Annotated in this window: 229 protein-coding genes, 2 tRNA genes and 2 riboswitches (1 of these 233 cut by a window edge); of the genes, 152 read left to right on the plus strand and 79 right to left on the minus strand. The window is 68.5% G+C overall.

The features are described 5' to 3' along the window. Positions 1-116 precede the first annotated feature (116 nt). From EV653_RS39560 to EV653_RS39575, 4 genes are all read right to left on the minus strand, one after another. Entirely contained in the window at positions 117-632 is a 516-nt protein-coding gene (locus tag EV653_RS39560) for a general stress protein (protein ID WP_134111461.1), read from the minus strand. Between the two features lie 92 nt (positions 633-724). After that, positions 725-1678, minus strand: coding sequence for a PQQ-dependent sugar dehydrogenase (locus EV653_RS39565; protein WP_238160758.1), 954 nt, complete (start codon positions 1676-1678; stop codon positions 725-727). Between the two features lie 217 nt (positions 1679-1895). Beyond that, a complete protein-coding gene (locus EV653_RS39570; protein ID WP_134111463.1) occupies positions 1896-3182 on the minus strand; it encodes an SAM-dependent methyltransferase in 1287 nt (428 codons plus the stop codon). Continuing rightward, positions 3179-4558, minus strand: a complete 1380-nt coding sequence (locus tag EV653_RS39575; protein ID WP_238160759.1) for an FAD-binding oxidoreductase — start codon at positions 4556-4558, stop codon at positions 3179-3181. The genes EV653_RS39570 and EV653_RS39575 overlap by 4 nt, the downstream gene beginning before the upstream one ends. Before the next feature lie 66 nt (positions 4559-4624). Between EV653_RS39575 and EV653_RS39580 the strand changes: the two genes are divergently transcribed. The 5 genes from EV653_RS39580 (at position 4625) to EV653_RS39600 (ending at position 10011) form a co-directional block, all read left to right on the plus strand. Further along, complete coding sequence (locus EV653_RS39580; RefSeq protein ID WP_134111464.1) at positions 4625-5554, plus strand: 2-hydroxyacid dehydrogenase; 930 nt, start codon at positions 4625-4627, stop codon at positions 5552-5554. Between the two features lie 21 nt (positions 5555-5575). Then, positions 5576-6670 (plus strand): WD40/YVTN/BNR-like repeat-containing protein, encoded by a 1095-nt coding sequence (locus EV653_RS39585; RefSeq protein WP_134111465.1) that lies wholly within the window; start codon positions 5576-5578, stop codon positions 6668-6670. Positions 6671-6677: 7 nt separating this feature from the next. Next, positions 6678-6941 carry a MoaD/ThiS family protein gene (locus EV653_RS39590; protein ID WP_134111466.1) on the plus strand — a complete coding sequence of 88 codons (264 nt, stop codon included), beginning with the start codon at positions 6678-6680 and terminating at the stop codon, positions 6939-6941. A gap of 204 nt (positions 6942-7145) precedes the next feature. Further along, a complete protein-coding gene (locus EV653_RS39595) occupies positions 7146-9419 on the plus strand; it encodes an MMPL family transporter (RefSeq protein ID WP_134111467.1) in 2274 nt (757 codons plus the stop codon). Positions 9420-9477: 58 nt separating this feature from the next. Continuing rightward, complete coding sequence (locus tag EV653_RS39600) at positions 9478-10011, plus strand: phosphotransferase-like protein (protein WP_134111468.1); 534 nt, start codon at positions 9478-9480, stop codon at positions 10009-10011. Positions 10012-10025: 14 nt separating this feature from the next. Here the strand turns inward: EV653_RS39600 and EV653_RS39605 are convergent, their stop codons facing one another. The 4 genes from EV653_RS39605 to EV653_RS39620 all read right to left on the minus strand — a co-directional run bounded on the left by EV653_RS39605 (position 10026) and on the right by EV653_RS39620 (position 12777). Then, entirely contained in the window at positions 10026-10952 is a 927-nt protein-coding gene (locus EV653_RS39605; protein WP_255511231.1) for a 5-aminoimidazole-4-carboxamide ribonucleotide transformylase, read from the minus strand. A 1-nt stretch (position 10953) separates the two neighbouring features. After that, positions 10954-11030: riboswitch (ZMP/ZTP riboswitch) on the minus strand. Between the two features lie 2 nt (positions 11031-11032). Continuing rightward, positions 11033-11404: a nuclear transport factor 2 family protein gene (locus tag EV653_RS39610; protein WP_134111470.1), complete on the minus strand. Its 372-nt coding sequence runs from the start codon at positions 11402-11404 to the stop codon at positions 11033-11035. Between the two features lie 6 nt (positions 11405-11410). Further along, positions 11411-12142: a class I SAM-dependent methyltransferase gene (locus EV653_RS39615; protein ID WP_134111471.1), complete on the minus strand. Its 732-nt coding sequence runs from the start codon at positions 12140-12142 to the stop codon at positions 11411-11413. Positions 12143-12255: 113 nt separating this feature from the next. After that, positions 12256-12777 carry a CHAP domain-containing protein gene (locus tag EV653_RS39620; RefSeq protein ID WP_134111472.1) on the minus strand — a complete coding sequence of 174 codons (522 nt, stop codon included), beginning with the start codon at positions 12775-12777 and terminating at the stop codon, positions 12256-12258. Between the two features lie 123 nt (positions 12778-12900). Here EV653_RS39620 and ilvD point away from each other — a divergent pair, with 123 nt between their 5' ends. The 6 genes from ilvD (at position 12901) to serA (ending at position 21556) form a co-directional block, all read left to right on the plus strand. Beyond that, complete coding sequence (gene ilvD, locus EV653_RS39625; protein ID WP_134111473.1) at positions 12901-14568, plus strand: dihydroxy-acid dehydratase; 1668 nt, start codon at positions 12901-12903, stop codon at positions 14566-14568. 293 nt (positions 14569-14861) lie between these two features. Further along, positions 14862-16613 carry an acetolactate synthase large subunit gene (locus EV653_RS39630; protein ID WP_134111474.1) on the plus strand — a complete coding sequence of 584 codons (1752 nt, stop codon included), beginning with the start codon at positions 14862-14864 and terminating at the stop codon, positions 16611-16613. 79 nt (positions 16614-16692) lie between these two features. After that, the gene (gene ilvN / locus EV653_RS39635; protein WP_134111475.1) at positions 16693-17337 is read left to right on the plus strand and encodes an acetolactate synthase small subunit; all 645 of its coding nucleotides are present in this window, start codon (positions 16693-16695) and stop codon (positions 17335-17337) included. A gap of 84 nt (positions 17338-17421) precedes the next feature. After that, a complete protein-coding gene (ilvC, locus tag EV653_RS39640; RefSeq protein WP_134111716.1) occupies positions 17422-18441 on the plus strand; it encodes a ketol-acid reductoisomerase in 1020 nt (339 codons plus the stop codon). A 178-nt stretch (positions 18442-18619) separates the two neighbouring features. Then, a complete protein-coding gene (locus EV653_RS39645) occupies positions 18620-19807 on the plus strand; it encodes a S1 family peptidase (RefSeq protein WP_166679707.1) in 1188 nt (395 codons plus the stop codon). Positions 19808-19948: 141 nt separating this feature from the next. Beyond that, positions 19949-21556 carry a phosphoglycerate dehydrogenase gene (gene serA / locus EV653_RS39650; RefSeq protein ID WP_134111477.1) on the plus strand — a complete coding sequence of 536 codons (1608 nt, stop codon included), beginning with the start codon at positions 19949-19951 and terminating at the stop codon, positions 21554-21556. 99 nt (positions 21557-21655) lie between these two features. Here the strand turns inward: serA and EV653_RS39655 are convergent, their stop codons facing one another. After that, positions 21656-22222 (minus strand): O-methyltransferase, encoded by a 567-nt coding sequence (locus EV653_RS39655; RefSeq protein WP_134111478.1) that lies wholly within the window; start codon positions 22220-22222, stop codon positions 21656-21658. 146 nt (positions 22223-22368) lie between these two features. On the opposite strand from EV653_RS39655, the gene EV653_RS41485 reads away from it, so the two are divergent. From EV653_RS41485 to EV653_RS39680, 6 genes are all read left to right on the plus strand, one after another. Continuing rightward, positions 22369-22524, plus strand: coding sequence for a hypothetical protein (locus EV653_RS41485; protein WP_166679708.1), 156 nt, complete (start codon positions 22369-22371; stop codon positions 22522-22524). Beyond that, positions 22521-23570, plus strand: a complete 1050-nt coding sequence (locus EV653_RS39660; protein WP_134111479.1) for a 3-isopropylmalate dehydrogenase — start codon at positions 22521-22523, stop codon at positions 23568-23570. The genes EV653_RS41485 and EV653_RS39660 overlap by 4 nt, the downstream gene beginning before the upstream one ends. Before the next feature lie 48 nt (positions 23571-23618). After that, positions 23619-24707, plus strand: coding sequence for a branched-chain amino acid aminotransferase (locus EV653_RS39665; RefSeq protein WP_134111480.1), 1089 nt, complete (start codon positions 23619-23621; stop codon positions 24705-24707). 122 nt (positions 24708-24829) lie between these two features. Further along, on the plus strand, positions 24830-25228 hold the full coding sequence (locus EV653_RS39670) for a hypothetical protein (protein ID WP_134111481.1): 399 nt from the start codon (positions 24830-24832) through the stop codon (positions 25226-25228). 214 nt (positions 25229-25442) lie between these two features. After that, complete coding sequence (cimA, locus tag EV653_RS39675) at positions 25443-27032, plus strand: citramalate synthase (RefSeq protein ID WP_134111482.1); 1590 nt, start codon at positions 25443-25445, stop codon at positions 27030-27032. Beyond that, positions 27029-27265 (plus strand): hypothetical protein, encoded by a 237-nt coding sequence (locus EV653_RS39680; protein ID WP_134111483.1) that lies wholly within the window; start codon positions 27029-27031, stop codon positions 27263-27265. The genes cimA and EV653_RS39680 overlap by 4 nt, the downstream gene beginning before the upstream one ends. On the opposite strand, the gene nagA is transcribed toward EV653_RS39680, so the two are convergent. The 6 genes from nagA to EV653_RS39710 all read right to left on the minus strand — a co-directional run bounded on the left by nagA (position 27258) and on the right by EV653_RS39710 (position 34219). After that, on the minus strand, positions 27258-28394 hold the full coding sequence (gene nagA / locus EV653_RS39685) for an N-acetylglucosamine-6-phosphate deacetylase (protein ID WP_370359491.1): 1137 nt from the start codon (positions 28392-28394) through the stop codon (positions 27258-27260). The genes EV653_RS39680 and nagA overlap by 8 nt on opposite strands. Next, on the minus strand, positions 28391-29860 hold the full coding sequence (locus EV653_RS39690) for a glycoside hydrolase family 3 protein (RefSeq protein WP_166679710.1): 1470 nt from the start codon (positions 29858-29860) through the stop codon (positions 28391-28393). The genes nagA and EV653_RS39690 overlap by 4 nt, the downstream gene beginning before the upstream one ends. Before the next feature lie 18 nt (positions 29861-29878). Next, the gene (locus EV653_RS39695; protein ID WP_134111486.1) at positions 29879-30700 is read right to left on the minus strand and encodes a carbohydrate ABC transporter permease; all 822 of its coding nucleotides are present in this window, start codon (positions 30698-30700) and stop codon (positions 29879-29881) included. Between the two features lie 5 nt (positions 30701-30705). Further along, positions 30706-31611, minus strand: a complete 906-nt coding sequence (locus EV653_RS39700) for a carbohydrate ABC transporter permease (protein ID WP_202872047.1) — start codon at positions 31609-31611, stop codon at positions 30706-30708. A 78-nt stretch (positions 31612-31689) separates the two neighbouring features. Beyond that, positions 31690-32979: an extracellular solute-binding protein gene (locus EV653_RS39705; RefSeq protein WP_134111488.1), complete on the minus strand. Its 1290-nt coding sequence runs from the start codon at positions 32977-32979 to the stop codon at positions 31690-31692. A gap of 10 nt (positions 32980-32989) precedes the next feature. Next, positions 32990-34219 (minus strand): ROK family protein, encoded by a 1230-nt coding sequence (locus EV653_RS39710; protein ID WP_134111489.1) that lies wholly within the window; start codon positions 34217-34219, stop codon positions 32990-32992. Positions 34220-34374: 155 nt separating this feature from the next. Here EV653_RS39710 and EV653_RS39715 point away from each other — a divergent pair, with 155 nt between their 5' ends. The 4 genes from EV653_RS39715 (at position 34375) to EV653_RS39730 (ending at position 37853) form a co-directional block, all read left to right on the plus strand. Then, entirely contained in the window at positions 34375-34815 is a 441-nt protein-coding gene (locus tag EV653_RS39715) for a MarR family winged helix-turn-helix transcriptional regulator (RefSeq protein WP_134111490.1), read from the plus strand. 151 nt (positions 34816-34966) lie between these two features. Beyond that, on the plus strand, positions 34967-36301 hold the full coding sequence (locus tag EV653_RS39720; RefSeq protein WP_202872048.1) for an MFS transporter: 1335 nt from the start codon (positions 34967-34969) through the stop codon (positions 36299-36301). Between the two features lie 14 nt (positions 36302-36315). Beyond that, positions 36316-36897 carry an isochorismatase family protein gene (locus EV653_RS39725; RefSeq protein ID WP_134111491.1) on the plus strand — a complete coding sequence of 194 codons (582 nt, stop codon included), beginning with the start codon at positions 36316-36318 and terminating at the stop codon, positions 36895-36897. Positions 36898-37007: 110 nt separating this feature from the next. Then, entirely contained in the window at positions 37008-37853 is an 846-nt protein-coding gene (locus tag EV653_RS39730; RefSeq protein ID WP_134111492.1) for an alpha/beta hydrolase, read from the plus strand. Positions 37854-37958: 105 nt separating this feature from the next. On the opposite strand, the gene EV653_RS39735 is transcribed toward EV653_RS39730, so the two are convergent. The 4 genes from EV653_RS39735 to EV653_RS39750 all read right to left on the minus strand — a co-directional run bounded on the left by EV653_RS39735 (position 37959) and on the right by EV653_RS39750 (position 44176). Beyond that, the gene (locus EV653_RS39735; RefSeq protein WP_238160761.1) at positions 37959-39023 is read right to left on the minus strand and encodes a ribonucleotide-diphosphate reductase subunit beta; all 1065 of its coding nucleotides are present in this window, start codon (positions 39021-39023) and stop codon (positions 37959-37961) included. Continuing rightward, entirely contained in the window at positions 39020-41899 is a 2880-nt protein-coding gene (locus EV653_RS39740; protein WP_202872050.1) for a ribonucleoside-diphosphate reductase subunit alpha, read from the minus strand. The genes EV653_RS39735 and EV653_RS39740 overlap by 4 nt, the downstream gene beginning before the upstream one ends. Positions 41900-42032: 133 nt before the next feature. Next, positions 42033-42200, minus strand: a riboswitch (cobalamin riboswitch). 60 nt (positions 42201-42260) lie between these two features. Then, on the minus strand, positions 42261-42842 hold the full coding sequence (locus tag EV653_RS39745; protein ID WP_130449042.1) for a DinB family protein: 582 nt from the start codon (positions 42840-42842) through the stop codon (positions 42261-42263). Between the two features lie 65 nt (positions 42843-42907). Beyond that, entirely contained in the window at positions 42908-44176 is a 1269-nt protein-coding gene (locus tag EV653_RS39750) for a Fic family protein (RefSeq protein ID WP_134111495.1), read from the minus strand. Positions 44177-44301: 125 nt separating this feature from the next. Here EV653_RS39750 and EV653_RS39755 point away from each other — a divergent pair, with 125 nt between their 5' ends. Beyond that, positions 44302-45135, plus strand: coding sequence for a class I SAM-dependent methyltransferase (locus tag EV653_RS39755; RefSeq protein ID WP_202872051.1), 834 nt, complete (start codon positions 44302-44304; stop codon positions 45133-45135). On the opposite strand, the gene EV653_RS39760 is transcribed toward EV653_RS39755, so the two are convergent. The 3 genes from EV653_RS39760 to EV653_RS39770 are packed head-to-tail and all read right to left on the minus strand — an operon-like array spanning position 45122 to position 46650. Continuing rightward, positions 45122-45316, minus strand: coding sequence for a hypothetical protein (locus EV653_RS39760; RefSeq protein ID WP_134111496.1), 195 nt, complete (start codon positions 45314-45316; stop codon positions 45122-45124). The genes EV653_RS39755 and EV653_RS39760 overlap by 14 nt on opposite strands. A gap of 9 nt (positions 45317-45325) precedes the next feature. Then, positions 45326-46177, minus strand: coding sequence for a 3-methyladenine DNA glycosylase (locus tag EV653_RS39765; protein ID WP_134111497.1), 852 nt, complete (start codon positions 46175-46177; stop codon positions 45326-45328). Beyond that, positions 46174-46650, minus strand: a complete 477-nt coding sequence (locus tag EV653_RS39770) for a GNAT family N-acetyltransferase (RefSeq protein WP_238160762.1) — start codon at positions 46648-46650, stop codon at positions 46174-46176. Before EV653_RS39770 ends, EV653_RS39765 begins: the two co-directional genes overlap by 4 nt. 41 nt (positions 46651-46691) lie before the next feature. On the opposite strand from EV653_RS39770, the gene EV653_RS39775 reads away from it, so the two are divergent. From EV653_RS39775 to EV653_RS39795, 5 genes are all read left to right on the plus strand, one after another. Further along, positions 46692-47480: a fumarylacetoacetate hydrolase family protein gene (locus EV653_RS39775; protein WP_134111499.1), complete on the plus strand. Its 789-nt coding sequence runs from the start codon at positions 46692-46694 to the stop codon at positions 47478-47480. Next, positions 47473-48990, plus strand: a complete 1518-nt coding sequence (gltX, locus tag EV653_RS39780; protein WP_134111500.1) for a glutamate--tRNA ligase — start codon at positions 47473-47475, stop codon at positions 48988-48990. The genes EV653_RS39775 and gltX overlap by 8 nt, the downstream gene beginning before the upstream one ends. After that, positions 48987-49874 (plus strand): CPBP family intramembrane glutamic endopeptidase, encoded by an 888-nt coding sequence (locus EV653_RS39785; protein WP_134111501.1) that lies wholly within the window; start codon positions 48987-48989, stop codon positions 49872-49874. Before gltX ends, EV653_RS39785 begins: the two co-directional genes overlap by 4 nt. A gap of 118 nt (positions 49875-49992) precedes the next feature. After that, positions 49993-50064: transfer RNA gene (locus tag EV653_RS39790), tRNA-Gln, on the plus strand. A gap of 78 nt (positions 50065-50142) precedes the next feature. Beyond that, positions 50143-50218: transfer RNA gene (locus EV653_RS39795), tRNA-Glu, on the plus strand. Between the two features lie 44 nt (positions 50219-50262). On the opposite strand, the gene EV653_RS39800 is transcribed toward EV653_RS39795, so the two are convergent. Further along, positions 50263-51255, minus strand: a complete 993-nt coding sequence (locus EV653_RS39800; RefSeq protein ID WP_134111502.1) for a hemerythrin — start codon at positions 51253-51255, stop codon at positions 50263-50265. Between the two features lie 153 nt (positions 51256-51408). Between EV653_RS39800 and EV653_RS39805 the strand changes: the two genes are divergently transcribed. Further along, positions 51409-52119: a hemerythrin domain-containing protein gene (locus EV653_RS39805; protein ID WP_166679711.1), complete on the plus strand. Its 711-nt coding sequence runs from the start codon at positions 51409-51411 to the stop codon at positions 52117-52119. A gap of 1 nt (position 52120) precedes the next feature. Here the strand turns inward: EV653_RS39805 and EV653_RS39810 are convergent, their stop codons facing one another. Then, positions 52121-55471 (minus strand): AfsR/SARP family transcriptional regulator, encoded by a 3351-nt coding sequence (locus EV653_RS39810; RefSeq protein ID WP_134111504.1) that lies wholly within the window; start codon positions 55469-55471, stop codon positions 52121-52123. Between the two features lie 148 nt (positions 55472-55619). Here EV653_RS39810 and EV653_RS39815 point away from each other — a divergent pair, with 148 nt between their 5' ends. The 6 genes from EV653_RS39815 to EV653_RS41490 are packed head-to-tail and all read left to right on the plus strand — an operon-like array spanning position 55620 to position 60673. Beyond that, positions 55620-56921 carry an ABC transporter substrate-binding protein gene (locus EV653_RS39815; RefSeq protein ID WP_166679712.1) on the plus strand — a complete coding sequence of 434 codons (1302 nt, stop codon included), beginning with the start codon at positions 55620-55622 and terminating at the stop codon, positions 56919-56921. 10 nt (positions 56922-56931) lie between these two features. Then, on the plus strand, positions 56932-57795 hold the full coding sequence (locus EV653_RS39820; protein WP_134111506.1) for a carbohydrate ABC transporter permease: 864 nt from the start codon (positions 56932-56934) through the stop codon (positions 57793-57795). Continuing rightward, positions 57792-58619 carry a carbohydrate ABC transporter permease gene (locus EV653_RS39825; protein WP_134111507.1) on the plus strand — a complete coding sequence of 276 codons (828 nt, stop codon included), beginning with the start codon at positions 57792-57794 and terminating at the stop codon, positions 58617-58619. The genes EV653_RS39820 and EV653_RS39825 overlap by 4 nt, the downstream gene beginning before the upstream one ends. A gap of 10 nt (positions 58620-58629) precedes the next feature. Beyond that, positions 58630-59538 (plus strand): nucleoside hydrolase, encoded by a 909-nt coding sequence (locus EV653_RS39830; RefSeq protein ID WP_134111508.1) that lies wholly within the window; start codon positions 58630-58632, stop codon positions 59536-59538. Then, positions 59510-60514, plus strand: a complete 1005-nt coding sequence (locus EV653_RS39835) for a LacI family DNA-binding transcriptional regulator (protein ID WP_134111509.1) — start codon at positions 59510-59512, stop codon at positions 60512-60514. Before EV653_RS39830 ends, EV653_RS39835 begins: the two co-directional genes overlap by 29 nt. Before the next feature lie 18 nt (positions 60515-60532). Further along, the gene (locus tag EV653_RS41490; protein ID WP_166679713.1) at positions 60533-60673 is read left to right on the plus strand and encodes a hypothetical protein; all 141 of its coding nucleotides are present in this window, start codon (positions 60533-60535) and stop codon (positions 60671-60673) included. Between the two features lie 28 nt (positions 60674-60701). Here EV653_RS41490 and EV653_RS39840 read toward each other — a convergent pair whose 3' ends face one another. Together EV653_RS39840 and EV653_RS39845 are read right to left on the minus strand one after the other, a co-directional pair. Continuing rightward, positions 60702-61268, minus strand: coding sequence for an HdeD family acid-resistance protein (locus tag EV653_RS39840; protein WP_166679714.1), 567 nt, complete (start codon positions 61266-61268; stop codon positions 60702-60704). 72 nt (positions 61269-61340) lie between these two features. Next, on the minus strand, positions 61341-62060 hold the full coding sequence (locus tag EV653_RS39845) for an IclR family transcriptional regulator (protein WP_130387568.1): 720 nt from the start codon (positions 62058-62060) through the stop codon (positions 61341-61343). 131 nt (positions 62061-62191) lie between these two features. Between EV653_RS39845 and leuC the strand changes: the two genes are divergently transcribed. The 4 genes from leuC (at position 62192) to EV653_RS39865 (ending at position 66395) form a co-directional block, all read left to right on the plus strand. Continuing rightward, a complete protein-coding gene (gene leuC / locus EV653_RS39850; RefSeq protein ID WP_134111511.1) occupies positions 62192-63616 on the plus strand; it encodes a 3-isopropylmalate dehydratase large subunit in 1425 nt (474 codons plus the stop codon). Positions 63617-63630: 14 nt separating this feature from the next. Next, a complete protein-coding gene (gene leuD / locus EV653_RS39855; RefSeq protein ID WP_134111512.1) occupies positions 63631-64230 on the plus strand; it encodes a 3-isopropylmalate dehydratase small subunit in 600 nt (199 codons plus the stop codon). A 267-nt stretch (positions 64231-64497) separates the two neighbouring features. After that, complete coding sequence (gene corA, locus EV653_RS39860) at positions 64498-65664, plus strand: magnesium/cobalt transporter CorA (RefSeq protein WP_134111513.1); 1167 nt, start codon at positions 64498-64500, stop codon at positions 65662-65664. A gap of 158 nt (positions 65665-65822) precedes the next feature. Beyond that, on the plus strand, positions 65823-66395 hold the full coding sequence (locus tag EV653_RS39865) for an HU family DNA-binding protein (protein ID WP_134111514.1): 573 nt from the start codon (positions 65823-65825) through the stop codon (positions 66393-66395). A gap of 98 nt (positions 66396-66493) precedes the next feature. Here the strand turns inward: EV653_RS39865 and EV653_RS41875 are convergent, their stop codons facing one another. Together EV653_RS41875 and cofC are read right to left on the minus strand one after the other, a co-directional pair. Further along, positions 66494-66700: a hypothetical protein gene (locus tag EV653_RS41875; protein ID WP_202872052.1), complete on the minus strand. Its 207-nt coding sequence runs from the start codon at positions 66698-66700 to the stop codon at positions 66494-66496. A gap of 1 nt (position 66701) precedes the next feature. Further along, positions 66702-67373: a 2-phospho-L-lactate guanylyltransferase gene (cofC, locus tag EV653_RS39870; RefSeq protein WP_202872053.1), complete on the minus strand. Its 672-nt coding sequence runs from the start codon at positions 67371-67373 to the stop codon at positions 66702-66704. A 16-nt stretch (positions 67374-67389) separates the two neighbouring features. Between cofC and EV653_RS39875 the strand changes: the two genes are divergently transcribed. From EV653_RS39875 to EV653_RS39885, 3 genes are all read left to right on the plus strand, one after another. Beyond that, positions 67390-68181, plus strand: coding sequence for a lysophospholipid acyltransferase family protein (locus tag EV653_RS39875; RefSeq protein WP_134111515.1), 792 nt, complete (start codon positions 67390-67392; stop codon positions 68179-68181). Between the two features lie 97 nt (positions 68182-68278). Next, positions 68279-69280: an NAD(P)H-dependent glycerol-3-phosphate dehydrogenase gene (locus EV653_RS39880; protein ID WP_134111516.1), complete on the plus strand. Its 1002-nt coding sequence runs from the start codon at positions 68279-68281 to the stop codon at positions 69278-69280. After that, complete coding sequence (locus EV653_RS39885) at positions 69277-70176, plus strand: aminoglycoside phosphotransferase family protein (protein ID WP_202872054.1); 900 nt, start codon at positions 69277-69279, stop codon at positions 70174-70176. Before EV653_RS39880 ends, EV653_RS39885 begins: the two co-directional genes overlap by 4 nt. Before the next feature lie 5 nt (positions 70177-70181). Here the strand turns inward: EV653_RS39885 and EV653_RS39890 are convergent, their stop codons facing one another. Continuing rightward, positions 70182-70946: a hypothetical protein gene (locus EV653_RS39890; protein ID WP_134111518.1), complete on the minus strand. Its 765-nt coding sequence runs from the start codon at positions 70944-70946 to the stop codon at positions 70182-70184. 168 nt (positions 70947-71114) lie between these two features. On the opposite strand from EV653_RS39890, the gene EV653_RS39895 reads away from it, so the two are divergent. Both EV653_RS39895 and EV653_RS39900 read left to right on the plus strand, forming a co-directional pair. Beyond that, the gene (locus EV653_RS39895; RefSeq protein ID WP_134111519.1) at positions 71115-73151 is read left to right on the plus strand and encodes a sensor histidine kinase; all 2037 of its coding nucleotides are present in this window, start codon (positions 71115-71117) and stop codon (positions 73149-73151) included. Then, on the plus strand, positions 73148-73789 hold the full coding sequence (locus tag EV653_RS39900; RefSeq protein WP_166679715.1) for a response regulator transcription factor: 642 nt from the start codon (positions 73148-73150) through the stop codon (positions 73787-73789). Before EV653_RS39895 ends, EV653_RS39900 begins: the two co-directional genes overlap by 4 nt. 164 nt (positions 73790-73953) lie before the next feature. On the opposite strand, the gene EV653_RS39905 is transcribed toward EV653_RS39900, so the two are convergent. Then, complete coding sequence (locus EV653_RS39905; RefSeq protein WP_134111520.1) at positions 73954-75072, minus strand: ROK family transcriptional regulator; 1119 nt, start codon at positions 75070-75072, stop codon at positions 73954-73956. Positions 75073-75147: 75 nt separating this feature from the next. On the opposite strand from EV653_RS39905, the gene EV653_RS39910 reads away from it, so the two are divergent. Both EV653_RS39910 and EV653_RS39915 read left to right on the plus strand, forming a co-directional pair. Next, entirely contained in the window at positions 75148-76254 is a 1107-nt protein-coding gene (locus tag EV653_RS39910; RefSeq protein ID WP_134111521.1) for a Gfo/Idh/MocA family protein, read from the plus strand. A 10-nt stretch (positions 76255-76264) separates the two neighbouring features. Beyond that, positions 76265-77272 carry a sugar phosphate isomerase/epimerase family protein gene (locus EV653_RS39915; protein ID WP_130449090.1) on the plus strand — a complete coding sequence of 336 codons (1008 nt, stop codon included), beginning with the start codon at positions 76265-76267 and terminating at the stop codon, positions 77270-77272. A gap of 2 nt (positions 77273-77274) precedes the next feature. On the opposite strand, the gene EV653_RS39920 is transcribed toward EV653_RS39915, so the two are convergent. Then, a complete protein-coding gene (locus EV653_RS39920; RefSeq protein WP_134111522.1) occupies positions 77275-78456 on the minus strand; it encodes an MFS transporter in 1182 nt (393 codons plus the stop codon). Positions 78457-78538: 82 nt separating this feature from the next. Here EV653_RS39920 and EV653_RS39925 point away from each other — a divergent pair, with 82 nt between their 5' ends. Further along, positions 78539-79225, plus strand: coding sequence for a FadR/GntR family transcriptional regulator (locus tag EV653_RS39925; protein ID WP_202872056.1), 687 nt, complete (start codon positions 78539-78541; stop codon positions 79223-79225). Here EV653_RS39925 and EV653_RS39930 read toward each other — a convergent pair. Both EV653_RS39930 and EV653_RS42425 read right to left on the minus strand, forming a co-directional pair. After that, positions 79188-79763, minus strand: a complete 576-nt coding sequence (locus EV653_RS39930) for a GNAT family N-acetyltransferase (protein WP_370359505.1) — start codon at positions 79761-79763, stop codon at positions 79188-79190. The two genes, EV653_RS39925 and EV653_RS39930, sit on opposite strands and share 38 nt — an antisense overlap. Continuing rightward, positions 79744-80514 (minus strand): MerR family transcriptional regulator, encoded by a 771-nt coding sequence (locus EV653_RS42425; RefSeq protein ID WP_134111524.1) that lies wholly within the window; start codon positions 80512-80514, stop codon positions 79744-79746. Before EV653_RS42425 ends, EV653_RS39930 begins: the two co-directional genes overlap by 20 nt. A 48-nt stretch (positions 80515-80562) precedes the next feature. Here EV653_RS42425 and EV653_RS39940 point away from each other — a divergent pair, with 48 nt between their 5' ends. After that, on the plus strand, positions 80563-80814 hold the full coding sequence (locus tag EV653_RS39940; protein WP_134111525.1) for a hypothetical protein: 252 nt from the start codon (positions 80563-80565) through the stop codon (positions 80812-80814). Here the strand turns inward: EV653_RS39940 and EV653_RS39945 are convergent. Next, complete coding sequence (locus EV653_RS39945; protein WP_134111526.1) at positions 80795-81154, minus strand: MerR family transcriptional regulator; 360 nt, start codon at positions 81152-81154, stop codon at positions 80795-80797. The two genes, EV653_RS39940 and EV653_RS39945, sit on opposite strands and share 20 nt — an antisense overlap. A gap of 56 nt (positions 81155-81210) precedes the next feature. Between EV653_RS39945 and EV653_RS39950 the strand changes: the two genes are divergently transcribed. Next, positions 81211-81636, plus strand: a complete 426-nt coding sequence (locus EV653_RS39950) for a hypothetical protein (protein WP_134111527.1) — start codon at positions 81211-81213, stop codon at positions 81634-81636. Here EV653_RS39950 and EV653_RS39955 read toward each other — a convergent pair. After that, entirely contained in the window at positions 81545-82726 is a 1182-nt protein-coding gene (locus EV653_RS39955) for an MFS transporter (RefSeq protein ID WP_134111528.1), read from the minus strand. The genes EV653_RS39950 and EV653_RS39955 overlap by 92 nt on opposite strands. 52 nt (positions 82727-82778) lie before the next feature. Between EV653_RS39955 and EV653_RS39960 the strand changes: the two genes are divergently transcribed. After that, a complete protein-coding gene (locus tag EV653_RS39960) occupies positions 82779-83540 on the plus strand; it encodes a DeoR/GlpR family DNA-binding transcription regulator (RefSeq protein ID WP_202872057.1) in 762 nt (253 codons plus the stop codon). A gap of 235 nt (positions 83541-83775) precedes the next feature. Beyond that, complete coding sequence (locus tag EV653_RS39965; protein ID WP_134111529.1) at positions 83776-84969, plus strand: MFS transporter; 1194 nt, start codon at positions 83776-83778, stop codon at positions 84967-84969. Here the strand turns inward: EV653_RS39965 and EV653_RS39970 are convergent. After that, on the minus strand, positions 84962-86065 hold the full coding sequence (locus tag EV653_RS39970) for a trans-sulfuration enzyme family protein (RefSeq protein ID WP_134111530.1): 1104 nt from the start codon (positions 86063-86065) through the stop codon (positions 84962-84964). The genes EV653_RS39965 and EV653_RS39970 overlap by 8 nt on opposite strands. Continuing rightward, positions 86055-86780: a TetR/AcrR family transcriptional regulator gene (locus tag EV653_RS39975; RefSeq protein WP_134111531.1), complete on the minus strand. Its 726-nt coding sequence runs from the start codon at positions 86778-86780 to the stop codon at positions 86055-86057. The genes EV653_RS39970 and EV653_RS39975 overlap by 11 nt, the downstream gene beginning before the upstream one ends. A gap of 107 nt (positions 86781-86887) precedes the next feature. On the opposite strand from EV653_RS39975, the gene EV653_RS39980 reads away from it, so the two are divergent. Further along, on the plus strand, positions 86888-88084 hold the full coding sequence (locus EV653_RS39980) for a cytochrome P450 (RefSeq protein ID WP_134111532.1): 1197 nt from the start codon (positions 86888-86890) through the stop codon (positions 88082-88084). Between the two features lie 91 nt (positions 88085-88175). Continuing rightward, positions 88176-89309 carry a D-alanine--D-alanine ligase family protein gene (locus EV653_RS39985; protein ID WP_134111533.1) on the plus strand — a complete coding sequence of 378 codons (1134 nt, stop codon included), beginning with the start codon at positions 88176-88178 and terminating at the stop codon, positions 89307-89309. Positions 89310-89438: 129 nt separating this feature from the next. On the opposite strand, the gene EV653_RS39990 is transcribed toward EV653_RS39985, so the two are convergent. From EV653_RS39990 to EV653_RS40005, 4 genes are all read right to left on the minus strand, one after another. Next, positions 89439-90638 (minus strand): RNA polymerase sigma factor, encoded by a 1200-nt coding sequence (locus EV653_RS39990; protein ID WP_134111534.1) that lies wholly within the window; start codon positions 90636-90638, stop codon positions 89439-89441. A 5-nt stretch (positions 90639-90643) separates the two neighbouring features. Continuing rightward, positions 90644-91051, minus strand: a complete 408-nt coding sequence (locus tag EV653_RS39995; protein WP_202872071.1) for a YciI family protein — start codon at positions 91049-91051, stop codon at positions 90644-90646. 130 nt (positions 91052-91181) lie between these two features. Next, positions 91182-91637 (minus strand): DUF3515 family protein, encoded by a 456-nt coding sequence (locus EV653_RS40000; protein WP_134111536.1) that lies wholly within the window; start codon positions 91635-91637, stop codon positions 91182-91184. 32 nt (positions 91638-91669) lie between these two features. Then, positions 91670-91906, minus strand: a complete 237-nt coding sequence (locus tag EV653_RS40005; RefSeq protein ID WP_170990044.1) for an Lrp/AsnC family transcriptional regulator — start codon at positions 91904-91906, stop codon at positions 91670-91672. A 148-nt stretch (positions 91907-92054) separates the two neighbouring features. Between EV653_RS40005 and EV653_RS40010 the strand changes: the two genes are divergently transcribed. Genes EV653_RS40010 through EV653_RS40020 form a run of 3 tightly spaced genes read left to right on the plus strand, consistent with a single transcriptional unit; the run spans position 92055 to position 94511 of the window. Continuing rightward, positions 92055-93017 (plus strand): thiamine-phosphate kinase, encoded by a 963-nt coding sequence (locus tag EV653_RS40010; RefSeq protein WP_134111537.1) that lies wholly within the window; start codon positions 92055-92057, stop codon positions 93015-93017. 1 nt (position 93018) lies between these two features. Then, the gene (gene thiD / locus EV653_RS40015; RefSeq protein ID WP_134111538.1) at positions 93019-93837 is read left to right on the plus strand and encodes a bifunctional hydroxymethylpyrimidine kinase/phosphomethylpyrimidine kinase; all 819 of its coding nucleotides are present in this window, start codon (positions 93019-93021) and stop codon (positions 93835-93837) included. Next, positions 93834-94511: a DinB family protein gene (locus EV653_RS40020; protein WP_134111539.1), complete on the plus strand. Its 678-nt coding sequence runs from the start codon at positions 93834-93836 to the stop codon at positions 94509-94511. Before thiD ends, EV653_RS40020 begins: the two co-directional genes overlap by 4 nt. Here EV653_RS40020 and EV653_RS40025 read toward each other — a convergent pair. Further along, the gene (locus EV653_RS40025; RefSeq protein ID WP_202872058.1) at positions 94508-95662 is read right to left on the minus strand and encodes an ROK family transcriptional regulator; all 1155 of its coding nucleotides are present in this window, start codon (positions 95660-95662) and stop codon (positions 94508-94510) included. The two genes, EV653_RS40020 and EV653_RS40025, sit on opposite strands and share 4 nt — an antisense overlap. Before the next feature lie 73 nt (positions 95663-95735). Here EV653_RS40025 and EV653_RS40030 point away from each other — a divergent pair, with 73 nt between their 5' ends. From EV653_RS40030 to EV653_RS40055, 6 genes are all read left to right on the plus strand, one after another. Further along, positions 95736-96356, plus strand: coding sequence for an HAD-IA family hydrolase (locus EV653_RS40030; protein ID WP_134111540.1), 621 nt, complete (start codon positions 95736-95738; stop codon positions 96354-96356). Beyond that, on the plus strand, positions 96353-97597 hold the full coding sequence (locus tag EV653_RS40035) for an MFS transporter (protein ID WP_134111541.1): 1245 nt from the start codon (positions 96353-96355) through the stop codon (positions 97595-97597). The genes EV653_RS40030 and EV653_RS40035 overlap by 4 nt, the downstream gene beginning before the upstream one ends. A 37-nt stretch (positions 97598-97634) precedes the next feature. Further along, positions 97635-98468 (plus strand): SMP-30/gluconolactonase/LRE family protein, encoded by an 834-nt coding sequence (locus EV653_RS40040; protein WP_134111542.1) that lies wholly within the window; start codon positions 97635-97637, stop codon positions 98466-98468. Positions 98469-98593: 125 nt separating this feature from the next. Beyond that, on the plus strand, positions 98594-99076 hold the full coding sequence (locus EV653_RS40045; RefSeq protein ID WP_134111543.1) for a GNAT family N-acetyltransferase: 483 nt from the start codon (positions 98594-98596) through the stop codon (positions 99074-99076). 132 nt (positions 99077-99208) lie between these two features. After that, positions 99209-99424: a hypothetical protein gene (locus tag EV653_RS40050; RefSeq protein ID WP_134111544.1), complete on the plus strand. Its 216-nt coding sequence runs from the start codon at positions 99209-99211 to the stop codon at positions 99422-99424. Beyond that, positions 99421-100164, plus strand: a complete 744-nt coding sequence (locus tag EV653_RS40055; protein ID WP_134111545.1) for a peptidoglycan-binding protein — start codon at positions 99421-99423, stop codon at positions 100162-100164. Before EV653_RS40050 ends, EV653_RS40055 begins: the two co-directional genes overlap by 4 nt. A 220-nt stretch (positions 100165-100384) precedes the next feature. Here the strand turns inward: EV653_RS40055 and EV653_RS40060 are convergent, their stop codons facing one another. The 4 genes from EV653_RS40060 to EV653_RS40075 all read right to left on the minus strand — a co-directional run bounded on the left by EV653_RS40060 (position 100385) and on the right by EV653_RS40075 (position 106447). After that, a complete protein-coding gene (locus EV653_RS40060) occupies positions 100385-100816 on the minus strand; it encodes a hypothetical protein (RefSeq protein ID WP_134111546.1) in 432 nt (143 codons plus the stop codon). A 943-nt stretch (positions 100817-101759) separates the two neighbouring features. After that, positions 101760-103946 (minus strand): HNH endonuclease signature motif containing protein, encoded by a 2187-nt coding sequence (locus EV653_RS40065; RefSeq protein ID WP_134111547.1) that lies wholly within the window; start codon positions 103944-103946, stop codon positions 101760-101762. Positions 103947-104072: 126 nt separating this feature from the next. Further along, the gene (locus EV653_RS40070; RefSeq protein WP_134111548.1) at positions 104073-105740 is read right to left on the minus strand and encodes a GxGYxYP domain-containing protein; all 1668 of its coding nucleotides are present in this window, start codon (positions 105738-105740) and stop codon (positions 104073-104075) included. Between the two features lie 86 nt (positions 105741-105826). Beyond that, entirely contained in the window at positions 105827-106447 is a 621-nt protein-coding gene (locus tag EV653_RS40075; RefSeq protein WP_134111549.1) for an HAD family hydrolase, read from the minus strand. 119 nt (positions 106448-106566) lie between these two features. On the opposite strand from EV653_RS40075, the gene EV653_RS40080 reads away from it, so the two are divergent. From EV653_RS40080 to rpmB, 5 genes are all read left to right on the plus strand, one after another. Then, positions 106567-107847 carry an ABC transporter substrate-binding protein gene (locus tag EV653_RS40080; RefSeq protein WP_134111550.1) on the plus strand — a complete coding sequence of 427 codons (1281 nt, stop codon included), beginning with the start codon at positions 106567-106569 and terminating at the stop codon, positions 107845-107847. A 1-nt stretch (position 107848) separates the two neighbouring features. Continuing rightward, a complete protein-coding gene (locus tag EV653_RS40085) occupies positions 107849-108877 on the plus strand; it encodes a carbohydrate ABC transporter permease (RefSeq protein WP_134111551.1) in 1029 nt (342 codons plus the stop codon). Then, positions 108867-109694 carry a carbohydrate ABC transporter permease gene (locus EV653_RS40090; RefSeq protein ID WP_134111552.1) on the plus strand — a complete coding sequence of 276 codons (828 nt, stop codon included), beginning with the start codon at positions 108867-108869 and terminating at the stop codon, positions 109692-109694. Before EV653_RS40085 ends, EV653_RS40090 begins: the two co-directional genes overlap by 11 nt. A 30-nt stretch (positions 109695-109724) precedes the next feature. Then, a complete protein-coding gene (locus EV653_RS40095; RefSeq protein WP_134111553.1) occupies positions 109725-111713 on the plus strand; it encodes an aldo/keto reductase in 1989 nt (662 codons plus the stop codon). 83 nt (positions 111714-111796) lie between these two features. Further along, positions 111797-112018: a 50S ribosomal protein L28 gene (gene rpmB, locus EV653_RS40100; protein ID WP_130449155.1), complete on the plus strand. Its 222-nt coding sequence runs from the start codon at positions 111797-111799 to the stop codon at positions 112016-112018. A gap of 60 nt (positions 112019-112078) precedes the next feature. Here the strand turns inward: rpmB and EV653_RS40105 are convergent, their stop codons facing one another. Then, positions 112079-113083: an SAM-dependent methyltransferase gene (locus tag EV653_RS40105; protein ID WP_238160764.1), complete on the minus strand. Its 1005-nt coding sequence runs from the start codon at positions 113081-113083 to the stop codon at positions 112079-112081. Positions 113084-113210: 127 nt separating this feature from the next. Here EV653_RS40105 and EV653_RS40110 point away from each other — a divergent pair, with 127 nt between their 5' ends. The 10 genes from EV653_RS40110 to smc all read left to right on the plus strand — a co-directional run bounded on the left by EV653_RS40110 (position 113211) and on the right by smc (position 124816). Continuing rightward, positions 113211-114833: a DAK2 domain-containing protein gene (locus tag EV653_RS40110; protein WP_134111554.1), complete on the plus strand. Its 1623-nt coding sequence runs from the start codon at positions 113211-113213 to the stop codon at positions 114831-114833. Beyond that, positions 114830-117079: an ATP-dependent DNA helicase RecG gene (gene recG / locus EV653_RS40115; protein WP_134111555.1), complete on the plus strand. Its 2250-nt coding sequence runs from the start codon at positions 114830-114832 to the stop codon at positions 117077-117079. Before EV653_RS40110 ends, recG begins: the two co-directional genes overlap by 4 nt. Then, a complete protein-coding gene (rsmD, locus tag EV653_RS40120; protein WP_134111556.1) occupies positions 117076-117636 on the plus strand; it encodes a 16S rRNA (guanine(966)-N(2))-methyltransferase RsmD in 561 nt (186 codons plus the stop codon). The genes recG and rsmD overlap by 4 nt, the downstream gene beginning before the upstream one ends. A gap of 12 nt (positions 117637-117648) precedes the next feature. After that, positions 117649-118116, plus strand: coding sequence for a pantetheine-phosphate adenylyltransferase (coaD, locus tag EV653_RS40125; protein WP_134111557.1), 468 nt, complete (start codon positions 117649-117651; stop codon positions 118114-118116). 129 nt (positions 118117-118245) lie between these two features. Beyond that, the gene (locus EV653_RS40130; RefSeq protein WP_238160765.1) at positions 118246-118767 is read left to right on the plus strand and encodes a YceD family protein; all 522 of its coding nucleotides are present in this window, start codon (positions 118246-118248) and stop codon (positions 118765-118767) included. A 62-nt stretch (positions 118768-118829) separates the two neighbouring features. Further along, on the plus strand, positions 118830-119021 hold the full coding sequence (gene rpmF, locus EV653_RS40135; RefSeq protein ID WP_130387616.1) for a 50S ribosomal protein L32: 192 nt from the start codon (positions 118830-118832) through the stop codon (positions 119019-119021). 14 nt (positions 119022-119035) lie between these two features. Beyond that, a complete protein-coding gene (gene rnc / locus EV653_RS40140; RefSeq protein WP_130449169.1) occupies positions 119036-119767 on the plus strand; it encodes a ribonuclease III in 732 nt (243 codons plus the stop codon). Beyond that, positions 119768-120622, plus strand: coding sequence for a bifunctional DNA-formamidopyrimidine glycosylase/DNA-(apurinic or apyrimidinic site) lyase (gene mutM / locus EV653_RS40145; protein WP_134111559.1), 855 nt, complete (start codon positions 119768-119770; stop codon positions 120620-120622). It abuts the gene before it with no gap. 142 nt (positions 120623-120764) lie between these two features. Then, positions 120765-120965, plus strand: a complete 201-nt coding sequence (locus tag EV653_RS40150; RefSeq protein ID WP_130449173.1) for a hypothetical protein — start codon at positions 120765-120767, stop codon at positions 120963-120965. Between the two features lie 293 nt (positions 120966-121258). Continuing rightward, positions 121259-124816, plus strand: a complete 3558-nt coding sequence (gene smc, locus EV653_RS40155; RefSeq protein ID WP_134111560.1) for a chromosome segregation protein SMC — start codon at positions 121259-121261, stop codon at positions 124814-124816. A gap of 19 nt (positions 124817-124835) precedes the next feature. On the opposite strand, the gene EV653_RS40160 is transcribed toward smc, so the two are convergent. Next, complete coding sequence (locus tag EV653_RS40160; RefSeq protein ID WP_134111561.1) at positions 124836-125159, minus strand: nuclear transport factor 2 family protein; 324 nt, start codon at positions 125157-125159, stop codon at positions 124836-124838. Between the two features lie 233 nt (positions 125160-125392). Between EV653_RS40160 and EV653_RS40165 the strand changes: the two genes are divergently transcribed. From EV653_RS40165 to EV653_RS40180, 4 genes are all read left to right on the plus strand, one after another. Beyond that, positions 125393-125938 carry a sigma-70 family RNA polymerase sigma factor gene (locus EV653_RS40165; protein ID WP_255511228.1) on the plus strand — a complete coding sequence of 182 codons (546 nt, stop codon included), beginning with the start codon at positions 125393-125395 and terminating at the stop codon, positions 125936-125938. Then, positions 125935-126630, plus strand: coding sequence for an anti-sigma factor family protein (locus tag EV653_RS40170; protein WP_134111563.1), 696 nt, complete (start codon positions 125935-125937; stop codon positions 126628-126630). The genes EV653_RS40165 and EV653_RS40170 overlap by 4 nt, the downstream gene beginning before the upstream one ends. 43 nt (positions 126631-126673) lie before the next feature. After that, the gene (locus tag EV653_RS40175; RefSeq protein WP_134111564.1) at positions 126674-127765 is read left to right on the plus strand and encodes a threonine aldolase family protein; all 1092 of its coding nucleotides are present in this window, start codon (positions 126674-126676) and stop codon (positions 127763-127765) included. A gap of 166 nt (positions 127766-127931) precedes the next feature. Beyond that, positions 127932-128501: a dihydrofolate reductase family protein gene (locus EV653_RS40180; RefSeq protein ID WP_134111565.1), complete on the plus strand. Its 570-nt coding sequence runs from the start codon at positions 127932-127934 to the stop codon at positions 128499-128501. On the opposite strand, the gene EV653_RS40185 is transcribed toward EV653_RS40180, so the two are convergent. Both EV653_RS40185 and EV653_RS40190 read right to left on the minus strand, forming a co-directional pair. Next, on the minus strand, positions 128494-129399 hold the full coding sequence (locus tag EV653_RS40185) for a M56 family metallopeptidase (protein ID WP_134111566.1): 906 nt from the start codon (positions 129397-129399) through the stop codon (positions 128494-128496). The genes EV653_RS40180 and EV653_RS40185 overlap by 8 nt on opposite strands. Then, on the minus strand, positions 129396-129821 hold the full coding sequence (locus EV653_RS40190) for a BlaI/MecI/CopY family transcriptional regulator (RefSeq protein WP_370359521.1): 426 nt from the start codon (positions 129819-129821) through the stop codon (positions 129396-129398). Before EV653_RS40190 ends, EV653_RS40185 begins: the two co-directional genes overlap by 4 nt. Before the next feature lie 82 nt (positions 129822-129903). On the opposite strand from EV653_RS40190, the gene EV653_RS40195 reads away from it, so the two are divergent. From EV653_RS40195 to EV653_RS40225, 7 genes are all read left to right on the plus strand, one after another. Then, on the plus strand, positions 129904-131307 hold the full coding sequence (locus tag EV653_RS40195; RefSeq protein WP_134111567.1) for a cytochrome ubiquinol oxidase subunit I: 1404 nt from the start codon (positions 129904-129906) through the stop codon (positions 131305-131307). Between the two features lie 10 nt (positions 131308-131317). Further along, positions 131318-132307 (plus strand): cytochrome d ubiquinol oxidase subunit II, encoded by a 990-nt coding sequence (gene cydB / locus EV653_RS40200; RefSeq protein ID WP_134111568.1) that lies wholly within the window; start codon positions 131318-131320, stop codon positions 132305-132307. Beyond that, positions 132304-133929 (plus strand): thiol reductant ABC exporter subunit CydD, encoded by a 1626-nt coding sequence (gene cydD, locus EV653_RS40205; RefSeq protein ID WP_134111569.1) that lies wholly within the window; start codon positions 132304-132306, stop codon positions 133927-133929. The genes cydB and cydD overlap by 4 nt, the downstream gene beginning before the upstream one ends. Continuing rightward, positions 133926-135539, plus strand: a complete 1614-nt coding sequence (cydC, locus tag EV653_RS40210) for a thiol reductant ABC exporter subunit CydC (protein WP_134111570.1) — start codon at positions 133926-133928, stop codon at positions 135537-135539. The genes cydD and cydC overlap by 4 nt, the downstream gene beginning before the upstream one ends. 43 nt (positions 135540-135582) lie before the next feature. After that, the gene (gene ftsY / locus EV653_RS40215) at positions 135583-136788 is read left to right on the plus strand and encodes a signal recognition particle-docking protein FtsY (protein ID WP_370359524.1); all 1206 of its coding nucleotides are present in this window, start codon (positions 135583-135585) and stop codon (positions 136786-136788) included. A gap of 82 nt (positions 136789-136870) precedes the next feature. Beyond that, positions 136871-137278 (plus strand): YciI family protein, encoded by a 408-nt coding sequence (locus EV653_RS40220; RefSeq protein ID WP_134111571.1) that lies wholly within the window; start codon positions 136871-136873, stop codon positions 137276-137278. Continuing rightward, on the plus strand, positions 137256-138467 hold the full coding sequence (locus EV653_RS40225; RefSeq protein WP_134111572.1) for an RNA polymerase sigma factor: 1212 nt from the start codon (positions 137256-137258) through the stop codon (positions 138465-138467). The genes EV653_RS40220 and EV653_RS40225 overlap by 23 nt, the downstream gene beginning before the upstream one ends. Before the next feature lie 22 nt (positions 138468-138489). Here EV653_RS40225 and EV653_RS40230 read toward each other — a convergent pair whose 3' ends face one another. Continuing rightward, positions 138490-139449: an asparaginase gene (locus EV653_RS40230; RefSeq protein ID WP_134111573.1), complete on the minus strand. Its 960-nt coding sequence runs from the start codon at positions 139447-139449 to the stop codon at positions 138490-138492. A 27-nt stretch (positions 139450-139476) separates the two neighbouring features. Further along, positions 139477-140052 (minus strand): helix-turn-helix domain-containing protein, encoded by a 576-nt coding sequence (locus EV653_RS40235; protein WP_134111574.1) that lies wholly within the window; start codon positions 140050-140052, stop codon positions 139477-139479. Positions 140053-140127: 75 nt separating this feature from the next. On the opposite strand from EV653_RS40235, the gene EV653_RS40240 reads away from it, so the two are divergent. From EV653_RS40240 to EV653_RS40250, 3 genes are read left to right on the plus strand one after another with little or no spacing between them, the layout of a single operon-like run. Then, positions 140128-141087 carry an NAD(P)/FAD-dependent oxidoreductase gene (locus EV653_RS40240; protein ID WP_134111575.1) on the plus strand — a complete coding sequence of 320 codons (960 nt, stop codon included), beginning with the start codon at positions 140128-140130 and terminating at the stop codon, positions 141085-141087. A gap of 48 nt (positions 141088-141135) precedes the next feature. Then, the gene (locus tag EV653_RS40245) at positions 141136-141579 is read left to right on the plus strand and encodes a sigma factor-like helix-turn-helix DNA-binding protein (protein WP_134111576.1); all 444 of its coding nucleotides are present in this window, start codon (positions 141136-141138) and stop codon (positions 141577-141579) included. After that, positions 141576-142826 carry a hypothetical protein gene (locus EV653_RS40250; RefSeq protein ID WP_134111577.1) on the plus strand — a complete coding sequence of 417 codons (1251 nt, stop codon included), beginning with the start codon at positions 141576-141578 and terminating at the stop codon, positions 142824-142826. The genes EV653_RS40245 and EV653_RS40250 overlap by 4 nt, the downstream gene beginning before the upstream one ends. Here EV653_RS40250 and EV653_RS40255 read toward each other — a convergent pair. Next, complete coding sequence (locus EV653_RS40255) at positions 142755-143432, minus strand: TetR/AcrR family transcriptional regulator (protein ID WP_134111578.1); 678 nt, start codon at positions 143430-143432, stop codon at positions 142755-142757. The genes EV653_RS40250 and EV653_RS40255 overlap by 72 nt on opposite strands. Positions 143433-143696: 264 nt before the next feature. On the opposite strand from EV653_RS40255, the gene EV653_RS40260 reads away from it, so the two are divergent. Genes EV653_RS40260 through EV653_RS40275 form a run of 4 tightly spaced genes read left to right on the plus strand, consistent with a single transcriptional unit; the run spans position 143697 to position 148706 of the window. Continuing rightward, positions 143697-145046, plus strand: a complete 1350-nt coding sequence (locus EV653_RS40260) for an ammonium transporter (protein ID WP_166679717.1) — start codon at positions 143697-143699, stop codon at positions 145044-145046. Next, entirely contained in the window at positions 145043-145381 is a 339-nt protein-coding gene (locus tag EV653_RS40265; protein WP_134111579.1) for a P-II family nitrogen regulator, read from the plus strand. The genes EV653_RS40260 and EV653_RS40265 overlap by 4 nt, the downstream gene beginning before the upstream one ends. Next, positions 145382-147640, plus strand: a complete 2259-nt coding sequence (locus EV653_RS40270) for a [protein-PII] uridylyltransferase (RefSeq protein WP_134111580.1) — start codon at positions 145382-145384, stop codon at positions 147638-147640. Positions 147641-147650: 10 nt separating this feature from the next. Next, positions 147651-148706 (plus strand): DUF2332 domain-containing protein, encoded by a 1056-nt coding sequence (locus tag EV653_RS40275; protein ID WP_134111581.1) that lies wholly within the window; start codon positions 147651-147653, stop codon positions 148704-148706. On the opposite strand, the gene EV653_RS40280 is transcribed toward EV653_RS40275, so the two are convergent. The 3 genes from EV653_RS40280 to EV653_RS40290 all read right to left on the minus strand — a co-directional run bounded on the left by EV653_RS40280 (position 148696) and on the right by EV653_RS40290 (position 151249). Continuing rightward, positions 148696-149520 carry an arginase family protein gene (locus EV653_RS40280; RefSeq protein ID WP_238160766.1) on the minus strand — a complete coding sequence of 275 codons (825 nt, stop codon included), beginning with the start codon at positions 149518-149520 and terminating at the stop codon, positions 148696-148698. The two genes, EV653_RS40275 and EV653_RS40280, sit on opposite strands and share 11 nt — an antisense overlap. A 246-nt stretch (positions 149521-149766) precedes the next feature. Continuing rightward, positions 149767-150807, minus strand: coding sequence for a hypothetical protein (locus tag EV653_RS40285; protein WP_134111582.1), 1041 nt, complete (start codon positions 150805-150807; stop codon positions 149767-149769). Continuing rightward, positions 150800-151249: a hypothetical protein gene (locus EV653_RS40290; protein ID WP_134111583.1), complete on the minus strand. Its 450-nt coding sequence runs from the start codon at positions 151247-151249 to the stop codon at positions 150800-150802. The genes EV653_RS40285 and EV653_RS40290 overlap by 8 nt, the downstream gene beginning before the upstream one ends. 107 nt (positions 151250-151356) lie before the next feature. Here EV653_RS40290 and ffh point away from each other — a divergent pair, with 107 nt between their 5' ends. From ffh to EV653_RS40335, 9 genes are all read left to right on the plus strand, one after another. After that, on the plus strand, positions 151357-152922 hold the full coding sequence (gene ffh / locus EV653_RS40295) for a signal recognition particle protein (protein ID WP_134111584.1): 1566 nt from the start codon (positions 151357-151359) through the stop codon (positions 152920-152922). 286 nt (positions 152923-153208) lie between these two features. Then, positions 153209-154561 carry a lytic transglycosylase domain-containing protein gene (locus EV653_RS42630; RefSeq protein WP_134111585.1) on the plus strand — a complete coding sequence of 451 codons (1353 nt, stop codon included), beginning with the start codon at positions 153209-153211 and terminating at the stop codon, positions 154559-154561. Between the two features lie 226 nt (positions 154562-154787). After that, positions 154788-155972, plus strand: a complete 1185-nt coding sequence (locus EV653_RS40305; RefSeq protein ID WP_238160782.1) for a lytic transglycosylase domain-containing protein — start codon at positions 154788-154790, stop codon at positions 155970-155972. A gap of 25 nt (positions 155973-155997) precedes the next feature. Continuing rightward, entirely contained in the window at positions 155998-157083 is a 1086-nt protein-coding gene (locus EV653_RS40310; RefSeq protein WP_134111587.1) for an amidohydrolase family protein, read from the plus strand. Positions 157084-157194: 111 nt separating this feature from the next. Then, positions 157195-158529, plus strand: coding sequence for an N-acetylmuramoyl-L-alanine amidase (locus tag EV653_RS40315; RefSeq protein WP_134111588.1), 1335 nt, complete (start codon positions 157195-157197; stop codon positions 158527-158529). A 60-nt stretch (positions 158530-158589) separates the two neighbouring features. Beyond that, positions 158590-159822, plus strand: a complete 1233-nt coding sequence (locus EV653_RS40320; RefSeq protein WP_134111589.1) for a sensor histidine kinase — start codon at positions 158590-158592, stop codon at positions 159820-159822. After that, positions 159813-160451 carry a response regulator gene (locus EV653_RS40325; protein WP_134111590.1) on the plus strand — a complete coding sequence of 213 codons (639 nt, stop codon included), beginning with the start codon at positions 159813-159815 and terminating at the stop codon, positions 160449-160451. Before EV653_RS40320 ends, EV653_RS40325 begins: the two co-directional genes overlap by 10 nt. Positions 160452-160489: 38 nt before the next feature. Further along, positions 160490-161170, plus strand: a complete 681-nt coding sequence (locus tag EV653_RS40330; protein ID WP_134111591.1) for a hypothetical protein — start codon at positions 160490-160492, stop codon at positions 161168-161170. A gap of 106 nt (positions 161171-161276) precedes the next feature. Continuing rightward, positions 161277-162395, plus strand: a complete 1119-nt coding sequence (locus EV653_RS40335; protein ID WP_134111592.1) for a S1 family peptidase — start codon at positions 161277-161279, stop codon at positions 162393-162395. A gap of 48 nt (positions 162396-162443) precedes the next feature. Here the strand turns inward: EV653_RS40335 and EV653_RS40340 are convergent, their stop codons facing one another. Both EV653_RS40340 and EV653_RS40345 read right to left on the minus strand, forming a co-directional pair. Beyond that, positions 162444-163799 (minus strand): flotillin family protein, encoded by a 1356-nt coding sequence (locus EV653_RS40340; protein WP_134111593.1) that lies wholly within the window; start codon positions 163797-163799, stop codon positions 162444-162446. A gap of 19 nt (positions 163800-163818) precedes the next feature. Continuing rightward, positions 163819-164013: a hypothetical protein gene (locus EV653_RS40345; RefSeq protein ID WP_134111594.1), complete on the minus strand. Its 195-nt coding sequence runs from the start codon at positions 164011-164013 to the stop codon at positions 163819-163821. Positions 164014-164143: 130 nt separating this feature from the next. Here EV653_RS40345 and EV653_RS40350 point away from each other — a divergent pair, with 130 nt between their 5' ends. Beyond that, the gene (locus EV653_RS40350; RefSeq protein WP_134111595.1) at positions 164144-164527 is read left to right on the plus strand and encodes a hypothetical protein; all 384 of its coding nucleotides are present in this window, start codon (positions 164144-164146) and stop codon (positions 164525-164527) included. Then, entirely contained in the window at positions 164490-166736 is a 2247-nt protein-coding gene (locus EV653_RS40355) for a caspase, EACC1-associated type (RefSeq protein WP_134111596.1), read from the plus strand. The genes EV653_RS40350 and EV653_RS40355 overlap by 38 nt, the downstream gene beginning before the upstream one ends. On the opposite strand, the gene EV653_RS40360 is transcribed toward EV653_RS40355, so the two are convergent. From EV653_RS40360 to EV653_RS40375, 4 genes are read right to left on the minus strand one after another with little or no spacing between them, the layout of a single operon-like run. Continuing rightward, entirely contained in the window at positions 166702-167529 is an 828-nt protein-coding gene (locus tag EV653_RS40360; protein WP_134111597.1) for a carbohydrate ABC transporter permease, read from the minus strand. The two genes, EV653_RS40355 and EV653_RS40360, sit on opposite strands and share 35 nt — an antisense overlap. Beyond that, positions 167526-168470: a carbohydrate ABC transporter permease gene (locus EV653_RS40365; RefSeq protein ID WP_238160767.1), complete on the minus strand. Its 945-nt coding sequence runs from the start codon at positions 168468-168470 to the stop codon at positions 167526-167528. The genes EV653_RS40360 and EV653_RS40365 overlap by 4 nt, the downstream gene beginning before the upstream one ends. After that, on the minus strand, positions 168467-169753 hold the full coding sequence (locus tag EV653_RS40370; RefSeq protein ID WP_134111599.1) for an ABC transporter substrate-binding protein: 1287 nt from the start codon (positions 169751-169753) through the stop codon (positions 168467-168469). Before EV653_RS40370 ends, EV653_RS40365 begins: the two co-directional genes overlap by 4 nt. 4 nt (positions 169754-169757) lie before the next feature. Further along, positions 169758-170723 carry a carbohydrate kinase family protein gene (locus tag EV653_RS40375; protein ID WP_134111600.1) on the minus strand — a complete coding sequence of 322 codons (966 nt, stop codon included), beginning with the start codon at positions 170721-170723 and terminating at the stop codon, positions 169758-169760. Between the two features lie 126 nt (positions 170724-170849). Between EV653_RS40375 and EV653_RS40380 the strand changes: the two genes are divergently transcribed. The 17 genes from EV653_RS40380 to EV653_RS40450 all read left to right on the plus strand — a co-directional run bounded on the left by EV653_RS40380 (position 170850) and on the right by EV653_RS40450 (position 183872). Next, complete coding sequence (locus EV653_RS40380) at positions 170850-171602, plus strand: DeoR/GlpR family DNA-binding transcription regulator (RefSeq protein WP_134111601.1); 753 nt, start codon at positions 170850-170852, stop codon at positions 171600-171602. Then, positions 171599-172951, plus strand: a complete 1353-nt coding sequence (locus EV653_RS40385; protein ID WP_134111602.1) for a 6-phospho-beta-glucosidase — start codon at positions 171599-171601, stop codon at positions 172949-172951. The genes EV653_RS40380 and EV653_RS40385 overlap by 4 nt, the downstream gene beginning before the upstream one ends. A 190-nt stretch (positions 172952-173141) precedes the next feature. Beyond that, positions 173142-173660, plus strand: coding sequence for a 30S ribosomal protein S16 (gene rpsP / locus EV653_RS40390; RefSeq protein WP_134111603.1), 519 nt, complete (start codon positions 173142-173144; stop codon positions 173658-173660). 5 nt (positions 173661-173665) lie between these two features. Beyond that, positions 173666-173917, plus strand: a complete 252-nt coding sequence (locus tag EV653_RS40395; protein ID WP_134111728.1) for an RNA-binding protein — start codon at positions 173666-173668, stop codon at positions 173915-173917. Positions 173918-174028: 111 nt separating this feature from the next. Continuing rightward, positions 174029-174571, plus strand: a complete 543-nt coding sequence (rimM, locus tag EV653_RS40400) for a ribosome maturation factor RimM (RefSeq protein WP_134111604.1) — start codon at positions 174029-174031, stop codon at positions 174569-174571. Beyond that, positions 174561-175757, plus strand: coding sequence for a tRNA (guanosine(37)-N1)-methyltransferase TrmD (gene trmD, locus EV653_RS40405; RefSeq protein WP_134111605.1), 1197 nt, complete (start codon positions 174561-174563; stop codon positions 175755-175757). Before rimM ends, trmD begins: the two co-directional genes overlap by 11 nt. A 205-nt stretch (positions 175758-175962) precedes the next feature. Then, on the plus strand, positions 175963-176322 hold the full coding sequence (gene rplS, locus EV653_RS40410) for a 50S ribosomal protein L19 (RefSeq protein ID WP_134111606.1): 360 nt from the start codon (positions 175963-175965) through the stop codon (positions 176320-176322). A 145-nt stretch (positions 176323-176467) separates the two neighbouring features. Next, positions 176468-177097, plus strand: a complete 630-nt coding sequence (gene lepB / locus EV653_RS40415; protein ID WP_238160768.1) for a signal peptidase I — start codon at positions 176468-176470, stop codon at positions 177095-177097. Further along, positions 177094-177861 (plus strand): signal peptidase I, encoded by a 768-nt coding sequence (lepB, locus tag EV653_RS40420; RefSeq protein ID WP_134111608.1) that lies wholly within the window; start codon positions 177094-177096, stop codon positions 177859-177861. The genes lepB (EV653_RS40415) and lepB (EV653_RS40420) overlap by 4 nt, the downstream gene beginning before the upstream one ends. 51 nt (positions 177862-177912) lie before the next feature. Next, positions 177913-178614 (plus strand): ribonuclease HII, encoded by a 702-nt coding sequence (locus EV653_RS40425; protein WP_134111609.1) that lies wholly within the window; start codon positions 177913-177915, stop codon positions 178612-178614. Then, entirely contained in the window at positions 178611-178934 is a 324-nt protein-coding gene (locus EV653_RS40430) for a DUF2469 domain-containing protein (protein WP_012922325.1), read from the plus strand. Before EV653_RS40425 ends, EV653_RS40430 begins: the two co-directional genes overlap by 4 nt. 93 nt (positions 178935-179027) lie before the next feature. After that, a complete protein-coding gene (locus tag EV653_RS40435) occupies positions 179028-179384 on the plus strand; it encodes a YraN family protein (RefSeq protein WP_134111610.1) in 357 nt (118 codons plus the stop codon). Then, on the plus strand, positions 179384-180958 hold the full coding sequence (locus tag EV653_RS40440) for a YifB family Mg chelatase-like AAA ATPase (RefSeq protein ID WP_134111611.1): 1575 nt from the start codon (positions 179384-179386) through the stop codon (positions 180956-180958). The genes EV653_RS40435 and EV653_RS40440 overlap by 1 nt, the downstream gene beginning before the upstream one ends. A 370-nt stretch (positions 180959-181328) precedes the next feature. Then, positions 181329-181490, plus strand: coding sequence for a hypothetical protein (locus EV653_RS41495; protein WP_166679718.1), 162 nt, complete (start codon positions 181329-181331; stop codon positions 181488-181490). After that, the gene (locus tag EV653_RS42435; RefSeq protein ID WP_238160769.1) at positions 181490-181786 is read left to right on the plus strand and encodes a hypothetical protein; all 297 of its coding nucleotides are present in this window, start codon (positions 181490-181492) and stop codon (positions 181784-181786) included. Before EV653_RS41495 ends, EV653_RS42435 begins: the two co-directional genes overlap by 1 nt. Further along, entirely contained in the window at positions 181783-182694 is a 912-nt protein-coding gene (gene dprA / locus EV653_RS40445) for a DNA-processing protein DprA (RefSeq protein ID WP_238160770.1), read from the plus strand. The genes EV653_RS42435 and dprA overlap by 4 nt, the downstream gene beginning before the upstream one ends. A 689-nt stretch (positions 182695-183383) precedes the next feature. Continuing rightward, a complete protein-coding gene (locus EV653_RS40450) occupies positions 183384-183872 on the plus strand; it encodes a DUF488 domain-containing protein (RefSeq protein ID WP_134111612.1) in 489 nt (162 codons plus the stop codon). A 266-nt stretch (positions 183873-184138) separates the two neighbouring features. On the opposite strand, the gene EV653_RS40455 is transcribed toward EV653_RS40450, so the two are convergent. Further along, entirely contained in the window at positions 184139-185773 is a 1635-nt protein-coding gene (locus EV653_RS40455) for an APC family permease (RefSeq protein WP_134111613.1), read from the minus strand. Positions 185774-185909: 136 nt separating this feature from the next. Here EV653_RS40455 and EV653_RS40460 point away from each other — a divergent pair, with 136 nt between their 5' ends. Both EV653_RS40460 and EV653_RS40465 read left to right on the plus strand, forming a co-directional pair. After that, positions 185910-186851 (plus strand): tyrosine recombinase XerC, encoded by a 942-nt coding sequence (locus EV653_RS40460; protein WP_134111614.1) that lies wholly within the window; start codon positions 185910-185912, stop codon positions 186849-186851. Between the two features lie 61 nt (positions 186852-186912). Then, complete coding sequence (locus EV653_RS40465) at positions 186913-187392, plus strand: RrF2 family transcriptional regulator (protein WP_134111615.1); 480 nt, start codon at positions 186913-186915, stop codon at positions 187390-187392. Between the two features lie 13 nt (positions 187393-187405). On the opposite strand, the gene EV653_RS40470 is transcribed toward EV653_RS40465, so the two are convergent. Then, entirely contained in the window at positions 187406-188029 is a 624-nt protein-coding gene (locus EV653_RS40470; protein WP_134111616.1) for a M23 family metallopeptidase, read from the minus strand. Positions 188030-188331: 302 nt separating this feature from the next. Between EV653_RS40470 and rpsB the strand changes: the two genes are divergently transcribed. The 6 genes from rpsB (at position 188332) to EV653_RS40500 (ending at position 193161) form a co-directional block, all read left to right on the plus strand. Next, entirely contained in the window at positions 188332-189339 is a 1008-nt protein-coding gene (gene rpsB, locus EV653_RS40475) for a 30S ribosomal protein S2 (RefSeq protein WP_134111617.1), read from the plus strand. A gap of 110 nt (positions 189340-189449) precedes the next feature. Continuing rightward, on the plus strand, positions 189450-190268 hold the full coding sequence (gene tsf / locus EV653_RS40480; RefSeq protein ID WP_134111618.1) for a translation elongation factor Ts: 819 nt from the start codon (positions 189450-189452) through the stop codon (positions 190266-190268). 49 nt (positions 190269-190317) lie between these two features. Continuing rightward, the gene (gene pyrH / locus EV653_RS40485; RefSeq protein ID WP_238160771.1) at positions 190318-191079 is read left to right on the plus strand and encodes a UMP kinase; all 762 of its coding nucleotides are present in this window, start codon (positions 190318-190320) and stop codon (positions 191077-191079) included. Between the two features lie 95 nt (positions 191080-191174). Beyond that, positions 191175-191729 (plus strand): ribosome recycling factor, encoded by a 555-nt coding sequence (gene frr / locus EV653_RS40490; RefSeq protein WP_238160780.1) that lies wholly within the window; start codon positions 191175-191177, stop codon positions 191727-191729. Next, the gene (locus EV653_RS40495) at positions 191729-192577 is read left to right on the plus strand and encodes a phosphatidate cytidylyltransferase (protein ID WP_134111620.1); all 849 of its coding nucleotides are present in this window, start codon (positions 191729-191731) and stop codon (positions 192575-192577) included. The genes frr and EV653_RS40495 overlap by 1 nt, the downstream gene beginning before the upstream one ends. Further along, positions 192574-193161 carry a GNAT family N-acetyltransferase gene (locus EV653_RS40500; RefSeq protein ID WP_134111621.1) on the plus strand — a complete coding sequence of 196 codons (588 nt, stop codon included), beginning with the start codon at positions 192574-192576 and terminating at the stop codon, positions 193159-193161. The genes EV653_RS40495 and EV653_RS40500 overlap by 4 nt, the downstream gene beginning before the upstream one ends. Here the strand turns inward: EV653_RS40500 and EV653_RS40505 are convergent. After that, on the minus strand, positions 193154-194104 hold the full coding sequence (locus EV653_RS40505; protein ID WP_134111622.1) for an LLM class flavin-dependent oxidoreductase: 951 nt from the start codon (positions 194102-194104) through the stop codon (positions 193154-193156). The two genes, EV653_RS40500 and EV653_RS40505, sit on opposite strands and share 8 nt — an antisense overlap. Positions 194105-194132: 28 nt before the next feature. Beyond that, complete coding sequence (locus EV653_RS40510) at positions 194133-194537, minus strand: MarR family winged helix-turn-helix transcriptional regulator (RefSeq protein WP_134111623.1); 405 nt, start codon at positions 194535-194537, stop codon at positions 194133-194135. A gap of 62 nt (positions 194538-194599) precedes the next feature. Between EV653_RS40510 and EV653_RS40515 the strand changes: the two genes are divergently transcribed. The 6 genes from EV653_RS40515 (at position 194600) to pdxY (ending at position 199175) form a co-directional block, all read left to right on the plus strand. Beyond that, positions 194600-195508, plus strand: a complete 909-nt coding sequence (locus EV653_RS40515; protein ID WP_166679719.1) for an LLM class flavin-dependent oxidoreductase — start codon at positions 194600-194602, stop codon at positions 195506-195508. 109 nt (positions 195509-195617) lie between these two features. Then, positions 195618-196307, plus strand: coding sequence for a C39 family peptidase (locus tag EV653_RS40520; protein WP_134111624.1), 690 nt, complete (start codon positions 195618-195620; stop codon positions 196305-196307). 64 nt (positions 196308-196371) lie between these two features. Further along, complete coding sequence (locus tag EV653_RS40525; RefSeq protein WP_134111625.1) at positions 196372-196680, plus strand: SelT/SelW/SelH family protein; 309 nt, start codon at positions 196372-196374, stop codon at positions 196678-196680. A gap of 41 nt (positions 196681-196721) precedes the next feature. Further along, the gene (rlmN, locus tag EV653_RS40530; protein WP_134111626.1) at positions 196722-197840 is read left to right on the plus strand and encodes a 23S rRNA (adenine(2503)-C(2))-methyltransferase RlmN; all 1119 of its coding nucleotides are present in this window, start codon (positions 196722-196724) and stop codon (positions 197838-197840) included. A 16-nt stretch (positions 197841-197856) separates the two neighbouring features. Continuing rightward, positions 197857-198327: a GNAT family N-acetyltransferase gene (locus tag EV653_RS40535; RefSeq protein WP_134111627.1), complete on the plus strand. Its 471-nt coding sequence runs from the start codon at positions 197857-197859 to the stop codon at positions 198325-198327. Beyond that, the gene (gene pdxY / locus EV653_RS40540; RefSeq protein WP_134111628.1) at positions 198324-199175 is read left to right on the plus strand and encodes a pyridoxal kinase PdxY; all 852 of its coding nucleotides are present in this window, start codon (positions 198324-198326) and stop codon (positions 199173-199175) included. Before EV653_RS40535 ends, pdxY begins: the two co-directional genes overlap by 4 nt. On the opposite strand, the gene EV653_RS40545 is transcribed toward pdxY, so the two are convergent. After that, a complete protein-coding gene (locus tag EV653_RS40545) occupies positions 199168-200250 on the minus strand; it encodes an LOG family protein (RefSeq protein ID WP_238160781.1) in 1083 nt (360 codons plus the stop codon). The genes pdxY and EV653_RS40545 overlap by 8 nt on opposite strands. A gap of 65 nt (positions 200251-200315) precedes the next feature. Between EV653_RS40545 and EV653_RS40550 the strand changes: the two genes are divergently transcribed. Beyond that, positions 200316-201605: an aspartate aminotransferase family protein gene (locus EV653_RS40550; protein ID WP_134111630.1), complete on the plus strand. Its 1290-nt coding sequence runs from the start codon at positions 200316-200318 to the stop codon at positions 201603-201605. 42 nt (positions 201606-201647) lie between these two features. Here EV653_RS40550 and EV653_RS40555 read toward each other — a convergent pair whose 3' ends face one another. The 5 genes from EV653_RS40555 to EV653_RS40575 form a co-directional block, all read right to left on the minus strand. Next, on the minus strand, positions 201648-202544 hold the full coding sequence (locus EV653_RS40555; protein WP_134111631.1) for an amino acid ABC transporter permease: 897 nt from the start codon (positions 202542-202544) through the stop codon (positions 201648-201650). Then, positions 202514-203161 carry an amino acid ABC transporter permease gene (locus EV653_RS40560; protein WP_134111632.1) on the minus strand — a complete coding sequence of 216 codons (648 nt, stop codon included), beginning with the start codon at positions 203159-203161 and terminating at the stop codon, positions 202514-202516. Before EV653_RS40560 ends, EV653_RS40555 begins: the two co-directional genes overlap by 31 nt. Before the next feature lie 66 nt (positions 203162-203227). Then, entirely contained in the window at positions 203228-204151 is a 924-nt protein-coding gene (locus tag EV653_RS40565) for a glutamate ABC transporter substrate-binding protein (RefSeq protein ID WP_134111633.1), read from the minus strand. 50 nt (positions 204152-204201) lie between these two features. Beyond that, the gene (locus EV653_RS40570; protein ID WP_134111634.1) at positions 204202-204978 is read right to left on the minus strand and encodes an amino acid ABC transporter ATP-binding protein; all 777 of its coding nucleotides are present in this window, start codon (positions 204976-204978) and stop codon (positions 204202-204204) included. A 142-nt stretch (positions 204979-205120) separates the two neighbouring features. Next, positions 205121-206812, minus strand: a complete 1692-nt coding sequence (locus tag EV653_RS40575) for a sigma-54-dependent Fis family transcriptional regulator (RefSeq protein ID WP_202872059.1) — start codon at positions 206810-206812, stop codon at positions 205121-205123. Between the two features lie 141 nt (positions 206813-206953). Here EV653_RS40575 and EV653_RS40580 point away from each other — a divergent pair, with 141 nt between their 5' ends. The 11 genes from EV653_RS40580 (at position 206954) to EV653_RS40630 (ending at position 218948) form a co-directional block, all read left to right on the plus strand. Next, positions 206954-208597: a methane monooxygenase gene (locus EV653_RS40580; RefSeq protein ID WP_134111636.1), complete on the plus strand. Its 1644-nt coding sequence runs from the start codon at positions 206954-206956 to the stop codon at positions 208595-208597. Between the two features lie 10 nt (positions 208598-208607). After that, complete coding sequence (locus EV653_RS40585; protein ID WP_134111637.1) at positions 208608-209648, plus strand: FAD-binding oxidoreductase; 1041 nt, start codon at positions 208608-208610, stop codon at positions 209646-209648. Between the two features lies 1 nt (position 209649). Further along, entirely contained in the window at positions 209650-210756 is a 1107-nt protein-coding gene (locus tag EV653_RS40590; RefSeq protein WP_134111638.1) for an aromatic/alkene monooxygenase hydroxylase subunit beta, read from the plus strand. A gap of 2 nt (positions 210757-210758) precedes the next feature. Beyond that, positions 210759-211094, plus strand: a complete 336-nt coding sequence (gene mimD / locus EV653_RS40595; RefSeq protein WP_134111731.1) for a propane 2-monooxygenase effector subunit MimD — start codon at positions 210759-210761, stop codon at positions 211092-211094. A 6-nt stretch (positions 211095-211100) separates the two neighbouring features. Then, positions 211101-212120 (plus strand): amidohydrolase family protein, encoded by a 1020-nt coding sequence (locus EV653_RS40600; RefSeq protein ID WP_134111639.1) that lies wholly within the window; start codon positions 211101-211103, stop codon positions 212118-212120. Continuing rightward, a complete protein-coding gene (locus EV653_RS40605) occupies positions 212117-212851 on the plus strand; it encodes an iron-sulfur cluster assembly protein (RefSeq protein ID WP_134111640.1) in 735 nt (244 codons plus the stop codon). Before EV653_RS40600 ends, EV653_RS40605 begins: the two co-directional genes overlap by 4 nt. Then, positions 212848-213873: an NAD(P)-dependent alcohol dehydrogenase gene (locus EV653_RS40610; protein ID WP_134111641.1), complete on the plus strand. Its 1026-nt coding sequence runs from the start codon at positions 212848-212850 to the stop codon at positions 213871-213873. Before EV653_RS40605 ends, EV653_RS40610 begins: the two co-directional genes overlap by 4 nt. A gap of 22 nt (positions 213874-213895) precedes the next feature. Further along, positions 213896-215545, plus strand: coding sequence for a chaperonin GroEL (gene groL, locus EV653_RS40615; RefSeq protein ID WP_134111642.1), 1650 nt, complete (start codon positions 213896-213898; stop codon positions 215543-215545). Positions 215546-215555: 10 nt separating this feature from the next. Beyond that, on the plus strand, positions 215556-215750 hold the full coding sequence (locus EV653_RS40620; protein WP_134111643.1) for a metal-dependent transcriptional regulator: 195 nt from the start codon (positions 215556-215558) through the stop codon (positions 215748-215750). After that, complete coding sequence (locus tag EV653_RS40625) at positions 215747-216106, plus strand: ArsR/SmtB family transcription factor (RefSeq protein ID WP_134111644.1); 360 nt, start codon at positions 215747-215749, stop codon at positions 216104-216106. The genes EV653_RS40620 and EV653_RS40625 overlap by 4 nt, the downstream gene beginning before the upstream one ends. A gap of 166 nt (positions 216107-216272) precedes the next feature. Beyond that, positions 216273-218948, plus strand: coding sequence for a WD40/YVTN/BNR-like repeat-containing protein (locus EV653_RS40630; protein WP_202872060.1), 2676 nt, complete (start codon positions 216273-216275; stop codon positions 218946-218948). Positions 218949-219038: 90 nt separating this feature from the next. On the opposite strand, the gene EV653_RS40635 is transcribed toward EV653_RS40630, so the two are convergent. Continuing rightward, a complete protein-coding gene (locus EV653_RS40635) occupies positions 219039-220571 on the minus strand; it encodes an amidohydrolase family protein (protein ID WP_134111645.1) in 1533 nt (510 codons plus the stop codon). A 101-nt stretch (positions 220572-220672) separates the two neighbouring features. Between EV653_RS40635 and miaB the strand changes: the two genes are divergently transcribed. Both miaB and EV653_RS40645 read left to right on the plus strand, forming a co-directional pair. Continuing rightward, positions 220673-222154: a tRNA (N6-isopentenyl adenosine(37)-C2)-methylthiotransferase MiaB gene (gene miaB / locus EV653_RS40640; protein WP_134111646.1), complete on the plus strand. Its 1482-nt coding sequence runs from the start codon at positions 220673-220675 to the stop codon at positions 222152-222154. Next, complete coding sequence (locus EV653_RS40645) at positions 222151-222864, plus strand: phosphotransferase (RefSeq protein ID WP_134111647.1); 714 nt, start codon at positions 222151-222153, stop codon at positions 222862-222864. The genes miaB and EV653_RS40645 overlap by 4 nt, the downstream gene beginning before the upstream one ends. Positions 222865-222954: 90 nt before the next feature. Here the strand turns inward: EV653_RS40645 and EV653_RS40650 are convergent, their stop codons facing one another. From EV653_RS40650 to EV653_RS40675, 6 genes are all read right to left on the minus strand, one after another. Beyond that, on the minus strand, positions 222955-224808 hold the full coding sequence (locus EV653_RS40650; protein ID WP_134111648.1) for a LamG-like jellyroll fold domain-containing protein: 1854 nt from the start codon (positions 224806-224808) through the stop codon (positions 222955-222957). 70 nt (positions 224809-224878) lie between these two features. Beyond that, positions 224879-225334: an NUDIX hydrolase gene (locus tag EV653_RS40655; RefSeq protein WP_134111649.1), complete on the minus strand. Its 456-nt coding sequence runs from the start codon at positions 225332-225334 to the stop codon at positions 224879-224881. A 41-nt stretch (positions 225335-225375) separates the two neighbouring features. After that, the gene (locus tag EV653_RS40660) at positions 225376-225966 is read right to left on the minus strand and encodes a GNAT family N-acetyltransferase (RefSeq protein ID WP_134111650.1); all 591 of its coding nucleotides are present in this window, start codon (positions 225964-225966) and stop codon (positions 225376-225378) included. A gap of 43 nt (positions 225967-226009) precedes the next feature. Further along, positions 226010-226747, minus strand: coding sequence for an MBL fold metallo-hydrolase (locus EV653_RS40665; protein ID WP_134111651.1), 738 nt, complete (start codon positions 226745-226747; stop codon positions 226010-226012). A gap of 94 nt (positions 226748-226841) precedes the next feature. Continuing rightward, the gene (locus EV653_RS40670; RefSeq protein ID WP_134111652.1) at positions 226842-227087 is read right to left on the minus strand and encodes an antitoxin; all 246 of its coding nucleotides are present in this window, start codon (positions 227085-227087) and stop codon (positions 226842-226844) included. 120 nt (positions 227088-227207) lie between these two features. Continuing rightward, positions 227208-227432, minus strand: coding sequence for a hypothetical protein (locus EV653_RS40675; RefSeq protein ID WP_134111653.1), 225 nt, complete (start codon positions 227430-227432; stop codon positions 227208-227210). Between the two features lie 154 nt (positions 227433-227586). Between EV653_RS40675 and miaA the strand changes: the two genes are divergently transcribed. Next, the gene (gene miaA / locus EV653_RS40680) at positions 227587-228549 is read left to right on the plus strand and encodes a tRNA (adenosine(37)-N6)-dimethylallyltransferase MiaA (RefSeq protein WP_134111654.1); all 963 of its coding nucleotides are present in this window, start codon (positions 227587-227589) and stop codon (positions 228547-228549) included. Continuing rightward, a protein-coding gene (locus tag EV653_RS40685; protein WP_134111655.1) for a SigE family RNA polymerase sigma factor crosses the window boundary here: on the plus strand, positions 228536-228679 show its start. 372 nt of this gene lie beyond the right edge of the window; the window shows 144 of its 516 coding nt (coding positions 1-144); the start codon lies at positions 228536-228538; its stop codon lies off the right edge, out of view. The genes miaA and EV653_RS40685 overlap by 14 nt, the downstream gene beginning before the upstream one ends.

The following is a 228679-nucleotide window of genomic DNA, read 5'->3' on the forward strand; positions in this document are numbered from 1 at the left end:
CGAGCGGAGTTCGCTTCAGCTTGTGCCGAGCGGAGTTCGCTTCAGCTCGCCCAACCCCAGCCCGGGCTTGCCTCTTTCTCTCACCGCCCCGAGCGGAGCGAGGGGCGGGTGTTTTTTCAGGCTGCGTTCTTGTGGTGTTGCGGGGCGTTGGGGATGGCCTCGCGTTCGGCTCGGGCGTCGGCGGGTTCGGCGAGGAGGGTTCGGGCTACTGCCAGTTCGTCGGTGGGGCAGCGGACTTCGTAGGTGGTGGGGACGACCTGCGTGATGACCGCGTCGGGGCGGTTGCGGATCAGGCCGCGGAACAGGCCCCAGAGGGTGCCGACGATGGCGCCGTACACGAAGCCCCAGACCACGACGGCCAGGCCGTTGAGCGTGGTCTCGGCGACGAGGGTGACGAAGACGGCGGCGAGTACGCCGAGGGCCGCGCCCTGCAGCGCGCCGACCCCGGTGAGGCGCGCGACGGGGACGATCCTGTGTCTGGTTGCTTGGCGGAGTCCGGCGCCGACCACCTCCAGGCGTCCCGCGTCCATCCCGTAACTTCGCAGATAGTCCACTGTCTGCTGAGCATCCTCGTAGGTGCTCACCGCAGCGATCACACTGCTGGGAACGCCAGGCCCCTGGCCGGTGCGCATACCGATCTCCTCCTCAGGTCGTCTGCTTACTTCACAAGTACCAGACGACCCAAGACTTGAAACGGTTGACCGCTCAGGACGTGCCTCATCTCTCAACTGCTGATCGTCACCCGGAGGATCCGGTCGTCGCCGTCGTGCGGCTGACCGCGGCCGTCGGTATTCGAGGTCGTGACCCACAACGACCCGTCCGGCGCCGCCTCGACCGTGCGCAAACGCCCGTACTTGTTGGTGAAGAACGCCTGCGGCTCGCCGATTCGCTTGCCATCGGCAACTGGTATCGCCCACAGCCGCTCACCGCGCAACGACGCCATGAAGACGTGCCCCTGCGCGAACGCGATCCCCGAGGGCGATGCGTCGGCCGTGTGCCACTGCGCGATCGGGTCGGTCATCCCGTCGAGTTCACTGATCCCCTCGGCAGCCGGCCAGCCGTAGTTCGAGCCGGGCGTGATCACGTTCAGCTCGTCCCAGGTGTTCTGCCCGAACTCCGCGGCGTACAGCTGGTTCCCGTCGAACGCGAGCCCTTGCACGTTCCGGTGCCCCTTGGTGATCCACACCCGTCCGTCCGGGTTCCCCGGCGCGGCCTTCCCGTCGGTGGTGATCCGCAGGATCTTCCCGCCGAGTGAGTTGTCGTCCTGCGAGTTCGGCCGATCCGAGCCGTCACCGGTCCCGGCGTACAGGAATCCGTCCGGTCCGAACCGCAGCCGCCCGCCGTTGTGGATCGCCGCCTTGGGAATCCCGTCAAGGATCACCTGCTGGTCGGACAGCGTCCCGTCCTGGTACGTGATCCGAGCGATGCGGTTGTCGTCGCCGCCCGAGTAGTACGCGTAGATGTAAGGCTTCCCCGGGTACGCCGGATCCACCGCCAGCCCCAGCAGCCCACCCTCCGACGAGGACTTCACGCCGTCGACCGTTCCGACGTCCGACACCTGCCGACCGGCGATCCGCTTGACCTTCCCCGAGTCCCGCTCCGCCACCAACGCACTCTTGTCCGGCAGAAACGCAAGCCCCCAAGGCACCTCGATCCCCGTCGCAACCGTCGACGCCACGGTCAACCTCACCGCAGCCGGCCCACCCACCGTGCTCGCACTGCTCGGCGCCGACGCAGACCCCGAACTACTAGGCGTCGCCTCCGAACACCCACCGGCCAACGCCAACGTCGCAACCACTACCGCGGCCCGCCCCCGCCGCCCGACCTTCGAACCAACCACGCCGACTCCTCCGTTAGACCTGGCCTCCTTACTACACCGCAGGTCAACGAATGGTTCAGCTTCCCCAAGTGGGGCGGAGGGGGAAGTGGGAGTTGCCTCGGGCGTCGGGTTTTACGGCGAGGACCTGATGGAGCTGGATGGTGTTGTGTTCGAAGCCGGCTCGGCTGGCGGCGAGGTACAGGCCCCAGATCTTGGCGGTGGCGGGGCCTACTTCGGCGACGGCCTCGTCCCAGTGGGCGACGAGGTTGTCGTTCCAGGCGGCCAGGGTGAGGGCGTAGTGCTCGCGGAGGTTCTCCTCGTGGCGGACCTCGAATCCGGCGTCCTGGGCCTCGGCGATGATGCGGCCGGAGCCGATCAGTTCGCCGTCGGGGAAGATGTAGCGGTCGATGAAGGCGCCGGTGTGGCGGAAGTGGTTGTCCGGCCGGGTGATGCAGTGGTTGAGCAGCCGGCCGCCCGGCTTCAGGCGGTCGAGCAGGAACCCGAAGTACGACGGGTAGTTGCGGACGCCGATGTGCTCGGTCAGCCCGATCGAGCTGATCACGTCGAAGTCCCGCTCGGGTACGTCGCGGTAGTCCAGGTACCGCACCTCGGCCCGGTCCTCGAGCCCCTCGCGCTTGATCGCCTGGGCAGCCCACTCGGCCTGCGCCGCCGACAACGTCACGCCCAGAGCCTGTACGCCGTACTCGCGGGCGGCGTGCCGGACCATCCCGCCCCAGCCGCAGCCGACGTCGAGCAGCCGCATGCCCGGTTTCAGGTCGAGCTTCCGCGCGACCAGGTCGTACTTCTCGTACTGCGCCTCCTCCAGCGTCGCGTCAGGAGTCGGGTAAACGGCGCAGGTATAGGTCATCGACGGCCCGAGCACCCACTCGTAGAACGTGTTCGACACGTCGTAGTGGTGGTGGATCGCCGACTTGTCCCGCGCCTTCGAGTGCCGCAGTCCCTCGAACGTACGACGCCACTTCGGCAGGTGCTCCTGCGGCGGGGGAGGCGGCGGCTTGAGGTGACTCCAGCCGAGACTGCGAACGATCCGCAGCGCCTCCGCGGCCGACGGCCGCTGGAAGTGGAAGCTGTCGAGGATCATCCGCATCAGCTCGTACGGGTTGCCCGGGTGGACGCCGGTGATCTCGAGATCGCCCATCACGTACGCACGGACCATGCCGAGGTCGCCGGGCGCCGTCAGGATGTACGACAGCCCGCGTTCGGTGGCCAGGTGCATGTGGATCTGCGAGTCCTCCGGCCCGGCCGAGCTGCCGTCGTACGCCGTGAACCGGAACGGGAGCCCGTCCGGGATCACGGTCGTGAGGGCTTCGGCGATCGATACCTGGGTCGCGAGCGTCGTCATCGGCGCGTCACCGCCTTCTCGTAGAGCCCGGTGAGCCGGGCGTTCGGGTCGTAGCGTTTCTTCACCTCGGTGAGAGCCGGCACGTTGTACAACCGGTCGAACGTCTCCCGGTCGTAGTAGGCGTCGGAGTACAGCGACTTGTGGCCGCCGAACTCGGTGACCGCCGCCTCGATCCGCCGGTTGACGTCTCCGTCGGCGGCGCCGGGCGCGATCGGCACGGTGCCCCAGAAGCCGACGTTCACGTAGGTCTCGCCCGGCTTGAGCGGATACAGAGGCCACTCCGCGGAGCCCCGCAACCGCAGCGGGCAGAGCCAGACCGGCCGCATGCCGACATTCAGGTCGAACCAGCGCAGGAAGTCCGCGAGCCGCTCGACCGGGATCTCCACATCCTGGACGACCCGCTCACGATCCGGCTGACCGCGGCGCCGGGCGATCCGGGCCGCGACCTGGTGCCGGTTCTCGAAGCCGACGATCTTGTGGAAGACGTCGCTCCGCCGCCAGCGCTTCGGCCACAATCGCCGTACGACGGGCTGTTGTGCGCCGAAGGCTGCCGAACACCAGAACCAGTCCGTGTCCCACCGCCACAGGTAGTCGTGCGCGGTGAGGAAGTCCTGCTGCCGCTGCTGGATCGAGCGGTAGTAGATCTGCTGGCCGGTGTAGTCGCTCGTGCTGATCGCGGCGTCGCTGTTGCGGCCGAGCGTCAGGTACGCCTCGGCCGGGCTGAACACGACCCCGTCGACGAAGTGCACCGGCTCCCCGTCGTACGTGCCTGAGGCAACGATCTCGTCGATCGCCGGAGCCAGCTCGTCCAGGCCGAGCCGCACGTGCCGCAGCGCGACGTACGGCGAGATCTTGTCGAGCTCGATCCGCAACCGGGTCGCGTACCCGAGCGTGCCGTACGAGTTCGGGAACATCCGGAACAGGTCCGCGTGCTCTCCGTCCGGGCGCGCGGTGACGAGGTCGCCGGCGCCGGTGAGAATGTCGAGCTCGAGCACCGACTCGTGCGGCAGCCCGGCCCGGAACGAGGACGACTCGATGCCGAGTCCGGTCACCGCGCCGCCGAGCGTGATCGTCTTCAGCTGCGGCACGACCATCGGCGTCAGCCCGTATGGCAGGGTCGCCGCGACCAGGTCCTCGTAGGTGCACATGCCCTGGACGTCGGCCGTCCGCGCGGCCGGGTCGACGCTGATGACTCCGGTCAGCTTCGACACGTCCAGACCCGGCCGTTCGAGCTCGGTTCGCGGCCGGAAGAGGTTCGAAGAGCGCTTCGCGAGCCGGACCGGGTCGCCCTGCGGGATCCGCTCGTACGACTCCCGCAGCCGCCCGACGGCCTGATCGTGGGCGAGCGTCGCCGCCAGATCCGATGTCGAAGGCACCGATCAAGAGTACGACGATGCACCCGATCCGGCACCGGAAAAGGCAGCGGATAGTAGGTTCGTCACATGGCAGATGTGAGGGCTTGGCTGCCCTGGGAGAACCCCGACGACTTCCTCGGCGGCGTGCCCAAGGGGTGCGACGTGGACTTCTACGCCGGCGGTGAGCCGCCGGCGTCGCCGGCCGAGGTGGAGTTCTACGTGCCGAGCTACATGGGCGGCGGGGACGTTCTCGACATCGTCCGCGAGATGCCGGCGCTGAAGGTCGTCCAGCTGCAGACGGCCGGGTTCGAGCACGTCCAGTCGCGGCTCGCCGAGGGCGTCACGTTGTGCAACGCGCGCGGCGTCCACGACGCGTCGACGGCCGAGCTCGCGGTCGGGCTGATCCTGGCGACGTACCGGCGGCTGCCGCGGGCCGTCCGCAACCAGGAACGCGAGATCTGGCCGGACTCGTACGACGAGGTCGACGACTCGCTCGCGGACCGGACCGTGATGATCCTCGGGTACGGCGCGATCGGCGAGGCGCTCGAACGGCGGCTGAGCGGATTCGAGTGCGAGGTGATCCGGGTGGCGCGGCGCGAGCGGGACGGCGTACACCCGATCTCGGAGCTGCCGGAGCTGCTGCCCCGCGCGGACGTCGTCGTCCTGCTGACCCCCGCGACGGCGGAGACGCGTGGGATGGTCGACGCGAAGTTCCTGTCTCGGATGAAGGACGGCGCGCTGCTGGTGAACGTGGCGCGCGGCGTCGTCGTGGACACGGACGCGCTGCTGACCGAGCTCCGCACGCGCCGGATCAGCGCTGCCCTGGACGTCACCGACCCCGAGCCGTTGCCTGCCGGACATCCCTTGTGGTCTGCTCCGAATGTACTGATCAACCCCCACCGCGGCGGCGCGTCGACGGCATTCGCGCCGCGGGTGGCGCGGCTCGTCCGTGCGCAGCTCGAGCGCTACGCGTCCGGAGAACCGCTGATCAACGTAGTGGCAGGTCCGCAACGGTAATCATCAGGTAGGAGAACGACGATGTCCGAGGCCGTACTGCTGATCGGAACCAAGAAGGGTCTCTGGATCGGCCGGAGCGACGCTGCCCGAACGGAGTGGCGTCTCGACGGACCGGTCCCGGAGTTCGAGATGCAGGGTGTGTACGCCGTGGGCATCGACACCCGCGGCGACCGGCCGCGGCTGTTCGTCGGCGGCACCAGCGAGCACTGGGGTCCGGCGGTCTTCCACTCCGACGACCTCGGCGCGACCTGGGCCGAGCCGCCGGAGGGCTCGATCGGGTTCCCCGAGGGCTCCGACGCCTCGCTGGAACGCGTCTGGCAGATCCAGGCAGCGCCGGCCGGCCAGCCCGGAGTCGTGTACGCCGGGACGCAGCCCTCGGCCCTGTGGAAGTCGACCGACGGCGGAGTCACGTTCGACCTGGTCAGAGGCCTCTGGGACCATCCGCACCGCAAGGAGTGGGGTGCTGGTTTCGGTGGGCAGGCCGTGCACACCGTGCTGCCGCACCCGACGGACGCCGACCGGGTCAGCGTTGCGATGTCGACCGGCGGTGTCTACCGGACGGCCGACGGCGGCGCGACCTGGGAGCCGGCCAACCAGGGCATCCAGGCCAAGTTCTTCCCAGACCCGTACCCCGAGTTCGGTCAGTGTGTGCACAAGCTCGCCGGGCATCCCGACGTACCGGAGCGGATGTTCGCGCAGAACCATCACGGCGTCTACCGGTCCGACGACGGCGGGACGATCTGGAAGTCGATCGCGGACGGGCTGCCCTCGGACTTCGGCTTCCCGATCGTGGTGCACCCGCACGAGCCCGAGACTGTATACGTATTCCCGTTGATTGCGGACGGCAACAGGATCCCGACCGGGGCGAGGTGCCGTGTCTACCGGTCCCGCGACGCGGGCTCGACCTGGGAGCCGTTGTCCGCCGGCCTGCCCGACGTGTCGTATGTGCCGGTACTGCGGGACGCCATGACCACCGACACCGCGGATCCGGCCGGCGTGTACGTCGGCACGCGCGACGGCTGTGTCTACGCGAGCGCCGATGCCGGCGACAGCTGGGTCGAGGTCGCGCGGCACCTCCCCGACGTACTCACGGTGCGCGCCGCGGTGATCGGATGACGGCCGGATGATCGCCGTCCGCCTGCCCACCGTGCTCCGCCCGTTCGCGGGCGGCGCCGAGCGGGTCGAGGTCGAGGGCACGACCGTCGCCGAAGCGTTTGCTGCGCTGGAGCCGCCGCTGCGCCGCCGGCTCACCGACGAGCAAGGCGCGGTCCGGCGGCACGTGAACATCTACCTCCGCGACGACAACATCCGCGACCTCGACGGCCTCGACACCCCACTCACCGACGGCGACGAGCTGCTCATCCTGCCGAGCGTGGCCGGCGGCTGAAACACCCCGGAACAACCCTCCAACACCCTGAAACACGCTGAAACGCGCTGAAACACAGGGGGCACCCAGTGTCATCGCCCGATCGCGCGGCGGTGACAGTGTGTGTCCAGGGGTTGTGGGCCTGACGAGTACCGCTTTAGATTCGCCAGATGGGGCCGGCGGCTGGGCCGTCGCCTGGGGGGTGCCAGGGGGAGGGGGCGCCCTATGCATGCGTTTCTGGACCGGCTCGGCCGGGGAGCGGCAAGGTTCCACTGGTTCGTGATCGCCGGCTGGCTGGTGGTCGTCGTCGGCCTGTTCGTACTGCGGTCCGCGTTCGGCGGCACGTACGTCAACAACTACACGGTCCCGGGCAGCGAATCGTCGGCCGGTTTGAACATCCTGAACAAGGACTTCAGCAGCGCCGGCGGGTACTCGGGCTCGATCGTGTTCCACGCGAAGAGCGGCACGGTGTCCGAGCACGCCGACGCGGTCAATTCGTCGATGGAGGCGGTCGGCAAGCTGCCGGACGTGGTCAGTGCGGTCGATCCGCTCGCGACTACCCAAACCTCCCAGTCCTCACCGTCGCCATACATCTCCAAGGACGGCAGCATCGTCAACGCGCCGGTGTCCTTCTCGGTGGTGCCGGCGTCGCTCGACAAGTCGTACGTCGACAAGCTGGATGCGGCCGTCGAGCCGGCCCGGGCAGCCGGGCTGCAGGTCGAGTACGGCGGTGGCGCCGGGCAGATCGGGAAGCAGGCGAACGACGGCCCGTCGGAGGCGATCGGTCTGGTGCTCGCGCTGTTGTTGCTGTTCCTGATGTTCCGGTCCGTCGTCGCGGCCGGGCTGCCGCTGGTGTCGGCGGTCTTCAGCGTCGGCGGTGGGCTCGCAGTCCTCGGACTGCTAGCGGCCGTCAAGGACTTCCCGGTCTCGGCGCCGACGGTGGCGACACTGCTCGGGCTCGGTGTCGCGATCGACTACGGCCTCTTCCTGGTGTCGCGGCACCGTGAACAGCTGGACGACGGCATGGGCGTCGTCGAGTCGGCGGGCCGGGCCGAGTCCACGTCAGGGGCCGCGATTTTGGTTGCCGGTGGCACCGTCGTGATCGCGATCCTCGGGCTGTACGTGTCCGGCGTGCCGTTCGTCGGCGCCCTCGGCCTGTCGTCGGCGATCGTGGTCGCCGTGACCGTGCTGGCCGCGCTCACGCTGATCCCGGCGCTGCTCGGGCTGGCGAAGTTCACCGTGCTCAATCGCAAGGACCGCCATCACCTCGCCGACGAACGCGAACTCGAGGCCGGCCTCCCGGACGAGACCGCGATCGCGCAGCACCGCGCCGAGGAGCGCGAACGCCGCGACGCCAAGCACGAGCAGAGCGCCTTCGCCCGCTGGGGCCGCAAGGTGAGCGATCGGCCCTGGCCGTACGGTATCGCCGCGACGCTGGTGCTCCTCATTCTCGCGATCCCGCTGTTGTCGATGAACCTCGGCCAGCTCGACGCCGGCACCGATCCGGCCGGCGACTCGAGCCGGAAGGCCTACGATCTGATCGCGCAGGGGTTCGGCCCCGGCGCCAACGGTCCGCTGACGGTCGTCGTCCAGCTGCCGTCGTCGGGTGACCAGCAGACCTTGCTGAGCGGGCTCGCGTCCACGTTGCAGAAGACGCCGGGTGTCGCCGCCGTGCAACCGCCGAGCACGAACAGCGCCGGGACGACGGCCATCATCAACGTCATCCCGACCACCTCGCCGTCGGCGGCCGAGACCGAGGACCTGGTCAACCGGATCCGCGACGACGTGCTGTCCGGCCAGCAGGAACCGACGTACGTCGTCGGCACCACGGCCGGGTACGTCGACTTCACCGAGAAGGTGGGCAGCCGGATGCCGTGGCTGATCGGGGCGGTCGTGGTGCTGGCGTTCCTGCTGCTGACGGTGGCGTTCCGCTCGCTGCTGATCGGCGTGAAGGCGGCGGTGCTGAACCTGCTGTCGGTCGGGGCGGCGTACGGCGTGATCGTGGCCGTCTTCCAATGGGGCTGGGGTTCCTCGCTGGTCGGGATCGACGAGAAGGTGCCGATCCCGTCGTTCGTGCCGATGCTGATGTTCGCGATCGTGTTCGGGCTCTCGATGGACTACGAGGTGTTCCTGCTGTCGCGGGTGCACGAGGCGTGGATCGCCACGAAGGACAGCCATCGCGCGGTGGCGATCGGGATCGGCGCGACGGCCCGGGTCATCACCACCGCGGCCGCGATCATGATCGTGGTCTTCCTCAGCTTCGTGCTGGACGACGACCCGACGGTGAAGATGCTCGCGGTCGGGATGGCGGTCGCGGTGCTGATCGACGCCAGCGTGGTCCGGATGATCCTGGTGCCGTCGGTGATGACGCTGCTCGGCGATCGTGCCTGGTGGCTGCCGGGCTGGCTCGACCGCATCGTCCCCGACATCCAGCTCGAGGGCGGCCCGCCGCCCGCACCGCCGGAGCCGGAACGGGAGAAGATCGACCTGCCCGGCTGACCCGGGCCGAGAAGAAAAGACTGCAGTTCGCCGGCGGGTTTGGTTAGCGTCGGGCGTCATGAGCGACGTCCTTCTGCTGACCGGCCCGCCGGGCTCCGGCAAGACCACCGTGGCCCGCCTCGTCGCGACCGATGCGCCGCGGCCGACCGTGCATGTGACGACCGACGAGTTCTACCGCGCGATCCGCACCGGCTTCGTCCCGCCCTACCTGCCGGGCGCGCAACGGCAGAACGAGATGGTCGTCGACGTGATCGTGGCGACGGTCGCGGTCTATGCGCGCGGCGGGTACGACGTCGTCGTGGACGGGGTTATCGGTCCGTGGTTCCTCGCACCGTTCCGCGCGGCCGCGGGCGATTGGAGGTTGTCGTACGTCGTGCTACGGCCGGACCTGGACACGACGTTGCGGCGCGGCCGGTCCCGCGGCGGCGTGGAGCTGACGGACGCGGACGCGATCACCGGCATGCACGGCGGGTTCGCGGACCTCGGTGAGCTCGAGCCGCACGCGATCGACACATCCTCGCTCGATCCCGCGGACACGGCCGCCGAGGTCCGCAAAGCCGTTGCCTCAGGCGACTATCTGCTCAACACCTGACGTCAGTGTTTGATTCAATGCCTGAACAGCCGAACTCCCGTTGCCGACCAGGTGATCCCGAGGGCGGCGCACGCGGCGGCGAGCTCGGGTGAGCGGATCGATCCGCCCGGTTCGGCGATGTGGGTGACTCCGTGGCGATGGGCCTCCTCGACGTTGTCGGTGAACGGGAGCGCGCCGTCGGACACCATCGAGACGCCGGTCAGCGGCTCGCCCGACCGGCGCGACCACCACAGCTGCGCCTTCTCGCCCGCCAGTCGCGTGCAGTCCACCCGGGACTGTTGCCCGGCCCCGATGCCGATCGCCGCCCCGTCCTTCACCATCACGACCGTGTTGGACTGGGTGTAGCGGGCAACGATCAACCCCAGCAGCAGATCCCGGGCCGCGTCGTCCGGCACCCCATCGTCGAGCAGGTCTCGCGTCAGCGGCAACGCATCCCGCTCCTGCGTCAACCGCAGGCCGTAGATCTCGCGCACTTCCTCCGCCGGCGGCTCGAAGCCGGGATCGGCCTGCAACACCAGATAGGTCCCGCGCTTCTTAGCCGCCAGGATCTCGACCACGCCGTCGTCGTACCCGGGCGCGATGATCCCGTCCGACACGACCCGCTTCAACACCGCCGCCAGCTCCGCGTCGACCGGATGCGAGACCGCCACGAAGTCGCCGTACGACGACTTCGGATCGACGTCGCGCGCCCGTGTATAAGCCTCGACCACGCTGCCGCCGAGCGCCGCGCCGGCCGGCGACACATGCTTGTACGACGCAGCCGCCGGTACGCCGAATGTCGAAGCAGCCTCCCGCACGAGCTGCCAACCGGTCAGCGCATCCAGCACATTGATGTACGACGGCTCGCCCGAAACCACCGTGAACGGCGCACGATCGACCGGCGTCATCACGGCCGCTTGATGCGGATTCATCCCATAACGCATGAGGACCTCCGAGGTCAGTCGGAGGCGCCCAGGCGGACGACGCCTTGTTCTTCGCTCCCCGGTGGTAACCCACCCTCGCCAGTCGCGGTGCCCTCAGCTTAGTCGCGCCACGTCCCGGTCCAGTCGTACAGCGGGGCAGTGGTGGCGTACTCGCGGAGATACGCGATGCGCCCCTGGTCGAGCCGCGCGACGGTCGCGCCGTCGAACGCACCGGGCTCACCCTTCCACGTGCACTCGAAATGCCACTCGGCAACGAGCGTCCCGCCGGCCCCGTCCCGCGACGTGATCTCCCACCCGTCGACGGTGCCGCCGGCGCCGTACCAGGCGTTCATCCACTGCTCGACCCGGGCCTTGCCGCGGTAGACCGGCCCGTAGCACTCGATCACGACGCAGTCGTCGGTCAGAGTGTCGAGAACTGCGGCGATGTCATGCCGCCGCCATCCGTCGATATAGGCCTCGAGTCGGTCCACGGTCGGTCAGCTCCTGGTGGCGTGGAAGATCAGTAGGCGTGAGTCGTCGGTCGCCGGCTCCTGGTGCCAGCCGCCGTGCACGGTGACGTTGGTGAAGCCGGCTGCTTGGAGGTCGGCCGTGATGTCGGCGGGGGAGCGGAAGTACAGGGTGTTGCGGTAGACGGCGTCGTGGCCGTCCGGGAAGACGTTGTGGGCGTCGAAGACCACTCGGCCGTCGACATCACAGCCGACCTCGATCAGGTCGAGCCATTCGACGAGGTGGCCGACGGAGGTGTCGCGTTCGCCGTACGTCGTCTCGCGGGTCCACTGCTCCCACGCCCGCGCCGCCGGATTGCGCGACTCGAAGCTGATGACGCCGCCCGGGCGGAGCGCGTTCGCGAGCGCGGTGAAAACCTCGGCCTGGTTGTTGATGTGCATGATCGTGTTGCCGGTGATGATGACGAGGTCTGCGTCGTCGGTGGGCTCGACTGCGCGGAAGTCTCCGTCGATCCAGGTAACTGCATCCGCTCCCGGCTGACGGCGCGCGTAGCCGAGCATCGTGGGGCTCGGGTCCACACCGATCACCGCCCGGCCGGGCGCGACGAGCGTGCGGGTGAGCAGGCCGGTGCCGCAGCCGAAGTCCAGGACCTTGCGGGCACCCGAGGCCAGCGCACGGTAGTAGGCGTGGTCGTCACCCGGAGGGTTGTCGAGGTCGTACAACTCGACCAGCTGTTCGTCGCCGTACGGATCGTCGCTCACCCGCGAATGCTAGAAGCGGTCCACCCGACGGACAACGAAATAAGAGCCGGTGCGGTCGGCGAGAACCGCACCGGCTCGTCGGCGGGGAATCCAGCGGGGACTTCGGGCGGGGATTACTGGGCGGAGACCCAGCCGTAGATGTTTCCGGGCCGTCCCGCGTTCTTGGCGTGCTTCGGATCGAACGGCCCGAGCTTCTGGACCTTGTCGTGCGAGTTGCCTTCGACGGTGGTGATCTTGCCGTTGCCGGTCGCAACGACAACGCCGGTGTGCAGGCTGGTGCTCGTGTTCTGCGGGCCGGTGCCGTAGAGCACGATGTCGCCGGGCTTCATACCGGTGTTGCCGGAATGGGCGCGACCCTTGCGTTGGCCCCAGGTGTAGATGTCACCGGTGAAGCCGTAGTTCGGGATGTCGCTCCCGGCCTTGCGCCACGTCCAGGTGGCGAAGTGCGCGCACCAGGACTCGCAGGCGCCGTACGGATTGCAGTTGCTGCCGGGTGGCGTCTCGCCCTGCCCGACCTCGCCGTTGGCGGCGTTCACGATCTGGGTGCGGGTCTCGGCCGCGGTGGCGGTCAACGGCACTGAGCTCACCAGAGACAGCACAACAGCGGTCAGCGGGAGTCGCAATGTGGGGCGCATCAGCTTGCTCCGTTTCGGAATTGGGACAAATCTTCCAGGCGGCCAGCACAATCAGTATGTAATTAACTAACAACACAAAGCAATTACAGTGTCGTTAAGTTACGAAGGCATAGAGTGACCCGCATGGTCGATGTGAAGCCCCGCAGCCGGACAGTGACCGACGGGCTGGAGGCCACCGCCAGCCGGGGGATGCTCCGCGCGGTCGGGATGGGTGACGACGACTGGGCCAAACCGCAGGTCGGGGTCGCCTCCAGCTGGAACGAGATCACCCCGTGCAACCTGTCCCTGGACCGGCTCGCGAAGGCCGTCAAGGAAGGCGTGCACGCGGCCGGCGGCTACCCGCTCGAGTTCGGCACGATCAGCGTCTCCGACGGCATCTCGATGGGCCACGTCGGCATGCACTACTCGCTGGTCAGCCGGGAGATCATCGCGGACTCGGTCGAGACTGTGATGGAGGCCGAGCGGCTCGACGGCTCGGTGCTGCTGGCGGGCTGCGACAAGTCCCTGCCCGGCATGCTGATGGCCGCCGCCCGGCTCGACCTCGCGTCGGTCTTCCTGTACGCCGGTTCGATCATGCCCGGCAGGCTCGGCGACAAGGACGTCACGATCATCGACGCGTTCGAGGCGGTCGGCGCGTGCGTCCGCGGCCTGATCACGCGCGAGGAGGTCGACGCGGTCGAGCGTGCGATCTGCCCGGGCGAGGGCGCCTGCGGCGGGATGTACACGGCCAACACGATGGCTGCGTCAGCCGAAGCCCTCGGGATGTCGCTCCCCGGCTCAGCCGCACCGCCGGCCGTCGACCGTCGCCGGGACGGGTACGCTCGCAAGTCCGGCGAGGCCGTCGTGGGGCTGCTGCAGAAGGGCATCACCGCCCGCCAGATCCTCACCAAGGAGGCGTTCGAGAACGCGATCGCCGTCGTGATGGCCCTGGGCGGTTCGACCAATGCGGTGCTGCATCTGCTGGCCATCGCCCGGGAGGCCGAGGTCGAGCTGACCCTCGCCGACTTCAACCGGGTGGGGGAGCGGGTGCCGCACCTGGGCGACCTGAAGCCGTTCGGGCGGTACGTGATGACAGATGTGGACCGGGTCGGCGGAATCCCGGTCGTGATGCGGGCGCTGCTGGACGCCGGCCTGCTGCACGGCGACTGCCTGACCGTGACCGGGAAGACGATGGCGGAGAACCTGGCCGACATCGCCCCGCCGGATATCGACGGCACGATCATCCGCGCGCTCGACAAGCCGATCCACCACACCGGCGGCATCACGATCCTGCACGGCTCGCTCGCCCCCGAAGGTGCGGTCGTGAAGAGCGCGGGCTTCGACTCCGACGTGTTCGAAGGGACCGCGCGGGTGTTCGACGGCGAGCGCGCCGCGATGGACGCCGTACCGGATCTCAACCCCGGCGACGTCGTCGTGATCAGGTACGAAGGGCCGAAGGGCGGCCCGGGGATGCGCGAGATGCTCGCGGTCACCGGCGCCATCAAGGGCGCGGGTCTCGGCAAGGACGTCCTGCTGCTCACCGACGGCCGCTTCTCCGGCGGTACGACGGGACTCTGCGTCGGGCACGTGGCGCCCGAGGCGGTCGACGGCGGACCGATCGCTTTCGTCCGCGACGGCGACCGGATCACGCTCGACGTCGCGAACCGCACTCTCGACCTGCACGTCGACGCCGCGGAACTCGAACGCCGCAAGGAAGGCTGGACTCCGAACGCCCCGGCGATCACCAAGGGCGTGCTCGGGAAGTACACGCGCCTGGTCCGGTCCGCGTCCGAGGGAGCTGTCTGCATCTAGGGACGGCCGTATCAGATGATGAGACACCAAGGCGCCCAACTTGACCCGGTCGCGGTCCGCGGGCGAATAATGCCTACATGCGATCGATTCTCCTCGTACTTGTGCGGCGCGCCGACTGACGCGACCACCGAGTCGAGCGCGCCCCTTCAGCCAACCCGGCCGAAGGGGTTTTTTGTTGCCAGTGCGACTATCTGCGACCCAGAGGCGCACGGACAACGGCCACAAGCGAGGATGGATCGGTCGCGAAAAGCCAACAACGGTTTACATCGTGACAGGACTGAGGGAAGGCACTCATGAGTGAGCAGCTGACCGGGGCACAGGCTCTGATCCGCGCACTGGAACATGCCGGAGTGGACACCGTCTTCGGCATCCCGGGCGGCGCGATCCTCCCGGCGTACGACCCGATGCTCGACTCGACCCAGATCCGCCACATCCTGGTACGTCACGAGCAGGGCGCCGGCCACGCAGCCCAGGGGTACGCCGCCGCGTCGGGCAAGACCGGCGTGTGCATGGCGACCTCGGGCCCGGGCGCGACCAACCTGGTGACGCCGATCGCCGACGCGTACATGGACTCGGTGCCGATGGTGGCGATCACCGGTCAGGTCGCCGGTGCCGCGATCGGCACGGACGCCTTCCAGGAGGCGGACATCCGCGGCATCACGATGCCGATCACCAAGCACAACTTCCTGGTGACCGACCCGGCCGACATCGCCACCACGATCGCCGAGGCGTTCCACATCGCCTCCACCGGCCGGCCCGGCCCGGTCCTGGTCGACGTGACCAAGGACGCGATGCAGACCCAGGGCGTCGACTTCCAATGGCCGACCGAGCTCGCGCTCCCCGGCTACCGGCCGGTGACCCGCCCGCACCCCAAGCAGGTGCGTGAGGCGGCCCGCCTGATCGCCGCGGCCGAGAAGCCGGTGCTGTACGTCGGCGGCGGCGTGATCCGCGCCCGGGCCAGCGCGGAGCTGAAGGAGCTCGCCGAGCTGCTCGGTATCCCCGTGGTCACCACGCTGATGGCCCGCGGCGCGCTGCCGGACTCGCACGAGCTGCACTTCGGGATGCCCGGTATGCACGGTTCGGTGTCCGCGGTCGGCGCGCTGCAGCGCTCCGATCTGCTGATCACCCTCGGCGCCCGGTTCGACGACCGCGTCACCGGCAAGCTCGACTCGTTCGCACCCGAGGCAAAGGTCATCCACGCCGACATCGATCCGGCCGAGATCGGCAAGAACCGCGCCGCCGACGTGCCGATCGTGGGTGACTGCAAGGAGGTCATCACCGATCTGATCGCGGCGCTGCGGACCGAGATCGCCGGCTCCGGCCGCACCCCGTCATACGACGCCTGGCGCGGCCAGCTGGAGGCGGTCCGCGCGAAGTACCCGGTGGCGTACGACGAACCCGAGGACGGCACGCTGTCCCCGCAGTACGTGATCGAGCGGATCGGCCAGATCGCCGGACCGGACGCCGTGTACACCGCGGGCGTCGGCCAGCACCAGATGTGGTCCGCGCACTACCTGCCGTTCGAGAAGCCCGGCCACTGGCTGAACTCCGGCGGCCTCGGCACGATGGGGTACGCCGTGCCGGCCGCGATGGGCGCCAAGGTCGCGCGGCCGGACAAGACCGTCTGGGCGATCGACGGCGACGGCTGCTTCCAGATGACCAACCAGGAGCTCGTCACCTGCGCGCTGGAGGGCATCCCGATCAAGGTTGCCGTGATCAACAACCAGTCGCTGGGCATGGTCCGGCAGTGGCAGACGCTGTTCTACGACAAGCGGTACTCCAACACCGACCTGCACTCGGCCCGGATCCCGGACTTTGCCAAGCTGGCCGAGGCGATGGGCGGCGTCGGGCTGCGCTGCTCCGACAAGGACTCCGTCGACGCCACGATCGACAAGGCGATGTCGGTGACCGACCAGCCGGTCGTCGTGGACTTCGTCGTACACCGCGACGCGATGGTCTGGCCGATGGTCGCGGCCGGCACGAGCAACGACGACATCCAGATCGCCCGCGACATGGCGCCGACCTGGGACGGGGAGGAGCTGTAGTGAGAGAGCGCAGCGAACGAACAAATCCAGCACAGTCCACTCGTGCCTCATCGGCGCCCGGAGCGAAGCGAGGACGTCGATGAGTAAGCACACACTGAGCATCCTGGTCGAGAACAAGCACGGTGTGCTGGCTCGGGTGGCCGCGTTGATCTCGCGGCGGGGCTTCAACATCGATTCGCTCGCGGTGGGTCCGACCGAGCACCCCGAGGTGTCCCGGATGACCATCGCGGTCAGCGTGGACGAGCAGCCTCTGGAGCAGATCACCAAGCAGCTGAACAAGCTGGTGAACGTGATCAAGATCGTCGAGCTCGAGCCCAGCCAGACGGTTCAGCGTGAACTGCTGCTGGTCAAGGTCAAGGCGGACACCCTGACTCGCGGACAGGTGCTGGAGACCGTCCAGCTGTTCCGTGCGAAGGTGGTGGACGTGGCACCGGACGCGATCACGATCGAGGCGACCGGCAATCCCGAGAAGCTCGAAGCCATGCTCCGGGTGCTGGAACCCTTCGGCGTCCGCGAGCTGGTGCAGTCCGGCATGGTGGCGATCGGCCGGGGCAGCCGCTCCATCTCCGACCGCACGCTGCGGCCGGTCCCGGTGCCGCCGCCGCACGTCCAGTCGGGTCCTCCGACCGTGCAGGCGCGACCCGCCGAACGTTCCCACCACGCGAACCACCCGGTGCCGGGCCCGCCGCCAGGCCGAGCCGCCGCCGTACCGAATCAACACTGAACGCGTTCAACGCCCCACCTGGGGAGTATGGCCCGCAAGGCCAGAACTCAATGGAATGGAGAAGTGCCGCAAGTGGCAGCTGAAATGTTCTACGACGACAACGCCGACCTGTCGGTGATCCAGGGCCGCCACGTGGCCGTCCTCGGCTACGGCTCCCAGGGCCACGCCCACGCGCTCTCGCTGCGTGACTCCGGCGTCGACGTCCGGGTCGGTCTGCCGGAGGGCTCGAAGAGCCGAGCCAAGGCCGAGGCCCAGGGCCTGCGCGTGCTCAGTCCGGCCGAGGCGGTCGAGGAGGCCGACGTCATCGTCGTACTCGCGCCGGACCCGGCCCAGCGCAAGCTCTACAAGGAGGCCATCGAGCCGAACCTGGTCGACGGCGACGCGCTCGTCTTCGGTCACGGCTTCAACATCCGGTTCGGCTACATCAAGCCGCCGGCCGGCGTGGACGTGTTCATGGTCGCCCCGAAGGGCCCCGGACACCTGGTCCGCCGCGAGTACTCCGAGGGTCGCGGCGTACCCGTGCTGGTAGCGGTCGAGCAGGACGCGACCGGCAAGGCGTGGGACCTGGCGCTCTCGTACGCGAAGGGCATCGGCGGTCTGCGGGCCGGCGGTATCAAGACCACCTTCACCGAGGAGACCGAGACCGACCTGTTCGGTGAGCAGGCCGTCCTCTGCGGTGGTGTGTCGGCGCTGATCCAGAACGGCTTCGAGGTACTGACCGAGGCCGGCTACCAGCCCGAGGTCGCGTACTTCGAGTGCCTGCACGAGCTGAAGCTGATCGTCGACCTGATCTACGAAGGCGGTATCGCCAAGCAGCGCTGGTCGGTCTCCGACACCGCCGAGTACGGCGACTACGTGTCCGGCCCGCGGATCATCGACGCGTCGGTGAAGCAGCGGATGAAGGAGGTCCTCGGCGACATCACCGACGGCACCTTCGCGGCCCGCTTCATCGCCGACCAGGACGCCGGCGCGCCGGAGTTCGCCGAGTTCCGCAAACAGAGCGAGTCGCACCCGATCGAGGCCGTAGGCAAGGAGCTGCGCGGTCTGATGGCGTGGGTCAAGTCCCACGACGACGACTACGTCGAGGGCACGTCCGCCCGCTGACCCACTCGGCCCTCGGGCAGGTTTCGGGGCCTTGAACACCTTCTCGGGGCCTTGGACAGGTTATTTCCTGTCCAAGGCCCCGCGTTCATGTCCGCGGTCCCGCCGACTGACGCCGGTGTTTGACACAATGTGTGACGGTTGTGGTCCGGGTAGGTGAGTGCGGGGGAGGTGGGCGGCGGTGGAGGACGGCAGGAGCGGGCTGCCGCGGCCGCCCCGGCGGATCCCCCCGAACGCCGGTTCGCTGACCCAGCTGGAGGTTCCGAGCCGGCTCACCGCACCGCAACCGCAGCCTCGGCGGCCGTGGATCTTCGGCCGGATCCTGGCCGGTCTCGTCGTCCTGCTGGTGATCGCCGCGGGCGGCGCCGGTGCGGGCTGGTTCGTCCATGAGCGGCGCCTGGCCATCAACACCGACGAAGTGCTGAAGTCGGCCGGACCGGCGGTGGTCCGCGTGCTCGCGACGACCTGCGGCTCGACCGGCGAGGCATCCGGCGTACTGATCGACAACGGCCGGGTCCTCACCGCAGCGTCGGCGGTCGCCAACCCGAGGTCGATCGTGATCGTCACCCAGGACGGGCGGATCCGGCGCGCCAACCTGCTCGGCACGAGCGCTGACGGCGTCGCCGTACTGCAGTCGATCGGCCAGGCCGCTACGCCGATGCAGGTCGCCGCGGCCGACCCCGACCCGAAGGCGCAGCGGGCCCTGATCGGTTACACCGCGGCGGGTAAGCAGACGATCAACGAGATCGGCTCGACGGCCGACCCGCGGGCCTTGAGCGAGGTCATGAACACGGCCAAGCTCGGCGGCCCGGTCGTCGACAAGTCCGGCGACCTGATCGGCCTCGTCACCGGCGCCACGGTCCAGGCCGGCACGATCGTCCCGCTCGCCAACCTCCGGGGGTACGTCGGTGTGTCGCCGTCGGGCCTCGACGTCGCGACGGCCGGGACCTGCGCCCAGTCGCGCGGTCCGCAGGCCGCCGTCGTCCCGGCGTTGCAGGTCGCTGCGACGCCGCTGAACGTCGAGGTCCAGCGGTTGTTCGGCAACTACGTCACGCTGGAGAACCAGCAGGACTTCCGCGGGCTGCAGGCGTTGTACTCGGCGCGGTTCGCCAAGGGCATGACCGAGGAGCGGGACCTGCACAACCACAAGACGTCGTACTTCTTCAGCCCGAAGATCACCGACGTGGCACCCGACGGCTCGTACGCCCGGATGTCGTACGACATCCTGTTCGCGCCGACCGCGACCGGCGCGGGCGGCCAGAACTGCAACCGGCTCGACGTGCGCTTCCAGCTCGTCCGGGTGAACGGCAAGCTGCTGATCGATCGCACCGTTCCGATGGCGGACCCGGTCAGCTGCGACGCGGACTGATGGTGAGGCTGACCCTGAGCCTGACCGTCATCCGGGCCCTCGAACACCCCCGGAAGCCGACGCGGTACCATCGACGCAGCGGGCACAGCGCGGTGCTCTGAAAGATCACGAGCCCCTACCGCTTCTGCAGGAGATTCCTCCATGTCTTCCCTGACTGACGTAACCCGGCCCGTCGTCCTGATCGCCGAAGAGCTCAGCCCGGCCACCGTCGAGGCGCTCGGCCCCGACTTCGAGATCCGTCACGCGAACGGCGCCGACCGCGCCGAGCTGATCCCGGCCATCGCCGACGTCGACGCGATCCTGATCCGCAGCGCCACCAAGGTGGACGCCGAGGCGCTCGCCGCCGCGAAGAAGCTCAAGGTCGTCGCCCGCGCCGGCGTCGGCCTGGACAACGTGGACGTGAAGGCCGCCACCCAGGCCGGTGTCATGGTCGTGAACGCGCCGACCTCCAACATCACCAGCGCCGCCGAGCTGGCCGTCGCCCTGCTGCTCGCCTCCGCGCGGCGAGTGCCGGCGGCGAACGAGTCGCTCAAGAAGGGCGAGTGGAAGCGCAGCAAGTACTCCGGCGTCGAGCTGTTCGAGAAGACCGTCGGCATCGTCGGCCTCGGCAAGATCGGCGTCCTGGTCGCGCAGCGGCTGGCCGCGTTCGGCATGAACGTGATCGCCTACGACCCGTACGTGCAGGCCGGCCGGGCCGCGCAGATGGGTGTCCGGCTCGCCACCCTGGACGAGCTGCTGGCGACCAGTGACTTCATCTCGGTGCACCTGCCGAAGACCCCCGAGACCATCGGGCTGATCGGCGACGAGCAGCTGCACAAGGTCAAGCCCGAGGTCATCATCGTGAACGCGGCCCGCGGCGGCATCGTCGACGAGCAGGCGCTGTACAGCGCGCTCAAGGAGGGTCGCGTCGCCGGCGCCGGCCTGGACGTGTTCGCGTCCGAGCCGTGCACGGACTCGCCGCTGTTCGAGTTCGAGAACGTCGTCGTCACCCCGCACCTCGGCGCGTCCACCGACGAGGCGCAGGAGAAGGCCGGCATCGCGGTCGCGAAGTCGGTCCGCCTCGCACTGTCGGGCGAGCTGGTCCCGGACGCGGTCAACGTCCAGGGCGGCGTGATCGCCGAGGACGTCCGCCCGGGGATCGGGCTGACCGAGAAGCTCGGCCGGATCTTCACCGCGCTCGCCGGTGGCGTCGCGCAGCAGCTCGACGTCGAGGTGCGCGGCGAGATCACGCAGTACGACGTGAAGGTGCTCGAGCTGGCCGCGCTGAAGGGTGTCTTCGCGGACGTCGTCGAGGACAACGTCTCGTACGTGAACGCGCCGCTGCTGGCGGCCGAGCGGGGCCTCGAGGTCCGGCTCGTCACCGACCACGACAGCCCCGAGCACCGCAACCTGATCACGCTGCGCGGCACGCTCGCCGACGGTGTGCAGGTCTCGGTGTCCGGCACGCTGGTCGGCGTACGGCAGTCGGAGCGGCTGGTCGAGATCGACGGGTACGACGTCGAGATCGAGCTCGCCGCGCACCTGGCGTTCCTCACCTACGAGGACCGTCCGGGCGCGGTCGGCCAGATCGGCCGTATCCTCGGCGACGCCGACGTGAACATCGCCGGCATGCAGGTCAGCCGCGACCGCAAGGGCGGCAAGGCCCTGGTCGCGCTGTCGGTCGACTCGAAGATCGCCCCGAACGTCCTCGACGACATCGCCGCTGCGGTCCAGGCCGACACCGCCCGCACCGTGGACCTCGAGGCCTGATTCACACGAACGACTGATTTACTGGAGGCGGTCAGCCGCCCGCAGGCGCATGGCGGCTGGCAAGGGCCCGGGCTCAATAGCCCGGGCCCGCTTCAGTTCCTAGTGCCTGGTGGCCAGCAGTACGGCGGCGTCCGGCGCGACCATTACCTCGACGGTCGTGAAGCGCTTGTCCATCAGCCATTCCTGGCGGAGCGTGTCGACGCGGCCCTCGTACATCGGCGGCCAGACCGCCGACGGCGTGAAGTCGTCCAGTACGACGAAGCCGCCGGGCTCGACCACGTCCGCGATGACGTCGCGGGCCGACAGCTTCGCCTCGCGCGCGTCCACGAACAGCAGTGCGAACGGTCCGCGCTCGATCAGCGCGGTCCAGTCGGCCGAGACGACCTCGATCCGCTCGTCGGCGGCGAACAGCTCCGCGACCGCCTGCGCCAGCTGCGGATCGCTCTCCGCGGTGACGATGTTCGTCGACTCCCCGGCGCCGCTGCGCAGCCAGGCCGAGCCGACACCGCAGCCGGTCCCGAGTTCACCGAGCAGGCCGGTCTTGGACGCGGCGAGCGCGGCGAGCAGCCGGCCGGTCTCGTTCCGGGTGGAGCTGACGAATCCGCGCCGGCCGGACAGGCTGAGGGCCGCCGACACCAGCGGCGGCAGTTCTGGAGGAGCACTCACCGGCTGAGAGTTGCACAGGTCCGGGCCAGGACCAGCACCGGGATCTCATATACCGGGACATGCTGCCCGCATAGTGGTGAAATAGTCGGACGTGCGAGTAAATTCGTGCGCATCCTGCCGCCCACGACATATTTGGGAGCAGCAGCATGTACGACATGTATCCAGCCAACTGGCCCGCGATCGACGCCCGGGAGCGCAAGGCGGCCCGCCGTCGCCGTAGCGCCCGCCCGGCCAGTGACGAGGTCAAGGCTGTCCAAGAGGCCATGAACCGCCGTGACAATGGGGGAGAACCCAAGAAGTGAGCGAGAACAAGAACTTCACGCTGGCCGTCGTCCCGGGTGACGGGATCGGACCCGAGGTCACCACCGAGGCCCTCAAGGTCCTCGATGCGGTGGCCGCGCAGCACGGCGTGACGTTCGAGCGGACCGAGTACGACCTCGGCGCGAAGCGCTGGCACGCCACCGGTGAGACGCTGCCGGACGCCGAGTTGGAGGAGATCCGCAAGCACGACGCGATCCTGCTCGGCGCGGTCGGCGACCCGAGCGTCCCGTCCGGCGTACTCGAGCGTGGTCTGCTGCTCAAGCTCCGCTTCACTCTCGACCACTACGTCAACCTGCGGCCGTCGAAGATCTACCCGTCGGTCGGCTCCCCGCTGGCAGCCCCGGGCGAGGTCGACTTCGTCGTCGTCCGCGAGGGCACCGAGGGTCCGTACGTCGGCAACGGCGGCGCGCTCCGGGTCGGCACTCCGGCCGAGATCGCCACCGAGGTGTCGGTCAACACGGCGTACGGCGTCGAGCGGGTCGTCCGCGACGCGTTCGCCCGGGCGATGGCGCGCCCGCGCAAGAAGCTCACGCTGGTGCACAAGAACAACGTGCTCGTGCACGCCGGTCACCTGTGGAAGCGGACCGTCGACAAGGTCGCCGAGGAGTTCCCGGAGATCACCGTCGACTACCTGCACGTGGATGCGGCGACGATCTTCCTGGTGACCGACCCGGCGCGGTTCGACGTGATCGTCACCGACAACCTGTTCGGCGACATCATCACCGACCTGGCGGCCGCGATCAGCGGCGGGATCGGGCTGGCCGCGAGCGGCAACATCAACCCGGACCGGACCGCGCCGAGCATGTTCGAGCCGGTGCACGGCTCCGCGCCGGACATCGCCGGCCAGCAGAAGGCCGACCCGACCGCGGCCATCCTCTCGGCGTCGCTGCTGTGCGAGCACCTCGGCCTGACCGAGGCGGCCCGCGCGATCGAGGCAGCGGTCGAGGCGGATATCGAGGAGCGCACGGGCGCCGCCCGCAGTACGGCGGAGATCGGTGACGCGATCGCGAAGCGTGCGGCGGGCTGAGATGGCCGATGCTCGCATGACCACTTGGTCGAGAGGTACGGTGCGGCTATGAGCGCCCTAGAGTTCACCGTTGAGCCGAACACCCACTTGGCCGGCGACGACCAGCGCGCCCAGATCCTGGCGAACCCGGGATTCGGGCAGTACTTCTCCGACCACATGGCGATCGCCACCTGGACGGCCGAGAAGGGCTGGCACGACGCGCGGATCACCGCCTTCGGACCGCTGGAGCTGTCTCCCGCGACCGCGGTGTTCCACTACGCCCAGACCATCTTCGAAGGGATGAAGGCCTACCGGCATCCCGACGACTCGATCCACCTGTTCCGCCCCGAGGCGAACGCGGCCCGGTTCCAGCGGTCCGCGCAGCGCCTCGCGCTGCCCGAGCTGCCGACCGAGGTCTTCCTCGACTCGCTGCACAAGCTGGTCGAGCTCGACAAGGCCTGGGTGCCGGGCGGCGGCGAGACCTCGCTGTACCTGCGCCCGTTCATGTTCGGCTCCGACCCGTTCCTCGGCGTACGGCCGTCGAGCCACGTGACGTACTGCCTGATCGCGTCACCGGCCGGCTCGTACTTCGCGAAGGGCGTGAAGCCGGTCCGGATCTGGCTGAGCGAGGAGTACACCCGGGCGGCCCCCGGCGGCACCGGCGCGGCGAAGACCGGCGGCAACTACGCCTCCTCGCTGCTCGCCCAGGCCGAGGCGATCGAGGAGGGCTGCGACCAGGTCGCGTTCCTCGACGCGGTCGAGAAGAAGTGGGTCGAGGAGCTCGGCGGGATGAACCTGTACTTCGTCCTCGACGACAACTCGGTGGTGACGCCGGAGCTGTCCGGCACGATCCTCGAGGGTGTCACCCGGGACTCGATCCTGAAGCTGGTCACCGACCTCGGCTACACCGTCACCGAGCGCAAGGTCTCGATCGACGAGTGGCGCGACGGCGCGGCCTCCGGCAAGGTGCGCGAGGTCTTCGCGTGCGGCACGGCCGCGGTCGTGACCCCGGTCGCCTCGCTGAAGTGGAAGGACGGCGAGACCCAGATCGGCGACGGCAACGGCGGCCCGGTCACCGCGGCCGTCCGCAGCGCCCTCCTGGACGTCCAGTACGGCCGGGCGAAAGACCCGCACGGCTGGATGACCCGCATCTCCTGAACGCAGTCGCTCAGTGGCCCGGCGCAACCCGCCGGGCCACTGCTGTTTCATAGGAAGTTCTCAGTCTGGTGCGTGGACCGTTGGTCGCTGCCGGCCGGCCGGATTCGGTAGGGTCGGGCGCCATGAGCGGGTTTCCGGATGAGGTCGAGGGCTACTACGTCGAGCTGGCCGAGCGCCGGGGATGGTCGGAGGAAACCTCGGCGGCGATCAGGGCGACGGTGGAGCTGATCCGGGATCTGGACCGCGGTACGGCGCCGCGGACGTACGGCGCGGTGGTCGACGACCACGGGACCGACTGGCTGTACGAGGCGGTCTGGCACGAGCGGGAGTGGGTCGTGATCCGGCAGCTCGGGTCCGGCGAGGACGGCGAGGTGACCCGGTACTGGTGGCAGCGGCTCGAGGACGACGAGGGCATGCTCACCGACCAGGCGCTCGACCGCGAGGAGTGGGGATTGCGGCCTTTGTCACGCGAAGACTTCTATACAGCTTGGGATGATCCGGGTTGGTCCCTTACAGCCTGAACTCCAGTACCTCCCGGAGTACTGAATGTTCGTGATGCGAGACAGTCACGTCATCGTTCGGACATTGTGTGGCAGACTGCAAAACGTCATGAAGAACTACCAGGGCATTATTACCTAGGCGCGCTCAGCAAGCTGTACCTGAGCGCGCAGACCTCTCGCACCTTGCGGGAGGTTTTTTGTTTGCCCAACACCCCTTCTGGAAGGCCGGCCCCCTATGAGCATCTCGGACGATTTCCACGTCTACGACACGACTCTTCGCGATGGCGCGCAGCAGGAGGGGCTGGCGCTGTCCGTGGCCGACAAGATCGTGATCGCGCAGTACCTGGACGAGCTGGGGGTCGGCTTCATCGAGGGCGGGTGGCCGGGCGCGGTGCCCAAGGACACCGAGTTCTTCGAGCGCGCCAAGACCGAGCTGCACCTGAAGAACGCGACGTTCGCGGCCTTCGGTGCGACTCGCAAGCCCGACACCGCAGCCGCCGACGACCCGCAGGTCGCCGCGCTGCGCGAGTCCGGCGCGGGCGTCGTCACACTCGTTGCCAAGAGCCACGATGCGCACGTCGAGCGCGCCCTGCGGACGACGCTCGACGAGAACCTGCGGATGGTCGCCGACACCGTGAAGCATCTGCGCGAGCACGGTCAGCGGGTCTTCCTCGACACCGAGCACTTCTTCGACGGGTACCGTGCGAACCGCGCGTATGCGTTGGAAGTAGTCCGCGTAGCCGTCGAGGCCGGGGCCGACGTGGTCGCGCTCTGCGACACGAACGGCGGGACCTTGCCGCGGGAGCTGCAGGACGTCGTACGGGATGTTCTTGACTCCACCGGCGCCCGGCTCGGCATCCACTGTCACAACGACGCCGGCTGCGCGGTGGCGAACTCGATCGCCGCCGTCGAGGCCGGCGTCACGCATGTCCAGGGCACGATCAACGGGTACGGCGAACGCACCGGCAACGCCGACCTGCTGGCGATCGTGGCCAACCTCGAGCTGAAGCGTGCGCACGAACTGCTCCCGCCGGGGAACCTGGCCGAGTCGTTCCGGATCGCACACGCGATCGCCGAAGTCACGAACGTGCCGCCGTCGACCCGGCAGCCGTACGTGGGCCTGTCCGCGTTCGCCCACAAGGCGGGCCTGCATGCCAGCGCGATCAAGGTGGACCCGGACCTCTACCAGCACACGGATCCGGCGCTGGTCGGCAACGACATGCGGATGCTGGTGTCGGAGATGGCCGGCCGGGCGAGTGTCGAGCTGAAGGGCCGCGAGCTAGGGTTCGACCTCGGGAACGACCGCGACGTGGTCAGCCGGGTGACCGAGCGGGTGAAGGAGATGGAGTCGCGCGGCTACACGTTCGAGGCCGCGGATGCGTCGTTCTCGCTGCTGCTGACCGAGGAGGTCACCGGGAAGCGGGCGTCGTTCTTCGACGTCGAGTCGTGGCGGGTGATCACCGAGTCGCGTGCCGACGGCGAGGCGGTGTCCGAGTCGACCGTGAAGCTGGTGGCGGGCGGCGAGCGGGAGATCGTCACGGGGGAGGGCAACGGTCCGGTGAACGCGCTGGATCACGCGCTGCGGACGGCGATCGAGCGCGCGTACCCAGTGGTGAACAAGTTCGAGCTCGTCGACTACAAGGTCCGCATCCTCGACTCGGGCCATGGCACGGACGCTGTTATCAGAGTCCTGATCGAGACCGCGGACGGCGAGGGCTCGTGGGTGACGGTCGGCGTCGGGCACAACATCGTCGAGGCGTCCTGGGAGGCGCTCGTCGACGGCGTCACTTTCGGTCTGCTGCGCCACAAGGAGGTCGTGCGATGAGCCTGCTCGCGGTTGAGCGAACGACGACGGTCTTCACGGCCGAGGTGGTCGAGACGGGCGGCCTGATCGCGCGGATCGCCGTACTGCTGAATCCGTACGACGTCCGTGAGCTGGAGCTGTCGCTGGACCGGGGCGAGCTGCGGATCGTTGTGGAGGGCAATGGTTTCGACGCCGGGCGGGTCGCTGCCCGGCTCGAGAAGGTGATCGGCGTACTCGAGGTAGCGGTCAGCTGACGGGGATGCCTGCCAGGTAGACGGCTTCGACCGTGAGGTCGGGCGAGAGCAGGACGAGGTCGGCGACGTTGCCGACGGCAAGCGTTCCGCGGTCGTGCCAGCCGTAATGGCGGACTGCGTTGCTTGCTACCAGCTGGGCGGCTTGGGCGACTGGCATGCCCAGGACGCGTACGGCGGTTGCCAGCGCGTCCGCGAGGAAGTGGACCGAGCCGGCGAGCGTCTCGGTGCCGCGCAGGGTGGCGACCCCGGCGCGGACCTGGACGTGGCGGTCGGCGAACGAGTACTCGCCGTCGCCGAGACCGGTCGCCGCCATTGCGTCGGTGACGAGGATCGTGCGGTCGGGACCGGCGGTACGGGTCGCGACGGTCAGCGCCTCCGGGGACAGGTGGATGCCGTCGGCAATCAGTTCGCAGGCGATGCGATCGTCGGTCAGCGCGGCGCCGACCGGCCCGGGTCGGCGGTGGGTCATCGCGGGCATCGCGTTGAACAGATGGGTCGCGGTCCGCGCACCGGCGTCGAACGCACGGCGCGTCCAGGTCCCGTCGTCATCGGTATGCCCGACGGCGAACGTGATCTCGTCCCGATGCCGCTCGATCAGCTCGATCGCACCGGGAAGCTCCGGCGCGATCGTCATCGTCATCGCGCGTCCGCCGGCCGCGCCGATCAGCTCGTCGAAGACCCTCTCGTCGGGTGTGAGCAGCGCATCCGCCGTCTGCGCCCCACGCCGCCGATGCGACAGGAACGGGCCCTCGAAGTGAATCCCACGGATGTTCGGCGCGGCCGCTTCCGTGATCGCCTCCGCGGCCCGAACCATCCGATCCAGTCGCATAGTCGCGACCGACGCAACCAAGCTGGTCGTCCCCTGCACCAAATGACTACGAGCAGCCCGAAGCACATCCTCGGGCTCACCCGAGTACAACGCCGCCCCACCCCCGCCATGACAATGCGTATCAACAAACCCCGGCAACAACCACCTCCCCCCAACATCAACCACCGCAGGGCCGTCACCCGCTGGCGCCGGACCGTCAGCTGTTCCCGGACCTAGGGCGACTATTCGGCCGTCCTCGACCTGCAGCCAACCGTGGACCGGCTCCGGCGTGCACAGGTGTGCATTCAGGAAGGTGATCACGGTGCGAGTAGCCGTCGGGCGGCTGCCTGCGAGCAGACTCGGGCGCTGCCGAAGGTCTGGACCCAGCCGGCGAAGCCTGTGTAGTCGACGCCGGGGACGCCCATGTCGACGACGATCATGTCGGGGTGCTGGGTCTGCAGTTCGCCGATCAGCTTCTCCTGCCAGTCGAAGCGATGAGCGCCGCGAACCACCAGGATCACCTGACTGTCGGCGCCGTACTCCGACCGGAACTCACCAACACCGGCCCGCGCCATCCCCGGCCCGTTGTACGTCTCCCCCGACAGCCCGATGCTCTCGACAACCTTCCCGGCGTCGCGCAGCAACTGCTCCACGCCCCACCCAGAAGACCCGGCAGCGGGGGAGTGCGTCGGCTCGAGCCGGATGATCAGTACGGCGTCACTCCGCACCCGCGGATCCCCATGCGTCACGACAACCTGCTCGGCCAGCCGAGCGCCCAGCTCGTCGTCCCGCTCCGCCACGTCCGCCTTCGGCCGCGTCCCGAGTCGAGCAAGCCGCTCGTTCGCGCTCTCCAACCGTTCCAACGGCAACCGCCCGCTCTCAACCGCGTCAACTAGCGCCGCTGCCGCCACATCCACGTCGTCCAGGAACGCCCACGACCCCAGACACAGCGCATCGGCCCCAGCCTCGATCGCTCGTACGGCGGCTTCCGGCAGCGGCGCCACATCCGCGATCCCGTACATCTCGAGCGCGTCGGTGATCACCACTCCGTCGTACCCGAGCTCGCCGCGCAGGATGTCGGTCAACAGCACCTTGCTGATCGTTGCCGGTACGTCGTCCACCTGCGGCACCAGGTCGTGCGACACCATGATGCTGTCGACGCCGGCCTCGATCGCCGCCCGGAACGGATCGAGGTAGCTCGCCAGCAACTCCTCCCGCGAAACGTCGACCAGCGGCGTCGCCAGGTGAGCGTCGGTCCCGCTCATGCCATGCCCCGGGTAATGCTTGGCGCACGCACTGACCCCCGCGGCCTGCAGCCCCGAAACCCAAGCGGCCGTGTGCCGGCTGACCAGCTCACGGTCGCCGCCGAAGCAGCGGATCCCGTTCGGGCTCAGCGGATTGACCGCCGTGTCGACCGCCGGCGCCAGATCCCAGTCGATTCCGGCCTCGACCAGCGAAAGCCCGATCTGGTACGCCGCCTGCCGGGTCAGCTCGACATCGTCCAGCTCGCCCAACGCGCGGTTGCCGGGCATCGAGAAGCCACCGAGATCCGCCAGCCGACTGACATCGCCGCCCTCTTCGTCGATCGACAGCAGCACGTGGTCGCGCAGGCCGTGCAGCTGCGCCGCGAGATCCTGGAACTGCGGCCCGTCGACGGTGTCCCGGCCGAAGATCACGAACCCGCCGAGGCCGGCCTCGATCCGCGACGGAACCCAGTTCGGGACCGAGGGCCGGCCGAGCGCCGGGAACAGCACACCATGGGCGAGCCGGTTGAGCTCTGCGTTCACAACATCCTCCAGGGGAAATCAGCCTTTGACCGCGCCGGCCGTCATCCCGCCGACCAGCCGGCGCTGGATCAGCAGGAAGACGATCAGCACCGGGAGCGAGAAGATCGCCGACGCCGCGATCGTGGCGCCGTTGTCGATACCGTCGGACGTCTGGAACGAGACCAGCCAGACCGGCAGCGTGTAGTTGTTCTGGGACTTCAGGAACACGTAGGCGAACAGGTAGTCGTCCCACGCGCTGATGAAGGCAAAGATCGAGGTCGCCACGATGCCCGGCGCGAGCAGCGGGAGCTGGATGTGCCAGAACGCGCCGAACCGGCCGCAGCCGTCGACCATCGCGGCCTCCTCCAGTTCCAGCGGGATCCCGGCGACGAAGCCGCGCAGCGTCCAGATCGTGAAGGGCAGGACGAACGTCATGTAGGTGATGATCAGTCCGGGCACGAAGTCGATCGCGCCGACCGACCGCAGCATCAGGTAGAGCGGGATGACCATCGCCGAGCCGGGCACCATCTGCACCAGCACCAGCCCGACGAGGAACGCCCGCCGGCCGATGAACCGGAACCGCGCGAGCGCGATCGAGGCGCCCAGGGCAACGACCAGCGCGATCAGCACGGTCGACACCGAGACCAGCAAGGAGTTGCGCACGTAGTGCAGGAACGGCCCGTGCGTGAGCGCCGTACGGAAGTTGTCGAGGCTCAGCGGCCACGGGACGAACTCGGGGGTCGCGGACAGGATCTTGCCGGGCTGCTTCAGCGCCGTCGCGAACATCCAGTAGACCGGGAAGATCACCACCAGCGAGACGAGTACGGCGATGGCGTTGGGGACGGCCCGTTTCCTTCTCATGCGGCTCATACGACAGCCTCGTCCTGGGCGAACAACCGCCGTACGTAGAGCACGGACAGTACGGCGAGCAGCAGCACCGTGATGATCGCGATCGCCGCGCCGCCGCTGTAGTCGTTGCGGGTGAAGGCCTCGAGATACGAGTAGACCCCGAGCGTCGTCGTGCCGCCGTCGGGACCGCCCTGCGTCAGCACCCAGATCGGCGTGAACGAGTTGACCGACCAGATCACCTCGAGCAGGACGAGTACGGCGAGCACCGGCGCGAGGATCGGCATCGTGACGTGCCGGGCCACGTTCCATCGCCCGGCGCCGTCCAGCGCGGCCGCTTCGTACAGGTCACCGGGGATCTGGCCCATCGCGGCGTACAGCGTGAGCGCCACGAACGGCAGACCCTTCCAGACGATCAGCGCGATGATCAGCGCCAACGCCTGACTCGGCGACGAGAACCAGTCGTGTGCCGAGAAGTCGCCGAACACCTTGAGCTGCGTGATCACCCAGTTCAGTACGCCGTACTGCGGCTCGAACAGCCACCGCCAGATCATCGTGGCCGACACCATCGGCATCGCCCAGACCAGCACCAGGCAGACCGACAGCATCACCCGCGCCCACGCCGACACCTGCATCAGCAGGGAGGCCAGCAGGAAGCCGATCACCATCAGGCCGCCCACGCAGGCGACGCTGACGAGCAGGGTGCGCAGCAGCGTGAACCAGAAGTCGCTGTCGCCGAGCACCCGGGTGAAGTTCTCGAGCCCGACGAACGGCGCCTCGCCGGTGAACAGCGACCGCGGCCCGAAGTCCTGCAGCGACAGCCAGACCAGCCGCACGATCGGATAGCCGAGCACGGCCGCGAACGCGATCAGCGCAGGCCCGATCAGGCCGTACGGCGTGAACCGTGCCAGCCGATTCCCGCGCACCGCCCGAGCTGTGCGATCTGGGCGCGGTGGCGTTACCGGCGTTGTCTGGGGCGCCTGGGTCAGCGAGGTCATCGGCCGTCAGCGCTGTCCGGACTGGGCGTTGAACGCCTCGGTCGCGTGTTTGTCGTAGTCCTTCGCAGCAGCGGCGATGTCCGCGCCCTTGGCGATCTTCGAGAAGAACTGCTCGTTGTAGCTCTCGGTCTCGAGCGTCGCCTCGCCCGGCGTGGACGGCAGCGCCTGGCTGACCGTGGCTGCCTGCGCGCCGAGCTTCAGCACCTCAGGCACGTTGCCCGTCGGCAGGAACGCGGCGACCACCGGGAGTTGGTGGATCGTCCGGGTCATCGTCTGCTGGAACGCTTTACCGGTGATGATCTTCAGCCAGTCGACGGCCATGTCCTTGTTCGGGCTGTTCTGGGCGATACCGATCGTCGAGCCGGCCACGATCACCGGCAGTGGCTTGCCCGGCTCGTAGCCCGGCATGATGAAGTACCCGGCGTCGGCGGCGACCTTGGCGTTCTTCTCGGCGACCGCGCCCGGTTCCCACGCCTTGACGTAGATCATCGCGGCCTTCTGGTCGGCGAAGATCTGGTCCTGGTCGGGGCTGTCGGTGTTGGCGCCGATCGAGGACGGCGTCGAGCAGCCGTTCTGGAACTTCTTCCACTCTGCCAGGCCGGCCTGGTTCTCCGCGCTGCTCATCTGCGCGGTCCATTTGTTGTCCGTGTCGGTGGCGATCGTGCCGCCCTTGCCGAACAGGAACGGCATCCCGGCGAACCAGTACTGGCCGGGCATGTAGAACGCGGAGAAGTTCGGCGTCGAGGTGTGCGCCTTGGCGAGCTTCCCGCAGTCCGCGATCAGGTCGTCGACGGTCGCCGGCGGTTTGTCGATCCCCGCGGCGGCGAACATCTTCTTGCTGTACATGACGACTTTCGTTCCGCCGTACAGGGGAGTGGCGTAGAGCTTGTCCTGGTACGTCGACGGTCCGGCCAGGCCGGCGAGCCACTGGCCGGACGACTCGAACTCGCCCTTCTTGTCGGTCAGGTCGGCCAGCGCGCCGGAGGCGGTCAGCAGTGGCGTCTGGGTGTTACCCATCTCGACGATGTCGGGCGGGTTGTCGGAGGCAAGCGCTGTGGTCAGCTTGGTGACGATGTTGTCCCACTGCTGCACCTCGACGGTCACCTTCACGTCGGGGTGCTTCTCGTTGAACTGCTTGGTGACGTCGCCGATGATCTTGTTGTCACCGGGACCGCCGGTCATCATCCAGACCGTCAGTTTGTTCGTCGGCGCGGCCTTGCTCGGGCCGGAACCGCCACAGGCGGCCAGGCTGAGCGATAGCGCTGCGAGCAGAGCCAAGGTCTTCCAGGGCTTCATGCCAGTTCCCCTAGTCTGATGGGAGGACAGCTTGGGAGGGGTCGACGGCGCAGCTGTCCAGCTGGGCCACGACACCGGGGGCGGAGGTGGTGATCGAGGCGACCTGGTGGCGGGCCACCCCGATCGCGGTGTAGTAGCCACTCAGGGCGGCGGCCATCGCACCGAGCAGGCCGCCTGACTCCCCGAGCACAGACCGGCGCAGATCGCTCTGTACGCCGACCGTCTCGTACGTCTCGGCGCTCACCGACTCCAGCACGGAGTCGCTGAACGCACCGGAGAAGCCGCCGGTGAAGACGACCGTGCTCGGCTCGTAGGCCAGGGCAACGATCGACACCAGGTGCAGCAGCGCCTCGTGGATCTCGTCGACGAGCCCGCCGAACCGGTCGGCTTCGGCGAAGACCTCGTCGGCCTTCCTGAGTCGGTGACCGGCTTCCTGCGCGAGAGCGAGCAAGCCGGCACCGGACAGCAGGTCACGGAGCCGTTCCTTGCGGCCCGGCAGTCGCAGCCGGCCGAACTCGCCGAGCAGACCCTCGGGTCCCGCGAGCACCTGCCGGTTGAACGCGACCGCCGAACCGAGACCAGTGCCCAGGCTGAGCAGGACGACGGTCTCGTCCCGGGGCAACTCGCCGTAGTGCAGCTCACCCAGCAATGCCAGGTTCGAATCGTTGTCGATGATCGTCGGTACGCCGAGCTCCGCGGCGACCGTTTCGACGAACGTGGTGCCGAGGATCTGTGGCAGGTTGAACGCGCCGACCACGCGATCCTTGGTGGAGGCAACGACACCGGGCAGTCCGATCGCCACCGACGTGAGCGGTACGCCGTCGCCGTACCGCTCGACCAGTCCGAGCACCCGCGTCGCGATCCAGGACGCCAGCTCGGCGGCGCCCAGGTCCCGCGGTGTCTCGTCGCGGCAGCGGATGATCGCCGTACCGATGCCGTCGGCGATCACCATCCGGCAGTAGGTGCCGCCGAGGTCGATCCCGCAGACCAGCCCGGACTGCGGGTTGAAGCCGAGCGCGGCTCCGGGGCGGCCGGGGCCGTCGCGGACGATCTTGTGCTGCTCGAGGGCCAGCCCGTCGGCCAGCAGGTCGTCGACGATCCGGGCCACCGTGGCCCAGCTGAGTCCGGTCTGCTGCACCAGTTGGCGCCGGTCGATCCCGGCGCCGGACAGCAGCGCGGCGATGACCGCCCCGCGGTTCGCCGTCCGGGTGCCGACGCTGCCTCGTTCGAGCTTCGCCATTTATTCTCACGGTGAATAGAATTGGTTGAGACTGAGACGCTAGTCCGGTCCGGCAGGCCCTGTCCAGGGATTGCGAAAACTTCTCCGTCTGTCGTTGGAGCTGCCAATGACAGCTCGAACTGATCAGTCTGGACTGATGAGTTATGGTGGCCGGCATGGAGATCTCAGCGTCCGCGGTCCGCGCGGCGAGCGAGGTGCGAGTGGTCTTCGGCCGGGTCAAACGGCGCCTGAAGGCACTGGCAGACACCGACGATCTGACGCCGTCGCAGTCCTCGGTGCTGAGCCGGCTCGACAAGGACGGACCGGCGTCGGCGAGCGAGCTGGCCACGGCGGAGCGGATCCGGCCGCAGTCGATGGCGGCGATCCTGGCCGCGCTGCGGCAGGCCGATCTGATCCAGCGGCACCCCGATCCGCAGGACGGTCGCCGGCAGGTGGTGTCGCTGACGTCGGCCGGTCGCCATCGCCTGCAGGGGGATCGCAAGGTTCGGCAGGAGTGGCTCGCGCAGGCGCTGCAGGACCACTGCACCGAGGCCGAGCGGCAGAAGATCATCACCGCGCTGGCCCTGCTCGATCGCGCCATCGAGGCGGCCCGGTGACACGCCCGTTGACTGGCCCGGTGACTGGCCGGGTGACCAGCCCGGTGACGAGCCCGGTGACTGGCCCAGCGACCAGCCCAGCGACCAGCCCAGCGACCAGCCCAGCGACCAGCCCAGCGACCAGCCCAGCGACGGGCCCGGTGGCTGCGTTGTGACGGGGGAGTCGTCGAGGTTCGACCGGCGCCTGATCGCGCCGATGTTCGTGGGTTCGGTGCTGAACCCGATCAACTCGTCGATGCTGGCGGTGGCGCTGATCCCGATCGGCGCGGCGTTCGGCGTACCGCCGTCGCAGACCGCGTGGCTCGTCACCGGGTTGTACATCGCGACCGCGGTCGGCCAGCCGGTGATGGGCCGACTGGTCGACCTGTTCGGTCCGCGGCCGCTCTACCTGATCGCGACCTCCCTGGTCGGAGTAGCCGGTTTGCTCGGCGCGCTGGCCCCGAACCTCGGCGTACTCGTCGGCTCCCGGGTTCTCCTCGGCCTCGGTACATCGGCGGCGTACCCGGCCGCGATGTCCTTGATCCGCAGCGAGGCCGACCGCACCGGCATGGACACGCCCGCCGTCATCCTGAGCAGCCTGTCGGTCGCGAACCAGGTGATCGCGGTGATCGGCCCGACGCTCGGCGGCCTGTTGATCGGGCTCGGCGGCTGGCATCTGATCTTCACGATCAACGTCCCCCTGTCGGTGATCTGTGTGGTGCTCGGCGCGCTGTGGTTGCCGCGCCGGGCGCGGTCGCGCGGCGCCGAGGGGCTGGACTATGCGGGGATCGCGTTGTTCACCACGACGTTGGTCTCGCTGATGTTGTTCCTGATGCAGCCGCGGCTCTCGCGGTGGTACGTACTGGTGCTCGCACTGGTCCTGGGGGTGTCGTTCGTGATCACGCAGTTGCGCGTCGTCGCGCCGTTCATCGATCTGCGAGTGCTGGGCGGCAACCGTCCGCTGATCTTCACGTACGCGCGCCAGGTGCTCGCGTACGTCGGCGCGTACTCGTTCCTCTACGGCTTCACGCAATGGCTGGAGGAGGCCCGCGGGCTCAGTGCTTCCTCCGCTGGTCTGCTTCTTCTACCACTGTCCCTTGCGGCGGTCCTGGTCACGCTGCTCACCGGCCGGCGGGCAGCGATCCGCGGCAAACTCGTTGCTGGAAGCATCTGTCTCGTGGCGGCCGCGGCCGCGCAGTTGTTCATCGGTCCGAGTACGTCGATCTGGGTCCTGGCTGTCGTCGGCGTCATCGCCGGCATCCCGCAGGGCCTGAACAACCTCGCCAACCAGACCGCCCTCTACCAGCAGGCCGACCCCGCCCGGATCGGCTCGTCCGCCGGCCTGCTGCGGACCTGCGTGTACGTCGGCGCGCTCATCTCCGCCGCGGCCAACGCCCACTTCTTCCAGCACGGCGCAACGACGACCGGACTGCACGACATGGCGATCTTTCTGCTCGCCGTCGCCGCGCTGCTCGTGCTGGTGACGTTCGCGAAACTCCCCGAATAGAGAGGCTCCATCCCGTGTCAGTCACCACCCTCGACCCGAAAACCGCGCTGGTCGTCATCGATCTGCAGAACGGCGTCGCCGCGCTCCCGGGCAAGCCGCACAGCACCGCGGACGTGATCGGCAAGACGGTCGAACTCGCCGATGCGTTCCGCAAGCACGATCTCCCGGTGGTCCTGGTCCGGGTCAGCTTCGCGGCCGATGGCGCCGACCGGCTGACCGGCCGGACCGAGCAGCCTGCCCGGTCGGGTGGCGGTACGCCGCCCGCCGGCGCGGATCAGATCGTCGACCAATTGGCCGGCCATCCCGAAGACATCGTTGTGACCAAGCGCAACTGGGGTGCGTTCCACGGCACCGACCTCGACGTACAGCTCCGCCGCCGGGGCATCACGCAGATCGTGCTGACCGGCGTCGCCACCAGCATCGGCGTCGAGTCGACCGCCCGAGCGGCGTACGAACACGGCTACAACGTCACGCTCGCCACCGACGCGATGACCGACCTCGCAGCCGAGTCCCACGACCACTCCCTGACCCGCATCTTCCCCCGCCTCGGCGAGTCCGGCACCACTGCGGAGATCATCAGTCTGCTCGGCGCCTGAAGACCTGACCGACGCGAACAACCCCGCAGTGGCCGATCTCCTCGGATCGCTGGTTGTCGAGGGGTGTCACGGCTAGCATCGCCAGCATTCGAGTCTGAAGAGGGGGAACTATGTCGCTGACTGATCGCGAGCAGTCGGAAGTCGAGCAGGCAAACACGTCCGGCAAGCAACCCGTGGCGTTCATCCACGGTTTGTGGCTGTTGTCCAGCAGTTGGGACCGCTGGCGGCGGCTGTTCGAGGAGAACGGCTACAGCACGATCGCCCCCGGTTGGCCGGACGACCCGGAGACGGTGGCGGAGGCGCGGGAGCACCCCGAGGTGTTCGCGCACAAGATGGTGCAGGCAGTCACCGACCACTACCTCGAAGCGATCCGCGGACTGGACCGCAAGCCGGCCGTCGTCGGGCATTCGTTCGGTGGGCTGATCGCGCAGAAGATCGCGGGTGAGGGCGCGTCCGCGGTGACCGTCGCGATCGATCCGGCGCCGGGGCGCGGCGTGCTGCCGCTTCCGGTGTCGGCGTTGAAGTCCGGTTCGCCGGTGCTGGGCAACCCGGCGAACGCGCGGCGCTCGGTCACGCTGACCTTCGACGAGTTCAAGTACGGCTGGGCGAACAACCTCGACGAGGACGAGGCCCGGCAGTTGTACGACGAGTTCCACGTCGCGGCGTCCGGCGTACCGATCTTCCAGGCGGCGGTGGCGAACCTCAACCCGTTCAGCGAGACGAAGGTCGAGTACAAGGCGGAGGACCGCGGGCCGATCCTGCTGGTGTCCGGCGAGAAGGACCACACGGTCCCGCATGCGATCACGCACGCGGCGTACAAGCAGCACACGAAGAACTCCGGCATCACCGAGTTCGTCGAGATTCCCGGGCGCGGGCACTCGCTGGTCATCGACCACGGGTGGGAAGAGGTGGCCCGGACCGCGCTCGACTTCGTCGGCAAATACGCTCCTGCCTGACCGCCCGGTGACGAGCTGAACGACCGATCAGGCTGGCGAGGGTAAGGAAGGCCCGCGGGGCGGCGAGTAGCTCCGCGGGCCTCCCGATCTGGGGTGATCTCGGGGTCAGTCCCAGCTGAGTCCGCTGGAGGACTGGTACTCGATCACTCGGGTCTCGAAGAAGTTCTTCTCCTTCTTCAGGTCCATCACCTCTGACATCCAGCCGAAGGGGTTCCGCGTTTCACCGAAGATCGGATCGATACCAATCTGTTCTGCACGGCGGTCGGTGATGAAGTGCATGTACTGCTCGCACAGCTCCGCCGTCAGCCCGAGCATCCCGTTCGGCATCGTGGACCGGCCGTACGCGACCTCGAGCTCACACGCCTCGGTCAGCATCTGCCGGACTTCGGCCTGGAACGCGGCCGTCCACAGGTGCGGGTTCTCCTGTTTGATCTGGTTGATGCAGTCGATGCCGAAGTTCAGGTGGATCGACTCGTCGCGCAGGATGTACTGGTACTGCTCGGCGATACCGACCATCTTGTTCCGCCGGCCGAGCGACAGGATCTGCGCGAACCCGGTGTAGAACCACATTCCCTCGAACACGACGTAGAACGCGATCAGGTCGCGCAGGAATGCGGTGTCCGTCTCCGGCGTACCGGTGCGGAAGTCCGGGTCCTCGAGGTGCTGGGTGTACTTCAGCGCCCAGGCATCCTTGTCGGAGATCGACGGCACCTCGCGGTACATGTTGAACAGCTCGCCCTCGTCGAGCCCGAGCGATGTGCAGATGTACTGAAAGGTGTGGGTGTGCACCGCCTCCTCGAATGCCTGGCGCAGCAGATACTGCCGGCACTCGGGGTTGCTCAACTGGCGGTACACGGCGAGCACGATGTTGTTCGCGACCAGCGACTCCGCGGTGGCGAAGAAGCCGAGGTTGCGCTTGAGCATCAGCCGCTCGTCCTCGGTCAGGCCGTCCTTCGCGCCTGGTGCACGCCGCCAGAGCGAGATGTCGGCCTGCATGGACACCTCGGTCGGCATCCAGTGGTTGTTGCACGCGGCAAGGTACTTCTCCCAGGCCCACGTGTACTTCAGCGGCAGCAGTTGGTTGACGTCCGCCCGCGAGTTGATCATCGCCTTGTCGGCGACGTGCACCCGCCCGGCACCGACGTTGATCTCGCTCAGTCCGGTGGTCACTGGCACGCCTCGCAGTCAGGGTCGTCGATGGAGCAGACAGCTCCGGTGGGTTCGGGAAGCGGCACGTCGGCCGGAATCGGCGCCGGCGTCGCGACCGTGACAGCGACCGCGTTCAGCCGTCCGTCGGTGCCCTTCAATGTCGACTTCTCCACGTGGGTTGCTGACTGGGAACGCAGGTAATAAGTCGTCTTGAGGCCATAGCGCCAGGCCGACCGGTACAGCTCGTCGAGCGCGCGACCGCTCGGCTTCGCCATGTAGAGGTTCAGCGACTGTGCCTGGTCGATCCACTTCTGCCGCCGCGACGCTGCCTTGACAAGCCACTGCGGGTCGATCTCGAACGCGGTCGCATACAACTCCCGCACATCCTCCGGGATCCGCTCGATACCGGCCAGCACGCCGTCGTGGTACTTCAGGTCCGACACCATCACCTGGTCCCACAGCCCGCGCGCCTTCAGGTCGGCGACCAGGTACGGATTGGCGACGGTGAATTCACCGGACATGTTCGACTTCACGAACAGGTTGCTGTACGTCGGCTCGATCGACTGGCTCACGCCGCAGATGTTGGAGATCGTCGCGGTGGGCGCGATCGCCATCACGTTCGAGTTCCGCATGCCGTCGCGCAGCACCTTCGCACGCAGTACGTCCCAGTCCAGCCGCTGGGTCTCGTCGACGATCACGTCGCCACCGCGGGCTGACGTCAGCAGTTCGAGCGAGTCGATCGGCAGGATCCCCTTGCTCCACAGTGATCCGTCGTACGACGAGTACCGCCCGCGCTCCGCAGCGAGATCGCTCGACGCCTCGATCGCGTGGTAGCTGATCTGCTCCATCGAACTGTCGGCGAACTCGACCGCGGCCTCGGACGAGTACGGGATCCGCAGCGCGAACAGCGCGTCCGCGAAACCCATCAGCCCGAGGCCGACCGGACGGTGGCGCTGGTTTGCCCGCTCCGACTCCGGGGTCGTGTAGAAGTTCACGTCGATGACGTTGTCGAGCATCCGGACCGCGGTCTTCACCGTGTCGCGGAGCAGGTCGGCATCGAGACCGTCCTCGGTCAGGTGGGCGACCAGGTTGACTGATCCCAGGTTGCACACCGCGGTCTCCTCGACCGTGGTGTTGAGGGTGATCTCGGTGCACAGGTTCGACGAGTGGACCACACCGTCGTGCTGCTGCGGCGAGCGCAGGTTGCAGGCGTCCTTGAACGTGATCCACGGATGCCCGGTCTCGAACAGCACCGTCAGCATCCGCCGCCACAGGTCGACGGCCTTGACCCGCTTGAACACGCGAATCTCACCACGATCCGCCGCGGCCTCGTACGCGACGTACGCCTCGGCGAACGCCGTCCCGTACAGATCGTGCAGCTCGGTGACCTCGTCGGGTGAGAACAATGTCCACTCGCCACCGGCCTCGACCCGCTGCAAGAACAGGTCCGGCACCCAGTTCGCGGTGTTCATGTCATGCGTACGCCGCCGCTCGTCCCCGGTGTTCTTCCGCAGATCGAGGAACTCCTCGATATCGATGTGCCAGGTCTCCAAATACGCACAGACCGCGCCCTTACGTTTTCCGCCTTGATTCACGGCTACGGCGGTGTCGTTGGCGATCTTCAGGAACGGGACGACGCCCTGGGACTCGCCGTTGGTGCCGCGGATCTTGGCGCCGATGCCGCGGACCGGGGTCCAGTCGTTGCCGAGGCCGCCGGAGTACTTCGCGAGCAGCGCGTTGTTGCGGATGCCGCTGAAGATGCCGGCCAGATCGTCCTCGACCGTGGTCAGGAAGCAGGACGAGAGCTGCGGCCGGGTCGTGCCGGAGTTGAACAGCGTCGGCGTCGACGACATGAACCGGAACGAGCTGAGCAGCTCGTAGAACTGGATCGCCCGCGCTTCCCGGTCATCCTCGCGGATCGCCATCCCCATCGCGACCCGGAGGAAGAAGGCCTGCGGCAACTCGAACCGAACCTTGTCGATGTGCAGGAGATACCGGTCGTACAGCGTCTGCAGGCTGAGGAACGTGAAGTCGAGATCGGCCTCGGGCTTGATCGCCGCAGCGAGCCGCTCGAGGTCGAAGGTGCCGAGCTCGGGGTCGAGCAGGCCGGCCTCGATCCCGGTCCGGATGTACTGCGGGAAGTAGGCCGGGTACGCCTCGGCCATCTCGGCCTGGCTGGCCTGCCGCGGCTCGCCGTGGACACGCCCCAGCGCCTCGCGCCGGATCTGGTCCAGCAGCAGCCGGGACGCGGCGAAGCTGTACTGCGGCTCGGTCTCGACGAAGCCGCGCGCCGCCATCACCAGCGCCAGCTCGACCTCGTGCTGCGCGATGCCGTCGTAGCAGGCGCCGAGGGTTTCATCGAGGATCAGCTCGGGATCGACCGCGTCGAGCCCCGCTGCCGCCTCCGCGACGATCACCCGCAGCCGGTCGACGTCGAGCGGAGACCGGCTGCCGTCGGCCGCGCGGACGGTCAGCGTCGGCTTCTCGGTGATGCCGGCCGCGTCGGCAGGCGTGCGTGCCTTGGTCCGCTCCTCGCGGTACAGCACGTAGGCGCGGGCGACCTGGTGCTCGCCGGCGCGCATCAGCGCCAGCTCGACCTGGTCCTGGATGTCCTCGACGTGCACGGTGCGCCGCGCTCTGTGATGGCGGTCGCGGCTGGTCAGCGCGCCGACGACCCGGCCGGTCAGGTCGGTCACCAGGTCGCGGACCCGGTGGGTGGCGCCGGCGTCGGCGCCCTCGACCGCGAGGAAAGCCTTCGTCACGGCGACGGAGATCTTGGTGGCGTCGAACGGCGTGCTGCTGCCGTCGCGACGGATGACGGTGAGCTCGATCGGCTGATCCGCCGCGATCCCCGAGGTCGGGGATGCGGACGAAGCCGTTGAGGAAGCAAGGGTCACAGGTGTGCTCTCCACAAGAGTTCGGAAGCCTGGTACCACGCGAGCAGGCGCACGACGGGACCGGCAGCACCGGCCGGGATCACTGCCGTCACGCCCTGCGACCCACCCGCGAGGTCTCGGACCGCACGCACCGGCGGTGCATGCGCCGGTGGCAGGTATCCGGACTCGTGGACGCCTCGAGACAGCGCGTCCGCTCACCGTTGCGGGGCAGCTCCGGATTCGCACCGGATTCCCCTGTTGCCTCGAAGTGGCCCACATCTTGTGGTGCCGACCACTCCGAACCACCAGCAGTAGTGATGCTAGGTGGAGCGATCTACATCTTGTGGTAGCGCCACGCCGCGTGTCGCACATGTTGTGGTCCTCACGCCGCGACCGCGTAGAGATCCTGGAGCGTCATGATCTCCGAGCCGTGGTGGATCAGCTCGCGATTCAGCCGCAGCACGACATGACCGAAGGGCTCGCCGGCGTCCAGTTCGTTGGCCTGACTCAGTCCGACCGTCATCACCTCGTCCTCGTCCAGTGCGGCGATCGCGTCGCGCCAGGCTTCGACCCAGTAGGTCAGCCAGGCGACCGCGTCGCGCGCGTTGCCGTGCAGGTTGATGTCGGCGCGACCCTGCTGACTCGCTCCGAACGTCCACTCCCACCGCTCGAAGAAGGTCTCGGTGAGATGAGCGATCAGCCAGGCGATCGTGCGCGGTCCGCGGTGATCCGGCTCGTCGGGCCACTGCGCCACCCACTCGCCGGACCCGAGTGATCGGAAGTGGCCGGCGTAGTGCCGCCGGACGACGGTGAGCGCCTCGCTGCTCGGTCGCCAGAAGTACTGCTCGTCGGTCAACTGCGCGAGTCGCCCGGACAGCACCATCCAGCTGAAGCCGAGCTGGCCGCGCACCATGGCCATCGCCGATGGCTTGTGCAGGATGTCCCAGTCGAACGCCTCCGACATCGCTTCTCCCCTGTACGATCGAACATATGTTCGAATTCTTGCTCGCCGGGGAGACGAAAGTCAATTCACTGGTGTGTCGGTTCTGGCCGCGAGGGAACGGGTCTGCTAGGCGGCTCGATCCGGGTGTCGGCGGCCGGACTGGCGAAGCGGCGTTCGAGCAGCGTGAAGGCGTCGATGAGCTCGGGCGCCTCGTAGACGCGGTTGCGCCGGCCATCGGTGACCTCGCGCAGGATGCGCGCCTCGACCAGGCGGGCGAGCCCTTGGTTGGCGGCCTGCTGCGAGCGGTCGATGAGCTGCGCCGCGGCGGCGAGCGTGAGGACCGGCGCCGCAGGCAGTGCGTCGATCAGCAGGTCCGTCGCGGAGCCTGCCCGGACCGGCGCCGCACGTTCCCGCCAGGCGGCCTTGAGGTCGACGGCGGCCTGCTCGAAACGCGCGGCTTCGGCGGTCGCATGGGTGCAGGCCAGCGCGAACATCCGCAGCCACGGATTCGCGGCAGCGCGTGCCTTCGGCGTCGTCGCGCGTCCGACGTACCGGAAGGCGGTCAGGGCGTCGACGTACTCCGTGGCGTGGGTGGCGAGCGAGAGCGAGACCGGCGGGACAGTTCGCGTGACCAGGCCCTCGGCGCGCAGGATCAGGTGGATCAGCGCGCGCCCGGTCCGGCCGTTGCCGTCGGCAAACGGGTGGATGGTTTCGAACTGGGCGTGCGCGATCGCGGCCTTCGCGAGCACGGGCAGCCGCGACTCGCGGACGAAGGTGATCAGGTCTTCGAGCAGTTCGGGGATCAGTTGCGCCGGCGGTGGGACGTAGTAGGCCTCGGCGGGGGAGCGGCCGCCGATCCAGTTCTGCAGGTAGCGGAGCTCGCCCGCGTACTCCGAGTGCGGCGACTGCGCCATCAGCCGCCGGTGCGCCTCGAGCAGATGCTCGACCTCGAGCTTGTCGCCGGCCTGTACGGACTCGGTCACCCAGGTCATCGCATCGACCGCGCCGAGCACTTCCTCGGCCGTCACATCGCGCGTCCGCTCCCGCAGTACGTCGGCCTTCAGCAGCCGTCGCGCTCCGACGACGAGCCCTTCGATGTGCGACGACCCGACCGCCTCGGCCCGCAGCAGCAGCCGAGCAAGCGCCTCGCTGTTCGTCAGCACCGCCGCGGTCGCATCGAGCCGCGCCAGATCGCCCGCGGCGTCCTCGAGCACCGCGAGTACGTCGTCGCTCAGGTCGAACTCACGCCCGACCAGCGGATCGGGGAAGTACAGCTCGTACGACCCGCCGAGCCGCTCTGCCCGCGTGAACCCGTCGGGGTGCCCGGGCCACCGGTGTAACTCCACCCGCGCCATGTCCTTATTCAACCTTATCCACAAACCTTGAACAAGACCTGTGGATGTGAGCGTAGCCGCGGTGGGCCTAGCTGTGGACCACAGGTGGACTTCCTGTGGACCCAGCTATGGGGAGACTGCTCGTTGTGACTCTCGACGCGCAGACGCAGGAGATGGTGGCCGCCAACGAAGCCGACTGGGACGCGCGGGCACCGCTGCACGCGGCCAGCGCCTTCTACGACCGGCCCGCGGAGTTCTGGTTCGCCGACTACGAGTGGGAGGATCTCGGGCCGCTCGAGGGTCGCGACGTACTGCATCTGCAGTGTCATCTGGGCACCGAGACGATCGCGTTCGCGCGCCGGGGTGCGCGGACCAGCGGGCTCGACCTGTCCGCGGAGTCTTTGGAGGCCGCTCGACGGATCGCCGACGAGGCGGGCGTCGAGGTCGACTACGTACACGCGAACGTCTACGACGCGGTCGATGCGGTCCACGGCCGGCAGTTCGACGTCGTCTACACCGGCAAGGGCGCGCTGTGTTACCTGCCTGAGCTGAACGAATGGGCCGAAGTGGTCCACGACCTTCTCAAACCCGGTGGTGCTCTCTATATCGTCGAGTTCCACCCGCTGCTGAACTCACTCCGGGAGGTCTCCCGTCCCGGTGAGTCCGACGAGCTGGTCCTCCGCGCCGACTACCTCGAAGGCCGCGGCCCCATCGCGCACGACTCCACCGTCACCTACACCGGCGACGAGGTCCCGGGTCGCCAGACCAGCTACGAATGGCGCCACGGCCTCGGCGAAATCACGACCGCGCTCGCCGGCGCCGGCTTCCACATCACGAGCTTGCGCGAGTCCGAAGTACTCCCGTGGCCGCGCTGGTCGAAGATGGAGCAGACACCCGGAGGCTGGTGGCGCCTGCCGGACGACGCCCCGCGCATCCCGCTTCTGTTCGCCCTGAAGGCGACCAGGGTCAGCGCTTCTTAGGGCCGCGGAAGGCGACGAAGATCAGGGCCACGCCGAAGGCGGCGACGATCGGGCCGATCGTCGCCCAGACGGTGCTGCCGGTCATCGAGCTGCCCTTGACGTAGCCGAGGCCCTGCAGGGTCCAGACGCCGCCGATCGCGATGAGCAGTGCGGCGATGGCGGTGGCGACGATCTTTCCCATGGGGCGAGGTTAGCCGAGGAGCGCGTCGCAAAGAGTCACGAGTTGGCGGCGAAGCGGGCGGGCACGATCGGCGAAGGTCCGCTGGGCTGCTGTGTACTCGGCTTTACCCTCGGGCGTCTCGATGCGGACCGGCGCGTAGCCGAGCGGAGCCAGGTCGTACGGCGACGCCTGCATGTCAAGCGTGCGGATATCGCGGGCGAGCTCGAAGCAGTCGAGCAGCAAGGAGCTCGGCGTGAAGGGCATGAGCTTGGCTGCCCATTTGTAGAGGTCCATGTTGGCGTGCAGACAGCCGCCCTGTTCCAGCGTCGGCTGGGATTCGCGCGTCGGCTGCAACACGTTGAGGGGTCGCGCGGACGCCGTGAAGAAGCGGAAGGCGTCGAAGTGCGAGCAGGCGACCTTGTGCGACTCGACGACCCGATCGGTGCCCTCGGCCCCTAACCGCAGCGGCCACTTCTCATGCCGTACGTCGGAGGTCCGGTAGACCATCGCCCACTCGTGCAGGCCGAAACAGCCGAACTGCGGTTGCCGGTCCAGCGTCGACGCGAGCAGGCGGCGGATCCACGTGATGTTGTCCGCACGACGTGTGATCTCCGCGGGGTCGAGAGATGCCGTCCCGTCGACGACGACGTACCCGCGACGATCGGCGTACTCCGGTGCGTCGAGCAATCGCACGCCCGGGCCGGGGTGCCAGATCCGGAGCTGGTTCGGGCGGGTGGAGTAATAGGTGAACAGGAAGTCCTCGACCGGGTGGGACTCGCGCCGCTGACGACGCTCGAGATGTCCGGCCACCAAGGCGTCGACGCGCGCGGCGTGGTCCATCGCGTACGACGACCACTCGGCGAAGGCAAGCGTCGCGGTCATAGGTCGAGCGCGAACGCGTACAGGTCGACGCCCGGGATCGGGGCCCAGTCGCGTTCGGGAAGACGAGTGAAGCCCAGGCGTTCGTAGATCCGGTGCGCTGTGGTCATGTACGTGGCGCTGCTCAGGACTACTCGGCGGAGGCCCGCTTCGCGCGACCGTTCTATACAGCGCTCGGTCAGCGCCGTCCCGATGCCTTGCCCGCGGGCTCTTCCGGCGACGCCGAGCATGCGGAACTCGCCCTCGTCGTCGCGGCCGATCTCCCGGTACACAGAGCCGACCGGGCAATAGGTCACCGTGCCGAGCAGGCCCTCGCCGTCCACCGCGACCCACAGCTCGGCCTTGGCGGCGCGGTCGGCGGCGGCGCGGAGCGTCATCGCATACTGACCGCGGACGAATCCGTCGTGCGAGTACGCCTGCACGGTCAGCTCACCGACGGCGTCGTACTCGGACGGGAGCGCAAGCCGGATAGTCACCAGCTAACTGTCTCATCCCACCCCAACGGTAGGCTCAGGCCGTGCGTATCGCCAGATTCTCTGTGGATGACGAGCCGAAGTACGGCGTGGTCGAGACCGACGACCCCGAAGGACTCGTCGGGACGGTCAACGTTCTGGACTCGGACCCGCTCTACCGGCCGGTGCAGTTCACCGGCGAGCGGTTGCAGCTCGCCGACGTCCGGCTGCTCGCGCCGGTCATTCCGCGGAGCAAGGTGGTCGGCGTCGGCCGCAACTACGCGGCCCACGCCCAGGAGCTCGGCAACGACGTACCCGAGCAGCCGCTGATCTTCCTGAAGCCGAACACCAGCGTGATCGGCCCGCGGGACGGCATCGTCTATCCCGAGCAGACCAGCGACCTGCACTTCGAGGGTGAGCTCGCGATCGTGATCGGCCGGATCTGCCGGGATCTGCCCCGGGAGCGGGCCAACGAGGTGATCTTCGGCTACACCGTCGCCAACGACGTGACCGCGCGCGACCTGCAGAAGACCGACGGGCAGTGGGCCCGCGCCAAGGGGTACGACACGTTCTGCCCGCTCGGCCCGTGGATCAGCACCGAGCTCGACGCCTCCGACCTGCGGGTCAGCACCGAGCTGAACGGCGAGCCCAAGCAGGACGGGCGGACCTCGCAGTTCATCTTCGACATCCCCGAGATGCTGGCCTACATCACCTCCTTCACCACGCTGCTGCCCGGCGACGTGGTGCTCACCGGCACCCCGGCGGGCGTCGGCCCGATGCTGCCCGGTGACGAGGTCTCGGTCAGCGTCGAAGGCATCGGAACTTTGACGAACAAGGTGATCGTCCGTGACTGACGACGTACTCGGAGACCTCGAGCCGAGCAAGGTCCGAGTGCGCTTCCCACCGTCGCCGACGGGCCTGCTGACTGTCGGCAACATCCGCAGTGCGCTGTTCAACTGGGCCTTCGCCCGGCACTACGGCGGCAAGCTGGTGCTCCGGATCGAGGACACCGACACCGCCCGCAACACCGAAGAGGGCTACCAGTACACCTACGACTCGCTGCGCTGGCTCGGCCTCACCTGGGACGAGGGCCCCGGCGCCGGCGGCGACTACGGGCCCTACCTGCAGTCCGAGCGGATGGACGTGTACGCCGACGTCGTCGCGAAGCTGCTTGCCGCCGGCAAGGCGTACCACTGCTACTGCTCGCAGGAGGAGCTCGACCAGCGCCGCGAGGCGGCCCGCACCGCCGGCGAGCACAGCGGGTACGACGGTCACTGCCGCAACCTCACGTCCGAGCAGATTGAGGCGTACGTCGAGGAAGGCCGCCGCCCCGTCGTACGGCTGCGGATGCCCGACCGGCCGATCGTGTTCGACGACCTGGTCCGCGGCGAGATCACGTTCCTCCCGGAGAACCTGGGCGACTACGTCCTGGTCCGCGCCAACGGCTACCCGCTCTACCCGCTGGTGAACCCGGTCGACGACGCGCTGATGGAGATCACCCACGTCCTGCGCGGCGAGGACCTGCTCTCGTCGACGCCGCGGCAGATCGCGCTGTACGAGGCGCTGGCCGAGATCGGGGTCGGCGGCGGCCGGACGCCGCGGTTCGGGCATCTGCCGTTCGTGATGGGCGAGGGCAACAAGAAGCTGTCCAAGCGCGACCCGGGCTCCGGCCTCGGTGAGTACATGCAGCGCGGCTTCCTGCCCGAGGGCCTGCTGAACTACCTGGCGCTGCTCGGCTGGTCGATCGCCGACGACCGCGACGTGTTCACGATGGACGAGATGGTCAAGGCCTTCGACGTCCGCAAGGTGAACTCGAATGCGGCCCGCTTCGACCCGAAGAAGTGCGAGGCGATCAATGCGGCACACATGCGGATGCTGCCGACGGAGGAGTTCGCCCAGCGGATGATCCCGTTCCTGGCCGGCGCGGGCCTGCTCCCGGCGGAGCCGTTGGCTGACCAGCTCACGACGCTGCGGGCCGCCGTACCGCTGGTGCAGGAGCGGATCAACACGCTGTCCGAGTCGGTCGACATGGTCGGGTTCCTGTTCGTCGACGAGGACGCGTTCACGATCGATCCGGATGCCGCCGCGAAGGTGCTGACCGGCGACGCGGGCGCCGTACTCGATGCCTCGGCCAAGGCGCTCGGCGATTGCGACTGGACGACCGAAGCGATCGAGACGGCACTGCGGGCGGCGCTGATCGACGGTCTCGGGCTGAAGCCGAAGAACGCGTTCGGCCCGGTCCGGGTGGCGATCTCCGGTCGCCGGATCTCGCCGCCGCTGTTCGAATCGCTCGAGTTGCTCGGCCGGGACAAGTCCCTGCACCGCCTCGAGCAGGCCCGGCGTACGACGTCATCGCTGTCATGAGCGAGCTGAGCCCGCGTACGCGGTACGAGCGACTGCTGCGCAACCCGGACGCCCCGCGCGGGTACGTCGTGCTGGGCGCGCTGACGATCCTGGTCGGCTGGATGGTCGCCAGTGTCATCATCCTCGGCATCCAGCAGGCGATCCGGAAGGATCCCGAGGGCACGCTGTCCTGGTTCGGCCTGCTCGCGACGAACCTGACACTGATCGTGCTGATCCCGCTCAGCATGCTCGTCGCCCGCAAGCTCAACCGGCAGGGGCCGGGGCTGTTGTCCTCGGTGGCCGGCGGGTTGCGCTGGTGGCCGCTGGCCTGGTTCGCCCTCGCGGCGATCGTGATCGAGCTGCTCGCGCTCGCCGTCGTCCAGTTCGGCGACATCCAGCTCGCCACCGGCGAGCGGCACAGCGGTGGGGCCGCGCCGGATGCGATCGCGGTCATCGTCGTCACGCTGTTCACGTCGACGTTCCAGGCCGCGGGGGAGGAGTACTACTTCCGCGGGTACCTGCTGCAGGCGATGGGCGCGCTGGTTCGCAGTACGGCGACCGTCGTCGTGGTGACCGCGCTGCTGTTCACGGCGGCCCACGGGATCTGGCCGTGGCAGAGTCCGGCGTTGTTCGTGGACCGGCTCGCGTTCGGGCTGGTGGCGGCGGTGCTCGTCGTACGCACCGGTGGCTTGGAGGCCTCGATCTCGGCGCACGCGGCCAACAACGTGGTCACGTTCATCTTCGCGGCGCTGACCGACACCGTCGGCGCGAGTCTCGGCGTGAAGGATGCGCCGTGGTCGCTGGTGACGGTCGACGTGGTGAAGTTCGTCGCGTTCGGAGCGGTCGCGCTGATGATCGCGCGCCGGCTCGGGCTGACCGCGGACAACCAGAAGAGTCTGGTGTGACGGGAGTGACAACGCGCCGGAGGGGGCCCGTTTTGGTGTCCGGTCCCAGCCTCGGGTAAGCTCTCCGAGCCGGGTTGGTGAGGGCGGAAACAAACTCCCAGCGACGGTGAAATGCCTTTGGGGTATGGGGTAATTGGCAGCCCGTCTGATTCTGGTTCAGTTAGTCTAGGTTCGAGTCCTAGTACCCCAGCGGATTGGACCGCACCGATGAGAATCGGTAGAGTTCAACCTCGTTGCCCGGGCCGCAAGGTCCGGCTGACAACCCTCTGGCCCCGTTGTGTAGCGGCCTAGCACGCCGCCCTCTCAAGGCGGTAGCGCGGGTTCGAATCCCGTCGGGGCTACCAGAGAAGAGCGCCTCTCACCACGTGGTGAGAGGCGCTTCTGCTTGTCAGACCGGTCGGCGTACCACGGGAAGCGGCTGGCGCCGGCGAGCCGCCTCGTGGGCAAGGCGAGGTGTGAGAGTCCGGCCGCTCGACAGGAGCGTCCGCAGCTGACGGAAGCGCCCGGCCGGCAGGCTGAAGTCCGCCAGCGCTCGCTCGACCCGGACGTGGACGCCGTCGGCCGTCGGAGCCGCGGTGCCGACGAACGCAGCGTTCTGCTGGCCCGTGAAGGCTTCAGCATGCGCATGGAACGTCAGGCAGGCCCGGCCGCGCGCTCCCGCACCGAGCGAACCGGTGCGGACCACGAATCCATCGTCGACTCGCTCCACGGCGAGCGTTCGCAGCGGAAGCGGCCAGCCGTCGGCGTCGCGAACCGTCAGCACCGGGTTCCCGAGCCCCATCGCGCGATCGGCGCCCTGGCGCCAGTCGGCCGGCGGCGCCGCCCACGGCGGTGGCGCTGATCCCTCGGGCGCCGGGTCCGACGGCGGCGCGGTCACCTCGGCCGAAGCCTCCCAGCGAAGCGGATCGCCGTCGACCCGGCCGGTCGGCCACCACACGATCTTCAACGGGGTGACTTCGATCCACACCCGCGACCAGTACCAGAGCTGCTGCCGCACGAGTAACCACGGCTGCCCGGCCACGGTCTGGGGGAGCTTCCCCAGCAGCCGTCGGACATAGCGGTCCGTGTTGGCCTGCAGATCAGCGTCCCGTACGGTCGCGAGTCCCTGAACGAGCGCTACCGGTGCGTCGCGGAGGCCCGAACCGGTCGGGTCGGAGAACAGCAGCGCGACGCGCGGATCACGGCGGGCTCGTTCCGCCTTGGCCGGGTAGCTGAGCCCGGTGCTCACGTCGATGGTGGCCGCGCCGGCGTCGTGGTACGGCGTCAGCGGCCACGTGATCGGTGCGCCGGAGCGAGTCAGTGACGCGAACTCACAGGTGAGCGCTCGTTCGAACAGCGGTACGACGGCCGTGGGCCAGCGTACGACGGACAACGCGGTCATCAGGTCCCCCTCGGATCAGTGATGACAGCAGCATCCGCACGGTGCTGGGGATCGGCTTGGGCCTGGCTTGGGGTCCGCTTGGGGTCCCGGCCCCAAGCGCGTTCCAAGCGGGCGGCGGCACGGTGGTCGCAGTTCGAGAGGAAGGGATCGTTCATGACCGCAACGACCGTCGACCAGCTGATGCTGCCGGGACAGGCCGCGGCACCGCCCGGACCGGTCGACCTGACCGCGATGTACGTGGTGCACCACGCGTTCCGCCGCGACCTCGCGGCCTTCCAGGCTGCCGTGATGGGCACACCGGTGGAGGACCGCGCCACCTGGCGGGCACTTACTGCTCGCTGGAACAAGTTCCTGGAGATTCTGCACAAGCACCACACCGGTGAAGACACCGCGCTCTGGCCGCTCCTGCTGGCCAAGGCCGACGCCGACGGCCGGGCGACCTTGGAGGCGATGGAGGGTGAACATGCCGAGATCGACCCGCTGCTGTCGTCGTGTACGGCGGGGTTCGAGCGCCTGACCACGTACGCCGACGCAGACGCCCGGGACGCCCTGGAGGTACGAGTTGTTGCTCTCGGCGAGCACCTGGCGCGGCATCTGGCGCATGAGGAGCGGGACGCGCTGGTGCTGGTGCAGCGCTACCTGGTCCAGGATGACTGGGACCGCCTGGAGAAGGAGCACTTCAAACCGGCGCACGGCCCGCGCGACCTACCGTTCCTTGCCGCTTGGGTGCTCTACCAGTTGCCGGACGAGCACCTCGCCCAGGTCCGCGACTCGATGGCCGGCCGGCCGATGGAGCTGGTGTGGCGGCTCTTCTGGCGGCGGCCGTTCGAGCGGCGCGAGCGCATCGCCTTCCGCTACGCGTGACTCAGAAGCGGCCACGATCCCGCTGCTCGCGCAACCACTGCGCGGCCAGCGGGATCTCCCATTCGGCGCACAACTCCAGCGCCCTGTCGGCGTGCTTGCTCGCCACGTCCCGCTCGCCTGTCGCCATCGCGGCGAAGGCCAGAAAGGCGTCCACCGGACCGATCGCCACCGAGAACCCCGCGCCGCAGACCCGTCCCGCATACGGACTCAGCCACCGGTACAGGGAACGCGCCGCCGCCGGTTCGTCCAGCGCGAAGGCGACCTCGGCCGCGATGCAGTAGTGATGGATCGACAGCCAGTCATCGGTGGACGGAACCAGTTCCGTCCGGACTGCGCGCGCCTCGTCCAGCCGGCCGGCCCGCACGAGCAGCCACTGGATGGTCAGGTCGAACGGCATGGGACTGACCGCCGCCAGCGCTTGGAACGCCGGCACGACCACGGCCGCGCCGCTCCGCCATACCTCGACGCAGGCGGGCGCGGAGACCATCGACTCGTCCCGCTGCGGAAGCGACGCGGTGGCGACCAGTTCGCGCCGTTGCTCGATGAGTCGCTCCGCCTCGTCGAACCGCCCTTGCATCGCCAGCCACGGCGGTTCGAGCTCTGTGAGCACGATGAGGACGTAGGCCAGCCGCCGCGGCTCCGCGATCTCCCTGAGCCGACGGATCTCTTCGCGCATCTCCGCGACCATGCCGAGCTCACTGGTGACGATCACCCGCAGGGTCCGGGCCAGCGCCTCGCGGATCGGATCGCCCTGCTCGACCGCGATGGCGACGGCCTCTTCGGCCAGCCCGAGGCGGTACGGCGCGGTGGCCGCACGCAGGGTCGCCATGAACGCGGCTTGGCACGCCCACACCAGGAGGCCGGGATCGCCGATCCTGCGGGCCATGGCCATGCCTTGCTCGACCAGCGCGTCTCGGTAGGCCGGCGCGTCAGTGTGGTAGAGCTCGGTCGCCAGGACGAGAAGTGCTCGGCACCGCAGCTCTTCGTCGCCGGCCGGCAGCTCCCGCAGTGCACGTCGCAGTACTGCGATCATGTAGTGGTCCGCCTGGCCGTACGAGCGGGTCAGCCACAGGGCGCCCTCTGAGCTGCTGACCGCCGCCTGCGCCATCCGAGTGATGTCGCCCAACCGCTCGGCCTCCTGCGCCGCCTCGGTCAGAGCGGCGTCCAGGGAATCCCGGTCGACAGACCATCGGCACGCGTCGGCCCGAGCCATCAGCAGGTCGTACCGATCGAGTGCGGTGGCCGAGCCGTCGGTTCGTTGCGCGTCGAGTGCGGCGGCGAGCAGCGCTGCCGCTTCGTCGTACGCGTACAGCCGGACCGCGTGTTCGGCTGCTTCGGACGCGGCCCGCCAGGCTCGTGCCGCGTGCGCCGGTCCGGCAGCCAGCCAATGCCGGGCGGTCTCGGACGGCGCCGCGCCAATAGCTTCGAGCGTCCGCGCTGTCGCTGCGTGCCGGCGAGCACGCCGGGCCGCCGGCAGACCGGCATACACGACGTCGCGGACCATCGCGTGGGTGAACCGGAACCGCTCGACCTCCTCTCCCTCGACGATCACCCCGGCAGTCAGTGCGGGATCGAGCAGGTCGAGAACCGCGTCCTCGTCGACGCCCGCGGTTGCGGCGAGAACCGCGAGGTCGAACTCCCGGCCGATCACAGCGGCCGTACGCAACAGCTCGCCAGTTGCCGTTGGCAACCGTTCGACCCGGCGAGCGACGACGTCGGTCACCGCCGCCGGTACGTCGCTGCGACCGTCACGGACCAGTTCGACGAGGAAGAACGGGTTTCCGTCCGTCCGTGCACGTAAGGCCTCGGCTTCCCGGCTGCCGGGTTTGCGATCCGTCGCGGCCTCGACCAGCGCGGCGGCTTCTGAGCTCGCCAGCCCTCGCAGGTCGAGGCGCAAAGCGTGCCGCCGGGCGAAGCTCTCGGCCACGGCGGCGAGTTGGCCGGAAAGCTCCGGAGCAGCCCTGCGGGTAGCGATGACGAGCAGCCGTCCGGTGTCGACCAGGTCGGCGAGATGTTTCAGCAGCTTGAGCGACGAGGGGTCGGCCCAGTGCAGATCATCGAGGATGATCAGCAGTGGCCTGACCTGCGACGCCGCGACGAGGACGTCCGCGGTCGTCGTCCACAGCCGAAAGCGCGCTGCGTCGACGTTCTCCGCAGGAGCTCCGGCCCCGGACTCCAGTAGGGCGGTCAGCTCGAGGAGCTGACGCCGTACCGCCTCCGGGATGTCAGTTGTGCCGGCCAGTGCTCGAAGGACACCGATCCACGGCCACAGCGGCGGTGCGCCTTCGTCATCCGAACACCGCCCGGTGAGTACTGCGAACCCGCGCGAACGCCCGCGGGCCGCGATCTCCGCCGCGAGCCGCGTCTTGCCGATCCCCGGTTCTCCGACCAGTACGGCGAACTGCGGTGCCGCATCCACCTCGTCGAGCAGCCGTTCGAGCGCCGCGAGCTCGGCGGCCCGACCGACCAGCGGCCACTTCGAGGTGCCGATGACGCCGGCCGCTACAACGGGCCGGGATCCGTTGCCGGGCTTCCGCCCCCAGACCAGGTCCGGGTCCTGGCGAAGTACGGCGAGTTCCAGTTCGCGCAGGGTCGTCCCCGGATCCAGGCCGAGTTCGTCGGCCAGGATCTGACGTACCCGGCGCAGCGCCTCGAGCGCGTCAGCCTGCCGGCCGGCGCCCGCGAGGGCCAGGACGCGCAGTACCCACAAGCGTTCGCGGAGCGGATGCTCGGCGGTGAGCGCCTCGAGCTCGGCGGCGAGGGGAGCGTGCAGCCCGAGCGCCAGCCCGGCGACCGCGCGGTCCTCGAGTGCCACGAGCCGAAGTTCTTCGAGTCGTCCACGTTCTGCAACGGCCGTCGGGGCGTCGTCCAGCTCGAGGTACGGCGTGCCTCGCCACAACCCCAGTGCGTCGTCCAGCGAATCGATGACGGCGGTCAGCTCGTGCGGCTGGAGCTCGGGCGCCGCGATGGCGCCCGTCACTTGGTCGGACCAAGGACCAAGCCGGCGGTGCGCCGCGTCCACGGCGGCGGTGAAGCGCGTTGCGTCGAGGCAATCCGCGGGCAGCCTCAAGGCGTAGCCCGGTGCGACGGTCAGCACAGTGGTCGGTGCTGTGCGCGCCGGCCGTTCGGGCTCCAGAGCCTTGCGTACGCCGGCCAGATACACCTGCAGGGTCGACAGCGCGCTCGGCGGTGGGCTGTCCCGCCAGAGCAGGTCGACGAGGCTGTCCACCGGCACGGGCTGCCCGCCGTACAGCGCCAGGGCCGAAAGCAGCATGCGCTGCTTCCGCCCACCGAGTTCGACCGGCTCCCCGTCCCGCAGGACCTCCGCCGCCCCGAGAATCCCCACCCTCATCAGCAGAGAGTACGTCTGCGGGGCCGGATTCCGACAGCTTCGAACCTGCTGGACAGCGCGGGTCTAAGCGCTTAGTCTAACCGCTTAGATACGACAGTCGGGGGTCCGTTCGAGACTGTCGGAGGACCGTTCGAGGAAAGGGATCCCAGTGAAGCGACTACTTCCTGCCGCGGTCGTCGCGGTCGCGGCGCTTGTCGCCGGATGCGACGGCGGCTCGTCGGATTCCGGCGCCCCGGCCGCGACGGACAACGGTCCGCAGACCGGGACCGTCACGTTCACCGGTACCGACAACGCCGAGACCTACCAGCCAGTGATCAAGGCCTTCGAGGCGGAGAACCCGGGCATCAAGGTCGCCTACACCCAGATCCCGTTCGACCAGTTCAACGCGACGATGCAACAGCGGCTGAGCGCGAAGGACAGCGGCATCGATGTCTACACGGTCGACGAGCCGCGGGTCTCACAGCTCGCCGCGAAGGGCTTCCTCACCGATCTCAGCGACCTCGACGATCAGGTGAAGACGAAGTTCAGCGTCGCGGCGTACAAGACCAACCACTTCCGCGACAAGCTGTGGTCGTTGCCGATGTGGAACTCGACGCAGTTCCTCTTCTACAACAAGACCGCGCTCGCGAAGGCGAAGGTGACGCCGCCGACCGCGGACCCGCAGCAACGCTGGACCTGGGAGCAGGTCGAGACGGCCGGCCGCAAGGCCATGCAGTCGGGCGGTACGAAGTACGGACTGTTCATGGAGCAGCCCGAGGCGTACTACCAGCTGCAGCCACTGGCCGAATCTCTCGGCGGCGGCTCCGGGATCGAAGGCGACGACGCTCTCACCCCGGCCGTCGAGACCGACGGCTGGAAGAAGGCCATGCAGTGGTACGGCGCTACCTTCGCGAGTGGGCTGTCGCCCCGCGGGATCGGCGGTTTCCAGACCGGCCCGGTGTTCGCCAACGGTCAGGTGGCGTTCTTCGTTGGCGGGCCATGGGACCTGAAGATCTTCGGCAGCTCGAAGATCGACTGGGGCGTCGCGCCGCTGCCGTACTTCGAGGGCGGCAAGCCGGTCACGCCGACCGGTTCGTGGTCGCTCGGCATCAACCCGGCGTCGAAGCAGCAGGGGATGGCCCGCAGGTTCCTCGAGTTCGCGACGCTCGATCCCACCGGCAACCTGGCCACCAGCAGTACGACGACGATCATCCCGGCCAACCTCGAGGCGCAGAAGCAGTACACCCCGAAGATGGACGCCTTCTCCGGTGCGAAGACGGCCGGCGCTGCCGCGATCACGGCGTACGAGAGCGAGCACACGGCGGTGTCGCGGCCGGTGAGTGTCGGGTACATCCAGTTCGAGGAAGTCATGGGCAAGGCGTTCGCCGACATCCGCAACGGCACCAACCCCGACACGCGGCTGCAGGAGGCGACACGCCAGCTCACCGACGCATGGCGGTCTATCAAGTGAAGGCCATCAAGTGAGGAAGCGTGGGCAAGGGCTGATCGCCCTTGCCTTCCTCGCGCCGGCGCTGCTGTGCCTCGCCGTACTGCGGATCGTCCCGGCGATCTCCGCCGTCGTCGAGAGCTTCTACGCCGAGAGCCTGCTGCGCGGCGGCCGGGTGTTCGCGGGGCTGGGCAACTACACGGACCTGGTGTCGAACAAGGACTTCCGGCAGGCGGTAGGAGTGACGTTGCTGTTCACCGTCCTGGTGAACCCGATCCAAGTCGTCGTCTCGTTCCTGCTGGCCGTGCTCTTCACCCAGCGCGCGATGGGCTCAAAGCTGTGGCGCACCCTGGTCATCCTGCCGATAGCCACCCCGCCTGCGGTGTCGGCAGTGATCTGGAGCGTCATCTATCGGCCGGACGGCCTCGCGAACGGCGTACTCGAGCGGCTCGGTCTGCCCGTCCAGCCGTTCCTGACGTCGTCCGGCCAGGTGCTGCCGTCGCTGATCGTGCTGCTGTCGTGGATCGGCGTCGGCTACTGGATGCTCTTCCTGATCGCGGGCATCCAGGAGGTCCCCGTCGAGGTCCGTGAGGCCGCGCTGCTCGACGGTGCGAGTGCCTGGCGCCGGATGGTCTCGGTCATCCTCCCGCTGGTACGCCGGCCGCTGGCGTTCGTGCTGGTCGCCGACACGGTCTCCAACCTGCTCGTGTTCGCGCCGGTGCAGATCCTGACCAAGGGCGGCCCGAACGGCAACAGCAACCTGTTGATGTACGACGTCTACACCCGCGCCTACGCGATCGGCGACATCCACGTCGCGCAGGCCGAGGTCGTGATCCTGGTCGCGCTGACACTCGCGATCGTGGCCGGCCAGTTCCGGCTGTTGCGAGGTGACCAGTGAAGCCGCGCCTGCAGTCACTCAGCCTGTCGGTGCTCGGCGGAGTCGTCGGGATCCTGTTCTTCCTGCCGTTGCTGTGGGTGCTGACCAACTCGCTGCGGCCGGGTTCGGAGACGTTCGCGCATCTGACGTTGTCGTGGCGGACGTTCTTCGAGTTGAAGCCGACCCTGCACAACTACTCGGCCTTGCTGAGCAGCGATGTCGGTCGCGCGACGCTCAACTCGATCCTGGTCAGCGCGGCCACGGTCGTCATCGGTCTCGCGGTCTGCGCGTCGGCGGCGTTCGGGCTGGCGGCGTTCGAGTACCGCGGGCGCGGGCTGGTGTTCGGCATCGTCGTACTGAGCTTCCTGGTGCCGTTCGACGCGATCGCGATCCCGCTGTCGACGATGTTCCGCGACTGGCAGCTGACCAACACGTTCACCGGGCTGGTGCTGCCGGGGATCGGCAACGGGATGGCGATCTTCCTGCTGCGGCAGTTCTTCCTCGGTATCCCGGCCGAACTGGTCGAGGCCGGGAGGCTCGACGGGCTGGGCTGGTTCGGCGTCTTCCGCTGGATCTACCTGCCGTTGTCGCGGCCCGCGCTGATCGGCGCCGGCCTGATGCTGTTCCTCTTCCAGTGGCAGTCCTACGTCTGGCCGCTGCTGATCGGCACCGACGCCAAGCACATCCTCGGCCCGGTGGCCCTGTCCAACCTGCAAGGTCAGAACTTCGCCGACTACGGTCTCGTCTTCGCGGGCGCCGTCGTCCTCACCGTCATCCCGCTGATGGTCATCGCCGGCTTCCAGCGGTACTTCGTCCAGTCCGTGGCGAGCAGCGGGCTCAAGTAGAAGGAATTCTGTGCGATCGATCATTCTCGATACCGATATCGGCTCCGACGTCGACGACGCCATGGCGCTGGCCCAGATCATGGGCAGCCCGGATCTCGACCTGCTCGAGGTCCACACGGTGTACGGCGATACGCGGCTGCGCGCTCAACTCGCGCGCCGGTACGCCGCCTTGGCCGGCCGCGACCTGGTCGTCGTACCGGGTGCCGCGGAGACCTTGTCGGGACGTGACGTCTGGTGGGCCGGGCATGAGGGCACGCTGCACGACGACCTGGCCTCCGAGACAGTCAGTGCGGAGAGTGCGCCGCAGCGGTTGGTGGCCCGGCTACGCGAGCGACCTGGTGAGCTCGACGTGGCGGCGATCGGCCCGCTGACCAACGTGGCTGAGGCGTTACAGCTCGAGCCTGAGGTGGCGCGGTGGATCCGGCATCTGTGGGTGATGGGTGGGTCGTTCGGCGATGAGAGGTCGGAGCACAACTTCAAGTCCGACGACATTGCGGCGCAGGTAGTGCTGAGCGCGGGGATTCCGACGACGATCACCGGTTTGGAGATCACGCAGCAGGTGACGATCGAGGCGTCCCGGTTGGAGCGGATCCGGGCTGCTGGTCGGCTGGGCGCCGCGCTCGGGGCGGATATCGAGCAGTGGTGGGCGTACTGGAACGAGACGTGGAACGTGCCGCATGACCCGGTGGCGGTTCTCGCGCTGAGTCGCCCGGAACTGTTCAGATTCTCGGAGGTCGGCAGAGTCGCGATCGCGGTGGGTGGGGACAGCGCGGGGCGTAGTACGTTCACCCCGGATCCCGAGGGGACCGTGCGGATCGTGACCGGGGTTGACGCCGAGCGGGTGGCTGAGGAGATCACCGCCCGGATCGTGGCGGCATACCCTGCAGATCATGGGGAGAGCGATGGCGACGGCTCGTGATGTCGCGGAGCGGGCCGGCACGTCCACTGCGGTCGTCAGCTACGTCTTCAACAACGGCCCCCGGCCCGTGTCGGCGGAGACCCGCCGGCGTGTGCTGGAGGCCGCGGCGGAGCTGGACTACCGGCCCAACATCCTCGCCCGGGCGCTGAGTGCGGGACGCACGTACTCGCTCGGCCTGCTGATCCCGCAGATCCGCAACCCGTACTTCGCCACGCTCGCGGAGCACCTGGAGAACTTCGCGCGGCAGCACGACCACCTGCTGCTGATCGGTGACTCGGCGGGCGATCCGGAGCAGGAGTCCGCGCACATCGGCTCGTTCATCGAGCGCAAGGTCGACGGCGTCGTCCTCGTCTCGCTGCTGGTGGAGCCCGCGATCCAGCGGTTCGCGGCGGCCGGCGTACCGGTCGTTGCTCTGCATCCCGTGCCAGAGGGCGTGACGGTGTCGACGCTTTCGATCGACTACGTCGCGGCCGCCGAGGCGTCGACGGATCACCTGCTCTCACACGGCTACCGCACCCTCGGCGTCGTCACTGGTCCCGAGGACTCACCTGGTACGTCGGAACACCGGCGCGGGATCGAACGGGCCCTGGAGAAGCACCCGCGGGCCTCGGCGCGGTACGTCGCCAGCCCGGTGTCACGCTTCGCCGCACGGGACGCCGTACAGCCGTGGTTCGAGCAGAAGCGGCCACCGCGGGCGATCTACTGCTCGACCGACGAGCAGGCATTCGGCGTACTGTTCGCGGCTTGGGAGGCCGGGCTGCGAGTGCCGGAAGACGTTGCGGTGATGGGGTTCGACGGCACCAGCGAGTGCACGGTGACGATCCCGCCGCTGGCCAGCGTGCGCCAGCCGATCGACGAGACAGCCCGTCGCGCCGTCGAGCTGCTGCTGGATCGCACGAACACCGAGGCGGCTAGGCACGTCCTCGACTACACGCTGATCCCCAGCGCCTCCTGTGGCTGTCACGCGGATCGCTGAGCCTCCGGTGAACGCCGCGTGAACCCGCTCGCCTCGCGGCTCGCCGTTGAAGGTGCAGTGGGCGCGGTCGCGACCCCGCCCGGCGCGGGTGGCGCCGCCTCGTCCAGGAACGCGGCCGATCGCGCTGCCGCCGCCGAGCGGGGCAACGCGATCGGCTAACGCTCGCCGGTCAGGCGGGTCAGGCGGGTCAGGCTGGTGAGGGGCTGGCGTGGGCGGGGCCGCTGTGCAGCTCCCGGCGTACCGACCAGCCGACGCCGATCAGGACCACGCCCCACACGAGTGCGGTGACGCCCAGTACGACGGCGACGCCGACCGCGCCCGCTCCGGGATTGGCAGCGAACAGCACGCCGATCAGGATCGACAGCAGCCCGTTCAGCACCAGGAGCCAGCGCGGCACCACCTGCTGACTGCTGAAGGCCCCGGCGAGTTCGAAGACGCCGCGGATGATCAGCCAGATCCCGAGGATCCAGGTCAGCGTCGCCGCGGCCATCCCCGGGCTGGTGATCGCGAAGAACGCCGCGACCAGCGCGATCACGCCGAGCACGACCAGCCAGAGCCGGCTGCCCTTCGACTCGGGCTGGAACGCCTGGACGATCGAGCCGATGCCGTCGGTCAGGGCCCAGATGCCCCACAGCAGGGCCAGTGCGATTGCCGTGTGGATGGGCCACGCGATCGCGAGGATTCCGAAGATTACGGCGATGACGCCGCGGACGAGCAACATCTTCCAGCCGAGAGTCAGCCAGTCCCGCTCCATGTCGGACCTCCTTTGAGGGGCTTTCACCCTCATGGTGATCCTGGTTGCGGTACGTGACAACTACCTGACGAACTACTCCGACGCGCGGCGCAGCGCTTCGGACAGTCGCTCGGCGGCGGCCATCACGGCCGGGGCGTGCATGCGGCCGGGCTGGCGGGACAGGCGTTCGATCGGGCCGGAGACCGAGACGGCGGCGATCACCTTGCCGCTGGGGGAGCGGACCGGAGCCGAGACCGACGCGACGCCCTGCTCCCGCTCACCGACGGAGTGCGCCCACCCACGACGCCGTACGCCGGCCAGCGCGGCCGCGTTGAACGACGCGTTGTGGAGTCCGCGGTGCATCCGCTCCGGGTCCTCCCAGGCAAGCAGTATCTGGGCAGCCGAACCGGCGGCCATCGTCAACTGGCTGCCGACCGGCACGGTGTCGCGCAGACCGGACGGACGCTCGGCGGCGGCGACGCACACGCGATACTCACCCTGGCGGCGGAAGAGCTGCGCCGACTCACCGGTGATGTCCCGCAGTCGCGCCAGCACCGGGCCGGCGGTCGCGAGCAGCCGGTCCTCACCGGCGGCGGAGGCCAACTCACTGAGTCGCGGACCGAGCACGAACCGTCCCTGCATGTCGCGGCCGACCAGACGGTGGTGCTCCAGCGCCACCGCGAGCCGGTGTGCGGTCGGGCGGGCCAGCCCGGTCGCCGCGACGAGACCGGCCAGGGTCGCCGGCCCGGACTCGAGCGCGGACAGAACGAGAGCTGCTTTGTCGAGAACGCCGACTCCGCTAGAGTTGTCCATGAGACGATACTGCCGTCTCGAATCGTGGAACGCAAGTCGCTTGGACGGTCCCGTGCGGAGCACGCTGAAAAAAGCAGTGCGAGAGCACAGTGAGCGGAAAGCACCCACTTCCAATCTCAAAGGAGAGTCTGATGGGTAGGACGTTGTCGGAAAAGGTCTGGGATGCGCATGTCGTGCGCCATGCCGACGGAGAGCCCGACCTTCTCTACATCGACCTCCATCTGGTCCACGAGGTGACCAGTCCACAGGCCTTCGACGGTCTGCGGCTGGCCGGCCGCGGCGTCCGCCGTCCGGATCTGACGATTGCGACCGAGGACCACAACGTCCCGACGTACGACGTGGACAAGCCGATCGCCGACCCGGTGTCGCGCACCCAGGTGGACACGCTGCGGAAGAACGCCGAGGAGTTCGGCATCCGGATCCATACGCTCGGCGACCCGGACCAGGGCGTCGTGCACGTGATCGGCCCGCAGCTCGGACTGACCCAGCCCGGCATGACCGTGGTCTGCGGTGACAGCCACACCTCCACGCACGGTGCGTTCGGAGCCATTGCCTTCGGCATCGGCACGAGCGAGGTCGAGCACGTGCTGGCCACGCAGACGTTGATGCAGGCGCGGCCGAAGACGATGGCCGTGACGGTCGACGGCGTACTGCCGGACGGCGTCTCCGCGAAGGACCTGGTGCTGGCGCTGATCGCGAAGGTCGGCACCGGCGGCGGCCAGGGCTACATCGTCGAGTACCGCGGTGAAGCGATCCGCGCGCTGAGCATGGAAGCCCGGATGACGATCTGCAACATGTCGATCGAGTGGGGCGCCAAGGCCGGCATGATCGCGCCGGACGAGACCACGTTCGCGTACCTGCAGGACAAGCCGCATGCGCCGCAGGGCGTCGACTGGGAAGCCGCGGTCGAGTACTGGAAGAGCCTGGCCACCGACGAGGACGCGACGTTCGACCGCGAGGTCGTGCTGCGGGCCGAGGACATCGCGCCGTTCGTCACCTGGGGAACGAACCCGGGCCAGGGCATCCCGCTGTCGGAGAAGGTGCCGTCGCCGGACGACTTCGACAACGAGAACGACAAGGTCGCCGCCGAGCGCGCGCTGGAGTACATGGGCCTCACCGCAGGTACGCCGATGCGCGAGATCCACGTGGACACGGTCTTCCTGGGCTCCTGCACCAACGGCCGGATCGAGGACCTGCGCGCCGCGGCCGGGGTGCTCGCCGGGCGGAAGGTTGCCGAGGGCACCCGGATGCTCGTCGTGCCGGGCTCGGGCCGGGTCCGGCTGCAGGCCGAGGCCGAGGGCCTGGACACGATCTTCAAGGACGCCGGCGCGGAGTGGCGCGGTGCCGGCTGCTCGATGTGCCTGGGCATGAACCCGGACCAGCTGGCCCCGGGGGAGCGCAGCGCCTCCACCTCGAACCGGAACTTCGAAGGCCGCCAGGGCAAGGGCGGTCGCACCCACCTGGTGTCGCCGCTGGTCGCCGCTGCGACCGCCGTCACCGGCACCCTGGCCGCACCGGCCGACCTGCCGCCCGTCGCCGTACCTGCGAACGCCTGAGGAGCAACGGAATCATGGAAGCCTTCACCCAGCACATCGGTACGGCGGCCCCGCTGCGCCGCAGCAACGTCGACACCGACCAGATCATCCCGGCCGTGTACCTGAAGCGGGTCACCCGGACCGGTTTCGAGGACGGACTGTTCGCTGCCTGGCGCAACGATCCGTCGTTCGTCCTCAACCAGCCGGAGTACGACGGCGTCTCGGTGCTCGTCGCGGGTCCGGACTTCGGCACGGGGTCGTCGCGTGAGCACGCGGTCTGGGCCCTGCTCGACTACGGGTTCCGCGTGGTCGTGTCCTCGCGGTTCGGCGACATCTTCCGCGGCAACTCGGGCAAGGCCGGGCTGCTCGCGGCCTTGGTCGAGCAGGACGTGGTCGAGCAGCTGTGGACCACGATCGAGAGCGACCCGGGCACCAAGGTGACGGTCGACCTGGAGAACAAGACGATCTCGGCCGGTGACGTGTCCGCACCCTTCGAGATCGACGACTACACGCGTTACCGGTTGCTGAACGGGCTGGACGACGTCGGCATCACGTTGTCGCACGCCGACGACATCGCTGCCTACGAAGCAACCCGGCCTTCGTTCAAGCCGGCAACCCTTCCGGCGAAGGCCTGATCATCGGCCAGAGTTAGCGCCCCCGTAACGTTCGGCGGGCCGGGGGCGATAACTCTGGTGTTACCCTTGCGTGGTTGTCAGAACAAGGCTTGCGAGACCTGGGAGGTGAGGCGCTCATGACCAACAGCAGCAGCGATCCCTCCAGACATACGGGTCTCGCTCGACCTTCGGGGGCTTACTCCTTCTAGGAGTTGCTGGGTCTCCAGCAGTTGCGGTCGGGCAGACGTGCGTTCATCACTCACCTGATCCACCGCACCTGGAGGACTCATGTCCGACCTGCGCCTTCGCACGATCCGTGCGTTCAGCCGCACCCCGTCACTGCGTGCCGCCGCGCGCAAGCACGCTGCTGCCGTCTCCGCCGCCGTTCCCGAGCAGGCCGAGAAGCAGCCCCGCGATCCGCAGATGCCCAAGGGGCACAGCGTCGTGGACAGTGCGATCTACTGCGGCGGCCGCCGGGTCGCTTCGCCGGATTCCCTCGCCGAGACCTACGGCGAGCTGCACCAGGCGCCGCACAGCCTGGCCTGGATCGGCCTGTACCGGCCGGATCGCCGCGAGCTGGCCTCGCTGGCGAAGGAGTTCGACCTGCACGAGCTGGCGATCGAGGACGCCAACGAGGCGCATCAGCGGCCCAAGCTGGAGCGGTACGGCGACACGTTGTTCGTCGTCCTGAAGGCCGCGCGGTACCGGGACGCGACCGAGGAGGTCGAGTTCGGTGAGGTGCACGTGTTCGTCGGACCGGACTTCGTGGTGACGGTCCGGCACGCCGAAGCGCCCAACCTGGCAGCGGTACGGCGCCGCGTCGAGCGCGACCCCGAGCTGCTCAGCCGGGGCGCCGAAGCGGTCCTCTACGCGATCATGGACAAGGTCGTCGACGGCTACGCTCCGGTGGTCGCCGGTCTCGAGAACGACATCGACGAGATCGAGACCGAGGTGTTCCGCGGTGACCCGAAGGTGTCGCGGCGCATCTACGAACTCTCCCGTGAGGTGATCGAGTTCCAGCGCGCGACCCGGCCGCTGGTCGGCATGCTCGAGCAGCTGCGCGGCGGATTCCAGAAGTACGGCGTGGACGAGGAACTGCAACGTTCACTGCGCGATGTCGCCGACCACGTCACCGAGGTGGTGGAGAAGGTCGACGGATTCCGCGAACTGCTGCGCGACATCCTGACGGTGAACGCGACCCTGGTCGCCCAGCAGCAGAACGAGGAGATGAAGAGCCTCGCGATCGCCAGCAGCGAGCAGAACGAAGAGGTCAAGCGGATCTCTGCCTGGGCGGCGATCCTGTTCGCCCCGACCCTGATCGGGACCGTCTACGGGATGAACTTCGACAAGATGCCGGAGCTGCACTGGCAGTACGGATACCCCTTCGCGATCGGCCTGATGGCCTTGGTGTGTGGAGGTCTGCACCAGATCTTCAAGCGCCGCGGTTGGCTCTGAAACCCACCGAATACCCCGGATCGGGCGAAATTGTGGCCCGAATCGCCTAAAACAAGGCAAATTTGCCGCGTTGGTGTTTGTGCATGGCGGTTTGAGTCCATAACGTTCCTGTGAGATCGAGCGCTGTGCTCGACGTCTAGTGTTCACGGAGGGAAGCAGTGAACAAGAGCCAGTTGGTCGAAGCGCTCGCAGTGCACTTCGACGGAAACCGCCGCCAGGCCCAGCACGCGTTGGAATCGGTGATCGACACCGTCCAGCGTGAGCTGACCAAGAAGGGTGGCAAGGTCGCCATCACCGGTTTCGGTGCCTTCGAGGCCATCGAGCGTGGGGCGCGCATCGTGCGCAACCCGCGGACCGGTGAGACCAAGCGTGCGAAGAAGACCACGGTGCCGAAGTTCCGCGCTGGTGCGGAGCTGAAGGCCGTTGTCTCCGGCGCCAAGAAGCTGCCGAAGCTGGTAGTTCCGAAGCCGGCCGCGACCGCCACCAAGGCGGCTGCCCCGGCGAAGAAGGCTGCACCGGCGAAGACCGCGGCTGCAACCAAGACCGCCGCTGCGAAGAAGACGACGGTCGCCAAGAAGGCCCCGGCCAAGACGGTTGCCAAGAAGGCGCCGGCGAAGACCGTTGCCAAGAAGGCCCCGGCGAAGAAGGCCCCGGCCAAGACCGTTGCGAAGAAGGCGCCGGCCAAGAAGGCCCCCGCCAAGAAGACCGCGGCGAAGCGTACCGCTCGCTGATCTTCACGCACTGCGGCACCCGCATCACAGCGAAGGCCGGTCACCCCACACCAGGGGTTGACCGGCCTTCGCCGTTGTCCGCGGCAACCAGCGGCAAACTACAGCCGGGTCGCGAATTCCACCTTGGTGATGGTCAGGTCGGCGCCGGAGCCGGTGGTCTCGAGTCGGACCCGCTGGCCGACCCGCAGATGACGGACCGGGGTATCGGCGACCGCGTGCACGGTGAACGGAAGCTCGACGCCGGTGTCGGTGAGCACCGCACCGGAGAACGTCTCGCCGTCGTAGCGGCTCACTGTCGCTTGCATATCAGCAGGCTAGACCCTCGGTCCCGGTCGCGGCACCGAGGACCAGCGACATCACGTCGGCCGTCGCCGGACCCACCCCGAGCTGTACAGCGTGCGCCAGATCGGCTGCGGTGTCGACATCACGACGTACCGACTCGATCCCGGTCAGCTCGATCGGCATCGCCCCGGACGCCTGGTGTGCCAGCGCGGAACCCACGCCGAAACGCGGATCCAGCGGTACGCCGGGAGCCGCCGCGAGCAGTGTCGTACCGGTGCCGGGCTGGTCGACGACGAAGGAGCGTGGCGCCGTACACGCCGCGAGTACGGCGGTGAGCTCGGCCGGCCGCAGCGCGGGAAGATCCGCGGACAACGCGGCCACGCCGTTGTCCGGGAACTCGGCAGCGGCAACAGCGGCTCCATGCAGCAAGGCCTCGTTGAGCCCGGCCGCCGGCAGATCCGGTACGGCGTACGCACCGGCCGCGGTCACATCCGCGGCGACCAACGGATCGTCCGTGACGACCAGGACGGCCCGCACCAGGGGCGAGGCGAGGGCGGCCGCAGTAGTGTCGACAGCGAACGCACGGGCCAGCTCGGGACGGTGCTGCGGGTAGGCCGGAGCGAGCCGGCTCTTCGCGATCGCCGTACGCTTCACCGGGATCGCCAGGATCCAGGGAGCGACCTGTAGGTCTGCCATCAGGCAGGATTCTCCCATGACGGATGGCAGCAACGAGCAGCAGGAGGCTCCAGTGGACAACGGGCAGGGTGATCCGCGTCCGCCGCGGGGCTTCTGGTTCGGCATCATCGTCGCGATCGTCAAGCCGTTCATGATCGTGTTCACGAAGTGCCGGTTCACCGGCCGGGAGAACATGCCGCGCACCGGCGGCGTGATCTACGTGCCCAATCACATCTCGCACTTCGACCCGGTCCTGCTCGGATACTTCATCTGGGAGTGCCGGCGGATCCCGCGGTTCCTCGGCAAGGCGTCGCTGTTCAAGATCCCGGTGCTCGGCACGATCATCACCAGCGCGGGCCAGATCCCGGTCTACCGGGACTCCACCCAGGCGGCGGATGCCTTCCGGGACGCGGTGGCCGCGGTCGAACGCGGCGAGTGTGTGGGCGTTTACCCGGAGGGCACCATTACCCGTGACCCGGACCTGTGGCCGATGACCGGTAAGACCGGGGCTGCCCGGATCGCGTTGATGACCGGCTGCCCGGTGATCCCGATCGCCAACTGGGGCGCGCAGGAGATCATCAAGTCGTACACCGGCAAGATCCGGATCCGTCTGCTGCCGCGCAAGACGTTGCAGGTCCGGGCCGGTGCGCCGGTCGACCTGAGCGCGTTCAAGGGCAAGCCGCTGACCAACCAGCTGTTGCACGAGGCAACCGAGGTGATCATGGCCCGGGTTGCCGAGACCCTCGGTGAACTGCGCGGAGAGACCCCGCCCAAGGAGCTCTACGACCTGCGCAAGGCCCGCAAGGCTGAAGGTGAGGAGAAGGCATGACTGAACTGATGCCGCGATTTCGTCGCGGCGGGTCATCGGGCTCCAACTCCCGGCCTTCCCTCGTCGCTCCGCTCCTCGGTCCAGGCCGGGAGGCCCGATGACCAGGGTTGCGGTGTTCGGTGCCGGATCCTGGGGTACGGCGTTCGCGGTGGTGCTCGCGAACGCCGGTAACCAGGTGTCCGTGTGGGGCCGGCGTGAGTCGCTCTGTGAGTCGATCAATGCCGGGCACGAAAACGCCGACTACCTTCCCGGTCTGCGTCTGCCTGATGCGATCACCGCGACGCACGACCCGGCTGCGGCGGCCGACGGCGCGGAGGCGATCGTTCTCGCGGTTCCGTCGCAGTCCTTGCGGGACAACCTGACCGACTGGGCCGGCGTGCTGCCGAACGCCGTACCGCTGGTCAGTCTGATGAAAGGCGTCGAGCTCGGCACGACGAAGCGGATGAGCGAGGTGATCGCCGAGCTCACCGGCGCCGGACCGGAACGCATCGCCGTCGTCTCAGGACCGAACCTGGCGCGTGAGATCGCCGAAGGTCAACCGGCAGCGTCCGTGGTCGCCTGCGCGGACGAGGGTACGGCGGCGCGCTTGCAGAAACTGTGCCATTCGCCGACGTTCCGCCCATACACCAACAACGATGTCATCGGCTGTGAGCTCGGCGGCGCCTGCAAGAACGTGATCGCCCTCGCGGTCGGGATGGCCGTCGGACTCGGCTTCGGCGACAACGCGCGCGCGTCGGTGATCACCCGCGGTCTCGTCGAGATCGCCCGCCTGGGTAAGGCGCTCGGCGCCGACGAGCACACGTTCTCGGGTCTGGCCGGGCTCGGCGATCTGGTGGCGACGTGCTCGTCGCCGCTGTCGCGGAACCGGACGTTCGGCGAGAAGCTCGGCCAGGGCATGAGCGTGGCGGAGATCGCCGGCGCGACCCGCCAGGTCGCCGAGGGCGTGAAGTCCTGCGCGTCGATCTCCGAGCTGGCGCACCGGCACGACGTCGAGATGCCGATCGTCGAACACGTCACCAAGGTCGTCGCCGGTGAGATGACCCCGAAGGACATGCTGTTCAGCCTGGTCTCCCGCTCGGCCAAGTCGGAGCGCTGGTGATCCCGGCCGCGTTCGCGAAGGCCACCATCGATCGCGAAGGCGCTGTCGGCGAAGCCTGGCTGGCCGAACTGCCCGGCATCGTCGACGACCTGTTGACCCAGTGGGACTGCGAGCCCGATGGTGAGGCCGCCCACGGGCAGGTCGGCATGGTCGTGCCGGTCCGGGACGCCGTACTCAAGGTGTCGTTCCCGCATCCGGGCAACGTGCACGAGCCGGACGCCTTCGAGGCTTGGGGCGGCGAGGGCGCGGTCAAGCTGTACGAACGCGACGACGCCCGCTATGCCATGCTGCTCGAGCGCGCGCATCCGACGACGCTGCTGGAGCACGACGAGGACGTGGTCGTCATCGCGGGCGAGCTGCATCGCCGGTTGCGGATCCCGGCGCCGGACGGCCTGCCCCGGATGTCGGAGCAGGCCGATGCCTGGGCGGACGAGCTCCGCAAGGATGCCGCCGAGCTCGACCACCCGCTGCCGCCGTACGTCGTGGACGCCGCGCTCGCCGTCGTGGACGAGCTCGGCCGGGACCAGCCGGAGATCCTGATCCACGGCGACTTCCATCCACGCAACATCCTCCGCGCCGACCGGGAGCCCTGGCTGGCCGTCGATCCGAAGGGGTACGTCGGCGACCCGGCGTACGACGCGACCACGTTCCTGCGCACCCGCGCCGCGCACCAGCTCGGCGCCGACGACCTGATCAGTCGGTTGAACCACGAGCTCGAACTGTTCGCCGAGACCGCCGAGCTCGATCCCGAACGCATCCGCCGCTGGGCCCACCTCAACATGGTCCAGTCGGCCTTCTGGGGCCGCCGCCACGGCTTCGGCCGAGCCCGCGCCGGCAGCGAACTCGACCGATTCATCGCCCTGTGCGACGAACTCGCCGTCAGCTGGATCGCCTAGCCTTCTCAGCTGGCTTGCCTGGCGAGGCCCTCAGGTGGCAGGTCGAACGCGTCGTTCGGGGTCCGCAACAGGGCGATGCTGGCGCCGGCGAAACCGACCGCGGTGACCACAAGCCCGATACCGGCGGCGACGTGGCCTGGCATGAACGGGTGGGTGAAGCCGCCGACCGCGAGGGCGATGCCCATCCAGACCGGAGCAACCCGGCTGCGCGCCAGAGCGATGCCCTGCAGCAACAGGCCGACCGTGATGGCGAGGATGAAGAGCAGACTTCCGACGGCGAAGATCGGCAGGTTGTCCATCGCGGACCTGACCTTCTCCATCGTGTCGGGGTCCAGCCCTTCGTGGACCGTGAGGTACTCCGGCGTCACCGGACCGCCCAGCAGGAACAGCCCGGCTCCCAGACCGCCCATGGTGACGATGGCCCCGACGGTGGACAGTCGCGGCACCCGGCGGCGCGTGACCCATGCGACGGCGAAGCTTGCCGGGATCAACAGGAACCAAGGCACCTGCAGCCACTGCATCAGCTCGAACCGGCCCTGGTGCGCCGCAACCGCCGCGACCGTCTCGTCGAACGGCGCGTTGCCGCCGACCGGGCTGATCAGGTAGACGATTCCCTGCAGCAGGATCGGCACCGGGGCGATCACGGCCAGCAGGACCCGCCAGAATCCGCGCACGTCCCGCGGCTTCCGTTCGGTCTTGGCTGTCTTGCCAGTGTTGCCTGTGTTGCCGGGCTTGCCTGACTTGCCGGTGTTCGGGGCTGTGGTTGACATGAGCAACTCCTTTGCGAGTGCGCTGCCGTCAGCGCTGGAGCCCTCAGCGTCGGACCGCACCGGCCCCAGGCGGCAGGTTCGCGGCTCCCAGCCGCCCCGGAGACCTTCCTGGGTGCCTTGGGGCCAGACCCCTATCCGCCTGTGGGTTCGAGGTCTGATGATGGGCTCATGAGGGCCGATCCGGACGTGACCGGTAGGACCGATCGCCGGCTGCGATCGGTGGCTCTCGCTGCACTCGGTGTGGCGTTGCTCGGCGCAGTGATCACCGTCGTCGCCGCAGCGGCGTCCGGGCTGAGCTGGTCCCGGCTGGTCGACCTGTTCGTCGTGAGCAACGCGCTGATCGGGCTGTGCCTGGCCTTGGCGGGCTGGCCGATCGCGGACCGGCAGCCACGGAACCTGGTCGGCTGGTCGCTCCTCGTCGGCGGCTTGTGCTACGGCTCGACCGCGCTCGGGACGAGCGTGCTCGGGTGGCTGGGGGAGCCGCGAGGCTTCTGGCGCGGAATCGCGACGGTGACCAACGCCGGCTGGACGTGGACCTTGGCGACGCTCCTGCCGTTGTCGCTCCTCCTGTTCCCCGACGGGCGGCTGCCGAGCCGGCGCTGGCGCTGGGTCGTCGCGGTGCTGTGCTTCACCGGCATCAGCTATACGGCTGCCGCGGTCCTGGACCCGACCGGCGGACTGACGGCCGAGTTGGGCATTCCGGGGTACCCGGCCTGGTCCGGGTTCCGGCAGATCGTGTGGCTCCAGAACGTGAGCGCGGTCGGGCTCGCGGCCGGCTACCTGTCGGCCTTGGCCGCGGTCGTCGTCCGCTACCGGCGCGGCTCCGAACAGGTCCGTCGGCAGATCCTCTGGTTGCTGCTGGCAACGATCCTGATGGTCGGCTGCTTCGCGGTTTCGACCGCGGTCGGCTCGGAGTCGCTGCTGCTCGGGGTGCTGCCGATCCTGCTCGTCCCGGCGGCTGTGGCGGTCGCCATCCTGCGGTACCAGCTCCTCGACATCCGGCTGGTGGTCTCGCGATCGGTGCTGTACCTCCTGCTCACCGGCGCGGTGGTGGCCGCCTACCTGGCTCTTGTCCTGCTCCTGGACCGAACCGTGCGCCATCAGGTTTCGCTCAACTCCTCGGTTCTCGCGACCGTGGTGATCGCGCTCGCCTTCAATCCCGCGCGGGTCTGGTTGCAGCGGCTGATCCAGCGAGCGTTCTACGGTGCGCGCCAGGATCCGGTGCGGGCGATGGTCGAGGTCGGCGCCCGGCTCGGCACAGCGGCCGGCGCCGGGCTGGACGGCGTACTCGACGCCTTGTGCCGGGTGATGCGCTTCCCGGCGGCAGCTGTCCTGGTGGACGGCAAGCAGGTGTCGGCGTACGGCGAGCTGCCCGCGGCACGGCATGCGATCGCGCTCACGTCCGGGGCCGAGCGGTTGGGGGAGTTGGTCGTCGGTTTGCGTTCGGGCGAACAGCGGCTCGATTCGGCCGACGAGCAGGTACTCACCCTGCTGGCTGCTCCGATTGCGGTGGCGGTGCAGGCCAGACGGCTGGCCGACCAGTTGCGGGACTCGCGGGAGCGGGCCATCTCCGGCCGCGAGGAGGAGCGCCGGCGGATTCGCCGCGACTTGCACGACGGACTCGGCCCGGTGCTGACCGCGGTCGTGCTGAACGCCGAGGCGGCGTTACGCCTGCTCGACACCGATCGCGAACGGAGTTCGTTGCTGCTGGCACGCCTGCGCGACCTGACGAGCGGGGCGGTCGACGAGATCCGCCGGCTGGTGGACCAGCTGCGGCCGGCCGCGCTGGACGGACTCGGTCTGGTCGGCGCCCTTCGTGAGTACGTCGTGTCCGCGGGCCCGCGCACGGACGGTGCCGCTCTCGGCATCACGGTGGACGCGCCGCCGGAACTCGGCGAACTGCCTGCCGCCGTGGAAGTCGCGACGTACCGGATCGTCACGGAGGCCCTGACGAACGTGATCCGGCACTCGAGCGCGACCACCGCAGGAGTCCGGCTTGCTGTCGAGCACGACCGGCTCCTGTTGGAGGTGCGCGACAACGGACTCAACGACGGCCCGGAATGGCAACCGGGTGTCGGGCTCGCGTCCATCACCGAGCGGGCGGCCGAGTTGGGTGGCGAGTGCGACGTCCGCTACGGCCGGACCGGGTGCACGGTCAGCGTCGTACTGCCGCTGGGCCCGGCCGTACTCGAGGTGCGGCCATGACGTTGCGGATTGTGGTGGCAGACGACCACGGCATCGTGCGCGAGGGCCTCGGCGCGCTGTTGTCGGCGCATGACGGCTACGAGCTGATCGGTACGGCGGCGAACGGCGAGGAGGCGGTTCGTGCGGCGGTGATGCTGCATCCCGATGTGCTGGTGATGGACATTCAGATGCCGGGACTGTCCGGCATCGACGCGACCAGCGAGATCGGCCGGGTCGCGCCTGACGTGGCCGTGCTCATGCTGACGATGTTCGACGACGACGAGTCGGTGTTCGCCGCGATGCGCGCCGGCGCCCAGGGGTACGTGCTGAAGGGTGCGGCGCCGGACAACGTGATCCGGGCCATCGCCGCGGTCGCCGCGGGCGAGGCGATCTTCGGACCCGGGGTCGCGCGCCGGGCACTCGCCTACCTGTCCGGCCCGCGCGTCGACCAGCCGGCCTTCCCCGAGCTGACGCCGCGCGAACGCGAGGTACTCAACCTGATCGCCGGCGGCCTGGGCAACAGCGCGATCGCCGCCCGGCTCGGACTGGCCGTGGCGACCGTCGGCAACCACATCACCAGCATCTTCGCCAAACTCCAGGTAGCCGGCCGCTCAGAGGCAATAATCCGAGCCCGCTCCGCCGGCCTCGGCGACCACTGAGCTGGCCCTCCCCGCCGCATCTGAACCCGCGCCGCACCCTCACCCACCGCACACCCACCGCACACCCACCGCACACCCACCGCACTCACGCCGCACTCACGCCGCACCCTGACCGAGCGCCTGCAGCGGCAGGCCGGAGGGTGGAGGTGTTCGAGGGGTGGGTGTCAGTGGGCCAGCACGTATTGCTGGACGAGGAATGCGGCGCCGCGGAGGGCGCCGTCCTGGGAGGTTCGGGAGGTGCGGACCTGGAGGTCTGTGGTGGCCAAGGGCAACGATCTCGCGTAGATGGTCTCGCGGATGCCCGCGAGCAGGCTGTCGCCGGCCTGGGAGAGTGAGCCGCCGACGACGATCACCGAAGGGTTGAGCAGGCTGACGGCGGCGGCCAGGACCGTGCCGATCTCGCGACCCGCCTGACGGACGGCGCTCGTCGCGGTCGTGTTGCCCGCGCGGACGAGCTCGACAATGTCCCGGCTGGTCTCGACTCCGAGCGTAGTGGCGAGCGCCGCCGCTGAGGCGATTGCTTCGAGGCAGCCAACGTTGCCACAGCGGCAGAGCTCAGTGTGCCCAGGTGCCTGGATATGGCCGATGTCGCCGGCCGCGCCCTGGGCGCCGCGGTGCAGACGGCCGCCGCTGATCACGCCGGCACCGATGCCAGTGGCAACCTTCACGAACAGCAGGTGCTCGACATCCGGGTACGCCGTCGCATGCTCGCCGAGCGCCATGATGTTCACGTCATTGTCGACTAGCACTGCGCCAGGCAGTTCACGGCTCAGCCGGCCGACCACGTCGTACGAATCCCAGCCGGGCATGATCGGCGGATGGTTCGGTCGTCCGGTGCTGTGCTCGACCGGCCCCGGCAGCCCGACCCCGGTGCCGGCCAGATCGTCAGGTGACCGGTCCGCCTCCCGCAGCAGCGCATGTCCGGCCCGCGCGACCGCGTCGAGCACGACCTCGGGCCCCTCGGCGATCTTGAGCGGCGTCGTCGATCGATACAGGATCTCGCCGGCCAAGTCGGTGAGAGCGACGGACAGATGCGTCGCGCCGACGTCGGCGGCGAGCACGAGCCGTGCGGCCGGGTTGAACCGGAAGCGGGCCGGCGGCCGACCGCCCGTCGACGCGGCCTCCCCGGACGGTACGACGAGACCGGCCGCGACCAGAGCCTCGATCCGCCCGGTGACCGTGGAGCGGGCCAGGCCGGTGACGTCGATCAGCTCGGCACGGGTCCTGGCCTGGCCGTCGAGGAGCAGCCGCAGGACCGCGTCCGCCGTACCCAGATCGCTCATGTGTCGGACTTTCGTCGTACCAGCCGTGGACTTTTGCTTGACAGGGTTCAAAAGGGTCCCATAGCGTCCTACGACGTGTCCACCACTGCGCGCGAGCCGAGGAATCGTCTCAGGGTCGGAATTGTCGGCGGCGGCTTCATGGGCCAGGTCCACGGCAGGTCCGCGTTGGTTTCAGGAGCGACCGTGGTGGGCGCCGTCGGCTCCTCACCGTCGAGAGCGCAGGCAGCCGCGGACGCGACCGGCGCCGAGCGCGGGTTCGCGACCCTCGACGAGCTGCTCGCCTCCGACATCGACGTCGTCCACGTCTGTACGCCGAACAACACGCACCGCGACGTCACGCTGAAGGCTTTCGAGGCCGGCAAGCACGTGGTCTGCGAGAAGCCGCTCGCCACGTCCGTGGCCGACGCGACGGGTCTGACGGCTGCAGCGCAAGAGACCGGCCTCGTCGGCGCCGTGCCGTTCGTGTACCGCTACCACCCGATGGTCCGCGAGCTGCGGACCCGGATCGCGGCCGGCGATGCTGGTGTGATCACCAGCCTGCACGGCTCGTACCTGCAGGACTGGCTCGCCGGAGCGGACGACCAGAACTGGCGCGTCGACGACACGACCGGCGGTCCGTCGCGGACGTTCGCGGACATCGGGTCGCACTGGTGTGACCTGACCGAGTTCGTCACCGGCGACCGGATCGCCGCGATCAGCGCGCAGCTGCGCACGGTACGAACCCAGCGCGGCGGAGTCGAAGTACGCACCGAGGACCTCGCGACGGCGCAGTTCCGGACCGAGGCCGGAGTGGTCGGGACGATCGTGGTCAGCCAGGTCGCGGCCGGCCGCAAGAACCGCCTGTACCTCGAGGTGTCCGGCACCGAGTCGAGCTTCGGCTTCGACCAGGAGGACCCGGACCGGTTGTGGGTCGGTCGGCGCGACGCGTCGCAGCTCCTGACCCGCGACCCCGAGACGCTCAGTCCGCCCGCTGCCCGGGTGAACCGGCTGCCGGCCGGGCACGCGCAGGGGTACCAGGACGCCTTCGACTCGTTCGTCGCCGACAGCTATGCCGCCGTACTGGGTGACCACCCGGACGGGCTGCCCGATTTCGCCGCTGGAGCGCGGTCCGCTCGCGTGGTCGACGCCGTACTGCGATCTGCCGCGAGCGACTCTGCCTGGATCACCGTTGACAATTCTTAGGAGCTTGTAGATGCCACGCCCGATCACGCTGTTCACCGGTCAGTGGGCCGACCTGCCGTTCGAAGAGGTCTGCCAGTTCGCGTCCGAGGCCGGGTACGACGGCGTCGAGATCGCCTGCTCCGGTGACCACTTCGATGTCCAGCAGGCCGTCGACGACGACTCCTACGTCCAGGGCCGCAAGGACATTCTGGAGAAGTACAACCTGCAGGTCTTCGCGATCTCCAACCACCTGGTCGGCCAGGCGGTCTGCGACGACCCGATCGACTTCCGGCACCAGGCCATCGTGCCGTCCCGGATCTGGGGCGACGGCGACGCCGAGGGCGTACGGCAGCGGGCGGCCGAGGACCTGAAGAACACCGCTCGTGCGGCCAAGAAGCTCGGCGTGAACACGGTCATCGGCTTCACCGGCTCGTCGATCTGGCAGTACGTCGCGATGTTCCCGCCGGTGCCGGCCGAGCGGATCGAGGCCGGGTACCGCGACTTCGCCGACCGATGGAACCCGATCCTCGACGTGTTCGACGAGGAGGGTGTGCGGTTCGCGCACGAAGTACACCCGTCGGAGATTGCGTACGACTACTGGACCACGACGCTGACGCTAGAGGCGATCGGCCACCGCGAAGCGTTCGGGCTGAACTGGGACCCGTCGCACATGGTGTGGCAGGACATCGACCCGGTCGCGTTCCTCTGGGACTTCAAGGACCGGATCTACCACGTGGACTGCAAGGACACCCGGATGCGGGTCGGCGGCGGCCGCAACGGCCGGCTCGGCTCGCACCTGCCGTGGGGCGACCCGCGGCGCGGCTGGGACTTCTACTCGACCGGTCACGGCGACGTGAAGTGGGAGGACTGCTTCCGCGTGCTGAACTCGATCGGTTACGACGGCCCGATCTCGGTCGAGTGGGAGGACGCCGGCATGGAGCGCAAGGTCGGCGCCGCGGAGGCGGTCAACGTCATCCGCGCGCTCGCCTTCGACAAGCCCGCTGCGGCGTTCGACGCGGCCTTCGCCACGGACAAGTAAGTTCAGCGGTTGTCGCGGCCGGCGACGAACCCGATCATCACCTGCGTGGCTGAGAGTACGGCGAATACGATGAGCGTCGTACTCCAGCCGCCGGTCACCTGCGTCAGGTAGCCGGCGACGACCGGACCGGCCGCCGCCAGCGTGTAGCCGATGGCCTGCGCCATCCCGGACAACTGGGTGGTCTCGTGGTGGCCGCGGCCGCGAAGACTGATCAGCGACAGTGCGGCGACGAGCCCGGCTCCTTGGCCCAGACCGCCGACGACGGCCCAGACGAGCGCGAGCTGCGGCGCCAGCAGCAGACCGAGCAGCGCGACGAGGATCGGCGTACTCGCGGTCACCAGGCCGGCCCGCTGGTTGGTCGGATGCCTCAGCAGGAATGGGATGCTGAGGCCGCCGATCAGGCCGAACACCTGGAACAGGAACAGGTGTACGCCGGTGACGCGCTCCGAAACGCCGCCGGTCGAGATCTCGATCGTGGGCAGCCAGTTCACGAACAGGTAGAAGCTCGTCGACTGCAGCCCCATGAAGCCGGTCACCAGCCACGCCGTCGGCTGCCGCCACACGCTGACCGGGGGAGTGCCGTCCTCGACGCGTGCCGCCGGCATCGGCTCCGGCGAGAGCGTGCGCGGCAGCCAGATCACGGCGACGACAACGGCGAGACCACCCCAGACCGCGAGCGACAACCGCCAGTCGACCGCATCAGCGATCGGTACGGCGAGGATCGAGGCGATCGCAGCACCGCTGGTGATGAACGCGGTGTAGACCCCGGTCGCGCGCGAGACATTGCCTGCGTAGTCGCGCTTGATGATCACCGGGACCAGCACGTTCCCGATCGCGATCGCTGCGCCGACTACCGCCGTACCGATCCAGAGGCCTGCCTGGCCTGTGTAAGGGCGCAGGGCGCTGCTGAGCGCGAGCACGAGGAGCGAGACGAAGACAGCACGCTCCATCCCGAAGCGGCGCGACGCGAGGTGGACGAGCGGTGAGGCGACGGCGAACGCGAGCAGCGGCAGCGTGCCGAGCAGGCCCTGCGCGGCCTCACCCAGGTGCAGGTCGAGGCCGATCCGCGGCAGCACCGGACCGACCGCGGTCAGCGCCGGCCGGAGGCTCAGCGCGACCACGAAAGCGGTCGCTGTGATCAGCGCCGACCGCTCCCGAGTCACTGGTTCGGTCAACACCGCCACGACACACCTCTCCCTGTTCTTGCTCTCTGCAGATGTCCTACATTTACACACTGTACGCTAGCCCCTGGACGGAGGTGGGCGGGTGTCGATCGAAGGACCTGTGCGGCAGGTGCCGCTCGTGCTGCAGGTGTCGGAGCGGTTCCGGGCGCAGATCGAGTCCGGGGCTTGGCCACGCGGCTCGCGGATCCCGGGCGAGAATCAGCTTGCGACCGAGCTCGGCGTCAGCCGCGGGACGATACGGGAGGCGCTGCGTTCGCTCAGCCTGACCGGCCTGCTCGAGCCGCGCGTCGGCGACGGCACCTATGTCCGGGCGACCAACGAGATCAGCGGCGTACTGGTCCGGGACGAGCTGTCCGCCTCACTCACGCATGTGCTCGATGCCCGAGCCGGCATCGAGGCCGCAGCCGCCCGCCTGGCCGCGCAGCGTCCGGATCCGGACAGCCTGGCAGCCATGTCCGACGCACTGGAGTCCCGGGCGGCTGCGGGCGACCTGGACGCGTTCGTTGCCGCGGACGCCGAGTTCCACCGCGGAGTCGTGGTCGCGAGCGGGAACCCGTTGCTACTGCGTCTGTACGACGCGATCGCCGAGGTGCTGACCGAGTCGATCCACCAGACCGCGACGATGCCCGAGGACCACCGGATCCTCGACGCGCACGTCGACGTACTCGAGGCGATCCGGGCGGGCGATCCCGAGGCGGCGAGTCAGGCGTCGTACGCCCTGATCGAGACCATCAAGCAAGAAGCGAAGGATCCGGCCAGTAGTACCTGAAACAGGCCGGGTGGCCGTTGAGCCGCCGCTGCTCCCCGCCTGGCGGCGGGACGTCCTTGCGGTCGCCGCGGATGCCGCCGCGCGCTTCGTAGAATCCCTGCGCCGCGATGTTCTGCTCGAGGACCCACAGGTAGAGCCCGGATCCGGGTGCCGCCTCCTGCAGGGCCTTGGCGGTCAACGAGAGCAGCTGGGTCCCGATGCCTTGCCGCTTGAGCGGTGCGCGGACATGCAGGTTGTCGACGAGCGCACCGTACTTCGGGTCGGCGCCGATGATCAGATGGGCCAGCCCGACCAGCTGACCGTCGTACTCCGCGAGCGTCGTCCGAGTACCCTCCCGCGCCGCCAGCCGTTTGGCCCACATGGCATCGAGATACTCCGCCGACTCGTCGTCGAGGAACGCGTCGGCGTACGCACCGCGGTAGTGCCGCCGCCAACTGTCCCCATGCAGCTCAGCCACCGCCGCCGCATCATCCGCCCCACCCAACCGAAACCGCAGCTCATCCACCCCCGAATTCGTATCACTCGGCACGACGGCCACCCGGGCTTGTCCGAAGCGTGAACCCCACGTCCGCCATTCGGCCGCGGATCAACGAGTCGAGCCGTTGCCAGCCTGGTGAGGATGCATTGAGCGTGTTTTGCAGGAGGTCGGGGATGGCGGGATCGGCATCACTGCCGGGTGGTTCGGTGCCGTAGCGCTGGATGCTGGCGGCAACGATGCGGTCTGCGAGCTCGACCAGGAACGGGTCGTCCGGGTCGAGGGCGTGGGCGTGGTCGGCGGCCAGGTACAGGTTTCTCAGCTCGGGATCGGTGAGCGATTGTGCCTGGTCCTGGAACAAGGTGTCGGCCAGCTCCGGGTGCGTTGCGTAGACGATGATCCACAGGTCCCGCTCCATGGCGATCCACCGATCGGTGAAGCCGAGCGCGGGTAGTCCGGCGAGATGGTCTTCGACGTTCGAGGGCAGGATGCTGATCTCGCCGGCCGCCAGCTTGCGGAGCCGGCGCTGGGTATCGCGGAGACTCTTGATGCGGGCGGTCAGGTCGGTATCGATCTGCTGCACCGCAAGGGCGAGCTCCTCCGGCGTTGATCCGAGCTCACGGATCCGCGCGAGCGGTACGCCGGCGTCCGCCAGCATGCGGATCCGGACCAGCTCGACGACCGCGTCCGCGGCGTACCGCCGGTATCCCGACGAGTCCCGTTCGGGCTCAGGTAGGAGGCCCTTCGCGTGGTAGACGCGGACCGTCTTCGTCGAGACCCCGACGTACCGCGCCAGCTGTCCGATCGTGAGCACGACACCATTCTTGACCTTGCCCCTAGGGCAATGTCACACGATGGCTGCATGACCGATTGGGACACGCTGCGCGCACTCGCCGACGAAGGCAACGAGAAGGCTCTGGACCGGCTGGCGGATCTGGCCGACGAGCGGGACGACGTCGATGCGTTGAGCGAACTGCTCGACGAAGGCTGCGACCGCGCCGGCGAGCATCTCACCCGCCGGGCCGCGACCGCGAAGGATCTGGTCGAGCTCCAGCGCATCAGCGACGCCGGGTACGACGAGGCGGGCGAAGTGCTCAACCGCCTATTGGACTGAGCGGGCAGCCGGTGCCGATGCGTTCGGTGAGGTCAGCGCGGAGGGTCGCCAGGTCCGCCATGCGCTGGTCGATGACCTGGACCTTCTCGGCGAGCAGGGCGGACAGGGCTGTGGCCGAGTCGGCGGAATCGCGGAGTTGCTCGCCATGCTTGGCGATCTCGGCCAGCGTGAAGCCGAGCGCCTGCGCCGTACGGACGTAGTGCAGCCAGGGCACCATCTCGACGGGGAAGTCCCGGTAGCCGTTCGGCCGGCGCTCACCCTCGACGAGTCCGATCCGCTCGTAGAAGCGGATGGTGTCCTTGGACAGGTTCGTCTGCTCAGCGAGCTCACCGATGCGCACGGGATCCTCCGTCGGGCTTGACCTTGGACAGCACTCCACTGTTTACCTTCGAACGCGTGTCTCCCCAAACCGGCTATCTCCGCATCGTCCGCGCCAGCGCCTGGTACGACCTGATCGTCACCGCCGGCTTCGCCACGCCCTGGACCTACGTCCTCGTCCACCGCGCCCTGTCATCGCTCGGAACCTTCCCTCCGGTCGACTCCATCCAGACGCTCTACGCGAATCTGATGGGCTCCGTCGTGATCGTCTGGGCGCTCCTCCGCCTGTTGCGCACGCTGCCGCTCCACGGCTTGTACGACGGCATCGCGCGCGTCCTGTTCGCAAGCTGGCAGACCTACGCGCTGGCGCATGGAGCGCCCAAGGTCCTGGCGCTGTTCCTCGTGGTTGAGATCAGCTTTGGAGTGGTTCAGCTCCTGCCGTGGTCGGTCGGCGGGGTGCGAGCACGCGAGCGAACACAGCCAGGCCGGCCGTCAGTGCGGTGACCACGATGAACGACATCGTCAGGTTGCTGGCCTGGGCGATGCCGCCGATGATCGACGGCGCCACCAGACCGGACGCGTAGGTGATGGTCGCGACGCCCGCGATCGCCTGACTCGGGTTGGGTCCGGTGTGCCCGGCGGCGGCGAACGCGAGCGGCACGGCGACCGCGATCCCCACGCCGATCAGCCCGAACCCGGCGATCGCCACGACCGCCGTCGGCGAAACGACCACGAGCAGACCGCCGAGCGTCGCGAGCACACCGCTCCACCGCACCGTCCGTACGGCGCCGAACCGATCCACCACCGCATCGCCGGTCAACCGCGCGATCGCCATCGTCAACGCGAACCCGGTCGTCGCCCCGGCCGCGACAGCCGCCGAACTGTCGAGAATGTCCCGCAGATACACAGCCGACCAGTCCAGACTCGCACCCTCCGCGAACACCGCGCAGAACCCGACGGCTCCGATCAGCAACGCCGACTTCGGCGGCAACGCGAACCGCGCCGGCGGCTCCTCGTCCTCGTCCGGATGGATGTTCAGCACGAAATGACACGCCACCGCACCGATCACCGTCAGTACGACAGCAGCCGTCGCGTGATGGAGCTGTGCGTTGACATTCGCATGAGCGGCGAAGGTCCCGACCGCCGCGCCGAGCAGCGCGCCCACACTCCACAGACCGTGCAACCCGGACATGATCGACTTCTTCAGCCGGTGCTCGATCTCGACGCCGAGCGCGTTCATCGCCACGTCGGCCATGCCCGCCGTACCGCCGTAGGTGAAGAGCGCGGCACACAACGCGAGCAGACCCGGGGCGAGCGACGGCAGGATCAGTGCGAGCGTCCAGAGGGCAAGTAGACCGCGCAGCGCGTTGCGCGTCCCGAACCGATGAGTGACCCGGGCGGCGAGCGGCATCATCAGCGCCGCGCCGAGCGCCGGGAACGCGAGCGCCAGCCCGAGCTGGCCCGCGGACACTCCCGCATGCTCCTGGATCCACGGCACCCGGGTCGCGAACGACCCGGTCACCGATCCGTGCACGCAGAAGACGGCGGCCACGGCGTACCGGGATCGCTTGACGAGCGCGGTGTCTTCAATCACAAGTAAACAGACAATCTGTTTGAACGATCAGGCGGATGGTAGATTTCTGCGCGTGAGAAGTGCAGAACGGCATCAAGTGATCGTAGAACGACTACGAGTCGTCGACCGAGTGTCGGTCCAGGAACTGGTCGAGGCGACCGAGGCGTCGGACATGACGGTCCGCCGCGACCTCGACTTCCTGGCGGCCCAGGGCGTGCTGAAGCGCGTCCACGGTGGCGCCGTGTCTGCGATGCCTTCCGGCCTTGAGCCGCCGTACTCGCTCCGCACGCAGGCCGCGACCGCCGCCAAGCAGGCGATCGCCAAGGCTGCGGTCGAGCACCTGCACGACGGCGAGACGATCGTCCTCGACAGCGGTACGACGGCGCTCGAGACCGCGCGGCTGCTGCACGACCGCGCGATGACGATCATGCCGCTGTCGCTGCACGTCGCGCACGAGCTGGCGGATGCGCCGCGGATCCGGCTGCTGATGCCGGGCGGTGAGGCACGCAAGGGCGAGCTCTCGCTGGTCGGCCCGCTGACCGTCGCCTCGCTGCGAGCGCTGCGCTTCGACGCGGCCGTGCTGAGCCCGTGTGCGTTCAGCCTCGATGCCGGGCTGACCGCGTTCGACCTGGGCGACGCGGAAGTGAAGCAGGAGGCGATGAACGTCGCGACTCGCACCGTCGTACTCGCGGACGGCGCCAAGTGGGACCGCGCCGCCCTCGCGTACGTCTGCCCTGCCGACCGGCCCGACCTGATCATCACCGACGAGTCGGCCCCCGAAGACCAGCGCACACTCCTGACCCAACGCGGCGTCCTCGTAGAGGTGGCCTCTTGACCGTGTTGATGCCGCGACTCCGTCGCGGCGGGTCATGGGGCTGTAACTCCCGGCCTTCCCTCGTCGCTCCGGTCGCTGTGCTGAATGCCGCGACTCCGTCGCGGCGGGTCATGGGGCTGTTGCTCCCGGTCTTCCCTCGTCGCTCCGGTCGCTTCGCTCCCTGCGCTCCTCAGTCCAGACCGGGAGGCCCCAGGACCGGGCTCCCTCCGCTCCTCAGTCCAGGCCGGGAGGCCCCATGACCGCGACCGACCTGCGACCGCAGGCCGCGCCGCCGCGCGCCGCTCGGGTTGCTACCTGGATGTACTTCGGTCTGAACGGGTTCGCGGTCGGGATGTGGGTCGTGCACATCCCGAGCATCGAGCAGAAGACCGGCATCACTCACAGCACGCTCGGGCTGCTCCTGCTGGTGCTCGGCGGCGCGGCGTTCACCGGCATGCAGGTCGCGGGTCCGCTCGTCGACAAGCTCGGTCAGCGCCGGCTCGTCCCGGCGGCCGGCATCCTGCTCGGCGTCGCGCTCGCCGGACCGGGCCTTGCGACGAACTGGTGGACGCTCGGCCTCACGCTGATCCTGATCGGCTTCGGCAATGGTTCGATCGATGTCGGCATGAACGCGCAGGCCGTGGTCGTCGAGCGCGGTTACCCGCGACCGATCATGGCCGCCTTCCATGCGATGTGGTCGATCGGCGGCGCGATCGCCGCGATCGTCGGTGCGGCGACGCTGCGGGCCGACGTACCGCCGGAAGTCACGCTCGCGTCGGCCGGCGTGCTGTGCATCGTGCTGTCCCTCGTTGCCAGCCGGTTCTTGCTGGAGGCAACCGTTCCGCCGGAGGACGACGTCGCCGAGGGCGGGCAGCGGGCGAAGCCGTCGGCCAAGCTGGTCTGGGCGCTGGGCGGACTCGCGTTCGGCCTGATGCTGTCCGAGGGCGTCGCGAACGACTGGGCCGCGCTGCACTTTCGCGACATCCTCGGCACCTCCGTGAGTACGGCGGCCTACGCGTACGGCGCGTTCGCGGTCGCGATGACCGTGGGCCGATTCCTCACCGACCGGGTCGCGGCCGTCGTCGGTCCGGCAGCGATCGTCCGGTGGGGCGCGGCGATGGCGGCGGTCGGCCTGACGCTGGTGATCGTCGTACCGTGGGTGCCGGTCGCGCTCGTCGGCTGGGCCGTGTTCGGGCTCGGCCTCGCGGGCGGCGTACCGCAGCTGTTCACCGCCGCAGGCAACCTCGACCCGCGGTCGTCCGGCGCGCTGATGGCACGCGTCGTCGGCCTCGGGTACGTCGGACTGCTGGCCGGGCCCGCGCTGATCGGCGGCCTCGCGCACTGGATGCCGCTGAACATCGCGTTCATCCTGCCGGTCGTGCTGTGCGTGCTGACGTTCTTCGGCGGCCCTGTGCTCAAGAGCCCTGCAGTCAAGAAGGATGTCAGCTGAGGGCTTGTTCGAGGTCCGCCCACAGGTCGTCGGGATGCTCGATGCCGACGGACAGGCGGATCAGGTCCTCGGGGATCGTCGGGACTTCCGCCGGCCAGCGGCGGCGGCGTTCCAGCAACGACTCGACGCCGCCGAGGCTGGTCGCGTGCAGCCAGAGCTCGGTGCGCTCGCAGACCCGTTGGGCGAGTGCCGCGTCACCTCCGAGTTCGACGGCGAGGATCGCGCCGAAGCCGGACATCTGCGCGGCCGCGCGGCTGTGTCCGGGATCGCTCGGCAGTCCGGGGTAGCGGACGCGGCTGACGCGCGGGTGTTCCAGCAGGCGCTCGGCCAGGAACGCGGCGTTCGACTGGGCGCGCTCGAGGCGGAGGGCAAGGGTTCGCAGACCGCGGAGCGCTAGCCAGGCCTCCATCGGACCGGGGATCGCGCCGAGGCTGCGACGGCGGAGCTCGATCGCGGACCACAGGTCGTCGTCCGCGGTGATCACCGCGCCGAGGATGACGTCCGAGTGGCCGGAGATGAACTTGGTGGCCGAGTGCATCACGACATCCGCGCCCAGCTGGAGCGGCTGCTGGAGCAGGGGAGTCGCGAACGTGTTGTCCACGACGACGATCGCATCGACCGCGTGCCCCGCTTCGGCAAGTGCCGGGATGTCGGCCACCTCCATCGCGGGGTTGGTCGGTGACTCGATCCACAGCATGTCGGCTCCGTCGAGGACCTGCTTGACCGCCTCGGTGTCCGCGATGTCGACGTGTTCGACCGTCAGCCGGCCGGTCCCGGTCTGCTGATCGAGCAGCCCGACCACGCCGGAGTACGCATGCTGTGGCGCTACGACCCGCCCGCCGACCGGGACCAGGTCGATCACCGCCGCGGCGGCCGCCATGCCCGACGCGAACGTCAGCCCGCGACCGCCCTCGAGCTCGCCGAGCGTCTCCTCGAGCGCCGACCAGGCGTCGTTGCCGAACCGGCCGTATCCGCGATCGCCGCCCGCGACGTACGTCGAGCTGAACACCGGCGACTCACCGACCGGCGCGTTCGGCACCCGCTCCGGCCGCCCCGCGTGGACGACGACCGTGGAGGGATCAAGCTCAGGAGTCATACCCCGAATTGTCGCTGACGCGATAGGTAGCCGCGGGCAGGGGGATGCCGCCGGTGCGGAGCAGACTCATCGCCTGGCGGGCGAGGGACTTCGCGTCGGTGGTGTCGGGCGTGTCGACCCAGACGCGGACGACGGTCTCGATGATGTTCATCGCGATCCCGGCCGCCAGCGCGCTGGTGAACTCGGCCCTGTTGTCGGCCCGATGATCGGTCCTGTTGTCGGCCCGATGATCGGTCCTGGTGTCGGCCCGGTTGTCGGCCCGGTTGTCCGCCCGGTTGTCCGCCCTGGTGTCGGTCGGTAGCCGCAGTACCAGCTCGTCGGCGAGGTCGGTGCGGAAACGCCAGATCAGCTCGTTGAGATGAGCGCTCACGGACGCGGTCTGCGCGGCCATGTCGAACACGGCCCGCACCCGGCCCGGATTGGTCTCAAGTTGCTCCAGGACGCGCTCGATCACCGCCTGCAGGCCGGCCGTCAGCTCCAGCTCGGGTTGCTCACGGAACCAGCTGACCGCGTCGCCGAGGCAGTCCTCGACGAACTCGAGAACCAGCGTCTCCTTGGTCGGGAAGTACCGGTACAGCGTGCTCGGCCCGACCTCGGCGGCCGCCGCGATCTGCTCGACCGTGGTCCGGCCGAAGCCGTTGTCGTTGAACAGCTCGAACGCTTTGTCCGCGATCAGCCGGCGGGTCCGCTCCCGCTTCACCTCGCGCAGTCCCATCAGCACCTCCGCGGGCAGGGTACCGGTTCGCCGACTCGCCGGACGTGGCTTCTCTTTGGTTGACTCAGCCATATGGTAGTCACTACCAAAATCCTTTGGGAGGGTTCATGTCCGAGAGCTTCCCCGTCAGTCGGCCCACCGGGTGTCCTTTCGACCCAGCGCAGGAGTACGCCGGGTTCCGCCGTACTCCCGGGCTGGCCAAGGTCGCCACCCCGGCGGGAGTCGACGCGTACGTGGTCAGCCGGTACGACGACGTGCGCACGCTGCTCCGGGACAGCCGGCTGAGTTCGCGGTCCGCGCCGTCGGACCACGTCGTACCTGGCGCTGATCTGGACCGGGAGGCCGACTCGGGTTCGATCCTTCACGCGGACGGTGCCGCGCACAAACGGCTGCGACGGATGCTGGCGACCGAGTTCGCGGTGAAGCGGATGGAGGCGATGCGGCCGCGGATCGCCGCGATGATCGACGCGCAGCTCGACACGATGCTTGCCGCCGGTGGGCCGGTCGATCTGGTGCAGGCGTTCGCGCTGCCGATCCCGTCGCTGGTGATCTGCGAACTGCTGGGCGTTCCTTATGCGGACCGCGCCGAGTTCCAGGAGCGGAGCGCGACGCTGGTGCGGGTCGACGGCGATCGGGACGAGATCATGCGGGTCAGCGACGCGCTCAACCAGTACATGGTCGGGCTGGTCCTCGCGAAGCAATCGTCGCCGTCGGACGATCTGCTGTCGCGGCTCATCACTCGTGGCGAGCAGCTGGGCGAGTCACTGAGTCTGCCGGAGCTGGTGTCGATCGGGATCACGCTGCTGATCGCGGGACATGAGACGACAGCGAACATGATCGCTCTGAGCACGCTCGCGTTGCTGCGGAACCCAGCCGAGCTCGCCGCCCTGCGGGCCGATCCCACGCTGGCGCCCGCCGCAGTCGAGGAGCTGCTTCGGTACTTGTCCGTCGTCCAGTTCGGGCTGTTCCGGCACGTCACGGACGACCTGCCGGTCGGATCCGCGACTCTGGAGGCAGGTGACTACCTGATCGCGGCGCTGTCCTCGGCGAACCGGGACTCGCAGGTGTTCCCGGATCCCGACCGGCTCGACTTGCGGCGGTCGGCCGGGGCGCACGTGGCGTTCGGGTTCGGGCCGCACCAGTGCCTCGGTCAGCAGCTGGCGCGGGTCGAGCTGCAGGAGGTCTTCACCCGGCTGTACGCGCGCATCCCGACGCTGCGACTCGCCGTACCGTTCGAGGAAATCGAGTACCGGGACAACACGCTCGTGTACGGAGTGACAGCGTTGCCAGTCACCTGGGACTGAGCCGGACACCGGCCGCTACGGAGTGCGATCTGAAGGGGTCTTAACCGAACCCTGGTCGGAACCTGAACCTCGGGCCGCTACAGTCGAGCCGGTGAGTGAGTACTCGAGGGAAGAACAGCGCAAGCCCCGTGTCGCCGTCGTTTTCGGTGGCCGGTCGAGCGAGCATGCCATCTCCTGCGTCACCGCGGCCAACGTCCTGCAGGTGATCGACCGGGACAAGTACGACGTGGTCCCGATCGGGATCAGCACCAGCGGCCACTGGGTGCTGGAGAGCGGCGACCCCGAGCGGCTGTCGATCACCGACGGCAAGCTCCCCGAGGTCGACGTGACCGCGATGCCGGTGCTGTTCGGCGCGAACCGCGAGCTCGTGATCAGCGAGCCCGAGCAGGTCCCGAGCACGCTCGGCCAGGTCGACGTGGTCTTCCCGCTGCTGCACGGCCCGTGGGGCGAGGACGGCACCATCCAGGGCCTGCTCGAGATGTCCGACATCCGGTACGTCGGCTCCGGCGTACTCGCCAGCGCTGTCGGCATGGACAAGCACTACATGAAGGTCGTCTTCCAGGCCGCCGGCCTCGAGGTCACGCCGTACGTCGTGATCCGCGACCGCGACTGGATGCGCGACCCGCAGGCGTGCCGCGAGGCGGTGGACGCCCTCGGCTACCCGGTGTTCGTGAAGCCGTGCCGCGGCGGTTCGAGCCTCGGGATCAGCAAGGTGAACAGCCTCGACGAGCTCGACGAAGCCGTCGCGGTGGCCCGCGCCCACGACCCGAAGGTGATCGTCGAGGCCTCCGCGAAGAACCCGCGCGAGATCGAGGTCGGCGTACTCGGTGGCCTGAACGGCGCCAAGCCCGAGGTCAGCGTCTGCGGCGAGATCGCGGTCTCCGGCGGCGGCCATGACTTCTACGACTTCGAGACCAAGTACCTGCCCGAGGGCGAGGAGTACACCGCTCTCTCGGTCCCGGCCGACCTCCCCGAGGAGATCGCCGCCGAGGTCCGCGCCAAGGCCCTCACCGCCTTCGACGCCATCGACGCCGAGGGCCTGGCCCGCGTCGACTTCTTCCTCGACGCCGACAACCGCGTCATCATCAACGAGATCAACACCATGCCGGGCTTCACCCCGACCAGCATGTTCCCCCGCCTATGGGCCGCCTCCGGCAAGGACTACGCAGCACTCGTCGAACACCTCCTCTCCCTAGCGATGACCCGCCCCACCGGCCTCCGCTAACCCACCAGCGCGAGACGTCCCGGGCTGGTCCGCTCCACCCGCCCGGGCCGCGCAGCCGCTCCACCCGCCCGGGTCGCGCAGCCGCTCCATCCGCCCGGGGCGGTCCGCTCCACCCTCCCGGCGGGTCGGTCATAGGCGGCTTGCTCGGGAGCGGAGGTAGCGCTGTTGGGGGAAGCTGGTTGCCCGGCTCGCGGCCTCCTCGTACGCGACGCGAGCCCCGGCCGTATCGCCTGACATCTCGAGCAGATGCGCCCGGACCGCCGACAACCGGTGGTCCTTCGTGAGGTGGTCGTCGTCCTCGATCGAGCTCAGCAGCGCGAGCCCCTCGTCCGGGCCGCGTGCCATCGCGACAGCGACCACGTGGTTGAGGGCAACCATCGGGTTGTCGGTGAGCTGGAGCAGCACCTCGTACAGCGCAACGATCTGCGGCCAATCAGTCTCCTCTGCACTGGGCGACTCGTCGTGAACGGCAGCAATCGCCGCCTGCAGCTGGTACGGCCCGACCGGCCCCCGCGGCAACGTCGCCGTGATCAACTCGACGCCCTCCCGGATCAGCTCCGGTATCCACAGCGACCGATCCTGCTCCGCCATCGGCACCAGCTCACCGAGCGCCCCGGTCCGCGCCGGCCGCCGCGCATCGGTCAACAGCATCAACGCCAACAGTCCAGCTACCTCGGTGTCCTCAGGCAGCAACCGATGGAGCATCCGCGCCAACCGGATCCCCTCGGCCGCGAGCTCCACCCGCTGCAGGCTCGGTCCCGTCGTACTCGCATAGCCCTCGTTGAAGATCAGGTACACAACCTTCAGCACCGCGCCCAGTCGCTCCTCGCGATCGGCCGGCATGGTGAACCGCGCCCCGCTCTCCTTGATGCTCGCCTTCGCCCGGGTGATCCGCCGCGTCATGGTTGCCTCCGGCACCAGGAACGCCCGGGCGATCTCCGTCGTCGTCAGACCACCGACCGCACGGAGCGTCAACGCGATCTGCGAGGCTGGCGACAACGACGGATGACAACACAGGAACAGCAGCACGAGCGTGTCGTCCGCACCCCCGACTGGCTCACCCTGCGGGGCCCACTGCGCCACCCGGTCCTCCCGCCGCTGACGAGCCTGCTCCCGCCTGAGCAGATCCGTCAGCCGACGGGAAGCCACCGTGATCAACCACCCGCGAGGACTGTCGGGCACGCCATTCACCGGCCACTGCTCCGCCGCGGCAAGCAGCGCCTCCTGCACCGCGTCCTCAGCCGTGTCGAAGTGCCCGTACCGCCGCACCAACGCTCCCAGCACCTGCGGCGCCAACTCCCGCAGCAACTCCCCAAGCGCGACGGTCATCCCGATCACTCCACCAGCTCGTCCTGGCCTTCGACGATCGGCCGGATGTCGGCGTACGCCGTCGCGCGCACGAACCCCGGCGCCGGCGTCTCCGCGAGCCGGGCCGCGATCTCGGTCGCCCGATCGAACGACTCGCACTCGACGATCCAGTATCCGGCGAGCACCTCCTGGGTCTCCGCATACGGACCGTCCGTCACCACCGATTGCCCGTCCTTCGACCCGAACCGCCGTGTCAGCACCGGCGCCGCCAGCGCCCGCGTCTCGACCAGCTCGCCCGACTCGACCAGCTCGTTGTTGAACTTCTGCATGAACGCCCCCATCGCAGCAAAGTCCTCAGGCGTCCACGCGGGCTTCCCGGAATCCTTCCCGGCCATCCCGTCATAGTCCTGTTGCGACGCATACGTCAGGATCATGTACTTCACAGCTGTCTCCCATCGTCCGGACGCCCACCGCAGGCGCCTCCACCCGAGACGTCGCCCCGGCGGCCTCGAACCGGACACCACCAGCAGACGATTTTCGATCTCGCCAGGGAGTATGCACTCGTCAGATGCAGGGCGTGACGAGTTTGTCGTGCTTGTGGATAGCGTCGGCGACGTCGATGAGCGCGTTCGCCTCGGGGGAGTACTTCGACGGGACTGCCATCTCGAGGTAGAGCTGGCGGCCGATCGTGGTGAAGATGTAGCCGTGCTTGACCTGCTTGGCGAACCAGCCGACGCCGTTGACCTGGAAGCACAGGGACTGGGCCTCGGCCATACCGGCGGGAGGCGCGACTCCACACGTCACCTCGATGGGCGGGTCGCCGTACGCCGTGGTCAGCGGGCTCTCGGGCGAGGTTTTCCGCTTCGTCCGATCGAGAACCTTCGCCGGCATCGCCTGCATGAGCTGTGTGCAGGCGGCGGCGACTTCGGGCGCGGGGGAGGGGACCGGCACGGGCGCAGGACCCGCGCTGCACCCGGCGAGCACGATCACGCCGAGTGCAGCCAGAAAGATTTTGGGCATACCGAAAACAGGCGGGTCCCCGGGGGGACGGCTCAGATGTGGACGACGGGACAGGTCAGCGTACGCGTGATGCCGGGAACGTTCTGGACCCGGGCAACCACCAGCTTGCCCAGCTCGTCGACGTTGCGGGCTTCCGCGCGGACGATCACGTCGTACGGACCGGTGACGTCCTCGGCCAGGGTGACGCCCTGGACCTCGGCGATCTGCGCGGCGACGTCGGCCGCGCGGCCGACCTCGGTCTGGATCAGGATGTAGGCCTGGACCACCACGTCGTTCTCCACTCAGTCGTCCTCAGCTGGCTCCGGCCGTCTGCGGACACCGCTGTGCAGCGGTACTGCGAGACAGCCGGGCGTACTCATAGTTGCCCGGTCACGGTACCGCCTAGACTCCGGTCAGCGATATGGGAGGTCTGCTGACGTGACAGAGACGTTGGGGAGCACGGGTGAGTTCGGCCTGATCGCGGCCGTCACCAAGGGGCTGTCCACAGGTGAGGACGTCCTGGTCGGTCCAGGTGACGACGCGGCCGTGATGGCGGTGCCGGACGGCCGCATGGTGATCACGACCGACCTGCTGGTGGAGGGACGCCACTTCCGCCAGGACTGGTCGTCCGCGTACGACGTGGGCCGCAAGGCCGCCGCGCAGAACCTCGCTGACGTCGTGGCGATGGGTGCGCGGCCGACTGCCCTCGTGGTCGGCTTCGGCGGTCCCGCCGACCTGCCGACTGCCTGGGCGCTCGAGCTCAACCAGGGCCTCGTCGACGAGTGTGAGCTGGTCGAGGCGAGCATCGTCGGCGGTGACACGGTCCAGTCGGACAAGATCGTTGTGTCGGTCACCGCGTTCGGCTCGCTGGACGGTCGTCCGCCGGTACTGCGGTCAGGCGCCCGCCCCGGCGACGAGGTCGCGTACGTCGGCCGGCTGGGTTGGGCCGAGGCGGGCTGGGCCGTTCTCGCCCGCGGGTTCCGCTCGCCACGGGCTGTTGTCGAAGCGCATCGCCGCCCGCAACCGCCGTACGCCGAAGGTCCGCGCGCCGCGCTCGCCGGTGCCTCCTCACTGTGCGATGTGAGCGACGGACTGCTCTCCGACCTCGGCCACATCGCGGCTGCGAGCCAGGTGATTATCGACGTGCACACGAAGGCGCTGACCGTGCCTGAGCCGCTGCAGGCGGTCGCTGCCGCGACCGGTGTGGACGCGCTGAAGTTCGTGCTGACCGGCGGCGAGGACCACGCCCTGGTCGGCACGTTCGAGCCGGCCGACGTGCCCGAGGGCTGGACCGTCATCGGGTCGGTTGCTGAGGGCAACGAGGAACGCCCGGCCGGGACGGTGACGGTGGACGGCTCGCCGTATGCTGACGAGACAGGCCACGCCCACTTCAGGAGTTGAGATGCCGGTCGGGAGTGCACCGCCCAGAGTGCTGACGATCGCCGGGTCCGACTCCGGCGGCGGAGCCGGGATCCAGGCGGACCTCAAGGCGATGCTCGCGAACGGCGTGCACGGCATGAGCGTGCTGACTGCGATCACCGCGCAGAACAGCCTCGGCGTCCAGGGTGCCTGGGAGCTGCCGGAGGAGCAGGTGCGCGCTCAGTTCCACAGCGTCGTCGACGACATCGGCGTCGACGCGGTGAAGACCGGCATGCTCGCCTCCGAGTCGATGGTGCGGGTCGTTGCCTCGCTGCTGCGCACGCTGCCGGAGGGCGTGCCGATCGTGGTCGACCCGGTGTCGGTGTCGAAGCACGGCGACGCGCTGCTGGCAGCTGACGCGATGGACGCCGTACGTTCCGAGATCGTTCCGCTGGCCACCGTCCTCACTCCGAACCTCACAGAGCTCGGACCGGTCGCCGGGGTCGACCTGGAGACCATTGAGGACCGGGAGCTGGCGGCAAAGCTGCTGCTGGATGCAGGTGCACGCTGGGTGCTGGTGAAGGGCGGCCACGACGTCGGTACGGCGGCCGTGGACGTGTTGCACGGCCCAGGGGTACGGCGTTCGTACAGCGCGGTCCGCGCCGACAACAGGCACACGCACGGCACGGGATGCACACTGGCGAGCACCATCGCGTCGTACCTGGCACGTGGGTACGACGTACCGAGCGCGGTCGGTGCAGCGAAGGAGTACGTGACCGGAGCGATCGCGGCCGGGTTCGCACTCGGTGGCGGGATCGGTCCGGTCGATCATGCGTGGAGATTTCGAGGGAGAAGCAGTTGACCAAGCAGCAGCCCCCGGTCGACGGGTACTGCGAGCAGTGCGGCTTCAACTACGACACCGGTGATCTGCAGGGCACTGTGACCCTGCTGATCCGGCAGTCGGCGGACTGCAGCATGGCGCTGACGAAAGCCGCGGCCGGTCCGGACGCGAACGTCGTGCGCCTGCGACCGGAGCCGGAGGTGTGGTCCGCGATCGAGTACGCGTGCCACGTGCGCGACGTACTCGAGGTGCAGCGGCTGCGGATCGCGCAGTGCCTGGCGGAGGACCGGCCGGTGTACGCGCCCATGGACCGGACCGGTCGGGTGAAGCAGGAGAAGTACGAGAACCAGGACCCGATGGAGGTGGCAGCCGCGCTGGTGCGGAACGCCAAGGACTTCGGCGCGGCTGCGCGCGTACTGCGGCCGCAGGAGCTGGGCAAGCTGGGGCTGTACAACTACCCGGTGCGGGCGCCGCGCACGCTGGGCTGGATCATCCGCCACACCGCGCACGAGATCCAGCATCACCGGCACGACATCGTCGAGATCCTGGCGAAGGTGGAACCGCCGATCGTCCCCAAGCCGAAGGTCGAAGAGCCCGACGAGGTCGCTGAGGTCGCTGAGGTCGCTGAGGTCGATGCGGTCACTGAGGTCGATTCGGTCGATGAAGGGACCGTCGTCGAACAGGTTGTCGACTAGCGCTGCGCCACCCACGCGGCGATCGCTGGCTCGGTGGTGAGCTGGTCGAGAGCCAGCGCGGCCGCGCCACGGAGCGGACCATCCGGCAGGGTCGCAGGCAGCACGGGCGGGGGAGACCCGCGGTGGAACGTCATCAGCCCACCCTCATAGGCCTCCTTGAACGTGCGCTGAGCAGCCGCCCGCAGTGGGATCGCTAGCCCTCCGATGGTGACCACATCCGGGTCGTGCGCATTGACGAGACCCGCGATACCGAGTCCCAGTGCTGACACCACTTTGGTCACTGCAGCGCGTGCATTCCGGTCGGTGCGCCGCAGTACCTCCTCGGTGTAGGCATACGGGTCGTCCGGTCGCCCCTGCTTCAGGTGCCGCGCCAGCGCCCGACCGTCGATCTCCAAGTCCCAGCACCCGCGAGCGCCGCACGGACACGCCCGGGATCGGTCACCGAAGGGCATATGCCCGTACTCACCACCTGCTCCCGACGCACCCTGCGCCGGTACGCCGTCGATCAGCAGCGTCCCACCGATGCCCACCTCGATGATGAGATGCAGCGCCGTGCCAGCTCCCGCGGCAGCGCCCGTACGCGCCTCGGCCACCCCACTCAGAGTCGCGTCGTTGCCGGCCAGGAGCGGCAGCCCGGTGCCCTCGGTCACGGTCTCCAGATCCAGCTCGGCCCACTCCAGCGTCGGCGCCTGCATCAGGTGGTTGTCGCGGATGGTCCCTGGTACGGCGAGGCTCACCATCCGCAGCCGGTCCCCGTACTGCTGTCGCGCCTGCTCCACGTGGCGCCGCAGGTTGTTCAGCACGACCTGCGGTCGCCTGCTCCGGTGACGCCGGTACTCCGGATCCTGCAGCGACCCGTCGAGCGTCACGATCGCACTCCGCCAACTGCTCTGCCGCAGGTCGAGCGCGAGCACCACCGGTCCTTGCGGATGCGCTCGCAGCAGCGTCGTTGGCCGACCGCGCCCCTGACTAGGTGCTGGTACTTCGGTCACCAGGTGTACGTCGCGTAGCCGCGCCGTCACCTCTGTCGCCGAACCCGTGCTCAATCGCAGCGTCCGCGCGACCGCGGCCCGGGTGATCCCAGGCTGACGGGTGAGTTGGGTCAGGACGTCCGAAGCCGTCTGCCACTGTCCCCGGCGCACAGGATTCATAGCTGCCTTTCGTTCTGTCCCCGGATCAGTTTATGCTCGTGGGACGAGTTTAATGGGAGGTGTCAGAGAGATCATGGAGATCCGGGACATCCGCGCCGTCCTATTCGACATGGACGGCACCCTGGTCGATTCCGACGCGGTCGTCGACCGGAGCTGGAGCCGCTGGGCGACGGAGTATGGCGTACCTGTCGCCGATGTGCTCGCGATCGCGCACGGGAGCCCCGCGGAGGCAACCATCACGCGGATGCGGCCTGACCTCTCGCCGGCTGAGCGCGCGGCCGCGGTCGCTCGGGTGCTGGATATCGAGTGCGACGACATGTCCGATGTCGTTGCCACGCCCGGCGCGCTCGAGCTGACTGCGCTGCTGGATCAGATGGGTCTGCCGTGGGCGGTCTACACGAGCGCCTCGACCCGGCTGGCCAAGGTCCGGCTGGGCGCGGTCGGGATCTCGCCGTCGATCCTCGTGACGCTCGACGATGTGGAGCGCGGCAAGCCGGACCCCGAGGGGTATCTGCGGGCCGCTGAGCTGCTCGGCGTACCAGCTGTGCAGTGCTTGGTCGTCGAGGACACCGTGGTCGGCCTGACCGCGGGGAGGGCTTCTGGCGCGCTGACTGCTGGGCTTAAGGGCATTGCCGCCGACATCGAATTGGCCGACCTGCACCAGCTCGCCAGGCTGTTCAAAGGCTCGGAATGACCGCGGCCACGGAGGCGCCGGTCGGCTCCGGAACTCGCGGTGACGAGGTCCGGATCGGCATTGCGCTGTCGGCGATGGGGTTCGTACTGGCCGGTCTCGGCGCGTGCGTCGCCATTCTCGCCCGCGACCTCGACGAGCCGCCGGGCCGGCTGGCGCTGTTGTCGTCAGGCTTCGCGGTCGGGCTGGTGGTCGTTGCGCTCATTGGACCGCGGTTGCTGCGCTCGTGGTCGATGCCGACGGCGATGGCGTTCGGCTCAGTTGTCTGCGCGTTCGGCGCGGTGCTGATCGCGGTAGCCCCGGTGTACGCCGTCGTCATCGCAGGCACGCTGTGTGTCGGACTGGGTGGGGCGATGCTCACCCTGGTCGCACCACTCATGCTCAACGGACCAACAGCCGCGGTGCGACTGAGCCGCGTCAACGCCGTCGCCAGCGGGACAGGCATCCTGGCACCACTCGCCATCGGCGCCCTCGACGGCCTCGGCCCCAGTGGCCGCCTAGCCATGCTCGCCGCCGCGCCACCCCTGGTCCTCCTCGCCGTTCTGACCCGCCGCTTGCGCCCAGTCACACCTGCGGCCGGCCGACGCACTGACCAGCCGTTCCGACGGGCGGGTGGGCGGGAGGAGCAGCCGGTGGCGGTGCTGATTGATTCTGCGCCGGCGGTGGGGCTAGGGCGGAAGTGGCGGGGGCGGGTGGGGCGTCAGGTCGTCATGGATGTGGGGATCGGATGGCTGCGGGTGGTGCTGTCGGTCTCGGTCGAGTTCTGTTTCGTGGTGTGGGCGGTGGCGCGGCTGGTAGCCACCGGGTTGCCGACAGCAACGGCTGCCTTGCTCGGGAGTGCGTTCCCGATCGGGATGGCAGCCGGGCGAGCGATCGGCCCCATCCGGTGGCGCGGTTGGTCGCCTGTACTGCCCTCGGGTGCCTTCGCCGCCTGCGGCACCCTGATGGTGAGCCTGTTCGACACCCCGGCGATCGTCGCCCTCGGCCTGGTCGTGGCCGGTCTCGGCGTCGCCCCGCTCTATCCGGTCACCCTCGCCGCATTGGTCGCCACGCCCGGCCTCAGCTCAGCCCGCCTCTCCGCGATCGGCGCATTAGCCTCCGGTACGGCGATCCTGCTCGCGCCGGCGATCCTCGCCCTCCTGGCACGAGTCGTCGATCTGCGTACGGCGTACCTGGTGACGCTTCCGCTGATCGCCATACTTCTTCTGCTCAGCCGTCGATCCGGCCGGACCGCGTTCGTGTAGAGGGTGAAACGACCCGATCGACGAATGAGGTGACGTGATGTCCGAACCGACGATTCTGCTGGACGGTCTGGGGATGCCCGAGTCGGCCCGCTGGCACGACGGGCGGCTGTGGTTCTGCAACTGGATCGAGCAACAGGTGGTCGCCGTCGACGCCGACGGCAAAGCGGAGTACTTCCCGGTGCCGGTAGAACAGCTCATGGGCTGGTCGATCGACTGGCTCGCCGACGGCCGGATGCTGACCACCGGCGAGAAGTTGCGGCGCTATGAGCCCGACGGATCGGTCACAGTCCTGGCCGAGCAGAAGGCCAACGAGCTGGTCCTGGATGCGCACGACAACATCTATCTCAATGGCGCTGACTTCAACTTCGCCGGCGGCGAGGCGCCGAAACCCGGCTACATCAAGCTGGTGACGCCCGACGGTCAGGTCCGCCAGGTCGCCGACGAGATCCAGTTCCCCAACGGCATGGTGCTCACGGACGAGGGCCGGACCCTGGTGATCTCGGAGTCGTTCGCCGGCCGCCTGACCGCGTTCGACGTCGAGCCGGACGGCGGGTTGTCCAACCGCCGCGTGTTCGCCATCAACCTCGGCCCGGACGGCATCTGCCTCGACGCCGAGGGCGCGATCTGGGTCCAGACCGGCGGCAACGGTGTCGTCCGCGTCACCGACGGCGGCGAGATCCTCCAGCATATCGACCTCCCCGAGAACCGCGCGCCGTTCGCGCTGACCCTGGCCGACTTCAACGGCCCGACCCTCTGCATCCTCACCTCGGAGTGGCACGCGGACGACAGCATCGCCGACAACCTCGACCGGCTGAGGAACGGTCCGCGCACCGGCAGGATTCTCACCGTCCCTGTCAGCGTCGGTCGCTAAGATCCTCTGCATGGAGTGCTTCGCCGCCGGGCGTATTCGGCGCTGACACCGGCCCGCCGCTGCCGCACACGCGGCGCGCCGGTGACGCCTGCCCGGATTCACCTTCGTTGTGAGAGGCACACTCCATGCAGATTCGTTCATACGTCGACGCTGACCTGACCCGGCTCATCGACCTGACCATTGACACCTTCGGGCCGTTCTTCGAAGACTCGTTCCGGCCACTCGTCGGCGAGACCATCTTCAAGCACCAGCACGGGGATTGGCGGGGCGACTACCACCATGAGGTCGCCGGGTTGCACGACCCGGCGCAGCACAAGTACGTCGCGATCGCCGAGGAGAACGGCGTACTCGTCGGGTACGTCGCCTGGAACGTCGACCTGGCTCGTTCGAAAGGTACGGTCGCGCTTCTCGCTGTCTCAGCGGCGTACCGGCGGTCGAATGCCGGGACCGCCTTGTGCGAGCACGCTTTCGAGGCGATGCGCGCCGAGCACGCGGAGTACGTCGAGATCGGCACCGGTGGCGACGACTTCCACGCGCCGGCCCGTGCGTTCTACGAGAGTCTCGGCTGCGTGAAACTCCCGGTCGCGGTGTACTTCCGCGAGCTCTAGCCCCGCCGGTCGATGAAGCGCTTGAGCTAGCGCTTTGATCATGCTCCGGCCCGTGGACGAACATCCTGGGCCGGAGCATGATGAACAGATCAAGGCTGGGGGCTCAGAACGTCTTGAGGGGGAGCCGTGACCATGGATGACGTGCGGTCGAACGACGGACCGTATCCGGAAGACCCGGACGAGATGTCCCAAGAAGAGCAGGCCCGATTGCTCACCGAGCCGAGCTTCGATCATCGGCTCGACAACGAATCCGAACTGCTGGACGAGGAGTTCGGCCCACCTGAACGCGGCGGCTACGGGCGCCCGCCTGCCGACGCCGCGGAGTACAGCGGGAGCGCCGGGTCATGAGCGGCATCGAGGACATGGTCAACCAGGCCGAACTCGACCTCGGCCTCGGCGAGCCGAACAAGATCCAGAAGTGGTACCGCGATCAGAACGGCTCAGCCTTCAGCGGCAACTTCCCGTGGTGTGACGCCTCGATCACATACTGGGCATGGCACTCAGGCAACCAGAACGCGGTGACGTACGGCGGGTATTACGCCCTGACCACGGCCCACGCCCACGCGTTCAAGAACCACAGCCAATGGCACAAGGACATCGCCGGCATCCAGCGCGGTGACATCGTGTTCTTCGACTGGGGCGGCACCGACCTCAAAGCGAAGATCGACCACGTCGGCCTCGTCACCGGTGTCAGCGGCTCGAACATCTACACCATCGAGGGCAACTTCGACGACAAATGCGACCGCCACACCCGCCGGTCGGACGTGATCGCCGGGTACGGCCGCCCGTCGTACGTGCACTCGACCGAACCCCGCACCGGCTTCGTCACCTTCCCCGGCAAGTCGTTCTTCGTGATGGGCCGCAAGAGCCCGATCATCGCGGCAATGCACGCGCGGTTGGTCGCGGTCGGCTGCAACAAGTACGAAACCCAGACAAACAAGGACACCTGGGGCACCGGCGACCTCAAGTCGTACTCAGCCTGGCAACAAAAACTGGGCTTCCACGGCTCAGTCGCCCAACCCGGCAGCGACGCCGACGGAATCCCCGGCGCCGAAACCTGGGACAAACTAAAGGTCCCGCGCACCTGAGCTCGGGGTCGTCATACGACGCTTGATCCACCGAGGTGAGCCCGTCGCCGCTCCTTACCGACGGACTCACCGACGCACGCTTGGCGATAGGCACTGGTGCTGGTTTCGCGGGTTTGGCTGACAGGTGTCGACCTGACGCGATGCAGGCGTTAGGGGCGACCCGTTGGATGTGCTGGCCGAGCTAGCCGAGCTGGCCGGGGTCGCCGATCGGCCCGCCGGGTCAGACCCGGGTCGACGCTGAGCTGCCCGCATAAGCCGCGGCGCTGACACCGCGCCCACCGGACTGCCGCTCGTGCCTGACGAAAACCCGCTCCGGGCTACCGTGCGTGGAGCGGCTCCGTCGGCAAGATTGTGACGGCACCAGTTGGGCCTCGGGGCGACGCCGAGCAACCGCACGGACCGTCAGCACGACTGGGTCCTCGCGTCTGATGAAGACCAGCACCAGCCACCCTGCCTGGAGCGAGTCCGTCGGCAAGACCGTCGACAGCACCACGGCAGGGACGACGACGAGCGACGCCACGGTGGCTGCCCCGCCCACCGCGTTGGTCCCCTCACCTGTCGTGAGAACCTGCGCCAGCAGACGTGCCTGGAGTGAGTCCGTCGACAAGACCGCCGACAGCAACTGAGCAGGGACGACGACGAGCGACGGCACGGGCCGTCCCGCCCACCGCGTTGGTCTCGTCGCCTCTGATGAGAACCTGCGCCAGCAGACGTGCCTGGGCCGAGTCCGTCGGCATGACCGTCGGCAGCACCACGGGGGACGGCGACGAGCGACCGCACGGGACGCCCCGCCCACCGCGTCGGTCCCCTCGCCTCTGACGAGATCCGCGCCAGCAGACATGCCTGGGCCGAGTCCGTCGGCAAGACCGTCGACAGCACGACGGAGGGAACGGCGACGAGCGACGGTACCGGCCGTCCCGCTCACCGTTGGTCCTGTCACCTCTGATGAGAACCCGCGTCAGCGGACCTGCCTGGAGCGCGTCCGCCGGCAAGACCGTCGACAACACCAGGGCAGGGACGGCGACGAGCGACGGCACGGGCCGTCCCGCTCACCGCGTTGGTCCTCTCACCTCTGATGAGAACCCGCGCCAGCAGACGGGCCCGGACCGAGTCCGTCGGCAAGACCGTCGGCAGCACCAGGGCGGGGACGGCGACGAGCGACGGCACGGGCCGTCCCGCTCACCGCGTTGGTCCTCTCACCTCTGATGAGAACCCGCGCCAGCAGACGGGCCCGGACCGAGTCCGTCGGCAAGACCGTCGGGCCACACCGGGTCAGACCCGGCATGCGGACCTGCACCGGCGACGGCAACTTGCAGGGTGGACGCCGAGCAACGGCATGACGCGAGCCGCGGCGCAGTCGCTGCGTGAGACAGCCGTCCGGGCTAACGTGCCCGTCGCGCTGGTCCCTCGCGCCTGATGAAGGCCCGCCCCAGCTACCGTCCCTGGAGAGGGTCCGTCCGCAAGATCGTCGAGGACACCGGGTTAGCCCCGGGGCGGCGCCGAGCAGCCGCGTGGGCCGGCCTCTCAGCAAACCGTTCGCAGCGCACGATGGTTGCCGAGCTGGGCAGCCGGTTCGGTCCTCGTGGTGTTCGTGGTCAGGGGATGGGCTGACGACTTCGCGCGGGATCGACGCCGGACTCCGGCGGAGCGTCGGACTGGGGATCTCTGATCGGGATCTGGGCAGGGGCGGTCAGTCGATCGATCGGCGGTGTGGTTGTCTCGCCCCAGATCGCTTGGTACGCCGCCTCCCGGAACGAGGCCGTCGACCCCTCGTCGACACTGCTCTCACCAGTACTGCTCTGCTTGGCTGACTGCCCTCGCTGAAGCAGCTCACGGCCCAGCGCAGACCGCCGGATCACCGACGCAACAGCCGCTCTCGCCACAGAACGCTCGGTCGACGGCTGTTCTCCGAGCAGGCGGTCGTTAGTCTCCTGGCCGGTGGGCATGTGGTCGGGGGATGCCTCGGGTGGGGTGCTGTCGCGTGGTGCCGGCTTGGTTGGGGATTGGTCGGTGGAGGTGGGGTGGCTGTGGTTTTGGTTGGCTGGGTCGTGATGGGGCGAGGTGTTGGCCGAGGGGTCGTCAGTGGGCGTGGTTGAGCGACGCGCGGCATGAGGTTGTGCCGGGGCGTTCAGGGGTGTGGGGGTTGGTCTTTGGTGGGGTGGAGGGTCGGCCCAGGTGGGGCGGGACACGTGGACTTTGCCGTTGGTGATGGTGATGGTCCAGTCGCCTGCGTGGAGGTCGATGTGGTGACGGCGGCAGAGCAGGGCGAGGTTGGAGATCTTGGTTTCGCCGCCGTCGATCCAGGAGATCAAGTGGTGCGCGTCGCATTGGATTGGTGGGGCACCGCACACTACGCAGCCGCGGTCGCGGGTGTTGAGGGCGCGGCGCATGGCGCGAGTAACTAGGCGCTCGGAGCGTCCGACGTCTAACGGTTCGGAATTCGTCCCGAGGACCAGTGGGATGACCTTCGCATCGCATGCGAGACGCCGGATCGCGGCTGCCGACAAGCCGTCGCCGTACACCGTGTCCCCGATTGCGTCTGCGGCGGCCGACTTCAGGTCCTGCAGGTCGATGGTCACCGTGATGTTCGCCTTCGCACCGAACCCCGGCACTTCGCCGCCCCCATCAGACCCACGGCCGACGCCTGCACCGTCGAGCGTCGCAACACCTACGTCGCGCGTGCTGGCTCCGGTGCTCAAGCGGTTCGGGTCGCTAGTGTCGGTCCTGCCGCTCGCGCGGCTCGCGTCGCTCGTGTGGGTCGTGCCGCTCGTGGGGTTCGCCTCGCTCGTGTGGGTGCTGCCGCTCGGCCGGTTCGCGTCACCCGTGTCTGTCCTGCCGCCCGTGCGGTTCGCGTCATTCATGTCGGTCCTGCCGCTCGTGCAGGTTCCGATATCCGTGCTCACCAAGCCGGGAGCTCCGGGCATGTCGCTTGTGCTGGGCGCACCCGGAGTACGCGGTGTGTGGTGGCGGTCGGCTGACGGCGAGGGCGTGTGGGTGGGGCGAGGGGTGCGTGGGGTGGGGGTGCCTGCGTCTAGGGCTGTGGCGGCGATGGTGAGGGTGGTGGTCAGGGCGTCGGCTTGGCGCTTTTCGCGGGAGCGGGGGTCTGGTTCGCCGTCGAGGGTTTTGTGGGGGCGGGCGCCGGCGTGGATGAGGGAGCGGAGGAGTTCGGCGTTTTCGTTGGCGAGGTAGCCGCGGAACTTCACGCCTCGGTCGGCGGTGGTGAGGGTGAGCGTTTCGCGGGCGAAGGCCTTGTGTTCTTCGGGCTCTGGTCCGTCCGTGTCGAGGAAGTCTCGGATGCGTTGCCCGGCCCCGCGTAGCTCCGAGGGGGAGAGGTAGCGGGCCAGGCCGATCAGTTCGCGTTCGGCCACGGCGACATCGTCGGCTGGAACCTTTGACGGGACCTGGTTGAGCGCTGACACGATTGCCTCTGCCTGCGCGGGGCGTAGTACGACCTCTGCGGGTTCGTCGACGTCGGCGTCTGCGGAGTCGGGGTCGGCGTGGGGATCGGGGAGGGCGGCTGATACAGCGTCGTACTTGGCGAGGGAGCGGGCCAGGCGTACGTCGCGGAGGGCGCGGGATCGGTCCAGGCGGTAGCGGAACTCGAGCAGTTGTGCGGTGTTGTGTGCGCCGATCTCCTGTGCGTGCTCGAGCACGTCCATCCGGGCGATCAGCTGGAGACGGTACGTTTCGCGGCGGGCGAGGTCAGCATCCAGCCGGTCGAGAGTCGACAGCACTTCTGCGCCGCTCATCGACCATGCCGGTCGCTCGCCCAACAGTTCCATGCCGATGACTCTAGACACGGCCACCGACAGTTCTCAAACACGAAAGCCCTTTATTTCAAGGGATTTCGGTTATCCACAGATTTCAATCTGTGGATAACTTCGACGTTGTTGCTACTGGCAACGAGCCTAGGGCTTGGCGTACTTGCCGACCATGCGGACCAGGGTGTCGGGCGGGATGACCTTGACGTGTGGGGCCAGGTTGTTGACCACGGACAGGACGTTGTCGACGGACTTGCTCCAGGCGTGCCAGACGACGATCGAGTAGCCGGCGGTCGAGTGCGGGTTGCGGGTCGCGGCGTTCAGTTCGGCGGTGACGGATGCTTCGTCGGCGCCGTCGAGGCCGTCCCACAGCATGGTGCGGGCCGAGATGACCGGCTTGCCTTCGGACCAGACGACCTTGCCCTTGAGACCGTCGTACCGGGAGTACTCGAGGTAGATCAGGCCGTCGATCTCTCGGCGCTTGAGGTACGACGACCAGAGGCGGGTGTTCTCGAACGCATCGAAATCGATGATCTGGGCAACCGACAGGTCCGCGCGGCCCATCGCTTTGGCCAGTGACGCGGTGTGCTTCTCGAGGGCGGCGGTGGGGTAGCGGCTCGGGTACATGTAGCCGCCGCCGGAGGGGCCGACGACCCAGCGGTCCTTCTTGGACTGTTCGTAGAACCAGCGCATGACTGACGGGGCCAAGTCGATCAGCGAGGGAGAGATGCCCCAGCCGAGGTCGACCTCACCGCGACGGGGGCTGCCGAACCAGCGCGGGTCGGTCGGGAAGTCGCCGAGCGCCCATTGGATGTTGTCGCCGTCGGTGATCAGGAAGCTCACGTAGTGGGCGTTGGGGTCCGGCGCTGGTTCGAGGGCCCTCCCCCCACCCCCTCCGCTCTGTGGTCCGTTCGTCGGTTGAGCGGTGGACGTTGCTGGGCGTAGGGCGGGGTCGAACGCGCGGCCTTGTTGCTGCAGGTGGTCCTCTTGGATTCCTGACAGCACGGACAGGTTGCGTGCGTGGTCGGCGGGCAGGGCTTTTACGCCTGTGCTCGAGTTGACCCCGATGAATGCGTCTTCGCCGTTCGAGGCGTCGCCCCAGCCGATGACGGTGCCGTCGTCGTCGAGGGCGCTGACTACCTGGGCGCGGAAGTCCGAGTTGCCGTCGAAGAAGGCGAGCGTCCCCGCCATCGTGACGTAGTCCCGGAGCCGCTCCGGGAAGTCGGCGCGCTGCTCGACCACGACGTCGTGTCGCAGGCGGGGCCAGTACGTCTCGAACACCCAGCGGTCGTCCTTGTCCCGCACGTCCAGGACTTTGTGCAATCCGTGCTGGATTGCCAGTGCCTCCAAGCTTTCCTCGATTGCCACGGCACCCGTCACGCCGGCGAGCGTGGTCGCGACGTTGACCGACGGAGTGCCTGTACGGAAGAGAACATATCCGCGGACGCCGGACCGTCCGACGGTTTTCCACAGGTCTTCGGTCCGGGTGCGGACGCCGTACTGCGACACGAGACCGTCGAGCCAGTGCTGGTAGCCCAAGGTCGGCAGGTTCAGGTACAGGGATTCGCCGCCGCGTCGCGCCATCAGGCCCTGCAGCGTCGTCGCGAGCGTCCGCTCAGCGGACGACAGTGAGTCTTCGATCAGGACGTTCAGAACCCGCGGTCGCCGGCCTTTGGGGTACGCCGACGCAACCGATGAGCCGAACGCGAGCGACGGCGCCACTGATGAGAGTGACGGCGAAACAGCCGCCCCGACCCCGACCGCGGCAGTGATGCCGAGAAGGCGCCGGCGGGAGAGCGCGAAGCGATCGGACATGGAGGCCTCCAGGGAGCGGCTGGTGGATGTCCTTCGTTGTCAACTGACCGGCGACGATGCCACAGCCGTCACTCCATCACAAGACCTCAGGCCGGAATCGGCAGGTCATAACGGCGAAGCAGCTCCGCCAGCGCCGGTACGCCGGCCGACAGGTCGTACAGCTCCGCCTGTAGTCCGACACTCGAAGCGGCCGCCACATTGGCGACGTTGTCGTCGATGAAGAGCACCGACGAGGCGGGCAGGTCCAGCGAGCCGAGGATCGCCCGGAAGTACGCCGGATCCGGCTTGGCCAGCCCGAGATCGCACGAGTAGAACGTCTGGTCGAACCACGCGCCGTAGCCGCGCTCGTCCTGCATGATCGCCCGCCGGTACGCGTGCTGGTTGGTCGCGAGGTGACAAGCGACACCACTGGACCGCAGCGACCCGATCAGGGAAACCACCTCGGGCTCCGCCGCGAACCAGCTCCACGCCTGCAGTGCCTCATCGACGGACGCCGGCGAGTTCCACCGGCGCAGTACATCGGCGACCGCGTCCCGGAAGTCGCCCTTCCCGACCAGTGAAGGCTTCTCGGCGGCCATCAGGTCCGCGACGAACGCGTCTCCGTCCGCGGGGACGAGCGACGTCAGCTGCGCCCACCAATCGGAGGTCGGGCGCTGGAGGACGCCATCCGCGTCGAAGAGGACGGCGGTGACGGCACGCATCATCATGAGTCCAATCTTGTCACCGGCACCTTGACCGGTTCAGTCGGTATGCGCTTACCTAATGGCTACGTAAACATATCTGGACACCTTCCGGCGAAATCCAACAGAAAGCGCCAGGTGAGGCTATGACCTTGAGCAGAAGGCACTTCCTCGCGGTCGGCGGCTCCGCAGCCGCAGGCGCCGCGGGACTCACCGGCTGCGGCTCCCGCAGCTCACTGGGCGGATCGAACGAGCTCAGCATGTGGACCTGGGTCGGGTCTGTCAACGACGATCTGATCGCACAGGCGGAGAAGGCGATCCCGGGGTACGACGGCATGAAATTGTCGATGACCCGGATCGGCAGCAACTACAAGACCAAGGTGCTGACCGCCCTGGCCGGGAAGTCGCTTGTCCCGGACATCGTCGCGATCAACGACGACGTCGCGACGTACTTCCCGAACGCCGACCAGTTCCACGACCTCAACGACCTCGGCGCGAAGGACCTCGCGAAGGACTTCCTGCCCTGGAAGTGGAAGCTGGGCATCACCCAGACCGGCAAGATGATGGCCTACCCGATGGACACCGGGCCGACCGCGCTGTTCTACCGCAGCGATGTCTTCACGAAGGCCGGGATCGACATCGACCCCGCAGCCGTCGCGGAGCTGGCGCCCGACTGGGACACCTTCATCGCGCTCGGTAAGAAGGTCCAGCAGGCCGTGCCCGGCTCGACGATCACCGACAACATCACCGGCATCTACGGCTACCGGATGGCGCAGCAGTCCAAGCGCTACATGACCGCCGACGGGCAGTACATCGGCGACCAGGACCACGTCCGGGAGGCCTTCGACCTCGCCGTCCGGGTGGTCAAGGAAGGTCTTTCGGCCAACGCGCAGAACTCGACCGACAAGAACGCCGTCGTCACCAACGGCAAGCTCGTCGCGTACAACGCGGCCGTCTGGTGGGCTCAGCTCGGGCCGAAGAACGCGGCACCGAAGACCAAGGGACTCTGGCGGGTGACGGCGGCTCCTGGTGGCGCCGGCAACAAGGGCGGGTCCTTCCTGGCGATCACGAAGTACTGCAAGAACCCGAAGGCGGCGTTCGCGTTCATCAGCTGGCTGGAGTCGGCGAAGAACCAGGCCCAGGCGTTCCTCGACCCGGTGCTGTTCCCGTCCACGCCCGCGACGTACACGGACAAGACGCTGACCGCGCCCGACCCGTTCTTCGGCGGGCAGCAGATCGTCGACGTGTTCGCGGAGTCGGCCAAGAAGTACCCCGGCGCCTTCTTCTCGCCGTACGACTCGATTATCGACACGCCCATCAGCTCCGAGCTGGTGAACGTCGAGGCGGCCGGCAAGGACCCGGACCAGGCGTGGGCCGACGCCCAGCGCCAGGTGCAGCGCGAACTGACCCGAGCGGGGGCGATCTGACATGGCTGTCACCACCAAACCGGTCACAGCGGTCACGGCAGCGAGCCACGCAAGCGAGAAGCCGCCGAACAAGTACCGGCAGGCACTGCCGCAGTACCTCGCCGTCTCGCCGTTCTTCATCCTGTTCGCGGTCTTCGGCGCGTTCCCGGTGCTGTTCTCGATCTGGATCTCGTTCCACTCCTGGGACGGCATCGGCCAGATGAAGTGGGTCGGGCTGGAGCAGTACCACTACCTGCTCACCGATGCGACGTTCTGGAAGACGATCGGCAACACGCTGATCATCTGGGTGCTGTCCACCGTGCCGATGCTGCTGCTCGCGCTGGTGATCGCCAACGCGCTGCACAACGCGACCCGGCTCCGCACCTTCTACCGGATCGCGTACTTCATCCCCAACGTCACCTCGGTCGTCGCGATCACCCTCGTGTTCGGCTCGATCTTCAGCAACAACTTCGGCCTGCTGAACGCATTCCTGCAGTCGATCGGAGTCGGCCAGGTCGCCTGGCTGACCTCGCCGTGGGGCATCAAGATCGCCATCGCGACGATCGTCACCTGGCGATGGGTCGGCTACAACGCGATCATCTACCTCGCCGGACTCCAGGCGATCTCGGCCGATGTGTACGAGGCCGCGAAGGTGGACGGTGCGAGTCCACGGCAGACCTTCTGGCGGATCACCGTGCCGATGATGCGGCCGGTCATCCTGTTCACCGCGGTCACCTCGACCATCGGCGGACTCCAGATCTTCACCGAGTCCCGCGTGCTGTTCGGTGACACCAGCAGCATCGGCGGCCCCGGCGACGCCGGCCTGACCATCGTCTCGTACCTGTACCAGTCGGCGTTCATCAAGAACCAGTTCGGGTACGGCGCCGCGATCGGCTGGGCTCTGTTCATCCTGATCGTGCTGTTCAGCATCATCAACTGGCGGCTGATCGGCGGCAACGACGACGAACGCCTGACCCGACGCGCCGCTCGGCGGGTGGAACGCAAGATCGCAGCCCAGAATGCCAAGAGGGAGGCCGCAGATGTCCATTGAGCGCCTACGCACCGCCGTCGGCCACGTCGTGCTGATGCTCGGCGTCCTGGTCTCGCTGTTCCCGTTCTACTGGATGGTGGTGATGGCCTCCAACACCACCCCGGACATCTTCACCTACCCGCCGAAGCTGTGGATCGGATCCCACCTGTTCGAGAACATGGGCAAGGTGCTCGACAACATCGACTTCTTCGGCTCGATGCTGCTCACGCTGATCGCCTCGCTCGGCGTCACCGTGCTGGTGCTGTTCTTCGACTCGCTCGCCGCGTTCGCCTTCGCGAAGTACGAGTTCCCCGGCCGGAACGTCCTGTTCTCGATCCTGCTCGCGACGTTCATGATCCCGGCCCAGCTGTCGCTGGTGCCGCAGTTCGTCACGCTCGCCGAGTTCGGCTGGATCGGCTCGCTGAAAGCACTCATCATCCCCGGCGCCGCGAACGCGTTCGGGATCTTCTGGATGCGTCAGTACGCCAAGGGCGCGATCCCCGACGAACTCATCTCCGCCGCCAAGGTCGACGGCGCCGGGTTCTTCCGGCAGTACCTCACCGTCGGCCTGCCGGTCCTGCGGCCCGGGCTCGCCTTCCTCGGCATCTTCACGTTCATCAACGTCTGGAACGATTACCTCTGGCCGCTGATCGTGATGACGGACCCCAACCGCCTCACCCTGCAGGTCGCCCTCGACCAGCTCAACGGCATCTACGGCACCGACTACTCGATGGTGATGGCCGGCGCCCTGATGAGCGTCGTCCCCCTGATCGGCGTCTTCCTGATCGGCGCGCGCTCGTTCATCGCCGATCTGGCGGCAGGCGCCATGAAATTCTGACCCAACCACACACCAGACACGGGACTCCCTTTGACTGACCAAACGCTCCGCTGGGGCATCATCGGCACCGGCAACATCGCTTCCCGGTTCGCCAGCCAGGTGCCGACGTCGAAGACCAACGAGGTCGTCGCCGTCGGCAGCCGGTCCCTCGACTCGGCGAACGCCTTCGCCGACAAGTGGGACATCGCCCACCGGCACGGTTCGTACGACGACCTGCTCGCCGACGACACCGTCGACGCCGTCTACATCGCCACCCCGCACCCGATGCACGTCGAGTGGGCGATCAAGACCGCCGAGGCCGGCAAGCACGTGCTGTGCGAGAAGCCGCTCGCGATCAACCGGGCCTGGTCCGAGGCGATGATCGAGGCCGCGGTACGCAACGACGTCTTCCTGATGGAGGCGTACATGTACCGGTGCCTGCCGCAGACCAAACTGGTCGCCCAGCTCGTCCGCGACGGCGAGATCGGCACGGTCCACCAGATCCAGGCGACCTTCGCGTTCGCCGCCGGGTTCCGGCCGGAGTCGCGGATCTTCGCCGACGAGCTGGCCGGCGGCGGCATCCTCGACGTCGGCGGCTACCCGGTCTCGTACTCGCGGCTCATCGCCGGGATCGCGGCCGGACAGCCGTTCGCCGACCCGGCCGCGGTCAGCGCGGTCGGGCACGTCGGCGAGACCGGCGCCGACGAATGGACGGTCGCGACGCTGTTCTTCGACGGCGGCATCACCGCGCAGGTCAGCACCGGCGTACGGCTGTCCGACCAGAACCAGGTCCGGATCTACGGCAGCGAGGGGTACCTCGTCGTCGAAGACCCGTGGTTCGGCGGCGACGGCAAGCCGACCCACGTCACCCTGCACAAGGTGGGGGAGGAGCCGCGGGACATCTCCGCGGAGCCCGCCCTCATCTACGCGGCCGAGGCCGAGGCGGTGCAGGCGGCGATCCAGGCCGGCGCGAAGGAGGCGCCGGAGATGAGCTGGGCCGACACGCTCGGCAATCTCACCGTCCAGGACCAGTGGCGGGCGGCGATCGGGCAGCAGTACGCGAGCGAGCGGGACGACGCAACGATCCCGACCGCGACCGGCCGTCCGCTCACCCGGCGCGACGACGCCCCGATGACCTACGGGAAGGTCCCGGGCCTCGACAAGCAGGTGTCCCGGCTCGTCATGGGCGTCGACAACCAGCAGACGCTGCCGCACGCCGCGGTGATCTTCGACGACTTCGTCGAGCGCGGCGGTACTACGTTCGACACGGCCTACATCTACGGCGGTGGACGCGGCGAGAAGCTGCTCGGGCAGTGGATGAAGTCCCGCGGCAACCGCGACGAGGTCGTTGTCATCGGCAAGGGTGCGCACACGCCGCACTGCGACCCCGAGTCGATCACCCGCCAGCTGCAGGAGAGCCTCGAACGGCTGCAGACCGACCACGTCGACCTCTACCTGATGCACCGCGACAACGAGGAGATCCCGGTCTCGGAGTTCGTCGACGTCCTCGACGAGCACTTCAAGGCCGGCCGGATCAAGGCGTTCGGCGGATCGAACTGGTCCACCGCCCGCTTCGACGAGGCCAACGCGTACGCCGAGGCGAACAGCAAGCAGCCGTTCACGCTGCTCAGCAACCACCTCAGCCTCGCCCGCGCGTACGACGTACCGTGGGCCGGCTGCCGGCATGTGTCCGACGACGCATCGCAGGCCTGGCTGCGGGAACGGCAGGTCGCGCTGTTCCCGTGGTCGAGCCAGGCCCGCGGGTTCTTCACCGGACGGGCGAAGCCCGAGGACACCTCGGACCAGGAGCTCGTCCGCTGCTTCTACTCCGACGAGAACTTCCGCCGGCTGGACCGCGCGCGGGAGCTGGCGAAGGCCAAGGGAGTCGAGCCGACCGCCATCGCTTTGGCGTGGCTGCTGCACCAGCCGTATCCTGTATTTCCGCTGATCGGGCCGCGTCACATCAGCGAAACCCGCACCTCGACACCGGGACTTTCGGTGTCGTTGACCGAGGACGAAGTGGCCTACCTCACGTCCTGAAACCGAGTCGGAGCCGAATTGGTGGCTCGCTGACACCCATGTAACATGGTCTGTCGGTGTCACGACCCTGAACACGGAGAATCATGTCTAAGAAGTGCGATGTCTGCGGCAAGCAGCCGACGTTCGGCAACAGCGTTGCCCGCTTGGGTAAGGGCGCGATGATCCGCCGGGTCAAGGCTCGCACGCCCCGGCGGTTCAACCCCAACATCCAGCCGGTCCGGGCGCTCATCAAGGGCACCCCGACCAAGCTGAAGGTCTGCACGTCCTGCATCAAGGCCGGCAAGGTCCAGCGCGTCGTCGGCTGATCCCCAGCTTTTACTCCGTGTAGGGCCTTTCGAAAGGCGCCCGGGACACCTCCCGGGCGCCTATTCGTGTTTGCGCGCAACGACGGTGATCTCGTTGCGGTTGTGGTGAAGCTGACGAGCATGCAGTACGTCGTACCGCTCGCGGAGGACGTCGATGCCGCGCCGGGCGCCGTCGAGCGGGTTCTTGCCGCCACCCTTCAACGTGACGATCGCCAGCCCGCCGCGGCGTAGCTGAGCCGCCGCATCCAGCGTCATCCGGGCGCTCATCAGCTGGTCCATCCGCATGTCGTTGACCACCACGTCGAAGCGGACCCGGTTCGACGTGAAGAAGCGGCCCGCGGTCGTCGCCTCGTGATGGATCCGCCGATCGCCGCGCAACCGCGGGTCCAGCGAACCAGGATCCACCGACCACACCTCCTGCCCGTGCTGCCGCAGGATCCGCGTCCAGCCTCCCGGCGAGGCGCCCAGATCGAGCGCCTTCCCGCCGGCAGGCAGGTCCAGCCCGAAGGTCGCGATCGCCTCCTCGAGCTTGAACTCCGACCGCGACACCCGCTCGTCGCCGCGAGCCAGCCGCATCCGTCCACCCGGCCAGTCCGACAAGCTGTCCGCCAGCCGGTTCACGCCGATCAGCAGCTGCTTGCCGACCGCGACGCCGGAGACGACGATTTCCTGCCCGGACCGGGTGCTCGTCACCCCGCGGGCGGCCAACGCGTCGACGATCAGATGGTGGTACGAGCTCCCGGTGCCGTCGACCCAGGTCTGCACCGCGACCGACTTGGCCGTGATCTCCTCGAGCAACGTCGTCGCGAGCTCGGGCTCGGTAGGCAGGTCGTCCAACGGGTAGCCGGCGATCTCGCGGGTCAGGTGCCGGACGAACATGATGCGGCCTTCGTCACACGCCGCCGCGAACTCCTCGACCGGCACCGCGGTATCCGCCAGCCGGGCCACCTCGGCCCCGAGCCGCTCGAACCGGTGCTCACCCGGGAACGCCTCCCGAATCTCCCGAACCGCATACCGATAACTGTCGGACGCGAACGAGAACAACACACTCCGGACGCCGCTCACCCCGGAACCGTACCTAACGACAGGCCGTAGTCGACTACGTATACGCCGGTGCACGCGTGGCGAGCGCGCCGTACCTGCCCGGACGGGCACCACCACCTGTCGTTCCGTACGCGTTAGCCTTCCGGGCGTGGAGGAATTGACGGTCGAGGTGCTGCGGGCCTGGGCCCGGACGGCGCTGGCGGAGCTAGCGCGGGCCCGGACCGAGATCGACGAGCTGAACGTGTACCCGGTGCCGGACGGCGACACCGGCACCAACCTCTACCTGACCTGGGAAGCCGCCTGCGACGCCCTGCCCAGGGGCGAGCTGACCTTCACCGAGGCGATCCAGGCCTTCGGCCGCGGCGCCCTGCTCGGCGCCCGCGGCAACTCCGGCGTGATCACCTCCCAGCTGATCCGCGCCTGCGGGAACCGCCTCAACGAGAACCTCCCGCGCGACCGTGGTGAAGGCACCGACGGCGTACTCGCGGACCCCCGGATGAGCGAGGCCGCCGCCTTCGCCGACGCGCTCACGTACGCCGCCGACGCCGCGTACGGCGCGGTCGCGCAACCCGTCGAAGGCACGATGCTCACCGTCGCACGAGCCGCCGCCACCGGCGCGATGACCGCAGCCAACGACGGCAAGGCCCTCGCCGACGTCTGCCTCGCAGCCGTCGCGTCCGCCCGGCAGGCGCTGACGAAGACGACCGAGCAGCTGGATGTACTCCGGCGCGCAGGCGTCGTCGACGCCGGGGGAGCCGGTCTGGTGGTGATCCTCGGCGCGATGGAGTCGGTGCTGACGGGCCGGCAGGTGCGCGTCGACGTACCGGCAAGGGTCGAACCGCAGGGCGAGAGCGCCGAGAGCCAGGACGGGCCGGCGTACGAGGTGATGTATCTGCTCGACGCGCCCGACGACAAGGTCGGCGACTTCCGGCAGAGCCTGGCCGTGCTCGGCGACTCGGTCGTCGTGGTCGGCGGCGACGGGCTCTGGAACGTGCACGTCCACACCGACAACGTCGGCGCCGCGATCGAGCACGGCATCGACATCGGCCGCCCGCACCGCATCCGGGTCACCCACTTCGCCGACCAGAACCACCACCACGAGCCCGCCCCGGGCCGCGCCGTGATCGCCGTCGTCGCCGGAGACGGACTGGCCGAGCTGTACGCCGAGGCGGGCGCCCGGGTCATCCGCGGCGCCCCAGGCAGGCGATGCTCGACCGGCGAACTGCTGCAGGCGATCGAGCAGTCCCAGGCGCCCGAGATCGTGATCCTGCCCAACGACCAGGACTCGATCGCGGTCGCCGAGGCCGCCGCCACCGCCGCCCGCCAGGACGGCATCCGGGTCGCGGTGATCCCGACCCGCGCGCAGGTCCAGGGCCTGGCCGCGATCGCGGTCCACGACCCGCAGCGCAGCTTCGACGACGACGTCGTACACCTGTCGGCAGCCGCAGGGCAGACCCGCCACGGCGCGGTGACCATCGCGATCAAGGACGCCTGGACGATGGCCGGCCGGTGCAGGATCGGCGATGCGCTCGGCGTGGTCGACGGAGACTTCGCGCTGATCACCGAGGATCTGGAGACGGCCGCGGTCGGTGTCGTCGACCGGCTGCTCGGCGGCGGCGGCGAGCTACTGACGATCGTCACCGGCCGAGACGCCGACCCGGCGCTGGCCGAGGCGGTGGAGCGGCACGTGCGCCGGCACCGCAAAGATGTCGACGTCGTGGTGTACGACGGAGGGCAGGACAGGTACCCGTTGCTGATCGGGGTGGAATGAGGACTGACACTGACCGCAAGCTCCGCGACTTCCTCGGGGCGAAGACGGCCAAGACGTTCGCCGAGGTGCTCGAGATCGAGACCGTCGGCGAGCTGCTGCGCCATTACCCGCGGCGGTACCTGAAGAAGGGCGAGCTGACCCCGTTCGACGAGCTCGAGGTCGGCGACCAGGCCACCGTCAACGGGCGGGTCAAGAAGGTCACCGCCCGCGCGCTGGACAGCAAGATCGAGATCCGGCCGGACGAGGTCCACAAGTTCCGCAAACGGCGGACGATCACCAAGGTCGTCGTCACCGACGGCCGCAACGACCTGGAAGCCGCGTTCTTCAACCAGCCCTGGCTGCTGACCAAGCTGACGCCCGGCACCTCCGCCCTGTTCTGGGGCGAGGTGTCGATGTTCCGCACCACCATGCAGCTGAAGAATCCGGGCACCGAGATCCTCGACGAGGAGGACCTGACCGAGGCCGAGATCGAGCGCCGGGCCCGCCCGTTCCGCCCGCTCTACCCGGCGACCGCGAAGTTGCCCACCGCAACGATCGAGCGGTCGGTGAAGATCGTGCTGGACAGCCTGGACGAGCGGCTCGACGACCCGATTCCGGACCTGGTCCTGCGCAACGAGAAGCTGCTCGGCCTGCGCGAAGCCCTGCAGAAAGTGCATCTTCCGGACACCGAGAAGGACATCGCCGACGCCCAGCAGCGGTTCCGGTTCGAGGAAGCGTTGGTGATGCAAACGATCCTCGCCCAGCGGCGGGCGGTGACGGACGCGCTGAACGCCGTACCGCGGCCACGCGTCGAGGGCGGTCTGCTCGACGAGTTCGACCAGCGGTTGCCGTTCGAGCTGACCGAGGGACAGGCCGAGGTGGGGGAGGAGATCTTCGCCGACCTGGCCCGTCCGCACCCGATGCACCGGCTGCTGCAGGGCGAGGTCGGCTCCGGTAAGACCGTGGTCGCGCTGCGGGCGATGCTCTCCGTGGTCGACAACGGCGGTCAGGCGGCGCTGCTCGCCCCGACCGAAGTGCTGGCCGTCCAGCACCACAAGACGCTGACGAAGATGCTCGGCGACCTGGCGGAGCAGGGCATGCTCGGCGGCGCGGAGCATGCCACCAAGATCGGTCTGCTGACCGGCTCGCTGAACGCTGCGAACCGCCGTACGGCGATGCTCGATGCCGCCAGCGGCGCGGCCGGGATCGTGGTCGGGACGCACGCGTTGCTCGAGGACAAGGTCCAGTTCGCGGATCTCGGCCTGGTCGTGGTCGACGAGCAGCACCGGTTCGGCGTCGAGCAACGGGCCGCGCTGAGTGCGAAGTCCGGCGACAACACCCCGCACGTGCTGGTGATGACGGCGACGCCGATCCCGCGGACCGTGGCGATGACGGTCTTCGGCGACCTCGCGGTCTCGACGCTGACCCAGCTGCCGGCCGGGCGGTCGCCGATCCAGTCCTCGGTCGTCCCCGCCAAGGAGAAGCCCGACTGGCTGCAGCGCGCCTGGACCCGGGTGCGCGAGGAGGTCGGCAAGGGCCACCAGGTGTACGTCGTGTGCCCGCGGATCGGGGACGAGGTCAAGAACGCGGGCGACGAGGAAGGCGAGTTCGCGGCCGGCGAGGAAGAAGAGGCCGGCGGCAAGAAGCAGCAGGCGCGGCCGCCGATCTCCGTCATGCAGGTGGCCGAGGCGCTGGGCGAGATCCTGCACGACCTGCGCGTCGAGATCCTGCACGGGCGGCTGCCCGCGGACGAGAAGGACGCCGTGATGTCGCGGTTCGCGGCCGGCGATATCGACGTAGTGATCGCGACGACCGTGATCGAGGTCGGCGTCGACGTGCCGAACGCCTCGACGATGGTGATCATGGACGCCGACCGGTTCGGCATCTCGCAGCTGCACCAGCTCCGCGGCCGCGTCGGCCGGGGCACGGTGCCTGGGCTGTGCCTGCTCGTCACGGACCTGTGGCCGGGATCGCGTTCGTACGGGCGACTCGATGCGGTCGCGTCGACGACCGACGGCTTCGAGCTGTCCAGGATCGACCTGGAGACGCGACGTGAAGGCGACGTGCTGGGCGTGGCGCAGTCCGGGCGGCGGACCAGCCTGAAGCTGCTCAGCGTGCTGCGGGACGAGGACATCATCCTCGCCGCCCGCCACGTCGCGAACGCGATCGTCTCGATCGACGCCGAGCTCACCGACCATCCGGTACTGCGGGGCGTCGTCCGGGCCGCCCTGGAATCCGAGACCACCGAGTACCTGGAGAAGACATGAGCCGGATCGTCGGGGGAGCGGCGGGTGGGCGGCGGATCGCCGTGCCGCCCGGGAGCGGGACCAGGCCGACCGCGGACCGGGTGCGGGAGGCGCTGTTCTCGTCGCTCGAGTCGGAGTTCGGCAGCTTCGACGGGCTGGCCGTGCTGGATCTGTACGCCGGATCCGGCGCGATCGGGCTCGAAGCGCTGTCGCGTGGCGCCGCGAACGTGATGCTGGTCGAGTCGGACCGGCGGGCCGCCGACGTGATCGCGGCCAACATCAAGGTCGTCGGGCTGCCCGGTGTGAAACTCGTGACACGCCCGGTGGAAAAGATCACCGCGGGTGAGGTTCCAGCCCAGTTCGACCTGGTGTTCGCCGACCCGCCGTACAAGCTGGAGACCACCGAGTTGCAGGACGTGCTGACCGACCTCGCGACGCGTGGGTGGCTCGCGGACGACGCGATCGTGGTCGTCGAGCGGGGCAAGCGGGAGCCGTGGGAGTGGCCGGGCGGGTTCGCCGCGCTGCGAGACCGCAAGTACGGCGAGGCCCGCCTTTGGTACGGTCACCGCCATGGCTAAGGCTGGCCGAAAATGAAAGCACTGTTTCCTGGTACCTTCGACCCGCCGACGGTCGGGCATCTCGACATCGTCACCCGGGCGGCCGCCGCCTTCGACGAGCTGATCGTCGCGACCGGGGTGAACCAGTCGAAGAACCGGCTGTTCGGGCCCCAGGAGCGGATCGAGATGCTCACCGAGCTGATCGCCCCGTTCCCGAACGTCCGCGTCGGCACCTTCGACGGGCTACTGGTCGACTACTGCCGGGCCGAAGGCGCCGGTGTGATCGTGAAGGGCCTGCGCTCGGCCGCCGACTACGACTACGAGCTGCAGATGGCACAGCTGAACCGGCGGATGACCGGGGTCGACACGCTGTTCTTCCCGACCGCCCCGGAGAACGCTTTCATCTCCTCCAGTTGGGTGAAGGAGATCGCCCGGCTCGGCGGCGACGTGAGCACGTTCGTGACCCCGGCTGTTCACTCCCGGTTACTGGGCAAGTTCTAGGCTCACCCCGAATTGGGCCTGCGGCCGGGGAGTTGGTAATGTAGAGCACCGGTCTCGACGAGACCGAGTTCTTGCCTGCCCACGCCTGAAAGGTTTGCTCTGAGCGTCTTGGACCCGCGGTCCCCACTCGTGATCGACACGCACGAGCTGACACGCCGCGCCGGGTCCCAACGCGAAGTCACTTTCACGGCGCCGGCGCCGGCAGATCTCGGAATCGACGTGATCGGCGTCCCCGAAGGCGATCCGATCCAGTTCGATCTACGGCTGGAATCGGTGGTCGAAGGGGTGCTCGTCACCGGTACGGCCAGCGGCCGTCTGGTCGGGGAGTGCGCGCGGTGCCTGGTCGATATCGAGGACGAGTTCCTCGCTGACGTCCAGGAGCTGTACGTCTACCCGGAGAGCGAAGCCGAGCCGGACGAGGCCAGCCGGATGGAGGGCGATCTGATCGACCTCGAGCCGGTGCTGAGGGACCAGGTGGTGCTCGCACTACCGTTCCAGCCGCTGTGTACGGACGACTGTCCGGGTCTGTGCCCCGAGTGCGGGGCACGCCTGGCGGACGAGCCCGGCCACAAGCACGAGGACGGTGTCGACCCGCGCTGGGCCGCCCTCGGCGGTCTGCTCCAGACCGACGAACCACCGCAGCACAACTGAACACCAACGTCAGCTAGCCGGCCGGGTCCACCAGCCCCCGGCCGAACCGAGGAGTCATAACCGTGGCCGTTCCGAAGCGGAAGATGTCGCGCAGCAACACCCGTAGCCGCCGGGCCCAGTGGAAGACCACTGCCCCGTCGCTGGTGACCTGCGTGAACCCCGCCTGCCGCGCGAAGCACCTGCAGCACACCGTTTGCCCCAACTGCGGCCAGTACGGCGCCAAGGGCGAGCGTCGCCAGGTCGTCGAGAGCTAAACGGCACCAACCCAGTGAACTCTGCCAACGAAACGGGGCTCTACGCCGAGCTGAACGAACGGCTCGGCGTATCGCTGGCTGACGAATTGCTGGAGCACGCCTTCACCCACCGCTCGTTCGCGTACGAGAACGGCGGGTTGCCGACGAACGAGCGGCTGGAGTTCCTCGGGGACTCCGTGCTCGGCGTCATCGTCACGGAGTCGCTGTTCCGGAACCACCCGGACCTGTCCGAGGGCCGGCTGGCCAAACTACGGGCCGCGGTGGTCAACATGCGTGCGCTCGCGGGTGTCGCCCGCGAGCTCAAGCTCGGCAAGTACCTGCGGCTCGGCCGCGGGGAGGAAGCCACCGGCGGCCGGGACAAGTCGTCGATCCTCGCCGACTGCGTCGAGGCGCTGATCGGCGCCGTCTACCTGGACCGCGGGTTCGAGACCGCGGGCCTGGTGGTGCACCGGCTGTTCGACGACCTGATGGAGTCGTCGGCGCGGCTCGGCGCCGGCCTGGACTGGAAGACGTCGCTGCAGGAGCTGGTCGCCCAGCTCAGCGTCGGCGTCCCGGAGTACGTGATCGCGGAGTCCGGACCGGACCACGCGAAGACGTTCGAGGCCCGGGTCCGGATCGGCTCCGACACGTACGGTCACGGCATCGGCCGGAGCAAGAAGGAAGCCGAGCAGCAGGCCGCCGAGACCGCCTGGAAGGCTCTGCGCGCCGCGCATCCCGACAGCACGGACCCCTCGCAGCAGCCGTAGGTGCCCGAGCTTCCCGAGGTAGAGGTCGTACGCCGGGGTCTGGCGGAGTTCACCACCGGCCGCACCATCGACGCGGTCGAGGTGCTGCACCCCCGCCCGGTACGGCGTCATGCCGCCGGGCCGGACGATTTCGTGGCCCGGCTCAAGGGCCAGGTCTTCGCCGAGCCGGCCCGCCGCGGCAAGTACCTGTGGCTCCCGCTGGTGTCCGGGGACGCCGTTCTGACCCATCTCGGGATGAGCGGCCAGTTCCGGGTCCAGCCGGTCGGCGCGCCCGACGAGCCGCATCTCCGGGTCCGGTTCCGCTTTGCGGACGATCTCGGAGAGGTCCGTTTTGTGGACCAGCGGATGTTCGGTGGTCTGTCGTACTCCGAGGGTGGCGCCGAGTTGCCCGCCGAGATCGCCCACATCGGCCGGGACCCGTTCGATCCCCTGTTCGACCCGGACGCGGTGACTGCCAAGATCCGGCGCCGCCGGACCGGGCTGAAGCGGGCGTTGCTGGATCAGACCGTGGTCAGCGGGATCGGCAACATCTACGCCGACGAAGCGTTGTGGCGGGCCAAGCTGCACTACGCCCGGGCGACGGAAACGCTGAAACCCCTGCAAATCAAGGGGATTCTGCGCGCAGCCCATGAGGTGATGGCCGAGGCGCTGACCGTTGGTGGCACCAGCTTTGACGCGCTGTACGTCAACGTCAACGGGGAATCCGGATACTTCGAGCGCGGCCTGAACGTCTACGGGCAGGAGGGATCGCCGTGCCCGCGGGACGGCCGGCCGATTCGTCGCGAGCCGTTCATGAACCGTTCGTCCTACCGGTGCCCGAAATGTCAGCCCGTTCCCCGGCATGTTCGCTGGTGAGCGAGGTATCGTTAATAAACGTGGCCCAGGTTGACCCGTCGGCCCCGCCGGTGTCACCCTGAAAGACGGCACACATTTTAGCGCTCCTTCATGACCAGGACCTGGAGCGCACCCGGCCAGAACCCTTCCGGAGGACAGCACAATGGCCAAGGCTCTTCTAGGGCATCTTGGAGGCACTGACCCGCGCATGCTCGAGCAGGTTCGTCTGCTCAACCGGCGTGTCGCCGACCTGGAGGCGCATGTGATGCGTCTGCAGGCAGAGAACGACCACCTCGTCGCACAGATTCACGAGGGTCGCCTGCTGACCGTCGACGAGGCTTTGCGCGCCCCCGCTTCGGTCTGAGGACCCTAGCCGCGACAACAGAGAATTGCATCTCGACCGTCCGCACAACCACGGCGGTGGCCCCCGTCCGGGCCTCCGCCGCCTGTGTGTACAAGCACTGTATGTTCAGCAACTGTTGCCCTGACAGCCGTCCGCGGTCTTGCCGGTCGGCCTCCACCAGTTCACGCGCATCTGTTTGTAGACTGCGCAGCGGAACTACTTCCCCCGGGTAGCGGCACGAGCAGTTACGACGGTTCCTTAGGTATCGTCTGTCCTTTCACGGGTTGGAGAGCTTCGCCTTGTACCTGAAGAGCATGACGCTCCGGGGCTTCAAGTCGTTCGCGTCCGCGACGACGATGAACTTCGAACCAGGCATCACCTGCATCGTCGGACCGAACGGCTCCGGCAAGTCCAACGTCGTCGACGCACTGGCCTGGGTGATGGGTGAGCAGGGCGCGAAGTCGCTGCGCGGCGGCAAGATGGAGGACGTCATCTTCGCCGGCACCTCCGGCCGCGCCCCGCTGGGCCGCGCCGAGGTGGTGCTCACCATCGACAACACCGACGGCGCGCTGCCGATCGAGTACGCCGAGGTGACGATCAGCCGGACGATGTTCCGCAACGGCGGGTCCGACTACCAGATCAACGGCCAGAACTGCCGCCTGCTCGACGTCCAGGAACTGCTCAGCGACTCCGGTATCGGGCGCGAGATGCACGTCATCGTCGGCCAGGGCCAGCTCGACTCGATCCTGCGCGCCACGCCGGAAGGCCGCCGCGGGTTCGTCGAGGAGGCGGCCGGCGTCCTGAAGCACCGCAAACGCAAGGAAAAGGCGATCCGGAAGCTGGAGGCCACGGAGGGCAACCTGCACCGGCTCGGGGACCTGATCGCCGAGATCCGCCGCCAGTTGAAGCCGCTCGGGCGCCAGGCGGAGGTGGCGCGCCGGGCGGTGACGATCCAGGCGGAGGTCCGCGACGGCCGCGCCCGGCTGCTGGCCGACGACATCGTCCAGGCCCAGTCCGCGCTCGAGGCCGAGCTGCGGGACGAGGCCGCGCTGACCCAGCGCCGGTCCGAGACCGAGGCGAAGCTGCGGGAGGCCCGCGAGCTGGAGGCCGAGCTCGAGGACGCGCTCCGCGAGGACGCGCCGGCACTCCAGGCCGCCCAGGACACCTGGTACCAGCTGTCGGGCTTCGGGGAGAAGATCAAGGGCACGGCGCGGATCGCGGCGGACCGGATCCGCTCGCTGAACGACGAGGCCGACGACGGGCCCCGCTCGGGCCGGGACCCGGAGGAGCTCGAGCTGGAGGCTGCGCGGGTCCGGGAGACCGAGGCGCAGATCGAGGCCGAGGTCGAGGCGCACTCCGAGCTGCTCGCCGAATCCGTCGAGCGCCGGCAGCAGCTGGAGGCGCAGGAGGCCGAGGAGGAGCGCCGGATCTCCGCACTGATCCGGGCCGCCGCCGACCGCCGCGAGGGTCTGGCCCGGCTGACCGGCCAGGTGAACGCGCTGAAGAGCCGCGCGGCCGCCGCCGAGTCCGAGATCGGCCGGCTCGCCAGCAACATGCACGAGGCCGAGGTCCGCGCCGCCAAGGCGCAGCACGACTTCACCGCGCTGGAGACTCAGGTCGCGGGGCTCGACGCGGGCGAGAAGGGGCTCGACGACCAGTTCGAGGCCGCTCAGGCGGTGCTCGACGAGATGGACGAGCGGCTGGCGAAGCTGAGGGCCGAGGAGCGTGACGCCGAGCGCGAGCGCACCGGTCTGGCGGCACGTAAGGAAGCGCTCGAGCTCGGTCTGAACCGGAAGGACGGCGCCGGCGCTCTGCTGGCCGCCTCTGAGCAGGTCAACGGCCTGATGGGCTCGGTCGCGGCGCTGCTGAGCGTGCGCGCCGGGTACGAGACGGCCATCGCGGCCGCGCTGGGCGAGGCCGCCGATGCGGTCGCGGTCACGCACGCCGACGCCGCGCTGCAGGCGGTCGGGCATCTGAAGGAGCACGACCTCGGCCGGGCCGGGATGCTGCTCGGGGACGCGCCCGCCGACGACTACTCGATGTGGCCCGTGCTGCCGTACGGCGCGTCGTACGCCGTCGATGTCGTGGACTGCCCGGAGACGCTGCGGCCCGCTCTGCGGCGGCTGCTGCGCAAGGTCGCCGTGGTGGACGACGTACCGGCGGCGAAGTCCCTGGTGCGGAATCTGCCCGACGTCACGTGTACGACGCGCGCCGGCGATGTGCTGGGTGCGCACTTCGCGTACGGCGGATCGGACGCGGCCCCGAGCTTGATCGAGGTGCAGTCCGCAGTCGACGAGGCGGCCGAGAAGCTGGTAGAGGCGACGGCGCGGAGCGAGCGGCTGCGCTTCGAGCTGCAGGGCCTGGAGGACGAGCGGGCCCGGCAGAAGGAGTCCGTCGAGATCACTCTGGCCCGGCTGCACGAGTCCGACGCGGCGATGGCCGCGGTGGCGGAGCAGCTGGCGCACTTCGGGTCGCTGGCGAAGGCGTCCCGCGGTGAGGCGCAGCGGATGCGCGAGGCGATCGCTGCGGCGGAGGAGGAGCGCGACAAGAACCTGTCCGGTCTGGCCGAGCTCGAAGAGCGGCTGATGGACGCCGAGGCGTTCGACGACGACGGGGACGAGCCGGACACGTCGGAGCGCGACCGGCTGGCCGAGGCGGCCAAGGCGGGGCGTGCGGCCGAGATGGAGGCGCGGCTGGCGCTGCGGACCACCGAGGAGCGGGCCCGGGCGCTGTCCGGTCGGGCCGACTCGCTCGAGCGCGCTGCCCGTCAGGAGCGCGAGGCGCGGGCCAGGGCGGTTGCCCGGGCGGCCCGGCGGGCCCGGCAGGCGGATGCGGCTCAGGCCGTACACCTGGCCGCCGGTCATGTGCTGGCGCGGCTGGAGTCCTCGCTCCAGCAGGCGGCGGCCGAGCGGTCGGCGATCCAGGCGCAGCGGGCCGACCGGGAGCAGGCGCTCTCACAGGCGCGATCCGCGACGCGGAACTTGAGCTCCGAGCTGGAGCAGCTCACGAACACGGTGCACCGCGACGCGCTGGCCCGGGCCGAGCAGAAGATGCGGCTCGAGCAGCTGTACGAGAAGGCGCTGGGCGAGCTCGGTATCGAGGTCGACGCGCTGGTCGCGGAGTACGGCCCGGACCAGCTGGTGCCGCCAGTGCCCACACAGCCCAAGGACGGTGACGACGAGACGCTGGAGCTGGAGGGCGAGCCGTTCGACCGGACCAAGGTCGAGAAGCGGCTGAAGCAGGCCGAGCGCGCGCTGAACCAGCTCGGCAAGATCAATCCGCTCGCGCTCGAGGAGTTCGAGGCGATGGAGGAGCGGCACCGCTTCCTGTCCGAGCAGCTCGACGACCTGAAGAAGTCCCGGCGCGACCTGATGGACATCGTCAAGGAGGTCGACGAGCGGGTCGAGCAGGTCTTCACCGAGGCGTACCGCGATGTCGAGATCGCGTTCGAGCACGTGTTCAGCCGGCTGTTCCCGGGCGGTGAGGGCCGCTTGGTCCTGACCGACCCCGACGACATGCTCGGCACCGGGATCGACGTCGAGGCCCGCCCGCCCGGCAAGAAGGTCAAGCGGCTGTCACTGCTGTCTGGCGGTGAACGCTCGCTGGTCGCCGTGGCGTTCCTGGTCGCGCTGTTCAAGGCCCGCCCGTCGCCGTTCTACATCCTCGACGAGGTCGAAGCCGCGCTGGACGACACCAACCTCGGCCGCCTCCTGGAGATCTACGAAGAACTCCGCGAGAACAGCCAGCTGCTGGTCATCACCCACCAGAAGCGCACCATGGAGGTCGCCGACGCCCTGTACGGCGTGACCATGCGCGGCGACGGCGTCTCCTCGGTCATCTCCCAGCGGATCCGCGAACCCGAACCCGTCTGAGCCGGTCCGTCTGGGCCGTCTAGGCCGTGATCGTCATCGAGGCGAGCCGGTCGTCCTCGACGGCGAAGGTGAAGTGGGAGGGGCCGTTGAAGCCCTTCCCGCCGACCTGGGTCAGGATCGTCAACGGGTTGCCGGCGACGGTGACCTGGGTGTCGGTGAACGTGGCCTGCTTGCCGATCAGCTCGTTCTCGCTCCAGGAGCGGATCCGGTCGGGGCCGCGGAACTCCCGCCCCCAGTCGTTCACGTAGCCGTCCGGGGCGAACGCTGCCACGAACGCGTCGTTGTCCTGTTCGTCGATCGCGGTGAGCGCGCGCTGGACCGCGGCTGGGATGTCCTGACTCATGACGGCGACGATAGCCGTCCCGGTTGAACCGGTCCGTGAATCCGTACGTATGACGGGGTGACGGACGCTCGACCGAGGAGGGTTGATGAAGCGACTGAGGAGCGTGGCCGGAGTGGTCGGGGCGGACGGCAATGAGATCACGCCCCAGCTGTCCGGCTCCGGTCATGGCGGTCACTGAGTCGACCTGTGCCGCGCTGGTGTGGGCGCCTGCGGAGCCCGGTATCGTGCGGTCGGTGGGTGACACCCCAGGGCCGCAGGATGCCGAGACGCTGATTCGCACGCTGTACGCCGAACACGGGCGCAGCCTGTTGGCCTATGCGACCCGTCTGACGGGAGACCGGGCCGCGGCCGAGGACGTCGTACAGGAGACATTGGTCCGGGCCTGGAAGCACGCCGGGGACCTGAGCACCGGCAGCGGGTCGGTGCGGGGCTGGCTGCTGACGGTGGCGCGGAACATCGTCACCGACCGTGCGCGGGCCCGGGCGGTGCGTCCGGCCGAGGTGGCGGACGTGGTGGACCAGCCGCCGGTCCAGGGCGACCACTCCGAGGCCGTGGTGAACACCATGGTCGTGATGGACGCGCTGGACAAGGTGTCGCCCGAACACCGTGAAGTACTTGTGCAGCTCTACTACCGCGGGCGGTCCGTGGCAGAGGCTGCAAAGGAACTGGGTGTCCCACCCGGTACCGTGAAATCACGTTCGTACTACGCCCTCCGAGCTCTGCGCGCGGTGATGGCTGGACCAGCTGCGTTGACTGGAGACGGGGAGGTGTCCCGATGACTGAGCATGACCGCACGCAACTCGGCGCCTACGCGTTGGGCGCACTAGAGCCCGGTGAGGTGGCAGAGGTGGACGAGCACCTGGCCACGTGCGCGGAGTGCCGCGCTGAGCTGGCCGAGCTCGAGGAGATGAAGGACTTTCTCGGTGAGGTCCCGCCAGAGGCGTTCCTCGACGGGCCACCGGAAGGTGGCGACCTGTTGCTGCAGCGCACGCTGCGGGCCGTCCGCGAGTCGTCGCCGGAGCCTGCCGTACAGGTTCCGGCCAAGCGCCGCAGCTCCCGTTGGCTCATGGTGGCCGCCGCACTCGTTGCGGTCGCGGGTGCGCTCGGCGGTGGGGTTGCACTCGGTCGATCGACTGCACCGGAGGCCACCACCGAGCCCGCAGCCGGCTACAGGGAAGTCAAGACGACCGATACGGCCACCGGCGCCACCATGGCCACCACCGTGGAGCCGCGGACCGGTTGGAGTTGGGTGCAGGTGCAGGTCAAGGGCCTGAAGGCCGGAGATCAGTGCCTGCTCCTCGTCACTGACAGCTCCGGCAAGACCTGGACCGCAGGTAGCTGGGTGGTGTCGGAGAAGGCAGCCAAGAACGGCAGCACGTTCGGCGGCGGTGTGCTGGTTCCGCTCGACAAGGTGCACTCGGTCGAGATCAGGACCCTGCAGGGAAAGCACGTCGTCTCAGCAACCATCTGAGCAACGATCTGAAAGTAGTTGCGGGAGACGAGAGGATAGAGCCGTGGCTACTACCTCCGAGGACCTGCGGGAGCGCCGGAAGAACGCGGCGGACGACTGCGAGCGCTGGCTCGGCAACCGGCGAGTGCCGGCGCCGGATCGGCTTCAGCGGCTCGCGGAAGTCGCCACGGACGACCTCGTCGACATGTACGGCAACGGTGGCGAGGTCGCGGCGCTGGAGCAGGAGGTCGCCGAGCTGCTGGGCAAGCCGGCAGCGGTGTTCCTGCCGACCGGCATCATGGCGCAGCAGAGTGTGCTCCGCGTGTACGCCGACCGCGCGGGGACCAGCCGGGTCGCAGTACACGGGCTGTCTCACCTCCTGGTGCACGAGCTGAACGCACTGGAAGAGGTGCACCATCTGCGGATCGAGCGGCTGACGTCAGAGCCACGCCAGCCTCGTCCGGACGAGTTGGCCGCGATCCCAGGCAAGCTGGCCGCGGTCACGTTGGAGCTGCCGCTGCGCGATGCCGGGTACGTGCTGCCGACGTGGGACGAGCTGGTCGTCTTCTCGGAGTACTGCGCCGAGCGCGGCGTACCGCTGCACCTGGACGGCGCCCGCCTGTGGGAGAGCACGCCGTACCTCGAACACAGCCTGGCCGAGATCGCTGCGCTGGCTTCGACCGTCTACGTGTCGTTCTACAAGGTGCTCGGTGGCATCAGCGGTGCCGCACTGGTCGGTCCCGAGGACGTCATCGCCGAAGTACGCCGATGGCAGCGCCGGCTCGGCGGCAACCTCTTCTCGCTCTTCCCGTACGCCGTGTCCGCGCGCGACGGGCTGCGCACTGTGCTCCCGCTGATGGACGACCTGCACCAGCGGGCGGTCGAGGTCGCAATGGCCTTGCAGAGCGAGGGTTTCCGCGTGTTCCCGGAACCGCCGCACACGAACTCGTTCCGCCTCTACGCACCTCGGTCCGCGGACGCGATCGAGCGTACGACGGTCGAGCGGATGGAGCGGACCCGCGAGGCGTTGTGCCCGCCGTGGCAGTCGGCCGACGTACCGGGGTGGTCGTGGATCGAGGTCGTGGTGACGCCGCATTCGCTGACCTGGCAGGTCGACGAAATCGCCAAGGCGTTCGGGGAACTTCTGACTCGCTGAGAGCGTCAGGCCAGTGTTGGTAGTGGGTGTGGGGATTCGGGGAGAGAAGTGCTGACATTCGTTGTGACGATGGTCGTTCTGCTGGTTCTGTCGGGCCTGGTGCTGCTCGCTGTGGCGCGGGGAGAAGGCAAGCGCTTCGGCTAGTGTCGCTGTAGGGTCGCGGAGCATGAGGCGACTCATCTTCCAGGAGTACGTGACACTCGACGGGTACGCCGCCGGACCCGATGGCGGACTGGAGTTCTTCGACTCCGTCGCGGACGACGGCGGCGCTGCCGACGACGACAATCTCCAGCTGCTGGAGAGCATCGACACGATGCTGCTCGGCGCCGAGACGTACCGGTTGTTCGCGAGCTACTGGCCGACCGACGCCTCCGCCGACCAGCCGATCGCGCCGAAGCTGAACGCGCTGCGCCTGGTCGTCGTGTCGACCAGGCTGAAGAGTGCGCCGTGGGGCTCCTACGAGCCGGGTCTGGTGGTCCGCGACCTCGATGCGGTGCGTGCGCTCAAGGCCGAGGAGACCGGCAAGGACATCATCCTGTGGGGCAGCATCACGCTGTTCCAGTCGTTGCTGCGCGCCGGACTGGTGGACGAGGTCCAGTTGCGCATCTGCCCCATCCTGCTGGGTGCGGGCAAGAGTGCGTACCCCAGTGGCGAGCCACCGGTCGAGCTGGAGCTGATCGAGGCGCGCCCGTGGGCCAACGGCGGCGTACTGGTGCGCTATCGGCCGACTAGCTGACCGCGTCCACGATCGCTTTCACGATCGGGGCGGCGATGGTGATCGTGGGCATGACCAGCAGCGTGACTGCGCTGACATACGTCAGTGTGGCGAGGACGCGTTCGTCAGGAGCCGGGTCGGCCAGGCGTTCGACGCGGAGGACCGTTGCGGACTTGGCCGCCGCCAGTGCCGCCTCGGGCGCCGGTGAGCCGGCCAGCGCGACCAGTGCGCGGGCCAGCGGGCGGGGGCCGTTGCGGCGGCGCGCGTCGTCGTCAGCCAGGAGCTCCACCAGCGTGCGGGCCTGCTCCAGCGCCACGTCGCTACGGACCCAGCGCGGGAACGCGTGGTGCAGGGCGGTGAACTCCTCCAGCACCAGGTCGTGACGTGCCCGCAGATGTGCTTGTTCGTGCGCCAGCACTGCCTTCAGCTCGCTGTCGTCCAGCCGGTCCAGCGCACCGACCGACACAACGACCCGTGCGCCCCGCAGCGCCGGCAGGCAGTACGCCAGCGGGGTTTCCTCGGCCAGCACTCGCAGTCCGGGGATCAGTCCGTCCGGAGTGGCGAGTACGTCGACCAGATCGCGGTGCCGCTTGCGACGTGCCCTCGTGCCGACTGCGACTTTCCCCACCGCCCAGAGCAGTCTGATGACGACCGATGCGGTCATAGCGAGGATTAGTGCGGCCACGAGGTCACGTGGCGACGACGGGTCGAACTTCGGCTGGCCGGGCTCGCCCGCGATCGAGTACGAGAGCGCTATGCCGGCACCCAGCGCAGCCAGTACTGCGGCCAGCGCGATCGCCTGCCAGAGGATGACGGCGGCGCGGGGGACCCGGTAGGGCCAGGTGGAGCGAGCCAGCACGGCCGGTGCGGGGCCGGTGAGGACCAGCGCGAGGACGGCCAGGAGGACCGGGGTGATCACCCCGTCTGCTCCTGGCTGTCCAGCCGGGACAGGGCCTCGCGCAGGAGAGCTGCTTCCTCGTCGGAGACCTGGCCGACGAAGCGGACCAGCGCCTCGCGACGGTCGCCGGCGCGGTCGAGGGCGTCGCGCATCAGGTCGGCGGCCAGCTCCTCACGGGGCGCGGCCGCACGGTAGCGCCAGGCCTTGCCGTCGCGTTCGCGCTCGGTCAGCTTCTTCTTCGCCAGCCGGTCCAGAACGGTCATCACGGTCGTGTACGCGAGCTCCCGGGTGCCGGCCAGCTGCTCGTGCACCTCGCGCACGGTCAACGCCGTCGGCGCAGCCCACAGCTGCTCCATCACCAGCCGTTCCAGGTCGCCCAGAGGGCGTGGTGGCTGCGCCTGATGCCGTCCGCGTGCCACCGCCCCGATCTCCTCACTCACCACGTGACCAGTATAACTACACGTCGTAGTAGATCCGCGCTAACATCTACTACGAAACGTCGTAGATGGCTGGGGAGGCCTTCCGATGGACACGCTGGATCTGGCCAGGTGGCAGTTCGCGATCACCACCGTGTACCACTTCTTCTTCGTGCCGGTGACGATCTCGCTGGCCGCGATCACGGCCGGCCTGCAGACGGCGTGGTACCGGACGGGCAAGGAGAAGTACCTGCGGCTGACCAAGTTCTACGGGAAGCTGTTCCTGATCAACATCGCGATGGGCGTGGTCACCGGCTTGGTGCAGGAGTTCCAGTTCGGGATGAACTGGAGCGACTACTCGCGCTTCGTCGGCGACGTGTTCGGCGCCCCGCTCGCGCTCGAGGGTCTGCTCGCGTTCTTCCTCGAGTCGACGTTCATCGGTCTGTGGATCTTCGGGTGGGAGCGCCTGCCGAAGCTCGTTCACCTCGGCTGCATCTGGATGGTCGTGCTCGGCACGCAACTCTCGGCGTACTTCATCCTCGCGGCCAACTCGTGGATGCAGAACCCGGTCGGGTTCCGTTACAACACGGCTCGTGGTCGCGCCGAGATGACGGATCTGTGGGCGGTGCTGACCAACAAGGTCGTGCTGGTGACGTTCCCGCACACGATCTTCGCGGCGTTCATGGTCGGCGGCGCGTTCGTCGCGGGTGTCGCGCTGTGGCACCTGATCCGGCGGCCGCTGGTGGACAAGGACGTGTTCCGGTCGGCGCTGAAGATCGGGGCATCGGTGGTGCTGGTGGCCAGTGTGGGCGTTGCGATCAGCGGCGACCTGCAGGGCAAGGTGATGACCGAAGTACAGCCGATGAAAATGGCCGCGGCCGAGGCGCTGTACCAGACGGAGAAGCCGGCGTCGTTCTCGGTCTTCACCGTCGGCACGCTGGACGGGTCGAAGGAGATCTTCTCGATCAAGCTGCCGTACCTGCTGTCGTTCCTGGCCACCGGGCACTTCAACGGTCAGGTCAAGGGCATCAACTCGCTGCAGGACGCGTACGAGCAGTTGTACGGCCCAGGGTCCTACAAGCCGAACATCCCGCTGACCTACTGGACCTTCCGGCTGATGATCGGGGTCGGGATGGCGTCGGCGGCGGTCGCGCTGTGGCTGCTGTGGACGACCCGTCGCGGCCGGGCGCCCGCCCCGTGGTTGATCTGGCTGGCGGCGCCCTTGCCACTGCTGCCGCTGATCGCGAACACCTTCGGCTGGGTCTTCACCGAGACCGGCCGGCAGCCCTGGCTCGTCTTCGGGTTGTTGCCCACGGCATCGGGTGTGTCACCTGGTACGACGAGCGGGGAGGTGATCACGTCGCTGGCCGGATTCACTCTGCTGTACGGCGCACTCGCGGTCGTCGAGACCAAGCTGATGCTGCGGACGATCCGCGGCGGACTGGCCGGGACCGACGATCCACCGGAGGCTTCACCGGATCAGCCCGACAAGCCGCTGTCGTTCGCGTACTGAGGGGCTCAAGATGGAACTGACGACTGTGTGGTTCATCGCGATCGCGATGCTGTGGACCGGGTACTTCGTGCTCGAGGGCTTCGACTTCGGAGTCGGGATGCTGTTCCGGGTGCTCGGCCCCAACGAGCCCGAGCGAAGGGCCGCGATCACCACGATCGGGCCGGTCTGGGACGGCAACGAGGTCTGGCTGATCATGGCCGGCGCCGCGACGTTCGCAGCGTTCCCCGAGTGGTACGCGACGCTGTTCAGCGGCTTCTACCTGCCGCTGTTCCTGATCCTGGTCGGGCTGATCGTGCGCGGTGTCGCGCTGGAGTACCGCGGCAAGCGGGACGATCCGGTCTGGCGCGGGCGGATGGATCTGATGATCACGATCGGCTCGCTGCTGCCGGCACTGCTGTGGGGCGTTGCCTTCGGCAACATCGTGCGCGGTGTGCCGCTGGACGCGAATCACGAGTACATCGGCAGCTTCGGGACGTTGCTCAACCCATTCGCGTTGCTCGGCGGCGTCACGTTCGTGGCGGTGTTCGTCACGCACGGCGCGATCTTCCTCGCGCTACGCACCACCGACGACCTGCGCGTCCGCGCCAACCGGCTCGCCACCCGCGCGGGGGTCGTCGCCGCGGTGCTCACGATCGCTTTCCTGGCTTGGGCGCAGGCGCTGCGCGGCGACACCGTTTCCATCATCGTCACGATCGCGGCCGTGGTCGCGTTCGCCGGCGGGCTCGTAGCGAACCTCGTGCGTCGCGAGGGCTGGGCCTTCATCGGTACGACGCTGGCCATCGGACTCGCTGTGGTGTCGTTGTTCGTCGCACTGTTCCCGAATGTGATGCCGTCGACGCTGGAGCCCGGGTCGACGCTGACCGCGGCCGAGGCGGCGTCCTCGGCGTACACGTTGAAGGCGATGACGATCATCACGGCGATCTTCTTGCCGCTGGTGATGGTGTATCAGGGCTGGACGTACTGGGTGTTCCGGAAACGCGTCATGGTGGCGGCGTCGTGAAGCCGCTCGACCCGCGGTTGCTGCGGAGGGCCCGGGGCGCGCGGGTCTTCCTGGCGGCCTCGGTACTGATCGGTGTCGCGAGTGGCGTGCTGATCGTCGTACAGGCTGTGCTGCTGGCGCACGGCATCACAGGCGTCGTACTGCGAGGCAGTGGGGTCTCCGGTGTTGCGCTGGGGTTGGCACTGGTTGTTGCGGGGCGGGCGTTGCTGGTGTGGGCCCAGGAGGTGGTCGCTCAGCGCGCTGCGGCAGCCGTGAAGTCGACGCTGCGACGGCAGGTGCTGGAGCACTCGCTGAAGCTCGGACCGGTGTGGCTGAGCGGGGAACGCAGCAGTGCGCTGACAACGCTGCTCACCAAGGGACTTGACGATCTGGACCCGTACTTCGCTCGGTACCTGCCGCAGCTCGTCCTTGCGTCGACGGTCCCGGCCGGCGTCATCGGCTGGATGGCGACGGGCGATCTGATCGCCGCCGGGACGGTGCTGGTCACGCTGCCGTTGATCCCGATCTTCATGGCGCTGATCGGCTGGGCGACCCAGGCACGTAGCCGTCGGCGTCAGCACGCGCTGGCGGTGCTGGCGCATCACTTCGCTGATGTGGTTGGCGGACTGACCACGCTGAAGCTGTTCGGACGCGCGAAGGCGCAGGAGTCCGCCGTACGTCGGGTGACCGATCAGCACCGCGCCGCGTCGATGGGGAGCTTGCGGCTCGCGTTCCTGTCGTCGTTCGCGCTGGAGTTGCTGGCCAGCATCTCGGTGGCGTTGGTTGCCGTTGGCGTCGGGCTCCGACTGGTCGACGGGAAACTGGGGCTGGAGACGGCGTTGATGGTGCTGATCCTGGCGCCGGAGGCGTACCTGCCGTTGCGGCAGGTCGGTCTGCAGTTCCACGCGAGTGCGGACGGTGTTGCGGCGAGCGAAGAGGTGTTCCGCGTGCTGGAGACGCCGCTGCCGATGCGGGGCGACCGGACCGATGTGCCTGACCTGCGGGTGAGTCCGCTGCAGCTGTACGACGTGACTGTGCGGTACACGGGGCGTGACGAGCCGGCGCTGGACGGGTTCGACCTGGAGTTGCGGCCGGGGGAGGTGGTGGCACTGACTGGTCCCAGTGGCGCTGGGAAGTCCACCGCTCTGGCCGTGCTGCTCGGGTTTGTCGAGCCTGAGCGCGGTGTGGTCGTGGCAGGGGGCAGTGCGGCTGACGAGTTCGATCCGATCGAGTGGCGACGCCAGTTCGCCTGGGTGCCTCAGCGTCCTGGGCTGCGCCTTGGCTCTATCGCCGACAACGTGCGACTCGGCCGCCCGACCGCATCCGACGACGAGGTCCGTCTTGCTCTCCTCACTGCAGGTGCTGGTGAGCTCGCGCTGGACAAGCCGGTCGGCGAGCAAGGCCAGCTCCTGTCCGGCGGCCAACAACGCCGAGTCGCTCTCGCCCGAGCCCTACTCACCAATGCCCCCGTACTTCTCCTGGACGAGCCCACGGCTGGTCTGGACCCGGACGCCGAAGCAGCCGTCATCAGCGGCCTTCGCGCCACGGGCCGCACTGTCCTGATGGTCGCCCACCGTCCCGCACTGATAGCAGCGGCCGACCGAACAGTCTCCGTGGGAGCCCGAGAGCTGGTGAACGCATGAGCACATCGTGGCAGCTGGTGCGGCCGCAGGCGGGCGTGCGCTGGCGGCTGGCGCTCGCGCTGGTGCTGGGTGTTGCAGCCGCCGGCTCGGCGGTGGCTCTGCTGGCGACCGCCGCCTGGTTGATCACTGCTGCCTCTGCACAGCCCCCGGTGCTGTTGTTGCTGGTGCCGATCGTGGCGGTGCGGGCTTTCGGTGTCGGCCGCGGTGTCTTCCGGTACGTCGAGCGCCTGGTCGGCCACGACGCGGCGTACCGGGTGCTGGGCGAGACGCGGGCTCGCATAACCGGTCGACTCGAGAAGATCGCACCGACATCCCAACGGAAGGGCGACCTGCTCGCGCGGCTCGTGCTGGACGTGGACGCAGTCCTCGACCTCTGGCTGCGTGTGCTGCTGCCGGTCGCGGTAGCAGCCGTGACAGCCGCCGCGACCGTTGCTCTCCTCGCGCTGCTCCTCCCAGCGGCCGGTGCAGCGGTCGCGCTAGCAGTCTTGATCGCCTGCACCGTCGTACCGTGGCTGGCTGCCCGCACCTCCCAACAGGCCGAGCGCAACATCGCCGGCGCCCGCGGCGACGTAGCAGCCACCACCACCGAGACGCTGCTCACGGCGGCGGACGTGCTGGCCTATAACGCGGTCGACTCGGTCCTGGACGACTTCTCCCGCCACGACGCCCGCCTGGCCGCCGCCGAACGCCGCTCCGCCTGGAGCACCGGCCTCGGCAGCGCACTCCTCGTCCTCTGCATCGGCGGTGCCAGCATCGCCGCCCTCGTCCTCGGGAGTACGGCGAACATCACCGGCGCGGTGTTCGCGGTACTTGTCCTCACGCCACTCGCCCTGGCCGACGTACTCGGCGGCATCCCGGCCGCCGCTCAACTAGCCATCCGAGTTCGAGCAGCACTGGGCCGAGTCCAGGAACTCGTGGACACCCCGGACTCGGTGACCGAGCCGACCGAGCCGCTACCGCTCCCGGTCGGACGCCACCTGCGGGTGAAGCTGCTCCGCGTCGGGTACGACGACACCGACGTACTGGACGGGCTCAGCCTGGACATGCCCGCCGGGAGCCGCGTGGTGGTCACCGGGCCCAGCGGTTCGGGAAAGAGCACCCTGGCCGCAGTGCTGCTGCGGTTCCTCGAGCCGCGCGGGGGAGAGGTGCTGCTGGACGGTGTGGACCTCGCCAGGCTCGAAAGCGACCAGGTGCGGTCCGTCGTTGGCCTGCTGACCCAGGAGAGCCACGTCTTCGACACGAGCATCCGGGAGAACCTGCTGCTCGCAAGGCCCGGCGTGAGCGACCTGCAGCTGTGGAAGGCGCTCTACCGCGCACGGCTCGGGCTCTTCGTGGAGAAACTGCCGGACGGTCTCGACACGATGGTCGGCGAGCACGGTGCCCGGCTGTCCGGTGGTGAGCGTCAGCGGCTCGCGTTCGCCCGGCTCCTGCTCGCAGACCGCGACGTACTCGTCCTGGACGAGCCGACCGAGCACCTGGACGAGGAGACCGGCCGGGCGTTGCTCGCCGACCTGTTCGCGGCCGCCGGCGACCGGACCGTCGTACTGCTCACCCACCGGCCCGAGCTGGTGCCTCCTCACGTACCGCGACAGCTGGTTTGCCTGACGTGACAAATGCGTGCGGCGGGCCGGGTGTCTGTCAAGATGGGGAACCGTGTTGACCCCACTGCTTGTCTCGCTCCTGCTGCCACTCGTCACAGACCAGGCCCTGATCACGATCGTCGTCCTGATCGCGGTCGTCCTCGTCGTCGGCACGACCGGTCTGGTCGTCGCCCGGCGGCGCCGTTCCGAGCTGCCCGCGGCCACCAAGCCCGCCGTGGAGGCACCGGAGCCGAAGGTCGGTGAGGACGCCGAGGAACCTCGGGACACTCCGACCCGGACGCTGGAGGACGCCGATCTGCCGGAGACGGACTCCGCTCCGACGACGACGCTCGAGAAGCCGGAGTCCGCGCAGGGCCGACTGGTCCGGCTGCGTGCCCGTCTGGCGCGTTCGCAGGGCTCGCTCGGCAAGGGGCTGCTCGCGCTGCTGTCCCGCGACAAGCTCGACGAGGAGGCGTGGGAGGACATCGAGACCACGCTGATCACTGCTGACGTCGGCGTCGCGCCGACGCAGGAGCTGGTCGAGAAGCTGCGCACCCGGATGCGCGTGGAGGGCGTCGGCGCCGCACAGGCCCGCGACATCCTCCGCGAGGAGCTGGTGGCCCTGGTCGACCCGTCGATGGACCGGTCGCTCAAGGCGAGCCGTAAGGACGGGCAGCCTGCCGTCATGCTGATGGTCGGGGTGAACGGCACCGGCAAGACCACCACCGTCGGCCGCCTGGCCCGCGTGCTGATCGCCGAGGACAAGCATGTCGTTCTCGGTGCCGCCGACACCTTCCGCGCGGCCGCCGCCGACCAGCTGCAGACCTGGGGTGAGCGGGTCGGCGCCCGCACCGTGCGCGGTCCGCAGGGCGGCGACCCGGCCAGCATCGCGTTCGACGCGGTCAAGGAGGGCATCGCGGAGGAGGCGGACGTCGTCCTGGTCGACACCGCCGGTCGCCTGCACACCAAGACCGGTCTGATGGACGAGCTCGGCAAGGTCAAGCGCGTCATCGAGAAGACGGCCGAGGTGGACGAAGTACTGCTGGTCATCGACGCCACCACCGGTCAGAACGGCCTCACCCAGGCTCGTGTGTTCGCAGAGGTCATCGACGTCACCGGGCTGGTCCTGACCAAGCTGGACGGTACGGCGAAGGGCGGCATCGTGATCGCGGTGCAGCGGGAGCTCGGCGTCCCGGTCAAGCTGGTCGGTCTCGGCGAGGGACCTGACGACCTGGCGCCGTTCGACGCCGAGCAGTTCGTCGACGCGCTGCTGGAATGATGTTGAGCTGATGTCGAGCTGATGTAGAGCCGCAGTGACCGGCTTCGTCTCCGGGTGAAGGCCCGAACGAGAAGGAGATGACATGACCAAGTTCATGCTGCTGATGAGCCACGACGGCGGTAACACCGACATCCCGATGCTGGAGTGGGACGAGGCCGACCGGAACGCCCACATGAAGCACCTGGGTGACTCGATCGAGCGGCTGCGGCAGAGCGGCGAGCTGGTCGAGGTCAACGCGCTGACCTGGCCCAAGCACGCGAAGGTGGTGCGGGCGAACGGTGTGAGCGCGCCGGTGCTGACCGACGGCCCGTACGCCGAGGCCAAGGAGGTCCTGGCCGGCTACACGATGGTCGACGTCGAGTCGGAGGAGCGGGCACTGGAGATCGCGGCCGAGCAGTCTGCCGCCCCCGGTCCAGGCGGCGTACCTCTGGAGCAGCCGATCGAGGTCCGCCGGGTGATGGACGGCGATGCCGATCTGCACGACTTCTGACCCTGGTCACGGCCTCGAGGACCTGCTGCGTGAGCTCACACCGCAGGTCCTCGGAGCGGTCGTGCGCTGGTCCCGTGACTTCGCCGCGGCGGAGGACGCGGTCCAGGAGGCGCTGCTGGCCGCCGCGACGACCTGGCCGCGGGACGGCCGCCCGAACAACCCGAAGGCCTGGTTGATCCAGACAGCCTCACGGCGGCTGATCGACGAAGTACGGCAGGAGCAAGCGCGTCGCCGACGCGAGGAACGCGCCGCCCTGCGTGAGGTGCCGGGCGGGGAGACCGAGGAGCACGACGACACGCTCCGGCTGCTGTTCCTGTGCTGCCATCCCGCCCTCACCCCGGCCTCGGCGATCGCGCTGACCCTGCGGGCGGTCGGCGGGCTGACGACGGCCGAGATCGCGACGGCGTACTTGGTGCCTGAGGCAACGATGGCGCAGCGGATCAGCCGGGCGAAGCAGAAGTTGAAGGGCGCCAGCTTCGAACTGGACACGGACCCGGACCGGCTGCGCAACGTGCTGCACGTGCTCTACCTGATGTTCAACGAGGGCTACACGAGTACGAGCGGCCCGGAGTTGCACCGCAGCGACCTGTCGACCGAGGCGATCCGGCTGACGCGCGCCGTACGCGCACAGCTCACCGATGACGGGCAGGTGGCCGGACTGCTCGCGCTGATGCTGCTGACCGACGCCCGCCGTGCAGCGCGGACCGGTCAGCGCGGAGAGCTCATCCCGCTGGCAGAGCAGGACCGATCGCTGTGGAACCACGCCCACATCACCGAAGGCGTGGCTCTAGCGGTCGAAGCGTTCAACACGCCGCCACTGGGCGAGTACCAGATCCAGGCCGCCATTGCAGCACTGCACGACGAGGTCGACCGCGCCGAGGACACCGACTGGCCGCAGATCCTGGCGCTGTACGGACTCCTGGAGGACCTGTCCGGCAATCCGATGGTGAAGCTCAACCGCGCGATCGCGGCCGCCATGGTGGACGGCCCCGACGCCGGTCTGAAACTCCTCGAACCACTCGACGACGAGCTGGCCGGTCACTACCGCCTGGACGCCACCCGCGGACACCTCTACGAGATGCGCGGCGACCGCGCGGCCGCCGCCGACCACTTCCGTGCCGCGGCCCGCGGTACGACGAGCCTCCCCGAACGCGACTACCTGATGACGAAAGCCTCGTCGCTCGGCTAGGGCGTGGCTCCTGCCCCCACGCCTAGGCGTACTGCGCGAACCCCGCGGCCAGGTCGTCATCTGTTGCCAAGAGCAACCGAAGCAGCACCCGTGCCTTGTACGGGTCGAGGAATCCGCCGTCGATCAGGCCGCGCTGCAACAGGTCGGTCTCCGAGCCGGGGGAGTGGTACGTGTTGCGGACCACCGAGCCGGCGCCGGTGCGCGAGGTCAGGACGACCGGTATCCGGGCCGCCAGGTCGCCGAGCACCGGGGCGAGTGCGGCCGGCACATGCCCCACGCCGTACCCGGCGACGACCAGGCCCTGGTGCGTGTCGGCCAGTCCCTGCAGCAGTAGGCCGTCGTCGTCCATGGTGACCGTGTAGAGCGCCACCTTCAGATTGTCGAGCTCGGCCGGCTCGGCGCTGCCCTGAACGCCGTCGAGCCGCAGCGGGCGGGTGAGGATGCCGACCCGGTCCTCGACGACATGGCCGATCGGCCCGGTGTTCGGCGACACGAAGGTCGCCGTACTCGTGCTGTGGGTCTTGCGCACCCAGCGCGCGGCGTGGATCTCGTCCTTGAAGACGACCAGTGCGCCGAGGTCGCGCGCCGCGGGGGAGCAGGCGACGCGCAGCGCGGCGAGGAGGTTGGCGGGACCATCGGGACCGGCCAGTGTCGGGTTACGCATCGCACCGGTGAAGACGAGCGGTTGCGGGTGTGGCCAGACCAGATCCGCCAGAAACGCGCTCTCCTCGAGTGTGTCGGTGCCTTGCGTGACCACGGCGCCCGCGGCACCGGCGGCGACGGCCTTCGAGGCGGCGTCGACGACCTCGAGGATCTTGGCGGCGGTCAGGTTGGCGCTGGGGATCTTCTCGATGTCCTGGATCTCCACCGGATGGCCCAGCTCGGAGAGCCCGGGCATCGCTGCGGTGAGGTCGCCACCGGTCAGGCGCTGGTTGCCTGCCATCGAGATCGTTCCGCCCAACGTGAACAACGCGACGCTCACTGCGTATCTCCTGTCAATTGGCCTGTGTCATGTGGTGCGCGCTCTGACGTGCATCCGCTCCCCTTGCGGGCCGTAAAGACATAGCACCTCGGTCGGTCCAGGGCCGGGATTGGCGAACCAGTGCGGCACCCGGCAGTCGAACTCGGCCACCTCGCCCTCCTTCAGGACGAAGTCCTGGTCGCCGAGCTTCAGCCGCACCCGCCCGGACAGCACGTACAGCCAGTCGTAGCCCTCGTGCGTCTTCTGCGCCACGTCGTTGCCCGGATACCCCTCCGGCAGGATCTGCTTGAAGGCCTGCAGCCCACCCGGCCGCCGGCTCAACGGGATGTGCACCGTGCCGTGGCGCTTGATCGGCTTCGCGTAGATCCGCGGGTCGCCCGTCGGCGGTGCGTCCACCAACTCGTCCAGCTGCACCTGGTGCGCGCGGGCGAGCGGTAGCAGCAGCTCCAGCGTCGGCCGGCGCTGACCGGACTCCAGCCGGGACAGTGTGCTGACCGAGATGCCGGTGACCTCGGACAGCTGGGCCAGCGTGGTCCCGCGCTCGATCCGCAACGCCCGCAGTCGCGGTCCGACCGACTCGAGGACGTCCTCGTCGTTTGCCATACCGGCAACAATACTTGTCGAAAATGAAAACCACGACGCATCCTCGGATCACGTTCGAGACGAGGAGTGCGGGACATGACGAAGTACGACGTGATCGTGATCGGTGGCGGCGCCGCCGGCCTGAGTGGAGCGCTGGCCCTGGTCCGGTCCCGCCGCTCGGTGCTGGTGGTCGACGACGGTACGCCGCGTAATGCGCCCGCGGAGGGCGTGCACAACTTCCTGACCCGCGACGGCACGCCGCCGGGTGAGATCTACGCGCTCGGCCGCGAGGAGGTTCTCGGGTACGGCGGTGAGATCGCCGAAGGCACTGTGACGACCGCGAGGAAGGACGACGACGGTTTCACGGTCGAGCTGGCCGACGGTACGACGTACCGGAGCCGGCGACTGCTGGTGACCACCGGGCTGACCGACGTACTGCCGGACATACCTGGACTGGCCGAGCGGTGGGGGAAGGACGTGATCCACTGCCCGTACTGCCACGGCTGGGAGGTGCGGGACCAGGCGATCGGCGTACTGGCGACCAGTCCGATGGCGATGCACCAGGTGCAGCTGTTCCGTCAGCTGAGTGATGACGTGACGCTGTTCCTGCACACTGCGCCTGAGCCGACCGATGAGCAGTGGGAGGAGCTGGCTGCCCGCGGCATCTCCGTAGTACAAGGCAAGGTCGAGGAGCTCGAGGTGTCCGGCGACCAGATCACCGGAGTGCGGCTGGAGGGCGGCAAGGTCGTTCCTCGGCAGGCGCTGGCGATCCAGACCACTGTGCGTGCCCGCGCGGGCTTCCTGGCCGATCTGGGGCTGGAGCCCATCCTGATCGAGAACAACGGGATAGAGATCGGTACGGCGATCCAGGTCGACGGCATGGGCGCGACAGAGGTCTCCGGCGTCTTCGCGGCCGGCAACGTCACCAATCCGATGGCACAGGTGATGCCGTCCGCGGCGGCCGGCCTGATGGCGGGTGCCGGCATCAACTTCGACCTGATCACCGAGGAAACGGCCTGGGCGCGATCGGAAACTGGCTCTGGCCGCGTGGAGTAGTTGAGGAGTTGAATAGGGGAGGGAGCGAGGGGTTGGGGCGGAGGCTAGGTGCGCGACACGGTCGACCCGGATTTCGCCTCGTTCGTGGATGCACGCCAGGGCAGATGGCTCCGTACGGCGTACCTGGTGTACGGCGACCTCGAACGAGCCGAGAAGACGCTCTTGCGCGCGTTCACGCAGCTGTCGATGCAGTGGACCCGGGTGGACGACCCCGACGCGTTCGTGCAGCGGCTGCTGTACCTGCCCGCGCTGAAGCCGTGGAACCGAACGCCGGCGTTCCCGGACGAGGACGACCAGGTGAAGGCTGCACTGGGCGATCTGACGCCTGCACAGCGCACTGTGTTCGTCCTGCTACACGTGGAGGAGCTCACCGAGTTCGAGGTGGGTGATCTGCTCGGGATGTCCCACACCGCCGTCCACGCGCATGGTCTGACCGCCTTCGGGCGGTTCCGGGCGGCGCTGGGCGCGGGGGACTGGCGCGATGCCCAATGAGGCGTGAAGACGTTCCACCGCTGCTGTTCCAGGCCGCCGACGAACTCCCTGAGCCAGACCTGGCCGACGCGGCCTGGGCAGCCGGACTGAGGGTACGACGCCGTCGTCGGCGGGCTGTCCTGGTCAGTGTGCTGGTCGTGCTGGTCGCACTGCTCGTCGTCTCGATCACGATCGAGGTGGGCTCGAACGGCAATGCGGACATCACGCCTCCGGAGAGACTGCTCAACACCCCGCGCGACTACGTGGCACCGGCCGGTCAGATCGCCGGCATCGACTTCTGGCTGGCGCCCCCGCCCGGCAGCGAGCGGTTCCTCGACCGGCTCGAGACTCCGCTCGGTGACCGCCTGGAGCTACCCAGCAAGGTTCATTCCCTGGCCAAGCACAAGCTCGACCAGGTCGCCGCGGTGGTGCTCGCGAAGAACGGCGATGTCTATGCGCCTTTGCTCCTCGGCCGCGACTCGTCGTGGTCGGAGGCAGCAGTGGGATTGGTTGCGGTCGACGGCCGGCCGCCGTTGAGCTCCGGTGCCGTGTCACCCGACGGCACAGTCGTTGCCTTCCCGCAGCCCGGTGAGATCGTTACCGTCAACGCCTCGACCGCTCAGATCTCGCAATATCGGTTGCCGGCCGGAGACTTCAGCAGCGTGTCCTGGCTGGACGACGCGCAGCGCATCCTCGTGAGCGGACCAGGCGTCGCCTATCGCGTGCTGGTCGGGGAGGGCGGCGACGGCGAGCGGCAGATTGCTCGCATCGAGGCCTCGAACGACCCGGAGGCGGTCACTGCGCCGTTCCGGATCGAGACCGGCTACGTGGAGCGCTACCAGGTCGGCGGCCAGTGGACGGAGGACAGCACGCTCACGCTGCCGGTCCAGTCGTGGGTGGGCCAGACGTTCTCGTCGGACGGCGGGGTGGCCAGGCTGTTCATCGCGAACAAGCTGCCGCAGGTCAGGACGCTGGTCTCGCAGCCACAGGGTGTGGCTGCGGTCTCCACGTTCCGGGCGGCGCCCAGCCGGTTGCTGATGCTGGGTGAACCGTTCGCGGGCTCCGGCCAGACGCCGAGAGAGGGAGGCGACCCCGCCTACGTGCGTCAGCCCGGCTGTTGCTCAGTACTGGGCTGGTACGACCACGACAACGTGCTGGTCCAGGTCCGAGGCTGGGTCTTGGCCTGGGACCTGAACTCAGGACAGGTCCGGAGGGTCACCGAACTCGCGGTCGGCGAGCTGGCTCTCGGACCCGGTGTGCGGCCATGAGCCGCTCCAGCCTTCCAGGATGGCCCGCAGAGTGACGTCGGCCAGGCGCTCGGCGTCCTCCGGCGGCGGCATCGGGCGTCCGGTCAGTGCCCGGACGACGAAGACACCGGCCATCCACTCCACCATCACCACCGGATCCGCGCTGTCGCGGACCCGTTCTCCCCGGGCTCTGGCCCGGTCGAGTGCGGCCTCGGTCAGCTCGATCCGCCGGTCCAGGACGTCCCGGTAGATCTGCGCGGACCGCGGGTCGCGGTTCGCCTCGGCGACTGCGAGGCGGATCAGTGCGAGTCCCCTTTCACTGTTGGCGAAGGCCAGTGCGGTCCGGTAGACCTCGAGCAGGTCGCCGGCGATCGAGCCGGTATCCGCATCTGGTATTTCCATGTCGAACAGGTCGGCCATGGCGTCGTTGGCGAGCAGCTCCTTGCTGGCCCACCTGCGATAGATCGTCGCCTTGCCGACCCCCGCGGCTTCGGCAACGTCGTCAACCGTCATTCCGTCGAATCCCCGCTCCAGCAGCAGCTGAACGGCGTACCGGCGGATCCTCGGCTCTGCCTCCGGGTCCCGTGGTCTGCCGCGGCGCGGCCTCACCCCGTAGATCGGCTCCATTTCTACGTCCCCAGCTCGGACGGGTGCAGTGGCGCGGCTGCTGGCCCGTGTGGTCCAGGCCAGAGTGCCACAAGTTGGCCGCCGGTGAGTCATGTCACCTCGATGTCACCTGGGAGCCCGCTTTGTCACATGCCTGAAACAAATGGACCGATCGGCTGAAACGGCGCGCCGACACCGTGTGCGTTGTGGCCGAGCGGCGGGCTCCCCGGCGTTGTGGAGACCTCCCGACTGAGGACGCCGGCCACCCCCAGTTCGATGGAAGGGATGACGTTGATGGAGATCAACGCCGGCGATACCGCCTGGGTTCTGGCCAGTGCCGCCCTGGTGATGCTGATGACCCCGGGCCTGGCTTTCTTCTACGGCGGCATGGTGCGCATGAAGAGCGTGCTGAACATGATGATGATGAGTTTCATCACCATCGCCGTCGTCACCGTGATGTGGGTGCTTGTCGGCTACTCGCTGACGTTCGCCGGCGACACCGGGCACGTGATCGGTGACTTCTCCGAGGTCGGCCTGAAGGGCCTGATGGCGACGGATTCGGTGAGCGGATCGACTCCGACGCTCGCCTTCGTCGCCTTCCAGTTGATGTTCGCGATCATCACCCCCGCCCTGATCTCGGGTGCGATCGCCGACCGGGCCAAGTTCCGCGGCTGGATCGCGTTCGTGGTCGGCTGGACGCTGCTGGTGTACTTCCCGGTCGCGCACTCGGTCTGGTTCCTGCAGGACGGCAACGGCGGCTGGATCGGCGACAAGCTGAAGGCGGTCGACTTCGCCGGTGGTACGGCGGTCCACCTGAACGCCGGTGCCGCCGCGCTCGCGCTGGCGATCGTGCTCGGCAAGCGCGTCGGCTGGAAGAAGGATCCGATGCGGCCGCACAGCCTGCCGCTGGTCCTGCTCGGCGCCGGCCTGCTGTGGTTCGGCTGGTTCGGCTTCAACGCCGGCTCGGCACTGAGTGCCGGCACCACCGCCGCGGTCACGTTCGTCAACACCCAGGCCGCGACGGCCACCGCGGTCATCGGCTGGCTGATCGTCGAGCGGATCGTGCACGGCAAGGCCACCACGCTCGGTCTGGCGTCCGGTGCGGTCGCCGGTCTGGTCGCGATCACCCCGTCCTGTGGCGCGGTCAGCCCCATCGGCGCGCTGATCCTCGGCCTCGCTGCCGGTGCCATCTGCTGCTTCGCGGTGTCACTGAAGTACAAGCTGGGCTTCGACGACTCGCTCGACGTGGTCGGCGTGCACTTCGTCGGCGGTCTGTTCGGCTCGCTGGCGATCGGTCTGCTGGGTACGGCGGCGGCCCCCTCGGCCGTGAACGGGCTGTTCTACGGCGGCGGCTTCACGCAGCTGGGCAAGCAGGCGCTGGCCAACCTGGTCGTCGGCCTCTACTCGTTCACCGTCGCCTTCATCCTCGGCAAGGTGATCGACAAGACGATCGGCTTCCGGGTCACTGAGGACGACGAGGTCACCGGTGTCGACCAGGTCGAGCACGCGGAGACGGCGTACGACTTCCTGGGTGCGTCCGGCCTGCGCGGCGCGCTGTCCGCCCGCCCGGCCCCTGCCGAGACCGAGAATGGCACCACGACCGAGCCTGCCGAGAAGGAAGGTGTCAAGGCATGAAGCTGATCACCGCGGTGGTCAAGCCGCACAAGCTGGACGACGTCCGGGCCGCGCTGGAGACGTTCGGCGTCACCGGCATGACGGTCACCGAGGCGAGCGGCTACGGCCGGCAGAAGGGCCACACCGAGGTCTACCGCGGCGCCGAGTACGAGGTGGACCTGGTGCCGAAGGTCCGGCTCGAGGTGGTCGTCGAGGACGGTGACAGCGCCGACGTGGTCGACGTGATCGTCAAGGCGGCGCAGACCGGCAAGATCGGTGATGGCAAGGTGTGGGTCACCCCGGTCGACACGATCGTCCGGGTCCGGACCGGTGAGTTGGACGGAGACGCCCTCTAGATGGTGGACAGAGCAGAGCAGCGGCGCGTCCGTGCCGAGGAGGCCGACGCGCTGCTGTACCTGCTCCTCTCCAAGGCCTGCGACGCCCTCGGTGTGCCTACCGAGGGCGTCGCGCTGGTCGCGGTCGGCGGCTACGGCCGGGAGGAGCTGTCGCCGTACAGCGATCTCGACGTGATGCTCGTGCACGTCGAGGGGTACCCACGGGTGGACGAGCTGGCCGCACAGATCTGGTATCCGCTGTGGGACTCGCGGACCAAGCTGGACCACAGCGTGCGCACACTGGCCGAAGCACGCGAGGCTGCCGCGGCGGACGACCGGGTCGCGCTCGGTCTTCTGGACGCGCGCCACGTGGCCGGGGACTCACATCTGACGCTGCAGTTGCGGTCCGTGCTGATGGCGGACTGGCGTCGTACTGCGCGCTCCCGGCTGCCCGGACTGGCGCAGGCGTGTCGCGATCGCGCGTCCACGGTCGGAGAGGTCGCGCATCTCGCGGAGCCCGACTTGAAGGAGGCGTACGGCGGTTTGCGGGATGCCGTCGTACTGCGTGCGTTGGTGGCGTCCTGGCTGATCGACGTACCGCATCCGGTCGTGGAGCGGGCGCGGCGCGATCTGCTCGAGGTCCGCGACGTACTGCATGAGGTGGCCGGTCGGGCGACTGACCGGCTGGTGGCTGATCTCGCGGGTGAGGTGGCAGCTGGGCTCGGTCTGTCCGGACGGGACGAGCTGCTGCGCCATGTGTACGCGACCGGCCGGACGCTCGCCCATGTGTGCGACGTGTCCTGGCGACGGGTCGAGAGCTTGATGACCAAGCCGCCGCGTTCCCGGCGCCGCCAACGGACCGGTGGGCCGCTGCTGCTCGCGCTGGACGAGGGAGTGGGCCAGCACGAGGGCGAGGTCGTGCTGATGCCGGACGCGCGACCGGAGCGGGACCCTGTGCTCGGGCTGCGTGCTGCCGCGGTCGCTGCGGATCGTCAACTCGTGCTGTCTCCCGCTGTCTGTGCTCGGTTGGCCGCGTCGGCTGCTGACTTGCCGGTGCCGTGGCCGGGCGAGGCGCGCCGGTTGCTGTGCGCACTGCTCGGTGCGGGGAGCGGACTGCTTGAAGTGTGGGAGGCCTTGGACCAGGCCGGGTATATCTCGCGCATCCTGCCCGAGTGGGACTCGGTGCGGTTCCGGCCGCCGCAATCGGCGATCCACCGGTTCACCGTCGACAGGCATCTGCTGGAGACGTGCGTCGAGGCGTCGGCGATGGTCCGCGACGTACGACGGCCTGACCTGTTGCTGGTCGCCGCACTGATTCATGACCTGGGCAAGGCGCTCGACGGCGACCACAGCGTGACCGGTGCGGCCATCGCCGCGAAGGTTGCGCGGCGGATCGGGTTCAGCGAGGCGGACTCCGACACCATCGCCCTGCTCGTCCGGCAGCACCTGATGCTCGCGCAGGTCGCGACCCGGCGGGACCTCGACGACCCGATGACCGTGGACATGGTGGCCGGCATCGTTCGCAGTACCGAGACCCTGGACCTGCTGGAAGCCTTGACGTACGCCGATGCGCGGGCGGCCGGTCCGGCTGCGTCGTCACCGTGGCGCATGCGACTGGTAGGCGAGCTGTGCCGCCGAGTGCGTGGTGAGCTGTCCGGTGGTGGCGAGGGCATGTGGACCGAGGCGCCACCCGTTCCGGTGCCGGTGCTGCACCAGGTGGTCGGTGTGGGCCGGCTCGGGCTCACAGTGTCCGACCACCACGGCGATCTGCGGATCAACGTCGCCGTACCCGATCAGGTCGGCACGCTGTCGACCGTGGCCGCCGTACTCGCAGTAGAGCGGCTGGCTGTGCGGTCCGCGGTCATCACGTCTGTTGAAGGACTCGGGATCTCACAGTGGACCGTTGCTGGGTCAGCGCCCGATCCGGTGCGGCTGCGGGACAGGCTGGCCGTCGCGTTGCGGGACTCCAGCGACGTCGTACGCCGATTGGCTGCACGGGACTCATCTGCTGCACGTGTTGCCAGCAGAGTGGACCTGCTACCGGAAGCGTCCGAGACCGCGACTGTCCTGCAGGTGCGAGCCCATGACCGTCCAGGACTGCTGTACGACGTCACTGCGGCTATCGCAGCCACTGGTGCTGACATTCGCTCTGCCCACGTCAGCACGCTTGGTGCCGAGTGTGTCGACGTCTTCTACCTCACCGACCAGCACGGCGCCCCACTCGAACCTGAAGACGCACGAACGACGGCTAAGTCCGTCCTCGATCGGTTGACGTTCTAGTCTCAGCGCTGTGCATGTCGTAGAGGCTTTACAGCGCCAAGCCGTCGCCTGCGAGGACCTCGGGTCGCCGATGTACGCCGAGCTGCTCCGGCTGCTCGTGGACGACTACGAGGTCGGTGGCGTGTCCGTCGAAGTACTGCAGGGGTACGAGGACCGTTCGTTCGGTGAGGCGATCGGCTTGCGGTTGTTGGGCGCCGTACACGGTCTGGTGCTGTCCGGTACGGCGCCTGAGCTCGCGGCGTTCTACCCGAGTGTGGGTGGCGCGTGGGACCCGGTCCTCGGTTGGGAGGCGTTCGAGCAGTTGCTGCAGTCGCGGGTGGGGGAGGTGCGATCGCTGCTGACCCAGCCGCCACAGACGAACGAGGTAGGTCGGTCGGCCTCCTTGTACGGCGGTCTGCTGCAGCTGGTCGAAGCGGTGCCGTTGCCGGTGCGGTTGTTCGAGATCGGCGCGTCGGCGGGACTGAACCTCCGGGCGGATCGGTACCGGTACCTCGCGGACGGGACGTCGTACGGGCCGGAGGACAGCCCGGTGGTGTTCTCGTCGGCCTGGTCGGGACAGGTGCCTGCTGCGGACCTGCGGATCGTTGAACGCGTGGGGTGCGACATCGCCCCGGTCAACCCGCTGACGCCCGACGGTGCGTTGAGGCTGACGTCGTACGTCTGGCCGGACATGACGGAGCGTTTGGAGCGGTTGCGGGGTGCGTTGAAGGTCGCGCGGGAGGTGCCGGCCGACGTACGCCCGGAGAACGCCGTCTCGTTCCTGCGCGCGCTGGAGCTGTCCGAGGGCCATGTGACGGTCGTGTGGCACTCGATCATGTGGCAGTACCTTCGCCGCGTTGACCGGGCCGCGCTGGAGGAGCGCCTCGAGGAGCTAGGTGCTCAAGCGACCGAATCGACACCGCTGGCCCACCTCAGCCTCGAGCCGCACCACGTGATCAGCCACGACCGAGGCGCGGACGGCTGGGAGTACCGAATCGACCTGCAGATCTGGCCCGACGGCTCCCGGCGAACCCTTGGCACGGCCGCGCCGCACGGCCAGGAGCTCCGGTGGACACCTACGGAGTGAGGGCCGCGACCAAGGTGTCGGTCAGCTCGGCCGCGTAGACGCCGTCCGGGTCGAGGTCCGGGTCGAAGATGCCGATGTCGATGCCCACACACTTCGGTGCGGCCAGCAGCGGGTGCAGGAGAGCTCGCAGCTGCTCGTGGTCGATCCCGCCCGGATCGGGGCTGTCGACCGCGGGCATGATCTCGGCGTCGAGGATGTCCACGTCCAGGTGCACCCAGAACCCGTCCAGCTCGTCCCGCTCGAGATGCTCAAGCGTCCCGGCCGCCGCGGCGTTCACGTCCTGGGCGATCGTCAACGCCGGCCACACCGGGATCCCGGCCTTCACCGCGTCTGCTGCGTACTCGTCGTCCTCGCGGATCCCGAGCAGCACCGCGTCGGCGTCTCGCGTGTACGGCCCGAGTCCTTCGAGATCGGTCAGATCGGCCTGCCCGCGTCCGGTGACCAACGCCAGCGCCTCACCGCCCGCGGCTCCGACGTACGGCGCGTTGTCGACCGTCCGGAAGTCCGAGTGCCCGTCCAGGTACACCACGCCGTACCGCCCGATCCGCTTCAATCCCAACGCCGGCCCGAGCAGATTGCTGCACTCGCCGCCCAGCAGCACGACGAACTTCCCCTGCTGCACAAAACCCGCGACCCGATCCGCCACCTTCACCGTGTACGCCGCCATCGCCTGCGCGTTGAACACCCCGTCGCCCGGCTTCCAATCCCCACGGTCGTACCGCGGCGGCGTCACACACCCACCGTCCTCCGCCCCGATCCGCCCCACGAAACCCTCGTCACGCAACGCCCCGGCAAGCTTGTAACACCCCGGCACAGCCCCCTCCACCGGTGGCCTCAACCCCAAGTTAGAAGGCCCATCCACCACAACCCGCACATCAACTCCTAACCTGTGAACCCCAGACCACCGGTTAGATCCTCGACGCCCAGCTCCCACCTGTCAATCACCTACTACCCACCCGCGCACACTTCACCAGCCCGCACCACGCGGTCCCATCCACGCCGGCGGCTCTGAAGCACCCGGAGCCGCCGAGGCACCCCGCGCCACCTACCTCCGCGCCGCCTACCCCCGCGCCGCCGACCCACCCCGCGGCATCGACGTACCCCGCCCTATCGCCGGCGCCCGAGCAACGGCGCCCCGCGACCCGTCCCCAAGCGCCGACCCCCGCCCCGCCGCCCCCGCAGCCGGCGCGACCCCATTCAAGAACCGAGCAGCCGCCACCTCCTTCACCTGCGTCGGCCCCTCCGACCCCACCTCCTGACGCGGTGCATCAGCCGGCGCCTCCCGGCCTACCTGTTGTTGCGGCACGTCGCCGCTTTCCGCACCCCGCGCCGGGTGCGGACCGCGACGCCGCATCTCGTCAACCTTCGCGTTGAGCCCCCGCCTGATCTCCTCGGCCACATGCTGCCCAGCCTCGGGTGACCGCCCCGCCAATGACTCCCACTGCGCATGCAACATCGTCTCGATCAACTCCCGCCGCACCGCCTGCCGATCCGCCCCCTCAGCCGGCGCGATCTCCTCCAGCCGATTCCGTACGACAGCCTCCGCCACCTGATCAAAATGCATCACCGCCGGCCCCTGACTGAGCCGATCGATCAACTCCCGTCGGTCAATGCTCGCCCCCGACGCCTGCTGGATCAGACCATTCGCCGCCGCATACGCGCCGGACTGCTGCCGGTCGTCGAGCGTGAGACTCGGGTAGCCGGCCCTTCTGCTGAAGGCCTGGAGGTCCGTGGCAGCCCGAACCGCGGCCACACCGTCGTACAGCCCTCGTGACTGCGCCGTCCGGACAGCGTTGGTCTCGCCTGGTGCGTCCAGATCCATCCCGGCCTGAGTAGCCCGTGTCAGAACCGCGTGCAACGCGCGTGCCTGCAGCCGAGGGTTGGCCGTCGACTGTGTCGCCAGCCCTTCCCGCAGAAGCGGTTGATGGATCCCGATTGCACCGGTTTCCTGGTCGTAGCCGCCACTCCCGCTCGTCTCGTACAGCTCGCGGTTCCACCGGTCGACGCCGGTCGGCCGGAGTTGCCGCGCCAGTTCGTACAACCGCGCGAATTCGCGGTACGTCGGCGAGTTCTCGCGGACGCGCTCGGCGGACTCAGGCATCGGAGGAGGGGAAGGGGGTTTCGGTCAGTGGGAACGCCGGGTTGCGGATCCAGTTCTCCATGGACTCGAGATCCTCCGTCATCGCCCGGATGTCCCACTCCTCGTCCGGCGACGCGCGATCGGCGAGCTCCCAGATCCGGCGGCGCCCGTCCGCCAGCATCGCGAGCTGTTCCTCCGTCGTCCCCTTCGGCGGATAGACAGCGACATGGATCCGCACTGCTTCGTGGTACAGCTCGCTCCACTCGCGAGGTGGAGGCGGCGGCTCGGCGAGGTCGTTGATCAGGTGGCCCGTCCAGGTGCGGTCCTCTTCCGACGCGTCGGCCGGTACGAGCGCTCGCAGCTTGTCCTGTTCAGCTGCGAGGTCGGCAGGCTGAGCGCTGCGGTGCACCCGGTCGTACGCTCTGCCGAAGGCGTTGTTGAAGGCTGGGATGTCGAGGGGCATGGCGTTCACGGTAGCGAGAAAGAGTGCTTTGCCGCCGGAGTTATCCACAGGTTGCCGGGCCGGTAGACTCGGGGAGTTCATCGCTTCGACGAAACGGACTGTTTCTCGTGTTCGACACGCTTTCCGATCGGCTCTCCACCGCGTTCAAGAACCTGCGGGGCAAGGGCAAGCTGACCGACGCCGATATCGACGCGACCACCCGGGAGATCCGGATCGCGCTGCTGGAGGCGGATGTCGCGCTGCCGGTGGTGCGGGAGTTCATCGCGGCGGTGCGGGAACGCGCCGGCGGGGCCGAGGTGCGCGGCGGGCTGAACCCGGCGCAGCAGGTGATCAAGATCGTCAACGAGGAACTGGTCAAGATTCTCGGCGGCGAGACCCGCGAGCTGCGGATGGCCAAGCGGCCGCCGACGGTGATCATGCTGGCCGGTCTGCAGGGTGCAGGTAAGACCACGCTGGCCGGCAAGCTCGCCAAGTGGCTGCGGGAGACCCAGCACCAGACCCCGATGCTGGTCGCCGCCGACCTCCAGCGGCCGAACGCGGTGACCCAGCTGCAGGTGGTCGGCGAGCGCGCCGGTGTGCCGGTGTACGCGCCCGAGCCCGGCAACGGCGTCGGCGACCCGGTGGACGTCGCGCGCAAGGCGATGGACGAGGCGCGGTCCAAGCAGTACAGCGTGGTGATCGTCGACACCGCCGGCCGGCTGGGTGTCGACGAGGAGCTGATGAAGCAGGCCGCGGACATCCGCGACGCCGTCAGCCCGGACGAGATTCTGTTCGTCGTCGACGCGATGATCGGCCAGGACGCGGTCACCACCGCGCAGGCCTTCCTCGACGGCGTCGGCTTCGACGGCGTCGTGCTGTCCAAGCTCGACGGTGACGCCCGGGGTGGCGCCGCGCTGTCGATCGCACAGGTCACCGGCCGCCAGGTAATGTTCGCCAGCAACGGCGAGAAGCTCGAGGACTTCGACGTCTTCCACCCCGACCGGATGGCGTCGCGCATCCTCGGCATGGGCGACGTGATGAGCCTGATCGAGCAGGCCGAGCGCACCTTCGACGCCGAGCAGGCCGCCAAGACCGCGGCCAAGCTGCAGAAGAAGGGTGGCAAGGACTTCACCCTGGACGACTTCCTCGCCCAGATGCAGTCGGTGCGCAAGATGGGCCCGCTGACCAAGATCTTCGGCATGCTGCCCGGTGCGAACCAGTTCAAGGACCAGCTGGAGAACTTCGACGAGCGCGAGATCGACCGGATCGAGGCGGTCATCCACTCGATGACGCCGGCCGAGCGGAACGACCCGAACATCATCAACGGCTCCCGCCGGGCCCGGATCGCGAAGGGTTCCGGCACCGAGGTCGCCACCGTCAGCGGCCTGGTCGAGCGGTTCTTCGAGGCCCGCAAGATGATGGCCGCGATGGCGTCCGGCAAGGGCATCCCGGGGATGCCCGGAATGCCGGGTATGCCGGGTGCGGGCGCCGGCGGGGCACGGAAGGCCAAGCAGCAGGCGAAGAAGGGCAAGAAGCGTGGCTCCGGCAACCCCGCCAAGCGGGCGAACCAGGGCAGCCCCCAGCCGCAGGCGCCGCAGCCGGGCCAGCTCCCGGCCGCGTTCGGCGGCGGCCAGGACGGCGGCAACTTCGAGTTGCCCGACGACCTCAAGAAGATGCTCGGCGGCGGCAAGTAGCTCATCGGTACGCCGATGCCCGATCGGGCGGACTTCCCGAGCGGACCGGCGTACGGCGTCACCTGTCAGAATTGTCATCCGATCGGCTGGTCCGGCCGGGGCCTCGCCGGCGTACGGTGAAGTCGGGGGATGAACTCTCGGTGACGTCCGGCTGAAAGCCGGTTGGGTGCCCGGTTACTGCATGAAGTGGCGCACCGTTACCGGTTGTCCACGACCCTGTGACGGCTAAGATCGTGCCTACGCCCGAGAGACACACCACCTGCGGAATGCGTCGAGGACGGTTCGGATGAGGCAGCAGTTCAAGAACCTGGACACGTGGCGGGGCAAGTTGTCCGCCGCATGTACCTGCTTGGCGCCGCCTACTGCCATGGTCGCCGTGTTCGTCGTCGGCGGCGTCACCTCGAACACGTTCATCGTCGACGCCCACGCGCTGGCCGCTCCGCGGCAGGACGCGGTCTTCGATGACCTGGCCGCCAACGTGCCGACCACGCCCGGTGTCGACGGCAGCCTGCCGACGCAGGAGAAGTCCACGATCGGGGTCCCGGTCACCGGGACGACGAACGGCACCGTGCAGCCGATCCCCGGTGCGATCGGTGACACCTCGGGCATCCCGGGCACTGTGCTCGCGGCGTACCAGAAGGCCGCCAACGACCTGGCGCTCTCGATGCCCGGTTGCCACCTCACCTGGCCGCTGCTCGCGGGCATCGGCAAGGTCGAGTCCGCCCACGCCAGCGGCGGCAAGGTCGACGCGAACGGCAACACCCGCGGCAAGATCCTCGGGCCGGTCCTCGACGGCAGCCCCGGCATGGCGGCGATCGCCGACACCGACCAGGGCGTGTACGACGGGAACACGACCTGGGACCGCGCCGTTGGGCCGATGCAGTTCATCCCGGGCACGTGGCGGGCGTTCGGCGCGGACGGCAACGGCGACGGGATCAAGGACCCGCACAACGTCTTCGACGCGGCCCGCGCGACCGGGGACTACCTCTGCTCCGGTGGCGCGAACCTGGCCGACCCGGAGGGTCTGGTCCAGGCGGTGCTTCGCTACAACCACTCGATGGACTACGTCTCGACCGTGCTCCGGTGGATGCAGTCGTACAGCAAGGACACCGTGAGCGTGCCGGACAAGCCGGGCACGATCGACGTCCCCGGCGACAACGGCAACAACGGCGACGACGAGAACAACGACCGTACTGCGACCACGCCGCCGCCCACCACACCGACGACAGTCCCGACGACCGCTCCGACCACGGCACCGTCGACCACCAGCCCGACGGTCGCCCCGACCACGGCGCCGACGAGCAGCAGCCGTCCGAGCTCGCCGAAGCCGTCCATCCCGAGGCCGACGAACGGCCCGGGTTCGACGACGACGCCCACCAAGCCGCCGTCCACGCCGCCGAGCACGCCGCCGACGACACCGTCCACACCCCCGACGACGCCCCCGACGACACCGCCGACCACGCCGAACGACCCGACCTGCACGCCGACCCCGACGCCCTCGGACACGCCGACCCCGTCGCCGAGCGAGCCGACGGTCACGCCGACTCCCACCCCGACGCCGAGTCCGTGCAGCGCGGCCGGTGCCGAGTCCGACCCGGCGAAGACGGCGGCGAGCGACGCCCCCAAGTCGGGCAACTGAGCCCGGCTGTAGGCTCACTGCCCAGACATCGGCAGGTAGCCGCGATCGTTACCTCGGTGCCGGTTTTCCGAGGGGTTTCTGTGGCCCGTAACTTTGCGTCGTCTTGATGTAACTTTGTGGCGCATGGTTCGTTGAAGGGGCTATGCGCCTAACCCGTAGTGGTAACCGTCGGGTCAAAATAATCATCGCTTCACTGTGCACGGCCCCGCTCCTGGTCGGGGCCATCGTGACAGTTGCTTCGGGCGGGGCCGGTGCCACCGGCCAGCTCGCTGGTACCAACCCGGTCGCCCCATCGCCTGGAGCTGGGCTGAACAGCGGTGAGTTCGACGAACTGACGATGATCGTCCCGCAGCGTCCGGGAGTGGACGGCCGGCTCGGATCCGACCAGCCCGCCCGCGCCGACGTCCCCGTGCAAGGAGCCACCGACGGCCGATCGGTCGTCCGTCCCGGCCGGCCGGGAGCTGTCAACGGCATTCCGCGCGGGGTGTTCCCCGCCTACCGCCGCGCCACCGCCAACCTCGCGGTCGTCCGGCCGAACTGCGGCCTCACCTGGCCGCTGCTTGCCGGCGTCGGCAAGGTCGAGTCCGACCACGCCAGCGGCGGCCGCGTCGACGTGGCCGGCACCACCCGCGGCCGGATTCTCGGCCCGGTGCTCAACGGCCGGCACGGCAACGGCCGGATCAGCGACTCCGACAAGGGCAAGTTCGACGGCGACGCGACGTACGACCGCGCCGTCGGGCCGATGCAGATCATCCCGCAGGTGTGGGACGAGTTCGGGGCCGACGGCAACGGCGACGGCTTCCGCAACCCCAACAACGTGTACGACGCGGTCACCACCGTCGCCGTGGTGCTCTGCGCCGAGGGTGACGACCTGAGGCAGCCGCGAGACCTGGTCGAGGCTCTGCTGCGCTACCAGCACTCCAAGGACTTCGTCGCCACCGTGCTGAAGTGGATGCGGGTCTACAGCAAGAACGCGGTCCTGATCCCGAACGCCACCGGCAACATCGCCGCCGCGAAGTGGACCGGGAACGCCGACCGCAGGGTCGACCCGCGCCAGGTCCCCGATGTCCCGGACGACACCAAGACGACCGCGACGACGACCCCGACGGCAACCGTGCCGCCGCCGGTGCTGCCGTCCACGCCGCCGTCGACGGTGTGGGACAAGCCGACGGTGCCGAAGCCGATCGACACCCCGACGGGTACGCCGACGCACCGGCCGACGTCGACGCCGACGAAGACCCCCACCAAGACGCCGACGAAGACTCCGACCAAGACGCCCACGGACACTCCGACGCCGACCCCGACGCCGACGGACACTCCGACCCCGACGGACACCCCGACCGGGACGCCGTGTGCCGGCAACGAGCCCACCACCCCGACCTGTACGCCGGGCGGCGGCTCGCACGGCTAGGAGGTCCCCGGATACGGTCGGCCCCATGACCGTACTCAAGCTTGTCGGCACGGTGCTGCCGGCCGGTGAGCAGCAGGAGCTCCATCTCAGCGGTGGGCTGGTCGTCGACCGGCCCGCCGCTGCTGATGTGACGACCGTGCACACCGGCGGCTGGATCGTGCCCGGCCTGGTCGACGCGCACTGCCACATCGGCCTCGACCAGCACGGTGCCGTCGACACCGACGTCCAGGAGCAGCAGGCGATCGTGGACCGCGACGCCGGCGCGCTGCTGGTCCGCGACGCCGGCTCGGCCGCCGACACCCGCTGGATCGACGACCGCGAGGACCTGCCGAAGATCATCCGCGCCGGCCGCCACATCGCGCGGTCCAAGCGCTACATCCGCAACTACGGCTGGGAGATCGAGCCGGAGGAACTGGTCGCGTACGTCGAGCAGGAGGCCCGTCGTGGTGACGGCTGGGTCAAGCTGGTCGGCGACTGGATCGACCGCGAGGCCGGCGATCTGACCCCGTGCTGGCCGGCCGACGCGCTGACGGCTGCAATCACCCGCGCGCACGAGCTGGGCGCCCGCGTCACGGCCCACGTCTTCGGCGAGCACGCCCTGCCGGATCTGCTTGCCGCCGGCATCGACTGCATCGAGCACGGCACCGGTCTCGAGCCGGACATGCTCGCCCACATGGCTGATCACGGAGTCGCGGTCGTCCCGACGCTGATCCAGCTGGAGAACTTCCCGGAGTACGCCGAGCAGGCCGCCGCGAAGTTCCCCGTCTACTCGGCGCACATGCGTGACCTGTACGAGCGTCGCCTGCACCGGTTGCGGGACGCGTTCGAGGCCGGCGTACCCGTCTATGCGGGGACCGACGCGGGCGGTGTCCTCGGGCATGGCCTCGTCGCCCAGGAGATCCAGGCGCTGACCCAGATCGGTATGTCGGGGGAGCGGGCCCTGGCCGCCGGGTCGTGGGCAGCTCGCGCCTGGCTCGGTGCGCCGAGCGAGCTGCGCCCCGGCGACCCGGCCGATATGGTCGTGTACGACGAGGACCCGCGCGCGAACCCCGCCGTACTCAGCCACCCGCGATTGATCGCACTGCGTGGTCAGGTGTTGTTCCGCCGGTGACGGGAAATAATTCACTCAAACACTGGATTGGGCGGAAGATCTTGCCTTAGCGTGGCTTCCGGGACCGCCGACGCCCCTCGGCGGACCAGCTACAGGGAAGGACCGCCGCCCATGCGGAACACCGCCACGATTCTGCTTGCTGTCGGAGCGCTCGCACTGACAGCCCTCCCGAGCAATGCGGCTCAACCACCGCAACCCACCGGTCAGCCGAACCTCGCGTCCGCGTTCCAGGACGCCGCCGCGAAGTATGACGTACCGCGTGAGGTGCTTGTCAGCGTCGGATTTGCCGAGACGCACCTCGACGGTCACAACGGCACGCCGAGCCAGGCGAACGGGTACGGCGTCATGCACCTGGCCGGCAACAACGTCAACAAGACGATGTCCGAGGCAAGCAAACTGACCGGGCTGCCGGTCGCCGAGCTCAGCAAGGATGACACGTCGAACATCCTCGGCGCTGCCGCGGTCCTCGACTCGTACGCCGATCAGGCAGGTCTGAAGGATCGCTCAGATCTCGGCAAGTGGTACTCCGTGATCGCGAAGTACTCGCACTCCGCCGACGGCCCGACCGCGCGCCTGTACGCCGACGAGGTCTACCGGGTCATCGCCCGCGGCGTCAGTACTGCGGGTGTCTCGACCGACCCGAAGCAGGTCACGCCGGACCTCGGCGCCTACGCAAAGGTCTCGTCGCTCGGCACCGGGACGAAGGCCCAGGCCACCGACTACCCTGGCGCGATCTGGAACCCGGCCTGCACCTGCAACTACCAGGCCGGCCGCACGCAGGCGATCACCACGATCGTGATCCACGTGACCCAGGGCTCGTACGCCGGCACGATCAGCTGGTTCAAGGACCCGGCGGCGCAGGTCAGCGCGCACTACGTCGTCCGGTCCAGCGACGGCCAGATCACCCAGATGGTGGCCGAGAAAGACACCGCCTGGCACGCCCGCAGCGCGAACCCGTACTCGATCGGCATCGAGCACGAAGGCTTCATCGACCAGCCGTCCTGGTTCACCGACGCGATGTACCGGTCCTCGGCCGCACTGACCGCCAACATCGCCGACCGCCGTGGCATCCCGAAGGACCGCAATCACATCAAGGGCCACAGCGAGATGCCCGGCAACGACCACACCGACCCGGGACCGAACTGGAACTGGGACTACTACATGCAGCTGGTGAACGGCGGCGATCCGAACCCGCCGGAGTACAACTTCACCACCTGGGGCAACGGCGTCAACGTCCGCTCGGCCCCGAAACTGTCCGCGTCGGTCGTGACCACGCTGCCCGGCCCGACGCAGGTCTTCGTCGAGTGCCAGGTCCAGGGCGACACAGTGACGGCGAACGGCTACACCAACAACTGGTGGTCCAAGCTCCGCGACCAGGGCGGCTACATGACCAACATCTACATCGACGATCCGAACGCCAAACTCCCGGGCGTTCCGGACTGCTAGAGCCAGAAGGGTAGAGCCAGCTGTACCGACACGTGCCCGGCCGTCCCGCAGGATTGAGTCATGATCAACAAGATCCTGGCTCGGGGCGGACGGGCATGTGCCTACCTGGCGGTTCGCTACCTCCGCGCGCTCCTGCTGTTGCTCGCGTTGCCGAACGGTCTCTTGCTCGGTTGGTTGATCACGCCCTTCACCGCCGCGCTGGTGAAGCTGGCCAACAGTGAGCGGCGCAGGGCCGCGAAGTACCTGGGCCTGCCCGAGGACGCGCCGCTGCCGCCCGCCACACCGCGTCAGCCGGGCGACGTCGTCACGCTGTTCAGGGACAGGTCGTTCAAGCGCAGCCTGTGGCTGATGCTGACGCCGCTGGCCATGGTCCCCGAACTACTCGTCGCGGTCATCGGCCTGGTCGGTGCGCCTGCCGCGGTCGCCGGCATGCTGCTGTGGAGGCTGGACCCGGGCAACTTCTCGCTGATGGGCGTCGGGGTCGACAGCTGGGCCGAGGCGCTCACGAACGGTCCCGCGCAGCTCCTGGTCAGCCTCGCGGTCCTTGGCTGGGGAGCGCCCGCGCTGGCCCGTGGACATGCTCGTGCAGTCCGCCACCTGTTGGCTCCGAGTGGGGCCGAGGTGGAGATGCACCGGCTGACGCAGCGGGTCGAGGAGCTCACGAAGAGCCGTGCAGGTGCTGTCGACTCCCATGGTGCCGAGCTGCGGCGTATCGAACGGGACCTGCACGACGGCACGCAGGCCCAGCTGGTGTCGCTGGCGATGCGGATCGGCATCGCCAAGCAGACCATGGCCGAGGACCCGGAGAAGGCCGCCAAACTGCTTGACGACGCCCGTGACGGCGCCGAGCAGGCCATGACCGAGCTACGCGGCGTACTGCGGACCATGTACCCGCCGATCCTTGCTGACCGCGGTCTGGTCGGAGCGGTCTCCGCACTGGCCGCCCGCTGCCCCCTGCCGGTCCAGCTGCGCATCGGTGAGCTGGGCGAAGTCCCAGCCGCAGTAGAGGCCGCTGCGTACTTCGTGGTCGCGGAGTCGCTCACCAACGTCACCAAGCACAGTGCGGCCGGGCATGTCGACGTACAGCTCGAACGGCGTGGACAGGAGCTCTATCTGTCCGTCATGGACGACGGGATCGGCGGAGCGCGGATCAGTGAGCAGTCCGACCTGCTGGGCCGGGGGAGTGGGCTGCATGGCATGCTCCACCGCGTGCAGGCGATCGACGGTCACATGGAGCTGCAGAGCCCGATCGGTGGGCCGACCACCGTCGAGGTGATCCTTCCGTGCGGGTGATCATCCTCGAGGACAACCCGATCCTCGCCGAGGGCCTGAGCCTGCTGCTGAACAACTCCGGCTTCGAGGTCGCCGCAGTCGCCACCGACGCGGACGAGTTCGCCAAGGCGATCGCCCAACACCCGGTGGATATCGCAGTGGTCGACGTACGGCTGCCGCCGACCTTCACCGACGAGGGCCTGCGTGCCGCGATCGAGGCCCGCCGCGTCCGGCCGGGGCTTCCGGTGCTGGTGTTCTCGCAGTACGTCGAGGAGGTGTACGCCGCCGAACTCCTCGCCGCCGGGAGCGAAGGCGTCGGCTACCTGTTGAAGGATCGGGTCTCCCGCGTCGACGAGTTCCTCGAAGCGGTACGCCGGGTTGCGGCCGGCGGGACCGTGCTCGACCCGGAGGTCGTCAGCCAGCTCATGGTCAAGCGGAGCAGCCCGCTCGACCGGCTCACGCCGCGAGAACGCGAAGTACTCGCCCTCATGGCCGAAGGCCTCGGCAACACGGCGATCGGGGAGAAGCTGGTCATCTCCGACGGTGCTGTGCACAAACACGTCGGCAACGTCTTCCTCAAGCTCGACCTCCCACCGACCGACTCGGGCCACCGCCGCGTCCTCGCCGTCCTCGCCTACCTCGGCCTCTGAGCAATTCCTGAACCCTCGCGTCGGCTATGTTCGCGCTCGTGAAAATGCGGAAAGCGATTGTTGTCGGGCTGGTCGTAGCGAGTGTCGGAGCCGTCGCGGCGTGCGGCGGCCAGAAGAAGGACGATGCGGCCGCGTCGCCGGTGGTGGTCACCTCGGCGAGGCCGACGCCGACGCCGTTGAACGACGCACGAGCGGCCGCAGCGCTCGCGACCGGCGGCCTCGGGGTCAAGGACATGCCAGGGATGCGGCCGTTGGGTGCGCCGATCACGACTTTGAACTCGCCGACCGTTGCCGGCCTGTGCGGGACGACCGCGGCGGGGCTGACCAGCGAGAAGCTGCGGATGGCCCGGCGGCAGCTGGTGTGGAGCGCGGGTCCGTCGGAGTTCGTGTCGGAGGAGCGGATCGTCTACCAGCAAGGCGGCGTACAGGCTGCGCTGAAGGATCTCCGGACCTTGAGCACGATCTGCCCGGACCGGATCGGCGTACAGCCGGCGCCGACCCGTGCGAAGCTTCCGGCGGGCTCGATGGCGATCTCGTCCCACGGCACGGGGCAGGGAGGGGACTCCTACGCTGTCCCGGTGGGGAACCGGCTGCTCGTCGTGTTGTGGTCGAACTGGACCAGGTCACCCGAACCGGCTGCCATCCGAACGGCTCTCGCCACCGCGCGCTCCGTCGTCGTCCAGCGCGAGCAGCCGACCCTCCAGGCGCTCGCCGGCTGACCTGACAACGTCGGCACTCGCCCTTGACGGACGAGCTTGAGTACGCCACCCTCGATCGCGAGAGCGCTCTCATCCACCGAACCGCCCCTAGGTGAGGAGAGTTCAGATGAAGGTCTTACTGGCCGCCGTGATCACGGCGGGTGTGTTGACCGTGCCCGCCCAAGCGCTAGCCGCGCCCGAACCACTGGCTGTGGCCGGCCAAGCGGCTGCCATGCAACGTGACTTCGGGCTGACCGATCAGCAGCTGCAGCAACGGCTCAAGGCCGAGACGTCGGCCGCCAAGCTGTTGCCCGCGGCCCAGAAAGCAGCAGGCACCGCGTTCGGCGGAGCTTGGTACGACCCTGCGACGCAGAAGTTGGTCGTGGGCGTGGTCGGGTCCGACCGCGCGGCCGCCGTACGGGCAACAGGCGCCGCGGTGACCGCCGTACCGGTGACTGCGAAGACGCTGGACCACCGGAAGGCCGCCGTCGACAAGCTGGCCGGCAAGGCTGTGCCGAATGCTGTCAGCGGCTGGTCTGCCGACCCGAAGACCGGCAGCGTGGTCATCAACGTCCAAGCAGGCAAGCGATCCCCGGCCGTCGACGCGTTCGTGGCCAAGGTCGCCAAGACCGGCGTTGTGACCGTCAAGGAGGTCGCAGCGCAAGCGCCACGTACGTACGCCGCCGGCACGGTCGGCGGCGACCCGTACTACGTCAGCAACATCCGCTGCTCGATCGGCTTCTCGGTGTACGGCGGCTACGTCACCGCGGGCCACTGCGGCCGTAGCGGCATCGTGCGGGGCTGGGACGGATCGGACCAGGGCTCGTTCCAGGGCTGGTCGTTCCCGGGCAACGACTACGCGTGGGTGGCGACCGGCTATGGCTGGTGGACCGTCCCGGTCGTCCTCGGCTGGGGACAGGTGAGCGACCAACTGGTCCGCGGGTCGTGGGAGGCGCCGATCGGCTCGTCGGTGTGCCGGAGCGGTTCGACGTCGCACTGGCACTGCGGCACGATCCTGGCCAAGAACGAGACCGTGAACTACGGCAACGGCGCTCTGTTCTACGGCGCGACCAAGACCAACGTCTGTGCCGAGGGTGGCGATTCTGGTGGGTCGTTCATCACCGGCGACCAGGCGCAGGGTGTCACGTCCGGCGGCTGGGGTGACTGCACCAGCGGCGGCGAGACGTGGTTCCAGCCGGTCAACGAGATCCTGCAGGCGTACGGCCTGACTCTGCAGACCGCGTAGAAATGCCTGTGGATCCCCTTGCGTGCAAGGGGATCCACAGGTCGGCTGTCAGGCCGGGTTGTCCGCCACAGACTCCAGGGCCGGCTTGTCGTCCTCGACCTTCTTGCTGGCCAGCGACTCGATCAGCTGCTTGGCCAGCGCGAAGCCCGAGCCACCCATCGTGATCGTCTTGACCAGGGTGTCCTCGATGCCCTGCGCACCGTTCAGCACGACCATGTTGCCGACCTTGTCGAAGGACGACGACGCGGCCCGGACGATCTCCGGGTAGGCCTCGGCCAGTTGCTGCGCGACGACCGCGTCGGTGTTCGTGGCCAGCGCCTCGGCACGCGCCTTGATACCGGCCGCCTCGGCCATCGCCTTCGCTTGGACGGCGGACGCCTCGGCCTTACCGGTCAGCTCGGTCGCCTTCGCCTGCGCCTCACCACGCAGCTGGACCTCCCGCGCGTTCGCCTCGGCGGCGGCGATCTGCGCGTCCCGGGCGGCCTGGGCCAGCGTGCGCTGCTTGTACGCCTCGGCGTCGGCCGGCTTCAGCACCGACGACTCCAGCTGCTTCTCGGCCAGCGAGGCGTTCAGCTTCGCGGTCTCCGTCTCGGCGACGACGACCTCCTGCTTGGCCAGCGCGGCCGCGAGCGGTCCGGCCTGGAACGACTTCGACGTGGCCTGGTCGACCTCGGCCTGGTACCCGGCCTTCGCGATCTCGCTCTCCCGGATCGCAGCCGCCTTGGCGGCAGCGGCGACCTGCTCGCGCTCGGTCGCCTCCCGGTCCCGCTCGGCCTGCGCGATCCGGGCCGCAGCCTCGACCGCGGCGGCCTGCGGACGGCCCAGGTTCCTGATGTAGCCGGACTCGTCGTCGATCTCCTGGATCTGCAGCGAGTCGACCACCAGGCCGAGCTTCTCCATGTCCCCGGCCAGCGAGCCGCGAATGTTCGTGGTCAGCGTCTCCCGGTCGTGCAGCATCTCCTCGACCGTGGTCGAACCGACGATCGCTCGCAGGTGACCGGCGAACAGTTCGTGGATGGTGCTCATCACCTGCTCGTCGCTCTGCTCCAGGAACCGCCGGGCCGCGTTGGCGATGGAGCCGTAGTCGTCACCGACCTTGTACGCCGTGACGCCCTTGATGTGCAGCGGGATGCCCTGGCTGGACACGCAGGTCACCGTCAACGGCGTGGCGCGGATGTCGAGCGGCAGCCGCCGTACGGTCTGAAAACCTGGGAGAACCGCGGTGCCGCGGCCGACCACGATCTTGAAGCCGAGGGTCTCGTTGACCTGCTCGGTGCTGGAGTGCGCGCCGAGGCCGGAGATGATCAGAGCCTCGTTCGGCTCCGCCACCCGCCAGACCATCCGGAACACGATGAGCAGGGCCACCACCGCGACTGCGGCGACGGCCACATACGTCCAGAGCATTTCCCCTCCAGGGAATGAGTTAGAGAGCGCGAGCGACGTACACGGTGCGGGGTGGGTCGTAGTCGACCACGACGACCTGCGTCCCCACCTCGAGTACCTCGTCGGTCGCGGGGTAAGCGTAGAAGGCTTCGGTGGCACCGCGGACCGGCAGCATCACCTCGCCGACGATCCCGGGTGCGATCCGGCCGATCACCCGCCCCCGTTTGCCTACCATGTTGCCCCTCCGACGCGGCCCGGCTTGCTCCAGTTCCCCGAATGCTAGCTGGCCGTGAGTCTTGTCGCCGGGTCGGAGCAGGAGGATCGTGGAGGAGTCGGCACGGCCTGGGGGAATGGGGGAGGGGGCCATGGGCGACGACGTACTGGTTGGCGTCACCGAAGCGGGGGCCGACGACGCACGCCTCGAGGACCTGGCGCTGCTGTTGCGGCAGGAGTTGTTGTCCCTCGACGTGCGGGCCGTGGAGCCGTACCGCGACGGCGAAGCGCCGGACGGGACACGCGGCGCGCTGGCCGCGATCGCCGGCGTGCTGAGCGTTTCGCTCGCCCCTGGTCTGCAGGTGCTCGGTTCGGTGGTCGCTGTGGTGCGGGAGTGGTTGCGGCGGGCCGGTGACGGCCGGACGGTGAAGCTGACCATCGACAACGACGTGATCGAGCTGACCGGCACCACCGACGAGGTGCAGCAGCAACTGGTCGATGCCTTCGTACGACGGCACGCCGGAGCGGACGGGTGAGATGGACGGTTCGCGGGTCGCGCTCGTGGTGGCGAACGATCAGTACGACGATCCCGGTCTGAAGCGACTCGTCGCGCCGGCGCAGGACGCGGCCGCGCTGGCCGGCGTACTGGCGGATCCGGCGGTCGGCGGGTTCGACGTACAGGTACTGCGGAACGCGCCGGCGCAGGACATCCGGTTCGCGGTCGAGGACTTCTTCGCCGACCGCAACCCGGAAGACCTGCTGTTGCTGCACTTCTCCTGCCACGGACTGAAGAACTCTGCCGGGGAGCTGTTCCTGGCGGTGGCCGACACCAAGCCCGCGCGGCTCGCGTCGACCGCAGTGGCGGCGGACTTCGTCAACCGGCAGATGGCGGACAGCCGCGCGCAGCGGATCGCCTTGTTCCTGGACTGTTGCTACGGCGGTGCGTTCCCGCGCGGCATGGTCGTTCGGGCCGCCGGTGAGGCACAGGTGCAGGACGCCTTTGCCAAGCAGGCCGAAGTAGGTGGCGGGCGCGGCCGGGTCGTGATCACCGCGTCCAGCGCGATGGAATACGCCTTCGAAGGCGGCCAGTTGGCGTCCGACGCGTCCAAGCCGGCGCCGTCGGTCTTCACCGGCGCCGTGGTGGACGGGCTGACGACCGGCGAGGCGGACCGGGACGGCGACGGCTGGGTAGGCCTGACCGAGTTGGTCGGCTTCGTCACCGACCGGATCCACCGGGTCACGCCGAACCAGAACCCGCAGATGTGGACCTTCGGCTCGCAGGGCGAGCTGCTGATCGCCCGCAGCCGGGTACGCCGGATCACGCCGGCGCCGCTCGCGCCGGAACTGACCCAGGCAATGGAGAGTCCGTTGCCAGCGGCAAGGTTCGGGGTGGTCGACTACCTGCGCGAACATCTGTACGACCAGGACCTCGGGCAGGCGTACGCCGCTTGGAAGGCCCTGCGCCAGATGATCGACGACGACAGCCGCAAGGTCTCCGAGGCCGCGTCCGAGGCTTTGTCGACGGCTGAACTCAAAGTCACACCCTCATCGGTCGACCTGGTCGGCGCGGCTCCCGCCGAGCTACGCCTGTCCGGCCCGCCCATCGCGCTGACGGCGGCGGCGTCGCCGAGCGATCCGTGGTTGAAGCTCTCCCAGGAAGGCGACGTCATCCGGGTGCACGCCGAGCAGCCCGGTCCCGGTGTCCACGAAGGCTCGGTTGCGCTCGCGGGGCCGGCCGGGGAGCGCGTCGTACCCGTTCGTCTGACCGTCCCGGACACCGAATCCGAGCCGCCGGCTCCACCTCCCGAGCCCGAACCGCAACCCGAGCCCGTGCCTGCTCCCGTCCCGGAACCGCCCCACGCCGAACCGGCCGCGGCGACGCGGCGGACTGCGCAACCTCAACCGGCAGCCGCGCAATCGGTGGCAGCGCAACCGGTGGCAGGGCAACCTCAGCCGGTGGCAGCGCCAGCTGAACCGGGGGCCGCGTCCCTGACCGACAGGGCGCCTCGCCCGCCGTGGTGGCTGATCGCGGTGCTGATCGCCGGTAGTGCGTTTCTCGTCCTCGTGAACTGGCCCGGCGCGCCCTACTCCCGCAAGCTCTGGTACGACTCGAACCAGGGCTGGTACCTGTACCGGACCTGGTACGACCCGGCCATCTGGGGCTCGCTCGTCGCTCTCCTCGCGGCCGTCGTCGCGCGCTGGGCCGGGACGATCGCGCTGGGCGTCGTGGCCGGTTGCGCGGTGGCTGCGATCGAGGGCGCCGTACTGATCGTCGGCGGCGGTATCTCGGCCGACGAGACCTCCGCATGGGTCGTGACGGCCGTGACCGCGCTCGCGATCGGCGTCGTACTCGTGATCGTCATGAAACCGTCGGTCGGGCCGCTGTGGCCGGTCTGGCTGCCGGCCGCCGGGATGGTTGTTGCCGGGGGCATCTTGCTGGTGCTCAGCGCGGTCGTCCCGCATGGTGACGGCGTGTCGTTCTTCATGGTCACCCCGCTGGCGCTCCTGGACGCGATCGTGTCGCTCGCCCTTGCCTGGCCGGCCCTGGCCGCGGCCGACGCCAGGACCAGGACCTGGCTGACCGCGACCGTGGTGACCTACTCGGCCCTCGGCATCCTCGGCGGCGTTCCGGCCCTGACGCAGGGGCACTCGGCGGCCGACTTCCTCACCGGCCTGTTCGGCAACGCACTGGTCGCGATCGGCGTCCTCATCAGCCTCGGACGGCGCCTTCCGTCGCACCCTTGATGAACTGGCGGGCGAAGATCCCGAAGATGATCACCAGCGGCACCATCGCCATCAATGCACCCGTCATCACCATGCTGTAGTCGACGCCGTGCGAGCGGTTCAACGTCGACAGGGCGACCTGCAGGGTCAGGTGGTTCGGGTTCGTCAGCACGATCAGCGGCCACATGTAGTCGTTCCATGAACCGACGAACGTGAAGATCCCGAGGAACGCCAGCGCCGGCCGCGCCGACGGCAGCGCCACGTGCCAGTACGTGCCGAAGAACCCGCAGCCGTCCAGTGTCGCCGCCTCGACGAGTTCGTCGTGGATCGAGTTCTGGAAGTACTGCCGCATCCAGAAGATGCCGAACGCGTTCGCCGCACCCGGGATGATCAGCGCCTTCAGCGAACCGACCCACCCGAGCAACGCCATCGTCTGGAACTGTGGTACGGCGGACAACTGCGCCGGCAGCAGCATCGTCGCGAGCAGGATCACGAACAGCGCGTTCCGCCCCGGGAACCGGAACTTCGCGAACGTGAACGCCGCCAGCGAGTCAAAGAACAGCACGAGCAACGTGGTCGAGATCGCCACCGTCGCGGTGTTGGCCATCGACTGGAAGAACGCGACGTTGTCCAGCACCTGCCGGACGTTGTCGCCGAAGTGGCCGCCGAACGTGAACTTCGGCGGGAACCGGTAGATGTCCGCGGTCGTGTTCGACGCCATGATGATCGTCCACACGAACGGGAACATGAACACCAACAGAGCCAGCACCAGTACGGCGTGCAGCGCGATCCCGCGCCAGCGGTAACGCGTCATCGGTCGTCGCTCCGTCCGCGGAAGATCCGCCAGTTGATTGCCGTGAACAACAACACGAGCAGGAAGATGCTCAGCGCGATCGCGGCGGCGTACCCGTAGTCGTTGTCCAGGAACGCGGTCCGGTAGAACAGCAGCACTACGGTCATCCCGCTCTGCCCGGTGCCGCCGCTGTTGCCGACCATCACCTGCGGCTCGGTGAACGTCTGCAGTCCGCCGATGGTCGAGATGACGACGGTGAACAGGATGACCGGACGCAACTGCGGCAACGTGATCGAGAACAGCGTCCGGACCGGACCGGCGCCGTCGACCTTGGCCGCCTCGTACTGCTCCTTCGGGATCGCCTGCAGTCCGGCCAGGTAGATCAGCGTGTTGTACCCGACCCATTGCCACACGATCATCGTCGAGATCGCGATCTTGATCCCCCACGGCTGCCCGAGCCAGTCCTGCTGCGGGATACCGAGCGAGCGCAGCGCGGCGTTCACCAGCCCGAAGTTCGTGCTGAAGATCGAGCTGAAGAAGATCGCCATCGCGACCAGCGAGGTGACGTTCGGGATGAAGTACGCGATCCGGTACACGTTGGTGAACCGGACCGCCGACTGGAGCATCACCGCGAGCAGGAGCGCGATCACGAGCGTCGGGACCGTCGACATGAAGAACAGCACGATCGTGTTCTCCAACGCCGTCCAGAACGTCGGGTCGTGGACCAGGAACTCGAAGTTGCCCAGCCCGGTGAACCTGCGGGCGCTCAGGCCGTCCCAACGCTGGAACGCCAGCACGATGGTCGACAGCATCGGGTAGAGCCCGAACACCGCGAACAGGATGTAGAACGGCGACAGCGCCAGATAGAACCGCCAGTACGACCAGATCCGCCGCCCGGGCCGCTGTCCCCTTCCGGTCAGCGGCTCGGTCGCGGCAGCAGGCACCGTCGCGGTACTGGTCACTGCACTCCTTGACGTTTGGCGATCGACTTTGCCTTGGAGACTGCGCTGGCCCATGCGGCGTCGGAGGTCTTGGAGCCGGTCTGCACGGTCTTGAGCTCGTCATGGAACGGTGCGGCAACCGCGTCGTCGTACGGGCTCTGGTAGGCGACCGGGATCGCCTTCGCGGCCGGACCGAACACGTCGATCGGCACCTGTCCGCCGAAGAACTTGTCTGCCGCCTTCAGTTGCGGCTTGTCGTACGCCGCCGGCGCGGACGGGAAGATCTGCGCGTCGGCGAACGCCTTGGCCTCGTTGTCGGCGCTGAGCATGTACTTGATCACCTCGAACGCCTTCTGCGGGTCGGCCGCGTTCTTGGTGATGGCCAGGAACGAGCCGCCGAAGTTCGCCGGTCCGCTCGGCGTCGGCGCCAGCCGCCACTTGCCGGCGCTGGTCTTCACCGCGGACTTGATGTCCAGCGCGACCCAGGCGGCGCCGATGTGGGTCGGGATCGTGCCCTGGTCGAGACCGGCGTTCCAGTCCGGGCTGCCGCTCGGCGTCTTGCCGTCGATCTTCATCGTCATCGCCTTGACCGAGGTGTCCCACGCCTTGCGGATGTGGTCCTGGTCGCCGATGAACTTGTTGTCCTTGGAGATGTACCGCTCGGTCCCCTGGCCGACGACCATGTCGTAGAGGTCGGTCGCGTCCCAGACCAGCAGTGCCTTCGGATTCTTCGCCTTCAGCTGCACACCGGCGGCGAAGTAGTCGTCCCAGGTCTTCAGCTGGTCGGCCACCTTGGCCGGGTCGCTGGGCAGACCGGCCGCGGCGAAGATGTCCTCGCGGTAGAACAGCCCGGTCGGGCCCACATCGATCGGCAGGCCGATCACCTTGCCGTCCAGCGTCGTCGCCTGGTTGACCTTCCACTGCAGGTAGTCACCGAGGACCGAGTCCGCGCCGACGGACTTCAGGTCCACGAACCGCGACGCCTGGGGGAGCAGCGAGGCGATGTCCTCGCCCTTGATCCCGGTGATGTCGGGGATGCCGGTGCCACCGTTGAACGTGGTGACCAGCTTCTGCTTGAAGTCGCCGCCGATCTCGGAGTACTTGATCTTCGGGTCCGGGAAGTGCGCGATCGTGTCGTCGATCACCGACTTGCCCAGACCGCCCGGCCAGCACCACATGGTCAACTCGGTGGTGGTGTTCTTCTTCGCCGTGCTGCCGGTGTCCATTCCGGACGAACAGCCGACCAGAGTGCCGCCGGCTACGGCTGCGAAGCCCCCGAGCAAGGTCCGACGTGAGAGCTCCATGGTTCTACCTTCCTGAGTTTGCGCTGATCAGCGCCTGGAGGTGGTGGTCTTCGGGGTGCGCCGCCTGCCAGGCGGCCAGGTCTTCCCAGCGCGGTGCGGCGTCCGCCCCACCCAGCCGGGTGACCGAGAGAGCCGCCGTGAGCGCGGCGAACCGCAGCCGCTGCTCCAGCGGCAGTTCCCAGAGCGTGGCGGCGATGAAGCCGGCGGCGAACACGTCACCCGCCCCGGTGGTGTCCGCCGCCGAGACCGGATACGCAGGTACGGCGACGCGCTCGCCAGTCCTGGCGTCAAGCGCTTCGGCTCCGTCGGCGCCCTTAGACACGACCACCAGCGGGACCTGCTCCGCCAGGGCTTCGAGCGCGTCGCCAGGTGACGTCGTACGGGTGTAGGCCATCGCTTCGTCGGCGTTCGGCAGGAACACGTCGCAGTGCTCGAGCTGGTCGAGCACTGCCGGGTCCCACTGCTCGGACGGGTCCCATCCGACGTCTGCGAACACCACACTGCCGGCCGCCTTCGCCTTCGCCAGCCACTCGTTCGGCCAGGGGCCGATGTGGGCGGCGACTGCTCGGGCAGTCGGCAGCGTGGTGACCAGCTCGTCGGCCGACAGCAGGGGAGAGGATCCGCGCGTGACCAGGGCCCGATCGTTGTCATAGGCAAGGGCCACGGTCAGCGGGGTCTGCCAGCCGGCGAGTCTGCGGGACAGAGTCAGATCGATGCCCTCGTCGTCGACGAGCCGGCGCCAGACACGGTCGCCCAGGTCGTCGGCGCCGAACACTGCGGCCATCCCGGTGCGCAGTCCGAGCCGGGCCAGCGCGACGGCGAAGTTCGCGATGCCGCCGGGGCTCTCGTGCGACTCGGTGGCCCAGACCTCGGTGCCGGGCCGGGGTGCGGTGGGCAGGCCTAGCACCAGGTCCTCGAAGATCAGACCAGACACAAAGACATCCAGGATCGGGACGTCCAGTTCGTGCATGCTCAGCACACTCCTGCAGGGTCGATCAAACTCTTTCGTGAATCTAAGGTCGCCTGCGCAAGATCCGCAATACCTGGTCAAAGATTTGACTGAGAATGACGGAGTTTGCGTGATAGCGTCTGCGATGTGTTGCCGAAGCAGCGACAGGATCAGATCGTCCGCGCGCTCCGGGCCGACGGGGCCGGGGGCGTCAAAGTGCTTGCCACGAAGCTCGGCGTCAGTGAAGCGACCATCCGGCGCGACCTCGAGCAGCTGCACGCCGAGGGCCGGCTCACCCGGGTGTACGGCGGTGCGCTCGCCGTCGACGGCGGCGACGAGCCCTTCGCGGACGTCAACGCCGTCCATGCGCAGGAGAAGGACCGGATCGCTCGCCGCGCCGCCGAGCTGGTGAGCGACGGCGAGTCCGTCCTGCTGGACATCGGCACGACGGCGCTCCGGGTGGCGCAGCACTTGCACGGGCGGTCGGTGACCGTGGTGACCAGCAACCTCGCAGTACTGGAGGAGCTGCAGAACGACGAGCAGATCGAGCTGATCGTGCTCGGCGGCTTCGTGCGGCGCAGCTACCGGTCCCTGGTCGGATACTTGACCGAGGAGAGCCTGCGGCAGATCCACGTCGACTGGCTGTTCCTGGGGACGAGCGGGGTGCGGCCGGATGGCCGGGTGATGGACAGCACGATGATCGAGGTGCCGGTCAAGCGAGCGATGATCAAGGCGGCCGACCAGGTCGTGCTGCTGGCGGACAGGACGAAGTTCCCGGGCCATGGGGTGGCCCGGGTGTGCGAGCCGGGGGAGCTCTCCATGGTGGTGACCGAGCCAGGCGCCGACGAGGCAACCCGGACCCAATTGACCGAGGCGGGAGTACAGGTGGTGCTGGCATGAGGCTGACGATCCTGGGCGGGGGCGGCTTCCGGGTTCCGCTCGTGTACCACGCATTGCTGGGCGACCGCGGCGCCGGACGGATCACCGAAGTGGTCCTCTATGACACCGACCGCACCCGGCTCGGAGCCATCGGGGCGGTCCTTCGCCAGCAGGCAGCCAGCACTGAGCATCCGCTTCCGCCTCCGGTGGTGACGGAGACGACCGACCTGGACGAGGCTCTGCGTGGTGCGGACTTCATCTTCTCGGCCATCCGCGTCGGCGGCCTTGAAGGACGCACCATCGACGAGCGGGTGGCGCTCGACCTCGACGTACTCGGTCAGGAGACAGTCGGCGCGGGTGGGATCGCCTACGGCCTGCGGACGCTGCCGGTCGCGGTACGGATCGCTCAGCGCATCGCAGCGGTCGCACCGGAAGCGTGGACGATCAACTTCACCAACCCGGCCGGCATGGTCACCGAGGCGATGATCCCGATCCTGGGGGACCGGGTGATCGGCATCTGCGACTCACCGTCAGGACTGGGGCGCCGGGCCGCTCTGGCGCTCGGTGTGGACCCGTCGACCGCGTTCTACGACTATGCCGGACTCAATCACCTCGGCTGGCTTCGCGGTCTGCGGTCCGGCGGTGTGGATCGGTTGCCTGACCTGCTGCAGTCGGACGACGCACTGAGCTCGTTCGAGGAGGGACGGCTGTTCAGTCCGGATTGGCTGCGGTCGATCGGCTCGATCCCGAACGAGTACCTGCACTATTACTACTTCGCGCGGGAGACGCTTGCCGCCGTACAGGCTGTGCGGCAGACGCGGGGCACGTTCCTGCTGGAGCAGCAGTCCGCCTTCTACGCGGAGACCGGGAAGCACCCGGAGGAGGCGCTCGAGCTGTGGCAGAAGACGCGGGCCGAGCGCGAGTCGACGTACGGCGTGGAGAGTCGTGAGGTCGCGGACGCGGGGGAGCGCGACGAGCGCGACATGGAGGCAGGCGGCTACGAGCAGGTCGCGCTGTCGCTGATGCGGGCGATCGCGCACAACGAGCGGGCCTCGCTGATCCTGAACGTGCGGAACCGCGGCGTACTGCATCATCTGGACGACGACGCCGTCGTGGAGATCCCGTGCACCGTGGACGCCAACGGCGCGCTGCCGGTGGCTGTGTCCCAGCTCACCGACCATCAGGCCGGTCTGGTCTGCTCGGTGAAGGCCGTCGAGCGCTCCACGATCGAGGCCGCCACGACGTCCTCGAGGTCGGCTGCCCTGAAGGCGCTCGCCTATCACCCGTTGATCGACTCGGTGACGGTGGCGCGTAGCCTCCTGGATACGTACGTCGAGAGCCTGCCGGACCTCGCGTACCTCCGCGCGTGAGGCCGATCGGTCCGAGGTCGATTGGTCCGGGACACGCCGGATCTGGCACAATGGCCTGCTGAGTCCGTCCAGGTTCTGTGCAGCCCTCTAACTCCACTGCCCGGCCGGCCCATCGAGCCGTCACTGCGTTGTCCCCACGACGCGTCGTGCTGCTCACCAAGACAGGAATTCCAAGGGAGACCACCCAAAAGTGGCAGTCAAGATCCGTTTGAAGCGCATCGGCAAGAAGCGCACCCCGCACTACCGCATCGTCGTGATGGACGCCCGCGCCAAGCGGGACGGCCGGGCGATCGAGGAGATCGGCATCTACAACCCGAAGACCGAGCCCTCGTTCATCCGGGTCGAGTCGGAGCGGGCGCAGTACTGGCTGGGCGTCGGCGCGCAGCCGAGCGAGGCCGTCGAGGCGATCTTCAAGGCCTCCGGCGACTGGCAGAAGTTCAAGGGCGAGCCGGCTCCGGCGCCGCTCCGCGTCGCCGAGCCGAAGCGGGACAAGCAGGAGATCTTCAACGAGGCGCTGGCCGAGGCCCACGGCTCGCTGAAGACCGAGGCCGTCACCGCCAAGAAGTCCGCGGCGAAGAAGTCGGCCCCGAAGGCCGACGACACCGCGAAGGACGACGCGGCCGAGGCCCCGGCGGCCAAGGCCGACGAGGCTCCCAAGGCTGACGAGACGCCCGCCGCCGAGGCGCCGGCCGAGACCACCGAGGCCTGACGATGATGGAGACCGAGGCGCTCGAGCACCTGGTCCGAGGCATCGTGGACAACCCCGACGACGTCAGTGTCCGGTCCCGGAACCTGCGCCGCGGACGCACCCTCGAGGTGCACGTCCACCCCGACGACATCGGCAAGGTGATCGGCCGCAACGGCCGCACCGCCACCGCGATCCGCACCGTCGTCGGCGCCCTCAGCTCGGAGTCCTCGCTCCGCATCGACTTCGTCGACGAGTTCAACCGGCGCCCGCGCCGCTGAGCTCAGCAGTCCTCCGAAGGGCCGCACCCGGTCTGGGGTGCGGCCCTTCGTCCTATTCTTCCCTCAGTTGATGTCTTCCCTCAGTTGATCTCCGGAGAAGGGTTTGTGCAGGTGTTGGTGACAGTCGGGCGGATCGGCCGGGCGCATGGGATCAAGGGTGAGGTCGGGGTCGACGTACGGACCGACGAGCCGGACCGGCGGTTCGCCGACGGCGCGGTGCTGGTGACGGATGCCAAGGTGTCCCGCACGCTGACGGTGGCATCGAGCCGCTGGCACAGCGGGCGGCTGCTGGTGAAGTTCGCCGAGGTGCCGGACCGGACTGCCGCCGAGCTGCTGCGCAACCTGTCCGTGCAGGCCGAGATCGACGAGGACGAGCGCCCGGAGGACCCCGACGAGTACTACGACCGCGAGCTGATCGGCCTCGCCGTACGCACCACAGACGGCGCCGACGTCGGTGAAGTGATCGACGTGGTCCACCTTCCGTCGCAGGACCTCCTGGAGATCCGCCGCCCGGCCGGCAACGCCGTCCTGGTCCCGCTGGTCGAGGAGCTGGTCCCGGAGCTCAACCTGGAGAAGCAGTACGTCGTCGTGGCCGACCGGCCCGGTCTGCTGGACCCGGACGGTGCCGAGGTGGTCCCGACCGATGAGGCTTGACGTCGTCACGATCTTCCCGGAGTACCTGGCCGCCTTGGACGTCTCCCTGGTCGGCAAGGCGGCGAAAAGCGGTCTCCTGGACGTTCACCTGCACGACCTGCGCGAGTGGACCCACGACCGCCACAGGACCGTCGACGACACCCCGTACGGCGGGGGAGCGGGCATGGTGATGAAGCCGGAGCCCTGGGGTCTCGCGCTCGACGCGATCGCTCCAGTGGACGGTCCGGCGCAGCCGCGGCTGATCGTGCCGACTCCGGCGGGGCGCCCGTTCACCCAGGAGCTCGCGTACGAGCTGGCCGCCGAGCCGTGGCTGGCCTTCGCCTGCGGCCGGTACGAAGGCATCGACGCGCGCGTTGCGTCGTACGCCGGTGAGCGGATGCGCGTGGACGAGGTGTCCATCGGCGACTACGTGCTGAACGGCGGCGAGGTCGCAGTACTCGTCATGGTCGAGGCAGTCGCCCGCCTGCTCCCGGGCGTCATTGGCAACCCGGAGTCCCTGGCGGAGGAGTCCCACTCGGGCGACGGCCTGCTGGAGTACCCGGTGTACACGAAGCCGCCGAGCTGGCGCGGCTACGACGTACCTGAGGTTCTACTGTCCGGGAACCACGGGCTGATCGCCGACTGGCACCACGAAGAGTCAGTACGCCGTACTGCGGAGCGCCGGCCGGACCTGCTGGCGGCGTGGGGCGACGTACTGGCGGCCAAGGACGACTCCGACGCGGTCCGCATCCTCCCGGCCACCGCAGCCGACGCGGGCGAGATCCACGTGTTGCAACTGGCCGGCTTCCTCTCCGAGGCCCGCTTGTACGACGACTACACGATCCCGCCCCTCACCGAGGAGGTCGCCGACACAGCCGCCCGTCTGGAGCGCTCCGTCGCCCTGAAGGCGGTCGCCGGTGCCCGCATCGTCGGCTCCGTCCAGCTGACCGTCGACGGGCCAGTGGGGCAGATAGAGCGGCTCGTCGTCGCCCCCGACTGGCAGGGGCGTGGTCTTGGTGCCCGTCTGCTCCGCGCGGCCGAACAGTTGGCTCCGTCCGACGTGACGTCGTACGTCCTGAATACCGGTGCCAAGAGCGAGCGCAACCTCGCCCTGTACCGCAAGGCGGGCTACCGGGAGAGCAGCCGCCGGGCCCAGACGCCGAAGGTGGATCTGGTCTACCTGACCAAACGCCGTCGCCGGAAGTGACAAGCGTCACGCCCGGGTCACGCTCACCCTATGGTGTGGAATCAGGCTGATTTCGTCACGGTGTGGGACGTGTGGCAAGATTGTCTGCTGCTGCCCTTCGGTGCTCCTGCCACAGGGGGTGACCACCGACCGGCAGCCTTCTGATGACTTCATCACCACCGACATTCGTGGGTGACCTGTGGCACGCGCGAGGAAGAGACACCTGATGAGCAACGTCCTGAATGAGCTCGACAACGCGAGCAAGCGTGACGACATCCCCGCTTTCCGGCCCGGCGACACCGTCAACGTGCACGTCAAGGTCGTCGAGGGCAACCGGTCCCGCGTCCAGGTGTTCAAGGGTGTCGTGATCCGGCGCCAGGGTGGCGGCCTGCAGGAGACCTTCACGGTCCGCAAGGTCAGCTTCGGCGTCGGTGTCGAGCGGACCTTCCCGCTGCACACCCCGATCGTCGAGAAGATCGAGGTCGTGACCCGCGGCGACGTCCGCCGCGCCAAGCTGTACTACCTGCGCGAGCTGCGCGGTAAGGCGGCGAAGATCAAGGAGAAGCGCGAGATCCCGGCCTCCTGACGCCGCGTAACGACGACGGTCTCCGATGGCGCCGAGCACTGCGACTCGAGCTCGCCCTCGCCCGGTAGCCTCGAGGGCGCGTCGCAGCAAGGGACGTCACCGCAGGCTGAAGCAGCGGAATCCGCTGCTCAGCCTGCTCGTCGAGATGAGCACCGTCACGGTGCTCGCACTCGTCATCACCGTGGTCCTGCGGCTGTTCGTCGCGGAGGCCTTCTACGTCCCGTCGGAGTCGATGTACGACACGCTGACCAAGGACGACCGGATCCTGGCCGAGAAGATCAGCTACCTGCACCGGGACGTCGACCGCGGCGACATCATCGTGTTCAAGGACCCGGGCAACTGGCTGAACGAGGAGCAGGCCCAGCCGGGCACGCTGCGCCGGGTCGGTGAGTTCGTCGGCATCCTGCCCCGCAGCGGCGAGGGTCACCTGGTGAAGCGGGTGATCGGCATCGGCGGCGACCGGGTGATCTGCTGCAACAAGCAGGGCCAGATCACCGTCAACGGGATCGCGCTGGATGAGCGGGAGTACCTGCTCAAGGATGCCAAGCCGTCCGAGGTGCCGTTCAACGTGCTGGTGCCGGCCGGCCATCTGTGGGTGATGGGCGACAACCGCGCCGAATCCGCCGACTCGCGTGCCCATATGGGCGGCCCCGGCGGCGGGTTCGTGCCGGTCGAGAACGTGGTTGGCCGGGCCTGTTGCGTAATCTGGCCGTCTGACCGGATGACGATGCTGCGTCCTCCGGAAACCTTCAAGAAGCCGGGGCTGAAGAAGTGACCGATACACCGACCAAGACGGACCCGAAACCCCCCGCCCATCGTTCGGGCTTCGGGGCCGCAGCCCGGGAGTTCGTGCTGATCGTGGTCGGGGCCCTGATCGTCTCGTCGATCCTGCGGGCGTTCGTCGGGCAGATGTTCATCATCCCGAGCGAGTCGATGGAGAACACGCTGCTGGTCGGTGACCGGGTCGTGGTGGAGAAGCTCACCGACGTCAAGCGCGGTGACGTTGTCGTGTTCGAGGACCCGGGCGGCTGGCTCGGCCCGGAGGAGAGCGGCCAGAAGCGCGGTTCGGTCGGCCGGTTCTTCGAGATCGTCGGTCTGCTGCCGGATTCCAGCCACGGCCACCTGATCAAGCGCCTGATCGGCATGCCCGGCGACAAGGTCGCCTGCTGCGACTCCAAGGGCCGCCTGCTGGTCAACGGTCAGCCGCTCGACGAGACGAAGTACCTGTATCCGGGGGATGCCCCGTCCCAGATGGAGTTCCAGGTCACCGTCCCGGCCGGCCGGATCTTCGTGATGGGCGACCACCGGTCCGCCTCCGGGGACTCCCGCGTGCACCTGCAGGATCTCGACGCGAACGGCGGCAATCAGGGCGACGCGGCGTTCGTGCCGCTCGACAAGGTCACCGGGCGAGCGATATCGATCGTCTGGCCGGCGGGTCGCTGGAGCAAACTCGGCGTACCCGACACCTTCAAGGCGATCCCGCCCCCGGGTCCGGCGCCTGACAAACCCTCCATATCGCTCACGCCACCACCTAAGTGAGAACCTGTCGCCTCTGACGCCTAGGGTGAGTTGTGTGATGCGGAGGGCTGAATGAGCGCGTTGCCGCGCGGGAGCACGGTACGGCGAGACGCCGGGCTGTACGGGTACGAGCGTGCCCTGCGCCGCGTCGGCCTGGACCCGATCGCCGGTGTCGACGAGGCCGGTCGTGGGCCCTGTGCCGGCCCGCTGGTGGCGGCCGCGGTGATCCTGCCGGAGGGCAAACGGGGCCAGATCCCGGAGCTCGCCGACTCCAAGCTGCTGACCGCCAAGGCGCGGGACCGGTGCTACGAGGAGATCCGTAAGCGGGCCCTGGCCTGGTCGGTGGTCTCGATCGAGGCCGCGGAGTGTGACCGGCTCGGCATGCACGTCGCGAACGTGGAGGCGCTCCGCCGGGCGCTGTTCAGGCTCGACGTGCGCCCGTCGTACGTGCTGACCGACGGCTTCGGTGTCGACGGTCTCGGCGTACCGGGGCTGGCGATCTGGAAGGGTGACCGCGTGGCGGCCTGTATCGCCGCCGCCTCCGTGATCGCCAAGGTGACCCGCGACCGGGTGATGCAGCACTGGGACACCGTGTACCCGCAGTACGGGTTCGCGATCCACAAGGGGTACTGCACCCCCGAACACCAGGCGGCACTGGACGAATACGGCCCGTGCCCGCAACATCGACGGCGGTTTGAGAATGTCCGCCGCAGTCTGCGGCCCGATATGGGACAGAATGTGACCAGTCCCACCGGAGTGGAGAGCAATCGATGAGTGCCGATGACCTCGAGAAGTACGAGACCGATATGGAGCTGCAGCTCTATCGGGAGTACAAGGACGTCGTCGGGATCTTCAAGTACGTCGTGGAGACCGAGCGGCGGTTCTACCTGTGCAACGCGGTCGACCTGAAGGTGCGGACCGAGGGCGGCGACGTGTACTTCGAGGTGACGATGGCCGACGCCTGGGTCTGGGACGTCTACCGGTCGGCCCGCTTCGTGAAGAACGCCAAGGTCGTCACCTTCCGCGACGTCAACATCGAAGAGCTGGCCAAGTCCGATCTTGAAGTCCCGAAGGACTCTGACTTCGGCCGCTGAGCTTCTTCACAGGCTGAGCTTTTCCACAGGCGGAAACTGAGGTCCGTTTCGCAGGCCTGATCCCGGCATGTTCTCTGCCGGAGGTGGTCAACGATGCGGACCAAAAACACCGTCGGACGGTACGGCGAGGATCTCGCCGCGAGGTATCTCAGCGAGCGCGGTTTCGCCGTGCTCGAGCGCAACTGGCGCTGCGAGCTCGGCGAGATCGACATCGTCGCGCGCGAAGGCGACACGCTCGTCGTCTGTGAGGTGAAGACCCGGCGCGGGCTCAACTACGGCAGCCCGCTCGAGTCGATCACCTACCGGAAGCTGACCACGCTCCGGAAGCTGTCCGGCCGCTGGTTGCAGGCTCATCAGCTCAGACCGGCAGCGATCCGGATCGACGTCGTCGCCGTCCTGTTCGACCACAACAAGCCACCCACTGTGGACCACGTGCGGGGTGTGGCCTGATGGCGCTCGCACAGACCTGGTCCGTCGCGCTGGTCGGCCTGGAGGGCCACCTGGTCGAAGTCGAAGCCGACATCGCCCAAGGCTTGCCGAAGACGACCCTGATCGGTCTCCCCGACACGTCCCTGTCCGAAGCCCGCGACCGCGTCCGCGCCGCCGTGGTCAACAGTGGTGAGCGATTCCCCGACCGTAAGGTCACCATCGGCCTGTCACCCGCCACCCTGCCCAAGACCGGCTCGCACTATGACGTCGCGATCGCACTTTCCCTGCTGACCGCGGCCGGTGTCGTCGATCCCAGCTCTCTCCGTCAAACGGCGATCATCGGCGAGCTCGGCCTCGACGGCCGCATCCGCGAGGTCCGCGGCGCGCTGGCCATGACCTTGGCCGCAGCCCTAGCCGGCTTCGACCGCATCGTCGTCCCGGACCTCAACGTCGGCGAGGCACGTCTCGTCCCAGGCATCGAGGTGTACGGCGCACGCTCGCTCCGTCAGGTCCTCGCTCTCCTCCGCGGCGTCGAGATCCCCGACGAAGCGCCGCCCCGCGCCGAGCCACGCCTCGTGTCGGAGTCCCTGACCCGCGTTCCAGCGGTCGATCTCGACGACGTCATCGGCCAACGTGAGGGCCGCCGCGCCATCGAGGCCGCTGCAGCCGGTGGCCATCACCTGTTCCTGCACGGCCCGCCGGGTTCCGGCAAGACGATGCTCGCGGAACGGTTGGCCGGGCTGATGCCCGACCTGAGCACAGACGACTCGCTCGAGGTGTCGGCCGTGCACTCACTCGCCGGTCTACTCACCAACGACGCCGAGCTCGTCGTCCGGCCACCGTTCATCGCGCCGCATCACACGGCGTCCCTCGCCAGCCTGGTCGGCGGTGGGTCGGGTGTACCGCGACCCGGCGCCATCAGTTGCGCGCATCGCGGCATCCTGTTCATCGACGAGGCGGCCGAGATGCATCCGCTGACCCTCGACACGCTCCGCCAGCCACTCGAGTCCGGGTTCGTCGAAGTTCATCGGGCTGCTGCGGTCGCGAAGTTCCCTGCCCGATTCATGCTCGTGCTCGCTGCCAATCCGTGTCCCTGCGGGCTGTCCGGCACCAATCAAGGCATCTGCAGCTGCACACCTCAGGTCCTGGCGCGCTACCGCCAGCGGATCAGCGGGCCGATCAAGGACCGCATCGACATCCAACGACAGATCCTCCCGGCGGCGCGCACCATCAGCGACGGCGAGCCCGCCGAATCGACGGCCGTCGTTGCCGAGCGGGTGCAGCTCGCCCGCGACCGCCAGGCTCACCGTTACCAGGGCACAGCCTGGATCCTGAACAGCGAGGTCCCCGGCCCGATCCTCCGCCGAGAACACCCCTTGGATGCCGCAAGCAACAAGCTTCTCGAGGACCACTACGCAGCCGGCCGCCTCACCGCCCGGGGTTTCGACCGTGTCGTCCGCCTGGCCTGGACGCTGGCCGACCTCGCCGGCGCCGGCACCCCGACCGTCGAACTAACCCACGAAGCCTTCCAACTCCGCGCCGGCGAACCCTTGGCCCCACTATCCGACGCCCGCCCCCTCAGAGGAATCGCCTAATGCCAAACCATGCCCCAACCACCAGCGCAACCGTCTCCCGCGGAGGAGCGGGCCCCGCCGACCCGATCGCCGAAGACAACGAAGACCAAGAACGCCTGGCCCACGCCGAGCTGATCGCCAACGGCAACGGCGATCGAGAAACGCCTGGCCCGCACCGGCGAGCCCCTGGCGCCGCTATCCAACGTCCGCTCCCTCAGAGAAATCGCCCGATGACGAAGCATGCACTGACTACCGACGCGACCGGCTCCGCGGGAGGAGCGGGCGGCTCCGAGGTGATCGCCGACGGCCACGGAGACCGAGAACGCCTATCCCGCGCCCGTGAGCCCCTGGCCCCACGGTCCGACATTCGCCCCCTCAGAGGAATCGCCCGATGACGAACCATGCCCTGACCCCCGACGCGACCGACTCCGGCGGAGGAGCGGTCGGCGCCAAGATGACCGCCGAGAGCAACGGGGATCCAGAGCGCCTGGCCCACGCCCGCGAGCTGTTCGCACATTTGTCCGACGTCCGCTCTCTCAGAGGAATCGCCTGATGACGAACCATGCACCGACCGCCGATGCGATCGGCTCCGGGGGAGGAGCGGGCGGCTCGGAGGTGATTGCCGACGGCAACGGTGATCGAGAACGCCTCGCCCGCGCTGGCTTATCCCGCGTCGTCGAGCCAGGCGACCTCGCTGCGCTGAAGGCTTTCGACGGGATGCCCGCCCTGGAGATCTGGGACCGCCTCCGCAGAAGTCCTCCGGCTTCGAACGTTGGTCGACCCGCCTGGCCGAGGTCGACCCGCAGCGAGACCTCGAGCGCGCCGCTGCCGCCGGAGCACGGTTCGTGATCCCGGGCGACGACGAATGGCCCGACGAGGTGGAGGTTCTCGCCGAAGCCGGACAGTTGACGCGGCGCGCCGGCATCCCGTTCGGCCTGTGGGTTCGCGGCCGGGCGAACCTACGGCACGCCTTGAAAAGTTCTGTCGCCCTAGTCGGTGCCCGCGCCTGCTCGTCGTACGGCGAACACGTCGCCGCCGAGCTCTCCGCTGGTCTAGCCGACTCTGGAGTGACCGTGGTCTCCGGCGGCGCGTTCGGCATCGACGCGGCTGCCCATCGCGGCGCACTCGCAGTCTCCGGTACGACGATCGCCGTGCTTGCCTGTGGTGTCGACGTCAGCTACCCGAAACGCAACTCAGCCCTGCTTAGTCGTATCGTCGAGCAAGGTCTGGTCGTCGCCGAACTCCCACCTGGCTGCTCACCGACCAAGCTTCGCTTCCTAGCCCGCAACCGCCTCATCGCCGCTGCCACCCAAGGCACAGTCGTCATCGAAGCCGCAATCCGCAGCGGCGCCCTCAACACCGCTGGCTGGGCCGAACAGTGCGGTCGCGCGGTTCTGGCCGTGCCCGGCCCCGTCACCTCCCGCATGTCCGCCGGCAGCCACCTGCTGGTCCGAGAACGCAACGCCGTACTGGCCACCAGCGTCGCCGACATCATCGAGTCAATCTCACCGTACGGCGCCGGCCTCACCCAACTCCCGCGAGCCCCCCAATCTCTCACCGACACCCTGGACGCCGACCTCCAACGCGCCCTGGACGCCGTCCCCGTCCTCCACCCAGCCCCAGCCACCCGCATAGCCGTCACCGCCGGCCTGGACCTCCCCACCACCCAACAATCCCTAGAAGCCCTAACCGCGCTAGCCCTAATCACCCAAACCCCCACCGGCTGGCGCCTCCCATCCCCACCCGAGCCCTCGTGACCCATACCCGACCGGCTGGCGCCTCCTATCCCCACCCGAGCCCTCGTGATCCATACCCGACCGGCTGGCGCCTCCTATCCCCACCCGAGCCCTCGTGACCCATACCCGACCGGCTGGCGCCTCCTATCCCCACCCGAGCCCTCGTGACCCGTACTCCGACCGGCTGGCGCCTCCCATCCCCACCCGAGCCCTCGTGACCCGTACTCCGACCGGCTGGCGCCTCCCATCCCCACCCGAACCCTCGTGACCCGTACTCCGACCGGCTGGCGCCTCCCATCCCCACCCGAACCCTCGTGACCCGTACTCCGACCGGCTGGCGTCTCGCGTGCCATCAGCGCCGTCGTGACCCGCGCCCCCGACCGGCTGGGGCGTCCCGTCCTCGCCTGCACCTTCATGGCACGAATCCCGGCAGGCTGGTGCTGTCGTATCCCCGGCTGCGCTCTCGTGACCCGAACCTCGGGCGGCTGGCGTCTCCCACCCTCGTTCGTGTAGCCAAACCGGGTGTATGCGGGTAGTGCTTCGGAGGGTGGGGCGTAGCGGGTGGTGACTTTGGTGGCTCGGGCGTGGAGGGCGGTGCGTAGGGGCTTGGGTGTGAGGACTTTTGCGTTGGTGACTAGCCGCCAGAGGGCCATTAGGCTGCCACCCTTCACGGCTACCCTGCTGGTCGAACTCGAGGGGACGGTCGTCGGATGAGTTTGGTGGTGGGCACGATCGGCGTTTATGGGTTTGATGTCGAGTCGTTCCTGCAACGACTGCGGGGCGCCGACGTCCGGTTGGTGCTCGACGTGCGGCAGCGGCGTGGGGTGCGGGGACATGAGTACGCCTGGGCGAACTCGGTTCGGCTGCAGAGGACTCTCGCGGATGCCCGGATCGCTTACGAGCATCACCCTGAACTGGCGCCGACCACCGACCTACGCGAACTGCAGTACGCCGAAGACGAGCGGCGAGGGGTGGGCAAGCGTTCGCGTCGCGAGCTCGCCGCCGAGTACGTCCGGCGCTACACGACCGAGATCCTCGACCACGCTGACCTTGCGTCGATCGTGTCCGCGCTGCCGAGCGACGGGATGGCAACGCTCCTCTGCGTCGAGCTTGAGCCTGCCGCCTGCCATCGCTCGTTGATCGCCGCACGGCTGACCGAGCAGCACGGTGTCATGATCGAGCACCTGCGGCCCTTGTGATGCGTGGGGTGCGGTCTGTCGAGCTTGAGTCGGCGGCGTGTCATCGATAGTTGATTGCTGCGCGGTTGAGTGAGCGGCACGGCGTCGTGATCGAGCACTGCGGTGCTCGTGACGTCGGCTCTGGGGCAGCAGCATGGCGTCGAGATCGAGCACCCGCGGCCCTTGTGGTGGGTTGGCTTTGGGGCAGTGGCTCGTCGGCGAACAGCAAGCTGGATGCTGACGCGTGGGGCGCGAGCAGGAGGGCTGGGCGGGGCCTGTGGGGCGGGCTAGTTGCGCATGTGTTTGCCGCGGGTTGGTTTGTGGGGTTGTTGGGCGGGTGGGGTGCGGATGGCGCGTAGTTCGGGTGGGCGGTCCTGGTCGGTCCGGATTGCTTGCAGGCCGCCGGTGCCGGGGTCGGTGTCGCCGAGGTCGAAGTCCCAGCTGTCCTCGTTGGCGAGGCGGCTGTGCCAGCGGCCGTAGAGTGCGTAGATCGCGATGCCGATGACCATCCAGACGCCGAACTTGGTCCAGGTGCTCGTCTTCAGGTTCAGCATCAGCCACACCGTCGCGGCGAGCGACAGCAGCGGGATCAGCGGGACCATCGGCACCCGGAAGCCGCGCTCCAGGTTGGGCTCCGAGCGACGCAGCGTCAGGACGCCGACCGCGCAGAACGCGAAGCAGAACAGGGCACCGATGACCAGCAGCTCCTCGAGCTCGAGGACCTTCGGGTACAGCGTGAGCGCCAGCGCGGCGAGACCCGCGAAGCCGGCAGCGCGGGCGGGGGAGGAGTACACCCGGCTGACCCGGCCGAGGCTCTTCGGCAGCAGGCCGTCACGACCCATGTTGAACAGGACGCGGCTCTGCGCGATGAGGACCACCATGATCACGGTCATCAACGCGAGCAACGCGCCTAGATTGACCACCTTTGCGGCCCATCCGACGCCTACCGCAGCTAATGCCTCGGAGACCGGCGCGGCGCCGCCGAGTTTGCCGTACGGGCGCATCCCGACCAGGACGACGGCCATCGCGATGTAGAGGATCGTCACCGCGCCGACGCCGAGCAGCATCCCTTGCGGGACAGTCTTCCGCGGGCTGCGGGCGTCCTCCGACGCCGTCGCGATCAGGTCGAACCCGATGTAGGCGAACACGATCGTGCTGGCGGCGGTGAAGATGCCCATCGTCCCGAACGAACCGAACGACGAGTCCAGGATCCAGCCCAGCAACGTCGGACTCGCGGTCGCGGGCGCAGCCCGGGCCGGCGGCACGAACGGGTGGTAGTTCGCCATGTTGATGTGCGCGGCACCGACGATCACCACGAGCAGGATCACCGCGACTTTCGCGATCACGACGACGGTCAGCACTCGGGCCGACAGCTTGGTGCCCGTCACGATCAGCGCGGTTAGGACCAGCAGGAGCAACGGGGCAACGAGATTGAGCTTGGCTTCGGGACCGAAGAACTGAGCTACCCCGCTGGGCAGCGTGACTCCGAATCCGTCCAAAGTGGCCAGGAAGTACGCCGACCAGACGCGGGCGACGATCGCTGCCGCGGTGACGAGCTCGAGCACGAGCGCCCAACCGACCAGCCAGGCCCACATCTCACCGAAAGTCACGTAGCTGAAGGTGTACGCGCTACCGGAGACAGGGATCGTCGAGGACAGCTCGGCGTAACAGGCCGCAGCCAGTACACAGACGATCGCGGCGATGACGAACGACAGGATCACTGCCGGTCCGGCGACATTGGCCGCCTGGACCCCGCTGATGCTGAAGATGCCAGAGCCGATCATCACGCCCAGGCCGAGTACGACCAGGTCGCGACGACCGAACAAGCGCGGCAGACGATGCCGCGCGTCCTCGACTCGAGTGAACGCCGACTCGACCGGCAAGCGCCGGCCTACGGTCTGTCCGTTCGCTGAGGGGGCCATGGTCAGGGGTGCCTCCGTTGCTACTAGGGCAATCGGGCCGAACAGTAGTCGACCGTCGGGTTATCGACCAGACCTCCTCTCGCCGGTCTCCGCGCGGTGGCTTGCGATGCCGGGCCGCCTCACGCATCGTCGAGACATGACGCCGGACGATGTCAGTGGGAACCCTTCCTGGCCGGAAGGTTTCACTCAGTTACTGGCTGACTACGAACGGCATCTGACGGCGGAAAGAGACCTCAGCACTCACTCGGTCAGAGCCTACATCGGAGATGTCGCGGATTTACTCGAACATTTGATTCGGCTTGGTCACGATGAGCTTGGCGGGCTGGACATCCGGGGACTGCGGTCCTGGCTGGCCAAACAGCAAAGTCTGGGGAAATCCCGCAGCACGATGGCCCGGCGGGCGACGGCCGCAAGGGTGTTCACGGCGTGGGCGCAGCGGACCGGGCGCATCGGTACGGATCCGGGAGCATTGCTCGCCAGCCCCAAGCCGCACAAGAGCCTGCCGGGCGTTCTCGGCCAGGCGGACACCCGAGCCGTCCTCGACGCCGCAGCCGTTGCCGCGGACGACGGAAGTCCGGTCGGGCTGCGTGACCTCGCGATCATGGAGCTCCTGTACGCGACCGGGATCCGCGTCGGCGAGCTGTGCGCACTGGACGTCGACGACATCGACCGGTCGCGCCGAGTCGTCCGCGTGTTCGGCAAGGGACGCAAGGAACGGTCCGTCCCGTACGGCGTACCGGCTGCGGAGGCGCTCGAACGGTGGCTGGCCGAGGCGCGGCCGAAGCTGGCGCGAGAGGGGAGCGGTCCGGCCGCCTTCCTCGGCGCGCGTGGTGGCCGGATCGATCAGCGAGCGGTACGACGGATGGTGCACGAGCGGATCGCGGTCGTCGACGCACCGGATCTGGCTCCGCACGGACTGCGGCATACAGCGGCCACCCATCTCCTGGAAGGTGGCGCGGATCTGCGGAGCGTGCAGGAGTTGCTGGGGCATGCGTCCCTGGCGACGACGCAGGTCTATACGCATGTCTCCGGCGAGCGGCTTCGGAAGGCCTATCAGCAGGCGCATCCGCGGGCTTGACCCGGCGTCTGTGTGCGGGGGATGCGGCGGGTGAGTGGCCGAATGCGGCAGACTGCGGGACATGCGGGTTTCGGCGAAGTCTGACTATGCGTTGCGAGCTCTGATCGAGATCACCCAACGGTGGGTGGCCAACGATCCTTCGGTGGTGTCGGCCGAGGAACTGAGCCGGGCGCAGGGCATTCCGCACGGCTTCCTGCAGGGCATCCTCGCCGACCTGCGACGGGCCGGCGTGCTGTCCAGTCAGCGTGGGCAGTCGGGCGGATGGCGACTGGCCGTCGACCCCAATGACATCTCTGTCGCCGACGTGATGCGGGCAGTCGACGGTCCGATCGTGAGCATCTCCGGTGTCCGGCCGGAGAGCGTTTCGTACAACGAACATGCGGTGGTCCTCCAACGGGTCTGGATCGCGGCTCGCGCCAGCCTGCGCGACGTACTCGAGAACACGACGCTGATCGATCTCGCCAAGAACAAGCTCCCGGCCGGCGTCGAGCGCCGCTCGAAGGACGAGGACGCCTGGCAGGCCCGCGTCCCCGGCAGCTGACCGGTTCGAACTGCTACTTGCGTCTGATCAGCAGGCCGGCGGTCAGCGTCAGCGCTGCTGTGGCGGCGATGATGAGCTTGGCCGTTCGCTGATTGCTGTCGGGCGGGGCGGGTGACACGTCCGCGGCGCGTGGCGTTGGCGGCGGCGCTGCGGGCACCGGGGACGGAGGGCGAGCAGGTTGACCCTGCTGATTGGTGAGCGGGAGTAGGCGGACCGGCCAGTCGCGGATGAGGGTCAGGGGATTGAGGTACTGCTTGCCCTGGAGCAGGCCCCAATGCAGGCAGGCCCTCGGCAGGCAGTGCGAGCCGGCGGCGGACAGGCGCCCGATCACAGTCCCGGCACGGACCGTGGCCCCGACCGAGACCGCCGGCACGACCGGTTCGTACGTCGTTCGACGCGTTCCGGCGGTGATCGTGACGATGCCGCGGCCGGCCAGCGGACCGGCGTACGTGATCGTGCCGGGGGTGGCGGCGAGGACGGGTTGGCCGGGCCGGCCGGCCAGGTCGACGCCGCGGTGGCCGGGGAGCCACGGTTTCGCGGGCAGTTCGAAGCCGTGGACCACCTCCGGGCGGGGCTGGAGCGGCCAGTCGGAGGTGGCACCGGGCAGGATGGCGAGGGAGAGCAAGGCGAGGTTCATGCCAGGGAAGATGCCGTCGTCGGGGACGGCTCCGGACCCTCGGCTGCGCGATTGTGGACAACCCAGGGCCGGTTCGCGTTGCCCGCCGTCGGTCACGTACACTTCCGGTGGCGTCCCATGTGAATGGGACGACTTCGCATGCCCGCACCAGTGTGCGGTTCCAGCGGTCCCGGAGCAATCTGGGCGGAGCCGTGCGACGGGCATCAGGAGCCGCGGATCAACCGATCCGGGGCGGTACAACCGAGACGACGCGCTGACCCGGGACGAGCACCCCGGCGAGCGTGACAGGAGACCCACAAGTCATGGCCGTAGTAACCATGAAGCAGCTCCTCGAGAGCGGCGTGCACTTCGGGCACCAGACCCGTCGCTGGAACCCGAAGATGAAGCGCTACATCCTCACCGAGCGCAACGGCATCTACATCATCGACCTGCAGCAGTCGCTGTCCTACATCGACCGCGCGTACGAGTTCGTCCGCAGCACGGTCGCGTCGGGCGGGGCGATCCTGTTCGTCGGCACCAAGAAGCAGGCCCAGGAAGCGATCGCCGAGCAGGCGACCCGCGTCGGGATGCCGTACGTGAACCAGCGCTGGCTGGGCGGCATGCTGACCAACTTCCAGACCGTGAACAAGCGGCTCCAGCGCCTCAAGGAGCTCGAGCTCATCGACTTCGACGACGTCGCCGCCTCCGGTGTCACGAAGAAGGAGCTGCTGCAGAAGCGTCGCGAGCACGACAAGCTGCTCAAGACCCTCGGCGGTATCCGCGACATGGCCCGGGTTCCGGCCGCCGTGTGGATCGTGGACACCAAGAAGGAGCACCTCGCCGTCGACGAGGCGCGCAAGCTGAAGCTGCCGATCATCGGCATCCTGGACACCAACTGCGACCCGGACGAGGTCGACTACCCGATTCCGGGGAACGACGACGCGATCCGCTCGGTCGGCCTGCTGACCCGGGTCGTCGCCGACGCCGTCGCCGACGGTCTGATGGGCCGCTCCGGCCAGGGCGCTGCCGCGTCCGGCGAGGAGCTGGGCCAGGAGGAGCCGATGGCCGCCTGGGAGCGCGAGCTGCTCGAGAGCCAGAACGGCACCGCCGAGGCCAAGACCGAGAAGGCCGCCGAGGCTGCCCCGGCCGCCGAGGCCGCACCCGCCGCTGAGGCCACCCCGGCCGCCCCGGCTGCCGACGTCCTGACCGAGCCGGTCGCGACCGACGCCGTCGTCGAGACCGCGCCGGAAGCCACCGAGGCCAAGGCCGAGGAGACCCCGGCCGCGACCGAGGCGAAGGCCGAGGAGACCCCGAAGGCCGACGAGGCCTGACAGCCATGGATGCCGCCCGGTCCGCCGGGCGGCACCCCGCTGCGTCGCACGGTCCGCAACCGGGCCTGCCCCGCCCATCCAGCCGCATCGACAAGACGAGAGAACGAGGAATGGCGAACTACACCGCCGCTGACGTGAAGAAGCTCCGCGACGCCACCGGCGCGGGCATGATGGATGCGAAGAAGGCGCTCGAGACCACCGACGGCGACTTCGAGAAGGCGATCGAGGAGCTGCGCATCCACGGCGCGGCCAAGGCCGCCAAGCGTGGCGCCGAGCGGTCCGCCACCAACGGCCTGGTGGCCGCGGCGGAGAACGCGCTGGTCCAGCTCAACTGCGAGACCGACTTCGTCGCCAAGAACGAGCAGTTCCAGCAGCTCGCCGCCGACATCGTTGCGCACGCTGCGGCGAGCAAGGTCGGCGACGTCGAGGGCCTGCTGAACGAGAAGCTGACCGACGGCAAGTCGGTCGCCGAGAACATCGAGGCGCTGGCCGCCGTCATCGGCGAGAAGCTGGAGCTCGGCAAGGTGGCCGTGTTCGACGGCCAGGTGACCGCGTACATGCACAAGCGTGCCGCGGACCTGCCGGCCCAGGTCGGCGTACTGGTCGAGTTCGAGGGCGACAACGTCGAGGCCGCCCGCGGCGCCGCCATGCAGGCCGCCGCGATGCGCCCGCTGTACACCACCCGCGACGAGGTCCCGGCCGAGACGGTCGAGAACGAGAAGCGGATCGCCGAGGCGACCGCCCGCGAGGAGGGCAAGCCGGAGCAGGCGCTGCCGAAGATCGTCGAGGGCCGGGTGAACGGCTTCTTCAAGGACGTCGTCCTGCTCGAGCAGCCGTCGGTGACCGAGAGCAAGAAGTCCGTGAAGGCCGTGCTCGACGAGGCCGGTGTGACCGTGAAGCGGTTCGCCCGCTTCGAGGTCGGCGCCTGATCCCCACGAGGATCTGAACAGGACAGCAACGAACGAGGAGGCCGGAATCGTGACGGAAACCCTGGGTACCGAGACGAATCCGGCCTCTTCGCCGTTCGCCCCGGCCTACCACCGGGTGCTGCTGAAGCTGTCGGGCGAGGTGTTCGGCGGCGGCAAGCTCGGCGTCGACCCCGACGTCGTGAACTCGATCGCCAAGCAGATCGCCGAGGTGGCCCGGGCCGGTGTCCAGGTCGCCGTGGTGGTCGGCGGCGGCAACTTCTTCCGCGGCGCCGAGCTGCAGCAGCGCGGCATGGAGCGCAACCGCGCCGACTACATGGGCATGCTCGGCACGGTGATGAACTGCCTGGCGCTGCAGGACTTCCTGGAGAAGCTCGGTATCGAGACCCGGGTGCAGACCGCCATCACGATGGGCCAGGTCGCCGAGCCGTACATCCCGCGCAAGGCCGAGCGGCACCTGGAGAAGGGTCGCGTGGTCATCTTCGGCGCCGGCTCCGGCATGCCGTACTTCTCCACCGACACCGTCGCCGCCCAGCGCGCGCTCGAGGTCGGCGCCGAGGCGCTGCTGATGGGCAAGCAGGGCGTGGACGGGGTCTACGACTCCGACCCGAAGAAGAACCCGGACGCGGTCAAGTTCGACCAGCTGTCGTACGACGACTTCCTGGCCCGCGGCCTCCGGGTCGCCGACGCCACCGCGATCAGCCTGGCCCGCGACAACGCGCTGCCGATCGTGATCTTCGGCCTCGAAGAGGGCAACATCGCCCGGGTGATCCACGGCGAGAAGATCGGCACGGTCGTCTCCCGGGGGCAATAACCCGGCGAACGGCGGCGTACCACTAGGATCGTTCGATACAGGCGCAGTAGGAGTGGCCGCACCGACGCGGCCCCGAGGAAGCGAGGAATGTCGTGATCGACGAAGCTCTCCGCGAAGCCGAGCAGAAGATGGCGAAGGCCGTGGAGGTCGCGAAGGACGACTTCGCCGCGATCCGCACCGGCCGGGCGCACCCGCAGATGTTCGCGGGCATCCTGGCCGACTACTACGGCAGCCCGACGCCGCTGCAGCAGCTGGCCGGCTTCCAGGTCCCGGAGCCCCGGACCGTGCTCATCTCGCCGTACGACAAGGGTGCGATGGCGGCGATCGAGAAGGCGATCCGCGACTCGGACCTGGGTGTGAACCCGGGCAACGACGGCGCGGTGATCCGGGTGGTGATGCCGCAGCTGACCGAGGAGCGGCGCAAGGAGTACATCAAGGTCGCCAAGACCAAGGGCGAAGAGGCCCGGGTCTCGATCCGCAACATCCGCCGGCACGCCATGGACCAGGTGCACAAGACGGTCAAGGACGGCGACGCGGGCGAGGACGAGGGCAAGAGTGCTGAGAAGCGGCTCGACGGGTTGACGAAGAAGTACGTCGACTCGATCGACGACCTGCTCAAGCACAAGGAAGCCGAACTGCTCGAGGTGTGATGGGCGTCGACAGCACGCCCGCGCCGAGTCCCAGCCCGAGCCGTGCCGGGCGCAATCTGCCCGCCGCGATCGCGGTGGGAGTCGGGCTCGGCGCCCTGATCCTCGGATCGCTGTACTGGCAGAAGGTCCTGTTCACCGTCCTGGTGCTCGCCGTCGTTCTGGTCGCCGTCGACGAGATGATGAAGGCGCTGCGGACCGGCGGCGCGGCGATTCCGCGCGTGCCGTTGTTCGTCGGTACGACGGCGATGCTGGCTTCGGCGTACTTCGGTGGACCGATGGCGCTGCTGGTAGCACTGGCGCTGACGGTCCTGGGGACGATTTTCTGGCGGATGCCAGGCGGATCGGTCGGATTCGTCCGCGACGTGAGCGCGGGAGTGTTCCTGATCGGCTACGTCCCGCTGCTGGCGGGATTCGCGATTCTGCTGGTCCAGCCGGAAGCGGACGGCCCGGCGCGGGTGGTGACGTTCTTCGTGGTCGTGGTTGCCAGTGACGTCGGTGGGTATGTCGCGGGCGTGCTGTTCGGCAAGCACCCGATGGCGCCGACGATCAGCCCGAAGAAGTCCTGGGAGGGCTTCACCGGCTCGGCGCTGGCGTGTATCGGCGCCGGTATCGCCGCAGTGGTCTTCCTGCTGGACGGTGACTGGTGGGCCGGCGCGATCGTCGGCGCGGTCGCCGTACTGACCGCGACGGTCGGCGACCTCGGCGAGTCGATGATCAAGCGCGATCTTGGCATCAAGGACATGTCGAACCTGCTGCCCGGCCACGGCGGGGTGATGGACCGGCTGGACTCGCTGCTCGCGACGGCGCCGGTCGTCTGGCTGCTGCTGCACCTGTTGGTGAAGGCATGACGATCGCACCGGACGGACGAGCCCTGGTCGGCGACGTCGTGCGGCTGGATCGGATGCAGGAAGCCGATATCGACGAGCTGTACGCCGCGATCGCCAACGAGCAGGTGTACGCCGGCGGCTTCGGTGGCGGTCCCGCCGCGATGCCGAAGAGCGCCGAGGAGATGCGGGCGAAGTGGATCCCGGCCGCGGCCAAGCGGTTCGCGTACGTGGTCCGGATGGTTGCCGACGGCACGGTTGTCGGTACGTCGAGCCTCGCCGACGTCGACCTGGTGAACGAGCGGATCCACCTCGGCTACACCGGTTATGCGCCAGCCGTGTGGGGGACCGCGGTCAACCCGGCGGCCAAGCTGTTGCTGCTCGAGCATGCCTTCGAGGTGTGTGGATTCGGCCGGGTGAAGATCCAGACCGGCTCGAAGAACACCCGCTCGCAGGCGGCGATCGCCAAGCTCGGCGCGACCCGCGAGGGCGTACTGCGGCGGCACACGCTGATGGCTGACGGGTCGTTCCGCGACACGGTCGTGTTCTCGATCCTGGCCGACGAATGGCCGGATGTGCGCAAGCGGCTCGAGGCTCGGATCAACTGATGAGCTTCGCCAACGAGGCGAGCAGATCGTCCCGGTCGTAGGTGTTGGTCGTGATCAGGACCTCGTCCGCTGCTGTGCGCTGCACGAGATCCTCCAGCGCGGTGTGCACCTCGTCCGAGGTCCCGTAGTACTGACCACGCAACGCGTTCTCGAAGAACTCCTGCTCGCGGGCGTTCATGGTCGCGGGCACGTCGGGCTGCAGCGGCGGGAAGACGCCGCGGGTGCGTGAGTAGGCGCTGGCCCATGCCTCTGGCAACAACAGCTGACGGCCACCCTCCGTCGTGTCCCCGACCGCGGCCGTGACTGCGAGGATGACGTAGGGCTCCGGCGCCCACGCTGACGGCTGGAAGGCAGCCCGGTACGCGGATACCAGCTCCTCAGAGTCAGGGCGAGCAGCCAGCACCACAGGTAGCCCGAGCGATGCTGCGATGGCCGCGCCTTCGCCGACGGCCAGGATGAACGGCGGGATGTGAAGTCCCTCGCCTGGTCGGGCGTGCACGTTAAACGTGCCGCCGAGATAACCGAGTAGCTCCTGGACCTGTGCGCTGAAGTCGTCCGCAGCGTCCTTCTCGACGCCGAGCGCACGCCGTACTCCGTTGGTGAAGCCGACCGAGCGCCCGAGGCCCATGTCGATGCGGCCCGGGTACAGAGACTCCAGTACGCCGAACTGCTCCGCTACGACGAGCGGCTTGTGGTTCGGCAGCATCACCCCACCGGTGCCGACCCGTATGTGCGAAGTACGAGCAGCAACCGCGGCAGCCAAGACAGTCGGCGCCGAGCCGACGACTCCGGGAACGCTGTGATGCTCCGAAACCCAGAAACGGTTGTAGCCAAGGTCTTCCACCTGCTGGGCGAACTCCACCGTCGCTCGCAGCGTCTCCGGCTCCGTCTCGCCAACACGCGTCCGCGAACGATCCAGGACTGACAGCGGCACGGAGAGCATGTTCAGTCCAACGGGCCCGCCGGAGCCCTCATTCCCCGAGCAACAGCCGCAACTCGTCCCGGAAACGGTCCGGAGCCGCCAGGGGAGCGAGGAACTCGCGCTCGACCTCCAGCCGCACCCGCTCCGCCGTTTCAAAGGTCGACTGACCGAGCGACGTCAGTACGACGACATTCCGCCGCCGGTCCTCCGGGCTGCGCCGGCGCTCGACGAACCCACGCTCCTCCAGCCCGTCCAGCAGCTCGCCGATCGACGTACGGTCCACCCGCAGCCGGGCCGCGACCTCGAGTTGGGAGAGCGGTTCACCGGAGACGATCGCGGACAGGACCGCCAGGTCGCGACCGTTCAGACCGTGCGGAGCCAGCGCCTTGGTCTGAGCCTCGGTGAGCTCCGCCAGGACGTGTTTGAGCAGATACCCCAGCCGGTCGGACGCCATACTGCCAAATCTACCGATCCCCTGATCATCAGGAGAGCTGATCATCAGTTATCCTGACGATTATGGAACTGACCTTCGGTCTGAAGACCACCCCGATGCATGTCCCGTACGCCGACATCCGCCGCGTCTGGCTCGAGGCCGACGAGACCCCGCAGATCCGCGACGCGTGGCTGTGGGACCACTTCCTCCCGCTTGCCGGCCCGAAGAACGGCGACGTCCTCGAGGGCTGGACCCTGCTCAGCGCCCTGGCCGCACAGACCACCCGGCTCCGCCTCGGCTTGCTTGTCACCAGCAACCGGATCCGCCCGCCGGCCGTCCTCGGCAAGATCGCCAGCACGCTCGACGTGATCTCCGGCGGCCGACTGATCATGGGCCTCGGTGCCGGCGGCACCCATCAACCGGCCGGCCTGAGCGGCATCGCCGGCCCCAATCCCGCGATCGAGGAGTACGCCGCCTACGGCTTGACGCTCGTGCCGCCGGGGGAGGGGATCGACCGGCTCCGCGAGACCGTCGAGATCCTGCGCCGGATGTGGACCGAGGACGAGTTCGACTTCCACGGCCGCTACTACCAGCTCGAGCGCAACCGCAACGAGCCCAAACCGATCCAGCCCGCGGGTCCGCCGCTCCTGATCGGCGGGTGGGGCAACCGGATGCTCCGCCTGGTCGCGGAGTACGCGGACGTCTGGAACATCAGCGGTCCGCCGCACACCGACTTCGACACGCTCGCCGAGCGGGTGCGCCGGTTGGACGCGGAATGCGCCCGGATCGGACGGGACCCGTCGACGCTGAGTCGATCGCTGCAGCAGATCGTCTCGTACGACGACCCGGCCGAAACGCGCGCGATCGTGCACCGGGCGGTCGGGCTGGGGTTCGACCACATCGTGCTGTCGCTCCCGCGCCCGTACCCGGATCACGCCGTCCGCTGGCTGGTACGCGAGATCATCGAGCCCGTGGGGCAGGCGGCGGCCTGACCTTTCCACCAGGCTGGAAAGGCTCGGTGATTTTTTCACCGCACTGCCACAACCTGTGTCAGTATCAAACGCAGGACGATCCGCCCCGGTCGTCCAGTGAGGAGCTGACATGACCCCCACGACGAAGTTCAAGGCCGCCCTGTGCGGTCTCGCCCTCCTTGCCGCCGCCGCCCTCCCGACGGCCGCACCCGCCAACGCCGCCACCGGAGCCCCCGCTGCACAGCCGGCCATGTCGGCCGAGGTAGCGGCCGCGATCAAACCGGTGCCGAAGCTCGGCTACTCGACCCAAACCGTCCGGACGCTGAACATCGACTTCCAGTACCAGCAGACCGGTTACTGGTGCGGCCCGGCCGCGACCCGGATCGCACTCTCGGCCCGGATCTCGCCGCCGAGTCAGCAGCAGCTGGCCAACGAGCTGCCGACCACGACGAACGGAACGGACTGGATCGGCCAGGTCACCCGGGTGCTCAACAACCACCTCGGCACCGGCTGGTACGAGACGAAGGAGATGCCCAACGATCCGCCCACCCAGGCGCAGCGTGACCTGCTCTGGCGGGACGTGGTCCTCGACATCAACAACAACTACCCGATCGTCGCCAACATCGTTGCCCCGGCCAGCAACCACCCGCCGGGCTACCCGAACTACACGATCTACCACTACTTCACGGTGATCGGGTACGACGACAGCGACCAGACCGTCCTGATCGCGGATCCGGCCGGGTTCGCCCCGACCGCGACGTACTGGCTGACCTTCAACCAGCTCGCGACCCTGATCCCGCCCAAGGGCTACTCGGCCTGACCGCGAGAACGCCGTACTCACTGGCCGCCCCCGGTGAGTACGGCGACCACGGATAATCGCGGGTGTGACGAGACAGCCGCGGTTGGAGATCGAGTACTGCACCCAGTGCCGGTGGTTGATGCGGGCAGCCTGGACCGCCCAGGAGCTGCTGACCACGTTCCCCCAGGAGCTGGGCGAGGTGGCGCTGGTGCCGGGAACAGGCGGCGTGTTCGACATCAGCCTCGACGGGGAGCTGCTGTGGTCGCGGAAGGCCGAGGGTGGGTTCGCCGAGGTTCCGCTGCTCAAGCAGATGGTGCGGGACCGGATCGCGCCGGACCGGAAGCTCGGTCACTCCGACCGCAGGCCCGCTGGTGACGCGAGTCATGGGATGTGAATTTGTGAACGGTTGACCGGCCTTGCGACAATAGATCGGTTATGACTACCTCCCTTCCCCTTGTGTTCGATGAGCCGCGCCGTGCCAAGAAGCCGCCGCGGCACCTGGCCGACCTCACGGGGGAGGAGCGCCGTACTGCGGTCGCCGCGCTGGGTGAGCCCGCGTTCCGGGCCAAGCAGCTGTCCAACCACTACTTCTCCCGGCTGGTGTCCGACCCGGCCGAGATGACCGACCTGCCGGCCGCGACCCGCGACAAGCTGGTCGCCGACCTGATGCCGCCGCTGCTGACCCGCGTCCGTGATCTCGAGTGCGACAACGGGGAGACCCGGAAGACGCTGTGGAAGCTGCTCGACGGTTCGCTGGTCGAGTCCGTCCTGATGCGGTATCCGGGCCGCGCGACGATGTGCGTGTCCTCGCAGGCCGGTTGCGGGATGGCGTGCCCGTTCTGCGCGACCGGCCAGGGCGGACTCACGCGGAACATGTCGACCGCGGAGATCGTCGAGCAGGTCGTCGACGGCGCACGGGCGCTGGCGCGCGGCGAGATCGCCGGTGGGCCGGGGCGGGTCAGCAACATCGTGTTCATGGGCATGGGCGAGCCGATGGCCAACTACAAGGCCGTGATGGGCGCCGTACGCCGGTTCACCGATCCGTCGCCGGAGGGGCTGGGGATCTCGGCGCGTGGTGTGACGGTGTCGACGGTCGGGCTGGTGCCGCGGATCAACCAGCTCGCGACCGAGGGGATCCCGGTCACGCTCGCGCTGTCGCTGCACGCGCCGGACGACGAGCTGCGCGACGAGCTGGTGCCGATCAACAACCGCTGGAAGGTCGACGAGGTGCTCGACGCGGCCTGGGGGTACGCGCGGCAGACCAAGCGGCGGGTCTCGATCGAGTACGCGATGATCCGCGACATCAACGACCACGCCTGGCGGGCCGACCTGCTCGCGGAGAAGCTGAACGCGCGCGGCGACTGGGGCTGGGTGCACGTCAACCTGATCCCGCTGAACCCGACCCCCGGCTCGAAGTGGACCGCCTCCGACCCGGCCGACGAGCGCGAGTTCGTCCGTCGCCTCGAGGCCGCCGGCATCCCCACCACCGTCCGCGACACCCGCGGCCAGGAGATCGACGGCGCCTGCGGCCAGCTCGCCGCTGCGAGCAAGTAGCCGACAGACTGGGCGCATGCGCGTTCGACGGTTCGAAGAGGCGGATCGCTCAGCCGTACTCGCCCTGGCGCCCCGCCTCACCGAGGGGGTCGCCGCCTGGCGACCGGAAGAGCTGGTGTTGTCGGCCGTCACCGGCTGGGTCGTGGAGGCGCTGGCGCGAGCTGCCGAGCCAGGGCGCTTCGTGTTCGTCGCCGACGAGGACGACGCGGTGCTCGGCTTCGCGGCCGGTGAGGAGCGCCCGCACTGGTCCGGCGTTCCCGAGTTGTACGTCGGCGAGCTCGCCGTCGACCCGCACCACGAAGGCCGCGGCGTCGGGCGGGCGTTGATCGACGCCGTCGCCGCGCACGCCCAGGAACTCGGCCTCCACTCCATCACCCTCGACACCGGTGCAGCCAACACCAACGCCCGCTCGTTCTACCAGCGCCTCGGCTTCGAAGAAGAGGACGTGAAGTTGACGATGAGGCTTGATGGGATGATCGGGGGGTGAAGATCCTTTCGATTCAGTCGGCCGTTGCGTACGGGCATGTGGGTAACTCCGCGGCGGTGTTCCCGCTGCAGCGGATCGGTGTCGAGGTGCTGCCGGTGTACACGGTGAACTTCTCGAACCACACCGGCTACGGGGCCTGGCGTGGGCCGATGATCAGCCCGGACGACGTACGTGAGGTTCTGCTCGGGATCGAGGACCGCGGTGTCCTTCCGCAGATCGACGTGGTGCTCTCGGGCTACCAGGGTGGCGAAGGGATCGCCGACGTGATCCTGGAGGCGGTGGAGCGGGTCAAGGCGGCCAATCCGACCGCCGTGTACTCCTGTGACCCCGTGATGGGGAACGCCAAGTCCGGCTGCTTCGTCGCGCCCGCCATTCCGGTGCTGCTGCGCGACCGGGTGGTTCCGGCGGCCGACATCATCACGCCGAACCAGTTCGAGCTGGGCTTCCTGACCGGCACCGAGCCGGACACCCTCGAGTCCACGCTGGCCTCGGTCAAGCTGGTGCGAGCGACCGGCCCGCGGACGGTGCTGGTCACCAGCGTCGAGCGCCCCGACCGCGAGGACGGCACGATCGAGATGCTGGCCGTCGACGACAGCGGCGCATGGCTCGTGCAGACGCCGTACATCCCGATGAAGGCGAACGGCTCGGGTGATGTGACGGCCGCGCTGTTCACGGCGCACTACCGCAGTACCGGCGATCTCGCGGAGGCTCTCGCGCGGACGACGTCGAGCGTCTTCGACCTGCTCACGCGCACCCACGAGTCCGGCGAGCGCGAGCTGCAGCTGGTTGAGTCCCAGGACGCGTACGCCAACCCGAAGATGCAGTTCAAGCCCCAGCGAGTCAGCTGATCAGGCCGGCAGCCTCGTCGATGGTCTCCACGAGGTGGATCGGCATCGCGTGGTCGGCTGCGAGGGCCTGGAGGAGCGGCCAGACGGGCAGCTCGGTGGTCCAGTAGTCGGTGCCTACGAGGATCAGCGGGATCTGGGTCGCTGCGTCACCGTAGTAGTTCGGGGTGACCGCCTGGAAGACCTCCTGGACCGTGCCGGCGGCGCCGGTCAGGTAGACGATGCCGCCACGGGCCCGGCCGAGGAGAACGTCCTCGCGCTGGGCGTTCGAGAAGTACTTCGCGATCGCCGAGGCGAACACGTTCGGCGGCTCGTGGCCGTAGAACCAGGTCGGAATCGACACGCCGCCGTCGCCGGGGTAGCGGGCGCGGACGTTCAGGCCGGTGGTCGCCCACGCGCCGATCGACGGACGGAAGGACGGTACGGCGGCCAGCTCGGCGAGAGCATCCTCGACAGCGGCATCGTCGTACGACGCCAGCGATGCGCCGAGGTTGGCGGCCTCCATCGCGCCCGGACCGCCGCCGGTCACGACCACGCGGCCCGTGCGGGAGAGCTCACGGCCGAGCAGTACGGCGGAGCGGTAGTCGTCGGTGCCTCGCAGTACACCGTGGCCGCCCATGACGCCGACCCAAGGCTTGTCGTCGGGTAGTTCGCTCAGGGCGTCCGCGATGGCGTGGTCGTGGAGTGCCGCGGCCAGGGTGCGGCTGGTGTCGCCCTTCTCGTCCTGCTGGCGGGACCAGGCGTAGATGCGGGCGTCCGGCGTGGCGTCGTACCCGTCCTCGAGGCCGGCGTACAGCTCGTCGGCGTCGTACAGGCGGCCGCGGTACGCGTCGAAGGGGAGTGCCGGGATCGCCGGGAACACCAGTCCGCCGCCGTCGCGGACCCAGGCGTCTGCCTTCTCCTCCAGCACGCAGCCGAGGAACAGCGAGCCCATCGGCTTGAGTCCCACGATCTCCGCCGTCCGCCGGGTGAGATCCACCGACTGCACCCGCCAGCCTGCCATCGCGGTGGCCCCGGCGGCGAGCAGGCGGTCGAAGTGCTCCAGCGACTCGATATCCACATGCGGGATGCTCGGCATTGTCACGCAGAGCACCTTAACGTCATAGACCTGCGCTATCGGTCAACCGGTGTAATGCTTGCCCCATGACACATGCGGAGCTCTGGGAGCGTCACAAGGCCGTCATGCCGGCTTGGCTCGCGTTGTACTACGAGGAGCCGATCGAGATCGTGGAAGGGTCCGGCCGCCGGGTCACCGACGGTGAGGGCAACACCTACCTCGACTTCTTCGCCGGCATCCTGACCAACGCGATCGGGTACGACATCGCGGAGATCTCGGACGCGGTGCGTGAGCAGCTCGGCACCGGGGTCGCGCACACCTCGACGGTGTACCTGATCCGCAAGCAGATCGAGCTGGCCGAGCAGATCGCCGAGCTGTCCGGGATCCCGGACGCGAAGGTGTTCTTCGCCAACTCCGGCACCGAGGCGAACGAGACGGCCCTGCTGCTCGCCACCCAGAACCGCCGCTCCAACCAGGTCCTGGCGATGCGGAACTCGTACCACGGCCGCGCGTTCGGCACGGTCGCGATCACCGGCAACCGCGGCTGGTCCGCGAGCAGCCTGTCGCCGGTGAACGTGCAGTACGTCCAGGGTGCGTACCGCTACCGCAGTCCGTTCCGGGATCTGTCGGACGCCGACTACGTCAAGGTCTGCGTCGACGACCTGCGCAACGTCATCGAGACCACGACCTCCGGCGACGTCGCCTGCCTGATCGCGGAGCCGATCCAGGGCGTCGGCGGGTTCTCGTCACCACCCGACGGGCTGTACGCCGCGTTCAAGGAGGTCCTGGACGAGTACGGGATCCTCTTCATCTCCGACGAAGTACAGACCGGATGGGGCCGGACCGGCGACCACTTCTGGGGCATCCAGGCGCACGACGTCGTCCCGGATGCGATGACGTTCGCGAAGGGCCTCGGCAACGGGTTCGCGATCGGCGGCGTGGTCGCCAGGGCCGAGCTGATGGACAGCGTCAAGGCGAACTCGCTGTCCACCTTCGGCGGCAACCCGATCTCGACCAGCGCGGCGAAGGCAACGATCGACTACCTGCTCGACAAGGACCTGCAGGCGAACGCGGCCAAGCGCGGCGCCCAGTTGGTCGACGGCCTGCGCGGGATCTCCGACGAGTATCCGGAGCTCGGCGACGTCCGCGGCAAGGGCCTGATGCTGGCCGCCGAGATCGTCAAGCCGGACGACAACACCCCCGACGCGGCAAGCACCGCCAAACTCCAGCAGGAGACGAAGAACCGCGGGCTCCTGGTCGGCAAGGGCGGTCTCTACGGCAATGTACTGCGGATGGCGCCCCCGATGACGCTGACCGAGGACGAAGCCGCCGAAGCCCTGGAAATCATCCGCGAATCCTTCGGCACTCTGCGCTGACCACACAACAGCGCCCCGGTCCAGGACCGGGGCGCTGCTGCGTCAGAGCGGGGCTTCCGCCGAAGTGGCTGCCTCGGCAGCCGACGGCGGTGGCGCGCCGGTGATCTTGCGGCGGCGCCGGGAGCGGCCCTCGAGGTAGCGGGCCAGCAGCGACAGCAGCGAGCACAGGCCGATGTAGATCACCGCGACGACGATGTACGTCGGGATGTACGGGAACCCGTACTGCAGCCGGCCGCCCATCTGCTTGGCGACGTACAGCAACTCGGCGTACGTGATGATGAAGCCGAGCGCGGTGTCCTTCAGCAGCACGACCAGCTGGCTGACGATGGCCGGCAGCATCGCACTGATGGCCTGCGGCAACAGTACGAGCCGGACCACCTGGTTCTTCCGCAGGCCGATCGCGTACGACGCCTCGCGCTGACCCTTCGGCACCGCGGCGATGCCGGCCCGGAAGATCTCCGCGAGCACCGAGCCGTTGTAGAGCGTCAGACCGAACACGACCGCCCAGAACGGCGTCAGGCCGAGGTGGTACTGCAGGCTGCCGTAGTAGAAGAAGAACATCAGGATCAGCAGCGGGATCGCCCGGAACAGCTCGACGACGAACGTCGCCGGCACCCGGACCCACTTGTGATCGCTGATCCGGGCCGCGGCGAACACCGCACCCATGATCATCGCCAGCACCGCGGCGAGACCGGCCGCCTTCAGCGTGTTCAGCAGACCGTCCAGCAGCTGCCTCTGGATCGCCGTGTACTGGAACTGGACCCACCGGCGGCTCTCGAACTGGCCGGTCGCGTTCAGCCGGTAGACGACCCAGGCGACGGCGCCGGCCACCAGCAGGATCACGACCACGTTCAGGACCCGGTTGCGGAGCTGCGCCCGCGGTCCGGGAACGTCGTACAACGCGCTCATCAGGCCACCGCCGTCCGTCGTTCGGCCCATCGCTGCAGGAAGATCAGGGGGACGATGAGGATCAGGAAGCCGATGGTGATCCACACCAGCGTGAGCATCTGGTTCTCACCGCGCTCGGCCATCGCCGCCGGGATCGCGCCTGCCTCGGCGACCGAGAAGCCGGCCGCGATCGTGGTGTTCTTCAGCAGCGCGATCAGCACGCTCATCAGCGGCGGCTGGATCGCGCGGAACGCCTGCGGCAGCACGATCACCGACAGCACCTGGATGAACGACATGCCGATCGCCCGGCCGGCCTCGGTCTGCCCGGGCGGGATCGTGTTGATGCCGGATCGGACCACCTCGCAGATGAACGCCGACGTGTAGATCGTCAGCGCGACCACCGCGGACCAGAAGAACGACGGCAGCTCGATGTTCATCTTCGGTGCGCCGAAGACCAGGAACGCGAACACCAGGGTCAGCGGGGTGTTCCGCAGTATGTTCACGTAGCCGGTGCCGACGCCCCGCAGGGCCGGCACCGGGGAGACCCGGAACGTGCCGAGCAGGGTGCCGAGCACCAGGCTGAGCACGCCGGAGATCAGGAACAACTTGATCGTGGTCCAGAAACCCTGTCCGAACAGATCCCAGTTGTCGGTGAGGACCGAGAACATCGCGACCTTCCTGCAAAGACGTGGTCCGGCCGCGGCGCCCGTACGGACGCCGCGGCCGGATCTGGATCAGTACTTCTCGAGCGGCGGCGGGGTCGAGGTCGAACCCGACTTGCCGAGCGTCTCGTCGTAGATCGCCTTCCAGGTGCCGTCGGAGGCCGACGTCTCCAGGATCGAGTTCATCTTGTCGCGCAGCGCCTTGTCGGCCAGCGGCAGGCCGATGCCGTACTTCTCGGTGCTGAACGGCTTGCCGACCACGCGCAGCTGGTCGGGCGCGGTGGCCGCGTAGCCCTTGAGGATCGCGTCGTCGGTGGTGACCGCGTCGGTCTTCTTGTCCAGCAACTGCGAGACGCACTCCGAGTAGGTCTTGAACTCGGAGATGTTGCTCGCCTCGGTGAGCTGCTCGTCCTTGACCCGCTGGATCGGCGTCGAACCGGTCGCCGAGCAGACCTTCTTGCCCTTCAGCGCGGTCTTGCCGGCGTCCATCGAGGTGTCGTCCTTGCGGACCAGCAGGTCCTGGCCGGCGATGAAGTACGGGCCGGCGAACGAGACCTGCTTCTTGCGCTTGTCGGTGATCGAGTAGGTGCCGACGTAGTAGTTGACCTCACCGCCGGCGATCGCGGTCTCGCGGTTCGCGGACGGGATCTCCTTGTACTCGATCTTGTCCGGGTCGAAGCCGAGGCCGGCCGCCATCATCCGGGCGACCTCGATGTCGAAACCGCAGCGCTTGCCCCCTGCGTCCTTGTAGCCGAGGTTCGGCTGGTCGGCCTTGACGCCGACGGTTACCTTGCCGGCGGACTTCATCTTGGTGAAGGTCGGGCTGCCGGCCACATCCACGCCGGACGCGGTGGTGAACTTGTGCAGGTCGCCGCAGGAGTCGGAAGCGTTGCCGCCACCGCCGCCACTGGCGGCAGGCTCGTCCTTGCCACAGGCAACGGCGGTCAGCGCGAGCGCACCGACGCCGAGAGTGGCGACGAGGTTGCGCATTCTCATGATCTGGTTCCCCTTCGTTGGTTACTACAGCTACAGCCGCGGGCGGGAGCTCAGTGCTTCAGGATCTTGCCGAGGAAGTCCTGGGCCCGCCGGGAGGTCGGGTTGGTGAAGAAGGTCTCCGGGTCGGACTCTTCGACGATCTCGCCGTCGGCCATGAACACCACCCGGTTCGCGGCGGTGCGGGCGAAGCCCATCTCGTGCGTGACCACGACCATCGTCATGCCCTGCTTGGCCAGATCGATCATCACCTCGAGGACCTCCTGGATCATCTCCGGGTCGAGCGCCGAGGTGGGCTCGTCGAAGAGGATGACCTTGGGGTCCATGGCCAGCGCCCGCGCGATCGCGACGCGCTGCTGCTGGCCACCGGACAGCTGAGCCGGGTACTTCGAGGCCTGGTTCGCGACCCCCACCCGCTCCAGCAGTTCCATCGCCCGCTTCTCGGCCTGCTTCGGGTCGGTCTTGCGAACCTTGAGCGGGCCGAGGGTGACGTTCTGCAGGATCGTCTTGTGCGCGAACAGGTTGAACGACTGGAACACCATGCCGACGTCGGCACGCAGCCTGGCCAGCGCCTTGCCCTCACTGGGCAGCGGCTCACCGTCCAGCAGGATGCTGCCCGAGTCGATGGGTTCCAGCCGGTTGATCGCGCGGCAGAGCGTTGACTTCCCGGAACCGGACGGGCCGATCACGACCACGACCTCGCCCTTGGCGATGGACAGGTCGATGTCCTTCAGCACGTGCAGTTCGCCGAAGTGTTTGTTGACACCGGACAGTGCCACCAACCCGGCCCTGTTCTGAGTGTCTGGCGTGAGAGTGCCGGAATCGCTCATGGCCAGAACCTACTGGAGCCGGGGGTGCGGTCGCAGGCCCGGGTGGTACCCCCTTGGTAACGATCTGCAATAAACCGGCGCTGACCGTAGCCCGGTGGTCACGGACTGCTCGCGATTGTTCGTTTGTGAGCGGCTCGCCCGCTCAGGTGACGATTCCGTACTCGCGAATCTTGCGATAGATCGTCGCGCGTGACATTCCCAACGCTGCCGCGGCAGCCTTCTTGTCGCCGTCGTACGTCGAGAGCGCGTCGACGATCGCGTCCCGTTCGAGGGCCTCGATCGGGGTCAGCTGCCGGCGGGTGGTGGCTCTGCACTCGGGCGGCAGGTCGGCCAACTCGACCACCCCTGACCGGCGTCGCCTGGCGACCGCGGTGAGGACAGCGCGCAGATGGGTGATGTTTCCCGACCACGGCAGCCGCATCAGCTGGTTCATCGTGGCGGGAGAGAAGGTGAGGCCGCTGATGCCCGCCTTGGCAAGCAACGACCGGACCAGCGCGGGAATGTCCTCGACGTGATGCCGCAGCGGCGGCACCTCGACGGCCCGGGGGAAGAACGCGAGCAGCTCGTCGGCGATCTCGGACCGGTCGGCCGGCAGCGTGAGCGCGACCCAGGCGTCGCCGGCGATCGCGCCGTCCCGGACGTTCTGCAGCAATTCGGTCAGTCCGTCGAGGACCTCGCCGGTCAGCAGGTGCGCCCGCCGGACGATCAGGTCGGCGCCGGAATCCAGCTCGGCCCGTGCCTCGGTCAGCAGGTCGTCGCCCATCGCCTCAGGATCGAGTACGACGAGCCGGCGCTCAGGCGCCACATGCCGGCGTACGGCGCGCAGCATGGTCAGCTTGCCCGTCCCCGCCTCGCCGTCGGCGATCAGCCACTCGGACCGGCTGCACGCCTCCAGCAGCTCTTGCGTGACGTGCTGCCAGACCGCGCTCGTCCCGGTCGTCCCGGGAATCAACGGCGCCCGGGCGCCCTGGGGACTGCGGACCGGCGCCCGTTGCTCCTTGATCTGGATCACGCCGCCGGCCAAGGTGTCGCCGAGGAAGGTCGGGCGATAGGCCAGTCGCGCGGTAGTCCCGCTGGGTAGATCGGTAATGAATACAAGCGGTTTGGTGCCGCCGCGCGCATCCCGCGTGCGGTCGATGAGCGCCGCCTGGTCGTTGGCGTCGAACCGGGCCTGGGCGTAGGCGTTCATCATGAACACCTCGTCGCCGAGCGCCAGCACCGGACCGCCGCTGTGCCGGCAGGCCGCGTAGTAGTCGCTCAGCAAGGCGTGGTCGAGCGCGTTCGCCTCCTCGACGACGCGGTCGTGGATCCGCCGCGCGGCGAGTTTGGCGAACGACAGCAGGATCGAGTTCGAGTTCCTGGCCTGGGTGGTGATGTCGAGTACGCCGAGCAGGCCGCCGGTGACGGGATGCGTGATCGGGGCGCCGGCGCACGAGAACATCCGCAGCTTCCCGTTGTAATGCTCGGCTCCGTCGATCAGGATCGGTCCGCCCACCTCGAGCGCAGTACCGATCCCGTTCGTGCCGACGGCGGACTCGGCGTACTGGAATCCAGGCGCGAGGTCGACCGAATCCAGCCGACGCAGCAGGGACGGGTCGCCGCCGCGGCGGTCGAGGACGACGCCTTTGGCGTCGGTCAGGATGATGCAGACCGGCTCGTTGTGCAGCTCCGACGACAGTGCGTCGATCACGGGCCGGGCCGCCCGCATCAGCGTCGTCTCGCGGTCGATCCGGTCGAAGTACTTCGGGGCGGGGCGGTCGACGTCGACCTGCGACGCCTGTGAGCGCTCCCACGACACTCGGATGGGATCTCGGACCGGCTGTGCAGCGCCCATAGCGGTCTCCTTCACGTCCGTCACCAGCGAACTTCGACCAACGGTAGCTGCCCAGGCTGTGACCGCCATCTCACATTGAGACACGGAGACGTCCGTCAGGCGGCTTTCATCTCCTATCAACCCCGATGATGGAGGCCCACATTGAGCAGGCAGAGTCTTACCAAGGCCCACGCCAAGATCACCGAGTTGTCCTGGGAACCGACGTTCGCGACCCCGGCGACCCGGTTCGGCACCGACTACACCTTCGAGAAGGCGCCGAAGAAGGATCCGCTGAAGCAGATCATGCGGTCCTACTTCCCGATGGAGGAGGAGAAGGACAACCGCGTGTACGGCGCCATGGACGGCGCGATCCGCGGCAACATGTTCCGTCAGGTGCAGCAGCGCTGGCTGGAGTGGCAGAAGCTGTTCCTCAGCATCATCCCGTTCCCGGAGATCTCCGCGGCCCGGGCGATGCCGATGGCGATCGACGCCGTACCGAACCCGGAGATCCACAACGGGCTCGCCGTACAGATGATCGACGAGGTCAGGCACTCGACGATCCAGATGAACCTCAAGCGCCTGTACATGAACAACTACATCGACCCGGCCGGTTTCGACATGACCGAGAAGGCGTTCGCGAACAACTACGCGGGCACCATCGGCCGGCAGTTCGGCGAGGGGTTCATCACCGGTGACGCGATCACCGCGGCGAACATCTACCTGACCGTCGTCGCGGAGACCGCCTTCACCAACACGCTGTTCGTGGCGATGCCGGACGAGGCCGCGGCCAACGGCGACTACCTGTTGCCGACGGTCTTCCACTCGGTCCAGTCCGACGAGTCGCGGCACATCAGCAACGGGTACTCGATCCTGCTGATGGCGCTGGCCGACGAGCGCAACCGGCCGCTGCTGGAACGCGACCTGCGCTACGCGTGGTGGAACAACCACTGTGTCGTGGATGCCGCGATCGGCACGTTCATCGAGTACGGCACGAAGGACCGGCGCAAGGACCGGGAGAGCTATGCGGAGATGTGGCGGCGGTGGATCTACGACGACTACTACCGCAGCTACCTGCTGCCGCTGGAGAAGTACGGCCTCACGATTCCGCACGACCTGGTCGAGGAAGCGTGGAACCGGATCACCACCAAGGGCTACGTGCACGAGGTCGCGCGGTTCTTCGCCACCGGCTGGCCGGTGAACTACTGGCGGATCGACGCGATGACCGACAAGGACTTCGAGTGGTTCGAGGAGAAGTACCCCGGCTGGTACTCGAAGTACGGCAAGTGGTGGGAGAACTACAACCGGCTCGCGTACCCCGGCAAGAACAAGCCGATCGCGTTCGAAGAGGTCGGCTACCAGTACCCGCACCGCTGCTGGACCTGCATGGTGCCGGCGCTGATCCGCGAGGACATGGTCACCGAGAAGGTCGACGACCAGTGGCGCACCTACTGCTCGGAGACCTGCTACTGGACCGACGCGGTCGCGTTCCGCGGTGAGTACGACGGCCGGCCGACCCCGAACATGGGCCGCCTGACCGGCTTCCGCGAGTGGGAGACCCTGCACCACAACAAGGACCTGGCCGACATCGTGCAGGACCTCGGGTACGTGCGCGACGACGGCAAGACCCTGATCGGCCAGCCGCACCTCGACCTGGACCCGAAGAAGATGTGGACCCTCGACGACGTCCGCGGCAACACGTTCATGAGCCCGAACGTGCTGCTCAACGAGATGTCCGACGCCGAGCGCGAGGCCCACATCGCGGCCTACAAGGCCAACGGAACCGCCTCCACCCACCCGGCAGCCTGAGGAGGACCCGGTGGCCGACAAGCACCGTATCCAGTTCGAACCGGTCGGCATCGAGATGGAGGTCGGCGAGGAGGAGAAGATCCTCGACGCCGCGTTCCGGCAGGGGATCCATCTGATGCACGGCTGCCGGGAAGGGCAGTGCTCGGCGTGCAAGTCGTACCTGCTCGAGGGTGACATCCAGATGGAGCGCTACTCGACGTTCGCCTGCAACGACGCGGAGGTGGCCGAGGGTTACGTGCTGCTCTGCAAGTCGCACGCGTACAGCGACTGCACGATCGAGCTGCTGAACTACGACGAGGACGAACTGCTCGGCGGCATCCCGATCCGGACCGTCGGCACGCGGGTCGCGGCGATCGAACGGGTCACCCGCGACATCGTGTCGCTGCGGCTCGAACCCGCCGAGCAGTTCGACTTCAGGCCGGGGCAGTACGTCGACATCACGATCCCCGGCACCGACGAACACCGCTCGTTCTCGATGGCCACAACACCCGGGACACCATCGGGTGAGATCGAGTTCCTGATCAAGAAGTACCCCGGCGGCCGGTTCTCCGGCCTGCTCGACGACGGCCTGGCGGTCGGCGACGAACTGTCCATGACCGGCCCGTATGGCTCGTCGACGTTGAAGGACGGGCACGTGTTGCCGGTGGTCTGCGTGGCCGGCGGGGCGGGGATGGCGCCCATCCTGTCGATCCTGCGGCACCTGAAGGAGACCGGCAGTACGCGTCCGGTCCGGTTCTACTACGGCGCGCGGACGGCGGCCGACCTGTTCTACCTGGAGGCGATCAAGGAGCTCGGTGCGGACCTCACCGGCTTCGAGTTCATCGCCTGCCTGTCCGAGTCGGCTCAGGACTCAGAGGGACTCCAGGTGGAGGAGGGCAACGTCACCGAGATCGTCGAACGGCGCGAGCCCGAGCTGCACCGCAGCGAGGTCTACCTGTGCGGCCCGCCGCCGATGGTCGACGCCGCCTTGACGTTGCTGGAGGCAAGCAACGTGCCGAAGGACCAGGTCTTCTACGACAAGTTCACCAGCCCAGCTACCGATGGAGCCTGAGATGACCGAAACCACCCAGACGAAACAGCGCAGTTTTCCGAGCATAGAGTTCACCGACTCCGAGGCCGGCGCGCTGGAGTTCCCGAGCTCGCAGAGCCGGTCGTACAACTACTACAAGCCGGCCAAGCTGCGGGCGACGATGTACGAGGACGTCACGGTCGACGTCCAGCCGGACCCCGATCGGCACCTGAGCCAGGGCTGGATCTACGGCTTCGGCAACGGCCCCGGCGGCTACCCGAAGGAGTGGACCGCCGCGAAGTCCTCGAACTGGCACGCGTTCCTCGACCCGAACGAGGAGTGGAACCAGACGATCTACCGGAACAACTCCGCGGTCGTCCGCCAGGTCGACCTCGGCCTGCAGAACGCCAAGCGGGCCAGGGCGTACGACGCCTGGAACCCGGCGTGGCTGAAGTTCGTCGAGCGGAACCTCGGCGCCTGGATGCACGCGGAGAACGGGCTCGCGCTGCACGTCTTCACCAGCATCCAGCGGTCCGGTCCGACGAACATGATCAACACCGCGGTCGCTGTGAACGCCGCGCACAAGATGCGGTTCGCCCAGGACCTCGCGCTCTTCAACCTGGATCTGTCGGAGGCGCACGTACCGTTCGACGGTTCGGCGCACAAGGAGGTCTGGCAGAGCGCGCCGGAGTGGCAGCCGACGCGTGAGGTGGTCGAGCGGCTGACCGCCGTCGGCGACTGGTGCGAGCTGCTCTTCGCCACCAACATCGTGTTCGAGCAGCTGGTCGGGTCGCTGTTCCGGACCGAGCTGGTGATGCAGATCGCGGCCCGCAACGGTGACTACATCACGCCGACGATCGTCGGCACCGGCGAGCACGACTACGACCGCGACCTCTCGTACAGCCGCAACCTGTTCCGGCTGCTGACCAGGGACGCGGAGTTCGGCGAGACCAACAAGGTGCTGTTCGGCGAGTGGCTCGCGACCTGGGTGCCGCGCTGCCTCGACGCCGCCCACGCGCTGCAGCCGATCTGGTCCCAGCCGGCCGAGAAGTCGGTCACGTTCGCGGACAGCCTGGACGCGGCCAAGCAGAAGTTCCGTTCCGTGCTCGAGGACCTCGGGCTCGACACCCCGAAGGAGCTGGACCAGTGAGCATGCAGTTCGGATCTGAAGCCGAGTTCTCCAACAAGACCGGCGTGACCTTGATGAACACCCCGATCGGCCGTGTCGTCGCCCAGGTGATGGGCGCGAAGGACGGCGTCGAGCTGACGGAGTACCCGTCGATGATCCGCGTCGACGGGACCGGCCTGCTCGACTTCGACTACGCCGAGCTGTCCGACGCGCTCGGGATGGACTTCGACGGGTCGGTGTTCGAGGAGATCTCGTCCACCCACTACGGCCGGATGGTGCACCTGGACGACAAGACCATCCTGTTCGCCAGCCCCGAGGACGCCGCCGAGTACATCGGCTTCGACCTCACCACGAAGTGAGCGCGCATGTACGAGAAGAACGGTGAGAAGTACTACATCTGCGACGCGCACATCGCGTTGTGGGACGCGCGGGCCGAGAACCAGCGCAACATCCACGGCAAGCAGTTCATCGACTGCTTCTACGACTACCACAAGAACCTCAGCCCGGCCGAGGTCGTGTGGGACTACGACACCTACACCTACTACGGCGAGCAGCGGCTGCTGAAGGACCTCTTCGAGGACGGGTACGTCGATCACGCGATCTTCCAGCCCGCGATCCTGAGCGACTTCTACAAGCGCGGGTTCGGCCAGACCGAGGACGCTCTCGCGCTGACGCGGGCGCATCCGGACAAGCTGACCTACAACCACGCGTGGGATCCGCGCCACGAGGAGGCCGGCCTCGAGCAGCTCCGCAAGGACGCCGACCGGATGGGGCTGAAGGGCGTCAAGCTCTACACCGCCGAGTGGAACGGCGACTCCCGCGGGTGGAAGCTCGACAGCTTGTGGTCGCGGCGCTATCTCGAGGAGTGCCTGAAGCTCGGCATCAAGAACATCCACGTCCACAAGGGCCCCACCATCAGACCCCTGGACCGGGACGCCTTCGACGTCGCCGACATCGACCAGGTGGCGACCGACTACACCGAGCTGAACTTCATCGTCGAGCACGTCGGACTTCCCAGGCTCGAGGACTTCTGCTGGATCGCCACCCAGGAGCCCAACGTGTACGGCGGTCTCGCGGTCGCGATGCCGTTCATCCACAGCCGGCCCAGGTACTTCGCGCAGATCATCGGCGAACTGCTCTACTGGATCGGCGAGGACCGGATCCTGTTCTCGTCCGACTACGCGCTCTGGACGCCGAAGTGGCTGGTCGAGCAGTTCGTCGACTTCCAGATCCCGGCGGACCAGACCGAGTACGCGCCGATCACGACGGCCCAGAAGAAGAAGATCCTCGGGCTGAACGCGGCCGCCCTGTACGACCTCGACGTACCCGAGGAACTGCGGCTGCCGGCCGGCGTCGGGGCGACCGAAGAAGCAGTGGCGTCATGATCGCGGTCGCCGCATCGCTGGAGTTGGAGGCCGAGGTCGTGGCGGCGCTGGCGACCGTCATCGATCCCGAGCTGGACCAGCCCATCACCGACCTCGGCTTCGTCCGGTCGATCCGGATCGACGATGCCGGCGTGACCGTGCACCTACGGCTGCCGACCTCGTTCTGCGCACCCAACTTCGCCTACCTGATGGCATCCGACGCAGTCGACGCGCTGCGTCGGGTGCCGGGCGTGGGTGCGGTGAGTGTGCTGCTCGACGATCACCACGACTCGGACAAGATCAACGCCGGCCTGGCCGCGAACGCGGGCTATGTCGGCACCTTCGGCGACGAGGCCGATCAGGACCTCGACGAACTGCGCCGTACTTTCCAGCGCAAGGCGCACACGGCGGCGATGGAGCGGTGTGTGATGGCGCTGCTCCGGTCGACCGGCAAGACCATCGAGGAGTTGCCGGGGCTCACGCTCTGGCACCTGCCCGGCGGTCCGCAGAAAGACGCATTGCTTCGCAGGCGGACAGACATCGGGCTCGGGATCCGGCCCGAGGATCTCGTGCTGGTCGACGACGACGGCGTACCTGTGCCACCGGAGGCTGCGTCGCTGCGGTTGCGGTTCGCGAAGGCCGTCCGGATCTCGGTCGAGGGCAACGCGCACTTCTGCCGCGGCCTGCTCAAGACCCGGTACGACGACGAGCCGCCGACAACCCGGATCACCAATACGAGGAGGAGTCGATGAAGGCCGTCCAGGTCACCGGCTATCACACCAAGCTCCAACTGGCCGATGTTCCCGAGCCGAAGATCACCGGGCCGCTCGACGTGGTCGTGCGGATCGGCGGCGCCGGGGTCTGCCGGACCGACCTGCACATCCTCGAAGGACAGTGGGCCGAGAAGAGCGGCGTGATGCTGCCGTACACGATCGGGCACGAGAACGCCGGCTGGGTGCACGCGATCGGCGACGCCGTCACGAACGTTGCCGTCGGCGACAAAGTGATCCTGCACCCGTTGATCACCTGCGGACTCTGCCGCGCCTGCCGGTCCGGCGACGACGTGCACTGCGAGGCGTCGGCGTTCCCGGGGATCGACACCGACGGCGGGTACGCCGAATACCTGCGGACGACGGCCCGCAGCGTCGTCAAGATCGACGACTCTTTGGAGCCGGCGGACGTCGCCGCCCTCGCGGACGCCGGGCTGACGGCGTACCACGCGGCGGCGAAGGCGGCGCGGACGCTCCGGCCGGGCGCTGTCTGCGTCATCATCGGCGCGGGTGGACTCGGTCACATCGGCATCCAGGTGATGAAGGCGATCTCGGCCGCCACCCTGGTCGTCGTCGACCGCAACCAGGCCGCGGTCGACCTGGCCGTCGAGATCGGCGCCGACCACGGAATCGTTGCCGACGGCACGCACGTGGAGCAGGTCCGGGCGCTGACCGGACGGCACGGCGCGGAAGCGGTGATCGACTTCGTCGGCGAGGGCGGCGCCACCTCGGACGGGATCGAGATGCTGCGCCGGGCCGGCAACTACTACGTCGTCGGGTACGGCGAGAACCTCGACGTACCGACCATCGACGTGATCTCCACCGAGATCAACTTCATCGGCAACCTGGTCGGGTCGTACAACGACCTGCAGGACCTGATGGAGCTCGCCGCGCAGGGCAAGGTCGCGCTGCACACCACGAAGTACCCGCTGGAGGAGTTCCAGCAGGCCCTCGACGACCTCGACCGCGGTCTCGTCCGCGGCCGGGCGATCCTCATTCCCTAGCGATCCCAGCAGGAGGCAGACCATGGCGAAGGAACTGCGGTTCAACACCGACGCCCGGCGGTTGCTCGAGTCCGGCGTGAACGCGCTGGCCGACGCGATCAAGGTGACGCTCGGGCCCAAGGGCCGCAACGCGGTGCTGGAGAAGCTGACCGGCCCGCCGACGATCACCAACGACGGCGTCACGATCGCCCGCGAGATCCAGCTGCGCGAACCCTTCGCGAACATGGGCGCGCAGCTGGTCAAGGAAGTCGCGATGAAGACCAACGGCGTGGTCGGCGACGGCACCACCACGGCCACCGTGCTGGCCCAGGCGATGGTCCGCGAAGGCCTGCGCGAGGTCGATGCGGGCGCCAACCCGATGCGGGTACGCCGTGGCATCGAGCGGACCGTGCCGGTGGTGGTCGAGGCACTGCGCGGCCGGGCCGTCGAGGTTCACGGCCGCGAGCAACTGCAGCACATCGCGACCTTGGCGGCCAGCGACGACGAGATCATCGGCGAGGTGATCGCGAACGCGGTCGACTGGGTCGGCCGCAACGGTGTCGTCACCACCGAGGAGTCCGACACGCTCGGGATGTCGGTGGAGGTTGTCGACGGCATCGAGTTCGACCACGGGTACGTGTCGGCGTACATGGTCACCGACCGGGAGCAGATGGAGACCGTCTACGACCGCCCGCTGATCCTGCTGACCAACAAGAAGATCACGCAGGTGCAGGAGATCATGCCGACCCTCGAGGTGGCGCAGCGTGCGGACCGTCCGCTCGTCGTGCTCGCCGAGGAGGTCGACGGGCCGGCGCTGCAACTGCTTGTCGGCGGCAACATGCACAACACGATGCGGTCGGTCGTCGTGCGGGCGCCCGGGTTCGGCCACCGGCGGATCGCCGAGCTGGAGGATCTCGCGACCGCGCTCGGTGGTTCGGTGATCGCCAAGGACACCGGGCTCGACCTCACCGACGTGACCCGCGAGCACCTCGGCTCGTGCGACCGGATCACGATCACCGAGGACACCACCACGATCGTCGGTGGGCACGGGGACGCGTCGCTGGTGGAGGCGCGGATCTCCCAGCTGGAGAAGCAGTTCGAGCGGGCCAAGATCGACGCCGACCAGGACAGCCTGCAGTTGCGGATGGCGCGGCTGGCGGGCAAGGTCGCGGTGATCCGGGTCGGCGGCGCGACGAGCGTCGAGCTGAAGGAACGGATGCTCCGCGTCGAGGACTCGCTCGCCGCGACCCGGGCTGCGCTAGAGGAAGGCATCGTGGCCGGCGGCGGGACGGTCCTCGTGCAGGCCCAGGCTGCGCTATCGGAGCTGGAGCTGTCCGGTGACGAGGCGATCGGACGCGAGGTCGTACGCCGCGTGCTGCCGGAGCCGCTGCGCTGGATCGCGATCAACGCCGGGTACGACGGCGACGAGGTCGTGGCACAGGTCGCTTCGTTGCCCGCGGGGCACGGTTTCAACGCGCTCACCGGTCAGTACGGCGATCTCGTCGAGGACGCCGTGATCGATCCGTTGAAGGTCACGCGTGCGGCGCTGGAGAGCGCGGCCTCGATCGCCGCGCTGATCCTCACCACCGAGACCGCGGTCGTCGAGGAGATCATCGGCAACCCCGGCGCGATCATGGCGCCCGGCTTCGGCGATCTGGCCGAGGGCATGGTCCGTCCGTCGAACATCTATTGAGGGGGCGGCCATGAACCGACGGCACCAACTCCTGGAGACCTTCCTGCACCGGGTTCTCGGCGTACCCCTGGACGAGGTGCACGAGGAGGCGCTCCTGCTCGAGCACGGGTTGAGTGACCGGCTCGAGGAGCTGATCGACGCGGCGCTCGGGTATCCGAGGCGGGATCCGTTCGGGGAGCCGATCCAGCCGAAGGTGCGGGCGTGATCGAGCCGACCCCGCCACAGCTCGCCACCGCGGCCAGGACCTTCGGCCTGTTGCTGGCGCCGGTCCGGCTGCACCTGGTCGCGTTGGCGAGTGGTGGTGAGTACGACGTCGGCACGCTGGCGGCCAGGGTGGGTGTCAGCGTGCCGACGGCGAGCCAGCACTTGGCCAAGCTCCGCCTGGCCGGGCTGGTCAGCGCACGACGCGAGGGTCGGCGGCAGTTCTACACCGTCGACGACCCCCACGTCGTGGCCCTCGTCGAGCAGATCTTCGAGCACGTCGCGCCAGACGGCACCCTCGCACCAGACCCGCCCCGACGAGCTCCGTTCTGGCGAGCACCCTTCGCCGGCAATGGCTGACCCCGCTGGTTTCGGAGGTTTTCCCTTGCCCGTGCCGGAGCGGGATGGATCACTTCCGCCGTAGGCATGCCGGACGTATCGTCTCGGCGGCGCTGTGCGTTGATCCAGGGCTACGGGAGTGCTGAAGGTTCGACAGCACCCCGTCGAAGACGGGTCGGAGAGTCACATGAGGATGTCGCTGACAAGACGCGGTCGGAAGATTCTCGCGGGCGGCCTCGGCGTCGCCCTGGTTGCCGTCGCAGTCGGCGGCTACGCGGGCCGGTACGAGCTGAAGGAGGAGTGGCTCAAACACCAGTGGTCCGGGCGGCACTACAACGCGGCCGTGATGGAGAAGGCGCTGATGATCGCGGGCGGCAATCCGTCCGAGATGCAAAGCGAGTCCAAGGAAGCGTTCACCATCGCTGACGAGTTCGAGCAGGCACGCACTGCGCCGGGCGGCATCGTGGCGCCGGGTGCCTACTCGGCGGCGTTCGCGCAGCTGACCGCGATGCAGCACACCGCGGGCACCTGGCATGACGTGACCAGGGTGCCGTACAACGCGGACGACCCCAGGTACCGCGACTGGTACTCCAACTCCAGTGGCGGCGCGGGCCACGTCACCGGCCGGATCACCGGCCTGGCCGCGGACACCGCCGACCACGTGTATGCCGCCGGTGCCAACGGAGGCGTCTGGCGGTCGACCACCGGTGGCGGCAACTGGACACCGCTGAGCGACTCGCTGCCTTCCCTGAGCGGCGGCGACCTCCAGTTGGCCGGCGACGGATCGCTTTGGTACGCGACCGGCGAGGCCAACACGGGCGGTACGTCGTACGTCGGCTCCGGCGTGTACCGGCTTGCGAACCCGGTCACCGGGACGTTCTCGCCGGCCGACCGGGTCGGTGGCAAGGAGCTGGAGTCGACCACTGTCGGCCGGCTGCGCTGGGGCGGCGGGCAGGTGTTCGCTGCGACCAATCGCGGCATCTGGTACCACGACGCGTCGACCACCGCCGGCGCCTGGAAGGTCGCGTTCTACCCGAACCCGGACTTCATGCCCGAGATCAAGGACGACGCCGGTCACGTGCTGGTCCCGGCCGGAAGCCGGACCGGTGGGGCGACCGACGCGGCGTACAAGAACATCGTCAATGACATCGCGATCGACCCGAAGAACCCCAAGCACGTGATCGCCGCGATCGGGTGGCGTTCGGGCGACACCTACAACGGGTTCTACGAGACCTCCGACTACACGGCGGGCCCGTCGAGCTGGAAGCGGCTGGACGTGGTGCTCGGCGGTATCAAGAACAGCACCGACGTCGGCTACACCACCTTCGCCTTCAGCAAGACCGGCGACCGGTTGTACGCCCTGGTCCAGCAGCCGAGCAAGATCAACGGCAGCACCAGCCTGGCCGGCATCTTCGTCTCGAAGACCGGCAGCCCGTCCGGGCCGTGGAACAAGATCGCCGACCCGCAGATCCTGCACAACAGCGGCTCCGCGCTGGACCGCAAGGGATACGCGGTCGGCGTCCAGGCCTGGTACAACCAGTTCCTCACGGTCGACCCGGCCAATGCCGACCACGTCTGGGCCGGCTTGGAGGAGGTGTTCGAGACGACCGACGCCGGCTCCCACTGGGCCACGGTCGCGCCGTACTGGAACTTCGGCTTCGCGTGCTGGAACATCGACGACGCCAAGAACACCTGCCCGATGGCACCACACTCCGACCAGCATTCGGTCGCGGTCGGTACGTCGGGCGGCAAGCCGGTGGTGTTCATCGGCAACGACGGCGGCATCTACAAGCGCCCGGTGAACGGACAGGTCAATGCCAACAAGAACGGGACCGATTGGCAGTCGCTGACCACCGACGGCACGATGGACGCGCTGCAGTACTACTCCGTGTCGGTCGGCAAGGACAGCAAGAACGGCGGCGTCGTGGTCTCCGGCGGCCTCCAGGACAACGGCGTGTCGAACCTGTTCGGGGTCAAGCCGGACGGATCCAACACTGACACCGGGATGGGCTCCAACTTCGGTGGTGACGGCGGCGACGGTGTGGCCGACCCACAGAACGGCTGCAACCAACTGCAGGAGTACGTCGCGCTGGCCGTGAAGATCACCAATACCTGCGCGTTGAACAAGGGAGCGCTCAGCGAAGCCGACGCGAGTTCGTGGAGTCTCGACCCGGGCGATCCGGGTGCGCGCTTCATCGCGCCGATCGGGATCGACTCGGCCGACTCGAACGGGTTCATCGCCGGCGGCCAGTACGTGTACACCTCCACCAAGGGCTGGGGGATGCGGAGCGCCTCGGAGTGGACCAAGGCGTTCGACCTCGGTGCGGGTCACTCCGCCACCGCGGTCGCGATGCGCGGCGGCGTGGGCTGGGCGAGCTGGTGCGGCCCGTGCAACAACACCGGATTCGCCCGCGGCCTGGCCACCAACGCGGGTGGGTCGTGGCACCAGGTCACGTTGCCGGCCGAGTTCCCCAACCGGTATCTGGCCGGCGTCGGCATCGACCCGGCGAACGGTCAGCATGCGTACGTCGCAGTGAACGGGTTCTCCCGCCGGTTCACCGAGGGCCCGGGCGCGGGTGTCGGCCACGTCTACGAGACCAAGGACGGCGGCGCCACCTGGGCGGACATCTCGGCGAACCTGCCCGACATCCCAGCCAGTGCGGTGAAGCAGCTGGCCAACGGTGCGCTCGTGGTCGGCTCCGACCTCGCGACGTTCTATCGCGCACCTGGCACCACCACGTGGCAGGTGCTCGGCAGTGGTCTGCCGACGACAACGGTGATGGACATCGAGTCCGGTCCGGACGGAAACATCTACGCGGCCACTCATGGTCGCGGGATCTGGAGCATCAGGCCACCGGCCTGAGCGCGCCGCGAGGACGGCTCACCCCACGGAGGGTGGGCCGTCCTCGGCCGTTCCTGCGCCACCCGCGGCGCGTTTCTTCCAGTGGGCCGCTCAGGCCGGCCGGACCGTCCCGCAGCAGCCGCCGGCTGCGAGGGCCTGCGCCGCGGGTGGCGCCTTGACGGCTGCCTCTACGTCGGCCAGCATCCGCTCGCGTTGGGCGGGGGAGATGACCCGGCCGCGGGTGACCACGGTGTGGATCTTGCGGCTGTTGCGGATGTCGGTCAGTGGGTCGGCGTCCAGCACCACGAGGTCGGCGATCTTCCGCGGTTCGACCGAGCCCAGGTCTCGTGACAGTCCCAGGAACTTGGCCGGTTCGACGGTCGCGGCGTACAGCGCCTGGCGCGGCGTGGCTCCGGCACCCACCAGGTGCTCGAGCTCGTCGTGCAGTGCGAAGCCCGGCACGGAGTACGGCGTACCCGTGTCGGTGCCGGCCAGGATCGGTACGTCGTGCGCGAAGAGTTCCCGGACGAACCGCTGCCGCCACGCCCACATCTGCTTCTGGTGGGAGATCTCCTCGGCGGTCCGGTTGGCGGCGTACAGGTTCTGGATGACGTAGTCGTAGGTGCCGATCGAGTCCTCGCTCAGGTACTTCTTGAGGTTGGGATCGAGTTGCGTGTAGTCGATCTGGTCGAGCACGTTGTGCATGGTCAGCGTCGGCGTGACCCGGGTGCGGTTGCGCCGCAGCGTGCCGAACACGTCGGCGGCGCGGGCTGGGCTGTAGGTGTTCGCGGCGATCCACTCGATCGCGTGCATCTGACGGAACCAGGAGTTGTAGTCGCCGGTCTCCACGCTGATCGCCCGTACCATCCGCCGTACCTCGGCCTCCCGCGTGGAGACGTTCAGGCCGAGCGAGTGGATGTGCTCGATGCTGCGCTGGCCGAGGTTGCTGACCTCCTTCGAGGTGAGCTCGTCCGGCCCGTGGCCGTGCACGGTCAGCCCCTGCTTGCGGGCCTCGTCGATGACTGCGGCGTACGACTCCTTGTTCAGGCGTGAGTACACCTTGATGAAGTCGGCGCCGCCGGCCTTGCTCTGCTGTACGGCGGCGCGGGCCTCGGCGGCGTCACCGACGACCAGGACGTGGAGCAGGTTCGGATCCCAGAGTGTCGGGTCGCCGTCGATGATCGGGCTGGCCACGACCATCCGCGGTCCGAGCAGCGTCCCGGCCTCGATCCGGTCCCGCCAGTCGTAGACGATCGGATCCGGAGCGGCCATCTCACGGACCAAGGTCAGACCGTTCGCGAGGTACAACGGCGGTGAGACGTGCTCGTCACCGAGGCTGTGGACGTGCATGTCGGCGAGCCCGGGGATCACATACTTGCCGCTGAGGTCGATCTCGACGGCGCCCCGAGGCACCGGGATCCGGCCGACCCCGACGATGCGCTCGCCGCTGATCAGGACGGTCTGGTTGCGATCGCGACGACCGGTGGCGACATCGATGACGGTGACGTTGGTGAGCGCGGTGATCTTCGGCGGCTTCACCAGCGCGGAGGCCGTGCTGGTGGTGAAGGTCCCACCAGCGAGGACGGCGGCCCCGACGGCTCCGGCGGCGGTGTGAGCGAGGAACTGACGGCGAGAACTGTTCATACCCCTCACTATTGTCTGCGCGCTCCCGGTGGTCAGGGGTCGCAAGCCGCCGGTCCCCGGTAGGTTTTTGTCCACCCCGGCACGTACTCTTGGTGGCTGTTATGCGTACTTACGAGGTCCGCACTTACGGGTGCCAGATGAATGTCCACGACTCCGAGCGGCTGCGCGGGCTGCTGGAGGATGCGGGCTATGTCCGCGCGCCCGAGGGCGACGAGGCCGACGTGGTCGTCTTCAACACCTGCGCGGTGCGGGAGAACGCCGACAACAAGCTGTACGGGAATCTCGGTCACCTGGCGCCGGTGAAGGCCCGTAAGCCCGGGATGCAGATCGCCGTCGGCGGGTGCCTGGCGCAGAAGGACAAGGCGTCGATCACCAAGAAGGCCCCGTGGGTCGACGTCGTGTTCGGCACCCACAACATCGGCTCGCTGCCGGTGCTGCTGGAGCGGGCGCGGGTCGCCGAGGAGTCCCAGGTCGAGATCCTGGAGTCGCTCGACGTCTTCCCGTCGACCTTGCCGACGCGGCGCGAATCGGCGTACTCCGCCTGGGTCTCGGTCAGCGTGGGCTGCAACAACACCTGCACGTTCTGCATCGTCCCGTCGCTGCGCGGCCGCGAGAAGGACCGCCGCCCCGGTGACGTGCTCGCCGAGGTCGAGGCGCTGGTCGCCGAGGGCGTGCTCGAGGTGACGCTGCTCGGGCAGAACGTGAACTCGTACGGCGTGGAGTTCGGCGACCGGTTCGCGTTCGGCAAACTGCTGCGTGCCTGTGGGGAGATCGACGGGCTGGAGCGCGTGCGGTTCACGTCGCCGCACCCGCGGGACTTCACCGCGGACGTGATCGAGGCGATGGCCGAGACGCCGAACGTGATGCCCTCGCTACACATGCCGCTGCAGTCGGGTTCGGACACCGTGCTGAAGGCGATGCGGCGTTCTTATCGCCGGGACCGGTACTTGAAGATCATCGAAGACGTGCGGGCCGCGATGCCGGATGCGGCGATCACGACCGACATCATCGTCGGGTTCCCGGGGGAGACCGAAGAGGACTTCCAGGGCACGCTCGACGTGGTCCGGCAGGCCCGGTTCGCGGGTGCGTTCACCTTCCAGTACTCGAAGCGTCCCGGGACGCCGGCCGAGTCGATGGAGGATCAGGTCCCGCGCGACGTCGTCCAGGATCGATACGAGCGGCTCGTCGCGCTGCAGGACGAAATGGCTTGGGACGAGAACAAGAAGATGGTCGGCCGGACCGTCGAGGTGCTCGTCGCCGAGGGGGAGGGGCGCAAGGACGCCACCACTCACCGGCTCAGCGGTCGCGCCCGCGACAACCGACTCGTCCACTTCGCGTTGCCGACCGAGGTCGAGACGCCCCGACCGGGCGATGTGGTCACGGTCGAGGTCACGTACGCCGCGCCCCATCACCTGAACGCGGACGTGTTCGGCGCCGTACGCCGCACTCGCGCCGGCGACGCCTGGGAGCGAGCACAGGATGCCCCGGCCGGCTCGGCTGCTGCGCCCGGCGTGATGCTCGGCATGCCGACCGTCGGCGCCAAGCTCTTGGAGCCTGCGACGAACGGCTGCCAGGTCGGATGACGCAAACCCCCGCCCCGCAGGACCCATCGGTCCCCACCCTTTCCTCGCTCCTTCCGGCTGGCGCCGAGCCGTTCGCGTTCGGCCGGGACGCGGATGTGTACCACGTAGACGACCAATGGGTGCTGCGGCGCTACCGCGACGGGCACCCGGTTCGCGATGAAGCCGACTTCATGCGGCACGTCGCGAAGTACGGGTACCCGGTCCCCGCCGTCCGCGAGATCGAGGGCGCGGACATGATCGTCCAGCGCCTCGACGGTCTGACGCTCGGCGACGCGGCGATCGCCGGCGACCTCAGCGCGACCGAGATCGGGACGATCCACGCCGACCTCCACCGCCGGTTGCAGGCAATCCCGGTCCCGAGCGGTACGCCGGGCCTCGTCGTCGTCCACGGCGACCTGCACCCGCTCAACGTGATGGCCACCGCCGCCGGCCCGGTCGTCATCGACTGGCGCAACGCCCGCGAGGGGCTCGCCGAGTTCGACGTGGCACTGACCGCCATCATCTTCGCCCAGGTCGTCTTCGACCCGGCATACGCCGAACTCGCCGACCTCCTCCGCGAGGCCCTGGGCGTCTACCTAGCCGCCTCCATCGACCCCACCCCCGGCCTACCCGGCGCTTTGGAATACCGCAGCAACAACCCGACCCTCACCCCCGAGGAGCTCGCCCTCCTCCCCGCCCAGGAAAAGCTGATCCGGTCGTATCTGCGCTAACGACAGGAGGTAGTCGCCTCCGAGGCGCCGCGGCAGCCTGGTGCACGCTGACCGATCGTTGCCCGGGGCACTACCTCCTGTCGTTAGACGTCAGGCGTTGAGGAATTGGGATGGTTTGAGGGCTCGGGTGACGATGCGGAGTTCGCCGATGTTGCCGGCGAAGCCCTGGTCGACGGTGTTGGCGTAGTGGCCGGCGGCGATCAGCCACGGCTTGCCGGCGGTTGCGAGGCCGTTGGACGGGGTCGCAGGGTTGCGCAGCAGCTCCGAGGAGTCGACGTACACGATGCTGTGGCGGCCGTCGTTCACGATCGCCAGGTGGAACCAGCGCCCGGCCACCTGCTCGTGACCCCAGTTCGTGAACGTGTCGTTCTTGTCGAACGGGTACACCGCCCACTGCACCTGCCGCCCGCCCGAGAACCCGAGCTTCGCCGCCGGCTCATCCGGGTCGCTGCCCGTCTTGCCCGCGTCGCGTCCGGTGCCGAGCCGGGTGAACAGTCCCTCCCACGAGTGATCCTGCCCGTCGTCGGCCAGCTTCACGAACGCCTCGATCGTGTACCCGCCCTTGAACGTCATCGCGTTGAGCGGCGCGTCGTCGACGGTCTGCAGGTACCCGCCGCGGGCAGGGTTCTTGTTGCCCGGGAACAGCCAGCTCGCGTGGCCGGGCTGATCCGGGTGGAACTCGCTGCTCGCGGTTGGTACGTCGCTCGACAGCTGCTTGCGGACGAGGTGGTTGCCCTTACCTGACTGGTCGATCACCTGATCCGTGACCGGTCCGTCGAAGCGCCAGTACGCCGCCGTACCGGGAATCAGCAGCTGCGACGCCGGCCGCGCCGGCCGGACCGGAACCGGTGCGAATCTGGCGAACCGTTGCTCGAAGTCGATCGGGATGCTGAAGCGGTTGACGTCATCGGTCAGCTCGATCTCGAGCTCTTCGAGTTCGTTGCGCTTGGCCGGGTCCTGGCCCATGATCCACGGCGAGATCGTCTCGACGTCGATCGTGTTCCGGGCCAGGTCGAAGTGGTACAGCCGCACCATGCCCGATCCGCCGTAGAACCGGTCCTGGTAGTTGGTGATGTGCAGGTGCACGTCGTTGCCCGCCGCGTTCTTCCGCGTGACCCGGCCGGGCGGCCAGTAGTGCCCGTTCATCGTGATGAAGATCTGGTCGTTGCCGTCGATCAGCTGGTCCCAGACACGGTTGCCCTGGTCGCTGAAGTAGGCCGTCGGATCGCCCGCGTCGGCGTACACGATCTCGTGCGTGGTCAGGATGACCGGCAGCTTCGGGTGCTTGGCGATCACGTCGCGGGCCCATGCAAAGCTCGCGTCGGACGGGCGCCAGTCCATTGCCAGCAGCAACCATTGCCGCCCGCCCGCGCGGAACACGTGGTACGAGTTGTACCCGTTCGCCGTCGATCCGCCGTACGTCGGCATCCAGCGGAACCGCCGCGGGCTGAACGTGTCGAGGTACGGCGACGGGCCGCGGGTGTCGTCCTTCGACCCGTCGATGTCGTGGTTGCCGGCCAGCACGGAGTACGGGAAGCGGGCGCGGTCGAGGATCTTGAAGACCGGGTCGGCCTGCGCGAACTCCATCGCCAGCGCGTTCTCGGTGACGTCACCGAGGTGCGCCATGAACACGATGTTCTCGTCGGTGCGATTGTCGATCAGCCAGTTGAACGTTGCCGTGAGCGGCGCGGGGTCCCCCCGGTCCTGGTCGAACTGGTACTGCGTGTCCGGCACGATCGCGAGCGTGAACCGTGGGTGCTCGGTGTCGGTCCGCCCGGCCGTCCTGCCGCCGCTCACCGCAGTTGCGCTCGCGCCCGTCGCGTCAGCAATGGTCGCTGCGGCGTTGCCCGTGCTCAGGGCGCCTGAGGTGAAGACCGCACCCGCGCCGAGCGCGCCCGCCTGCAACAGCTTCCGCCGGCTCGTCCCGTCGTACCGCTCGTTCATCGCCCCACGCTCCCAAGCTCGCTGACACCGCAGCGAACACTAGAGCCCGGGGCGTCCAGGAACGGTGAACTCAGGCGAAACCCTGGGCGATCACCGCAGGAAGCCCACGCCCGTCGGCCACCGCAGCCAGCACGCGCGCCTCGTGCGGCACCAGCGGCTCAGGCAACTTGTCCAGCGAGTACCACTCCAGCCCCGCGGCCTTCTCCGGCTCCATCAACCGCGGCTCGCCCGTCCACTTCGACGCCATGAAGAAGAAGTCCACCCGCTCATCGATCGGATCCCCGTTCCCACCCGTCCGATGCATCGCCGTCACCGGCACCAGATCCGCCGGATCGACGTCCAGCCCCACCTCTTCCTTCAACTCCCGCACCGCCGCCGCGATCGCCGACTCACCCTGCTCCACATGCCCCGCCGGCACCGCCCAATACCCATCCATGTAGCCGGTATTGGCCCGCAGCAACAACAACACCTCGTCCCCTCGCCGCACCACCACATACGCCGCCGGCACCACCCGAAACCGATCCATGCAAGCACCCTAAACACCCCTACCGACACGGGGCCTGAAGGTCAGCCGGCTGTGACGGTTTTACTCATCACGCAGTGGTTCTTGCCCTTGGGGCGCAGGTAGGTGAAGCCGGCGTGTTCGAAGAGGGAGCGGGTGCCGTTGTAGAGGAAGGAGGCGGTGATCTTCTTGCCGTCGGTGTCCTGGGGGTAGGCCTCGACGACTCCGCCGCCGGCCTGGGCGATGAGGTCGAGGGCGCCGCGGAGGGCGACGGCTGAGACGCCTTGGCGGCGGTAGTTGCGGTCGGTGAAGAAGCAGGTGAGGCGGTAGTCCGGCGGGCGGTCCATGCCGGCCTCGTACTCCTTGCGGTGGTTGATGTTCGGCAGTTCGACCGGCGGGCCGTACTCGAGCCAACACACCGCGAGCTCACCGTCGAACACGAGCGCCGCATGCGCACGCCCCTCCATCACGAGCCGATGCTTGAGCTCGCGGTTGCTGTCGGCCTCGAACGTCTTCTCTTCGTGCATGGTGTGGAAGTACGTGCACCAGCACCCACCCCACACCCCGTTATGGCGTTCCGCCAACGCCGCGAACGCATCCCATGTCTCGGGCCCGAGCGCCCGGACCGTCAACTGCTCGACGTCCACCTTGACCATGACCTGAGCGTACGACCCTATCCGGACGATCTACGTCCGGAAGTCAGATCACATACGTCGCGCCGGGTACGGCGTGCTCGACCGGACCCTCGAACCGGGTCGCCGCCCGCGCCGCTGCCTCCGCGGGAGCGATCGACCGGCCTACGTGCGTGACGATCAGACGGCCGGCTCCCGCCGCGGTCTCGCCTGCTTGTTCGGGCGTGTGGTGTCCGTCTTCGGTGCCGTCCGCCTCACACAGCAGTACGTCGCACCCGTCCGCCAGCTCGCTGAGTGCGGTGCACGGCGCGCTGTCGCCGGAGTACACGAGCGATCGCCCCGCACTCTCCATGCGTACGGCGAACGCCGGCATCCCGTGCTCGACGGCACGCGTAGTGAGCTGGACCGCGCCGATCGTTGCCTCGTGCCCGTCGTACAACTCGGTGATCGCGAAAGCGGACTCGATCGGACTACGCGTCGGGCCGTTGGTGAGAAAGCCGGCCAGCCGGTCCGCGATCCCTGGCGGGCCGTAGAGGGGAATCGGCGCGCGCAAGGTGATGTCGGCGTACAGCGCTCCGTAGTACGCCGTCAGCAGGTCGGCACTGTGATCGGCATGGAGATGCGAAATCCAGATCGCGTCCAGCTCGTCGAGTCGCGCGTGACGCTGAAGGGGGCCGAGCGTCCCCGTGCCCGCATCCATCCAGATCCGCGTCCGGCCCGCGGTCACCAGGTACCCGGAGCACGGGTTCCCCACCGCCGGGTACGGCGTCGCACAGCCGAGCACCGTCAACACCAGAGAGCCCATCCGAGGATCCTAAGCAGCCAGCAGGGCCGGAACGATCGAGCGGTAGGCATGGCGAAGGGCCGCAAGCTGGGTGCTTGCGGCCCTTACGGGGGGATCAGGCGGACTGGTTCGGCTTGTCCGGGATGTCGTCGTTCTGGCCGTCCAGGTTGTCCAACCCGTCCTTGGCCTTCTCGACGCCGGTGTCGATCTTGTCGCCGTACTTGCCGCCCGTCTTCTCGTCGACGAAGTCACCGGCCTTGTCCAGACCTTCACCGACCTTGTCGCCGTGCTCGTTGACCAGGTCAGTGGCCTTGTCCTTCAGGTCCTCGGCCTTGCCCTTGAACTTGTCGAAGATGCCCATCTCGGGGGCTCCCATTCCTGCGTAGTTGAGTGCTTACAGACAGCTAGCGGTGATCTTCGCACCTGCAACACCCGAACTGTGGGACCTCCGCGAGCGCCATGCTGACGCGCGTCGGACGGCTCAGACGCCGTCGCCCGACGGCTCCGACTCTACGTCGCCGCCGCTGTCTTCACTCTCGTCACCGGTGGATTCGACATCGCCACCGCTGAACTCGACGTCGCCGCCGCTCTTCTGCGCCTCGACATCGCCGCCGCTGCGCTTCGCGGCCGCCAGGTCGTCGACTTCTTCCCCCAGGCCGAGCGCGTCCTTGGCCGCGTCCGACTCTTCCTCGAACCCATTCGTCACGTGCGTTCCTCCCGTAGAAATGTTTCCAGCTCCAGGTGTTCTTACCGAACACGCAGGGTCATCCACAAGACCGGTCTGCACCTCTTGGCGAACTCTTGGAGTGACGGCCGGGGCGGTGGGGCGGCGAAGGCACCAGCACTGCGAGACTGGACCGATGTCCGATCCACTCGTCGTCGCGGTCGTCGGCCCCACCGCGGCCGGGAAGTCCGACCTGGCCGTCGCGCTGTCCAAGCACCTGGACGGCGAGGTGGTGAACGCGGACGCCATGCAGGTGTACCGCGGCATGGACATCGGTACGGCGAAGATCAGTCCGACGGAACGCGCCGGCGTACCGCACCATCTGCTCGACATCCTCGACGTCACCGAGACCGCGACCGTGGCCGAGTTCCAGCAACTGGCCCGCACGGCCATCGACGATTGCATCGACCGGCAGCGCACCCCGGTCCTCGCCGGCGGATCCGCGCTCTACGTCCGCGCGATCCTCGACGACTTCGTCTTCCCCGGCACCGACCCCGTCGTCCGCGCCCGGCTCGAGGCCGAGCTCGAAGCGCACGGCTCCGGCGCGCTGCACAGCAGGCTCCGGGCGGTCGACCCGAAGGCCGCCGAGCAGATCCTGCCGAGCAACGGCCGGCGGATCGTCCGCGCGCTCGAGGTCGTCGAGATCACCGGCGGCCCGTACGTCGCCACCCTGCCCGAACACCGCTACGTGTATCCGGGCGCCGTCCAGCTCGGTCTCGACGTACCGCGGCCCGAACTGGACGCACGGATCGACCTGCGGGTGGACCGGATGTTCGACGCGGGGTTCGTCGCCGAGGTGCGAGGACTGCTGGACAAGGGTTTGATTGAGGGGAAGACAGCCAACCGCGCACTCGGGTACTCGCAGGTGATCGCGTTGCTGAACGGTGAGATCGACGAGACGCAGGCCCGGGAGCGGACCGCCCAGGCCACGCGCCGGTTCGCGCGCCGGCAGGACTCGTGGTTCCGTAAGGACCAACGCATCACTTGGCTCCCGTACGACGCCCCCGACCTGGTGGAGAAGGCAATTCAAGTGTTAGCCCAAGGCAACCGCAGGGGGACCGGCGGCGTAGTCGGGGTGGAATCGAATGCGAGGGGGTGACCGTGAGGCCGAGTTCCGTGAGTACCTGCTCGCGGACCGCACGAGGCTGATGAGGACGGCGTTGCTGCTCACCGCGGGTGACGTGCACACCGCCGAAGATCTGGTCCAGACCGCCTGCACGCGGGTTTAC

It is taken from the genome of Kribbella pratensis, assembly GCF_004365355.1.
Lineage (GTDB): Bacteria > Actinomycetota > Actinomycetes > Propionibacteriales > Kribbellaceae > Kribbella.

Bases quoted from the DNA above. Each gene is read 5' to 3' on its own strand.
- EV653_RS40335 (WP_134111592.1), top strand. From the start codon at position 161,277: ATGAAGGTCTTACTGGCCGCCGTGATCACGGCGGGTGTGTTGACCGTG.
- EV653_RS39595 (WP_134111467.1), top strand. From the start codon at position 7,146: ATGCATGCGTTTCTGGACCGGCTCGGCCGGGGAGCGGCAAGGTTCCAC.
- EV653_RS40310 (WP_134111587.1), top strand. From the start codon at position 155,998: ATGACCGTACTCAAGCTTGTCGGCACGGTGCTGCCGGCCGGTGAGCAG.
- EV653_RS40665 (WP_134111651.1), bottom strand. From the start codon at position 226,747: ATGGGCTCTCTGGTGTTGACGGTGCTCGGCTGTGCGACGCCGTACCCG.
- EV653_RS39585 (WP_134111465.1), top strand. From the start codon at position 5,576: ATGTCCGAGGCCGTACTGCTGATCGGAACCAAGAAGGGTCTCTGGATC.
- EV653_RS39710 (WP_134111489.1), bottom strand. From the start codon at position 34,219: ATGGCGAAGCTCGAACGAGGCAGCGTCGGCACCCGGACGGCGAACCGC.
- EV653_RS40385 (WP_134111602.1), top strand. From the start codon at position 171,599: ATGAGGCTGACGATCCTGGGCGGGGGCGGCTTCCGGGTTCCGCTCGTG.
- EV653_RS40610 (WP_134111641.1), top strand. From the start codon at position 212,848: ATGAAGGCCGTCCAGGTCACCGGCTATCACACCAAGCTCCAACTGGCC.
- EV653_RS40320 (WP_134111589.1), top strand. From the start codon at position 158,590: ATGATCAACAAGATCCTGGCTCGGGGCGGACGGGCATGTGCCTACCTG.
- EV653_RS40620 (WP_134111643.1), top strand. From the start codon at position 215,556: ATGAACCGACGGCACCAACTCCTGGAGACCTTCCTGCACCGGGTTCTC.
- EV653_RS40345 (WP_134111594.1), bottom strand. From the start codon at position 164,013: ATGGTAGGCAAACGGGGGCGGGTGATCGGCCGGATCGCACCCGGGATC.
- EV653_RS40605 (WP_134111640.1), top strand. From the start codon at position 212,117: ATGATCGCGGTCGCCGCATCGCTGGAGTTGGAGGCCGAGGTCGTGGCG.
- EV653_RS40170 (WP_134111563.1), top strand. From the start codon at position 125,935: ATGACTGAGCATGACCGCACGCAACTCGGCGCCTACGCGTTGGGCGCA.
- EV653_RS40355 (WP_134111596.1), top strand. From the start codon at position 164,490: ATGCCTTCGTACGACGGCACGCCGGAGCGGACGGGTGAGATGGACGGT.
- EV653_RS40270 (WP_134111580.1), top strand. From the start codon at position 145,382: ATGGTGGACAGAGCAGAGCAGCGGCGCGTCCGTGCCGAGGAGGCCGAC.
- ilvN (WP_134111475.1), top strand. From the start codon at position 16,693: ATGAGTAAGCACACACTGAGCATCCTGGTCGAGAACAAGCACGGTGTG.
- recG (WP_134111555.1), top strand. From the start codon at position 114,830: ATGAGGACTGACACTGACCGCAAGCTCCGCGACTTCCTCGGGGCGAAG.
- EV653_RS39750 (WP_134111495.1), bottom strand. From the start codon at position 44,176: ATGGCGCGGGTGGAGTTACACCGGTGGCCCGGGCACCCCGACGGGTTC.
- EV653_RS40560 (WP_134111632.1), bottom strand. From the start codon at position 203,161: ATGTTCTCGGTCCTCACCGACAACTGGGATCTGTTCGGACAGGGTTTC.
- coaD (WP_134111557.1), top strand. From the start codon at position 117,649: ATGAAAGCACTGTTTCCTGGTACCTTCGACCCGCCGACGGTCGGGCAT.
- EV653_RS40435 (WP_134111610.1), top strand. From the start codon at position 179,028: ATGCGGACCAAAAACACCGTCGGACGGTACGGCGAGGATCTCGCCGCG.
- EV653_RS40055 (WP_134111545.1), top strand. From the start codon at position 99,421: ATGAGCGGCATCGAGGACATGGTCAACCAGGCCGAACTCGACCTCGGC.
- EV653_RS40460 (WP_134111614.1), top strand. From the start codon at position 185,910: ATGACGCCGGACGATGTCAGTGGGAACCCTTCCTGGCCGGAAGGTTTC.
- EV653_RS40430 (WP_012922325.1), top strand. From the start codon at position 178,611: ATGAGTGCCGATGACCTCGAGAAGTACGAGACCGATATGGAGCTGCAG.
- EV653_RS40150 (WP_130449173.1), top strand. From the start codon at position 120,765: ATGGCCAAGGCTCTTCTAGGGCATCTTGGAGGCACTGACCCGCGCATG.
- EV653_RS40340 (WP_134111593.1), bottom strand. From the start codon at position 163,799: ATGCTCTGGACGTATGTGGCCGTCGCCGCAGTCGCGGTGGTGGCCCTG.
- EV653_RS40565 (WP_134111633.1), bottom strand. From the start codon at position 204,151: ATGAGAATGCGCAACCTCGTCGCCACTCTCGGCGTCGGTGCGCTCGCG.
- rlmN (WP_134111626.1), top strand. From the start codon at position 196,722: ATGACTACCTCCCTTCCCCTTGTGTTCGATGAGCCGCGCCGTGCCAAG.
- EV653_RS40570 (WP_134111634.1), bottom strand. From the start codon at position 204,978: ATGAGCGATTCCGGCACTCTCACGCCAGACACTCAGAACAGGGCCGGG.
- EV653_RS40090 (WP_134111552.1), top strand. From the start codon at position 108,867: ATGTCCATTGAGCGCCTACGCACCGCCGTCGGCCACGTCGTGCTGATG.
- EV653_RS40360 (WP_134111597.1), bottom strand. From the start codon at position 167,529: ATGACGCGTTACCGCTGGCGCGGGATCGCGCTGCACGCCGTACTGGTG.
- EV653_RS40075 (WP_134111549.1), bottom strand. From the start codon at position 106,447: ATGATGATGCGTGCCGTCACCGCCGTCCTCTTCGACGCGGATGGCGTC.
- EV653_RS40050 (WP_134111544.1), top strand. From the start codon at position 99,209: ATGGATGACGTGCGGTCGAACGACGGACCGTATCCGGAAGACCCGGAC.
- EV653_RS40180 (WP_134111565.1), top strand. From the start codon at position 127,932: ATGAGGCGACTCATCTTCCAGGAGTACGTGACACTCGACGGGTACGCC.
- EV653_RS39990 (WP_134111534.1), bottom strand. From the start codon at position 90,638: ATGACCGTCGCGCTTGGGGAGTTGCTGCGGGAGTTGGCGCCGCAGGTG.
- EV653_RS39560 (WP_134111461.1), bottom strand. From the start codon at position 632: ATGCGCACCGGCCAGGGGCCTGGCGTTCCCAGCAGTGTGATCGCTGCG.
- EV653_RS39905 (WP_134111520.1), bottom strand. From the start codon at position 75,072: ATGAGCGATCTGGGTACGGCGGACGCGGTCCTGCGGCTGCTCCTCGAC.
- EV653_RS39840 (WP_166679714.1), bottom strand. From the start codon at position 61,268: ATGGAGCGGGACTGGCTGACTCTCGGCTGGAAGATGTTGCTCGTCCGC.
- EV653_RS40315 (WP_134111588.1), top strand. From the start codon at position 157,195: ATGCGGAACACCGCCACGATTCTGCTTGCTGTCGGAGCGCTCGCACTG.
- EV653_RS40160 (WP_134111561.1), bottom strand. From the start codon at position 125,159: ATGAGTCAGGACATCCCAGCCGCGGTCCAGCGCGCGCTCACCGCGATC.
- EV653_RS39810 (WP_134111504.1), bottom strand. From the start codon at position 55,471: ATGAGGGTGGGGATTCTCGGGGCGGCGGAGGTCCTGCGGGACGGGGAG.
- EV653_RS40590 (WP_134111638.1), top strand. From the start codon at position 209,650: ATGACCGAAACCACCCAGACGAAACAGCGCAGTTTTCCGAGCATAGAG.
- EV653_RS42630 (WP_134111585.1), top strand. From the start codon at position 153,209: ATGAGGCAGCAGTTCAAGAACCTGGACACGTGGCGGGGCAAGTTGTCC.
- EV653_RS39580 (WP_134111464.1), top strand. From the start codon at position 4,625: ATGGCAGATGTGAGGGCTTGGCTGCCCTGGGAGAACCCCGACGACTTC.
- EV653_RS40045 (WP_134111543.1), top strand. From the start codon at position 98,594: ATGCAGATTCGTTCATACGTCGACGCTGACCTGACCCGGCTCATCGAC.
- tsf (WP_134111618.1), top strand. From the start codon at position 189,450: ATGGCGAACTACACCGCCGCTGACGTGAAGAAGCTCCGCGACGCCACC.
- EV653_RS40395 (WP_134111728.1), top strand. From the start codon at position 173,666: ATGGAGACCGAGGCGCTCGAGCACCTGGTCCGAGGCATCGTGGACAAC.
- EV653_RS40650 (WP_134111648.1), bottom strand. From the start codon at position 224,808: ATGAACGAGCGGTACGACGGGACGAGCCGGCGGAAGCTGTTGCAGGCG.
- EV653_RS40495 (WP_134111620.1), top strand. From the start codon at position 191,729: ATGGGCGTCGACAGCACGCCCGCGCCGAGTCCCAGCCCGAGCCGTGCC.
- EV653_RS40370 (WP_134111599.1), bottom strand. From the start codon at position 169,753: ATGGAGCTCTCACGTCGGACCTTGCTCGGGGGCTTCGCAGCCGTAGCC.
- EV653_RS39975 (WP_134111531.1), bottom strand. From the start codon at position 86,780: ATGGGACTGCGCGAGGTGAAGCGGGAGCGGACCCGCCGGCTGATCGCG.
- EV653_RS39805 (WP_166679711.1), top strand. From the start codon at position 51,409: ATGACCGCAACGACCGTCGACCAGCTGATGCTGCCGGGACAGGCCGCG.
- EV653_RS41875 (WP_202872052.1), bottom strand. From the start codon at position 66,700: ATGCAAGCGACAGTGAGCCGCTACGACGGCGAGACGTTCTCCGGTGCG.
- EV653_RS39765 (WP_134111497.1), bottom strand. From the start codon at position 46,177: ATGACCGCGACGCTTGCCTTCGCCGAGTGGTCGTCGTACGCGATGGAC.
- EV653_RS39600 (WP_134111468.1), top strand. From the start codon at position 9,478: ATGAGCGACGTCCTTCTGCTGACCGGCCCGCCGGGCTCCGGCAAGACC.
- EV653_RS39620 (WP_134111472.1), bottom strand. From the start codon at position 12,777: ATGCGCCCCACATTGCGACTCCCGCTGACCGCTGTTGTGCTGTCTCTG.
- EV653_RS39705 (WP_134111488.1), bottom strand. From the start codon at position 32,979: ATGAAGCCCTGGAAGACCTTGGCTCTGCTCGCAGCGCTATCGCTCAGC.
- EV653_RS40035 (WP_134111541.1), top strand. From the start codon at position 96,353: ATGACCGCGGCCACGGAGGCGCCGGTCGGCTCCGGAACTCGCGGTGAC.
- EV653_RS40630 (WP_202872060.1), top strand. From the start codon at position 216,273: ATGAGGATGTCGCTGACAAGACGCGGTCGGAAGATTCTCGCGGGCGGC.
- corA (WP_134111513.1), top strand. From the start codon at position 64,498: ATGTCCGACCTGCGCCTTCGCACGATCCGTGCGTTCAGCCGCACCCCG.
- EV653_RS39745 (WP_130449042.1), bottom strand. From the start codon at position 42,842: ATGTCGGAGGCGTTCGACTGGGACATCCTGCACAAGCCATCGGCGATG.
- miaB (WP_134111646.1), top strand. From the start codon at position 220,673: ATGCGTACTTACGAGGTCCGCACTTACGGGTGCCAGATGAATGTCCAC.
- EV653_RS40195 (WP_134111567.1), top strand. From the start codon at position 129,904: ATGGACACGCTGGATCTGGCCAGGTGGCAGTTCGCGATCACCACCGTG.
- EV653_RS40240 (WP_134111575.1), top strand. From the start codon at position 140,128: ATGACGAAGTACGACGTGATCGTGATCGGTGGCGGCGCCGCCGGCCTG.
- EV653_RS39875 (WP_134111515.1), top strand. From the start codon at position 67,390: ATGACGGATGGCAGCAACGAGCAGCAGGAGGCTCCAGTGGACAACGGG.
- EV653_RS41485 (WP_166679708.1), top strand. From the start codon at position 22,369: ATGTACGACATGTATCCAGCCAACTGGCCCGCGATCGACGCCCGGGAG.
- EV653_RS40285 (WP_134111582.1), bottom strand. From the start codon at position 150,807: ATGCCTGAGTCCGCCGAGCGCGTCCGCGAGAACTCGCCGACGTACCGC.
- EV653_RS40070 (WP_134111548.1), bottom strand. From the start codon at position 105,740: ATGTCCGATCGCTTCGCGCTCTCCCGCCGGCGCCTTCTCGGCATCACT.
- EV653_RS40555 (WP_134111631.1), bottom strand. From the start codon at position 202,544: ATGGGCCGAACGACGGACGGCGGTGGCCTGATGAGCGCGTTGTACGAC.
- EV653_RS40465 (WP_134111615.1), top strand. From the start codon at position 186,913: ATGCGGGTTTCGGCGAAGTCTGACTATGCGTTGCGAGCTCTGATCGAG.
- EV653_RS39590 (WP_134111466.1), top strand. From the start codon at position 6,678: ATGATCGCCGTCCGCCTGCCCACCGTGCTCCGCCCGTTCGCGGGCGGC.
- EV653_RS39995 (WP_202872071.1), bottom strand. From the start codon at position 91,051: ATGATCCTGACGTATGCGTCGCAACAGGACTATGACGGGATGGCCGGG.
- EV653_RS40470 (WP_134111616.1), bottom strand. From the start codon at position 188,029: ATGAACCTCGCCTTGCTCTCCCTCGCCATCCTGCCCGGTGCCACCTCC.
- EV653_RS40600 (WP_134111639.1), top strand. From the start codon at position 211,101: ATGTACGAGAAGAACGGTGAGAAGTACTACATCTGCGACGCGCACATC.
- EV653_RS39900 (WP_166679715.1), top strand. From the start codon at position 73,148: ATGACGTTGCGGATTGTGGTGGCAGACGACCACGGCATCGTGCGCGAG.
- EV653_RS40025 (WP_202872058.1), bottom strand. From the start codon at position 95,662: ATGAATCCTGTGCGCCGGGGACAGTGGCAGACGGCTTCGGACGTCCTG.
- EV653_RS40030 (WP_134111540.1), top strand. From the start codon at position 95,736: ATGGAGATCCGGGACATCCGCGCCGTCCTATTCGACATGGACGGCACC.
- thiD (WP_134111538.1), top strand. From the start codon at position 93,019: ATGCCGGTCGGGAGTGCACCGCCCAGAGTGCTGACGATCGCCGGGTCC.
- EV653_RS40545 (WP_238160781.1), bottom strand. From the start codon at position 200,250: ATGCCGAGCATCCCGCATGTGGATATCGAGTCGCTGGAGCACTTCGAC.
- smc (WP_134111560.1), top strand. From the start codon at position 121,259: ATGACGCTCCGGGGCTTCAAGTCGTTCGCGTCCGCGACGACGATGAAC.
- EV653_RS39630 (WP_134111474.1), top strand. From the start codon at position 14,862: ATGAGTGAGCAGCTGACCGGGGCACAGGCTCTGATCCGCGCACTGGAA.
- EV653_RS40440 (WP_134111611.1), top strand. From the start codon at position 179,384: ATGGCGCTCGCACAGACCTGGTCCGTCGCGCTGGTCGGCCTGGAGGGC.
- EV653_RS40450 (WP_134111612.1), top strand. From the start codon at position 183,384: ATGAGTTTGGTGGTGGGCACGATCGGCGTTTATGGGTTTGATGTCGAG.
- EV653_RS39570 (WP_134111463.1), bottom strand. From the start codon at position 3,182: ATGACGACGCTCGCGACCCAGGTATCGATCGCCGAAGCCCTCACGACC.
- trmD (WP_134111605.1), top strand. From the start codon at position 174,561: ATGAGGCTTGACGTCGTCACGATCTTCCCGGAGTACCTGGCCGCCTTG.
- cimA (WP_134111482.1), top strand. From the start codon at position 25,443: ATGAGCATCTCGGACGATTTCCACGTCTACGACACGACTCTTCGCGAT.
- EV653_RS40085 (WP_134111551.1), top strand. From the start codon at position 107,849: ATGGCTGTCACCACCAAACCGGTCACAGCGGTCACGGCAGCGAGCCAC.
- EV653_RS40500 (WP_134111621.1), top strand. From the start codon at position 192,574: ATGACGATCGCACCGGACGGACGAGCCCTGGTCGGCGACGTCGTGCGG.
- EV653_RS40550 (WP_134111630.1), top strand. From the start codon at position 200,316: ATGACACATGCGGAGCTCTGGGAGCGTCACAAGGCCGTCATGCCGGCT.
- rpsB (WP_134111617.1), top strand. From the start codon at position 188,332: ATGGCCGTAGTAACCATGAAGCAGCTCCTCGAGAGCGGCGTGCACTTC.
- EV653_RS39940 (WP_134111525.1), top strand. From the start codon at position 80,563: ATGACCGATTGGGACACGCTGCGCGCACTCGCCGACGAAGGCAACGAG.
- ilvC (WP_134111716.1), top strand. From the start codon at position 17,422: ATGTTCTACGACGACAACGCCGACCTGTCGGTGATCCAGGGCCGCCAC.
- EV653_RS39915 (WP_130449090.1), top strand. From the start codon at position 76,265: ATGCCACGCCCGATCACGCTGTTCACCGGTCAGTGGGCCGACCTGCCG.
- EV653_RS40670 (WP_134111652.1), bottom strand. From the start codon at position 227,087: ATGGGCATCTTCGACAAGTTCAAGGGCAAGGCCGAGGACCTGAAGGAC.
- rplS (WP_134111606.1), top strand. From the start codon at position 175,963: ATGAGCAACGTCCTGAATGAGCTCGACAACGCGAGCAAGCGTGACGAC.
- EV653_RS39845 (WP_130387568.1), bottom strand. From the start codon at position 62,060: ATGGACAACTCTAGCGGAGTCGGCGTTCTCGACAAAGCAGCTCTCGTT.
- EV653_RS39730 (WP_134111492.1), top strand. From the start codon at position 37,008: ATGTCGCTGACTGATCGCGAGCAGTCGGAAGTCGAGCAGGCAAACACG.
- EV653_RS40065 (WP_134111547.1), bottom strand. From the start codon at position 103,946: ATGGAACTGTTGGGCGAGCGACCGGCATGGTCGATGAGCGGCGCAGAA.
- miaA (WP_134111654.1), top strand. From the start codon at position 227,587: ATGTCCGATCCACTCGTCGTCGCGGTCGTCGGCCCCACCGCGGCCGGG.
- EV653_RS39835 (WP_134111509.1), top strand. From the start codon at position 59,510: ATGGGGAGAGCGATGGCGACGGCTCGTGATGTCGCGGAGCGGGCCGGC.
- EV653_RS39980 (WP_134111532.1), top strand. From the start codon at position 86,888: ATGTCCGAGAGCTTCCCCGTCAGTCGGCCCACCGGGTGTCCTTTCGAC.
- rpmB (WP_130449155.1), top strand. From the start codon at position 111,797: ATGTCTAAGAAGTGCGATGTCTGCGGCAAGCAGCCGACGTTCGGCAAC.
- EV653_RS40645 (WP_134111647.1), top strand. From the start codon at position 222,151: ATGACGCAAACCCCCGCCCCGCAGGACCCATCGGTCCCCACCCTTTCC.
- EV653_RS41495 (WP_166679718.1), top strand. From the start codon at position 181,329: ATGACGAACCATGCCCTGACCCCCGACGCGACCGACTCCGGCGGAGGA.
- EV653_RS39670 (WP_134111481.1), top strand. From the start codon at position 24,830: ATGAGCGGGTTTCCGGATGAGGTCGAGGGCTACTACGTCGAGCTGGCC.
- EV653_RS39890 (WP_134111518.1), bottom strand. From the start codon at position 70,946: ATGTCAACCACAGCCCCGAACACCGGCAAGTCAGGCAAGCCCGGCAAC.
- EV653_RS40255 (WP_134111578.1), bottom strand. From the start codon at position 143,432: ATGGAGCCGATCTACGGGGTGAGGCCGCGCCGCGGCAGACCACGGGAC.
- groL (WP_134111642.1), top strand. From the start codon at position 213,896: ATGGCGAAGGAACTGCGGTTCAACACCGACGCCCGGCGGTTGCTCGAG.
- EV653_RS40655 (WP_134111649.1), bottom strand. From the start codon at position 225,334: ATGGATCGGTTTCGGGTGGTGCCGGCGGCGTATGTGGTGGTGCGGCGA.
- EV653_RS40505 (WP_134111622.1), bottom strand. From the start codon at position 194,104: ATGCTCTCCGTGCCGCTGTCAGTCCTGGATCGTTCGCGGACGCGTGTT.
- EV653_RS40225 (WP_134111572.1), top strand. From the start codon at position 137,256: ATGCCGATCTGCACGACTTCTGACCCTGGTCACGGCCTCGAGGACCTG.
- EV653_RS39880 (WP_134111516.1), top strand. From the start codon at position 68,279: ATGACCAGGGTTGCGGTGTTCGGTGCCGGATCCTGGGGTACGGCGTTC.
- EV653_RS40235 (WP_134111574.1), bottom strand. From the start codon at position 140,052: ATGGCAAACGACGAGGACGTCCTCGAGTCGGTCGGACCGCGACTGCGG.
- EV653_RS39785 (WP_134111501.1), top strand. From the start codon at position 48,987: ATGAGCGAGCTGAGCCCGCGTACGCGGTACGAGCGACTGCTGCGCAAC.
- cydB (WP_134111568.1), top strand. From the start codon at position 131,318: ATGGAACTGACGACTGTGTGGTTCATCGCGATCGCGATGCTGTGGACC.
- EV653_RS40350 (WP_134111595.1), top strand. From the start codon at position 164,144: ATGGGCGACGACGTACTGGTTGGCGTCACCGAAGCGGGGGCCGACGAC.
- mimD (WP_134111731.1), top strand. From the start codon at position 210,759: ATGCAGTTCGGATCTGAAGCCGAGTTCTCCAACAAGACCGGCGTGACC.
- EV653_RS39895 (WP_134111519.1), top strand. From the start codon at position 71,115: ATGAGGGCCGATCCGGACGTGACCGGTAGGACCGATCGCCGGCTGCGA.
- EV653_RS40425 (WP_134111609.1), top strand. From the start codon at position 177,913: ATGAGCGCGTTGCCGCGCGGGAGCACGGTACGGCGAGACGCCGGGCTG.
- leuD (WP_134111512.1), top strand. From the start codon at position 63,631: ATGGAAGCCTTCACCCAGCACATCGGTACGGCGGCCCCGCTGCGCCGC.
- EV653_RS39680 (WP_134111483.1), top strand. From the start codon at position 27,029: ATGAGCCTGCTCGCGGTTGAGCGAACGACGACGGTCTTCACGGCCGAG.
- ilvD (WP_134111473.1), top strand. From the start codon at position 12,901: ATGGTCGATGTGAAGCCCCGCAGCCGGACAGTGACCGACGGGCTGGAG.
- EV653_RS40220 (WP_134111571.1), top strand. From the start codon at position 136,871: ATGACCAAGTTCATGCTGCTGATGAGCCACGACGGCGGTAACACCGAC.
- EV653_RS40375 (WP_134111600.1), bottom strand. From the start codon at position 170,723: ATGCACGAACTGGACGTCCCGATCCTGGATGTCTTTGTGTCTGGTCTG.
- EV653_RS40535 (WP_134111627.1), top strand. From the start codon at position 197,857: ATGCGCGTTCGACGGTTCGAAGAGGCGGATCGCTCAGCCGTACTCGCC.
- EV653_RS39800 (WP_134111502.1), bottom strand. From the start codon at position 51,255: ATGACCGCGTTGTCCGTCGTACGCTGGCCCACGGCCGTCGTACCGCTG.
- EV653_RS39695 (WP_134111486.1), bottom strand. From the start codon at position 30,700: ATGAGAAGGAAACGGGCCGTCCCCAACGCCATCGCCGTACTCGTCTCG.
- EV653_RS40455 (WP_134111613.1), bottom strand. From the start codon at position 185,773: ATGGCCCCCTCAGCGAACGGACAGACCGTAGGCCGGCGCTTGCCGGTC.
- EV653_RS39970 (WP_134111530.1), bottom strand. From the start codon at position 86,065: ATGACTCCTGAGCTTGATCCCTCCACGGTCGTCGTCCACGCGGGGCGG.
- EV653_RS40000 (WP_134111536.1), bottom strand. From the start codon at position 91,637: ATGCCCAAAATCTTTCTGGCTGCACTCGGCGTGATCGTGCTCGCCGGG.
- EV653_RS40660 (WP_134111650.1), bottom strand. From the start codon at position 225,966: ATGGTCAAGGTGGACGTCGAGCAGTTGACGGTCCGGGCGCTCGGGCCC.
- EV653_RS40260 (WP_166679717.1), top strand. From the start codon at position 143,697: ATGACGTTGATGGAGATCAACGCCGGCGATACCGCCTGGGTTCTGGCC.
- cofC (WP_202872053.1), bottom strand. From the start codon at position 67,373: ATGGCAGACCTACAGGTCGCTCCCTGGATCCTGGCGATCCCGGTGAAG.
- leuC (WP_134111511.1), top strand. From the start codon at position 62,192: ATGGGTAGGACGTTGTCGGAAAAGGTCTGGGATGCGCATGTCGTGCGC.
- rsmD (WP_134111556.1), top strand. From the start codon at position 117,076: ATGAGCCGGATCGTCGGGGGAGCGGCGGGTGGGCGGCGGATCGCCGTG.
- cydC (WP_134111570.1), top strand. From the start codon at position 133,926: ATGAGCACATCGTGGCAGCTGGTGCGGCCGCAGGCGGGCGTGCGCTGG.
- EV653_RS40040 (WP_134111542.1), top strand. From the start codon at position 97,635: ATGTCCGAACCGACGATTCTGCTGGACGGTCTGGGGATGCCCGAGTCG.
- serA (WP_134111477.1), top strand. From the start codon at position 19,949: ATGTCTTCCCTGACTGACGTAACCCGGCCCGTCGTCCTGATCGCCGAA.
- EV653_RS39760 (WP_134111496.1), bottom strand. From the start codon at position 45,316: ATGGGAAAGATCGTCGCCACCGCCATCGCCGCACTGCTCATCGCGATC.
- EV653_RS40515 (WP_166679719.1), top strand. From the start codon at position 194,600: ATGGAACTGACCTTCGGTCTGAAGACCACCCCGATGCATGTCCCGTAC.
- EV653_RS42435 (WP_238160769.1), top strand. From the start codon at position 181,490: ATGACGAACCATGCACCGACCGCCGATGCGATCGGCTCCGGGGGAGGA.
- EV653_RS40575 (WP_202872059.1), bottom strand. From the start codon at position 206,812: ATGGGCGCTGCACAGCCGGTCCGAGATCCCATCCGAGTGTCGTGGGAG.
- EV653_RS40265 (WP_134111579.1), top strand. From the start codon at position 145,043: ATGAAGCTGATCACCGCGGTGGTCAAGCCGCACAAGCTGGACGACGTC.
- EV653_RS40520 (WP_134111624.1), top strand. From the start codon at position 195,618: ATGACCCCCACGACGAAGTTCAAGGCCGCCCTGTGCGGTCTCGCCCTC.
- EV653_RS40635 (WP_134111645.1), bottom strand. From the start codon at position 220,571: ATGAACAGTTCTCGCCGTCAGTTCCTCGCTCACACCGCCGCCGGAGCC.
- EV653_RS39715 (WP_134111490.1), top strand. From the start codon at position 34,375: ATGGAGATCTCAGCGTCCGCGGTCCGCGCGGCGAGCGAGGTGCGAGTG.
- EV653_RS39965 (WP_134111529.1), top strand. From the start codon at position 83,776: ATGACCGCGACCGACCTGCGACCGCAGGCCGCGCCGCCGCGCGCCGCT.
- EV653_RS40080 (WP_134111550.1), top strand. From the start codon at position 106,567: ATGACCTTGAGCAGAAGGCACTTCCTCGCGGTCGGCGGCTCCGCAGCC.
- lepB (WP_238160768.1), top strand. From the start codon at position 176,468: ATGAGCACCGTCACGGTGCTCGCACTCGTCATCACCGTGGTCCTGCGG.
- EV653_RS40510 (WP_134111623.1), bottom strand. From the start codon at position 194,537: ATGGCGTCCGACCGGCTGGGGTATCTGCTCAAACACGTCCTGGCGGAG.
- EV653_RS40250 (WP_134111577.1), top strand. From the start codon at position 141,576: ATGAGGCGTGAAGACGTTCCACCGCTGCTGTTCCAGGCCGCCGACGAA.
- EV653_RS39665 (WP_134111480.1), top strand. From the start codon at position 23,619: ATGAGCGCCCTAGAGTTCACCGTTGAGCCGAACACCCACTTGGCCGGC.
- EV653_RS40290 (WP_134111583.1), bottom strand. From the start codon at position 151,249: ATGCCCCTCGACATCCCAGCCTTCAACAACGCCTTCGGCAGAGCGTAC.